Origin of the sequence: Burkholderia cepacia ATCC 25416 (assembly GCF_001411495.1) — a bacterium.
GTDB classification, from domain to species: Bacteria; Pseudomonadota; Gammaproteobacteria; order Burkholderiales; family Burkholderiaceae; genus Burkholderia; species Burkholderia cepacia.
In genome coordinates this window covers 3079148-3309833 of record NZ_CP012982.1, presented here as the reverse complement: position 1 = coordinate 3309833, position 230686 = coordinate 3079148, and the positions used below count along the sequence as shown (strand labels likewise).

Sequence of the window (230686 nt, the reverse complement as noted above, 5' to 3'; positions counted from 1 at the left end):
TTCGGCGCGCGCTGCGCGGCGCCGGAGCACGTCGCGCTCGTCGGCTGCACGGTGGCGCCGGGTTTCGAGTTCGCGGAATTCGAACTGGCCGACGCAGCCGCGCTGGCCGCCGCGTTTCCCGACTACGCGGAACACGTCGCGCGGCTCGCGCAGCGCCCGGACGCATGAGCGCGACGGCGGTGCCGGCAGCCTCCTGAAGCCCGCGCCGAAGGCGCGGGTTCCGCGCGATCGCGGCCAAACCCGTTTAGAATGCCCGTCATGCACTGGTTGGCTGCGGACGTGCCGCGGCGGCCGCTGCCCAGCCGGTCCGACGGCCCTCGTCGCGCGGCCGCATGTCTTCCAGGAGCGCCGCCGTGTGGCACTTTCCCATCGCTATTCCATCGTCGCTCGGCCCGTGGGCCGTGTTCGCGAGCGTGTTGATCACGCAGCTCGGCGTGCCGGTGCCGGCCGTGCCGATGCTGATTCTCGGCGGCACGATGGCGGCAATGGGGCAGGCATCCTGGGTCAGCATGTTCGCGGCGGCGATCGGCGCGACGATGCTGGCCGATTCGCTGTGGTTCTTCATGGGCCGCACGCGCGGCCGGCGCCTGTTGAACGGCCTCGTGCGCTTCTCGCTGTCGCTCGACACCACGCTGCGTTTCGCGCGTAACGTATTCGAAAGGTACGGCGCGCCGCTGCTCGTGCTGTCCAAGTTCCTGCCGGGCCTCGGCCTCGTGTCGGCGCCGCTGCTCGGCACGACCGCGATCGGTGTCGGCGTGTTCCTGTTCTGGGATCTGGCCGGCGCGTCGCTGTGGGCCGCGTTCTGGCTGGTCGGCGGTGCGGCCATTCACGACCAGATCGTCCAGTTCGTGCTGTGGGTGCGCGCGAGCGGCGGCACGATCCTCGACGCGTTCCTCGCGATCTTCATCACGTTCCTGCTGTACCGCTGGGTGCGTCGCGTGCAGTTCCGCCGTTATCTCGCGCAGGTGCGCATTTCGCCACCGCAGCTCGTCGAGATGATGACGTCGGACGAACCGCCGCTGATTTTCGACGCGCGGCCGAAGGCGATTCGCGAGCGCGAACCGTACCGGATCGCCGGCGCGGTGCCGGTCGATCTCGATTCGCCGGACCTGCTCGACCCCGAATTGCTGAAACGGCCGATCGTCGTCTATTGCGTGTGCCCGAACGAGGCCACGGCCAAGCGCCTGATCGCGAAGATGCAGCGCAAGAAGATGATCCACAACATCCGCGCGCTGAAGGGCGGCCTCGATGCGTGGGAAAAGCACGGCTACCCGGTCGAGCCGATGCCGGCCGATCTCGACGCGTCGCGTTATTTCGTGCGGCCGGAACACGGGGCGCTCGAAGGCGAATATACGGTGCGCGCGACGCTGTCGAAGTAACGCCCGGAGAGGCAGTGCGTGACGAAAACTCCCAATAGCACACCCAATTTCGGGTAGGTAGTCGTCTGCCCCGGGGCGCTCAGAGGCCTCAATCCGAAAACCAAACTCATCTCGTTACGGGATTTGTCGGCGTATAACATTCGCGTTCAGTCAGTTGCATGGGCGCCATTTCAAGAAGATCTTGGTTTCGCCGCCGGTCTGGATCGGAATTTTATCCGTCAGATTGGCGGGCGCGGAAACGTATCGGGCGACAATGTCGAACGAATCGCGGTAGCGCTGGATATCGATCCGGCTCAATAGTGTTCGCGCCCCTGAGCGGGGGAGTCCCCACCTTCTTCGGCACACTTGGTAACAATCGGCGATGACCCCGGCCGGTCGCGCGACGCATGCGGTGCGCGCGCCGCTTTCGGCGGCTCTGCGGAAACGTTTGTCGAGTCGGTAAATATTCCTCAGACTTTAGCTACAATCGCGCGAGAGCGACCTTTCGTCGCCGCCGGCTGACCGTCTGTGTGTTGCTTCTCTGACGGTAGCTCGAACCTGAGAGAAGGACGACAAGAATGGCACTCAGACCACCCGTAATCGGGGACCTGAAGAATCGCGACCTGTACGAGGCCGTTCATCGCGGTTTGTTGCAGCGCGACCGGCTGTTGATGCTGGATACACCACTCGGCAAGAACGCGTTGACCCCGTTGCGGGCGCGCGGATCGTCCGGGATTGGCGGTGACTATCACTGGACTGTAGATGTCGCGTCGCTGCGCGACGATACGGCGCTGCTGTCGCTGATGCATCAGCCCGTCACCCTGTGGATTCAACAGCGTACGGCGCTATACGCAGATTCGGTTTATCGACCCGTGCACGGTTTCGTGCATCAGGTTGGATATTTGGGTGGTGACGGTAGCGTATCAACGTACCAACTTGAATTTTCATCCGCGCTGATTTTTCTGAGCAAGACCCGCAACGATGAAGGGTGGCTCGAAAAGGACGCGCGCGAAATCATTTCCGACGTGTTCAACCGCTATCCGCAGCTGCAGGGGCGGTTCCGGTTCGATCTGACGCGCGAACCTGCGGTGCGCTCATGGTGCCGGCAGAGCGAATCCGATCTTCATTTCGTGTACCGCCTTCTCGAAGATGAAGGCATGTATTTCCGTTGGGTCCACGAACCGACGAAAGAGGGTGAGCCGCCGAAAACGACGCTCGTTATCGTGGACCGCGTATCGTCGCTGCCGGAAGCGAAACTGGCCGAATATTATCGCGGCAATACTGATCACGAGGCGGACGGGTTCACGCAGTGGGCGGTCATGCAGACCATGCAGAGCCTGCGTTATATGTCGCGTGCGTTCGACTATAAGCACCCGACATCCCATTTCCAGACGGAAAGCGCCCTGCAATCCACGACCTACGAAATGGACGGCGGGCGGCAGTCGGAATCACGCAGCATCCCCGTTGCACCGATGACGATCTATCAGCCGACGGCGTACGGCTACCCCGATTCGAACAGCGGCGAGGGGCGTGCGCGGCGTCGTGTTGAAGAGTGGGATTCGCGTGCGCGTCGCTATTTCGGTGTTGGTGGTCTGCGATGGCTCGATGCCGGATCGCGATTCACGTTGGACAATCATCCGCGTCATCCCGATAGCGATCCCAAGAAGCGGGAATTCCTCGTCATTGAGGCGCGGTGGTTCATCGAAAACAACGTGTCGATTGGTCAACAGGCAACGGAATATCCGCGCAGTCTGCGCGCGACGCTGGCCGAGCAGCAGGCAGCACACGGGGCGCGATTCAAGACGCCGGAGCACCCGCAAGACGGAACAGCGGGATTTTTCGTCATCGAGGTTGAGGCGCAAGAGGCGAGCGTCGAATATCGCAGCCCGCTCGCGCATTCCAAGCCGAACATGACCATCGAGCATGCGATCGTCGTGACGCAGCAAGGATCGGAAGCGTGGACGAACGAGCGGAACCAGGTACGTGTGCATTTCGCATGGGACCGCAAGAACCCGGACGGCACGTTCGCATCGTCGCCGCTACTATCGACCATGCAGACCGATACGGGCAACGGCTACGGCTCGGTGCACGTGCCACGGGCCGGTGAATGGGTTTTGGTCGCCTATTGGGCAAACGATTGCGACAAACCGTTCATTTTGGGGCGCGTCAACGGCGGCGCGACACCTTCTCCGTGGCATTCGAATGTGCTGCTGTCGGGATTTCAGTCGCAAGGGTTCGGTGGCACGGGCGCGTTTAACGCGTTCGTCCACGACGACGCCACGAACCAAGGCGGTACGCGGCTCGTTAGTTACACGGGCAGCAGCTACGCATCGATCGCGCAGGGATATTTGATTCAGCAGAGCGGAAACACGCGCGGGCGATATCTCGGTTCGGGATTGCTGTTGCACGCCGACCATTACGCATCTGTGCGCGGCAGCCGGGGCGTGTCGATCAGCGCCCATCCCGTGTCGCGTGACAGTGATCAACTCGATGTTGACGAAGCGCGTGAACAGCTTACACGCTCAAAAGACCTGCTCGGCAGTATTTCGGACGCAAGTGAACAGCATCAGGCCGAGAGCCTGAAACTCGGTGTCGATGCGCTGACGACGTTCACCGACGCAACGAAGCAGTCGGCATCCGGCGAAGCAACTGGCGGACGTACAGCGGGCGGTGGCACAGGTAACGCCAACGCGTTCGCTGCACCGCTGTTGCTGCTCGGCAGTCCGGCCGGTATCGGTCTGTCTACGCATCAGTCGCTTCACGCGAGCGCCGACCAACAGGCGAACTGGATCAGCGGCCAGGATTCATATTTCGCGGCGGGCGGATCGATGCACGCGGCCGCGATTGATCACCTGAGCCTGTTTGCGCGTAATCAAGGCATCAAAGCCGTAGCTGGCAAGGGCAAGGTCGAAATACAGGCGCAGGACGGCGATCTTGAAATGATCGCGCAGCAGCTTGTGAAACTGTTGTCGGTGGCCGGCCGGATGGAAATCGCAGCCGATCAGGAGCTAGTCCTGTACTGCGGCGGTGCGACGATCCGCATCAAAGGCGGCAACGTCTCGATACACGCACCGGGCAATGTTGACTTCAAGGGCGCGTCATTCAGCTTCGCGGGGCCGGCCAGCCAGTCATACGCGATGCCGCAGTTCAAACCGTCGTATCAGGCGCAATACGTCCTCAAAAGCGAGAACGACGGCACGCCGATGATTCGACACGCCTACGAAATGAAACTGCCATCGGGACGAACCGTGCTCGGCCATACGAACGATCTAGGCGAGACAGTGCCGGTTTTTACGCCGAGTGCACAGAGTGTGAGCCTCAAGGCGTTCGAGCAAGAAAAGCAGGATGTCGAGCCGTGGAAGTATGCAGGTGGTGGAGAGCCTGATATTTGGGCCGATTACCTGAAGGTTGACCCTGACGAGCGCACGTGAGTGCCGACGATACTTGGAGAACAAAATGGGCGGATCACTTCAACCGGCAGGCGCGTGCGAGACGATCAAAGAGCGCGTACCTGAGTACGCATATTTGCCGCCGGGAACCAAGGGATATTTGCAGGAAAAGGTCGAGAAAGCACTGAAAACGGCGGAATACGTTCCCGTCAAGTTGCGCGATGGATCGATCGTTCACCGGTTGCTCATGCAGTCCGCGATGAGTGTGCCGATGATCATCGAGGAAGAGTTCAAGTGGAAGTGGATATTTAAGTACAAGGCCGAAGTCAGCTTCGATATGACACCGGCAGATGCAATGATCGGTGGTATTCCTATTCCGTTCCTAAGTAACGAGAACCCCTACGGGGCGGAACGTCGCCGCAGTTTGAATCCATTTCCACCGGGGGCAACTGTCGGCCTGCTACGACGTCCTGATGTAATCATTGTTGATAAGGAAGCGATTCTTTGGCCGGGGCGTGGGACGATTGATCGCGAGGGCGGCCGCCATGTTCCGAATTTGTTGCGGCTTGTCGAAGTAAAGTTTCCGGGGGACTCTTTGGGTGAGGCTCAGCAAGAAGCCTATAAGCTGATCGCTGGTGACTACAAGAATCGCATGACCGTGATCGACGTGACCGATTGCAACGGTGAACTACAAAAGATCCCCAAGCCCGCGCCCGTTCCCGCACCGAAGACCAACGATGAGAAGGAGCGGCAGACTGTACCCATCCGCAGTGTTCCCGCTGTCCCGCACCATGTCTGGTATGAGGACTGGTGGCAAAAGGCGCACGAGTTCGGCGAAGAGGTCGAACATGCGGTCGCCCCTGTCTGGGATGCTGTTCATCGTGGATATTCATACGTGTCTGCTGAAACCAGTGCGTTCCTGCATCAGCATGCGGCGTGGATGTTTACGGCGGGTCAGTGGGTCGCTGACAAGGCACATAGCGCTTGGGTATGGGTTGACGAGAAAGGGCACGAAATATTCCGCTACACGGCTGCGCAACTCAAGGCCGGATGGGAGGCAATTGTGCAAATGACCGATATGACGTGGGATGTGCTCACGCATATCGATTGGGCGCAGGTCGGCGTGACGATGCTGAAGGGGGCCGCGATAGCGGTAGCCATTGTGGTCGGCGTTGCGATCGTGATCCTGTTGTTGCCTGAGTTGATTGCGATATTTGCTGCTCTGTGTGCGATTATCGCGGCTGGCGCGGAAGCTGCCGCGGGCCTGGCTGCGGCGCTTGGCGTAGTGCTTGGCGGTGGGAGTGCAGTAGCAGCGCTGGCTGCGAACTGACTGAATTTATGCCCGACTGATCAATAGACGACCCGATTATGACTTTGAGTGATCCGAAACCTGTCTTGACGCCGTTGCAGGCGCTTTCCCGCTATCAAGAAGATTTGAGCGTGCGCCTTGCCGACAACTCGATGGGTGTGTTGCCGGGTGTCATCGGTACGGTGTTCTTCGAGCGTGGTTCGCAGCCTGAGGTGCGACAGGCGATCCTCGACTGCTTCGACCGCTTCGCCGAAATGTTCGGTGAGCATCTGAAGGGAGGCAAGGACACTGACCTCGGTAAGTTTACGAAGCGGAACGACAAGGGTATCGAAAAAATTCGCCGTGCGATCATCGATTCGCCGCCGCATTTGAAAGTGAGTGTTGTTTTGTCTAGTGCGACGGATCAAGACACTGCGGCTGAATATAGCATCAAGACGCTCACGGGGTCGGCACTGGCACAGGACTATGTTCATCCCAACGGGTTGCTGCGCGTGGCGAAAGGGAGGGAATCTGGATTGTCGTATCTGAAGTTCAATGTGCCAATGAACTTGATGGCGACCAGTGAAGGAATTGCGCAGTACGAGGATTTTTTGAGATATATCTGCGGAAAACTCGTTGTGCGTGCTGGTTACGGTGGATTAGCGCCGATACTTGCATTTAATTATAATCGGTACATGCCGCAGGAATGGGCGCTTGCGGAACGTTTCAGTGGATTGGATATTGATAGCACTGCTCACCTGCAGAAATCAGATTACGAGGCAAACTCGTATGAGGGCGATTCTCTCGAAGAAATGACGGCTCAGTATGATTACCTGCGTCCTGGCGCTAAGGTTGCTCGATGGGGTTTCATCAAAGGAGTGAGTTGGTACACGATCCTGGGCGAATTGTTCATCGAGCGCTTGGGCGGCGAAGCGGTGATTCGAGAAAAACTGGATCGCCCCGATATTCACATCGAGCGCGCCAATGCATGCTTGATGATCCGTGCGGGCGGCTTCCCGCGCCTTGGTGCTCCTGAAGAGGGTTTGCCCGAGCCGTACGTGTTCGTGAACAGTGTCCTGCGCATCCTGCGCGATCCGAAACCCGACGCACTGCATACCTACATTCCCGACCTTCCGAGCGCGGATGTGAAGAACGCGCGCAAGTGGGTAGCACGCTTCGATTTGCCCGATGCGCCGCCGATCCCTGAGCCGCCGACTATCGTTCCGCCGCCCGTGAATCGCGAACCGGCCCGCCAAAGTGTGCGGGGCGGCAGTGCATGCCCGGAAGCGGGGTGGTGGCATACACCAGCTAAGGCCGGAAGCCGTCGCTATTTCGAAGCGGGCGAAACCATGCCGGTGATCGAAGGCAGTTCTTGGGGTAGGACAAACTGGCACTGGTCGCCAAGTGAGAAACAGAACGGGTAGCGTTGCGTATTCGACGTTGGGGGAAGAATGACTGGTGAAATTGAAGCGATCGTCAGGAAAAATATTTCAGGTGTTTGCGATTCGTTTGTCTTGAGTACAGTGTGTGTCGCGCTTCAGGACAATGGCTTTATCGAGGCTGCGGGACAGAACTTGTCCAGCGTTCGAGCAATTCATCGGGCAAGTGAGAAAATTTGCCCTGAAATAATAAAAAAAGACTTGCGATTTCAAGATTTTATAGTTGATCGCATTATGGTTGCGAGTGTAAGGCCGCAGCGACACTGGCTCATCGAGGCGCTTGGAAACCTAGACTCGTGTGTTGACCGGGGGAACATTTTCAAGCATGCGATTACACCTCAAACGTCTTTGCTGACGTTAGCCTGGGGGATTCCGATGCTCCTTGCAGATTTTGCTTTCGGGATTAAATCTAGCTATTTTCGGAAATTTACTGCTCATGGGAAGTTTGATCGGTTGGTGGAAGGGCACGTAAATGCTGAGACAATTGACGCACGCGTGATACTTGAAGAGCTATTGACCGGTAATGATGGAGCGCCTGCGAAATACCGTCAAGGACTCGAAGAGGCTTTGAAGAGGTATTGACGTGAGTAGAGTTTCGGTCTGGAGGTTGGTTATTGGCCCGTCCTCGCGGTAAGCAGGAAGTCAGTGCCAGTTCGAGAGAGGCATGAGCTCCGCCTGTCCTTGAACAGAGCCAGTTGGGTACGACACCTGACGAGAAATACAACACGGCTAACGATCATGACGAGATACATGATTTTCGACGGCGATCACACTACCGTGGCCGGGACGGTCCAAGCCAAGGCTACGCCGTTCGCGCTCGACGGCAGGCACATCGCGCATGAGGATGACGATGTGTTCTGCCCGGCATGCAAGACGATCGGCAAGATCAAATGCATCGGCCCGCGAGTTCCGATGACCGGGCCAGATGGTCGCCGCGTAGCGCTGAGTGATGATCTGTGCGTTTGCAAGTGTCCGGCGCCGCCGTTACTCATCCCGTCGCAGCACGTCATGTCGGTGGACGTGTGAGGTACATCGGACGCAGTTGACGGTCGATGTTGTGACGTTCAATTCCGTGCTAACGTCAACTCACGTGTCGTCGTATTCCCGATGCAAGAAACGTTCGCCGACTGGATCATGTATCGCACCGAATCGAAAATAGTGCCGCTATCCCGTCAGTTTCTTGAGTCATCAATCGAGTTGATTGACGCAGCGTTCTTGCGTGATCCAACGCTTGCATGGTGCCTGTCTGCTCAAACCCCGGGATTTGATGCCCGCCGGGCGAATTACCTCAGAAGCTACCTGCAATATCATCACGACGCTTCCCTTCCTATTCTCGGTGTATGGGTGCGGGATGCACTGGTAGCCGTCAGCTATTTTACGCCGGGTTCAACTACGGAAAATACATCCAGTCTTGCAGAACTAGGGCATCAGATCGCATCTGGTTGTGGCAAGCGATCTTTGCACAGAATTGACTTGCTCCGGAGGGTCGTAGAGTCAAAACTCACGTGTCACGACTGCAGTCGGATTGAATTCATCGGCGTTTCTCCGTTGATGCAGGGTCACGGAATTGGCGCATCGCTCCTACGGGCTACGCTGGCATATCTCCACGATATCGAGCCAGACAAGAATGTATTCCTTGAGACTGGCGAGGTACGAAATCTTCCGCTCTATTTACGACACGGATTCTCCGTTCGGCAGCGGATTGGTTTTCCCGGACTAGATCAGTATCTCCTGCAGAAGGATGCGGTGTGCGGTGGTCTGGCAACGTCATATGAGTGAAGTCCGCAACGGTTCCTTAAGAGCCTGCGTTTGCCACGAACTGATCCAGACGGACATGAGCCGTCGCGATCACGCGAGTCGGAGCCCGCTACGATTTCCACGAAAATCGGCTGGCGCGAAAACGCTGATCCTCCATATAATCCCGCCTGCATATTGCGTGCGCATGATCGCGCACATTCGACGCGTGTTCGTTCGCGCCGAAAGCGATTGATCCCGGTGCCGTCCGTTACGCGCTCAGCTGCGTCACACGGGCCGCACGGGCGTATTCCGTGAAAGGCCCGATCCGTTTTCCGGATTGTTCCGGAAAATGCGGATAATTCGCGGCAATTCCCATCGGATTGACGCAGTATTCGTGTCATTTCTTATTCGGAAAATGACGGCGGAGATTATTTCGTTTTCGGCATGCCGGGTTCGGCATGAACGGTCGCGCATTGACATTGACAATGACGGCGGCCCGTTCACGGCTGCCAGGAGACGGACTTGAAACAACCAGAAGACCAGTTGCACCGCGGGCTGGAAGAGCGGCACATCAACCTGATGGCGCTCGGCGCGACGATCGGCGTCGGCCTGTTCCTCGGCTCGGCCAGCGCGATCCGCGTCGCCGGTCCGGCCATCCTGCTGACCTACCTGCTGGGCGGCATCGCGATTTTCCTGATCATGCGCGCACTCGGCGAGATGGCGATCGCCAATCCCGTCGCCGGCGCATTCAGCCGCTATGCGCGCGACTACCTCGGGCCGCTGGCCGGCTACCTGACCGGCTGGACCTACTGGTTCGTGTGGATCGTCACCTGCATGGCGGAAATCACCGCGGTCGGCGTCTACATGCACATGTGGTTCCCCTCCGTGCCGAACTGGATCTGGGCGCTCGCGGCGCTGATGGCGATGGGCTCGGTGAACTTCATCGCGGTCAAGCTGTACGGTGAATTCGAGTTCTGGTTCGCGCTGATCAAGATCGTCACGATCGTGCTGATGATCATCGGCGGCGGGTTGATGATCGCGTTCGGCATCGGCAACGGCGGTGTCGCGATCGGCCTGTCGAACCTGTGGGCGCGCGGCGGTTTCATGCCGAACGGCATCAACGGCGTGATCGCCGCGCTGCCGATCGTGATGTTCGCGTATCTCGGCGTCGAGATGCTCGGTCTCACGGCAGGCGAGGCGCGCAACCCGGAGAAGTCGCTGACGAAGGCCGTGAATTCGGTGTTCTGGCGCGTGCTGATTTTCTACATCGGCGCGCTGTTCGTGATCATGTCGCTCTATCCGTGGGATCAGATCGGCACGCAGGGCAGCCCGTTCGTGATGACGTTCTCGCGGCTCGGCATCCCGGCTGCCGCGGGCATCATCAACTTCGTCGTGCTGACCGCGGCGCTGTCGTCGTGCAACAGCGGCCTGTTCAGCACCGCGCGGATGCTCTACAACCTCGCGCAGCAGGGCCAGGCGCCGAGCAAGCTCGGCAAGGTCAACCGCAACGGCGTGCCGGTGTACGGCGTGATCGTCTCGGTCGCGCTGCTGCTGATCGGCGTGCTGCTCAACTATCTCGCGCCGCAGCACGTGTTCACGTGGCTCACGTCGGTGTCGACGTTCGGCGCGATCTGGACGTGGTGCGTGATCCTGATCGCGCAGATGCGCTTTCGCCGCACGCTGTCGGCCGACAAGATCGCGCGCCTGCCGATCCGCGTGCCGTTCTATCCGCTCGGTTCGTTCGTCGCCCTCGGTTTTCTCGTGCTGGTCGTCGTGCTGATGGCGTTCACGCCCGACACGCGCGTCGCGCTCGTGATCGGGCCGGTCTGGATCGTGCTGCTCGGCATCGCGTATGCGCTGTTCTACGCGAACCGCCCGGCGGCATCGGTGCCGACGAAGTCGTAAGCGGCGCGGGCAGGGGCCCGCGCGACCCTTGATCGCGATCATGCACGCGCGGGCCGGACGTCCTATGCTGAACGCATCGATTGTCCGCGCTTCGCGTAACACCCCGCCGATCCCCGCGACCGCGGCGGCCGTCCGGCCGCCGCGCGCCGCTTCCGCGCGAAGCTCCCGTCGTCGTTCCGCGACGACGCGCACGCACGGAGGCCTTCGTCATGCAGCCTGCCCAGCCTATCCCGACGCTTGCGCGGATCGCGCTGGCCGTCGATCCGACGCCCGAATCGCTGTCCGCCGCACGCTACGCACGCACGCTGCTGCGTCCCGGCATGCGATTGCGCATCGTCTGCGCAATCGACAACCCCCGTCTCGTATTGCCCGATATCCCGCGCATCGACGCGCTGCTGACGTCCGCGCGCGAGGACATGATGCGCGAAGCGCAAGCCACCAACGAGCGGATCGCCGCGCTGTTCGCCGATAGCGGGATCGAGGTCGAGCAGGCCATCGTCGATACGTCGGTGACGGGCGGCTCGGTGGCCGATGCACTGGTGAACGATACGTCGGAATGGCGTGCGGACGTGCTGATAGTCGGCGCGAATCCGCATCACGGGCTGCTGCGGCTCGTCGAAGGCGCGATGTCGGACACGCTGACGACACGCGCGCGCTGCGCGCTGCTGATCGTGCCGGCCGCCTATGCGCTGCCGTCGAATGGCGGCCTGCAGCGGCTGATGTTCGCGGTCGACGGCAGCGAGCCGTCGCTGCACGCGGTGCGCGTCGGGCTCGGCTTCGCGACGCCGACAACGTTGCTGTACGCGGCATACGTGATCGATCGCGCGGTTCGTCTGACGGATATCGTGCCGGTGCGCGCGCTCGAGGATGCCTATCGCGCGGAGGGCGAGGATGCACTCGCGAAGATCGGCCCGCTGTTCCATGCGACCGGGAACCCGACCAAGCGCGGTATCGTCGAAACCCGCCCGACCAGCGACGACGTCGCCCATGCACTGATGCGCGACGCCGTGCACTGGCGTGCCGAACTGCTGGTGGTCGGCACGCACGGCCGGCGCGGCATCGCCGCCTGGCTGATCGGCAGCGTCGCGCGTCGCGTGGCGCATCTCGCCCAGGTGCCCGTGCTGCTCGTGCGCGGTACCGAGTAAATCGCGCGGTGTCGAGATCGAAACCGGCCTGGTTTGATCTGCATCAGAAATGGCGCAAGTATCGCGTGAGACATTGACGGAACAACCGGCCGCGCGGCCGGTCTGTCGTGCATGCACCGCGCAGCCGCGCGAGCGTCGAAGGCCGTGATCGACGGTGCATTCACCGGCATCACATCATTTTCCGGAGCCGCGACGTGCGATGCACGGCGCGTCATCCGGCCGAGAACTCTCTGGCACGAGGGTAGGCAGCCGTCGGCTGCCTTGGAGGACGGGCGGGGTGCAAGTCACCCCGTCCGCTTTCCGCATGGGTGTTGTCGTTGGCCCCGTCTGAAGTGCATTCCCCGCAGGAAAATCGTTGTCATTGCGACCGCGTGGAACGGCGCGTGGTGATGCGTGATGGCGCGCGGTTGCGCCGATGCGAAGCGGTGAAGGTCGCGGCAGGCTCACCGTTGCCGCGCCGTCGTCCTACAGGCACGGCGTGCGGCAGGCGCTGCCGACGTTGCGCGCTGAGCAGCCATTGCACGGCCCCGTGCCGTGCCGGCCGCTTGCCCGCTCAGCCGGTGCGAAGCATCGACCGCAAGTCGTGTCGCCGGCCTGCGCCGCGGCGTACCCGCGGGCGCTGGCGCGCGACGTGCAGCGGCGCGCATAGGCCGCATGTACGGTTGCGCAGGCGGTTTGCATGCGGCCAGCCGGGGCGCGCCTTGCGGCGTGCCTCGACCGCGGCCGGCGCGTCGGGTGCGGCCCGTGCGCACAGTGCCGCGGCGAACCGTTGCAGCGCGAGAACCGAGCCCGCGACGCTCTGGTACTTCTCGCGGCCGATCTGCCCGTCGAGCGTGACGAGCAACCCGGCTTCGCGAGCAAGTGCAAGCAAGGTGTCGATATCGTCCGACGGACGGTTGCCGGCCGGCACGGCCTGGGCGGGCAGGGCGCGTGCGTTGCCCGACGCGCGCCGTTGGCCGTCCCGGCCCGGTAAGTTGCGATGTGCCATGGTTGGTCTCCTGCGCCAGGCCCCGCATGCCGGCTCGACGGCCGGCTGAGCGATGACCTGTATGAACGTTTCGTCCATGTCACCAGTATCGTGGGGCGCCGGTACCCTGCCAAGCAGCGTGCGCTGAACTCGCTGTCAGGGATTGCGCGGTGCGTATCGGAATCCGCTGACACGCAGGGGCGCCCGATCGGCCGTCCGGGCGACGATCCGGCCCGTTCGTTCCGACGAATGGCCGGCGCGTGGCGGAGCGCGCTTGATGCATGATTTCGGCCGGTCTAAGTTCGCGAGTGCATCGGCGTCGAGCAGCGTCCCATCGTTCGCCCGCCAGCCGGTGCCGCGCCCCGGGGTGGCGTGGCAGGTTTCCAGTCTCGTTCGCGGGCCGTTTGCGCCGCGAATCTTGCGCGGCCGGTTCGGGGACGGATCGGCACGGCGGCACGCAACGTGCCGTTGATCGCGCGCAAACACGCGCCGGCGCATCGCACGCCGCGCGGCCGTTCAGTCTTTAAGCTTCCAGTACCTTCTTCTTTTCGTTCCTCGACCGTCAGGAGTCTGTCGATGTCCAAGGACAGTTTGCTCGATTCACTCAAGGAAGCCGCCAGGCAGCGCGCGATCGGTGCGGATCAGTTGCGTGCGATGCTCGACGACGAAGTACGCGTATTGTCGTCCGACGCGCGGGTGCACGATTACATCCACGTGTTCGCGATCCGGCACCTGCGCGAACGGATGCGCCGGCAGGACGAGCTCGACAACGACACGCGGGCCGAGGGGTCGCCCGCGGAAGCCGATCCGCGTCCGGGCCATCGCCTGTGACGGGCGCGCGCCGCAACTGATGACGCGGGCGCGGCGCGATCCGTCGCCGCGCTGCGGTCGGGTTCCAATCGACACGCATGCCCCCGTCGACCGAGAACCGGCCTGTCTCGACCTCCTTTTCGACTCATCCTGCCCAAGCGCGCAGGTACCGTCGTCGCGTCCCGGCGGCGTGCGCGCGCGTCGCAGGGCGGCCCGGTGATTCTGACGATTCGCCGACGATCCGCTGACGATCGGCATTGCGTTTTGTCAGACGTTTCACTGAATTGTCACAGTGGCCTCAAGTAAGCGGCGCGATTGCCGTTTACCCGGTGAATTCGTCCACCGGGCGTTCGCGCTCCCTTACCGAGTCGTTGCCATGTTCTCCTCCATCCGCGCCCGCATTCTCGCCGCGTGCGTCGCCATCGTCGTATTCGCGCTCGTCGCCACCACGCTCATCAACTACTTCATCGCGCGCTCGTACAACGACGACGCGATCGACCGCAACCTGACCTCCGTCGCGAGCGGACACGTGGTCGGGATCGCCGACTGGGTCGCCACCCGGAGCCGGATGATCGCGTCGCTGCAGGATGCCGCGCTGACGCCCGATCCGCTGCCGGTGTTCAAGCAGATGGCCACGGCCGGCGGCTTCACGAACGTCTACGCGGGCTACGCAGACAAGGCGTTCCACTTCTCCGACCCGACCGGCATCCCGCCCGACTACGATCCGACCGGCCGCCCGTGGTACAAGCAGGCCGCGCAGGCCGGCAAGCCGGTCGTCACGCCGCCTTACGTCGATGCCGGCACGGGCAACCTCGTCGTCACGTTCGCGGTGCCGATCCTGCGTGACGGTACGCTGAAGGGCGTCGTCGCCGCCGACGTCGCGATGGACACCGTGATCGCGAACGTGAAGTCGATCCACCCGACGCCCGCGAGCTTCGGGATGTTGATCGACAGCAGCGGCCATGTGGTCGCGCACCCGGACCCGAAGCTCACGCTGAAGCCGGTCGCCGACGTGTCGCCCGAACTCGGCGCGACGAACGGCGCGACGATCGCGGCCGCGACCGCGCCGGTCGAGGTGAGCGTCGGCGGCGACGCGAAGCTGGTGCGCGCGCGCCCCGTGCCGGGCACCGACTGGTACGCGCTGGTGCTGCTCGACAAGTACGAGGCGACGGCCGGGATGCGCTCGCTGCTGACCGCTTCGCTGATCACGCTGCTCGTGATCGTCGGCGTCGCGTCGCTGATCATCGGCGCGATCACCGCGACCGCGTTCCGCCGCCTGTCGCAAGTGCGCCAGGCCATGGCCGCGATCGGCTCGGGTGCCGGCGACCTGACGCAGCGCCTGCCGGCCGACGGCCGTGACGAAGTGGCCGACATCGCACGCTCGTTCAACAGCTTCGTCGACAAGCTGAACGACGTGATGCGCGAGATCCGCGATGCGAGCGAATCGGTGCGCACGGCCGCGAACGAGATCGCGGCGGGCAACCAGGACCTGTCGTCGCGCACGGAATCGGCGGCGGCGAGCCTCGAGGAAACGGCCGCATCGATGGAAGAGATCACCGCGACCGTCGGCCAGTCGGCGGCGGCGGCCGGCCAGGCCGACGAACGCGCGGCAGCCGCGTCGCGGATCGCGTCGCACGGCGGTGTGGTCGTGTCGGACGTCGTCGCGACGATGGAGAAGATCGAGGAAGCGTCGGGCCGGATCGGCGACATCATCGGCGTGATCGACGGGATCGCGTTCCAGACCAACATCCTCGCGCTGAACGCGGCCGTCGAAGCGGCGCGCGCGGGCGAGCAGGGCCGCGGCTTCGCGGTGGTCGCCCAGGAAGTGCGCAGCCTCGCGCAGCGCAGCGCGCAGGCCGCGCGCGAAGTGAAGGTACTGGTCGAATCGACGGTCGCGAGCGTGTCGGCCGGGTCCGGGCAGGTGCGTCAGGCCGGCGATACGATGCGCGAGATCGTCTCCAACGTGTCGAACGTGACGACGATCATCTCCGAGATCACGCACGCGGCGAACGAGCAGACGCGCGGCATCCAGGAAGTGAATCGCGCCGTGACGCAGCTCGACGAAATGGTGCAGCAGAACGCGGCGCTCGTCGAACAGTCGACCGCCGCCGCGACCGCACTGCAGTCGCAGGCGAACGCGCTCGCGACCACGGTCGGGCGGTTCAAGGTCGCGTAACTCATGTTGCGCACCGCGCAACCGCGGCATGCGGTGCGCGGGCGACACGGCCGCGCCGCTCAGGAGCGGCCGTTGTCGCGCATCAGCGCGAGCCGGTTGTAGAGCGTTTTCAGGCTGATGCCGAGCGCTTTAGCGGCGCGCGGCTTGTTGCCGTCGAAGTGGCGCAGCGTCGCCGCGATGAAGCGCTGCTGCGCATGGTGCAACGTCGCGCCGAGCGGCAGCGCCATCGTGTCCTCCGACAGACGCTCGGGCGGCACCGCGGGCTTCGGCAGCGTGACGTCGATGCCTTCGTCCGACAGGATGTACGCGCGCTCGATCGTGTTGTGCAGCTCGCGGACGTTGCCGGGCCACGAATACGCGCGCAGTGCCGCGATCGCCGCGTCGGTCAGCCGCTTGTGCGCGCGGTGCCGCGCGTTGAGCGCGTCGACGAACTCCAGCGCGATCATCTCGATGTCGCTGTCGCGCTGGCGCAGCGGCGGCACGTACAGCGCGAACGCGGCGAGGCGATAGAACAGGTCCTCGCGCAACCGGCCGTCGCGCACGGCTTCGGCCGGGTTGTGGCGCGTGGCCGACACGATGCGCACGTCGAGCGGAATCGGCTCGGTGCCGCCCACCCGGACGATCGCATTCGATTCGAGCGCCCGCAGCAGCTTCACCTGCAGCGACGCGGGCATTTCCGCGATCTCGTCGAGCAGCAGCGTGCCGCCGCGCGCGGCTTCGAAGAAACCTTCCCGCTGCGCGATCGCGCCGGTAAAGCTGCCCTTCTCGTGCCCGAACAATTGCGATTCCGCGATATCGGGCGGAATCGCGCCGCAGTTCACGGGCACGAACGGGCCGTCCCGCCGGGCACTGAGATCGTGCAGCCGGCGCGCGACGATATCCTTGCCGACCCCGCTTTCGCCGGCAATCATCACGCTGGCGCGGGTCGGCGCAATTTTTTCGATGCGGCCGAGCAGCGTGCGCATCGCGGACGAGCGGCCCGACAAACGGCGGCCGTCTGCACGCTGCTTCGAACGGTTTGCGGTATCTCCCATCGGCATTAGCGGGTCGTTTTGAAAATCGGCATCACCCGTTCCGTTGATTGCAATATTTATCATCGACAGCGAAACGACCACGAAGGTGCCGCGGAATAGAAATTTCCAATGTGTGTGGCGGGGGCGGAAGAAACAGGCCATCGATTCATGGCACGAATCGCGGCACTTCCGAGGTTCAGGCGCACATCGGTGCTTTTTTACAGCGCGCCGATGAAAAAGACGGTCGCGACGCCTTGCGTCGATGCGTACCCCGATATCGGCCGGCGCCCGACCGGCCGCGGCCTTCGGAGCAGCCCGGCAGGCTGGCGCCGGCCGGCCGCCTGAAGCACGCAGCGGGCATGTCGCTTGCGGGTGCCATCAGGCTCGCCCGGCACGCTCGACGGCAGGCTGGTCGACAAGCGGCATGACGCCGTGCGACGGGAGCCGGCGCGAGGCAAGGATGCAATGAGGACCCTGACCCGTGAGCTGTTACGGCAGGGTGCATGGGTCGTGCTGGCCGTCGGGCTGGCGTCCGCGCTGCAGGCGTGGACGGTTCGCGTCGTCGGCGGGCACGCGCCATTTGCGCCGCTGCCTTTCTATGCAGGCGTTGCGGCCGTCGCATGGCTGGCGTCGTTCGGCGGCGGCCTGGTCGCGGCCGCCGCGAGTGTGGCCGTGATCTGCGCGCTCTGGTGGCGCAATGCGCCGCTCGCCACGCTGCTCGAGCAGGCCGGCGCGTTCGTCGCGATCAGCTTCGTCGAGTGTGTGCTCGTGATGGCCGTGAAGCCGCTGCTCGCGAGCGATCGTCTCCGCGAATTCCATGACGATGGCGACGCCGGTGCCCGCGAGCCGCATGGCGAGCCTTCGCCGGCCGCGCGCGTGCCCGTACCCGACGACGGCCTGCTGCGTCGGGTGGTCGATGCGTCGCCCGACGCGATCGTCGGCGTCGATACCGCACACCGGATCACGAGCTGGAACCCGGCCGCGCGACGGATCTTCGGCATCGATGCGGCGCAGGCCGCCGGGCTCGACGTCGCCGAGCTGATCGCGCCGCGCTGGTTGCGGCGGCATCCGTTGTCCGGGTCGTTCGCGACGCTACGTGCGCCGGTCGGTCCGTTCGACGTGCTCTGCGTGCGACGCGACGGCGGCCGCTTTCGTGCGACTTTCGCCGCGTCGCCGATCGTCGATGCGCGGGGCGACTGCACGGGGCTGTCGATGACGCTGCGCGACGCGCACGAACGGCGCCGCGGCGAACGGCGCAACATGCGCTCGCTGCGCGGCGCGCGCGACGCACGCGCACAGGCGGACGCGTCGAACCGGCTGAAGGACGAACTGCTGGCCACGGTGTCGCACGAACTGCGCACGCCGCTGAACGTGATCTACGGCTGGGTCGAGGTACTGCGCAACGTCGACGGCGACGGGCTCGCGCAACAGGCGGTCGACGCGATCGACCGCAGCGCGCGGTCGCTGTCGCACATGGTGGCCGACCTGCTCGACGCGTCGTCGCTCGCAACGGGCCGATTGCGCCTCGAGCGCGTGCCGGTCGATCTCGTGCGGATCGTGCGCGATGCCATGCGGGAACTCGACGCGACGGCGCAGGCGAACGGGCTCGACCTCTCGACGAAATACGAAATGGCGACCTGCGTGATTCCGGCGGATCGCGAGCGCGTGCGTCAGATCCTGTCGAACCTGCTGTCGAACGCGATCAAGTTCACGCCGTCCGGCGGCCGCGTCGTCGTGTCGCTGACCCGGGCGGGCGAGCGTGTGCGGCTGTCGGTCGCCGACACGGGGCAGGGTATTGCGCCGGAATACCTGCCGCACCTGTTCGAGACATTCAGCCGGCCCGAACGCGCGTTCGCATCGCCGAGGCGAGGCCTCGGGCTCGGCCTGTCGATCGTGCGCAACATCGCGCAACTGCACGGCGGCGAGGTCGTCGCGACGAGCGCGGGCACCGGGCGCGGGACGACCGTCACGGTCACGCTGCCGACCCGGTGGGATGTCGACGATCCTGCCGAGGACCTGCTGCACGCGGCGGGCACGCCGGATACGGTGGCGCTCGACGGCCGGCGCGTGCTCGTCGTCGACGACGACGCGACCTCGCGCGCGAGCCTCGCCGCGGCACTCGAAACGATGGGCGCGCAGGTGTCGACCGCGCAATCGGGGCACGACGCACTCGAAGTGGTGGAACAGGATGCGCCGAACGTCGTGCTGTCGGATCTCGCGATGGCCGACGGCGACGGTTTCTGGCTGCTCGACCGCATTCGTCATTTGCCGGGCGGCAGCGGACATCTGCCCGTCGTCGCGGTCACGGCGCACGCCGGCAACGCCGACCGGCACCGCGTGATGGCCGCCGGCTTCGACGCGTATCTGTGCAAGCCGGTGGACATGCCGACGCTGGCGAGCGTGATCGCCGATGTCGCGCCGGATGCCGGGCACGATCGGAACCCGCATGACCGGTAGCGGCGGGTAGCCGGGGCATCGGGCGATATCGACGTGCAGGTTCGCCATCGCGCGGCCGAACCGACGGGCAGCGTACCCGACGAACGGCAGCGCACGACGTCGACGGCGTGAGCGACGTGCTCGACAGGCGGCAGGTCCGCCGGAAGCAACGTGAGGCACCGGCAAAGCCCCGATCCGGTCGCGCGCCGCGTGCGCGCGGCCCGGTCCGGTACTTTGCCGGGCAGGAGGGATCGACATGGACACCATCATTGCCGGCCGTTTTTCGACGCTCGAGCAGGCGCAACACTGCGCGAAGCAACTGCGCGGCCACCTCGTGCATCGGGACGACGTGAAAGTCTTCTTTCTCAATCCGCCCGGGCAGCACGCGCTGTTCTGGCTCGGCGGCGACGCGTATGCGGATTCCGCCGCGCGGCCGGGCGGGAAGGGCGCGCTGGCGGGTGTGGCGATCGGGGCGATTGCCGGGCTGGCCGGAGCCGCGCTGCTCCACGTGGGCGGATTCCATTCGCCGCATGCATGGGTCGGTGTGCCGCTGGTCGGTGGTTACGTCGGCGCGTTGTGCGGCGCGCTCGGCAAGATGCGCGGCGATGCGCCGGAGGGCCGCGGCGCGCTGCAGCAGTGCGAGAACGGTGTCGTGCTCGCCGCGCATGTGACGCGACGCACGAGGGTGTTCGCCGAGCGGACGATGCTCGCCGCCGGCGCGCTGTCGGTGGAGCGAACCGAGGGGGCGTGGCGGCACGGCGCGTGGACCGATTTCTTCACGTCGTCCCGGCGCCCGGCGTGACGGGAGCCCGCGCGACCGGCGCGTGCCGTCGCGACACACGGAGGTCGGAATGAAAGCGAACCGAACCCGCCGGCCGGCGGCGACCGTGCTGGCCGCGACCGTCGGCCTGCTGGCCGCCGCGTTTCCGCCGGCCCAGGCGTCGCCCGCTTCGTCGGCGCAGGTCGGGCCGGGTGTGATCCGCCCCGGCACGACGGCCGACGAGGCCGGCATGACGCAGCGGCCGACCGGTATCGATGCCGAGTTCGTCGACAAGGCCGGCATGATCGGCAAGGTGGAGCGGCAGGCCAGCCAGTTCGCGCTCGACCGCTCGTCGAACCCGGACGTGAAGGCGTTCGCGCGCCGGATGGTCGACGATCACCGACGGATCGCCGGCGAATTGCAGCAACTCGGGGCGGCCAAGGGCCTGCCGGTGCAGTCGCGGATGCTCGTCGATCCGGCCGTCACGGCATTGAGAACCAGGGAGGGGCGCGCGTTCGACACGGCCTATGTCGCGCTGGCGGGCCCGCGCGCGCATGAAGCGGCGATCCGGCTCTACGAAGCAGAGGCACGGAACGGCCGCGATCCGCAGCTTCGCGCGTTCGCGGTCAACACGCTGCCGATGCTCAACGCGCATCTGGCAGCCGCCCGGCAACTCGAGCGGACGGTGACGGCCGCGCACTGACCGGCGTGACCGACGATCGCGTTACCGCTTGCCGCCCTCCGGGCCTTCCGGCGACGCCTCGTACGGCGGCGAGTCGAGCGCCGTTTCGCCTTCCTCGATGAGCCAGTACGGCGAACTGCCGTAGTACGCGTGCAGCGCCTCGGCCCAGTCCGGATCGGCCATTGCCGGCCAGCGATTCCTGTCGAAGCCGGGGGCTTCGCGCACCCGTTCGGTGGCCACGGGCAGCACGAAGCATTGGCGTTCGACGTCGAGCACGAGTACGTTCCACGGCACCGCGAGCAGCTTGTCGCCGATTCCCGGCCGGCCGCGTGACGAAACGACCGCATACGCGACGCGGCCGGAACGCACGTCGAGCATGATGTCGTCGACCTGGCCGATGTCGTCGCCGTCCATCGTCAGCACGCGATCGCCTTCGAGCGTGCGGGCGGCCATCACGTCGGGCCCCGGCCCGCCGCCGGCCGTGCGGCGGTCGTCGCCGACGATGCGCGTGGCGTCGCGCGACGGTCTGTCGGTTGTCATCGAACACCTCCTGGTCGAAGCGGCACCCGGGCGGGTCGCCGATATGAACGGCGCCGGTCAGCGCCGGCGCGGCAGCGACACGTCCTCGAGCGTATTGGCCAGTTCGTCGCGCTCGGGGCCGCCCGCGCGCGTCGCGATGTCGCCGAGCGACACCATGCCGACCAGCCGCCGGTGACGGTCGAGTACCGGCAATCGATGCAGCTGCACGTCGGCCATCCGCTGCTGGACGTCGCCGACACCGTCGTCCTCGACGCACCATTGCACGGGCCTCGACGCAACCGCCTGCACCGGCGTATCGAACGAATGGCCGTGCGACAGCCCGCGCACCGCAAGGTCGCGGTCGGTCACGATCGCGACGAGTTCGTCGCCGTCGCAAACGGGCAGTACGCCGATATCGAAGCGCCGCATCAGCTCGGCCGCGTGGCGAATCGTGTCGGTCGGCGCGACGCACACCACGTCGCGCGACATGATCTCGGTGACGCGATACATGAAGCCTCCTTCGTGAGCGGGACGATGTGCAAGCAGACGGCGTGCCGCGCGCGTAACACACACGCCGGGGCACACGCCGGGCCTCGACGGCCATGCGACGGAGAAATTTGCCAGCCCGCTTGTACATCTTCCACGGCGCAAGCCGCGAACGGGCCGGACAGGGTGTCAGTGGCCGATGCCCGTCATCGCGACGATCACGAGCACCACTGCGCTTTCGATTGCCGCCAGCGCCGCGACGCCGGCGGCGCCGCTGATTTCATGCCATCTGCGTTCAAGGCGTTTCATCAGATCAACTCCGGATTGCTCCGGCCCGCCGCCGCACCGCCGCGCAGCGCGAGCCGGGTGCCGCCGTCAGCCGTGATCGCGGGGCGGGGAAGGAACGTGCGGCGCGCGGCGTTCGTGCTCGCCGGACGGCCTGGCAGGGTCGATACGGGTCGCGCCGCCAACGGCGGGCGGGTCGCTGGCCGGAAACGTCTCCTCGAGTCCCTCGTCGATGCGCTCCTCCGTCTTGTCTTTCGACGGCGGGCGCGACGTGGCGAGCCAGAGCAGTCCGGCAGCCGGTGGCACGGCGTGGTGGCGGCCGGGGGCGTGAACGGTCATGGTCGAACCTCCTTGATGGCGATTGAAGGCGCAAGCGCCGTGCCCGTCATGTATCGGCGGCACGGCGCTTGCGCGCCGGGGGCGGCGGACGGGCGCGGCCACGAGGCACGCGCCGTCGGCGGGAACGAGAGGACAACGTGATGGATGCATCCAGGGAAAGGATACGTTACGACGCGAACGTATGCGGCGGCGACTTCGGTCACGTGCGCGAGCGCTTCGACACATGGAAACGCGAGTCGCAGGTCTACCGGCCCGAGCGGCGCATGTTCGACGGCAAGGACGAGGTACGCGAACTGAACCGCACCGTCTACGACGGCCCGGAGCGCGCGCAGCGGGCGCTCGTCGAACAATGCGCACCGTCCGACCCGTACGCGCTCGCGGTGCAGCTGACCGCGGAAGGACGCACGATGTGGCTGGTGATGGCGGCCTACGCCGACTGAGCGAAGCCGCCGACGTTCACGGCGCGACAGCAGGCATGCTGCTTGCGCGCTCGCCGCGCCATCGAAATGCGCACGCCGCCGCGCAGGAGCGACATGAATATGCCATCCATGCTGCACCGCCCCGAGCCGACGACTCCCGACGTCGACCCGGACCCGCCGCCGCCCGGACACGACGATCCGGTCGACCCGCCGGTGCCTGACGGGCTGCCGCAGGGCGACCCGCCGTCGAACCCGCCGCCGATGCGGATGCCGGGCGGAAGCGGTGCGCCGCGACCGGCCGCGCGAACCTTGAAAAGGAGGACCGTCATGGACATTCACGTGCAATCGCCAGACAAGCGCGCGATCGCTCAGGTGCTGGGCCGCTATTTCGAATCGCGTTCGCTGCGCTATCACATCGAGGAACTGCCGGGCGGCGTGCTGCAGATCGGCTTTCGCGCCAGCGGCCGCCCGGCTGCCGTCACCGTGTCGTTCGACGATGCCGCGTACGACACCTTTACGCACTGGGATGCGAGCCAGAAGCAGCTGGCGCTCGGCCGGCTCGCCGACGGCTTCTCGCGGATGATGTCGTCACGCAGCCCGGCCGCGCTGGCCGGCGACTATCACGTCGAACGATTCTGATTCGTCCCTGCTACGCCGCTCGATCCCCACGCAGGGCAAAGTGCCCGCGCGCAGCGGGCGCTTTGCGTCTGCGTGCGCGTCGCGTAGGATGTCCGTTAATTCAGCACACGCTACGTTCGCGCCGCAGCCTGGCAGCCGCTGCGGCCGAAGAGGCGCGATGCGCTTTCCTTCAGGTTCGTTTCGCGCAACCGACGGAGACCACCTTGGCCACAGTTGCTCGCCTGTTGCTGTCACCCGGCGCACGCCGGTTCGTTTCCGGCCTGTCGGCGTGCGCGGCGCTTGCCGCGGCCGGCGCCCGCGATGCGTCGGCCCAGACGCCTTCGCCGCTCGGCGAGTGGCAATACTCGGCGGGGGTGCCGCTCGAAAAACTGTTCGACCCGAACATTTCCACGTGGAATATCAGCGTGGGCGCCGCGATGACGCTGCAGCCGCGCTATGCGGGCTCCGACCGCTATCGCGTGATGGGCGGCCCGAACCTCGACATCCGCTATCGCGACCTGTTCTTCCTGTCGACGGGCGAGGGGCTCGGCGCGAACGTGCTGCGCGGGCCGAACTGGCGCGTGAGCCTGTCCGTCGGTTACGACCTCGGGCGCCGCTCGGCCGACGATATCCAGCACCTGAACGGCCTCGACAACATCAACGCGGCGCCGGTGATGAAACTGGCGGCCGATTACGTGATCTCGAAGGAGTTTCCGCTCGTGCTGCGCGCGGATATCCGGCGCAGCATCGGCGGCTCGAACGGCTGGGTCGGCGATTTCTCCGCGTACATGCCGCTGCCGGGCAGCAACGAGCATTTCTTCTGGTTCGCGGGGCCGACCGTGTCGTTCGCCGATTCGCGCTACATGAACAGCTGGTTCGGCGTGAACCAGGGGGCCGCCGCGCGTTCGGGGCTGCCGGCGTATTCGTCGGGGGCCGGGATCAAGTCGTACGGTGCGGGCGTGACCATGGCCTGGTTCGTGAACAAGCACTGGTTCATCACGATCGACGGCGCGATCGAACAGCTCGTCGGCCGCGCCGCGCGCAGCCCGATCACGCAGCAGTCGACCAACGGCGTGTTCGACATGTCGGTGAATTACCAGTTCTGAGCACGGCCGGGCAGCAGGGAGGCGATCGGGGCAGCGGCATTTCCCGTCACATTTGATATGATTCCGACCTGTACAAATGTACAGTGATCAATCCCCGTGACGCCTGCTTCGCCGACGCCCCCGGCGTTTTACTACCTGACCAATTTCGAACGCGCGCTGGCCTGGCTCGGCGCGCGTTACGACGACCTGTTCGATGCGCACGAGCACGCGTTCGTCCGGCAGTTCGCCGCGCTGCCGCAGGCGTCGCGCGCGCTGCTCGTCCGGATGCTGATGCGCAACGGGTCCGATTTCCGCGCGAGCAAGCTCGTGTACGACGAAATCGGCTGCGCGCTCGACGCGGCCGCGCCGCTCGTCGAACTCGGCTGGGTCGATCCGGCCCCCGCGCTGACGCTCGACGAACTGTTCGCGCTGTCGACCAAGGCCGATCTGCTGCGTATCTTCCCAGCACTCGCCGCGCATGCGGGCGAGCGCAAGCCCGAGTGGCTCGAACGGCTGCGGCCCGCGCACGACATCGCGCAACCGCTCGACGCGTGGTGCGCGCAGGCCGGCGACCGCGTGCTGCGTGTGACGGTCGGCGCGCTGTGCGACCGGCTGCGCCTGATGTTCTTCGGCAATCTCCACCAGGACTGGAGCGAATTCGTGCTCGCCGATCTCGGCGTGTTCCAGTACGAAAGCGTGCCGATCGCGCCGTCGTCGCGCGCGTTCCAGCAGCGCGGCGACGTCGACGCGTATCTCGCGCTGCAGACGTGCCGCGATGCGCTCGACGCATGGCCCGACGATCTGCCGTTCGACGACCTGGTGCGCGCGATCGACGCGGTCGGCTGCGCGCAGCCCTGGCTCGCGACGCGTCGCGCGAAGCTGCTGTTCGCACTCGGGCAGACGTGCGAGCGCCGGGCCGACTGGGCCGGCGCGCTCGACGCGTATGTGCGCAGCGCCTGGCCCGGCAGCCGCCATCGGCGCATCCGCGTGCTCGAACGCTGCGGGCGTGACGACGATGCGCTCGCGCTGGCGCTCGAGGCGCGCGGCGGTTTCGAGAGCGACGAGGAGCGCCAGCGTGTCGAGCGCATGCTGCCGCGCCTGCAGCGCCGGCTCGGCCGGCGCGTCGAACGCGCGGCCCCGGCGGCGGACGTGCCGCGCGAAACGCTCGTGCTCGCGCGCCCCGATGCGTTCGTCAGTGTCGAATTCGCGGTGCGCGACCATCTCGCGCAACCGGCTGCGCCGGTCCATTACGTCGAAAACACGCTGATCAATTCGCTGTTCGGGCTGCTGTGCTGGGAACCCGTGTTCGCCGCGGTACCCGGCGCGTTCTTCCATCCGTTCCAGCGCGGCCCGGCCGACCTGCACGCGCCCGATTTCGCCGAGCGCCGTGCGGACGCATTCGCCGCGTGCTTTGCGCAACTCGATTCGGGCGCTTATCGCGAGACGATTCGCCGGCATTTCGCGACGAAGGCGGGGCTGCAATCCCCGTTCGTGTTCTGGGGCGTGCTGAGTGACGCACTGCTCGACGAGGCGCTTGCGTGCCTGCCGCCGGAGCATCTGCGGCTGTGGTTCACGCGCCTGCTCGCGGATATCCGCAGCAACCGTTCGGGGCTGCCCGATCTCGTCCGCTTCTGGCCCGGCGAGCGCCGCTACGAACTCGTCGAGGTGAAAGGCCCCGGCGACCGCCTGCAGGACAACCAGACGCGCTGGCTCGCATACTGCGTCGCGCACGGCATTCCGGTGCGCGTGATCGATGTCGAATGGGCCGGCGCGGACGTCGTGCCCGTCGAAGCGGCGGGCCTGTCCGCATGAGCTACGTCGTCGCGGTGCGGGCGATGTGCGAGTTCACCGCGCGGCGCGGCGATCTCGACCTGCGCTTCACGCCCGCGCCCACCGCGCTCGAAGGCATCGCCGGCCACGGCGCGGTCACGTCGAACCGCGGCGCACGCTACGAAACCGAGATCGCGCTGACGGGCACGTGGGGCACGCTCACCGTGCGCGGCCGCGCGGACGGCTACGATCCGGTGGCGAACCGCCTCGAGGAAATCAAGACCTTCCGCGGCAGCCTCGACGCGATGCCCGCCAACCACCGCGCACTGCACTGGGCGCAGGCGAAGGTCTACGCGCACCTGATGTGCGACGCGCGCGGCCTCCCGGAAATCGACGTCGCGCTCGTCTATTTCGACATCGTGTCCGAGCGCGAGACGGTGCTGACGCAAACGCTGGGGGCGGCAGAGCTCGCGGCGTTCTTCGCCGAGCAGTGCGCGTGCTTCGTCGGCTGGGCCGAACGCGAGACGGCGCACCGCGCGGCGCGTGACGCGGCGCTGCGCGCGCTCGCGTTTCCGCACGGGCAGTTCCGCAGCGGTCAGCGCGAGCTGGCAGTGGCCGTCTATCGCGCGGCCCGCGACGATCGTTGCCTGATGGCGCAGGCGCCGACCGGCATCGGCAAGACGCTCGGCACCGTGTTTCCGCTGCTGAAGGCCTGCGGCGAGGGCGAGCTCGACCACGTGTACTTCCTGACCGCGAAAACGCCCGGCCGCGCGCTCGCGCTCGAAGCGGCGGCGACGCTCGGCGCCGGCACGCCCGCGCTGCCGCTGCGCGTGCTGGAACTCGTTGCGCGCGACAAGGCGTGCGAGCATCCCGACAGTGCGTGCCACGGCGAGTCGTGCCCGCTCGCGAAGGGTTTCTACGACCGGCTGCCGGCCGCGCGCGACGCGGCGATCGAGGCCGGGCTGCTCGACCGCGACACCGTGCGGGCGGCTGCGCTCGCGCACGACGTCTGCCCGTATTACCTGTCGCAGGAGCTCGCGCGCTGGTCCGACATGGTGATCGGCGACTACAACTACTACTACGACGGCAGCGCGATGCTGCACACGCTCGCGCAGCAGAACCAGTGGCGTGTCGGCGTGCTCGTCGACGAAGCGCACAACCTGCTCGATCGTGCGCGCAAGATGTACAGCGCATCGCTCGATCCGTTCGCATTCGCGGCCGCGCGCGAGGCCGCACCCGCCGCGCTGCGCAAGGCCTTCGACCGGCTCGCCCGCGCGTGGGGCACGGTCAACCGCGCGCAGGCCGAGCGTTATGCCGCGTATCCGGAGATACCGGGCCCGATCGTGTCGGCGTTGCAGAACCTCGTCGCGGCGGTCGGCGAGCACCTGGCCGACGCGCCGCGCGCGAACGGCGATGCGCTGCTGCGGTTTCATTTCGAGGCGATCCAGTTCGGCGTGCTCGCCGAAGCGTTCGACAGTGCGTCGATCTTCGACGCGACGCTGCACGGCGAACCGATGCCGCGCCAGCCGGCGCTCGACGGCGTTGCGTCGGCCGGCCGCCGGCGCCGCGTCCAGTCGACGCTGTGCGTGCGCAACGTGATTCCGGCCGGCTTTCTCGCGCCGCGCTACGAAGCCGCGTGCGCGACCGTGCTTTTCTCGGGCACGCTGAGTCCGTTTCATTTCTACCGCGACACGCTCGGGTTGCCCGGCGACACGGGCTGGCTCGACGTCGACGGGCCGTTCCGCGCCGAGCAGCTGGCGGTGCGCGTCGCGAGCCACGTGTCGACCCGCTGGCGCGACCGCGACCGGTCGCTCGAACCGATCGTGGACCTGATCGCCGCGCAATACGCGACGCGGCCCGGCAACTACCTCGGGTTCCTGAGCAGCTTCGACTATCTGGGGCGCGTGGTCGCGCTGATGCAGGCACGGCACCCGGACGTGCCCGTCTGGGCGCAGGCGCCCGGCATGACGGAAGGCGAGCGCGACGCGTTTCTCGCGCGCTTCGACGCGGGCGGGCGCGGCGTCGGCTTCGCGGTGCTGGGCGGAGCGTTCTCGGAAGGCGTGGACCTGGTCGGCGAGCGGCTGATCGGTGCGTTCATCGCGACGCTCGGGCTGCCGCAGGTCAACGATGTCAACGAGCAGATGCGGCGTGCGATGGACGCACGCTTCGGCAACGGCTACGACTACATGTACCTGTATCCGGGCTTGCAGAAGGTCGTACAGGCGGCCGGGCGTGTGATCCGCACCGAGCACGACGAAGGCGTCGTGCATCTGATCGACGACCGTTACCGGCGGCGGGAGGTGCGCGATCTGCTGCCGCGGTGGTGGCGAATCAAGTGACGAGGCGCGACGTTGCGCGCTCCGGCACGTCGCTACAGCACGTTGAGCATCGCGAGCGCGGCTTCCTGCAGATGCGGCAGCACGCGCCGCACGGCCGCGTCGGTCGTCTCCGCACCGATCGGCATGTTCGTGCTCAGCGCGGCGACCACTTCGCCGTGACGGTTCTTCAGCGGCACCGCGATCCCGCGCACGCCGACCTGCAATTGCTGTTCGATCGCCGCGAAACCGGCGTCGCGTGCCTGGTCGATCTGTTCGAGCAGGCGCGCCTTGTTGGTGACCGTGTGCGGCGTGAACGGCGGCAGTTCGGTGTCGTCGAGCCACGCGCGCACGGCTTCGCGATCGGGATGGTGGGCGAGCAGCACGACGCCCGGCGACGTGAGCGGCGCCGGCACGCGCGCGCCGAGCACGAAGCCGGTCGTCATCACGCGCGACACGCCGTTGCGCGCGATGAACACGAGCTCCCAGCCGTCGAGCACGCTCACATACGCCGATTCGTTCAGCGACGCGCTCAGTTGCTGCAGATAGGGCTGGACCGTGCGCGGCAGGCGCGCCGAATCGAAGTACGACCAGCCGACCCGCAGCACGCGCGGCGTGAGGCCGTACAGCTTGCCGTCGGTGTACACATAGCCGAGCGATTCGAGCGTCAGCAGGTAGCGCCGCGCGGCCGTGCGCGTGAGGCCGGTGCGCGCGGCGGCCTGGGTGGGTGTCATGCGCGCGTGCTGGCTGTCGAATGCCTCGAGGATCGCCAGGCCTTTTTCGAGGCCGGCAATCCAGTCGCGTCGGTCGAGTTCGGGCTTTTTCATCGTCGGAAGGTGGCGTCCCGGTGCGCGGCAATCGCGCATGAGTGGGCGATTATCGCGCAAATCGGATCTGCCGCGATGTATCGCCGGGCTTGCATGAGCCGGCGCTGGGTGCGTGCTCCGAGCCCGGAACATGCCCGTCGTTTAGAATCGGCGCCTCAACTGGACCACAACAATGAAAATTCGCGAATCCGTGTTGGCCGTGCTCGTCGCGGCCGTGCCGCTGCTTGCCGCGGCGAATCCTTCGTCCGGTACGTCGCTCCCGAAGCCGGCCGTCGACGTGCGTGCCTGGCCGCGCATGACGTCGCCGAAGTTCGGCTGCTACGTCGAATCGACCTTCGGCTACCGTGACAAGCGCTTCAATTGCGCATTGAAGAAGTACCGGAATACCGGCGATGCGTGCGGGAACACGAAGGCCTACTACGAAGGCCCGGTGTTCCCCGACCGGCTCGCGGCCAGCGTGCATCCGCTCGCGACGAAGGTCGAACTGGACTGGGAGCACGGCGACCTGCAGATGGTCACCGTCACGCTCAAGGGAACCTGGAACGAAGCGGACGTGCGCAAGGCGTTCGGGCTGCCGCGCGCGGAAGCGCGCAAGCTGACCGACGCGGAGTTGCGCTCGGCGCCGGGCAACCTGATGGACACGAGTGTCCAGTATCCGTCGTCCCCGCTCGACGAAAGCCTGGCGAAACGCCCGAGCAACCCGGCGCGCGGGACGACCGCCGTGATGCTCTACGGGTTCGACCACATGGGCGCCGGCGATGCCGATTGCGGGGGCGGCGAGTAACGAGGGGAGGGACGGGAGAAGGCGGCTGACACAGCCGCCGACCGGGTGCGGTTGGCGGTACGGCGCTCGTGTGGCGTGCGCCGTACCTTCAGGGTCTTACTCGCTGCTCGTCCATTCGACGTTCGCGCCGACCGAGCGCAGGTTCTCGACGAAATGCGGATGCGCGCGGCGGATCGGCAGCGCGTTCATGATTTCCGAGCGGCCTTCGATGCTCGCGGCCACCATCAGCAGCGCGATCGCGACGCGGATGATGTACGGGCTCTCGACGCGGGCCGGCGTCAGTTGCAGCCCGCCGAACGTGATCAGCCGGTGCGGATCGGACAGCAGCACGTGCGCGCCGAACTTCGACAGTTCGCCGGACCAGCCGAGTGCACCGTCGTAGACCTTGTTCCAGAACATCGCGCTGCCTTCCGCGCGCACGCCGAGCGCGATGAAGATCGGCAGCAGGTCGACCGGCAGGTACGGCCACGGCGCGGCTTCGACCTTGGTGAGGATGTTCTGCGTGAACGGCCGGCGCACGCGCAGCGGGCCGTCGCGTTCCGCGCGCGACCAGCCGTCGCGGTGCGTGACGTTGACGCCGAACTTCGCGAACGTGCGGTCGATCAGCGGGAAGTGTTCGGGCGACGAGTTGCGTACCGTGATGTCGCCGCCCGTGATCGCGCCGAGCGCGAGGAACGTCGCGATTTCGTGGAAATCCTCGGCGAAGCGGAACTCGCCGCCGCCGAGCTTGCGGCCGCCCGTCACGCAGAGCCGCGACGTGCCGATCCCCTCGATCGCGACGCCGATCATCGCGAGGAACTGGCAGAACTCCTGCACGTGCGGCTCGGACGCGGCATTCATCAGCGTCGACGTGCCGTTCGCGGTCGTCGCGCACAGCGCGAAGTTTTCGGTGGTCGTCACCGACGCGTAGTCGAGCCAGTGATCGTTGGCCGTCAGCGGGCCGTCGGTGCGGACGATCAGCGAATCGGGCGTGCGCTCGATGTGCGCGCCGAAGCGCTCGAACACCTCGACGTGCGGATCGATCTCGCGCACGCCGAGCGTGCAGCCCTTCACGTCGTTCTCGAGGCGCGCGACGCCGAAGCGCGCGAGCAGCGGCGGGATCAGCATGATCGACGAGCGCATCGCTTCCGGCAGCCGATGGACGGCCGGATCGAATTTCGTGTCGCGATGGTGGAGTTCGAGCAGGCCCGTCGTGAAGTCGACCGACACGTCGCTGCCGAGCGTGCGGAAGATGTCGAGGATCTTGCGCACGTCGGTGATGTCCGGCACGCCGATGAGGCGCAACGGCTGGTCGGTCAACAGGGTGGCGCACAGGATCGGCAGGACGGCGTTCTTGTTCGCGGACGGCTTGATGTCCCCGCGCAGCGGAGTGCCGCCGTGGACGATGAGATTCGACATGGTATGGGGGCGTATCGGTGACTGACGTAGGCCCATATGATGCCATTGGTCGGCGGGCGGCGTGGAATGTTCAGAGGGGAAAAGGGCGAATCGGCGCGTATAACTGACAGTGTTTGACGTCGCGCGCGACGCAGCGAGGCCGTTGCCGGCCGCCATCGAGCGATGCGTGATGGCCGGCCACGGTTGGGGCCGGCCATCGGGTCGTTATTGCGCCGCCCGCATCCGCGCGGCGACAATCAGCGAGATCAGGCAGCCCACCGCGAGATAACCGGCGACGAGGTGCCACGAGCCGCCTGCCACGCTGACGAGGCCGACCGCGATGAACGGCGTGAACCCGCCGCCGACCACGCTCGCGAACTGGTAGCCGACGCCCGCGCCGCTATAGCGGTATTCGGCGCCGAACAGCTCGGTGAACAGCGGCTGCTGGACACTCACGACCATGTCGTGCGCGGCGTTCGCGAGCAGGATCGAGAAGATCACGATCCACGCGATCGACCGCGCCTCCAGCGCGAGGAAGAACGGCACCGCGGACGCGACGCCGATCAGCGCGCCGATCAGGTAGATGCGGCGCAGGCCGTAGCGGTCGGCCAGCCACGCGAAACACGGGATCGTCACGCAGCTCACCGCCCCCACCAGCAGGCCGATGTTCAGGAACAGGTCGCGCGACATGCCGAGGTTCGTCGTCGAATAGCTGAGCGCGAACGCGGTGACGATGTACATCGTGAACAGCTCGGCGAGCCGCAGCGCAATGATCAGCAGGAACGCCTTCGGATGGCGCGTCAGTGCCTCCAGCACCGGCAGGCGCAGCTTGCGGTTGCCGTGTTCGACCTTCTCGACGAACTCCTGCGATTCGTCCATGTTCTTGCGCACCCACAGCCCGATCAGCACGAGCACGATGCTGAACACGAACGGCAGGCGCCAGCCCCACGACTTGAACGCGGCCTCGCCGAGCGTGTGGCTCAGGATCGACACGATGCCCGTGGCCAGCACGAGGCCGACGCCGTAACCGACCTGCACGCCGCTGCTGTAGAACGCCTTCTTTTGCTTCGGCGCGCTTTCGACGGCCATCAGCGCCGCGCCGCCCCATTCGCCGCCGACCGCGAAACCCTGGATCGCGCGCATCAGCACCAGCAGCACGGGTGCCCACCAGCCGATCGTCGAGAATGCCGGCAGCAGGCCGATCGCGACCGTCGACAGCCCCATCAGCATCACCGTCAGGACCAGCATCCGCTTGCGGCCGAGCCGGTCGCCGTAGTGGCCGAACACGACGCCGCCGAGCGGCCGGAACAGGAAACCGACACCGAAGGTCGCGAACGCCGCGAGCGTGCCCATCGTCGGGCTGACTTTCGGGAAGAACTCGGAATTGAATACCAGCGCGGCGACGATCCCGTACAGCAGGAAGTCGTACCAGTCGACAACAGCGCCGACGAAGCTGCCGATCGCGGCCTTGCGGGCCTGGCTGCGTACGCGGGCGCTGGCGGCGGCGTCGAGGGTGTCGAAGGTTGGGGTCATGGCGGTGTCTCCTGGCACGGCGCATCGTGGAATCGTGGCGGCGCCGCGTCCGATGCTGCATTGAAGTCGATGAGTGAACGGAGAATAGGGCGCGCGCCGTACGGCGGCAATCGGCCAATCGAACAGAGTGCGCGATTATCGTACAAGTTCGTGCGATTATCGAACGATTTTCGGGTTTGCACTAGGCGGCGCGACGATATCCCGTTTGGCCAGGGTGTGCCGCCGTGAACGATCTGGTTAAAATCTGCAGCATTGAGAACTTGCCCGTTCGGGGCGGATGCGGTCGCCACGCTGGCCGCGTTTGCCGCCAGCGACGGGCGCCATCCCCATCGAACGCATGCCCCCGGAGACTGGAATGCCCGGCAATTCCCACCCCCTGTCCAGCGATACGCCGCCCGTTGCCGATCCGGCCGCCAATCCGCTCGGGATGGCCGGCCTCGAATTCGTCGAATTCGCGGCGCCGGTGCCCGAGGCGCTCGCGCAGCGCTTCGAGCAGCTCGGGTTCAAGGCGATCGCGCGGCATGTCAGCAAGAACGTCACGCTCTACCGGCAAGGTCAGATGCATTTCCTGATCAACGCCGAGCCCGATTCGTTCGCCGCGCGCTACGCGGAGGAATATGGGATGGGTGTCTGCGCGATCGGGCTGCGCGTGGCCAGCGCCCGGCGCGCGTTCGAGCGGGCGATCGAGCTCGGTGCGTGGGCGTTCGAAGGCGAGAAGGTCGGCGTCGGCGAGCTGAAGATCCCCGCGATCCAGGGCATCGGCGATTCGCACCTCTATTTCGTCGACCGCTGGCGCGGGCGCGACGGCCAGCGGGGCGGCGTCGGCGACATCTCGATCTTCGACATCGATTTCCGGCCGATCGACATCGCGACCGCGCATACCGATCTCGACTGCGTGGGCGTCGGGCTGCAGCAGGTCGATCATTTCACGCAGACCGTCGGCGCGGGGCGCATGCGGGAGTGGCTGGATTTCTACCACGACCTGCTGCATTTTCGCGAGATCCACGAAATCGACGCGCACTGGCACGTGTCGGAGGAATCGCGTGTGATGGTGTCGCCGTGCGGCGCGGTGCGGATTCCGGTCTACGAGGAAGGCACGCGGCGCACCGAGCTGATGCACGCGTATCTGCCCGACCATCCGGGCGAGGGCGTGCAGCACGTCGCGCTGGCTACCGACGACATCCTGTCCTGCGTCGATGCGCTGCGGGCGAACGGCGTCGAATTCATCGAGCCGCCGGCCCGCTATTACGATGACGTCGACGCGCGGCTGCCCGGGCATGGTGTCGATCTCGACGCGCTGCGCCGTCGCGCGGTGCTGGTCGACGGCGAGATCGGCGGCGACGGCGTGCCGAGGCTGTTCTTCCAGACTTTCGTCAAGCGCCGGCCGGGCGAGATCTTCTTCGAAATCGTGCAGCGCAAGGGACACCACGGGTTCGGCGAAGGCAATCTCGCGGCGCTCGCCCGCGCGCGCGACGCCGGCTGAGCGACGCCGGCGCCCGCATCGGGCGTCCCGCGCCCCGCGTCGCACCTCACGCGCCGGCGGCCGGCACCCGGTTCGGCGCGGGGTCGTTCGGCTCGTGCAGGACGCACGCGGTGCCGCCCGGCGTGTACATCGACACGACACAACGGTTGCACGACGTGCAGCCCGACTGCGCGAGCCGGCCGTCGCGCAGCCCGTTGACAAAATCCGGCTCGAACACGAGCGCGCGGGCGAGCGCGACCGCATCGAACCCTTCGCGCATCGCCAGCTCGACGTTCCCGCGCGAACGTACGCCGCCGAGGTAAGCGAGCGGCATCCGGACGGACGCGCGCACCTTCCTCGAGTGCTCGAGGAAATACATCTCGCGAAACGCGCCCATCTTCGGCTCGGTGAGTTTCTGCAGCGCCATCGCCGCGCGCACGATCGCGTTGTCGGCGTTCGCGCGCGCGTCGCCGGGCAACGGGCTGCCGAACAGCCGCCACACCGATTCGACGTTCATCCCGCCGCTGAGCACGAGCAGGTGCGCGCCTTCGGCTTCGAGCCGCCGCGCGATCCCGCATGCGTCGTCGGCGGTTCCGCCGCCGCGCACGCCTTCGGTCACGCCGATCTTGCAGACGACGGCGAGATCGCGGCCCACCGCGTCGAGCACGCGGCGCAGCACCTCGGCCGGGAAAGCGGCGCGCCGTGCCGCGTCGCCGCCGTACGCATCGCGGCGGCGGTTGTACAGCGGCGACAGGAACTGGCTGAGCAGATAGCCGTGCCCCATGTGGATCTCGACCGCATCGAAGCCGGCGTCGCGCGCATGGCGTGCGGCCTGCGCGAATTCGTCGGCGACCGCGGACATCTGGTCGCGCGTCATCGCCTGCTTCAAAAAGCGGCCGCTCATCACGCCGACCTTGTTGAAACCGCCCGATGCGCTCAACGGCCGTCGGGTCGACAGCGACGGCAGGAACGTGAAGCAGCCGCCGTGCGTGATCTGCGCGGAGGCGGCGGCGCCGTGGCGATGGACGGCGTCGGTCAGCGCGCGGAACTGGCGGGCCGTCGGCACGTCGAGCCGTGCCTGGTCGACGAACGTGCGTCCGTCGTCGCTGATCGCGCAGTACGCGACGGTCGTCAGCGCGGCGCCGCCTTCGGCGATGCGTTCGTGAAAACGGACGAGCGCGCGCGACGGCACGCCGTTCGGCGTCATGCCCTCGTTGGTGGCTGACTTGATCAGGCGGTTGCGCAGCGTCAGCGGGCCGATCTGCAGCGGGCTGAACGCGGTCGTGAGGTCGGCGGATTCCATGAGGGGCGGGGGGCGGGATTGGGCACGGCGACCATTGTGCGGCGGTGGCGCAGGCGCGCATCGTCCGGGTGGACGAGCCCGGCACACAACCCGTTCCGGGCGGGCGCCCGGTTCAGTACATCGAAGCCTGCCACCGGACGCCAAAGCCCGCCCCGAACCCGACCGTCCGCCGTCGATCCGTCACGCGAGATCGCCTGCCCGGAGCTTGCGGACCTGCCGCCGCATCCCGTCGAAGATCGCATCCGCCACGTCCACCGGAAATTCCGCCGGGATCTGCGCCGCGGCTTCCGCGATCGCGGGTTCCGTGCGAGCGACGACGGCCGCCATCGCGGCGTGCACGTCGTCTTCGGTCAGGCCGACGCGCCGGCCCTGTGCGATCCAGTGGCGCGGCTGGATCTCGCCGATCACGTAGTGCCGGTTTTTCCCGCACACGGCCATCGCGAGCCGCGCGCGGCGCGGCGGAAGCTGGTTGCGGCGCGTGCCGATGATCGGATGCGCGGACAGCACGTCGTACAGCGGCGTGCTGCGGTACGTGTTGCCGGGCAGGTGCGCGATGCTGAAGTTCTTCGCATGCCCGTCGATCGCCGCCAGCACCCAGAACACAAGCTGCGCGACGAAGAAATTCATCCGGTCGGGCGCGGCGTCGGCCGAATTGGCGAGGATGCCCATGATCGTGTCGATGCCCGGGCCGCCGTCGGATTCGTATTTCGCGCCCGACGGCGTGCCGGTCGCCTGGCACATGTCCTCCTGCGGCAACCGCAGGATCCACGTGCGGTCGCGCGAAGCACGCCGGTCGAAGCGCTCGACGATCAACGCCTTCTGGTCGTCGAACCGGCCGATGTCGCACGCCGCGACCGGCAAGCCGTACGCGGCGACGAGCTTCGCGCACAGCCATTCGTTTTCGACGGACGTCCGCATGTCGGCCTGCATGTTCCCGACACGCCCGAGCGGCAGCTTGAAGATGTGCGTCGTCGGCGTGCTGCCCGACGGCCGCAGCCAGCGGTTTCCCTGGCGCAGCAATGCCGTCTTTTCCTGCGCCCCGGCAATCGACAGGCGCAGGTCGCCTTCCGGCTCCGCATGGCCGGGCAGCGGCGCGGCGGTCGCGTGGCGCAGCACCTCGGCGACGGCCGCATCGTCGAGCGTCACGCCGTCGATCGTCTCAAGATCGATGGGCATTTCGTCGGGCGGCAGCATCTGGATCGCGCCGACGCAATCGCGGCCGATCGACGCGAGCAGCTCGAACGGCGCCGTCGACCGGAGCCGGTAACGCTGCGCGATGCGGCGGCGAATCGGCTCGCTGTCCGGCAGCAGGTTGTCGAAATAATCGGCGACGATCGCGCCCTGGTGCGGCTGGTTGCCGGGCGTGAAGGGCAGCGACAGCGACAGCGGCCGCCCCTGTGGATCGTCGAGCCAGGCCGGCAGGTAGACGAGACGCTCGACGCCGCGCCGGACTTCCCAGTAGCCCACCGGAATGCCGTTCATCCACAGGTCGAGCCGGTCGTGACGGGCATGCGTGGCCATCGTCACCAGTCCTCCCGCTTCGAAACCCGTGGCTTGCCGGGTGTTGCCGTCGCGGGCCGCTTGCGCGCGGCGCCGGCCGCAGGCCGGGCTGGATTTTTGGCGGCCGTGGTGCCGCGCGCCGCATCCGGCTTGCGTTTGCTCGCGGCGGGTTGGCGGACCGCCGGCGCGGCATCGGCATCGGCATCGGCATCGGGCGCAGGATCGGCCGATGCCGCCGAAGCGTCCTGCGTGCCCAGCGCGAGCGTCATGCGCACGCCGAGTGTGTTCAGTACCTTGAAGAGCCGCTCGATGCTGACCGCCGACGGGTTGGCTTCGAGCTGCGCGTAGGATTGCTGCGTGACGCCCAGGCGGGCGGCCAATTGCGCCTGCGTGAGCCCCGCGGATTTCCGGAAGCCGACGAGTATCGGACGCAGTTGGGTCAGGGTCTGGACAGGAAAGGCCATCGGGCGCTCCGCGGAATGACAGGCGATCGTTTGTAATCGGAAAATACAATCTACAGCATGTATTGTCAAAATACAAATCAAAGGCTGTATTCAACAAAAACAAACGATAGCCTGTCAAACGGGCAACCCGCCGACCATCCCGCGGCAGCGCGTCACGCCGCCCGCAGCGGGTTCGCATGCGCGCTTCGCGCGCTTTCCGGATCGTCGTCGCCGAGCGGAATGAACGCCATGATCTCCAGGTCGTGTCCCGACAGCGCGGGCAACCGGAACGGGCTCGACAGCACGTTCAGCCGCCGCACGCCGAGCTCGCGCAGGATCTGCGAGCCGATTCCCGTCACGCGTCCGTCGCGGCGCGCATGGCCGGCCGGCATCCGCATCGCGTCGCCGCGCATGTCGCAGTCGAGCAGCACCGCGACCCCGCAGCCGGCCGCGTCGATCCGTTGCAGCGCGGCATGCAGCGGCCACGAATGCGCGGACGGCTCCGCATCGAGCAGGTCGAGCAGCGAATGGCATTCGTGCACGCGCGTCAGCACCGGCGTCGACGGATCGGGCTCGCCGCGCACGAGCGCGAGATGCGGCGCGCCGTGCACGGTGTCGCGATACTCGATCGCACGGAATTGCCCCCACGGCGTATGCAGCGGCCGCTCGCCGACGCGTTCGACGAGCGATTCGTGTTCGCGCCGGTAATGGATCAGGTCGGCAATGGTGCCGATCTTCAGCCCGTGATGCGCGGCGAACGCCTTCAGCTCGGGCAGCCGCGCCATCGTGCCGTCGTCGTTCATCACCTCGCAGATCACCGATGCGGGCGTGAGCCCCGCGAGCGCCGCGAGATCGCAGCCGGCCTCGGTGTGCCCCGCGCGCACGAGCACGCCGCCCGGGCGCGCGGCGATCGGGAACACGTGGCCCGGCTGGACGAGGTCGTCGGGGCGGGCGCCGGCCCGCACCGCCGCGCGAATCGTATGCGCGCGATCGGCCGCCGAAATGCCGGTCGTCACGCCTTCGGCCGCCTCGATGCTGACGGTGAACGCGGTGCCGAACGGCGTACCGTTGTGATCGGCCATCGGCGGCAGGCGCAACTGCTCGCAGCGCTCGGCGGTCAGCGTCAGGCAGATCAGCCCGCGCCCGAAGCGCGCCATGAAATTGATCGCTTCCGGCGTCACGTGATCGGCCGCGATCACGAGATCGCCTTCGTTCTCGCGATCCTCTTCGTCGACGAGCAGGACCATCCGGCCCGCACGCAGCTCGTCGACGATCTCCCGCGTGCCGGCGATGCTCATGGCGCCTCCGTCGCGTCGAACGCGCGGCGCAGCGCGTCGGCGCTGAAGGTCAGCACGCGGTCGGCCGCATCGATCGCGCCGAGCATGCTGGCGAAACCGTGAAGCTGGCCCGGCCAGCGCACGACGGTCACCGGTGTGCCGGCCTGTGCGAGACGCAACGCATACGCCTCGGCCTCGTCGCGCAGCGGATCGAATTCGGCGCTGACGATCGTCGCCGGCGCCGCGCCCGCGACGTCCGGCGCGGCAAGCGGGCTTGCAAGCGGCGATGCGCGATCGGTGCCGTCGTCGAAATAGTGGCGCTTGAACCAGCGCATCATGTCCGCTGTCAGGAAATAGCCGTTGCCGAGCGATTCGTACGACGGATGCTCGGTCGCGCAATCGACGACCGGATACAGCAGCAACTGGTGCGCGATCGCGATGCCCGAGCCGCGCAACTGCAGCGCGGCGACCGCCGCAAGATTGCCGCCGGCGCTGTCGCCGGCGACCGCCAGCGCGCCGGTGCGCGCGCCGAGATCGCGCGCGCTGGCAGCGGCCCAGCGCACGGCGTCGCATGCATCGTGCGCGGCGGCCGGGAAACGCGCCTCGGGCGCGAGCCGGTAGTCGACCGACAACACGAGCGTGCGCGCACGGGCCGCGAGGCTGCGGCACAGGTTCGCGTGCGAATCGATGCCGCACGCGACGAAGCCGCCGCCGTGGAAGAACACCGTCAGCGGCAAGGGCCCGTCGGCAGCGGGCCGATACAGCCGTGCGGACAACTGACGGCCCGATGCGGGAATCTGCCAGTCCTCTTCGGCGGCGACGGCATCGCCCGGGGCGAACGCGCCGCCGGCGGCGAGACTCGCGCGATACGCGGGAACGGTGAGCTGCGCGAAATCGATCGCGGGTGCCTGGGCGAACGCGGCGAGCAGCGCCTGCGCCTGTGGGTCGAGCGGCATGGGGACTCCTGTCTGAATCGGATGCGGTTTGAATCAGGTAAACCCGTGTCGCGGTTTTCCCTGAGTCCGTGCCGGACGCTTGCCGGCACGGCCTGACGGGCATTCCAGCGTAGCGGGCAGGGCGCCACATCATCCGATCGGACGATGGTCGGTTCGCCCGGATGGCCAATTCTCACCATTCAGTAAATCTCCCGATGACGCCGGAATTTAGACGCGTCTTAATCATGGCGGCGCGGTTGGGTCGCGTCGGAAACATGTCGTATGGAGGATGGAGCGTGCTGATGGAGACGAGATGGGCTCCGCAAGAGAGCCAGGCAACCAGTGACGAGGCCGACATCGGCGTCGCCGATTTCAGCGAGCTGATGGCGCGCATCTACCAGGGCCCGCTGGAAACGCCGCCGTGGGCGGGTGCGCTCGAGCTGGTTCGCCGGTTGCTGCAGGCCAACTACGTGACGCTGATCCTGCGCGCGGCCGCGAGCGACCGCCGCGCGCCGCTGTCCGTGCACGCATCGGAATACGGCCCGGTCGTGCCGGGTGACGGCGAAGCGTCGTACAACAACTACTACTATTCGCTCGATCCGTTCGTCGGCCTGCCGGCCGATCGCGTGGTCACGGTCGACGACGTGTTCGGCGACACGGGCTGGCTGTCGAGCGAACTGTACAAGCAGTTCCTGAAGCCGCAGGACGTGCGCTACATCCTCGGCGCGGATCTCCGCACGCCGTCGGGCGTCGAGTGCCGGTTCCGCGTATGCCGCAACCATGCTTCGAAACAGTTCTCCGCGCGCGACAAGGCGATCTGCGCGTTGCTGCTGCCGCACCTGAAGCGTGCGGTCGAGCTGCATTCGCGGCTCGACACGGCCGAAGTCGAGCGCTCGATCTACGCGAACGCGATCAACCGGATGCAGATCGGCACGATCACGCTCGACGAGAACGGCACGATCATCGACATGAACAGCGTCGCCGACGAAATCCTGAAGCAGAACAACGGCCTGACGATTGCGCGCGGCACGATCGAGGCGACCGACGCGCAGGAGAACCGCACGCTCAAGCGGCTGATCCGCCACGCGGTGATGGGGCACCACGGCACGGCCGCGGCGACCGTCGAGGCGATGCCGATCACGCGCAGCTTCGACAAGCCGCGCCTCGGGCTGCTGGTGCGCACGGTGCTGCTGTCCGACTGGTCGGAGGACAACAAGCGGCGGCCGGCCGTCACGCTGTTCCTGCGCGACCCCGACCGCAAGCCGCAGGGTGCGCAGGAAATCATCCGCAAGCTGTTCGACCTGACGCCGGCCGAGACGTCGCTCGCGCTGCTGCTGACGAACGGGCTGACGCTCGAGGAGGCCGCGGAGGAATCGGGGATCAGCAAGAACACGGCGCGCACGCACCTGCGCGCGATCTTCTCGAAGACGGGCGTCACGCGCCAGGCGACGCTCGTGCGAATTCTGCTCGGGAGCGTCGTGCCGCTCGGGTAAGCGGCAGCCGACGCCGATTCATCGGAACCGGCCGCATTCGTCCGGCGATACATCGGCAGCGATCGACGTGCCACGTGTCACGTGCCACGCCGTGGCGACGACATCACGCGAAAGCGGCTCGCACTCGCGCGAGCCGCTCCTTCATTCAGCGCAGCCGCTCGCGGAGACCGGATGCCCGACGCGGGCGCTGCCGGGCGCGTTCACGACCCGCGCGTGGAGCGACCCGCCCACGACGCCAGCGCCGGCCACTGCGCGTAACCGCGCCGGATGAAACCGGCGCCCGTGCGGATCACGAGCGCGCCGATCGCGAGCGCGGCCAGGTCGTCGAGACGGCCGAAACCGATCCGTGCCGCGCCCATCGCGAGCGCCGCCAGCAGCGACGCCAGCGCATCGGTCCGGACATGCCAGCCGCTCGCCTCGAGCAGCGCGGAGCCCGTCTCGCGCGCCTTGCGCAGCATCCAGTGCGACAGCGCGGCCTTGCCGGCGAGCGTGACGGCGACGAGCGCGAGCGTCGTCATGCCCGGCTGTACGACGGGCGGCGCAGCGAACCGGTTCGTCGCGTGCCAGATCATCTGCGCGCCGGTCGCCACGAGCAATGCGCCGAGGCCCGCGAGCGCAAGCGGCTCGCAGGTCGGGCGCCGTTCCGGCGGCAGGCGCGCGTCGAGCCGGCATGCAACGAGGATCAGCGCATCGGCTGCGAGATCGATCGCCGCGTGCGCGACGTCCGCGAGCAACCCCGACGAATGCGCGGACCATGCCGCGACCGTCTCGACGACGAGCAGCAGCAGGTTGATCGCAAGGCTGGCGGCGAGGGCACGGGACGTGGCCGCATAAACGTGGGGCGTGGCGCGCGACGTGCGCTGCATGGCGGATTCGTCTGTCGAAAGCGTGGGTCAGACCCGAACGCTACCGGGCAACGGTGGCAGATCAATGACAGGCGACGGTCGCGACGCGACCAGTCAGCGATGCGCATCCGGCGGTCTCCGCGGCCCACACAGATGCGAGACAAGTTGCCGGAGTGCGCCGGGTCGGCCGAACAGGCGCTCACCGGGCATCGCGATAGTGATCCCTGATGAATACGGGAAGATCGTTTGACGGTGGCGCGAAAGGCACCTGATACATCATGTCGCCGACAAATCCGCGGTGATAGGTGGCGTGATTGACGACATGCAGCACGATTTGCTCGCGGGTCATGACGCCTTCTCCTCCGCCAACAAACTCGAAATGAACGGCTTTCGCGAGATCCGCGTCCGACCAGGTGTCGACAAGATTGATGTACCAGCGGTCCATTTCCTGAACCGCTTTCCAAAGATCGGAAACGGCAGGCGTGTGGTCGGTGTTGCGCGAGGTATAGGTGTGCTTCTTTCCTTGCAGATGATGTCTGAAAATGTCGTCGACCACGTAGACATGATTCAAGGTATGCACCATGTTTCCGAACCGCGTCGGTCTCTGCCGAAGGGCTTCGCCAGCCGGCAGGTCCATCACGCTCTTGAACGTCAGTCCATTCGCCCAGGACTTGTAGCGCACCAGCATTCTTAAGGTGTCTGCCGCCGAGGCGGGCAGTGTGATGCGATCGGTGGTTACGGATGGAGCAATCGGGTTCTGCGGGGGGGCAGACATGCTGAACTCCTTGCGTGTTTTCGAGCGTCAGAACAGTGCTCAGGTTGATCCGGTGCTGTCGCGTCACGCCGGCAAGCAGTCTTGCGAGCAAGCTGTTCAGCGTATGGGGCGACCCGGACAGGCGTTACGTGCGCCAGCTCGCCCGAACATCAGGTTGCAGCTTTCTCGTTTGCCTTTTCAAAGGCCGTGGAGCCGGCCTTCGACATGCGTGCGAGTCTTGCCGCCGACCCAGATTTGGCCAGCCTCGTCGCGGGTCAAATGAATGCGGCCATGGCGGCCGAGGCGTGTCCCCTGGGCGGCGACATAGTCGTCCTCAACCACACCTGTCGCGAACAGCCACTGCGCCATTGAAGCATTGAGGCTTCCAGTAACTGGATCTTCGACGATAGCGCCCAGATGGTCGCTGAAGAAGGCGCGAACCTCGAAGGCCGCGTTGCCGCCTGTTGCATGAGGGCCAATAACGCCGACATCGATCCGGCCGGGCCAACTGCGGAGCGGATTGAGGGCAAGCACCGTCTCCGCCGATACCAGCCTGATGCCCAGCCATCCGGGGCCGTTGTCGATCCAGGCGGCATCGAGGACATCGCCCGATTCGATCCCCAGCAGTCGCCGAGCCTGATCCAATTCATCCTGCGTTGGCGCACCGGAGCGGATCAGCGGCGGGGCGGCGAAGGAAAGCCGCTCGTGATTGCGTCGGATCGGAACCAGCCCGGCGCCGCATTCCTGGACGATTTCCGCTTCGCTCTTCGGCACGCGGCCCGTCGAGAGCCACGCATGACAACTGCCGAGCGTCGGGTGCCCGGCAAAAGGCATCTCCCTGTCCAGCGTGAAGATCCTGACCCGGTAGTCAGCCTCAGGATGCGTGGGTGGCAAGAGAAAAGCGGTCTCGGACAGGTTGAACCACCGCGTCAACCGCTGCATGTCATCCGTTGCCAGGGCATCGGCACCGATAACGACCGCCAGCGGATTGCCCGAAAACGGCCCGGCGCCGAAGACATCGATCATATGGATCGCAAAAGTCATGACATCGCTCTTTCAATTCAGATCGGTTCGTGAGGGCGCCGACAAGCCGGGATATCAACGTTGCCAGGCAAGCAGCCGGACTCCCGCAACGGCGAACACCGCGGATAGCGTGCCTTCAATCCAGCGCCGGAGGCGGGTATACAGGGCGATCATCCGAGCGGTCGAGAAGAGGACCGCATAACCACCAAACACGATGACGGCGAGGAACGCGCAACCACCGATGATCGCCGGCAAGGTACCGCCGGGGGCGTGCTCCGGAAGCCCAAGTGACATGATTGCCATCCAGGCCAGAACCGCCTTCGGGTTTCCGATATGCATGAGAATGCCCTGGCGGTAGAGCCGCCGATAGCGAGGTGTCGAGCGTCCCGGTTCCATCTTCGCGAAGTCGGAGCCCGGTTTCAGCGCCGACCTGCCCGTGCGGAACGCCAGGTAGAGCAGGTAGACACCACCCACCATCTTGATGACGAAAAGCGCCTCGGCATAGGCCGCCAGCACGGCGGAAACGCCGGTCGCCGCCAGGATCGCCCAGAAGAGTGAGCCCGTGATGACGCCTGCCGCCAGAACGAGGGCAGGCAGGCGGCCGTCACGCATCGCTGTTCCCATGATCGCCATGTTGCTCGGCCCGGGGCTGGCGGTGGCGATGAGATAGGTGCCGTAGGCGAGTGCGATCTGACTGGCGATCATTCGAGTTTCTCCAGAGATGCGGGGCGTCTCCAGCGTTATGGCTGGAGGTCTCCGCGATGAACGATATGGATCTTGTTCCCGTCAGGGTCGCGCAGATACGCGCCGAAGTAGCCGTCACCGTAGCGGGGGCGTAACCCGGGTGCACCGTCGTCCGTCCCGCCGTGCTCAAGACCCTTCGCGTAGGCCGTGTTGACGGCTTCTTGCGACGGGGCCAGAAAGGCGACCATGCTGCCGTTGCCGATGGTCGCCGGCTCGCCATCGTAAGGAATGTAGACATAGAAGCGAGGCAGCGGCGTTTGACCGGTTACCCAGCAAAGCGCCGGAGGCCCGCCATCGGACGTGACGACGCGACGCTTCAGTCCGAGCGGAGCGAGTACCGCGTCATAGAAACGGCCTGCCCGCCCAAGATCACGCGCCCCAACAGTTACATGGCTGAACATTTGACTCTCCACGCGCCCGTCATGGCGATCAGGCGCCTCCAGAAATGCATGACTTCATCCAATCACATCGCGCATGTTACGCTTGTTGTTTATATAAATAGTGTCACGTGACACTAATATCTAGGCGGCGAACATGCTCCTGCAATCTCCCTGGTCACCACGGCTTGCCGACATCGAGGCGAATACCGCCGAGCGGTTGGTCCTCGCCCTGGCCGACGACATCGTCGAGGGGCGGCTGACGGGAGGCGACCGCCTGCCCGCTCATCGCGATCTCGCGTTGAAACTGGGGATTGGCCTTGGCACGGTGACGAAAGCCTATGCCGCGCTTGAACGGCGCGGCCTGACGCGCAGCATCAAGGGCCGGGGAACCTTCGTGGCGATTCGCCAGGCGCATCAGGATCGCCAGATCGACCTTTCGTCCAATGTGCCGCCAGCCATGCTCAACGCTCGCTTGCTGGCGCGAACATTGACGGGGATCGCACGCAAGATCGATGCGGACCACCTCAATCTCTATGCCCCGCCCGCTGGGCATATGGAGCACCGACGTGTGCTGGCTCGCTGGCTCGAAACGCTGGGCCTGATGGTGGAACCGTCGCATCTAGTGCTAACGAGCGGCGCCCGCCAGGCGCTATCGTTGGCGTTCGATCTTGCCTGCGGCTCGCAAGGGCTGCTTCTGACCGAGCGGATTACCTATCCTGGCGCGATCGCGCTGGCTCGGCGCAACGGATATCGGATGCAAGGCGTCGAGACCGACGCGCAAGGGATGGTGCCGGGGGCACTGGCGGACGCACTCGACGGCACCGCGTCGACCGGCAGCAAGGCGGTCTATCTCACGCCGACGCTGCACAACCCGACCACTGCGACGATGGGCACGGAACGAAGGCAGGCCATCGTGGATATTTGCCGCCGGGTGGGCGCGTGGATCATCGAGGACGGCGTCTATGCGTCGGCAGAGCCGGCTTCGCCACCGCTTGCGGCATTGGCGCCCGAGATCGCCTTTCATGTGAACGGACTGTCCAAATCGCTTGGCCCCGGTTTGCAGATCGGCGTGCTCGCGCTGCCGGCCGGACTCAACGACGCAGCGGAGGACGCGCTGCGGGACCTGCCAATGGCGCCGTCGCCGCTCTCTTGCGCAGTGGTTGAGGAATGGCTGGCCACCGACGTCATCTCCTCGATCCAGCGGGATCTGCACCATGAGGCGCGGCGTCGATCCAATCTGGCCATCTCTCTGCTCGGCGCGAGCGAACTGGTCTCGCATCCCGGCGCCTACAACGCCTGGCTGCCGATGGAGCGCGATGCTGCCAATCGTGTCGCATCCGTCGCTACAGCGATGCGTATCAAGTTGACCCCTCCGGAATCCATGATGGTGAACCCGGAAGATCGGGCGAGCGGGATCCGACTTTGCCTCGGCGGCCCGTCGTTCGACGATCTGACGGAAGCACTGACCCTTCTGGCAGGGCTGCTGAAGCAGCGCGCTTGACGCCACCGGGCGAGCACCGTACTGGCCGAGGGCCGCGCGCCGCATACCGGCGGGGACATACCGATATTCCACGATCTCGACATTATAGAAATAATGTCAAATCCATAAATCGACATAATTGTATTTTTAACGGTTTACGTTATATTTTTGACGAAATTGCCACCGAAACCAGCCATGTCCGATCTCGCCGCCGACGAATCCCGCCTGACCGCCGAAATCGAGCGCCTCAAGGCCGACTTCCCGAAAACCCGCGAGCTGTATCGCGAAGCCTGCGCGCTGCTGTTCTTCCGTTTCGGCATCACGCCCACCGCGAACCGCCTGTACCAGCTCGTTCGCAAGGGCAGCATGAGCACGCCGACGGCCGTGCTCGGCGAGTTCTGGGCCGAGTTGCGGGAAAAGAGCCGCGTCCGCATCGAGCATCCCGACCTGCCGGCCGATCTGCAGGCGGCCGCCGGCGAACTGGTCGCGGCGCTATGGAATCGGTCGAGCGCCGACGCAGCCGCCGCGCTCGACGCGTTGCGCACGGAAGTCGAAGCCGAACGAACGGCGGCGAAGGCGGAAGTCGCGGCGCTGCAGGCCGAGCTGGCCCGTACCGAAACCGCGCTGGAGCAACGCACGGCCGCGCTGCTGGCCGCGCAGGTGCGCATTCAGGAACTGGAGCAGGCGAGGGCGGCCGACGAAGCATCGCGGCAAGCGCTGCAAGCGGACATCGAGCGCCTGACGGCCGACAACGCGGAAGGCGACCGTGCACTCGCGCAGGCCCGCGCGGATTTCACCACCCAGCTCGACCGGTTACGCGATGACGCCGGCCGGGCCGAGGAACGCTTGCGTGCGTCGGAGAAGCGGGCGCTCCAGGAGATCGATCGAGAGCGGCTCGCCGCCGCGAGGCTGCAAAAGGAGCTCGATGCCGTGACATCGCGCACGGAGCAGCGCGATGCGCAGCAGCGGAAAGATGTTGCCGCGCTGCAGGCGCAACTGGGCGACGCGCTGCATCGATGCGGCGTGCTTCAGGGGCAGCTCGACGCCGCGCAGTCGACCGATGCGGCGCGCGGCAAGGAACTCGATGCACTGCGGCGCGAGATGACGGTGCTCGTGCGCCGCGCGCCGCTGCGTGGTGCCAAGGCGGGACCGGCCGCGCAACGGGACGAGCGACGGGCACGCACGCGAAAGCGTGCTGACGAAGCGCCGCGCTGACGGCGCGGCTGCGAGCGTGCATCAGCCAACGGCGATGCACACCAACCGCCGGCAAGCAGGCAAACGAGACGACTACACCCCCGATCGCCCACCCACCCAACGTTACCGGTCAACTTGCCATATACCGCGACGGCAGCGTCGGCTCCGGTGGACAAAATCAGTTCATGAGAACAACAAAATCGTGATCTGACGACTGGATTATTCCGACGGAGAAATGAGCTTGAACATCATGGATCAGGATATTCGGAATATGCCCTGTCGCTACCGTGATCGAGATATCGGTTTGCAACAGCTTCGCGCGTGGTTGGACAGCCAGGGAGCGCGTGTCGAGGCCCAAATTCCACGAGTTATGCGGAAGCTCGATGAATCGCCCGCGACGAAGCCGGGTCGTGCGTGTGACGCCGCGCGCGGCAACGCGGAGCGAGGAAAGGAAGGCCGGCACAACGTTTGGGGGCCCGGCGGGGATCGGGTAAAGTGCCGCTCAACATGCCGGATCGACGCCGCTAGACGACCGGTCTAATCGTTGCTAACATACGCCACCATGAATGCATCTTCGGGCGCCGAAGTCCGCCAGCACATCCTGAATATCGCCAAGCCGATCATGCTCCACAAGGGGTTTTCGGCGGTCGGCCTGAACGAGATTCTCGCTGCGGCGGGCATCCCGAAGGGCTCGTTCTACCATTACTTCGGCTCGAAAGAGGCATTCGGCGAAGCGCTGCTCGAAGCGTATTTCGACAGCTATCACGCGCATCTCGACAACCTGCTCAAGCATCAGGCCGGCACGGGGGCCGAGCGCCTGATGACGTACTGGCGCAACTGGCTGCACACGCAATGCGCAGACGATCCGCAAGGCAAGTGCCTCGCGGTGAAGCTTGGCGCGGAAGTGTCGGATCTGTCGGAAACGATGCGCGCGGTGCTGCGGCAGGGCACGAGCCAGATCATCGAGCGGCTCGCAGGCGGCATCGAGGCCGGACTGGCCGACGGCTCGCTGAGCGGGATCGCCGATCCGTCGCACACGGCCACGATCCTCTACGAGATGTGGCTGGGTGCGACGCTGCTGGAAAAGATTCACCGCGACCGCAAGCCGCTCGAAAGGGCGATGGTCGAAACGCGGCGCATGCTGAACCTGCCGCCGGCCGAGCATGGCGGCGCACAGTCGTAACCCGGGCGCGCATCGGCGCGCCTTGTTTTTGTCCTGACTCTAGACGACTGGTCTACTCAAGCAAGTATGACGAACGTGCCACGCCGCGTTACGCTGTTCCCCATTGTTTCAAGCGCCCGCACGCAGCCGCGACGGCCCGACCGCCGACGTTGCCGCATGCGGGCGTCTCCGCTGCTCCACCCTTGATCCGATCGTGCCCACGAAGCACGTCCATTCCTGTTGACGGAGGCTCACATGCCGCAAAGCAAGACCGCAAACCGCCAGATCGTCCTGAATTCGCGCCCGGTCGGCGCGCCGACGCCGGGCAACTTCCGCACCGAATCCGGTGCCGTGCCGACGCCCGGTGCCGGCCAGGTGCTGCTGCGCACGGTCTGGTTGTCGCTCGACCCGTACATGCGCGGCCGGATGAGCGATGCGCCGTCCTATGCGCCGCCGGCCCAACTCGGCCAGCCGATGGTCGGCGGCACCGTCAGCCAGGTCGTCTCGTCGAACCTGCCCGCGTTCAGCGAAGGCGACCTCGTGGTCGCGGGCGCCGGGTGGCAGGACTACGCGCTGTCCGACGGCCGCGACCTGATTCCGCTCGGCCGCGACGTCGCGCATCCGTCGTATGCACTCGGCGTGCTCGGCATGCCGGGCTTCACCGCCTACACGGGGCTGCTGAAAATCGGCGAGCCGAAGGCCGGCGAAACCGTGGTCGTCGCGGCGGCGAGCGGCGCGGTCGGCGCGGTGGTCGGCCAGATCGCCAAGCTGAAGGGCTGCCGCGTGATCGGTGTCGCGGGCGGCGCCGACAAGTGCGCCTACGTGACCGATACGCTCGGTTTCGACGCGTGCGTCGATCACCGCGACCCGGCATTCGCCGCGAAGCTGAAGGACGCATGCCCGAACGGCATCGACGTCTATTTCGAGAACGTCGGCGGGGCCGTGTTCGACGCGGTGTGGCCGCTGCTCAACGATCACGCGCGCGTGCCGGTGTGCGGGATCATCGCGCACTACAACGACGCGGCGTACGACGACACCGCGGTGTCGACCGGCCGCGATCGCGTGCCGGCACTGATGGGCACGATCCTGCGCAAGCGCATCCGGATGCAGGGTTTCATCATCCTCGACCACTATGCGACCGGTTATGCACCGTTCCTGAAGGAGATGAGCGAATGGGTCGCGCAGGGCAAGGTGAAGACGCTCGAGGACGTCGTCCCCGACCTGGCCGACGCGCCGGAAGCGCTGATCGGCTTGCTGGCCGGCAAGAACTTCGGCAAGGTCGTCGTGCGCGTGGGCCCGGACGAACTGGCCTGATACCGCGGCACGGCAAACCATGACGATTGCACGCTGGCGTCACGCGACGCCGGCTTGTGGCATGCTCGATTTCGATTCAAAAGGAGTGACAAGATGGCGCTACACGTGATTGCGTCCCTGTACCTGAAACCCGAACACGCGGAGGCCGCCGAAGCCGAGCTGCGCAGCATGGTCGCGAAGACGCGCGCCGAGCCGGGCAACCGGCGCTACGACCTGTTCCGCGAACAGGACGGTTCGCCCAACCTGCACCTGTACGAGGTCTACGATGACCAGGCCGCGTTCGACGCACACCTCGCGAGCCCGTATTTCGGCGAATTCCGCGTGAAATCGGCCGACTGGTTCGCGGCGCCGGCGGTCATCAAGGTGCTGTCCGGCATCGACGTGGCCGAGTAACGAAGCAGCACCCACGCCGCGGCCCGCTCCGCCCCGGGCCGCGCGGCAGCCGTCTCGCCCGGCAACGGCGAAGACAGCGACGAAATCGAAAACCCCGCGCGGCGCGCGATGCGCGTCGTTTCCCCAATACACCGGCCCCGGAGGCTGAATGGTCACCCTCAACATCAACGGCGAAACCCGCACGGTCGACGCCCCCGACGACATGCCCTTGCTCTGGGTGCTGCGCGACGTCGTCGGCCTCACCGGCACGAAATTCGGCTGCGGGATCGCGCAATGCGGCGCGTGCACCGTGCATCTCGACGGCGTCGCCGCGCGCTCGTGCGTGCTGCCGGTCGCGGCCGTCGCGGGCCGCAAGATCACGACGATCGAAGCCGTCGGCGCGACGCCGGCCGGCCACAAGGTCCAGCAGGCGTGGCGCGAGCTCGACGTCGTCCAGTGCGGCTACTGCCAGTCGGGGCAGGTGATGGCCGCCACCGCGCTGATCGCATCGAACCCGAACCCGAGCGATGCCGACATCGACGCGGCAATGGCCGGCAACATCTGCCGCTGCGGGACGTACAACCGGATTCGCGCGGCCGTGAAGCAAGCCGCGAAGGAGGCATGACATGTCGCGAGGACTGATCGAAGCAGGCAAGGTCGCTGGACAAGCCGCCGGCGCGGGCGTGTCGCGCCGCTCGTTCCTCAAGCTCGGCATGTCGCTGGGCGCGGCGGCGGGCGGTGGCCTGCTGCTCGGTTTCAGCCTGCCGGCGGCAGGCGACGATGCGCGCCGTTCGGTGATCGGTGGCGACGGCGATGAAACCGCGCGCGCAGGCGTGTTCGCACCGAACGCGTTCGTGCAGATCGACCGCGCCGGCAAGGTCACGCTGGTGATGCCGAAAGTCGAGATGGGGCAGGGCGTCTACACGGCGCTGCCGATGCTGATCGCCGAGGAACTCGAAGTGCCGCTGTCGAGCGTGACGCTCGACCATGCGCCGCCGAACGAGAAGCTCTTTCTCGATCCGCTGCTCGGCGGCCAGCTCACCGGCGGCTCGACGTCGGTACGCTACGCATGGGAGCCGCTGCGCCGCGCGGGCGCGACCGCGCGCACGCTGCTGGTCGCGGCCGCCGCGAAGCAATGGAACGTCGATCCGGCATCCTGCCGTGCGGTGAACGGCGAAGTGCAGCATCCGCCGAGCGGCCGGCGCGTGTCGTACGGCCAGCTCGCCGACGCCGCCGCGAAGCTGCCGGTGCCGAAGGACGTCGCGCTGAAGAAGCCGGCGGATTTCAAGCTGATCGGCACGCCCGCGAAGCGGCTCGATTCGCCGGAGAAGGTCGACGGCACCGCGCAGTTCGGGCTCGACGTGCGGCTGCCCGGCATGCTGTACGCGGTGATCGTGAACAGCCCGGTGTTCGGCGGTACGGTCGCGAGCATCGACGATACCGCCGCGAAGAAGATTCCGGGCGTGCGCCAGGTCGTGCGCGCGGACAACGCGGTCGCGGTCGTCGGCGATCACACCTGGGCCGCGAAGCGCGGCGCATCGGCGCTGGTCGTGAAGTGGAACGAAGGCGCGGGCGCGAAGGTATCGACGAAGGACATCGTCGCCGATCTCGCGCAGGCCGCGGCGAACGGCAAGGGTGCCGTCGCACGCAAGGACGGCGACGTCGGCAAGGGTTTCGCGGATGCGAAGACACGCATCGACGCCGTGTACGAGCAACCGCTCCTCGCGCACGCGACGATGGAGCCCGTGAACTGCACGGTGCACGTGCGCGCCGACGGCTGCGAGATCTGGGTCGGCACCCAGGTGCCGACGCGGGCGGTCGACACCGTGCAGAAGCTCACGAGCTTTCCGCCGGAGAGGATCGTCGTGCACAACCACCTGCTCGGCGGCGGCTTCGGCCGGCGACTCGAGACGGACATGATCGGCCAGGCTGTGAAGATCGCGAAGCAGGTCAACGCGCCGGTGAAGGTGATCTGGACGCGCGAGGAAGACATCCAGCACGACATGTACCGCCCGTACTACTACGACCGGATCTCGGCCGGCCTCGACGCGAACGGCAAGCCGATCGCGTGGCAGCACCGGATCGTCGGCTCGTCGATCCTCGCGCGCTTCGCGCCGCCCGCGTTCCAGCACGGCGTCGATCCCGACGCGGTCGAGGTGGCCACCGACCTGCCGTACGACCTGCCGAACCAGCTGATCGACTACGTGCGCCAGGAGCCGCGCCACGTACCGACCGCGTTCTGGCGCGGCGTCGGGCCGACGCGCAGCACGTTCGTCGTCGAGAGCTTCATCGACGAACTGGCCGCGCAGACCAAGACCGACCCCGTGCAATACCGCCGCGCGCTGCTCGGCAAGACGCCGCGCGCGCTCAACGTGCTCGACGTCGCGACGAAGGCGGCCGGCTGGGGCCCGTCGCTGCCGACGGGGCAAGGGCGCGGCGTATCCGTGATGCACGCGTTCGGCAGCTTCTTCTCGATCGTCATCGACGTCGCGGTGGATAACGGCGAGGTGCAGGTCAAGCGCGTCGTGTGCGCGGTCGATTGCGGCATGTCCGTCAACCCGAACACGATCGAGGCACAAGTGCAGGGCGGCATCATCTTCGGGATCACCGGCGCGCTGTACGGCGAGATCACGATCGAGGACGGCCGTGTCGTGCAGAGCAATTTCACCGATTACCGGATGCTGCGGATCAACGAGACACCGCCGATCGAGGTGCATCTGGTGAAAAGCGGCGAAGCGCCGGGCGGGATCGGCGAACCGGGCACGGCCGCGACGGCCGCGGCATTGTCGAACGCGATCTTCGCGGCGACCGGCAAGCGGCTGCGCAAGCTGCCGGTCGGCGACCAGCTGAAGACAGCATGAGGGGAGGCGACGATCATGCGAAACCTCACCCTGAATACGTTCCGTGCATCGCTGCTCGCGCTGTCCGCCATGCTGGCCGGCCCGGCCGCGCAGGCCGCGCAGACGGCACCGGCCGACAGCGCGCTCGTCGCGCGCGGCGCGTACCTCGCGAAAGCGGGCGACTGCGTCGCGTGCCACACCGCGCCGCGCGGCACGCCGTTCGCCGGCGGCCTGAAGATGGTCACGCCGATGGGCGCGATCTACACGACCAACATCACGCCCGATCCGGAAACGGGCATCGGCGGCTACACGGAAGCCGAGTTCGCCGGCGCGCTGCGCAAGGGCATCGCGAAGGACGGTCACAACCTGTATCCGGCGATGCCGTATCCGTCGTACGCGAAGCTGAAGGACGAGGACGTGAAGGCGCTGTACGCGTACTTCATGCACGGCGTCGAACCGGTGAAGCAGGCGAACCGGCCGTCCGACATCCCGTGGCCGCTCAACATGCGCTGGCCGCTCGCGTTGTGGAACATGGTGTTCCTCGACACGACGCCTTACGCGGACAAGCCGGCCAAGGACGCGATGTGGAACCGCGGCGCGTACCTCGTGCAGGGGCTCGGGCACTGCGGGTCGTGCCACACGCCGCGCGGCGTCGGCTTCCAGGAGAAGGCGCTCGACGAAGGCGGCGCGGCGTTCCTGTCGGGGGCGCCGATCGACAACTGGTTCGCCTCGAACCTGACCGGCGAGCCCAACACGGGGCTCGGCCGCTGGAACGAGGCCGAGGTCGCGCAGTTCCTGAAGACCGGCGCGAACCGCCATGCGACCGCGTTCGGTTCGATGGTCAGCGTGATCAACCACAGCACGCAGGCCCTCACGGACGACGATCTGGCGGCCATCTCCCGTTACCTGAAATCGCTGCCGGCGGCAGGCGGCACGGGCGCGCCGCCGTACCGCTACGATCCGAAGGCGACGCAGGTCGCGCTGGGCCGGCCGGCAGCCGATCCGGGCGCGAAGGTGTATAACGCTTACTGCCTGCATTGCCACGGCGCGGACGGGCGCGGCTACGCGCCGCTGCTCGCGCCGCTCGCCGGCAACCCGAACGTCCTCGAAGGCGATGCCGCGTCGCTGATCAACGTGACGCTGAACGGCAGCGAGACGCTCGTGATCGATGGCGTGCCGTCCGCGTATCCGATGCCGGCGTTCTCGAACCAGTTGAACGACCGGCAGATCGCCGACGTGCTGACCTTCATGCGCGCCGGCTGGAACAACGGCGCGCCGGCCGTGCAGGCGGCGGACGTCGCGAAACTCCGCAAGGCGACGGCGGCCGCGCGCTGAGCGCGGCGCCATGCGGAACGATGGCGGGCCGGCGTGCCTGCCGTCGACGCCGCCGGGTGCGTGCCTGCCCCGGCGGCCTGGCTTTTTCTGTCAACCGGCGCGCGGCCGTTCGCGGCAGCGCGCGTTTATCGACGCAATGTAGGGGTGTCTGGATGGCTAACGTGACTTATACGGATACGCAACTGCTGATCGACGGCGAATGGGTCGACGCCGCGAGCGGCAAGACGATCGACGTCGTGAACCCGGCGACCGGCAAGCCGATCGGCAAGGTCGCCCACGCGGGCATCGCCGATCTCGACCGCGCGCTCGCCGCCGCGCAACGCGGCTTCGAGGCGTGGCGCAAGGTGCCCGCGCACGAGCGCGCGGCGACGATGCGCAAGGCGGCCGCGCTGGTGCGCGAACGTGCCGACGCGATCGCGCAGCTGATGACGCAGGAGCAGGGCAAGCCGCTCACCGAGGCGCGCGTCGAAGTGCTGTCGGCGGCGGACATCATCGAATGGTTCGCGGACGAAGGCCGCCGCGTGTACGGCCGGATCGTGCCGCCGCGCAACCTCGGCGCGCAGCAGACCGTCGTGAAGGAGCCGGTCGGCCCGGTCGCCGCGTTCACGCCGTGGAATTTCCCGGTCAACCAGGTCGTGCGCAAGCTGAGCGCCGCGCTGGCGACCGGCTGCTCGTTCCTCGTGAAGGCGCCGGAAGAAACCCCGGCGTCGCCGGCCGCGCTGCTGCGCGCGTTCGTCGATGCAGGTGTGCCGTCCGGCGTGATCGGCCTCGTGTACGGCGATCCGGCGGAAATCTCGTCGTACCTGATCCCGCACCCGGTGATCCGCAAGGTCACGTTCACGGGTTCGACGCCGGTCGGCAAGCAGCTCGCCTCGTTGGCCGGCCTGCACATGAAGCGCGCGACGATGGAGCTGGGCGGTCACGCGCCGGTGATCGTCGCCGAGGACGCCGACGTCGCGCTCGCGGTGAAGGCCGCCGGCGGCGCGAAGTTCCGCAACGCGGGGCAGGTCTGCATTTCGCCGACGCGCTTTCTCGTGCACAACAGCATCCGCGACGAATTCACGCGCGCGCTGGTCAAGCATGCCGAAGGGCTGAAGGTCGGCAACGGCCTCGAGGAAGGCACGACGCTCGGTGCGCTCGCGAACCCGCGCCGGCTCACCGCGATGGCATCCGTCGTCGACAACGCGCGCAAGGTCGGCGCGCGCATCGAAACCGGCGGCGAGCGGATCGGCTCGGAAGGCAACTTCTTCGCGCCGACCGTGATCGCGGACGTGCCGCTCGAAGCGGACGTGTTCAACAACGAGCCGTTCGGCCCGGTCGCGGCGATCCGCGGTTTCGACAAGCTCGAAGACGCGATCGCGGAAGCGAACCGTCTGCCGTTCGGGCTCGCCGGCTACGCGTTCACGCGTTCGTTCGCGAACGTGCACCTGCTCACGCAGCGCCTCGAAGTCGGGATGCTGTGGATCAACCAGCCCGCGACGCCGTGGCCGGAAATGCCGTTCGGCGGCGTGAAGGACTCGGGCTACGGCTCGGAAGGCGGGCCGGAAGCGCTCGAACCGTACCTCGTCACGAAGTCGGTGACGGTGATGGCCGTCTGACGACCGTCTGACCGCCGACCGATCGCGTGCGCAGCGCCGCCGGCGTGGCGCGCGCGATCGGCGCGGGCCGGGCGGCACGCGCGTTGCGCACTGCGCAACGGCACGCCCGGTCTCCCGCCGACTTTCCCGCCGGCCGTGCATTCGCATGGCAACCTGACGGCAATTTCAATACGCGTACCACTGCGGACGGATTGTTTCGATTCCGTCATCGGCAGCACCACACGCCACACCACGCGACGCCCCTCGGTGAATGAGCGCCGGCACCCGGTGCCGGCCCGAGCGGAACACGATCCGCCCGACACCGCTCAGGTCACGTCGTACGCAACCCGGCAAGTCAGGACTGCACCTCGTACCCGGAAGTCGTACTTTTTGGTATAGGTTATTCAGAACAAACCATAACGACCGGTGCGTCAGCGCCGGGCCAATCTGAGAGGACACGGATGCATCCGCGGTCGGCAGCGCCGTACTACGTTGTGCTGGCGGGGACCTTGATAGCGTGCGCGCTGATGGGCCTCTGCGTGTTGCAGTTGTTCCAGAGCCGTCACGATGCGCTCGATCGCGCGCGAGAGACGTCGCGAAATCTGGCGCTCGTCGCCGAGCGCGACATCGAACGCAACATCGAGCTGTACGGCCTGTCGCTCGAGGCGGTGATCCAGGGCCTCCGGCGGCCGGACGTCATGGCCGCCCCGCCGGCCCTGCGGCGCGGCATCCTGTTCGATCACGCGATGACGGCGAATTTTCTCGGCTCGATGCTCGTGCTGGATTCCGCCGGCAACATCATCCTGGATTCGGCGAACGACGTGCCGCGCCACGGCAATTTCGGCGACCGCAAGTACTTTACGGTGCACCGCGACAATCCGGACGCCGGGCTTTACATCAGCGATCCCTTTGCGTCCCGCCTGCGCGGCGGCTCGCTCAGCGTCGCGCTGACGCGCCGCGTGTCGAACCCGGACGGCTCGTTCGCCGGCATTGCAATGATCGCGGTCAATCTCGAGTATTTCCACACGCTGTTCGCCGGCCTCGCGCTCGGCTCGCACGGCGCGATTTCGCTGATCGGCACGAACGGCATCATGTTCATGCGCCAGCCGTTCGACGTGCGCACCATCGGTCGCGACATCAGCAAGGCGCCGACGTTTCGCCACTTCATGACGGCACCGGAAGGCTCGTTCGTCGAGACCTCGACGATCGACAACGTGCGCCGCCTGTACTACTTCAAGACGCTGCCGCACCTGCCGCTGATCATCATGGTCGCCGAGGCGGAGCAGGACATCTACGCCGCGTGGCGGCACCGGGCCATCACGATCGGCGCGCTGGTCGCCACCTTCGGCGCGGCGTTCATCGTGCTGTCCTTCATGCTGGGCTCGCAGCTGCGGCGCAGGATGCGCGCCGAATCCGAGCTGGTCATGCTCGCGCGCACCGACGGCCTCACCGGGCTCAACAATCGCCGCTCGTTCGGGGAGGTGCTGGATCTCGAATGGCGCCGCGCGCGCCGTGCCCGATCGGTGTTTTCGCTGCTGTTCGTCGACGTCGATCGCTTCAAGGCCTACAACGACACGTATGGCCACCAGGCCGGCGACGACGCGCTGGCGGCGGTCGCACGGTGCATCGGCGACAACATCCGGCGCCCGGCGGACACCGCGGCCCGCTATGGCGGCGAGGAGTTCGTCGTGATCCTGCCCGATACGCCGGCGACGGGTGCGACGGAGATCGCCGAAAGGATTCGTGCTGCCATCGACGGACTGGCGATCGAACATGCGGAAAGCGAATTCGGGCGCGTCACCGCGAGCATCGGCGTGGCAAGCTGGGCGCCCGGGCAGGAAGGGGAGGTCGAGTCGGTGATCAAGGCAGCCGACGAGGCGTTGTACGTCGCGAAGGAAACGGGGCGAAACAAGGTCGCGTCGTGTGGTGCGGCCACCTGACGCCTCCGCCGGCACCCATCGCCCGCGACCGGTGGCGGGCGCGCGGTACGACGCTCAATGCCGGCCGCTGCCGCGATAGCTTTCCACTTCCGCGTCATACGCCGCCAGAAACGCCTTGCCGAACACCGACGCGAAATCGTCCTCGATCGCGAACACCGTGTCGCGATGAGTCGCCGCGTAGCGATCCCACATCCTCGCCTTGTACAGCACGGGCACGCGCTTCTCGTACCAGCGCATCGCGTCGTCGCGCTCGCGCAGGCGCTGCGGTGAAAAGCGCGTCAGCAGGTCCATCAACGCCGCGCGCATGCCGGCGACCATGCCGATCTGGTGCGCGTGCAGATCCTGGAACGCGTCGCTGACCGCGCTCTGCGGCGACATGAAACCCGGCAGCGGCAGCCCGAACATCTGCCGCAGCACGGCGCCGCCGTCGGGCAGCAGCTTCAGCGGATTGTTCTCGCGATCGAGCAGCATCGTCATGTGCGCCTTCACCTCGCGCTTCAGGATGCTGCGCGACGACAGCAGCTCGACCGTGCCGTTCGCGAACAGCGCCAGCAACTGGCCCGCGATGTACAGCTGCTCGGCCGACCACTGATGCGATTCGGCCGCGGTGTCGAGCCCCGCGCCTTCGAAGAACGCGCTCAGCAGTTCGTCGGGGGTCGGCGCGCGCGCCGCATGCGGCGACGGTTCGTCGGCCGGCCGCGTATCGGTGTGCGCGGCGGCCGGTTGCACGCGCACGTGCTGCGCCCACTCGGGCGCGTGATCCGCCTGCGTCGCGGATGATGCGTCGCGAGCCGCGTTGCCGCGATCGGCGTGCGCCGCCGTGCCCGCTGCGCCGAGGTCGCCCGACGACTGCGCGAACAGGTCGAGCGGATCGGTCGACAGCTGGTGCAGGTCGCGCTGCGAAGGCGCGGGCGGTGCGGCCTGCTGCGCCGCGCCCGCACCTGCGGGGCCGCCTGGCCGCGTAGCGGCGTCCGCCGCCTTGCCGCGCGGCGCGAGACGATCCTGGAGGAGCCCCCACAGCCGGTTGCCGGCGCCTTTCGTATCGACACGCGATGACGACGGTTGCGCGGGCGCCGCTGCCGCCCGGGCCTGCGCTTGCGCCGGCATATCGACACGCGTGCCGGAATCGGTCTCCATGTCGATGACCGGTGCATGGCCACCATCGACGCCGTCGCCGCCGTCGTCACGATCGGCGCGCAGCACGTACGGCCCGATGCGAATGATGTCGCCGGTGTTGAGCGCGCGCTCCTGCGCATAACCGACCGGCTCGCGGTTCACCTCGATCGTCGAGACGCTGCTCAGGTTCTTCAGCAGGCAGGCGTCGTCGCCCACCTGCAGCAGCGCCTGAAGCCGCGAAATCTGCCGCGTGTCGTCGCGCAACACGAGATGGTTGTCGCTGGCCCGGCCGATGGTGCCGCCCGGCGGATGAAACACGACGGCGTCGTAGGAGTCGTTTTCGACCGGCTCGCCGGCATGTTCGATCACGATCAGTTGCATGTCATACGTCGCTCGGTGAAGTGCTCGCGCGCAGGCCGGTTCGTTCAGGACGACGACGCATGCCTGCGGCGCGCGAATTCGAACGCAGGCCCCCAGATCGGATGTCCCTTCTCCGCAGGGGACAAGTCGAAGCGCGGGTTGAGGTCGAGAATTTTCGAGAACTCGGCGCGGCACGGCGTGATGCGGTTCGTCACGCAATAGCTGAACGCGAGGAGCTTGTGCGCGGCAACCTGCGTGTCGGTGTCGGCGCCGTCGATTTCCTTCGCGTGGCTCAGCAGCGCGATCGTGCGCCCGTAGTCGCCGCTGTCGTACGCGGCGCGCGCGCTGTCGACCGTCGCGCGTGCAGCCGACTGGGTCGGGGACGTACTGCACCCGCCGGCCCCCAGCAACAATGCGCCGAGGAAAAGAACGAGCGATGAACGACCTTTCATTATTGAAATTAAGAATTGGTGTAATTGGAAGGTGCCACACAAGCGCTGTTGGATTCTAGTGCCAATCATCGGCGCCGAATCGCCTGTTACGTTTTGTTTCATTTCGCCATTCCATTTCCACCTGAATACAGAATCGACTACGAATTTCAGTGCTTGTGAATCCGGAAAAACGGCCTATAGTTCGCTGTGTTTTTCGGATTCGTCAGTTGTTTGGTCAGCGCACGTCAATGCACGAAAAAACGGGCCGTCCGTTCGTGCGAAACGAATAGCCTGGCACACCGTCAGCGCCGCGAGCGTTCGTTGCCCGGTGGCCGGCCGGCTTGCGCCCGAGCCCATCCGACAGGTGTCCACGCCACAGAACCGGGCCGCGACGGCGAACCGGTCGGATTGATTTTTGCCATTAATTCATCAACCCCAATTCTCAATTGACCACCATCTCGCCAAATCGACTTTCAAAATCCATGAATGATATGACCCGGCTTTTTACAAGAACAATTTGCCGATGCGGATTGCGATAGATGGATATACGGATTACACAATTACCGATCAATTAATTGTCCCTTTTTCAATCGGATCAACCGGTTTCGCGGTCGAAAACCGGCGAACGGCTATTGGGTGGCGAGGGTGGAATATGCAATGGCGGTCGAGCAGTTTCATCGTATGGGGATGCGTGATGCTGTTGCCGGGATGCGGCGCGACGGAGCACGCCGCGGCGGTGCCGTATGCGATCACGGTCGACGTTGCACCCGACGTCAACCCTGACCCGAACCGCAAGCCTGCGCCGATCGTGCTGAAGGTGTTCCAGCTTCGCGCGGCATCGTCGTTCGACAGCGCGGATTTCTTCTCGCTGCAGGACAAGCCGGAGAACGTGCTCGGCACGGACCTGCTCGGCACCGATCGCGTGATCCTGCGGCCGGGCGAGTCGCGCACGCTGCACTATCGCGGCAACGTCGAGGCCGGCGCGATCGGCGTGGTCGCCGAATACCGGATGCTCGAAAAGAACCGCTGGCGGCTGACGGTGCCGCTGCCGCGCGCGAAGCAGCTCAATCTCTACAAGTTCTGGCAGACGTCGCCGGGCGAGCTGAAGCTGTCGATCGCGGTGCGCAACGGCGGCCTCGCGCTGAACGATGCGAAGGGGCGCCCATGACCGAACCGACGATGTCCGCGACACCGGTCGCGGCGCTCCGCCAGCGGGTGGTGTGGACCGAGGGGATGTTCCTGCGGCCGCAGCATTTCCAGCAGCTCGAACGGCACTGGGAACGCTACGTCGCGCTGCGCTGCCTCCCGCTGCAAGGCTTCTTCTGGGGCTTCGACACGCTGGAGCTCGACCGCGAGCAACTGGCGCTCGGCAAGGTCGCGCTGCGCACCGCGTCGGGCGTGATGCGCGACGGCACGCCGTTCGACCTGTCCCATCCGGACGATCTTCCCGAACCGCTCGACGTGCCGGCCGACGCAAAGGACCAGCTCGTCGTGCTCGCGCTGCCGTTGTGGCGCGGCGGCGGCGAGGAGGTGTCGTTCGGTGCAGGCGGAGGCCATGCCGCGAGCGGCTCGAACGGTACGAGCGGCACGAACGGCGGCGCCGATGTCGCGCGCTACGTCGTGCGCGAATACGAAGTGGCCGACGCGAACGCGGTCGCGCTCGGTCCCGCACTGCTGCAGACGGGGCGCCTGAACGTGCGGCTGATGCTCGAAGCCGAACTGACCGGCGACTGGCACGCACTCGGCGTCGCCCGGATCGTCGAGCGGCGCACCGATGCGCGGCTGCTCGTCGACGACGGCTACATCCCGCCGCGCCTCGTCGCGCAGCACGACGCCGTGCTGCTGGCCTACGCGCGCGAGCTGCACGGGCTGCTCACGCAACGCAGCGAAGCGCTCGCGGAACGGCTGTCGGAGCCCGGGCGCGGCGGCGTGTCGGAAGTCGCGGACTTCCTGCTGCTGCAGCTCGTGAACCGCTATCTCGCGCTGACCTGGCATGCGCAGCAGCACGTGTCGACGCATCCGGAGGCGCTGTTCTGCGACTGGCTGAAGCTCGCGTGCGACCTGAGCACGTTCACGGCGGCCGGCCGGCGCCCGCAGTCGCTCGCCGTCTACGTGCACGACGACCTGCGCACGAGCTTCGCGGAACTGATGACCGAACTGCGGCGGTCGCTGTCGACGGTGCTCGAGCAAAACGCGATCCAGATCGAGCTGCGCGATGCGGGCAACGGCATCCGCGTCGCGACGCTGGCCGACCCGGTGCTGCGCGACACGGCCGGCTTCGTGCTCGCGGTGCGCGCGGACGTACCGGCCGACAGCCTGCGCGCGCGTTTTCCCGCGCAGGCCAAGCTCGGGCCGGTCGAGCGGATCCGCGATCTCGTGCAACTGCAACTGCCGGGCATCACGATGCGCCAGTTGCCGGTCGCGCCGCGGCAGATCCCGTATCACGCGGGCCATACGTACTTCGAGATCGACAGGGGCAGCGACCTGTGGAAGCAGCTGGCGCGCTCCGGCGGTCTCGCTTTTCATTTCGCCGGCGAATTCCCTGGACTCTCGATGGAGTTCTGGGCGATACGCGGGTGAGGGCGGGGCGACGCGATGAATTCCTCCTCCGATTCGATCTCCCCCGGCGCAGGCGGATTCGTGCCGCCGAATCCGGGCGGCATGCATCCGGCCGCGGCGGGGGCGGCCGGCCCGACCGCGACGCAGCCGCGCCCCGGGCGCTGGGCCGCGAGCGGCACGAACCCGCTCGTCGCGGCCGCCAATCCGCTGCTCAACCTCGTGCCGCAGATCCGTTCGACCGTCCATCACCCGAATCCCGCGTGGCTGCGCGAGCATCTCGTCGTCGAGATCCGGCAGTTCGAGGCGCGCGCGCAGGAGGCCGGCGTGCCGTCGGAAGCGATCATCGGCGCGCGCTACTGCCTGTGCACGGCGCTCGACGAGGCGGCCGCGCTGACGCCGTGGGGCGGCAGCGTGTGGTCGTCGCACAGCCTGCTCGTGTCGTTTCACAACGAGACCTGGGGCGGCGAGAAATTCTTCCACCTGCTCGAACGCCTGTCGCAGCAGCCGCGCCAGCATCTCGACCTGCTCGAGCTGCTGTATTTCTGTCTCGCGCTCGGCTTCGAGGGCCGTTATCGCGTGCTCGACAACGGCCATGCGCAGCTCGACGCGCTGCGCCACCAGCTCGCGCTCACGATCCGCTCGGTGCGCGGCGAATTCGAGCCGGCGCTGTCGCCGCACTGGCGCGACGTCGTCACGCGCGATGTCGCGCGCCGGTTCGTCGTGCCGCTGTGGGTGTGCGTGGCGCTCGCGCTGCTGATCGGCTTCGGCGTGTTCGTCGGGCTGCGGATCGCGCTCGCCGGGCATTCGGACCGGCTGTTCGCGTCGATCGACGCGCTGCACGTGCCGAAGCTGCAGCCCGCGCAGGCGCCGCCGCGCCCGGCACCGGCCCCGCGCATCGCGAAGTTCCTGGAACCGGAGATCGCGGCCGGCCTCGTGTCGGTGCGCGACGCCGCCGATCGCAGCGTGATCGTGCTGCGCGGCGACGGGTTGTTCAAGTCGGGTTCGACGTCGGTGATCGATCGCTACGTGCCGGTGCTCGCCCGTGTGGCCGACGCGCTGGACAAGGTGCCCGGCAACGTGCGCGTGACCGGTTATACGGACGACACGCCCGTGCATACGGCGCGCTTCGCGTCGAACTGGGACCTGTCGCGCGAACGCGCGGAAGCCGTGCGCGGCATGATCGCCGCGCGGCTCGATCATCCGGAACGGCTCGCGGCGGAAGGGCGCGGCACGCTCGACCCGGTCGCACCGAACGATTCGCCCGCGAATCGCGCGCTGAACCGGCGCGTCGAGATCACGCTGCTGCCGGCGCCCGGCAGTGCCGCCGCCGGCGCGAGCGCAACGCAGGGGGCCAACTGACATGAACCAGGCTGTCGCGCGTTTCGTCCGGCCGTTGCCGTCGCGGGAGATCTGGACCTTCGCCGGTCTCGTCGTGCTCGCGTGCTTCGTGTGGCTCGCGGGCCCGCTGTTCGCGTTCGCCGAGGTCCGCCCGCTCGAAAGCGGCTGGGCGCGCGGGCTGACGATCGCGGTGCTGTTCATCGCGTGGGGCGCGCGCGTCGCGTGGCGCAGCTGGCGCGCCGGCCGGCTCAACGCGCAGTTGCTGAACCAGCTGCGCGAAGCGGCGCCCGGGCCGGCCACCGCCGACGATCCGGCGAAAGCGCAGCTCGACGAGTTGCGCAGCCGCTTCGACGAAGCCGCGACGCTGCTGAAGAAGGTCCGCTTCGGGCAGGCCGACACCGTGCGCAAGGGCCTGCCGCGCTGGTTCGACCGGATGTCGCGACAGTATCTGTACCAGTTGCCGTGGTACGTGTTCATCGGCGCGCCGGGCTCGGGCAAGACCACCGCGCTCGTGAATTCCGGGCTCAGTTTTCCGCTCGCCGAGCAGTTCGGCCGCGCGGCGATTCGCGGCGTGGGCGGCACGCGACATTGCGACTGGTGGTTCACGAACGACGCGGTGCTGATCGATACGGCCGGCCGCTATACGACACACGAGGGCAACCGTGCGCTCGACGAGGCCGAGTGGAAAGGCTTCGTCGACCTGCTGAAGAAATACCGCACGCGCCAGCCGCTGAACGGCGCGATGCTGACGATCAGCGTGGCCGACCTGCTCGGCGCGTCGGAGGCCGAGCGCACGCAGCACGCGATGGTGCTGCGCAAGCGGCTGCTCGAACTGCGCGCGCAGCTCGGCATCCGCTTTCCCGTGTACCTGCTCGTGACGAAGGCCGACCTGCTCGCGGGCTTCGCCGAGTATTTCGGCAACTACGGCCGCGCGGAATGCGCGCAGGTGTGGGGTTTCACGTTCCCGCTCGCGCAGAGCGAGGCGCCGGGTTTCGACCTGCGTGCGGCATTCGACCGCGAATACCGGCTGCTTCACCAGCGGCTGAACGACGGGCTGCCCGAACTGCTCGCCGCGCAGACCGACGCGCGCCAGCGCGAGATGACGTACCTGCTGCCGCAGCAGATCGCGGACCTGCAGGACATGCTCGGCCAATTCGTCGCCGAGGTGTTTTCCGTGTCGAGCTACGAACCGATGCCGATGCTGCGCGGCGTCTACCTGACGAGCGGCACGCAGGAGGGCACCGCGTTCGATCGCGTGATGAGCGGCATCAAGCGCTTCCTGAAGATCGAGGGCGTGCCGCCGGTCGCGCAGGTCGGCTCGACCGGCCGCAGCTTCTTCCTGAAGTCGCTGCTGCAGGAGCACATCTTCCGCGAAGCGTCGCTCGCCGGCAGCGACCTGCGCTGGCATCAGAAACGACGCGTGCTGCAGATCGCCGGCTACGTGCTGCTCGCGCTGGTGTGCGTGGCCGTGCTGGTCGCCTGGCTGCGCAGCTATTCGAACAATCGCGCGTATCTCGACCAGATCGGCGCGCGCGTGCCGGCCGTCGACGCGCAGATTGCCGGCGCGAAATTCTCCGATGCGGCCGACGTCGCCCGCCTGCTGCCCGTGCTCGACGCGCTCGGCGGCCTCGCGAATACCGGTGGCGTCGACCTGCAGCATCCGCCGCTCGCGTACCGGTGGGGGCTGTTCCAGGGCGAGAAGATCGACGAGGCCGTCGACGCCGTGTACCGGCGCGCGCTCGAGGACGTGCTGCTGCCGATCGCCGCGAGCCGGATGGAGGCCGCGCTGCGCGACGCGCGGCCCGACGAGACCGAATTCGCGTATGCGGCGCTGAAGGCGTACCTGATGCTGTACGACAGCGCGCACTACGATCCCGCGTTCGTGCAGGCCGTCGTCGATCTCGAAATGGAACGCGCGCTGCCGCCCGATTTCTCGCCGGCCGAACGCACCGCGCTGCGTGCGCATCTCGCCGCGCTGTTCGGCGGCCGCGTCGCGGTGTCGCCGTATCCGATGAACGAGCGGCTCGTGGCCGACGTGCGCGACCGGCTGCGGCAGGTGCCGTTCTCGCAGCGGCTGTACCGGCAGCTCACAATGACGCTGCGGCCGGCCACCGCAGCGTTCGACTTCAGCGTCGCGCGCGCGGTCGGCCCCGACGCGTCGCTGGTGTTCCGCCGCCAGGGCGGCAAGCCGCTGTCGGAAGGCGTGCCGGGCCTCTATACGCGCAACGGTTATCGCAACGTGTTCGCGCCGCGCCTGGCCGGCGAGGTCGAGGCCTACGGGCGCGAGGAAGTGTGGGTGCTGAACCTCGGGCTCTCCGAGATTCCCGGGCCGAACGACGCGGCCGCGTGGGCCCGCGATATCCGCCAGCTGTACCTGAACGACTACCTGAAGATCTGGGACGACTATCTCGCCGACATCAAGCTGCAGCGCACCGCGACGCTCGCGCAGAGCATCCAGGTGGCACGCGCGCTGTCGTCCGCCGATTCGCCGCTCACGCGGCTGATGGTCGCGCTCGCGCGCGACACGGCGCTCGGCGATGCACCGGGGGGCGGGGCGCGCAATCTCGCCACGCGCGCGCAGGACAAGGTCGACGAGGCGCGCAGCTCGCTGTCGCAGATCTTCGCGAGCAAGGGAAGCGATGCGAACACGTCCGCAGCAGCGCCCGCGAGCGCCGAGCAGATCGTCGACAGCCACTTCGCCGGGTTGCGCGCGTTCGCGCCGGGCAGCGGCGACCAGGCCCAGGCGTTCAACGACGTGCTGAAGTCGATCGACGCGCTGTACACCTACCTGACGGCCACCGACGACGCATTGAGGAGCGGCGCGCAGCCGCCGCCGTCCGACGCGCCGGCGAAGCTGCGCGCGCAGGCCGGCCGCCTGCCGACGCCGTTCCGCGACGTGCTCGACGACCTGTCGAACGTCGCGAACGGCAGCGTGGCGACCGTCGAGCAGCGCAGCGTCGCGACGCGGGCCGGCGCGAACGTCGGCGACTTCTGCCGGCAGGCGATCGCGGGGCGCTATCCGTTCGCGCGCGGATCGTCGCGCGACGTCGCGCCGGCGGATTTCGCGCAGATGTTCGCACCCGGCGGCCTGATGGACGACTTCTTCCAGAAGAACCTGCAGTCGATCGTCGATACGACGTCGCACCCGTGGCGCTTCGCGAACCGCAATGCGGACGCCGATCCGTCGGCCGCCGCGATGCTGGCGTCGTTCGAGAAGGCGGCGGTGATCCGCGACGCCTATTTCGGCGGCGGTGCGCGCACCGCGCAGCTGAAGGTGCAGATCCAGCCGCTCGAAATGGACCCGTCGATCACGGAGATGGTGCTCGACGTCGACGGGCAGATCGTCCGCTACGCGCACGGCCCGCTCGTGCAGAGCGCGGTGGACTGGCCGGGCCCGCGCGGCAGCAGCCAGGTGCGGCTGCAGGTGTCGGGGCAGGCCGGCGCGACCGACGGCTTCTCGACCGACGGGCCGTGGGCGCTGCACCGGCTGTTCGACCGCGCGGCCGTATCGGCCGGGCGCGGCTCCGACCAGATGATTGCGCGCTTCACGGTCGACGGCAAACCGATCGTGCTGCAAGTGAATGCGGGCAGTGTCCGCAACCCGTTCAGGCTGCCCCAGATGGAGTCCTTTACATGCCCTCCGAAGCCATGAGCCCGACACCGCCGTTCACGCGTACCGACGGCGATGCGCCGGCCTGGTACGGGAAGATTCCCGGCGCCGGCGACTTCGTGAACAGCCGGCTGCCGCATGCGCTCGCGCTGTGGTGGGAGCGCTGGCTCCAGCAGGGGATGGCCGCGATGCGCCAGCGCGGCGCGGACGAAATCGAGCGCCATTACACAGTCGCGCCGGTCTGGAATTTCCTGATCCCGGCGGGCGCCGGCGCGTCGTGCGTGCAGCCGGGCTGCCTCGCGCCGAGCTGCGACCGCGTGGGGCGCTACTACCCGGTGATCGTCACGCTGCCGATGCGTGCGGCCGATTACTGGAACGGGCTGCCGGACGCCGCCGACGCGTTCTACTGGCAGGTCGGACAGGCGCTGCTCGACGCGATCCGCCATGCCCGCGCGCCGGGCGATCTCGAGCGGACGCTCGAACGCGTGCGGCTCGCGCCGGGCGTCGACAGGCACGCGGACATCGTCGACGGCACGCCGGCGCCGCTGCCGGAGCGGCCGGCGCCGGCCGCGTGGCCGGGGCTGTCCGGTTACTTCGACCCGCACGGCGGCACCAGCTTCTGGTGGACCAACCGCGCGGACGGATCGCCGCTGCGCACGCACGCGCACACGGGCACGCCCGACAACGCGCTGTTCCTGACGCTGTTCGGCGGCGGTTAGCGGCCGGACAGAAGGACGGCGGGCCGCCGGGCGCGGCGGCGGGCGGAAAGGACGCGGTTTCGAGAGGTGGTGGAGATGAAGGACGCTGGATCGAGAGACAACGAGCACGACACGGCGACACGCGGCGACGCATCCGAATTCACGGTGCGGCCGCTGCCGCTCGGCCATCGCCTCGGCGAATTGCAGCTCGACGAGGTGCTGGGCATCGGCGGCTTCGGGATCGTCTATCGCGCGTTCGACCGCACGTTGCGGCGCGCGGTCGCGATCAAGGAGTACATGCCGTCGATGCTGGCCACGCGCGGCGGCGACTATACGGTGTCGCTGCGCTCCGAGCGGTTCGCGCAGGCATTCGACGCGGGGCGCGGCGCGTTCCTCAACGAAGCGCGCCTGCTCGCGCAATTCGACCATCCGGGGCTCGTCAAGGTCCTGCATTTCTGGGAAAGCCACGGCACCGCGTACATGGTGATGCCGTTCTACGAGGGGCGCACGCTCAAGCAACTGCTCGACGGCGGGATGCGGATCAGCGAGACACAGTTGCGCAACATCGTCGGCGCGCTGCTCGGCGCGCTCGACACGCTGCATCGCGCGCAGTGCTTCCATCGCGACGTCGCGCTCGACAACGTGCTGATCCGCCCGAACGGCAGCGCGATCCTGCTCGACTTCGGCGCGGCACGCAAACGGATCGGCGATCTGGTCGACGACGGCGCGATGATGATCAAGCCCGGCTACGCGCCGATCGAGCAATACACCGACGATCCCGCGTTCAGCCAGGGGCCATGGACGGATCTCTATGCGCTCGGCGCGGTGATGCACGCGATGATCACCGGCGAGTTGCCGCCCGCGGCCGTCGTGCGCAGCATCAAGGACACGTACCGGCCGCTCGCGTCGCGTGAACTGCCGGCCGGCGAGGTGTACAGCCCGGCTTTTCTCGCGGCCGTCGATCATGCGCTGCAGTTGCGGATTCCGGACCGGCCGGAATCGGTCGCGGCATTCGCGGCGGAACTCGGGTTGCGGGACTTCGACCGGACGGGCAGCGGGTATGGCGCGCCCGCCGTGCCGCCCGTGGGCGATGCGGGCAGGAGCGGGGGAGACAAGGGGGCGGCTTCTGTCGAGGCCGGGACCGCGTCGGCTGCCGCCGCGACTTCGATCGGCGCGGGTGGGACTGCTTCGGGTGGCGCTGCGCCGCCGACGCAGGCGGGTGCAGGCCCTGTGTCGACGCCTACGGACACGGTATCCGCATCGCCCGGTGTGTCGGACGGCAAGCCGGAAACCGACGATGTGTCTCCAACGTTGAAAGCGGCCACGCACGGCGCAGCCGCCACGGCGGCTGCGGGAGCGCTCGCAGCGTCCGCATCGCATGCGTCCCGGCCGACCGCGAAACCGGTTGAATCCGATGCGCCGAATGGAAACGTCGAACGCGCGAAAGAACCGTCCGCTGCACGCACCGACCCGCACGACGAAACCGGCGCGCGATCCGCAAGACCCGATACGGACATCGGCGCGCGTGGTGCGGCGGGTTCCGCGAAAGCGGACGCGTTCGCGGCTGAAGGCGCTGGTGCCGGTGCCGGTGCCGGTGCCGCAAGTACGGCCGCACCGTATCCCGCTGCATCGTCGTCAGGCGGCGCTTCCGTGCCGCCCGGCGCTCAGCACAGCCACGCCCCCGCCGGATCGCGCAAGCGCCGGCTGCCTGTCTACGCCGGTGGCGCGGTCGTCGCGCTGATCGCCGTCGGGCTCGCCGCGACCTATCTGTCGCGTCCCGCCCGCGTGGCCGACGAGCCCACGCCCGTCGCGAGCCAGCCGCAGGCCGGCACGTCACCGCCCGCGAGCACGCCGGCTGCCACACTGGCCCAGCAGGGGCCGACGCCGATCGTCGTGCCGCCGTCCAGCCTGCCGGCCGGATCGTCTGCACAGGTTCCGCCGCCACGCGTCGCCGCCGAGCCTGCCAGCACGCCGGCCGTCGAGGCCGCCGCGCCCGCGCCGCAGGTTGCGACCACCGTGACGAACGCGGCCCCGCCGCCGGCCGGCGCCAGCCCCGCCATCGCGCCCGCCGGCAGCCTCGACGCGTCGGAGCGCGTCGTCAACGTGCCGCCGTCGGAAGCCGCCGTTCCGCCGGTGACGACGCCATCCCCGGCACCGAAACCGCCGGACAGCCAGACGGCCGTCGCCGCCGTGAACGCGCTGCCTGCCGAGCAACAGCCGCGTGCGCCGAAGGCGCAGGAAACCGTGCAGGTGCGTTTCAACGTGCGGCCATGGGGCGACGTCTACGTGAACGGCGCGCGGCGCGGTGCGAGCCCGCCGCTGCGTTCGGTATCGCTGACGCCGGGCGTCTACGTGATCGAAATCCGCAACGGCTCGCTGCCGCCGTTGCACCGCACCGTGGCGATCGATTTCGGCAGCAAACCGGTCAACATCGACTATGCATTCGAATGACGTCAGCCAGGCGGCGCTGGCCGCCGCCGCATTTTCCGCGGTGCCGCCCGGCATCCCGGCGACGCCGCGCGCGGGCCTGATCGGCCCGTTGCTCGCGGATGTCGCGCCCGATGCGCCGTGCGGCGCGAACCTCGAATACGACGCCGAGTTCCTCCAGTTGCAGGAGCGTGCGACGCCACGCGCCGAGCAGCAATACGGCGACACCGTGATCCCGGCCGAGGCGCCCGACTGGCGCGCGGTCGAGCGGCTCGCGCTGGCGCTGTCCGCGCGCACGAAGGACCTGCGCGTGATCGCCTGTCTCGCGCGAAGCTGGATCGAGCAGCACGGCATCCCCGGTTATGCGGACGCGCTCGCGCTCGTCGCGAACCTGCTCGAGCGCCGCTGGGACGCCCTGCATCCGCGGCTCGACGCGGACGGCGAACCGGACCCGACACCGCGGATGAACGCGCTCGCCGACGTGGCCGGCGCACACGACTGCGCGCGCGCGGCGCGCCGCCAGCCGCTGTTCGAAGGCGGGCCGAGCGTGCGCGACGCCGAACGGCTGCTCGACGGCCGCGACGATACCGGCAGCCCCGCGGCCGGCAGCCGCGAAAGCCTGCTGGCCGCGCTGTCGGCCGCGTCGGGCGACGGCGCGACGCCGCTCGACGCGGCGCGCGCGGCACTGCATGCGCTGGATGCGATCCGCGCGTGCGTGACGGACAAGCTGGGCCGCGAATGGGCACCCGACGAAGGCGATGCGGAGAAGGCGCTGCGGCGCATCGCACGCGAGGTGCCGCTACCCGAGCCGCAACCGGTGTCGCCCGCCACGCAGCAGGCCGTTCCCGGCGACGCGTCGCAGGCGGTCTCGGCACCCGCTGCGTCGACGTCGACGCCGATGCCAAACGCCCACGCGTGGCGCGAGGCCGACATCACGAGCCGCGACGACGTGCGCATCGGTCTCGACAAGATGTGCCGCTATTTCGAGCAGCACGAACCGAGCCACCCGGCGCCGCTGCTGCTGCGGCGCGCGCAGCGGCTGCTCGCGCTCGACTTCTACGAAATCATCCGCGATCTCGCGCCGGAGAGCCTCGCGAAGCTGGACCTGCTGAGCGGCGAGCGAAGCGAATGAAACGAATGGACCGAACGAAAGGAACCGCCATGCGGGCGGCAACGACGGACTGCGCAACCTGATCGATGTGAAGGAGTGGACGATGACGGACAGAACCAAGGCGGCGGGCAGCGGACAGAAGTTCATCGCGCGCAATCGGGCGCCGCGCGTGCAGATCGAGTATGACGTCGAGACCTACGGCGCCGAACGCAAGGTACAGCTGCCGTTCGTGATGGGCGTGATTTCGGACCTGGCGGGCAAGCGTGCCGAGCCGCTGCCGGACCTGCCGGAGCGCAAGTTTCTCGAGATCGACGTCGACAACTTCGACGAGCGGATGAAATCGGTCGCGCCGCGCGTCGCGTTCCAGGTGCCGAACACGCTGACGGGCGAAGGGATGCTCAACGTCGACATGACGTTCGAGCAGATCGACGATTTCTCGCCGGCCGCGATCGCACGCAACGTCGACGCGCTGCGCCGGCTGCTGGAGGCGCGCACCGAGCTGTCGAACCTGCTCTCGTACATGGACGGCAAGCACGGTGCCGAGCAACTGATCGAACGCGCGATCAACGACCCCGACCTGCTGAAGACGCTCGTGCGCGAACCGCACGCGAGCGCGCAGAGCGGCGACGCGACCCAACCGGAGGCCCGCGATGAATGATCCTGTCCAGTCCCGCGTCGACGCGCGCGATGCCGCGCGACCCGCCGTCGCGCACGACGAATTCGCGGCGCTGCTGCAGAAGGAGTTCAAGCCGAAGACGGCCGAGGCGCGCGAATCGGTCGAGCGCGCGGTGCGCACGCTTGCGCAGCAGGCGCTCGAACATACGGTCGGCATGACGAACGACGCGTACGGCAGCGTGAAGCAGATCATCGCGGAGATCGACCGCAAGCTGTCCGAGCAGATCAACCAGATCCTGCATCACGACGAGTTCCAGACGCTCGAAGGCGCGTGGCGCGGGCTGCATTACCTCGTCACGCACACCGAGACCGACGAGCTGCTGAAGATCAAGGCGCTGCCGGCGTCGCGCAACGAAGTCGCGCGGACGCTGAAACGCTACAAGGGCGTCGCGTGGGACCAGAGCCCGCTGTTCCGCAAGATCTACGAGGAGGAATACGGGCAGTTCGGCGGCGAGCCGTTCGGCTGCCTGGTCGGCGATTTCCATTTCAACCACAGCCCGCCCGACGTCGAGATGCTCGGCGAGCTGTCGAAGATCGCGGCGGCCGCGCACGCGCCGTTCATCGCCGGCGCGTCGCCCGAGCTGATGCAGATGGATTCGTGGCAGGAGCTGTCGAACCCGCGCGACCTGACGAAGATCTTCCAGAACACCGAATACGCGGCGTGGCGCAGCCTGCGGCAGTCGGAGGATTCGCGCTACATCGGGCTCGCGATGCCGCGCTTTCTCGCCCGGCTGCCGTACGGCGCGCGCACCAACCCGGTCGACGAATTCGACTTCGAGGAAGACACCGACGCCGCGAACCACGACCGCTACACGTGGGCGAACTCGGCGTACGCGATGGCCGCGAACATCAACCGCTCGTTCAAGCAGTACGGCTGGTGTTCGTCGATCCGCGGCGTTGAATCGGGCGGGGCGGTCGAAGGGCTGCCGAGCCACACGTTCCCGACCGACGACGGCGGCGTCGACCAGAAGTGCCCGACCGAGATCGCGATCAGCGACCGCCGCGAGGCCGAGCTCGCGAAGAACGGCTTCATGCCGTTCGTGCACCGGAAGAACTCGGATTTCGCGGCGTTCATCGGCGCGCAGTCGCTGTACCAGCCGGCCGAGTATCACGATCCCGACGCGACCGCGAACGCGCGCCTGTCCGGCCGCCTGCCGTACCTGTTCGCGTGCTGCCGCTTCGCGCATTACCTGAAGTGCATCGTGCGCGACAAGATCGGCTCGTTCCGCGAACGCGACGACATGGAGCGCTGGCTGAACGACTGGATCATGAACTACGTCGACGGCGACCCCGTCAATTCGTCGCAGGAAACCAAGGCGCGCAAGCCGCTCGCGGCCGCGCAGGTGGTCGTCGACGAGGTCGAGGACAACCCCGGCTACTACACGTCGAAATTCTTCCTGCGGCCGCATTACCAGCTGGAAGGGCTCACCGTGTCGCTGCGGCTCATCTCGCGGCTGCCGACCGCGAAGGCGGCCAACGAATGAGCGGCGGCGCATGCAACGATCGGACTTCAACGCGGCATTCATCCTGACATCGCACTGAAACGGAGACGGTTATGGGCGTGGCAATGTTTATGAAGGTGGACGGCGTGACCGGCGAATCGGCGGACGCGCAGCACAAGGGCTGGACCGACATCCAGTCGTTCACGTGGGGCGCGAGCCAGCCGGGCGCCATGGCGAGCGGCAGCGGCGGCAACGCGGGCAAGGCGAGCTTCAACGATCTGGTCGTCGCCGCGTACATGGACAAGGGGGCACCCGCGATCATCAAGAACTGCGCGAACGGCAAGCATTTGTCGTCGGTCGAGATCTCCGCGTGCAAGACGGGCGGCACGCAGGTCGAGTTCATGCGCGTGACGCTGCAGGAGGTGCTCGTCACGTCCGCGCAGGTCGCGGGGATCGATCCGGGCGACGTCGCCGACCGGCTGATGATGCACTACGGCTTCCAGGCCGCGAAGGTGAAGAAGCAGTACTGGCAGCAGAACGACAACGGCGGCAAGGGCGCGGAGGTGACCGTCGGCTGGAACATCAAGGAAAACACCGAGATGTGACGGCGCGGAGACGACCATGGACGACCCGCGAACCCGCGACGGCCGGGAGGGCAACCTGCGCGACCGGCTTCAGCCCGCGCTGCTCGACCGGCTCACCGACGACACGCCCCAGCGCGCGAGCGAAGCGCCCGGCGCGCAGTGGATCGGCACCGAACGCCTGCGTGCGGCCGTGCTGCGCGATCTCGCGTGGCTGCTCAACACGCGCAACGCCGAGGACGGTTTCGTCGACTGGCCGGCGTTCGCGCACGCGCAGGCGTCGGTGCTCAACTACGGGATGCGGCCGCTCGTCGGCAAGCCGATGTCGGGCGTCGAGCGGATGTCGGTCGAGGCGTCGATCCGCGACGCGATCGTGCGCTTCGAGCCGCGCATCGCGCCCGACAGCATCGACGTCCGCAGCGTGACCGATGCGCCGGGCGGCCGCGCCGGTGAACGGCGTCACAACGTGCTGCTGTTCGAGATTCGCGGCACGCTGTGGTCGATCCCGCATCCGCTCGAATTCGTGCTGCGCTCCGACCTCGATCTCGAGACGGGCGCGATGTCGCTGCAATCCGTGGCGGGAGCCTGACGCGATGGATACGCGCCTGCTCGACTACTACAACCGTGAACTCGCGTACCTGCGCGAGCTCGGCGGCGAATTCGCGCAGCAGTTCCCGAAGGTGGCCGCGCGGCTGCGGCTCAATGAATCGGGGCCGCCCGACCCGTACGTCGAGCGGCTGCTCGAGGGCTTCAGCTTCCTCACCGCGCGCGTGCAGTTGAAGATGGACGCCGAGTTTCCGCGCTTCACGCAGGCGCTGCTCGATGCCGTGTATCCCGGCTATGTCGCGCCGCTGCCGTCGATGGCGATCGTGCGGTTCGCGCCGATGCTGAACGAAGGCAGCCTCGCGCAAGGCTGGCGGCTGCCGGCCGGCACGGCGCTGCGTGCGCGGCCGGCCGCGTCCGAGCAGACCGCGTGCGAATTCCGCACCGCGCACGACCTGACGCTGTGGCCGCTCGAACTGACCGATGCGAGCGTCACCGGCGCACCGTCGTGGCTGCCGCGCGGCGTCGTCGCCGCACGGCAGGACGTGCGCGGTGCGCTGCGCATCCGGCTGAAGGCGCGCGGCGGCGCCAGGCTGTCGCAACTGCCGCTCGACCGGCTGACGTTCCATCTCGCGGGCCCCGAGCGCGACGCGCTGCACCTGCTCGAACTGATCGCCGCGCATGCGCTCGGCGTCGTGTGCCACGATCCGGCGCAGCCGCCGCGCTGGCTGCATACGCTCGATGCCGACGCGATCGTCCACGAGGGTTTCGATCCCGCGCAGGCGATCCTGCCCGACAACGGCCGCAGCTTCCACGGTTACCGGCTCCTGCGCGAGTATTTCGCGTTTCCGGCGCGTTTCCTGTTCTTCAGCATCGGCGGGCTGCGTGCCGCGCTCGCTCGCGCGACCGGCGACGAGTTCGAACTGACCGTGCTGTTCGACCGCCACGACGCCGCGCTCGAGGCGGCCGTCAGCGCGCGCCACCTCGCGCTGAACTGCACGCCGGCCGTGAACCTGTTCGCGCGCCGCGCCGATCGCATTCAGTTGCAGCCGGGAGCGCGCGAACACCATGTCGTCGTCGATCGCAGCCGGCCGCTCGACTACGAGGTCTATGCGGTGCAGCGCCTCGCGAGCGAGCAGCGCGACGACGGCCAGTCGCGCGAATTCCGGCCGTTTCACGCGTCGTTCGCCGGCGACGACGGCAACCACGGCGCGTACTACACGGTGCGGCGCGAACCGCGGCTCGTCTCCGCCCAGGCGCGCGCGAACGGCACGCGCACCGGCTACGTCGGCAGCGAGACCTACGTGTCGCTCGTCGACAGCCAGTGCGCGCCGTACGACGAGACGATGCGCTACCTGGCGGCCGACACGCTGTGCACGAACCGCGACCTCGTGCTGCTGCAGCCGCCCGGCGACGCGAACACGTTCACGCTGCGCGTGTCGGCCCCGGTCGACAGCATCGTCGCGATCCGCGGCCCGTCGCGGCCGCGCCCGCCGATCGCCGACGCGCAAACCGCGTGGCGGCTGATCCGCCATCTCGGGCTCGCACGTCACACGCTGACCGATCTCGACGACGACGAGGGCGCGCATGCGCTGCGCGAACTGCTCGGCCTGCACGCCGACCCGGCCGATGCCGCGATGCGCCGGCAGATCGACGGCGTGCTGCGCGTGGCGTTCTCGCCGGTGTTCCGCCGGCTGCCGGCGTCCGGCCCCCTGATGTTCGGGCGTGGCGTGCAGGTCGACGTGACCGTCGACGACCATGCGTTCTCCGGCGACAGCCCGTTCCTGCTCGGCGCGGTGCTCGAACAGTTCTTCGCGCGCCACGTGTCGATCAACGCGTTCGCCGAATGCGTGCTGACCAGCGCGCAGCGCGGCACGCTCGCGCACTGGCCGGCGCGTGTCGGCAGGCGGCCCGCGATATGACGCGCGACATGTCTCCGCGTGCCGGAACGGCCACCGAAGCCGCACGCCGCGACGCGTGGTGGGCGCGCCTGCGTGCCGCACCGCACGGTTACGACCTGTTCCAGGCGTTGCGCTGGCTCGATGCGCTGTCGCCCGGCCGCGCGCCGCTCGGCCATGCCACGCGGCCGCGCGACGAGCCGGTGCGGCTCGGGCAGCAACCGTCGCTCGCGTTCGCGGCGTCGATGCTCGCCGGCGTGACCGACGACGGCACCGTGCCGCCGCGCATTGCCATTCACGGATTCGGGCTGTTCGGCCCGAACGGGCCGCTGCCGACACACCTGACCGAATACGCGTACGAACGCGCCGCACAGCACGACGACCCGACGTTTGCGGCGTTCGCCGACCTGTTTCATCACCGGCTGATCCTGCTGTTCTACCGCGCGTGGGCCGACGCGCAGCCGACGGTGAGCCTCGATCGCCCGGAACGCGCGCGCTTCGACGGGTATGTCGCGAGCCTGATCGGGCGCGCGGCGCACGACAACGATCCCGCCGCGCATGCCGACGCCGACACGCTCGCGCCGCATGCGCGTTATTTCCATGCCGGCCATCTCGTCCGGCACACGCGCAACCCGGAAGGGCTCGTGCAGATCCTGCGCCGGCATTTCGGTGTCGAGGCCCGCATCGTCGAGCACGTGCCGCAATGGGTCGCGATCGAGCGGTCGCAGCGCTGCACGATCCGCGCGACGCGGCCGACCTTGCGGCTGGGCGCCGTCGCGCTCGGCATCGCGGTGCGCGATGCGCAGTCGCGCTTCCGGATCGTGCTCGGCCCGCTGTCGCTCGACGCGTACCGCCGCTTCCTGCCGGGCGGCCCGCATGCCCGGCAGCTCGCGCACTGGGTGCGCGAATACGTCGGTATCGAGTTCGACTGGGACGTGCAGCTCGAACTGGCGGCCGACGCGGTGCCGGCGATCGCGCTCGGCGCACCGCAGGGCATCGGCCGCACCGCGTGGCTCGGGCAGCGGCTCGAACCGGGCCCCGCGCGCGACCTCGTCGTCCGCTACGACGTGCGGCGCGCCGGCGCACCCCTTCATCGCGAAACCGCCTAAACGGGAACCGTCATGTCCGATATCGGCCGCGTCAACCTGTTCGGAAAACTGAATCCGTTCCTCTACGAGACGCTCGAGCAGGCGACCGGCTTCTGCCGATTGCGCGGTAATCCTTACGTCGAGCTCGCGCACTGGTTCAAGCAGATGCTGCAACGCCCCGACGGCGACCTGCAGCGCGTGCTGCGCCACTTCGCGATCGACGACGCCGCGATCGATCGCGGGCTCGTCGCCGCGCTCGACAAACTGCCGCGCGGCGCGGGCTCGGTGTCGGATCTGTCCGTGCATATCGACGACGCCGTCGAACGTGCGTGGGTATACGCGACGCTGAAGTACGACGCGACGCGCATTCGCGGCGCGGTGCTGCTGCTCGCCATCCTGAAGACGCCGCAGTTGCGCAACGTGCTGCTGGCGATCACGCGCGAATTCGAGCGCATCGTGCCGGACGTGCTCGCCGACGCGCTCGAATCGATCGTCGAAGGCTCGCCCGAGGCGCCGCCGGCCGGGCAAGCGACGCCGGGCGGCGGCACGGCGATGCGCGGCGCGGCCGGCGCCGCGGACGGCCCGGCGCTCGCACGCTTCGCCGTCGACCTGACCGCCCGCGCGCGGGCCGGCGAGATCGACCCGGTCATCGGGCGCGACGCCGAGATTCGCCAGATCGTCGACATCCTGCTGCGGCGCCGGCAGAACAACCCGCTGCTGGTCGGCGAGGCCGGCGTCGGCAAGACGGCCGTTGCGGAAGGCTTCGCGCTGCGGATCGCCGCCGGCGACGTGCCGCCGTCGCTGCGCGACGTCGCGCTGTACCTGCTCGACATCGGGCTGCTGCAGGCCGGCGCGAGCGTGAAGGGCGAGTTCGAGAGCCGGCTGCGCGGCGTGATCGACGAGGCGATGTCGTCCGAGCGGCCGGCGATCCTGTTCATCGATGAAGTCCACACGCTCGTCGGCGCGGGCGGGGCCGCCGGCACCGGCGACGCCGCGAACCTGCTGAAGCCCGCGCTCGCGCGCGGCCTGCTGCGCACGATCGGCGCGACCACGTGGTCCGAGTACAAGCAGTACATCGAGAAGGACCCGGCGCTGACGCGACGCTTCCAGCTCGTGCACGTGCACGAACCGGAAGAGGCGGCCGCGCTGACGATGCTGCGCGGCCTGGCCGGGAAGCTCGAGGCGCATCACCGCGTGCTCGTGCTCGACGACGCGCTGCAGGCCGCCGTCACGCTGTCGCACCGCTACATTCCCGCCCGCCAGTTGCCGGACAAGGCGATCAGCCTGCTCGACACGGCCTGCGCGCGCGTCGCCGTCAGCCAACACGCGGTGCCCGCGCCGATCGAGGATGCGCGCCGCCGCATCGACAGCCTGCGCGTCGAACAGGAGCGGATCGGACGCGAATGCGCGCTCGGCACCGGCGACATCGCGCGGCGCGATGCGATCGATCACGACATCGCCACCGCCCGAGCCGAGCTCGACCGGCTCGACACGCGCTGGCAGACCGAACGCGACGCGTTGACGGCGATCGTCGATGCCCGCGCGTTGCTGCTCGACGACGACCCGTCGCACGTGCTCGACGCCGACGCGCGCGTCGTCGCTCAAACCCGCCTGTCGGCCGCCCAGCAGGCGCTGGCCGACCTGCAGGGCGATGCGCCGCTCGTGCTGCCCGCCGTCGACACGCACGCCGTGGCCGCCGTCGTCGCCGACTGGACCGGCATTCCGCTCGGCCGGATGGTGCGCGACGAAACGCAGGCCGTGCTGAAGCTCGCCGATACGCTCGGCGAACGCGTCGTCGGCCAGAAGCACGCGGTCGAGCTGATCGCCGAGCGCATCCAGACCGCGCGCGCCAGGCTGGACGACCCGAAGAAACCGCATGGCGTGTTCCTGCTGTGCGGGCCGTCCGGCGTCGGCAAGACCGAAACCGCGCTCGCGCTGGCCGACACGCTGTACGGCGGCGAACACAACGCGATCACCATCAACATGAGCGAGTTCCAGGAGGCGCATACCGTGTCGACGCTGAAGGGCGCGCCGCCCGGCTATGTCGGCTACGGGCAGGGTGGCGTGCTCACCGAGGCCGTGCGCCGGCGCCCGTATAGCGTCGTGCTGCTCGACGAGATCGAGAAGGCGCACCGCGACGTGCACGAGATTTTCTTCCAGGTGTTCGACAAGGGCTGGATGGAGGACGGCGAGGGGCGCGACATCGATTTCCGGCATACGGTGATCCTGCTGACGTCGAACGTCGGCGCCGATCGCGTGATGCAGCTGTGCCGCGATCCCGAGCGCCTGCCCGACGTGCAGACGCTCGCCGATGCACTGCGCGCGCCGCTGCTCGACGTGTTTCCCGCCGCGCTGCTCGGCCGGCTGACCGTCGTGCCGTACTACCCGCTCACCGACGCGACGCTTGCGAGGATCGTCGCCCTGCAGTTGCGGCGGATCGAGCAACGGATCGACGCGCATCACGGCATCCGGCTGCGCTGCACCGATGCGGCGACCGCGCTGGTCGTCGAGCGCTGCCGGACGATCGAGTCCGGCGGCCGGATGGTCGACGCGATCCTCACGCATACCGTGATGCCGCGCATCGGCCGCGCGATCCTGCAGGCGACGCTCGAGGGCCGCACGCTGTCGTCGATCGAGCTGGGCGCGGCCGACGGCGAATTCGCATACCGGTTCGACGAGGAGGAGACGACTTGAATCGCGTATTCACACTCGACAGCCCGCACGGCGACGACCTCAAGTTCCATACGCTCGACGGCAGCGACGAACTCGGCCGGCTGTTCGAATTCCGGATCGAGGCGCTCGCTGACAGTCACAGCCTGTCGCTGAAGGACATGCTCGGCAAGCCCGTGACGGTCCGGATCGAACAGCAGGACCTGTCGACGCGCTACCTGAACGGCATCGTGGCGCGCGCGTCGCTCGCCGGCCGGCGCGCCGAGCGGTACTACGGCTACGAGCTGATCGTGCGGCCCTGGTTGTGGCTCGCGACGCGCCGCTCCGATTGCCGGATCTTCCAGAACAAGACCGTGCCGGAGATCGTGCAGGAGGTCCTGTCGACGTACGGCTTTCCGATCGAGAGCCACCTGGCGGAGACGTACGTGCCGCGCGATTACTGCGTGCAGTACAACGAGACCGACGCCGCGTTCGTGTCGCGGCTGATGGAGTTCGAGGGGATCTACTTCTGGTTCAGGCACGCCGAGGATACGCATACGCTGATGCTGGGCGACGCGATGTCGTCGCACACGGCGCTGCCCGGCTACGAGACGATTCCGTACATCGCGCGCGACCGCACAGCGATCGCCGACGAGGAGCGCATCGACGGCTGGCTGCCCGCGCAGGAAGTGAGCGTCGGCCGGCACCAGACCACCGACTACGACTATACGAAGCCGCGTGCCGATCTTTCGTCGCAGAAGGTCGATCCGCGTGGGCACGATCACGACAGTTTTGCGTCGTTCGAGTGGCCGGGCGGCTATCGCGACGATGCGCCGGGCGCACATTACAGCCGCGTTCGGCTCGAGGAGCAGCAGGCCGAGCATGAGCGGGCGAGCGCCGATACCGATGTGCGCGGTGTCGCGCCCGGTTACCTGTTCACGCTCGAACGTTGCCCGCGCGCCGACCAGAACCGCGAATACCTGATCGTGCGGTGCCAGTACCGCTTTCAGGAGAACGCGTATGCGAGCGATCAGGGCGCGGAGGCTGTGGTGCATCAGACGATGATGCTCGTGCAGCCGTCGAGCCTGCCTTACCGGTCACCGCGCGACACGCCGCGGCCACGCACCAACGGGCCGCAGACGGCCACCGTGGTCGGGCCGCCGGGGGAGGAAATCTGGACCGATCAATACGGGCGCGTGAAGCTGCAGTTCCGGTGGGATCGATATGGGCAAAGCAATCAGGATTCGTCGTGCTGGGTGCGGGTGTCGAGTCCTTGGGCCGGGGGCGGGTTCGGTGGTGTGCAGATTCCGCGGGTGGGCGACGAGGTCGTCGTGGATTTCCTGAACGGCGATCCGGACGAGCCGATCGTGACCGGGCGGGTTTACAACGGCGAAAAGATGCCGCCGTGGGGGCTGCCCGGAAGCGCGACGCAGAGCGGGTTGCTGTCGCGCTCGTCACCGGGCGGTACGACCGAGCATGCGAATGCGTTCCGCTTCGAGGACAAGAAGGGCGCCGAGCAGCTGTGGATGCACGCAGAACGGAATTTCGATGCGGAGACGGAACTCGATCATTCGCTTTCCGTCGGGAACAACCATACGCATACGGTCGGGAACGACGAAACGATGCAGGTGAAGAACAACCGGCAACGGAGCGTGGGGCAGAACGAGACGGTGAATATCGGGCAGAACCGGGTCGCGCAGATCGGGGCGAACGAGACGCATGGGGTCGTCGGCAACCGGACGCGAACGGTCGGACAGAACGAAACCGTGACGATTGCCGCGAATCGGGACGCGACCATCGGTGGCGCGCACACCGAGACGGTTGCAAAAGCCAAGACCGAAACAATCGGTGAAGCCAAGACGCTGAACGTCGGACAGATGTATCAGACGACGTCGCAGGACATGAAGACGCTGGTTGCGTCGGCGCATACCGAAGAGATCGGCACGCGCACTTCGACGATTGCGAATGCGCACACGCACACGGTCGGCGGTGAGCACACCGTCAACGTCGGCGCGAACCATACGACGAACGTGCAGCATCAGGTGCTCGTCAACGCAGGCGATCAGCTTGCGCTCGTCTGCGGGATGTCGAGCATCGTGATGAAAAGCGACGGCACCATCATGATCCAGGGCGTCAACGTCGCGTCGACCGGCACGAACACCCACAGCGTGAACGGCAAGACGGTGACGTCGTCGGCGACTGCGGAGCACACGGTCGAAGGCGCCGTCCTGAAACTGAACCCGTGACGGAGGCCCGCACGAATGCAGAACTGGCAGCCGACCAATCCGGTGGAGCGCAGGTTCATGGATGCGCATGCGGACTGGATGAGTTTCGCGAAAGACAAAGCCGCGAGGTTGATGGTCTGGCAGACCGACGAGACCGATTCGGAACTCGTGCGGCTGTATTTCCAGGTTCAGGACGAGACGTCGTGCGCGGTCAGGACGATGCGGGCGTCGTTCGTCGATGAATCGGGTTATGCAAAGGCATTGACGGATGAACTCGTTGCGTTCTACGACAGCCGGCGAGAGGGGTCTGATGCGCAGGGCGTGCGTGCGAACTGGCAGCCGCCGTATGACGACGGCAAGAATCCGTTGCTGTATCTGTTCGCGGTTACCGACAGCCTGATGCAGCACCATCCGGATGTTTTTCCGGCGATGGTGTTCGTGCTGGAGCCGGCGAAAGTGCGGGATGACGCGGCATGGGTGCGATGGATGGACGATGTGCTGTCGATCATTGCAATCGCGCCGCAGCTTGCCGAGCGATTGCGCTTTGTCGTGCCGCGTATCGAAATCGCACCGTTTGCTGCGTTGATGCAACGGCATCGGGCGGCAGTGCGTGTCGTACGGGGAAAATATTCGATGGCGAGTGTGCCGCGCGAATTGCTGGCGGAATCGGGCGAGCGCGGGCCGAGCGGCGAGTTCCGACGGCACTTCGTGATGCTGACCGAGATGATCGAAGGCGGCAGTCCCGCACGGCTCGAGGAACTGCGTGCGGCGGCACTGGGCGTCGCGGAACGCGAGGAGTGGTTTGATCAGTGCGTGGTCGTCCATTTGATCGCAGGTTCGGCATATCTGAAGTGGCGCGATCGCGCGCGTGCGATCGAAGCGTATCGCAGCGCTGTCAGCAGCGGGATGCGTGCGGTCGAAGCAGGGCATCCGGCCGGGCACAAGCTTGTCGCGAATGGTTTGTTCGGCGAAGCGAGCGTGCATCTGACGCACGGGGATTATGCGCACTCGGCGTATTGCTATGAGCGTGCGGTGGCGTCGACTACCGCCGCGAAGGACGGGCTGATGACGGTCGAGGCATGGCGGATGAGCGCGGTGTGCTGGGAGCGGGCAGGGGAGCGTGACCATGCGCTGGAGGCCGGGTTCAACGCGCTCGATGCGGGATTGATGATCGACGAGCCGATGCGGGCGAACAGCAATCTGCCGATGGTTGTCGAGTGGATGGTGTCGCAGCTCGGTGTACAGGACCAACGGCGCAACGCGTTGAGCGAGAAGGTCGCGGCGTTGCGCAGTGGTCGCTGAGCGGGGGCGAAACCGTGGCACTTCTGGCCGTCAAGCATCTGGATCCCGTTGTTGGCGTGGACGTTCATTCGGTACTGGTCACGCCGGGTACGCCACCGGTGTTCCTGCCGCACCCCCATGTCGGGTTCATGCTCGATCTGCGCGAGTACATCCAGGCCGCAAAGGCTGTGGCCGGCTGCATTGCGATGATGATCGTGCAGGAGAAGGTGGCCGAATACATCGAAGATCACCCTGAAGATGTGGCGAAGCTCGAACACCTCGCCGATGAAGCGGGCCAGCAGGTCAATGAACTGACCAGCGACCCCAATGTCGCCGAGGGGATGAAACTGGCGAAAGCAGCCAACACGATCAAGAATCGCATCAGCGACGATCTTGGCTCGAACGTCGGATCGGGTGGCGGCAGCGGCAGGCCGATTTTCGTGAACGGCATGATGCGGGCCACGGCCGGAACGCATGCGTATCACGTTCCGGGTTTGCATTTTCCGCTTGGCGAATCGTTTGCCCCGCCGCCGGCCGAGTTCGAACCGTCAAATGACGGGGAATCGTTCATGGGCAGCAAGACGGTGCTCGCCAACAACGATCCGATGTCGTACATGGCGCTGGAGGCGTTGAGTTGCTGGTCGATCGGGATGGAGCCGCCACCGCATAACAGCGCGCATACCGATCGAACCTATCCGTCGATGCCGAGTTCGGTGATGCTGCCGATTCCGGCAGGAAGGCCCGTGTTGGTGGGCGGACCACCGATCATGAACATGGCCGCGGCGGCGAAGGGGTTGTTCAAGGCATTTCGGGGATCGAAGTGGGCGAAGACGCTGGCGGACAAGCTGCATTTGAAGCCGGGGTTCTTGCGCTGCAAGGTGTTGCACGCGGAGCCGGTGGACGCGTCGACGGGTGAAGTGGTCGTGGAGCAACGCGACTTCATCGTATCGGGACGCTTGCCGCTCGAGTGGGATCGCTACTATTCAAGTCACGATACGCATGTCGGTGCCGTTGGAGCAGGCTGGCAGACGCCAGCGGATATCCGGCTGGAGCTGTTGCCGAACGGCGACGCGATCGGCGTGGTCGCCCATCTTCCGGATCATACGACTGCGTTCGATGCACTGCCCGCGACCGAAGGCTGGTCCTCGCGCGAATGCGACTGGCAGCAAGCGGATGCGTTGTACCTGCTCGGCGACCGGCTTTTGCTGCGCACGCGCGAAAGCATCGAATACGGATTCCCGTTGCCGCCGCAATGGCGGCAAACGATTATCCCGCCGAGCGGCGAGTCGAGACCGACGCTGCCCATCCATCGCATCTCCGACCCGAACGGAAATGCATGGGTCTTCGAACGCGATCAGGGCGGACGACTCGAACGCATCGCCGAATGGAGACGGGATGGCGCAACCGGGCGCGTCATCGCATGCGAGATCCGGGACGCTACGCGTCATGATGCGAACGGCGCCGCGCATGCCGGATTGCTGACCGCATTGACGCTGGTCGACGCGAATGGACACGCGCATCCGCTTGTTACCTACGAGCATGATCGAGACGGCAACTTGCGTGCCGCGGTCGATGCAATGGGATGCCCGTATCGCTTCGATTATGCGGACGGGCATCGGATCGTCAGGCATACGACCGCGCGGGGCATGTCGTTTCATTACCATTACTGCACCGACGACGACGGCGTTTGGCGCGTCGACCATGCATGGGGCGACGACGGCTTGTTCAATTACCGGTTTGTGTACGACCGCACACGAATGCAAACGTGTATCACCAATTCGTTGGGACATACGACAGTACTGCAACTGAACGCGCAGGGCATGCCTGTATTCGAGCTGGATCCGCTCGGCGGTATCACGAGTTACCGGTACGAGGCAAGGGGACGCACGAGTGTCGCGACCGATGCCGCCGGACGTATCACGTCGTGGGCATACGATCGGCGCGGCAATCTCGTGATGGAAACGCTGCCGGATGGCAGGTCGATTCGAACCGAGTACGACTCGAACCATCATCCGGTCTGCGTGACGTTGCCCGGCGAACGACAATGGCGATACGAATGGGATGAGCGAGGCAATTTGCTTGCACAAACGACGCCGTCGAATGCGACCTCTCGTTACGAGTACGACTCGTACGGGCAGCTTGTCGCACAGATCGGACCATGCGGCGAACTTTCGCGATTCGAATACGACCGCGACGGTCATCTGGCGGCGGTGACGGACCCACTCGGTCATCGAACGCTCTATCGGCACGATGCGCGAGGACATCTCGTCGAAGTGATCGACGCGCTCGGACAGACAAGTCGGTACGAATACGACCGCAATGGCAATTTGACGCGCGCAATCGAGCCGAGCGGGAAGGAGATTCTGTGCGGGTACGACGCCGATGGCAACCTGACGCACTATCGCGATCCGGCCGGCGCTACGGCGCAGCTTCAGTACTCGACGCTGGGGCGAATCACCAAACGGCTATCGCTGGATGGAACCAGCGTCGAATACCAGTACGATACGGAAGGCCGGCTCATTGGCGTCATCAACGAGCGCGGCGAACGATACCAGCTCAAGCGCGATGCGATGGGCCGCATTGTCGAGGAAGTCGACTACTGGGGCCAACTGCGTCGCTACGAGTATGGCGAGTTCGGCGAACTGCGACGGAGTGTCGACCCGGCCGGGCTGGCTGTTCTCTACCTGACCGACAGGTTCGGGCGCGTGGTGCAGAAGCAGGTCGCGGACGCCAGACAGGCTGACGGTTTTCGCATCGAGAAATTTGAATTCGACCGCATCGGCAGGCTCGTCGGGGCGCAGAATCCGGACAGTTGCCTCAGACTGGGCTACGACGACGCAGGCCGCCTCATTGAAGAAAGGCAAGGCGACGATTTCGTCATTGCTTACCGGTACGATACGGTCGGGCGGCGCATCGAGCGCCGCACACGGCTCGTGACCGGTCGCGAAACGGTGACGCACACCGTACGCTACGGCTACGACGCTTTCGGCGCCGTCGCCTCGATCCAGATCGACGATGCCGCGCCCGTCAAGCTCGAGCGGGACGCGCTTGGCCGGATCTGCGTGGAATACCTGGGCGAGGCGTTGCGACGCGAGCTGGTGTACACGAAGGAGGGGCAACTGGCGCGGCAAACATTGTTGTCCGGTACCGGCGCCATCTTTGCCACCGAGTACACATACGATGCCAACGGCGAGATGACCGAGAAGCACGACTCCCGACTCGGTATCGAACGTTTCGATTACGACCCGATGGGCAAGCTGACCGCACACCTCGACCCGAGCGGCAAACTGCTGCGCTTCCTGCACGATCCTGCGGGCGACCTGTTGACGACGAGAAGCAACCCGGGCCATCGCACCGGTGTGTCGGACCCGACATTGCCACTCGATGCCTGGGTACGCGAGGGCGAGCACGATGGCTGTCGTTATACGTTCGATCGTACCGGCAACCTGATACGCAAGCGTGACGCGCAACAGGATTTGCTGCTGCGCTGGGACGGCGACGGGCTGCTGATCGAAACATCGGCGGTACGCATGCCGGCGGACCCTGCGATCCAGGCGAGTCGTATTCATACCCGCTACGCGTACGACGTCTTTCAACGGCGCATCCGGAAGACTACGCAGATCCTCGACAAGCCTGACGCGCCGGCCGGGTCGGTATCAGCATCGACAGTCAGGTCGCACCGTCACGATTATTTTTGGGACGGCGACGCGTTGGTGGGTGAAATAGCGCGCCCGGACCAGAACGTCGACGTGCCGTTGATGAATGTCGTCAACGAGCTGGATCCCGGCTGGGGAGCGGGCCCGGTCGACATATCTCCGGCGGATGGCTACGGAGAATCGTGCGAGTGGGTTTATTACCCTGGTACGTTTCGGCCGCTGGCAGCGTTGCGATACGCACCGAAGAACCGTTCGGATCAGTCGACGGCGGCGTCGGAAGCTGCGGCGCGCAACGCGTTCTTCCAAACCGAGCCCAGCGGGGCGCCGACACGACTGATCGATCAATCCAGTGCGATCCTCTGGGAGGGGCGCTACGGGGCGTGGGGGCATGTCGGTTCAGCCCGGATGCACGCTGCCGACGATCAGCCACTACGGCTCCAGGGGCAGTACGAGGACTGGGAAACGGGCCTGCACTACAACCGATACCGATATTACGATCCGGTGATCGGGAGCTTCGTCAGCCAGGACCCCATTCGAATCGATGGTGGAATCAACCCATACCAATACGCGCCCAACGTATTTGGCTGGAGAGATCCTCTCGGTCTTAAACGAGAGGAAACGCCATTTGAAGGCTATCAAAGAATCCGGTCATTTCGGGAAAGAAGAGGGCTCGATCTGCCAAACAATCCTGATGGCCGGTTCAAGACCGGGGATAAATTGGGATCGATCGGCACGATCTTGGGCTCGGATCGCGTGTACGGGATCAATTCCACTTTGCGGGAGACCCAGGATTTCCAGTTGACGCGGGCGTGGCGTCAATGCCTCGGCCTTGATGGGTCAAAGGGAAACACGTTTCAATTTCTATTTCACTCCGAGGCGGGCACTTTATTGCTGGGGCATCGTGAAGGCCTGCTCGGCGATGAGGTCACCCTGATCAATGACCGGACGACATGCGCGCCTGCCTGCAGACCGATGCTGTCCCGGCTCTTGGCCCCGCTGGGCATCGGCCGTTTGACGGTGTACTCCGGTGGTTCGATGTCGCAGATTGCGCGCGTGGACGTCTATACACGAGGCGGACGGCACGAATGCATGACCGGCAAGCGCGACCCCAAGTTGTAACGTCGGCACGCCCGCCGACCATGGTTCGTGCCACGCGTCGCGGCACGTCCGGCCGCCACGACCCGGCAGCAGGTTTGTTCAGTTTTACGAATTGACATAACGTGAATTATCGGTAGTTTGTGTTGTAGTAGCTTTTTAGAAATGATCAGCGCCGCGGCGCGGCGTGCGCACCAGAACGCGCCTTTCAGGTTGGTGTCGAGCGCGCCGGACGCCGCATTGTTGACGAGCACGTCGAGGCGGCCGTAGCGCCGTTCGATCTCGTCGAACATCCGGTCGACCTGAACGCGTTGCGGCGCAAGCGACCACGCGATCGCGAGCTGATCGTCGAGTTTCGACAACTCGGGAACGGCGCATATCGTTTGCTCCGCCGGTTGTCTGGCCAGATGGCAATTGAAGGAGGCGGCGTATACGGCGCCGGCGAACCAGAAGGACGCCGGCAGCAATGCAATGCGGGCCAGCGTCCGGAGGGCAATCGTCGTCTTCATGTCGAACTGGATGAAGGTGAATGGTCACGCAATGGTCACGTGTTACTCCCGCATCCCCTCCAGATCGCGGATCAATTCGCTCGCCGAGATCTCGTCGAGCGTCGACAGCGCATCGGGCTCGCGAATGCTGCCCCAGTTCGACGGCGAACCGGCCTGCAACGCGCCGAGTTGCTGATCCGGATTCATGTCGACCGCGCCGACGAAGATCCCCGGGTCCAGCGACAGTTCGATCACCTTGCCCGCGCCGAGCGGCTTCGTGAAATACCAGATGCAGCCGGCATCCTCGACCTGGCCGCGCCGCCAGCCCTTGTTGACGAGCCCGAGCACGCGGCCGGTCGGCACCTTGACGCCCTTCCAGCGTTCGAGCTGCCGCCCGTTGCGCTCGTCGTCGGTCAGCCGGTACACGTCGCGACCGAGCTGCGCGAACGGCTGCAGCAGCTCGTAGTCGGCGAACACCTGCCCGAATGCGGCGGCATCGGCCGGCGCGATCTCCAGCGCATGCGGCACCCCGATGCGGATCGTCGCGCCCTCCGGCAACGTAAACGCATCGTCGTCGGCCGTCGCCGCCGTGCCGTCTTCCGCCACGCGGAAGCAGGCCTTCAGCGTGCCGCCGAAGTTGCCGCCGTCGTCGACTTCGTACACACCCCAGACAAGGCGCTGGACAAGATGGCGCACGAGCGGATGCTCGGCGAGAAACGCGCGAAACACCTCGGGTGTCCAGCGGCGGCGCCCGCACATCGCCACCTCGAGCCGAGCGACCTGCTGGCTCGCGATGGTGCGCGCATCCTTCTTCAGCACCTTGAAGCGCTCGACCGCTTCCTTGCCCTTCACGGGATCGTCGGTCTTCTTCGGCTTCGGCAGATCCGCGAGCCGCGCGCCGGCCACGCCGTCGGCGCCGGTCTCGCGCACATACGGCTTGAGCGTCTCGTCGAAGCCGACCCGGAACGCACGCGGACCGAAGTCGAGCAGCATCGTCCCCTGTTCGTCGAGCCCGAGATCCGGCGCGAGACGGTCCTCCAGCTCCTCGGACGACAGCCCGCGCGCTTCCGCGATCGCATCGATCTTCTCGCGCGCGCGGTCCTGCAGCGCGCGGAACTTGACCTTCTGCGCGATGCCGTTGAGCAGCATCAGCGCGACGTCGCTGCCGATCGACGCCAGCACGTCGAGGCCGGTCGCCGCGCGTGCATGCGCCGATTCGCCGGGCCACGTGCGAATCAGCGGCGTCAGCTTGCGTGCGGTGTCGTCGTTGCCGAACAGGCCCAGCGCGGTGAGCGCCCAACCCTCCTTGCCCGGCGCGCCGGCATCGAGCCATGCGTTGAAGCAGTCCCACGCGAAATCGGCCAGCGACTCCGCCGTGCACGCGTCCTTCACGACGTCGATGCCGCCGTAGACACCTTCACCGGTCGGGAACGTCAGCATCTGGCCGAGATGGTCGAGCGCGTCGTCTGGCAACGCCTTGCCGTTCTTCAGCACCGGCCGGCGCCAGCCGCGCGGCTGCCAGAATTCGGGCAGCTTGCTGCGCTTGGTCGGGAAACGGTCGAGCGGGCTCTCGTCGAGCACGGCGCGCACCGCTTGCGGCACCGCGTCGTCGGCATAACGCGAGGCGACGTCGATCAGCAACGCCTCGTGGCCGTTCGCCTGCAGCAAACGCAGCGCAGCGCCGGCGCAGTCGCGCGCTTCGCCCGGCTTGCCGAGCGACGCTGCGATCAGGCCGCAGGCCGCATGCTCCGGAAACTTCAGCAGCCACGCACGGCCGTCGTCGCGCAAGGTCTTCAGCTTTGCGAACGCGCGGGCCGCGATCGGCGCGCATTCGACGGCGCCGTAATTCAGCGCGTAGCCGAAATTCTCGGTCGGCTTGTTGCGCACGGTCGCGATGAGGCCGGGCAACGCGGGCAGGCCGAAGGTCGCCATCAGCGGGTTCACACCTGTCGTGCTGTGTTCGCCGGCCACCGCGTTCCAGATGTCGACGGCCACCGCGGCCGGCAACAGCGTCAGGAATTCGGCGCGCAGCCAGTACCAGAAGTAACGCTCGCGCTTGCGCGCGTCGATCATCGCGCGCCACGCGGCGACGAACGCCGGCGCGTCGCCTTGCCGGATCGCCTTCGCCGCCGCCTCGCCGAGCGGCCCGTAATATTTCTTGCTCGCTTCGAAGCCGAGGCCGGCGATCAGCAGCATCGTGTCCTTCGACGCCGCGGCGAGCCGACTCATTTCCCACCGGTCGAGCGTTTTCGCCTGGTTGCGCTTCGCTTCGTCCCAGCATTCGACCGCCGCCAGTTCGAGCGGCTCCAGCGTCAGCGCAGCCGCCCGCTTCTGCCGCGCGGCAAGCCAGGGCGGCGCGGCCAGCACACCCGGCAATTCCTCGGCCGATGCGACCTCGGCCGGGCCGGCCAGCAGCGCGAGGAGTTTGTCGATCACGGCCTGGGCCGGTGCGTCGAGCCACGGCCGCAGCCCGTCGACGTGCGCCGTATGCGCACGCAACAGGCGCGTGAGGCTCGGCGTCAGCAGCCCGGCATCCTTGCCGCCCGCGGCCACGAGCCGCGACAGCGCGACCATGCCCGCCAGCGGCCAGCGATCGAGCGACAGCGACAGGCGCGCGAGCGCGCCCTTCGAACCGCTGGCGACCCTCGCCAGCGCAGCCACCGCGTCGGGCGTGCCGATCGCGGCGAGCGCATCGCCCGCCTCGTCGGCGGCGGCGCCGCGTTCGAGCACGTCGAACGCGGCCGTGCCGCGCTCGCGCAGCACGGTCGCGACCATCCGCGACATTCCCCAGAACTCGCGGCCATAGCTGTTCGGCCGGATTCTCCCGACCACCGCGATCGCATCGGGATCGGTCGCGGTCAGCAGCATCCAGTGCAGCGTCTCGGGCACGTCGCGTTCGGCGCTCAGCCTGCGCACCAGCGCATTCGACAGTTGCGGCGCATCGGGCAACAACAGTGCGGGTATCGGCTGGCGGGTCGGGTGCAGCGCCGGCAACGCGGCCTCGATCCTGTCGACGCAGGCCTGCCATTCCGCCTCGCTCGCCGCGGCAAGATGCTCGCGCAGCGCCGCCTCGCCGCCGACGATCGGCCCGCGCCAGCTCTCGCGCACCGGGCCTTCGACATTCGTCGAGAAACGATGGAGGCGGCGCTGCGCCTGACGGTCGTAATCGGCGTGCACGTGGATTTTCAACGCGTCGAGCAGCACGTCGATCGCGCCCGTCAATCCGTATTGCGCAACCAGGTAGTCGGCGACCGGGCGGCCGATCGCGGTTTCGCCGTGATAGTCGCCCACGGTCATCGCCAGCGCGAACAGCGCGGCGTCGGCTTGCGCGTCCGCCACCGGCCCGGCGATCGGCGTACGCGCGGCCAGCCGGTCGAGCATCCGCTGGACGGCCGGGCGCAGCGCCGCGTCGGTCGCGCCGATGTCGATCGAGTACCCGTCCTTGCCTTCGATCTTCAGCCACGCAGCGCGCACGTCGAGCACGGTCACCTCGACGGGAAAACGGCGGGACGCATAGGCTTCGCGCAGGATCTGCGGCGACAGCCGCACGGGATCGCCGTGCATCAGCCACGGCGGTGCGCCTGCGTCGGCGACGGCGGGTGCGGCAGGCGCCGGCACGGCGGCCGCCTGGGACGTCAACCACTCGCCGAGCGCCACGGCAGTCGCCTGCCCGTGCTCGTGCACGCTCGCCGACGCTCCCCAGCCATGCAGCAGGCGGCGCGACTTGAGCAGGTCGAGCGCCATCGCGGCGCCCTGGTCTCCGACGTCGTAGCGGCGCTTGATCACGGCAACCGTCAACGTCTCGCCGGGCTTCAGGTCGCCGTTCGCGATCTGCGCGCGCACGGTCTCGAAGACACGCTCGCACTGCGCATCGAAACCTTCGGCAGCGACGGGCGGCAAGGGCGCGGCGGCGGTGGCGGCGGAAACCGTTGAAGGCGGCGTCGATACCGCCGGCTGGGCCGACGGTGTGGCCGGCGCACCCTTCGCGGCCTTTGCCGCTGCGGGTTGCGCGTTCGCGGCCGGTTCCGCGTCTGTCGACGCCTGCGGCACAGCGGCCGGGGTTGCCGACGACGCGGCGGCCGGCGGCTTGGCGGCAGTCGCGCCGATGCCGGCGCCGGCCGCTACCGCGACTTCGGCATAGCCCTTGCCGGTCTTCTCCTTGACGAGCTTGTCGAGCGCGGCGCGCGCCTTCGCGTCGTCCGCGAACGACTTCGTCTGGCTCTGGCCCGCGGTGCCGATGCGGCCCCAGCGGATATTGAGCCCGGAGCCTTCCTGCTCCACTTCCCAGAACTTGCTGGAGTTGCCTTCGATCAGTTCAAAACGACGCATCCGTTCCCTCTCACTCGGATCGACGACGCGGCACGATGCCGCGCCCGCATGCCATGGCCGCAACGCAGCCATGACGCCCTCTCGTTCATTCATCCCGCGAGCCGTGCAGCCTGCCCGACGGCTCGCGGTGTCGGGCGCCGCCTGCTCGCCCGTTCGACGGTCATGCCGTCATTGCTCGACGATGCCCAGCAGCAGCAACGTCAGCGAACCCAGTTGCGCCAGGATCGACGCCGATTGCGCACCGCGCAGGCCGTCGGCCAGCGTGCGCAGCAGCCGCCCCGCGTGCGCGAGGCCGGCCCGCTCCAGTCGCGTGGCCTGCGCCAGCGCACGCTCGATCGCGCCGCCGCCCTGATGGCGCATGCCCTGGCGCAGCCACTCGGCCAGCAGCGCAAGCGTGTCCTGCGCGAGCTCGACCAGCGCGGGCAACGACTCGCGCCCGCCGGCCAGCGGCAGCGGTTGCGGCGCCGTCGCCTCGGTCTGCAGCACGACGGCGCGCTGCGCGGTCAACACGGCCAGCGGCCGCATCACGGCCGTACCCGCATGCAGCCGGACGGTGCCCGCCAGCGCGCGCAACGCGCCCCATTCGCCGGACAGTGCGCGCGCCAGCGCATCGACCGCGCCGGGTGCCACGGCGCGATGCGGCAGCGCGAGGTGCAGCACATCGTCGCCTTCCACATCGGCCGTCCCGCCTTCGCCTTGCGCGAGCCGTGCGTGCAGCACCTGGGCGGCCGCATCCCAATGGACCGACCGCACGACCATCGGCTCGAACGCGACCACGTGGAGCGACCCGGCCGCGCCGGCCGCCGCACCGTTCGCCGCCTGTCTCGGCCGCACGAAGTCGGGCAGCGCGTCACGCAGGTGCGAGACGAGCGCCGCGATGCCCGGCTGGCGGATCGGCGCGACGAGATCGTCCCAGGAGGTCGGCGACAGCGGCAGCACGCCTGTCTGCCGTATGCCGGCCGCGATGTCGACCGCACCATTCGCGCGCCGCTTCGCGGTCTTCGTGACGACCTGCCCGGCGGCGATCTGCCGCAACGGAAAACCCGCGACGCGACGGCCGGCCAGATCCGGCGCACGGCCGCCGGCCGCGACGTCGGCGGCACGCGGCCAGTTGCGCGTCAGCACCATCACGGTCTGCGTATCGGGATCGGCGAACAGCACGCTCGCGCCCTCTTCCGCGTCATCGGCCCACAGCTCGACGCCGAGCGACACCAGCCGCAGATGATCGAGTTCCACCTCGCCCTTCACGCCGATGCCGAGCATCTGGCGGGCCGGCACGGCGGCCCCCTCGCGCTGCGTCGCGGCGGACAGCGCCGCGCGCAGGCGCGCCCACAGTTCGGCCAGCACGCGTACGAGCCGCAGCGGCTCGAAGCGGCTGCTGCGTGCATGCTGCGCGTGCACGAGCTGCCAGGCTTCGTCGAGCGCGTCGTCGACCCACTGCCAGCCGCGCTCGCGCAGGCGGCCGCGCAGCGACTCCACACGCGCGGCCAGCGCGATCGGCGGCTGGCTCGAACCGTCCAGCCACAGCGCGTGTACCAGCCTGTCGAGATCGGCGATCAGCGCGTGCGCCGCGTCGTCGCGCAACGGCGACCGGTCGTCGCCACACTCGTCTGCTTCGCCGGCCGGCGGGCGCACCTCGACGATCGTCTCCGATACCCCGTCGGCCGATGCCCCGGCCTGTCGGAATGCCCAGACGGCCAGCACGACGTGCGCGCAGCCGCTGCCTTGCCGGCAGTCACACCGCGCATGCGCGAGCGAACGTCGCGAGAAGAACCGCACGGTGCACATCGGCAGGCGTGCAACCGGCGACGACTGTGCGCTGGACCACGGCTGCACGGTCACGGCAGGCCGCGCGGCCGCCATGCGCGTGGCCTGTTCGAGCACCGACGGCGCAAAACTCGCCGCCAGCGCGGCATCGTCGAAATCGGCGGGGCTCCATGCACGATCCGCGGACGACGTGCCGTTCGTGTCGTCGCCCGGCGGCGCGTCACCCGAACCGGTGCCTGTTGCGCCGCGCGCGACATCGTCCGGATTGCGGATCGATTCATCGCGCGTATCGGCCTGCCCCGTCTTGTCGTCTCCGCCTGCTCGCACCTCGCCCGGGGCAGCCGCTTCGTTCCCCTGCATGCTCGCCTGATAGGCGAACACCAGCATCACGCGATGCCGGCACATGCCGCTCGCGGTGCAGTTGCACGCCGCGTCGCGCAAGGTCCGGCCCGGCGGCAGGCTGGTACGCACGCCGTCGGCGAACGACGCGTGCACCGTACCGTCGCCGTCGACGGCCAGCGCCGGCACCGCGCCGGCGGCGACATCCTTCTGTGCGCGCTTGACGAACCCGGCGTTGGCGAGCGCCGTCAGCGCTTCGGGCGTCAGTTCGAGGAGGTCGTCGCGGATCGGCGCGCTCATCCCCGCACCTTCTCGGCGAGCCACGCGGCCAGTTGGCCGGGCGTCATCGCGCCGACTTGCGCGCCGGCGTTCACGAGCCGCGCGGCCATCTCGCGGTCGTAGGCGGGCTCGGCAGCCGAATCGAGCGCGGCCAGCCCGAGCACGCGCGCACCGCTCTCGGCCAGCGCCTTCACGCGGCGCACGAGTTCATAGCCACTGCCGCCTTCATAGAAATCGCTGACCAGCACGATGATCGTGCGGGCGGGATTCGCGACGCACGATTGCGCATACGCGACGGCCTTCGCGATGTCCGTGCCGCCGCCGAGCTGGACCTTCATCAACAGCTCGACCGGGTCGGACACGTCGGCGGTCAGGTCGACCACCGCCGTGTCGAAGGCCACGAGCCGCGTGCGCATGCCCGGCAATTGCCACAGGCACGCGGCCATCACCGCGCTGTGAATCACCGAGTTGACCATCGACCCGCTCTGGTCGACGAGCAGCACGATGTCCCACGGCTCGGCGTGGCGACGCGTGCGACTGTTGAAGACCGGCGTGTCGAGATACAGCTTGCGCCGCTCGGGATGCCAGTGACGCAGGTTCGCGGCCAGCGTGCGCGTGTAGTCGAAATTGCGCGCGATCTTCATCCGCGAGCGTCGGCGCCGGTCGCGCGTGCCGCTGAAGGCCTGCCGCACGTCGGTCGCCAGCCGCTCCATGATTCGCCGGACCACCTCGGCAACCAGCCGCCGCGCGGCTGCCAGCACCTCGGGATTCATCAGGTGCTTCGTGTGCAGCACGGCGCGCAGCAACGATTCGGACGGCTCGATCCGCTCCAGCACCTCGAGGTTCGTGACGACTTCGTCGATGCCGAAGCGCTCGACCGCGTCGCGCTCGAGCCGGTCGATCACCTCCTTCGGAAACAGCGTGTGGATCGTGTTGATCCAGTCCGGCGTGCTCAGCGCGGACGGCCCGAGGCCGGCCCCGCGCTCGCCGCGCTGTGCCCGGTCGTCGTCGCGACCGTACAGCCAGTCGAGTGCCGCATCGGCGGCTCGCGCGTCCGCACCCGGCGTGCCGCATGCGGCCTCGGCCGGTTCACCGAGCAGCAGGCGCCAGCGTTCGAGCGGACCGGGAATGTTCAGCGGCATGGCAGGACTCGCGGAAAACGCGCCGCACCGTGCCGTGACGGCGCGACATCGTGGTGAGGGAAGCAGAAGCCGGACGCGCGGCGGCCTGTCGGTCGGCACTTCATGACGCCTCCGGATCAGGCGTGAGCCCCCAGCGGCGCAGACGGCCGAGCACCTGCGCCTCGATGCGCGCGGCGTGCGCGGCCTCCTCGGGCGACGCATCGTCCGCGTGCCGCTCCGTCAGCACGCGGCGTGACAGGTGCGTCGCGTCGTGCAGCGCGAGCACCTGGTCCGCGAGCTGCCCGCGCTCCCGCGGCGGCAACCACGCGAATGCGCTGCGCAAGCCCGGCAACGCGAGCACGAAATCGGCGTCGTCGAGCGCGCGTACGGTCGCATCCATGCCCGCGACGAAAGCCGGTGCGCTCGCCAGCGTCTCGCGCGCCAGCGCAAGCAAACCGCCGAGCGCATCGCCGAGCGCGGCGGCCGGCATCGCCCGCAGCAGCGCCATCGCGTCGTCGATGCCGGCGACGGGTTGATCGTCGTCGGCGCCGGCCTGCCCCGCCAGGCCGAGCAGCGCCCCGAGCGCCGCGCCGCGACTCGCGGGCGCCGCCGCCGTATCGGCCGCCTTGCGCCGCCAGACGGCCAGCGCGCGCAACGGCTCGAGCGCGAGCGGCGTGTGGGTGACACCGTCGGCACCGGCCAGTACGTCGGCCACGATCCGGCGCAGCGCGACGTGCCCCTGCACGTGCGCGTCGAGATCGGCCGGCGGCAGCGCGGCGGCCGGCTCCAGCAACCAGAGCGCGCGATCGAACCCGGCCTCGACGACGATCCGCAGCACCGGTGCATCGTTCATGCCGAGCAGATGGCCATGACGCAGCAGCGTATGCAGGTTGCCGAGCGCCGGGGCGAGCAACTCGAAGCGCTGCTCGCGCGCGACCGCATCGTGCAGCGTGTCCAGCAGCGCGGTGCTCAGCGCTGCCAGCCCGGCCCACGCGGCGCGGTTCAGGCCATCCGCGAGCGGCGCGATGCGGCCGCCCGCCTCACGCAATTCATCCTCGAGCCGCGCGCGTGCCGCGTCGGACAGCGTCGCGCCCCACGCGCCGGCTTCGATCAGCGCCGCCTGTTGCTCGAGCGGCTCGCCGAGCTGCCAGACTTCGTCGCGTTCGCCCGACATCGCAAGCCGTGCGCCCTGGCGGCGCATGATGCCCGGTACGCGCAGCAGCGCCAGCCGATGCAGCACCCGGCTGCGCGCGCGCCCCTGGTCGGTCAGCAGGTCGAGCGTCAGCGTGCCGTGCAGCACGATGCCGAGCGCGGCCAGATCGTCGCGCACCGCGGCGACGAGCGGCGGTTGCGGCGTGCCGGGCGCGAGCTCGCCGGCGGCGTCGCCCGCCAGCGCATCCATCGCCTCGACCAGCACCGGATCGGTGCCGGCCCGCAGCGGCCCGCGATAGGTCCACGGCAGCGGCGCGTCGAGCGCCTCCTTCACCAGCGCGCCGGCCAGCGCGTCGAGCCAGTCGCAACGCAACGGCCGCGCGTGGCCGCGCAGGCGTGCCAGCCCTTCGGCCCGCACGTGCACGGCAATCAGGTCGGCCGTCGATACCGGCAGCTTGCGCGCGCGCAGCCGCTGCATCACGTTCTCGAGCACGCGCCGCGCCGCCGCTTCCGCGCCGTGGGCCCAGACCCACTGGTAATAGGCCGGCGAAGGCATCCCCGATGCGTAGCCCGCGAACGCGTCGAGACGCTTGAACGTGTAAGGCACGAGATAGGAGCCGTAGCGGACGCTGCGCGCGGCCGCGTCGGCGGTCGTCGAATCCGTCTCGCACGCGCCGGCGTCATCGTCCCGTTCGTCGGGCACGGCACCGGCATCGCCGTCGATCGCGCCGGGTTCGGGCGTATCGGGCAACGCGACCGGCTGCGTGCGCCAGAGTGTCGCCAGCGCCGGCGCGTGATAGCCGCCGCAGACGACCAGCACGTCGTCCGCCTGCCCGTCGGCTTCGGCGACGGCCCACGCGATCCAGCGCGCCATCATCCGTTCGCGTGCCTGGTTGCCGAGCGAGCCCGGATCGTCGGCGCGCAGATGCGAGAAGTAGGTCGACAGGCGCGCCTCGAGTTCATCCAGCGCGCCCGGCGTATCGCCGACGTCCTCGAACAGGTGATCCCACAGCGCATCGCGGCCTTGCACCGCGAGCGTGTCCGCCAGCGCGCGCTCGTATGCGTCGGCGCGGGCCTCGTGTTCGGCGTCCGCGACATCGGCATAGCGGTTCTCCAGCCGCGAGAACGCCGCGTGCCACGCGGGCAGGTCGATGAACCGAACCGTCGCGCCGACTTCGCGCCCCGCCTGCAATGCCTGCCATTCCGGCGAATGCTCGGCGAACGGGGTCCACGAGCCGTAATGCGAGGTATCGCCGGACAGATAGCTGTAGATCGCGATCGGCAGGCGGTGCGGACGATACAGTTCGTCGAGCCGGCCGTTGAAATCGGCCGGCCCTTCGATCAGCACGTAGCGCGGCCGCCGGGCGCGGATGCGCTCGGCCACCAGCCGCGCGCACGCGGGGCTGTGATGGCGGATGCCGACGATGTGCGGCTGGCCGGGCGTCACGGTCTGCATGCGGCGCCTGTCAGTCGAAGTCGATGCATGCGGGGGCGCCGGACGCGATGGCGCCCGACCGGCCCTTTACGCTCATTACGCCTTTTTCGCCGTGCGCATCGGGCGCATCGGGCGCACGACGTCCCGGCCCGTGCATGCCGCCGCGATCGGTCGTACTCATGTCGCGCGTCACGGCAGACGGTGGCGTGCCGCGTAGTACGCGCGCCAGTGCGCCCCTTCGCGCCGGGCGGCCTTCTGTTCGAAATAGCGGCGCAGCTTCGCGCGGTCGTCGGCGTTGTCCTTGACCACGGTGCCGGCGATGCAGTCGACGAGATCCTGCGGCGACCCTTCGCGCTGCTCGAGAAACCATGCGCGCACGCCGACCGCATGCGCGACGTTCACCGCTTCGGCCGTCGACATCACCGCCGTCAGCCGGTCCATCGCGCCGTCGCTGCCCGCCGCATCGCCGGCGCCGCCGCGCAAATCGCGAAACGTGGTGACCAGCAGCTCCAGCACCGGCTGCGGCACGGCCGCCGGAATGCCGCTGCCGGCCAGCAAGCGCGCGCTGGCTTCGCGCACGAGCGCGAGTTCGCTGTCGAAGTCGAGAATCGGAAACACGGTTTCGAAATCGAAGCGCCGCTTGAGCGCCGCGCTCATCTCGTTCACGCCACGGTCGCGCGTGTTCGCGGTCGCGATGATGTTGAAGCCCTCGCGCGCGTACAGCATCCCGTGTTCGCCGTGCAGTTCGGGCACGGCCATCACGCGATCCGACAGCATGCCGAGCAGGCAGTCCTGCACTTCCAGCGGCGCACGCGTGATTTCCTCGAAGCGCACGATCCGGCCGTCGTGCATGCCCTGGTACAGCGGCGCGGGCACGAGCGCGCGCGGGCTCGGCCCTTCGTTGATCAGCAACGCGTAGTTCCAGCCGTACTTGATCTGGTCTTCGGTGATCGATGCGCCACCCTGGATCGTCAGCGTCGACGTGCCGCTGATCGCGGCCGCCAGCAGCTCGGACAGCATCGATTTCGCGGTGCCCGGCTCGCCGACCAGCATCAGCCCGCGCCCGGTGGCGAGCGTGACGAGCATGCGCTCGATGCTCGCGATCGGCGCGACCACCTTCGGCGCGATGCCGAGCGAGCGATCGCCGGCAATGAATGCGCGGGCGGCCGTCAGACTCAGTTGCCAGCCCGGCGGGCGTGGTTGGGCGCCATCCTGCGCCTTCAGCTGCGCGAGCTGATCGGCATACAGGACTTCAGCGGGCGGGCGCTGCAATGCATGCGGTTGAGACGGAGCCATGTCTGCTTCTTCTTGTCTTGTATTCGCGGTCGGGCTCGAAGGCCCTCGGAGCGCGAATTATATCGCCGCGCGCAAGATCGCGATCCGTCGATGACGGTATTTGTCATCTCATGGGCCGATCGTCGGAGCGGGCGCCGGCTTGCGATGCGCCGAGCCCGGGAGAAACCGCATCGGGCTCGCGTGGCGCAACGCGGTGGCGTCGGCCGGGCCGGAATCCGGATGATGCTCGGGGGGCGCTGCCGGAGGGGAAAGCGGAATCAGGCAACCCGGGTTACCCGATTCGACAACGGGAAGTCATTGAACACACGAGCACCCGGCCGTCGTGAAGTGATTCAGGTCACGACGGACATAGGTGCCCGAGCCCGGTCGCGCCGCGAGGCGACTTGAACCGACGACGCGACGGACTCTACATCGACACAGCGGCCACCAACCGCACGCTTTCGATCATCGCCGCGGTCGCCCGGTTGGCCCTCGCCAACCACATCCCGCACGAATCCTCGCCGGCATCGCGCCGGCGGCATCCCGTGTCGCCGATCCGGATCAAACCGCGATACGTGCCAGGCGGCTGCGGATGATCTCCGTCGCCTCGCTCACGATGCGCTCGACGAGTTCCTTCACGGTCGGGATATCGCGGATCAGGCCGACGACCAGCCCGCACGACCACGCGCCCGCATCGAGCGCGCCCTCCTTCATGATGCGCGGATACACGCCGGCGACCTCTTCGGCGATATCGTCGAACCGGATGCCGGCGCCGAGCCTGCTTTCCTTTTCGAGAATGCGATCGACCGCGGCATTGCGCAGCACGCGCTCGGTATTGCGCAACGGGCGCATGACCAGGCGTGTATCCAGTTCGGAGGCCGCGACCAGCGCCTGCTTCACGTTCTCGTGCACCGGCGCCTCGCGGGTGGCGACGAAGCGCGTTCCCATGTTGACGCCGTCCGCGCCGAGCGAAAGTGCCGCAACCAGCGACCGGCCGTCCGCCATGCCGCCGGAGGCCACGAACGGAATCCTGAGTTCCTCGGCGGCGCGTGGCAGCAGAATGAAGTTCGGAATGTCGTCCTCGCCCGGATGGCCGCCGCACTCGAATCCGTCGACGCTGACCGCATCGCAGCCGATGGACTCGGCCTTCAGCGCGTGGCGAATCGACGTGCACTTGTGGATCACCTTGATATCCGCTTCCTTGAGCGCGGCCAGGTAGGGCTGCGGGTTGTTGCCGGCCGTTTCGACCACCTTGACCCCGCCTTCGACGATGGCCCGGATATAGCCGGGATAGTCGGGGGACGTGACGGTCGGCAGGAACGTGAGGTTCACGCCGAACGGCTTGTCGGTCATTTCGCGGCAACGCCGGATTTCAGCGGCCAGATCGGCCGGCGAGCGCTGGGTCAGGCCGGTGATGATGCCGAGTCCGCCTGCGTTGGAGACTGCTGCGGCCAGCTCCGCGTACCCGACATGGTGCATGCCGCCCTGGATGATCGGATAGTCGATGCCGAAGAGTTCGGTGATCCTGGTTTTCATGATGTTTGCGGTTCAGGTTGAGACGAAAGCGCCTTCGCATGCAGGGCACACTGCGGCCCCGACGCGCGTCACTGCGCGACTGAATCGGCGGTGCGAAGCCGACGGAAATCCACGCTGCCGGGCAACGGAGGCGACTGCAGCTATCCGAGGGCGACCCCATTTGCCTTCTCGCGACCCGGACGGCACACGATGCCGCCTCCCCCTCGCTGCCGGCCGCATGGCGATTCTGTCGCTGCCCACCAACCGGCGCCAGGTTGACACGACCAGTTTCCTCGCGGGCCGAACTGCCGTACATTGGCGAAACTGACACATCGAATGCGATATCCGACACACCATGCCCCGCGCCGCCATTCTTGCGTATGACGATTGCTACGCGTCCAGCCTGGGCGGGTTCGCCGACATCCTGCAGATCGCGAACGCGCACTGGCGGCGGCAAAGGGGCGATGGCAATGCGCAGTTCGAATGGCGATTCGTTTCTCCGACGGGGAAGCCGGTCATGGCGAGCAACGGCTTGCAACTGAACACGGAGCCGATCCGGCCGCGCGAGAAGTTCGACCTGGTTTTCATTCCCAGCGCGCATTACGCAAGCGGCAAGGCCTTCGACCGGTTGCTGGCACGACAGTCGGCCGCATGCGACTGGCTGGTTTCGCAATGGAACGCGGGGGCCTACCTTGCGGCGAACTGCACCGGCACGTTCGTCCTGGCCAGAACCGGCCTCCTGGACGAACGGCCCGCGACGACCACATGGTGGCTGGCCGATCAGTTCCGCAGCCGGTTTCCCCGCGTCGACCTTCAGCTGGAACCCGTCGTCACCGAAGCCGACCGCCTGATCTGTGCCGGGGCATCGGCGTCCTACCTGCTGCAGACCATCCATGTCATCGAGCGCTTCTGCGGCGCGGCCATCGCCGCGCAGTGCGCGAAGACGATGCTGATCGACGTCAGCCAGACGAAGCAGTTGCCGTATCTCCCGTTGCTGGCGGACAAGGAACACGCCGACTCGCTGGTTCACCGCGCGCAGTATTGGCTGCAGAAGCACATGACGAAGGACGTGAAGATGTCGGAGATGGCGCATGAGCTCGGCGTGAGCGAGCGCACGATCATCCGCCGATTCCGCGCGGCGCTGAATCAGCCGCCATTGCGGTATTTGCAGAACCTGCGCATCGAAGCCGCGCGCGGCTTGCTGGAGGCCGGCGATCTCAGCCTTGAGCGGATTACGGCCCAGGTGGGATACAGCGATACCAGCTCGTTCTGCCGACTGTTCAAGGACAAGGTCGGCCTCAGCCCCGGCGCATACCGCGATCGCTTTCGCCCCACGGGGGAATCGTAATCAACGCGACGTGAGCGCCCCGGCAAGATTCGCGACCCGTTCGGTTACGATTGGCCGATCGGGCCCACGATCGAAGCGGTCGAGCCCGATGAAATGCAGCGGCGTCATGCGGCGCTGCTGCCCGGCGATCAGCAGAAAACCTGAACCGCGCGCCGCGCGCGCCGGTCGATCACCCCGACATTCGCGACGCACTATCACCCCGACGACATCTACCGGCTCTACCGGAGCGTGCCGACGCTGCAGCTGAACCGCCCGGCGCCGGCCGAACGGTTCCTGGCCGCGGCTGTCGAAACCGGCGCCGAACTCGGCCATGTGCTGCGCGACTACCCGCGGGTCCGCTACCAGCCGCTCGACTTCCACTACCTGTGCCAGCAAAGCCTGTCCGTGCTGGACGACACGCTGCTGGCCGACCTCACGGCCGACATGAACGCTGGATGGCGCGGCGCGCACTGGGCCGCGCTGTTGATCGCTTTATCGGGCGATGCGCGCCATCTGCCGCACCTCGACGAAGTCAGGCGCCACCGCGGCGTCGAGTGGGCGGCCGAGCTTGCGGAAGCCGCGTGCGGCTCCGACGCCGGGTCGTCGGCATTCCGTGGCTGCCGGTCGATCGTGCGCCTGCGCGATCAGCTTGCCGGGTTGCCGCGCGTCGCGGTCCGCTTGCGGCCCTGGCTCTCACCGGAAGCACTCGAAGCCAGGGCGGTCGCCGTTCGTGCCGCGTATCGCGACGGTGGCATCGAAGCCGCGCTGCCGGTTGCCCGCCGCTAGGCTTCCCGTCGGCCATCGCCCGACGGACGATCATGAGATGGCCAACTGAATCACCCGACTTCCCGTCGAACCCTCGAACGCATCGCAAACCCGGCGACGGGTTTCCCGCCGAACCGCCCCCTCCCCGCCTTCGTCCCGTCGCGATTCCACGCGATTTCGCAGAGGACCTTTCCTGTGCAACGCCTTAATCGACCGCCGCGCGATCTCCAATAATGGCCGCTCGACCCGCCGGCCACCGCGCCGGTAAAACGATAAAAAACTTCTTTGCATTCCTACAAGATGAATAAACACGCCAGCACGCGACTCGCGGGGACCGCCATTGCCACTTGCCTGACCGCCTTCGCGTCGGACGGCGCACACGCGCAGAGCAGCGTGACGCTGTACGGCCTGATCGACACGTCGATCACCTACGCGACCAACCAGCGCACGCACGGCGCCGGCTCGCCGGGCAGCGGCACCGTCGCGATGACGAGCGGCGCCCTGAACGCATCGCGCTGGGGTTTGCGCGGCCGCGAGGATCTCGGCGGCGGAATGGCCGCGATCTTCGGGCTCGAGAACGGTTTCTCGGGCACCACCGGCGCGCTGTCGCAGAAAGGCGTCGACATGTTCGGCCGCCAGGCATGGGTCGGCGTGAGCTCGAAGACGGCCGGCGAGCTCACGTTCGGCCGCCAGTACGACCTGATCCTCGATTTCGTGACGCCGCTCGGCGCGTCCGGCCCCGGCTGGGGCGGCAACCTCGCGGTTCATCCGTACGACAACGACGATTCGAACCGCAACCTCCGCATCAACCAGGCGGTGAAGTACACGAGCCCGACGTATCGCGGGCTGAGGTTCGGCGCGATGTACGGCTTCTCGAACACGGCCGGCCAGTTCGCCAACAACGCGGCATGGAGCGCGGGCGTGTCGTACGCGAACGGGCCGCTGAAGCTCGGCGCCGGCTACCTGAAGATCAGCCGCGACCGCAATGCGCCGAACCCGAACGGTGCGCTCAGCACGGTCGACGGCTCGGCGACGATCACGGGCGGCAACCAGCAGATCTGGGCCGCGGCCGGCCGTTATGCGTTCGGGCCGCATTCGGTCGGCGCCGCGTGGTCGCACTCGACCACCGACGGCGTGACGGGCGTGCTCCAGGGCAGCGGCATCGCGCCGTTGAAGGGGGAATCGCTGGTGTTCGACAACTTCTCGATCGACGGGCGCTTCGCCGTCACGCGTGCGTTGAGCCTCTCGGCCGCGTACACGTACACGATGGGCCGCTTCGACACGCGCACCGGCCAGACGCGGCCGAAATGGAACCAGGTCGTCGCGCAAGCCGACTATGCGCTGTCGAAGCGCACCGATGCGTATCTCGAGGGGGTCTACCAGAGCGTGAGCGGCGGCAACGGCAACCCCGCGTTCAACGCGACCGTCTGGACGCTGACGCCGTCGGCGAACAGCAACCAGGTCGTCGTCGCACTGGGGCTGCGGCACAAGTTCTGAAGACGAAGCACGGCGCCGCTACGCCATCCGCGCAAGGCATGCGTTTCGGCACCGCTCGAGCGTCATGCTCCGAGCCGCAAAGGCCGTGCCCGTGCGCGGCCTGTGCGCAACGGCAGCGCGCCGCGTGACGGCACGAATGCCGCCCGGACTGTCGCGCCGACGCAAAAAAATGCGGAGAAACTGGTCACGCTGTGACATTTTTCCTAATCTGTTTGCAGCGACGCCGAAATTTGGCGTTCCGGCCGCAACACTCTTTCATATGGCGCACCACCGGCTTACGAACGCGATTCACGTCGTAGATGCCGGATCTTTCGCGCCGTTCGGCCGGATACGGGCGTGCCGATCGCACGCCCCACGCGTTCAATGCAGTCAACCGCTGGAGACGAACGATGAGCAAAACGAACCGATTTGCGGTCCTGACAACCGTCGTACTGCTGGCCGGTTGCCACCATGCGGCCAAGACACCCGAGAATGCCGGCATGGAGCCCGCGCCCTCGAGCGAAGCTGTCGCAACGGTGACGGCCGACGAGCTCAACAATCCGAACAGCCCGCTCGCGAAGCGCAGCATCTACTTCGATTTCGACCAGTACTCCGTCAAGCCCGAATACCAGTCGCTGCTGCAGGCACATGCCGACTACCTGCGCAGCCATCCGGCGCGGCACGTGCTGATCCAGGGCAACACCGACGAACGCGGCACGTCCGAATACAACCTCGCGCTCGGCCAACGCCGTTCGCAGGCCGTGCTGAGCGCGCTCGAAACGCTCGGCGTGCAAGCCACGCAACTCGAGGCGGTCAGCCTCGGCAAGGAAAAGCCGGTCGCGCTCGGCCACGACGAGGATTCGTGGGCACAGAACCGCCGCGCGGATCTCGTCTACCGTTGATCCCGGGCCGCCGTGACGGCGGCATTCGCTTCAGGAACGGCATGGCAGCCCGCTGGTCGCGCAAGCGGCCGCGCGGTGCCGCCCCTGCCCGCCGCATGCACGCGATCGACGCGAAGGCGACCGATCGCGCAACGCTTCGTGCTCAACGCCGGTGATCGAGCCGGCGATGCAGCCAGTGCGACATCACGGCCGACGTCACGATCGCATCGAGCGTGGCGATCGCGTCGATGTCGCTGAACTGGTCGATTTTCATCAGGTAACCCTCGAGTTCGACGAAACCGATCATCGCGCCGGCGCCGACGACCATCCCCAGCAGCACGAACCAGCGCCGCCGGAGCCGCGCGCCGATTGCGCCCATGATGCCGCCGGTCACGGCCGCCGGCAGGAAATAGCCGAACAGGAACGACGCGAAGAAGATCAGCGGAACCATGCCGGCGCTGACTTTCAGTTCCTCCCACGACGGGCCGTCGATCAACGACCACCCGACCAGCATCACGGCCGGCCAGACGAGCGATGCGACCAGCGGGCCGCCGACGGCAAACGACACGCAGCCGAGCACGGCAGGACGGAACGGACGCGACGATGGACGTTCAGCGGCGGCACTCATGTTTTTCGTGGTCGGAACCGGAATGGCGGCGTGCCGCAGTGTATCAACACGCCGTGCGATGACACCGATCCGCCCCCCTCGCATTCGACGATCCGCAAAAGGCATGGAATAAACGGCCCGCCCGAAACGTTTCTTCAGCGCGCAGACGCACGGTTCATGCGAACCGGCCTTTCCCGCGGCCTGCGCGTTGCAAGGAGGTGGAAATGAGATCCGCAACGTTGGCCGCGGCGCTGATCGCGGCGCTGGTGCTCGTGCTGTCGGCAGGCTGTACGTCGGGTGGCGGCGCGCCGCAAGGGCCGGGCATGAGCCGGTACGGCGGCAGTGGCGCGGGAGGTACGGGCGGTGGCGGAGGAGGCAGCGGCTACTGAAGAACCGCTGCGAGCAGTCGGGCGACGCGTCGCGCACAAGCACCGGAAACCGGCTGAATCGCGCGCGACGCCCCGCCCGGCGGCACGACTTAACGCATGGCCTTCACGTCGGCCGGCGTGACGCTCGCGCTCTGGCCGCCCCACGTCGCACGCAGGTAGTTCGCGAGCTGCGCGAGTTCGTCGTCGCTCAGCGTGTGCGCGAAACCGGGCATCGGCTGCAGGTTCTCGAACCCGGCGAACTTCTGCTCGCCGATGCCGTCGAGCATCGCGACCAGCAGGTTGCGCGGGTCACCCTGGCGCACCGTCGAATTGCCGTTCATCGGCACCGCCACGTGCGGCTTGCCTTCGCCGTTGAAGCCGTGACACCCCGCGCAGACCGCCAGATACACCGAGCGGCCGGCCGCGATCTGCGCGGCGTCGGCCGACACCGGCTTCACCGGTTGCGGCGCGGGCGGCGTATCGCCCAGCAGGTACACGGACAGCGCACGCAGGTCGTCCTTCGTCATGTACTGCGTGCTCAGGTGCACGACCGGGTACATCTCGCCGAACGCCGAGCCTTGCGGCGCGATACCGACGCCGAAGAACGTCTGCAGGTCGGCGCCCGTCCAGCCGCGCGCGGCAAGGCCGGCCGGCGTGATGTCGGGCGCGGCCACGCGACCGAGCGCCGCGCCCGCGAACGGCTTCGCGCTGTCGAGCTGGCCCGTGAACGCGCGCGGCGTGTGGCATTCCGCGCAGTGGCCGAGCGCACCCGCCAGATAGCGGCCGCGCTGCCAGTCGGCGGACTGGCCGGTCGAGGCATCGGGCAGGCTGTCCTTCAGGAACACCATGTCCCAGAAGACCATCCCGAAACGCAGGTTGTACGGGAACTTCAGCTCGTGCTCGCGGTTTTCCTGCGCGACCGGCCTGACGGTCTTCAGGTACGCGTACATCGCGTCGGAATCGGCACGCGTGAGCTGCCGGTACGACGTGTACGGCATCGACGGATACAGGCGCTTGCCCGGCGCCTTGCCGTCATGCAGCGCGGCGTAGAAATCGTCCGCGCTCCAGCTGCCGATCCCGTGATCCTTGTCCGGCGTGATGTTCGAGCCGTAGAACGTGCCGAACGGCGATTCGAGGGGCGCGCCGCCGGCGAACGGCGCGCCGTCCTTCGCGGTGTGGCACGCCGCGCAGTCGGCGGCCTTGACGAGATAGCGGCCGCGCGCGACCGGGTCGGCACCGGGCGCGCCGGAAGCGGCGTTCGAGGCCGGTGCGTCGTGGCCGCCGCATGCGGCGAGCAGCAGCGCGCAAGCCGCCGCGAGCACGGGGAGGCCCGCGGCCCGCGCGACACGATGAGCGAATGTGCGTTTCATGCGGCGTCCTTCACGAGTCCCGGCGTCGTCAGCACCACGTCCTTGACGGCTTCGTAGTAGCGGACATAGCCCGTGCAGCGGCAGAGGTGCGCATCGAGCGCCTCGGTGATCGTGCGCTCGACGTCGGCCTTCGCAACCGGCTCGCGCTTCAGGCGTTCGATCAGCACCGTCGCCGCGTTGACGAAACCCGGCGTGCAATAGCCGCACTGGAAGCTGAAGTGCTCGAGGAACTTCTGCTGGATCGGCGACAGCTCGACCACTTCGCCGGCTTCGTTGCGCTTCGCGTGGCCTTCGATCGTGCGGATCGTGCGGCCGTGGAAGAAATGCGCGCCGGTGATGCAGGTGCGCATTTCCTCGCTCGTGCCGTCCGGCTTGTCGACGATCACGACGCACGCGTGGCAGATGCCCTGCCCGCAGCCGAGCCGCGACCCGGTGAGGCCCGCGTATTCGTGCAGGAACTCGATCATCATCAGCCCTTCCGGCACCTGCATCGGGCCGACGGACTTGCCGTTGATGTTGATCGACAACGGTTTCGACTGGAACCGGACGAGCGGACGCTCGACGGCGGCCGGTGCCGGTGCCGATGCCGGCACAGCCGGGGCCGAGGCCGGTGCAGAGTCCGGGACGGCCGAAGCCGGGGCCGGTGCGGAAACGCCGGTCGCAGCGGCGCTGGCGCTCGCGGCCGAAGCCGCGGTTTGGGCGGTCGTCATGCGAGCACCTCCTGAATCTTTTGCGGGGTCACCGGCAGGTCGGTGAAACGATGGCCGATCGCGTGCGCGATGCCGTTCACGATCGCGCCGACGACGGGGATCATCACCACTTCGGCGACGCCCTTCGGCGGATCGGTCTCGGACAGCGGCGGCAGCACGTCGCCCGTCTGCGTCCAGACGGCGACGTCGGACGCGCGCGGCAGCTGGTAACGGTTGAAGTTCCACGTGCCGTTGCCGGGGCCGTCTTCATACAGCGGCAGGTATTCGTGCAACGCGTGGCCGATACCCATCGCGAGACCGCCCTGCAACTGGCCCGACACGAGCTGCGGCGAAATCTGGTTGCCGCATTCCATGATCGAGTGATGCGTGAGCAGCTCGACCTTGCCGGTCGCTTCGTGCACGGCCAGCTCGACCAGCGTGCCGACCGCCGTGTAGTACGTGACGGCCGCGTTGTTGCGGCTCGTCGGCGGGATGAACACGCGCTTGCGGTCCAGCACGCGGTAGCCGTTCGCGGTCGGCGCCAGCGTGCCGCGCATCGCGGTCGCGCCGGCAGGCGCGGCGGTGCCGGGCACCGGGCCGTTGTCGCCCGTCTTCGGTGCGCCGACGCGCAGCGACAGCCCGTCGATCGGCAAACGATCGACCACGCCGCCCACTTCGAACTCGGCGTCGGTCCACTGCCAGCGGTTGAACACGTGCACGACGGCGCCGGTCGGCAGGCCGAGCGCATGCGCCTGCTTCGCGAGCTGTTCGAACGACAGCGGCTCGAGGCCGTCGGCGGTCAGCTTGCCGTCGACCCAGCGCGCGTCCTCGATGCGGATCGTGTACGGCGCGGCCTGGCCGCCGCCGAGGCCGCGCGTCCAGATCGACATCGCCGCCGGCCACAGGCCGTAGCGGAACACCGCGCGCGCGGCTTCACGCGTGCTGTGCGTGAAGTAGTACGCGGAGTTCGTCGCGCTCGACGGCGACGCATAGCCCGGCGACCAGCGCGGGTTCGCGCTCAGGCGATCCTGGTCGGCCTGCGACATGATGTACGGATCGCCGCTGGTCTCGACCGGCAGGTCCGGCCATTCGGTCACGGCGACCTGCACGTCCGTCGCCGGACGGCCGAGCCACTTCACGACGGCCACAGCCTGCGACGTCGACATCCCGGTGCCGATCTCGGCAGCCGTGTGGCGCAGCGACACCTTGCCGTTCTCGTCGAATTCGACCTTCGCGAACGATGCTTCCGCGCCCGTGCCGAAGTCCTTCTGCACGCACGCGAAGCCGACGCCGTAGCACTTGCCCGGGTTCGCCGCCTCGTATTCGGCCTTGCGCGCGGCGCGGCGCGTCCACAGCGGATGCTGCTTCGAGCGCTCGAGCACCTCGTCGACGCGCAGCGCGCCGGCGGGAATCGCCCCTTGCGTGTTCTTCATCCCCGAACGCAGCGCGTTGCGCAGGCGGAAATCGATCGGGTCGATGTTCAGCTGCGCGGCGATCTCGTCGACCGCCATCTCGGTCGCCGCCATGCTCTGCAGCGTGCCGTAGCCGCGCGCGGAACCCGCGTCGATCGCGCGCGACGCGATCGCGACCGCGGCCAGGTCGCTCTTCGGGAAGTAGTAGATCGATTGCGCGGCCGTCGCGCCGACCATCGCGACCGACGGCGAGAAGTTCGAGCGCCCGCCGCCGTTCGCCTCGAAGTCGCCCTTGAACGACTGCAACAGGCCGGTGTTGCGGTCCACCGCGATCCGGTAATGCATCTTGAACGCGTGACGCTTCAGCGACGTCTGGAACTGTTCGTAGCGATCGTTCGCGAAACGCACCGGGCGGCCGTCCGCGTACAGCGCGCAGACGAGGCCGTAGAACGGCACGTTGAAGTGATCCTTCGAGCCGTAGCCGACCGTGTAGCACGGATGCACGAACAGCTTCTTCACCGGGAAGCGGCACTTCGCGACCATCGCGGCCGCGTTCTCCGCCACTTCGAGCGGCGACTGGGTCGGCACGACGAGGTGCAGCGACTGCGTCGCGGCGTCGTACCAGCAGTTCGCGTTGTCCGGTTCGAGCGCGGAGGTGTCGACCGACTGCGTGTTGTACTCGCGGTCGAACACGAGCCAGTCGGCCGACGGATGGTCGAGCTCGTCGGCAATCCGCCCGGCCAGGAACATGCCCTGCTCGTCGAGCTTGCCGTGCTCCTTGCCGTCCGGCCACACCGGCAGGTGCTTGCGCATCATGCTCGGAAAGATCGGCGCGTCCTTCAGGCTCGAATAGACATCGTCGTCGTAGGCCGTCTTGCCGCCCACGCGCACGTAGCGGAAGGTGCCCCACGGATCGCGCTCGAGCGGGCCCGTGACCGCGCCGTAGCGGATCACGTCGTCGCGGAACTTGAGCGCGTTCTTCGCGAAGCGGAAGCGCGCGAAGTCGTGGTAGATGAGGATCGCGACCGCATGGCCGAGATACGCGGGCGTCTTGCCGGCGGGCAGCAGCATGTCGTCGCCGTAGAACGCCGGAAACGCGACGCCGTCGCGCACGAGATCGTCGGCCGTAACCACGCGGTCCGGTTTCAGTTCGTCGCCCAGCAGCGAAAGGTCGAAGCCTTCGTACGTGCGGTCGGCCTGCGTGACGCGCAGGATCAGCGCATGAGACTGCTGCTGCGGCCAGTGCGGCATGTCGGCTGCGCGCACGTCACGGGCGAACACTTTCGAGCCCGTGACCTTCGCGATGCCGTCGATGCGGAATTGGGGGATGCCGGTGACGCTATCCCATTTGACGGGGGTGAGGAGTTTTTCTTCGAAGAGCGCCGCGAACGCGCGGCTGCCCAGGGGCGCGACATACACTGCGACGCCCGCCAGCACGCTGGCTTTCAGAAAACCCCGCCGTGACAGGCCGTGGTTTTTCATTGGGGGAACCTCCTGATGCGGCTCAGACGGCGATCGGATGTCGCGACGTTCGGAGCGGCGCGCATTCTGGCATTGTTTTTGATATATCGCCTATAGTATTTCCCGCATGAAATACTTATTGAATTTCTTATAACGGTGTTCAGCCGGGCTGCGACAGCCGGTCGCGGTTGGCGATCCGGTCGCATCGACTGCCCGCTTGCGGCGGTTTCGTTCGTGTCGACCGCGCCCGGCGGATACGCGCCTGTCTCCTGTCGATCGCCGAGCCTCGTTCGGTTCGCGACGATGCTGCCCCGGCGCCGGCGAATGCGCAAGACTTTCGTGGGCGCGGTTGACGACTCGTGGCCGACGCGGCACGCGGGTCCGCCGGGCGATCCGGGTGACCCGCGCCGCCCGTATTTCATGGTAATGTCGTGCGCATCCGGCCGGGCCGGGCTTCCGCCACGTGCCGTGCGGGTGCCGCCAGCCATCGCGATATCAAGCGACATCGTGTCGAGGTCAAAAACCATGGCAGTCAGGGCATCTCTCCTGCACTCCGTTCTCGCCACCCCCCCCTCCGGCAACCACCGTGTGACGGCCGCGCTGCGCCCGTCGATGCTCGTTACCCTGTTCGAGGACGTCCGACCGATGGCGCTCTCCGGGCTCGCGAGCGGCTTCGTCGCGGCCGTCGCGCTGATCCGGCTGCAGCAGCTCTGGTGCCTCGCGTGGCTGATCGTCGACGTCGGCCTGCTCATCGCGCGGCTCTCGATCGTGCGTGCGTACACGGTTCAACGCGACGGCGGCGACGACCGCGCCGAATACTGGGCAATGCGCTATGCGCCCGTGTCGCTCGTCGCGTGCTTCGTGCTCGGTCTCGGCGTGATGGGCTGCGTGCAGGCCGTCGACGTCGAGCTCGGCACGCTGTCGGTGATGGTCGCGGGCGGCGTGTTCGGCGGGATCGCGTCGCGCAATTCGGCGCTGCCCCGGCTCGCGATGTCGCAGGTCACGGTCGGCGTGCTGCCGATCGGCATCGGCGCGTTGCTGGCCCACCGGCCGGGGGCGTGGCTGCTGCTGCCGCCGCTCGTGATCTACCTCGCCGCGATGCGCACGGTCGTCCAGCGTCACTATCGCGTGCTCGTCGCGCTGATTGCCGCGCGCCAGCGCAACGCCGAACTCGTTGCGCGCTTCGACGCCGCGCTCACCTACATGCCGCACGGCCTGTGCATGATCGACGGCGAGCGCCGCGTGATCGTCGCGAACCGGCGCACCGCGCAACTGTTCGGCTCGCCGCGCCAGATCATGCTCGAAACGCCGCTGCCCGCCGTCGTCGCGGCGCTCGGCGCGAACGACGCGATCGATCCCGGCGGCGCCCGTCTCGCCGCGCAGTGCGAGATCTGGCTGGCCTGCGACGAACCCGCGCCGCTCGACCTGGTGCTCGCCGATGGCCGCCAGCTCGAACTGACGCGCCATCTCGTGCCGGACGGCAACGCGGTGATCATCGTCGAGGACGTCACCGCGCGCCGCCAGACCGAACAGCACATCCGGCATCTCGCGCGGCACGATGCGCTGACGGGTCTGCCGAACCGCCACGAACTGCATGCGGAACTCAAGCGGATGCTCGCGAGCCGGCCACACTCGCCGGAGTCCGGGCTCGCCGTCATGTATCTCGACCTCGACGGCTTCAAGGCGATCAACGACCGGTTCGGCCACCAGGCCGGCGACGACGTGCTGACGCAGGTCGCCGAGCGGCTCGGCAAGACGCTGCCGCCCGGCGAGCTGGCCGCGCGCATCGGCGGCGACGAATTCGTCGTCGCGATCGACGACGTGACGATGCACGCGTGCTCGCTCCTCGCGGCGCGCATCATCCGGCAGATCTCGGCGCCGTACACGCTGTCGATCGGCGAGACCGTGATCCTGGGGATCAGCATCGGCATCGCACTCGACGACGGGCACGGCTCCCCCGACGAACTGATCCGGCAGGCCGACAGCGCGCTGTACGACGCGAAATCGGCCGGCAAGGGCATCTACCGCTTCTATTCGAGCGGCAGCAGCCGGGTCACCCCGGCCACCGCGAGCTGACCCGGCCGCGCAGCCCTCTTTCTCCCGCGTCGACGCCTCCCGGCGATTCAATTCCGAAACGCTTTACGTGACCGCACGTGGCGTCGCGCGCTCGCGTGTCACGTGACGTGTTCCGTAACATCGGCGCCCGCCTCCCGTCACGTTGGCTGCAGAAGCCTGCACGATCGATGCAGCGCAGGGCTTTTCGAACCTGGCACTCTTATTGCTCCCTGTCAGGGAAACAGGTGGTCAGGGAGACCCAACATGAATACCGTCGAAGTCCTCAGCCGCAGCGAAACCATCGACGAACTGGATGTGATCGACGGCGCATCGCTGATCCGCCGGCTCGTTTCCGAGCGCCGCATGCCGGCCGCACGCGAAGCCCGATGCGTCGACAATCCGCCGCTGACGCTGTACGGCGCGTTTCGCCAGGGCATCGCCGATCACGCCGCGCGCCGCGCGAATCCGTATCGCGCCGGCAGCCGTTTCTGGGCACTGTGGGAAGAAGGACGTCTCGAAGCTGAAACATCGGGCCGGTAAGCCGCCCTTGCACGCCGGCCCCGTCGCGGCAAGGGCCGGCGCGAAACACCAGGCCCGAATGCGGCCGACCGGCATGCCGGCATGCGTTCACCGCTGCAACATCGCACCGGGTTCCGCGTATCGGCTTTGCAACTCACCCGCATGCCTCCATGCGCTTGCCGGCTGATGGCGTTCGGCGCTGCTCGCGCCGGGCGCGGCGCGCAGCGGTCGTTTCCCGATAAGATGGCAGATTCCGTTCATCGAACGATGCCGCCATGACCGCCTCCTCCTCACACCGCAATCCCATCCACTGCGAAATCGATCTCGACGCACAAGGCAAGCACGCGGGCTACCTGCGGCTGCCGCATTCCGTACACCGCTCGGCGTACGGCTGGCTGCCGATCCCGATCGCGTCGATTCGCAACGGCGACGGCCCGGTCGCGCTCGTGATGGCCGGCAACCACGGCGACGAGTACGAAGGCCAGATCATCGTGTCGCAACTGATGCGCGAGATCGAGCCCGGGATGGTCAGCGGGCAGCTGATCCTGCTGCCGATGGCGAATTTCCCGGCGGCGGACGCGGGCCTGCGCGTGTCGCCGCTCGACCAGGGCAACCTGAACCGCAGCTTCCCCGGCGACCCGGCCGGCACGCCGACGCAGATGATCGCCCACTACATCGAGCATGTCCTGCTGGCGCGCTCGCAGTATCTGGTCGACCTGCACTCGGGCGGCAGCTCGCTGCTGTACCAGGGCGGCAACATGCTCGCGATCGACCCGCTCGACGCCGACGAAGCCGCGAAGCTCAACGGGCTGCTGGTCGCGTTCGGGTTGCAGAACGCGCTGCTGCACGCGCCGAATCCCGTGCACTCGGCCTCGGCCGCGCGCCGCCAGGGCGCGATCTCGATCGTGACCGAACTCGGCGGTGCCGGCATGGCCGACCCGTCGCTGATCCGGCTCGGTCGCCACGGGCTGCTGCACTACCTCGGTTACATCGGCCTGCTGCGCGGCGCGCTCGTGCCCGACGCGCCGCCCACCGTCACGCGCTTCATGCGTGTCGACGGCGATCGCCACTTCGTCTATGCGTACGAGCGCGGGCTGTACGAGCCGCTCGTCGAACTCGGCGACCAGGTGAAGGCCGGGCAGCCGGCCGCGTGGGTGCACTTCCCCGATACGCCGCTGCGCGAGCCGGTGCTGCACCGCTTCAAGGGCGACGGCGAAGTGGTGTGCAAGCGCGTGCCCGCGCAGGTGCAGCGCGGCGATTGCCTGTTCCAGCTCGCGGAATTGTCGGCCCCGCCGAGCATCGGCCAGACGGCCTAAAACCGGATCCATCTCCTTTCCATGCGGTCTGCCAGTCATGGCGGACGGCATGCGCTCGCCATTAACCAACTTGACAAATTAACTTACTTGGTTAATATCGCGAATGGAAAAGAGAAGGCCTCATTGCAAGCTGCCCCTCGTCAAGGCGCTGGTCGAATCCGGCCAGGTCCGGTTGACCGCGAGCGCGGTACTCGGCGCGCGGCAGCTGGGTTTCACGGAACGGGAGGCGCTCGATGTCGTGATGTCGCTGACCGACCTCGACTTCCACAAGAGCATGACGACGTACGCCGACCACACGATCTGGCAGGACGTCTACCGGCCGTTGACGGTGCGTGGCGACGTGTACCTGAAACTGACGGTGATCGACGATGTGCTGATCGTGTCTTTCAAGGAGCGATGAAAATGAAGTGTCCTGCATGCGGTGCTGCGAAGCTCGTCCGCGACACGCGCGACATCCCTTATACCTACAAGGGCCGGTCGACTGTCGTCCGCGCTGTCACCGGCGAGTTCTGCCCGGCCTGCGGGGAATCGGTGCTGGATCTCGACGAAGCGACCCGTCTCGGCGAAGCGATCAGCGAGTTCAACAAGCAGGTGAACGCCACCATCGTCGACCCGAATTACATCGCGAAGGTGCGCAAGAAGCTGAAGCTCGACCAGCGCGAGGCGGCCGAGCTTTTCGGCGGCGGCGTCAACGCGTTCTCCCGTTACGAAACAGGCAAGACGAATCCGCCGCTTGCCCTCGTGAAACTGCTGAAGATCCTCGATCGTCATCCCGATCTGCTCGCCGAAGTCCGGGCCGCATAGGCGCTCGCATGTCGGCATCGCACCGGCGCGTGCATCGGCTTCGATGCACGCGCATGCACCCCGTCATCGCCACCCCACTCCCGCTGCGAGCCTTCTGACGTCCGCCGCGAAATCCTTATCGAAATTGCTTCGTTCGCCTTTGCCGGTCGCGCCGCTAACGTGTTCAAAACGGCGGCGGCCCGCCATCTGCATCCCAGCAGGACACGCACCGGCCGCCGCCATCACGACAACCGCGTCGCGATAACGGAACAGACCGGACGGGCCGCGTGCCCGCACCCCGCCAGGAACGTCCGCATCGCGCGCCCTTCGCGATGCCCATGGCCACGACCGACCGCATCATCGACACGACGCCGCTCGACGTCCGCGCGCAACCGCTGATCGACGCACTGATCGACGAGTATTCGACCCGTTACAACGCGTATCGCCCCGACAGCCACGCGTCCGCACGCGAAGAGCTCGCGCGCTACCCGGCCGAACTGTTCGCGCCGCCCGAAGGCGCTTTCGTCCTGCTGCTGCGCGACGGCGAGACGATCGGCGGCGGCGCGTTCAAGCGCTACGACGCGCAGACCGCCGAGCTCAAACGCATCTGGACCCGCGCGGACCTGCGCCGCCAGGGCCTCGCACGCATCATCGTGGAGGCACTCGAACTGCGCGCCGCGCAGCAGGGCTATCGCCGCATCTACCTGACTACCGGTTTTCGCCAGCCCGAGGCATGGGCGCTGTACGACCGCACCGGCTATACGCGGCTGTTCGATTCGTCGATCGCCCCCGAGGTGCATTACCACCTGCGGTTCGGCAAGGATCTCGCCGATCCGTCGCGCACGTCGACGCTGGCCGACCTGTGGGCGCCCGTGCCCGAACCGGCGCTGCCGCGCTGACCGCCGCCGCGCCCCCGCCCTCCTCCGATTACCGCTTGCCACCACAGGACGCTTTCATGCAACGAGCCGTACCGTTCTCTTCCCGTGCCGCGCGCACGCTGGCCACCGCGTTGATTGGCCTGACCGCGTTCGCCGCAGCCGCGGTCGCGGCCGCCGCCACGTTCGACTTGAGCCCCGAACAGCGCGGGCGCCCGCGCGGCGTGGCCGATGCGGCAGTCGAGCGAGCGGTGCCCGCGTCGTTCAAGTTCGCCGAACCCGGCACGCTGACGATCGGCATCGCACCGAGCCTGCCGCCGATCAGTTCGTATGCAACCGATGCTCGCACGGTGATCGGCTTCGACGCCGACGTCGGCCAGCTCGTGTCCGACAGCCTCGGCCGCAAGCTGAAGATCGTCGCGCTCGCGTGGGCCGACTGGCCGCTCGCGCTCGAATCCGGAAAAGTCGACGCGGTGATCTCGAACGTCACCGTCACCGAGGAACGCAAGCAGAAGTTCGATTTCTCGACCTACCGCAAGGACCAGGTCGGCTTCTACGTGCGCAACGACAGCAAGATCCAGGCGATCCGCGAGCCGAAGGACGTCGCGGGGCTGCGTATCGTGACCGACGCCGGCACCAACCAGGAAAAGATCCTGCTCGCGTGGGACCGCGAGAACGTCGCGCACGGGCTGAAACCCGTGCAGATCCAGTACTACGACGATCAGGCGATGCGCATCGTCGCCGTGCAGTCGGGCCGTGCCGATGCCGTGTTCAGCGTGAACTCGGTGCTCGCGTACCAGAGCGCGCAGCAAGGCAAGACGCGGCTCGTCGGCGCAATCAGCGGCGGCTGGCCGCGCACGGCCGACATCGCGATCGCGACGCGCCGCGGCAGCGGGCTCGCCGATCCGCTGACCGTCGCGCTGAATGGGTTGATCAGGAACGGCCGCTACCAGCAGGTGCTCGACCGCTGGAACCTTGCGTCCGAGGCGATCGACCAGTCGCGCACGAATCCACCCGGGCTGCCGAAGAGCTGAGCGCCACGCCCGCCCTTCGTCCCGTCACGCTTACTTCACGCTCACGCAGGAACGCCGCCCACCATGTCTTACTCGCTTTCGTTGCTGGACAAGAGTCCGATCGCCGACGGCGCGAACGCCGCCGACGCGCTGCGCTTCACCACGACGCTCGCGCAGCGCGCCGAACAGCTCGGCTACGAGCGCTTCTGGGTCGCCGAGCATCATGGCACGCAGGCCTTCGCGAGCTCCGCGCCGGAGATCGTCGTCGCGCACCTGCTCGCGCACACGTCACGCATCCGCGTCGGCTCGGGCGGCGTGATGCTGCAGCACTACAGCCCGTTCAAGGTCGCCGAGACGTTCAAGGTACTGGCCGCGCTCGCGCCGGGCCGCGTCGACCTCGGCATCGGCAAGGCGCCCGGCGGGTTGCCGCTGACCACGCGCGCATTGCAGTGGTTCCACGACAAGGCGCGCAAGCCGGACTTCGCGGGCCAGCTCGCGGAACTCGACGCGTTTCTCGGCTGGGGCGTGGCCGAGGATCACCCGCTCGCCGGCGCGGTCGCGCTGCCCGTGCCGCCGCAGGCGCCCGAACGCATCCTGCTCGGCGGCTCGCCGGACAGCGGCGCGCTCGCCGCGCGCAACGGCTGGCGCTTCTGCTACGCGGGGCATTTCAACGGCGACGACGCGAACATCGAACGCTCGCTCGACGCGTATCGCAGCGCGGGCGGCACACGGCCGCTGGTCGCGCTGTACGCGGTGGCCGCGCCGACGCGCGACGAGGCCGAGCAACTGATCGGGCCGCTGAAGATCTTCAAGCTGCAACTCGCGGGCGGGCAAAGCTTCAACCTCCCCAGTGCGCAGGCGGCCGCCGAATTCGCGCGGCAGAGCGGCGCGTCCGACTACCGCATCGACGAGCTGCGCCCGACGGTGCTGGCCGATACCCCCGAGCGCGTGCACCACGCGCTCGACGCGCTGAGCCGGCGGCTCGACGTCGACGCGTTCGTGATCGATTCGCCGGTGACCGACTACGCGGCGCGGCTCGCATCGGCCGAATGGCTCGGCGGCGCGCTGTCGGCCACGCCGTTGCAGGCGGCCCTCGCGGCCGACCGCTCCCTTTCCCCTGACCAGAACGCGTGACGCTCCCATGACGACCCGACGATCGATTCCTTTCGGCCTGATGCTGCAAGGCGCAGGCAGCCACATGAACGCATGGCGGCACCCGAGCAACCCGCCGGACGCGAGCATCAACCTCGATTTCGCGATCGGCATCGCCCGCAAGGCGGAAGCCGCCGGCATCGCCTTCGCGTTCGTCGCGGACGGCCTCTACATCAACGAGAAGTCGATCCCGCACTTCCTGAACCGCTTCGAGCCGCTGACCGTGCTGTCGGCGCTCGCGGTCGCGACGAAGAAGATCGGGCTCGCGGGCACGATCTCGACGTCGTACAGCGAGCCGTTCACGGTTGCCCGCCAGCTGGCGTCGCTCGATGCGATCAGCGGCGGGCGCGCGGGCTGGAACGTCGTGACGACGCCGCTCGAGGGCACCGCGAAGAACTTCGGCAAGGTGCATCCCGATCATGAGCTGCGCTACGAGATCGCCGACGAATACCTCGACGTCGTGCAGGGCCTGTGGGACAGCTGGGACGACGACGCATTCGTGCGCGACCGCGCGACCGGCCGCTTCTTCGATCGCGACAAGCTCCACACGCTCGACCACCACGGCCGCTTCTTCCAGGTCGCGGGCCCGCTGAACATCCAGCGGTCCCCGCAGGGGCAGCCGGTGATCTTCCAGGCCGGCTCCTCCGACACCGGCATCGGGCTCGCCGGAAAGTACGCGGATGCCGTGTTCACGCATTCGCCGTCGCTCGACGAGACGGCCGCGTTCACGCGGCGCGTGAAGCAGAGCGCGATCGAGCACGGCCGGCAAGGCAGCGACGTGAAGGTCTTCCCCGGCATCGGGCCGATCGTCGGCCGCACGGCTGCCGAGGCCGAGGAAAAATACCAGGCGATCCGCGACCTGCTGACGATCGACGAGGCACTCGCCTACCTGGGCCGCTATTTCGATCACCACGATTTCACGCAGTACCCGCTCGACGCGCCGTTTCCGGAACTCGGCGAGCTCGGCCGCAACAGCTTCCGCTCGACCACCGACCGGATCAAGGCCGACGCGAAACAGAAAGGCCTGTCGCTGCGCGAGACGGCGCTCGCGGTCGCCACGCCGCGCCCGAACTTCATCGGCACGGCCGAGCATGTCGCCGACGAGCTGATCCGCTGGCACGACGCGGGCGCCGGCGACGGCTTCATCCTCGGCTTCGCGGTGCAGGCGCAAGGCGTCGACGATTTCGTCGAGCTCGTGATCCCGGCGCTCGAGGCGCGCGGCCGCTACAGCCGCGACCTGCCCGGCGCGACGCTGCGCGACCACCTCGGCCTGCCGCGCAAGGCAAGCCGTCACGCGGTGCCTGACGCGTCGCCCGAAACGGCGGCCGAAGCGCACGCCTGACACCCGCCGCCGCGCCGCCCGTGCGCGGCGCGTCCGCCCGACCGATTCGAGGATTTCCACCGACATGAGCGACACGACCCACCTCGGCGGCGCGCTGCCGCCGCTTTCTTCCCCCGGCGCGCGCGACGCCGGCACGCGTTTCCGGATCGTGCCCGCGCGCCACCGGTCGCGCACGGCCGGCACCGTGCTCGCCGTCGCGCTGATCGCGATCGTCCTGCATTCGATACTCGGCAACCCGCAATGGGGCTGGCCGGTGTTCGCCGAATGGTTCCTGTCGCCGCCGGTGCTGTCGGGGCTCGCGCGCACGCTGGTGCTGACGCTGCTCGGCGCGGTGTTCGGCTTCGTGCTCGGCGCGTTCGTCGCGCTGGCCCGGCTGTCGCGTTCGCGGCTGCTGTCGGCGAGCGCGTGGGCCTTCGTATGGCTGTTCCGCTCGATTCCGCTGATCGTGCTGCTGCTGATCCTGAACAACCTCGGCTACCTGTACGAGCATGTGCGGCTCGGCGTGCCGTTCACCAATATCGTGTGGTTCGACACGCCGACCACCGACCTGATCAGCCCGTTCCTCGCGGCCGTGCTCGGCCTCACGCTGAACCACGCGGCATTTTCCGCGGAAGTGATTCGCGGCGGCATTCTCGCGGTCGACCAAGGGCAGCTCGAAGCGGCGGCCGCGCTCGGCCTGCCGCGCGGCCGCCAGACCACGCGGATCGTGCTGCCGCAGGCGATGCGCGCGATCCTGCCGACCGCGTTCAACGACCTGATCTCGCTCGCGAAAGGCACGTCGATGGTCTACGTGCTCGCGATGCCTGAGCTGTTCTATACGGTGCAGGTGATCTATCGCCGCAATCTCGAAGTGATTCCGCTGCTGATGGTCGCGACCGTCTGGTATCTGATCATCCTGACCGTGCTGTCGGCGATCCAGGTGCAGGTCGAGCGCCACTATGCACGCGGCGCGCTGCGCAACCCGCCGCCGTCCGTCGTCACGTTCGCGCTCGCGCGCCTCGGCGTGCTGTGGCGGCGTGTCAGGTCCCGCCGCGATGATTCGCTCGTACGCGCCGAAGGCGAGGCCGATACGGTGGCCGTCGCGCCACGCGCCGGCGGCGAAGTGGCCGTGCATGGCGTATCGAAGCAGTTCGGCATGCAGCGCGTGCTCGACAACGTCTCGTTCGTCGCGCCGCGCGGCAGCGTGACCGTGATCGTCGGGCCGTCGGGCTCGGGCAAGTCGACGCTGCTGCGCACGATCAACCATCTCGAACGCGTCGACGACGGCTTCATCGACATCGACGGCGAACTGATCGGCTATCGCCGCGACGGCGACGTGCTCTACGAGCTGAAGGAGCGCGACGTGCTGACACGGCGCACGGCCGTCGGGATGGTGTTCCAGAACTTCAACCTGTTCCCGCACCTGACGGTGCTCGAGAACCTGATCGAGGCACCGGTCGCCGTCGGCGGCGTCACGCGCGACGCCGCCGAGCGCATCGCCCGCACGTTGCTCGCTCGCGTCGGTCTCGCGGACAAGGCCGATGCCTATCCACGCCAGCTCTCCGGCGGCCAGCAGCAGCGCGTCGCGATCGCGCGGGCGCTCGCGTTGCGCCCGAAGGTGCTGCTGTTCGACGAACCGACTTCCGCGCTCGACCCGGAACTCGTGAACGAGGTGCTCGACGTGATCAAGGAACTCGCGCGCTCGGGCACGACGCTCGTGATCGTCACGCACGAGATCGGCTTCGCGCGCGAAGTCGCGGACAACGTGCTGTTCATGGAGCGCGGGCGCATCGTCGAATCCGGGCCGCCGGCCGTCGTGCTCGACGCGCCGACGCATGCGCGCACGCGCGCGTTCCTGTCGCGGGTGCTGTGATGCGCGCCGCTGCCGATTCCCGAGGGGCCGCACGATGACCGACCGACGCCAGTTCATGACCGCCGCGCTGGTCGCGGCAGCGGGCTTGCCGTGGCGCGCGGCGCATGCGGCCGCCGCGACGGCCGACCTCGACCCGCGCCAGGCGGGCCGCGTACGTGCCGAACGCGACGACGCGGCGATCCGCGCGGCAGCCGGCTACCGCTGGGTACACGACGGCGCATTCACGGTCGCGATTTCACCGCACGCGCCGCCCGTGTCGACCTACGCGACCGACGCGCGCACCGTGGTCGGCGCCGATCCGGACTATGCGCAGCTCGTCGCCGATGCGCTCGGCCGCACGCTCGTGCTGGTGCCGATCGCATGGGCCGACTGGCCGCTCGGGCTGACGTCCGGCAAGTACGACGCGGTGATCTCGAACGTCGGCGTGACCGAGAAGCGCAAGGAGAAATACGATTTCACGACCTACCGGCTCGGGCTGCACGGCTTCTACGTGCGCACCGGCAGCCCGATCGCAAAGATCGCCGAGCCGAAGGACATCGCCGGCCTGCGCATCATCACGGGCGCGGGGACGAGCCAGGAACGCATCCTGCTCGAGTGGAACAAGCGCAACGTGGCGCAGGGGCTGAAGCCGGCCGAGCTGCAATATTTCGACGACGATGCGGCGGCGCGCGTCGCGCTGCTGTCGGGCCGCGCCGATGCCGAGCTGAACCCGAACGCGTCGCTCGCGTACGAGGCCGCGCGCACCGGCAAGATCCGCCGTGTCGGCGTCGTCAATGCGGGCTGGCCGGCCAACGCCGACGTGGCGATCGCGACGCGGCGCGGCAGCGGGCTCGCGCCCGCGCTGACGCTGGCGACGAACGCGCTGATCGGCAGCGGCCGCTACGGACAGGCGCTCGCGCGCTGGGGTTTGCAGAGCGAGGCGATCGCGCGTGCGGAAACCAATCCGCCGGGATTGCCGTCGTTCTGAAGGCCATCGATACTCGACCACCCGAACGACATCGCCCCGGCATCCCGCAACGGGAATGCCGGGGCGAATCGAAGCAGCCCTTGCGTCGTAACGACGCGATGCGCCTACGCGGACACCGCCGCGTGATAGCGGTCGAGCTCCGCGACCTGCGCATGAATCGCCGGAATCAGGTGGCGCCCGTAATCGAGCGCATCGTCGAGCGGATCGAACCCGCGAATCAGGAACGTCGATACGCCGAGCCGGTAATACGCCCCGAGCGCACGCGCGACCTGCTCGGGCGTGCCGACCAGCGCGGTCGAATTCCAGCGCGCGCCGGTCAGGTTCGCGACGCCCATCCACAACCGCTCGTCGAGCACGTCGCCCTGCGCGGCGGCGGCCATCAGCCGTTGCGAGCCCGCGTTTTGCGGCGCATGGCCGTCGATCGGCTGGCCGTTCGCGAGCCGCGCCGCGCGCACGCGCTCGCGGATCGCCTCGGCCTTCTCCCACGCGGCCGCCTCGGTATCGGCGACGATCGGCCGGAACGACACGCTGATGCGCGGCGCACGCCCGAACGGCGCGGCGGCCGCATGCACCCGCGCGATCTGCTCGCGCACCGACGCGAGCGGCTCGCCCCACGTCATGTAGACATCGGCATGCTCGCCCGCCACCGCCAGCGCGGCCGGCGACGAGCCGCCGAAATAGATCGGCACATGCGGCCGTTGCGCGCCCTTCACGAGCGGCGACGCGCCGCGCAGCCGGTAGAACGGGCCATCGTGGTCGACCGGCGCGTCGGCCTGCCAGATCCGTTTCAGCACGTCGAGATACTCGCCGGTGCGGCGATAGCGCGCGTCGTGCGGCACGAAATCGCCGTCGCGCTGAAGATCGGCATCGTCGCCGCCCGACACCACGTTCAGCGCGAGCCGGCCGCCGCTGAACACGTCGAGCGTCGCGATCTGCCGCGCGGCGGCCGACGGCACGATCACGCCCGGCCGGTGCGCGAGCAGGATGCGGATGCGTTCGGTCGCGGCGGCCGCGAACGACGCAACGATGAAGCCGTCCGCCGCGTTGCTGAAATGGCCGACCAGGATCTGGTCGAAGCCGGCGGCCTCGTGCGCCTGCGCGAAGCGGCGCACGTAGTCGGGCTGGACGGCGGCGCCGCCCGGTACGTCGACCTCCGCGCCGGGCGTCGCGGTGATCATGCCGATGATGTCGACGGGCATGTCGATGGTCCTTCTCGTTGTCGATCGGAAATGGCTGCGCGTTGCCGCACGCTCACTGCGCGGCGGCCGTCTTCTGCGCGGGCGCGGCGAACGCGCCCGCATACGAGCGGTCGAGCAGCTTCGCCGTGTCGTACGCGGTCGGAATCACGCCGGCCTTGTGCAGGAAGTCGGCGGTGTTCTGCGCATCCTTCGCGGCCGTGTCGTCGACGGGGCCCACGCGCTGGTGCGCATTGTTGAGCCAGCGGTACGCGACGTCCGGCTCGAGCTTCGCGCGCTTCGCCCACAGGTCGGCATACTCGCGCGGATGGCTGTCGACCCATTGGCGCGCGGCCACCACGCGCTTCAGGAAATCGGTGATCTCGGCGCGCTTGCCCGTTGCGGCCTGCTCGTTCGCGGCGACGAAGCTCAGCGCGGGCATCAGCCCCTGCGCGGTCGTCACGGGCCGTGCGCCCTGCCGCAGCGCGAGCGTGCTGACGAACGGCTCCCACAGCGACACGGCGTCGACCGAGCCGTTCGCGAGCGCGTTGGTCGCATCGATCGGCATCAGGTACGCGTACTTGACGGAATCCGCGCGCAGGCCGGCGTGTTCGAGCGCGCGCAGCACGAGCTGCTGGCTCCACGCGCCGCGCCAGACGGCGATGGTCTTGCCCTGCAAGTCGGCGACGGTGCGCACCGGCGAGTTCTTCGGCACGAGGATCGCAACGCCGTCGAGGCTCTGCCGCGACACCGCGACGACTTTCACCGGCGCGCCGCGCGCGGCCAGCGTGAGCAGCGCGGAATCGCCGAGGAAGCCGACGTCGATCGCATTGCCGTTCAGGCTTTCGGCGACGGGCGCGGCGGCCTGGAAATGCTTCCACTCGATCGTGTAAGGCAGGTCCTTCAGCACGCCGGATGCCTCCATCGACGCCTGGATGTTGAAGTAGTTCTGTTCACCGACGCGCAGCGTGACGGTGTCTTTGGCCATGCCTGGCTGCGCGGCAAGCGCCAGCAAGAGTGCCGTGACGATTCGGCTCAGCAACGTGATCTCCCGGAAGGTTGGCGGGCGCCCGCGCGATGGCGGCGCCACGTGATCCGCCGTGCCCGGCGGCCGGCGGAACGGATGGAACCGGTGAAGATACGTCGATCCGCACCATGAAACAAACGCAATATTCTTCTATGCAAAGATGCAAATGTTTTATGACACGGCCCGTATCGCCGGATGCCGCCCGCCGCCCGTCCGGGAACCCGGTTCGAATGAATCCTCGACACATATTTCGTGCGCGAAATAAATCCCGGACTATATTTCGCATACGAAATAACTACCTGGAACGAGGACGGCCATGACCTCCCAACCCATCGAGTTTTCCGCCGCCGACGGCTACGCGTTGCACGGCACGCTGTGGACGCCGGACGCGGCACCGCGCGCGCTGGTGCTGATCCATCCGGCGACGGCCGTGCCGGAGCGGCTGTATGCGGGCTTCGCACGCTTCCTGACCGAGCGCGGTTTCGCGGCGCTCACCTACAACTATCGCGGCATCGGTGCATCGCGGCCCGCGCGCCTGGGTGCGCTGCGGGCCCGCATGCGCGACTGGATGGAGCTCGACGTGGGTGCCGCGACCGCGTGGGCACGGCAGGCCTATGAAGGGGTGCCGCTGCTGGCGGTCGGGCACAGCGTCGGCGGGCACGCGATCGGGCTGTCCGCCGCCACGCCGCACCTGCACGCGGCCGTGCTCGTCGCCGCGCATGCGGGCAGCACGCGACTGATCACGCAGGCGGCCGAACGCGTGAAGGTGCGGCTGATCCTGCGTGTGCTCGGCCCGCTGATGTCGGCGCTGCTCGGCTACGTGCCCGGCAGGCGGCTCGGGCTCGGCGAAGACATGCCGGCCGGCGTGTTCCGCGAATGGAGCCGCTGGACGACGCTGCCGCACTATTTCTTCGACGATCCGACGCTCGGCGCGGCCGAGCGCTTCGCGAAGCAACGGTTGCCGATTCTCGCGCTCGGCTTCGACGACGATCCGTGGGCGAACCCGGCCGCGATCGGCCTGCTGGTAAGCTATCTGACCCGCGCGCAGGTCGAACGCCGCCAGATCGATCCGCGCGCGGCGGGCAGCGGCCCGGTCGGGCACATGGGCTTCTTTCGCAGTCGGCCCGGCACCGTGCTGTGGCCCGACGTGGCCGACTGGCTCGCGCGGGCACTCGACGCACCACGCACCGCGGGCCGCCCCTCCCTTTCCATTGCAGCCGGGAACCCAGCTTGAGCGAAGACCGACGACTGTTTTTCATGTTGAACATCGGCCAGCGGCGCGTGCAGCGCTGGATCGACCGCAAGGCCGAAACCGAGACGCGCGCGAGCGCCGCGCAGGCCGGTGCACTGTTCTGTCTCGCGAAGCAGGACGGCGCGCTGATCGGCGAAGTCGGCGCCGCGCTGCAGCTCGCGCCGTCCGCGATGACGGGCCTCGCCGACCGCATGGCAAAGGCCGGCCTCATCACGCGTCACGCCGATTCGGACGACGGCCGCGCAACGCGGCTGTACCTGACCGACGACGGCCAAGCGGCGCTCAAGCGCGCGCGCGTGCTGCTGCGCGAGCTGAACGGCAAACTGTGCGACGGGTTTTCCGACGCCGAACTCGACGTCGTCGCGCGCTGGCTGCACGCGTTGCAGGATCGCTTTCCGGCCGAACGCTGAACCGCGCCGACGGCGCACCGCATCGGCACGAATCCGCATAATCGATAGCGATTCCGATTCGTGCTTTCGATTCGGTTTCCGAACTTTCCGGCGGAAAATCTTGCGTCCCGGAAGCGCTGTTTCGGCAACGCTTTCCGGCTACGTACTGTTACAAAAAATTGCCTCCCGCGCCGCATACCGATCGCCTACATTCAATCCACTTCGACGCATTCGCCGTATGCACGGACTGGCCTTCCCGTCGCGTCCGCCTCCCTGGACGCACCCGACAAGCAATGAAAACCAAGAGGTGTCTTGACCGACGTGCTGGCGGCATCCAGCACACGCGGATTGCGATGACCGAAACGGCTTCCTGAACGACACGATCCGACGCGCGGCACGGCATCCGTTGCCGCCGCGTACCGGTGCGCGACGTGCCGCTCCATGCCGCGCCATCGCCGCCGCACGTCAACGAGGAGCAGTCCATGCGACGTTCGACCGTATCCCACTCGCTTATCACCGGCCTGACCCGCCTCACCCGCCTGTCCGCCGCGACAACCGTGGCAATGGCCGCCGCCGCGGCCGCGCATGCCGACCCCGTGGTCGTGTCCGGCCCGAGCCCGTTCGCCGCCTGCACCATCGGCGGCCCCGGCACGAACTACGTGAACGCCGAGGTCGAACCGTGGCTGTCGGTCAACCCGGCGAACCCGATGAACATGATCGGCGTGTGGCAGCAGGACCGCTGGTCGAACGGCGGCGCCCACGGGCTCGTCGCCGGCTACACGTTCGACGCGGGCGCGACCTGGGCGCGCACGCCGCAGCCGTTCAGCGCATGCGCGCCGGGCGGGCTGAAGTACGAGCGCGCGTCCGATCCGTGGGTATCGTTCGGGCCGGACGGCACCGCGTATTCGGTATCGATCTCCTTCAACCAGTCGAACAATGCCAACGCGGTGGCCGCGTCGGTGTCGACCGACGGCGGGCAGACCTGGAGCAGCCCGGCCGTGCTGATCGCGAACGACGAACCGACGACGCAGTTCTTCAACGACAAGGAATCGGTGACGGCGAACCCCGTGAAGGCCGGCACGGCCTACGCGGTGTGGGACCGCCTCGAGCTGCCGAACGGCAACCCGTACGCGAACCTGCATACGCACGCATACCGCGGGCCGACGCTGTTCTCGAAGACGACCGACGGCGGCAAGACGTGGAGCGCCCCGAAGGTGATCGTCAACGTGCCGTCGCGTCAGCAGACGATCGGCAACCAGATCGTCGTCGATCCGAAGAGCGGCACGCTCTACGACTTCTTCGACCTGATCCAGCCGCCGTTCAGCAAGGCAGCCGGCAAGGTCGCGTTCATCAAGTCGACCGACGACGGCGCGACGTGGACGAAGCCGCAGGTGATCGCGGGGCTGCAGACGGTCGGCGTCACCGATCCGAACACCGGCGAGCCCGTGCGCACCGGCGACATCATTCCGGAACCCGCGATCGATCCGGCCTCGGGGCAGCTCTACGTGGTGTGGCAGGACAGCCGCTTCAACGGCGGCACGTACGACGAGATCGCCGTATCGACGTCGAAGGACGGCGGCGCGACGTGGAGCACGCCGCAGCAGTTGAACACGCCGACCGGGCGCCCCGCGTTCAATCCGTCGGTGCGCGTCGACAACACGGGCGCCGTGATGGTCACCTACTACGACTTCCGCGACCTGCAGGCCGGCAACACGACGACGCTGCCGACCGGTTTCTGGCGCAAGATCTCGCATGACGGCGGCACGACGTTCGCCGACGAGCGGCGCGTCGGCGGCCCGTTCGACATGAAGCTCGCGCCGAACGCGGAAGGCTTCTTCATCGGCGACTACCAGGGGCTCGACGTGATGCCTTCGTCGTCGTTCCATCCGTTCTTCGTGCAGACCAGCGCGGGCAACCTGACGAACCGCACCGACGTGTTCTTCGCGCCGTGATGCACGCGTGAGCGCAGCGCTGCCGCGACGTCCGTCGCGTCGCGGCAGCGGGCCCGAATGCGCTTTAGTGCATGTCGGTGAGCACGATACGACCGTCGACTTTCCCTTCGCGCAGCCGCGCGAATATGTCGTTGATGTTGCCGAGCCGGTCGCGATGGATATGCGCGCGCACCAGCCCGTCCGCCGCGAAATCGAGCGACTCCTGCAGGTCGCGCCGCGTGCCGACGATCGACCCGCGCACCGTGATGCCGTTCAGCACGCTCGAGAAGATCGGCAGCGGGAAATCGCCCGGCGGCAAACCGTTGAGCGCCACCGTGCCGCCGCGCCGCACCATCCCGAGCGCCTGCGCGAACGCGCTGCGCGACACGGCCGTGACGAGCACGCCGTGCGCGCCGCCGATTTCCTTCTGGATCACTTTCGCGGGATCGTCGATCGACGCATCGATCGTCAGCTGCGCGCCCAGCTCGCGCGCGAGTGCGAGCTTGTCGGGCGAGATGTCGACGGCCGCGACGTGCAGGCCCATCGCACGCGCGTATTGCACGGCCACGTGGCCGAGCCCGCCGATACCGGAAATCGCGAGCCACTGGCCCGGACGCGTATCGGTGACGCGAATGCCCTTGTAGACGGTCACGCCCGCGCACAGGATCGGCGCGATCTCGTCAAACGCGACCTGCGCCGGCAGATGGCCGACGTAATCGGGATCGGCCAGCACGTATTCCGCATAGCTGCCGTTGACCGAATAGCCGGTGTTCTGCTGCCCGTGGCAGAGGGTTTCCCAGCCGGTGTGACAGTACTCGCAGTGACCGCATGCCGTGTAGAGCCAGGGCACGCCGACGCGGTCGCCCTCGCGCACGTGCGTGACGCCCGCGCCGACCGCCGCGACGACGCCCACGCCTTCGTGTCCGGGAATGAACGGCAGCGTCGGCTTCACGGGCCAGTCGCCGTCGGCTGCGTGCAGGTCGGTATGGCAGACGCCCGACGCCTTGATGTTGACGAGGATCTGGCCGGGGCCCGGCGTCGGGATCGGCACTTCCTCGATGCGCAACGGCTCGCCGAACGCGTGCACCACGGCCGCTTTCATGGTTTGAGTCATGCGTCGCTCCTGTCTGGTCGATGAGCGCACCAGTATCCGGGCTCGAACCCGGAACGCATTGATACGCGTCAACGGGGCAGGAATCGTGCGCGCCGGTGGCGAATTCACGGCGGGACATCTCGCGCAAGCTGCCGCTGCGCCGCCGGGTCGACGGCCCGCCTCTGCTTTCGCAGCCATTTCAGCCGTTTGTCGGAAACCCTGTGGCCGGCCGCCGTTTTGCTTGGAATTTGAAATGATATAACATATCATTTTACGTTCTCGCCCACCTGAAGCCGCTTTGAAGCCGCTTCATCCCGGTGGCCGGGTTACGCCGAGTCATATCCAGACGGGTCACTGCGCGCCGCAGACGCAACAATATATCGTATCCAGCCGTGACCCGCATGGCTCGCCTTCCGATCGGATTCCAACCCATTCCAATTGATTCACCGACCATGCGCGACCTCCCTCGTCTACCGCTTCGCCCGCTCTCGCCCGTCTCGCTGATGCTGTTCGCCGCCGTCGCGCACGCGCAGGCCGATACGCCCGCCTCGCCGACACCGACGCAAACCACTGCGCTCGCGCCGATCTTCGTGACCGCGAACCCGCTCGGCGACACCGACCTGATCTCGCCGACCGCGCAACTGTCCGGCGACGCGCTGACGCGCCGCCAGGCCGATTCGCTCGGCGAGACGCTGAACGGGCTGCCCGGCGTGTCGACCACCACCTACGGGCCGATGGTCGGCCGCCCGATCATCCGCGGGATGGACGGCGACCGGATCCGGCTGCTGCAGAACGGCGTCGCGGCCTACGACGCGTCGTCGCTGTCGTACGACCATGCGGTGCCGCAGGATCCGCTGTCGATCGAGCGCGTCGAAATCGTGCGCGGGCCGGCCGCGCTGCTGTACGGCGGCAATGCGGTGGGCGGCGTCGTCAACACGATCGACAACCGGATTCCGCGCGAGGCGATCGAAGGCGTGACGGGCGCGCTCGACGCGCGCTACGGCGGCGCGAATTCGGTGCGCGCGGGCGCCGCGCAGGTCGAAGGCGGCAACGGCCGCTTCGCGTTCCATGTCGACGCGTTCGACCGCGAAACGAGCAAGCTGCGGATTCCCGGCTATGCGCGCAGCAGCCAGCAACGCGCGATCGACGGCCCCGACACGCCGCAACCGTACGGCAACGTGCCGAACAGCGACGGCCGCGTGCATGGCGGCGCGGTCGGCGCGTCGTACACGTGGGCCGACGGTTTCGCGGGTCTGTCGTACAGCGGCTACGAGTCGAACTACGGCTCCGTCGCCGAGGACGACGTGCGCCTGCGGATGCGCCAGGAACGGCTCGCGCTCGCCTCCGAGATACGCAACCTGAGCGGGCCGTTCACGAAGCTGAAATTCGACTTCGCGTACACCGACTATCGCCACAAGGAAGTCGACAACGGCGAGACGGCCACCACCTTCCGCAACCGCGGCTACGAGGCGCGCATCGAGGCGCGGCATCGCAGGATCGGCCCGTTCGAAGGCGCGATCGGCGTGCAGTTCGGCCAGAACACGTTCTCCGCGCTCGGTGACGAATTGCTCGTGCCGTCCACGCGCACGAACAGCGTCGCACTGTTCGGCCTCGAGGAATGGCAGGTCGTCCCGGCGCTCAAGCTGAGCCTCGGCGGGCGCTTCGAGCACGTGAAGGTCGATCCCGATCCGGCCGGCGTCGAGAAATTCGCGGGAGCGCAGCCGCGCGACTTCAATGCCGGCAGCGTCTCGGCCGGCGCGCTGTTCTCGCTGACGCCCGTGTGGTCGGTGGCGGCCAACGTCGCATACACCGAACGTGCGCCGACCTTCTACGAGTTGTATTCGAACGGCCCGCACGATGCGACCGGCCAGTTCCTGATCGGCAACCCGAACGCGTCGAAGGAAAAGGCCGTGTCGACCGACCTGTCGCTGCGCTACGCGAGCGGGCCGAATCGCGGCAGCGTCGGCGTGTTCTACAACCGCTTCTCGAACTACCTGACCGAGTACAACACGGGCCGCGTCGTGGACGACGACGGCGAACCCGTCGCGCCCGGTACCGACGGTTCGCTCAACGAGGCGATCTACCGTGGCGTGCGCGCCGAGTTCTACGGCATCGAGCTGGACGGCAAGTGGCGCGCCTTCGCGCGGCGCGGCCATACGGTCGACCTGGAGCTGACGGCCGACTACACGCACGCACGCAACGTCGATACGGGCCAGCCGCTGCCGCGCATCGCGCCGCTGCGCGCGACGCTCGCGGCCGACTACGGCTACGGCCCGTTCGGTGCGCGCGCGCAGGTCACGCATGCGTGGTCGCAGCATCGCGTGCCCGACAACGACTTTTCGACGGACGGCTACACGTCGCTCGGCGTGATGCTGACCTACAAGTTCCGCGTCGGTGCGACGCACTGGCTCGCGTACCTGCGCGGCGACAACCTGACGAACCAGGAAATCCGCTACTCGACCTCGGTCGTGCGCGGCCTCGCGCCGGAAGGCGGCCGCAGCGTGATGGCCGGGTTGCGCACCACGTTCTGACCCTCTCACGGCCCGCGGCGCCCGCCGCGGGCCGCTTTGCGGCGCCCCCGCTCCGTCGCGAATTTCCGCTTTCCGGACTTTACCGCCCATCGCGCGACACATACCGACGACGCGCACCGATTCCCTCCCCAATTAGGGCGCAAGGGAATTCCACTTTATTCACCCATAAATAAAAACAAATTCATCAGACGATTATTAGCAAAAAGATCTCTTTTGCCTCGCCTGATAAAACCGGTTTCAAATTCCACGTATAAACCTTTGAATCACGGGCGCCTCGGTTCTTTCTGCCCGGGTTCGAGCAAACCCATCCGAAAAGGATTCCAGCGCTAAAAAAACTAATATCAGGGTTTTCGAAGGGTAAAGAATCATTCGGTATACCCGTTAATGCCGGCACGAGCCCGTATCTGGTCGAACAATAAATTCAATTTGCCAACCACACGCGCAGGGGCACAACGTGAATATCGCCAGAATGAGCATCAAGACAAAACTCCTTGGCGGCTTCGGCCTGCTCGCCGCGGTCGTCGTGATCGTGTCGGGCGTGGCACTCAAGGCGCTATCCGATACGAACGCCGAGTTTTCCCGCTACATGAACGGCATCAACGCGCGGGCGAACCAGTCCGCGCAAATCCGAACTGCGGTCGACCGGCGCGCGATCGCGGCGCGCAACATCGTGCTCGTGACCAAACCGTCCGATCTCGAGCTCGAACTGGCCGAGGTGAACCAGGCGCACAAGGACGTGCAGGAACATCTCGCGAAGCTCAAGGAGATGATGGCGAACGCGACCGACACCTCCGATCGCGCGCGCGAACTGGTGGGCAACATCGCCCGCATCGAATCGAGCTACGGGCCCGTCGCGCTGCGTATCGTCGGGCTCGCGCAAGCCGGCAAGAAAGAAGAGGCGACCGCCGACATCGACGACAACTGCCGCCCGCTGCTCGCGCAGCTCGTGCGCGCGACCGATGCCTACGCGAGCTATACGCATGAACGCGAACTCGCGATCGCCCAGCAATTCGCGGATCGTTATGCGATGGAGCGCAACCTGCTGGCCGGCATCTGCCTGATCGCGGTCGCGGTCGCGGCCTGCGGCGGCCTGTGGCTGACACGCAAGATCACGGTGCCGATCGGCTCGGCCGTGGACGTCGCGCGCACGGTCGCGAACGGCGATCTCGGCAGCCGCATCCACGTCAGCGGCAACGACGAGACCCGCGACCTGCTCGAAGCGCTGCGGACGATGAACGAGCGGTTGATCGGCATCGTCGGCCGCGTGCGCGATTCATCGAACAGCATCGCGCATGCCGTGAGCGAGATCGCGTCGGGCAACCTCGACCTGAGCCAGCGCACCGAGGAACAGGCCGCGTCGCTGCAGGAAACCGCCGCGACGATGGAGGAATTCACGTCGACGGTGCGGCTGAATGCCGAGAACGCGCAACAGGCGAGCGCGCTCGCCGCGAATGCGTCGGATGTCGCGCATCGCGGCAGCTCGGTGGTCGGCCGCGTGGTCGACACGATGACGGAAATCGGCCATAGCTCGTCGAAGATCGCCGACATCACGGGCATCATCGAAGGCATCGCGTTCCAGACCAACATCCTCGCGCTGAATGCGGCCGTCGAAGCGGCTCGGGCGGGCGAACAGGGCCGCGGCTTCGCGGTCGTGGCGAGCGAGGTGCGCAGTCTCGCGCAACGCTCGTCGACGGCGGCAAAGGAGATCAAGGAACTGATCAACGCGTCGGTGCAGACGATCCGCGACGGCTCGGCGCTGGCCGGCGAAGCCGGCAAGACGATGTCGGACGTCACGCAGGCTGTCGCGCGCGTGACCGACATCATGGGCGAGATCGCGGCCGCGTCGGCCGAGCAGAGCCGCGGCATCGACCAGGTGAACCTGACGATCACGCAGATGGACGAGACGACCCAGCAGAACGCGGCGCTCGTCGAGCAGGCCGCGGCCGCATCGAAGTCGCTCGAGGCGCAAGGTCGCGAGCTGTCCGAAACGGTCGCCGCGTTCCGGATGCCGTCCGGCACGCACGTGACGTCGTCGGGTGCGCACGCGCAGGAACCCGCCGCGCATCACTGGCAACCGGCCGCCGCGTAACGGATACCGAAAGGAGACGACGATGCGCACGCGGTTTCGCCGGTTCGCCTGCGTCACGCTTGCGCATACCGCGCGATGCGCTGTGCATCGTCGCCGTCCGGCTCGAACCGTTCGCACGCGCGCCGTCGCGCGTCTCCTCTCCGATTCGCGGCACGCGTGCGTGTAGCTCGCCCGTCGGCGTAGCCGCGTCGTCGCCGGTCGTTTGTACCGACCGGCGCGGCATCGTGCGCGTGTCCGGCAACGCGCATCGTCACGGACGATCGCGCGCGATGCCCGTCCTCCGCATGCCATCGCGCACGCCGCGATTGCAGCGTTGCGCAAGTTTCGATCCCGGCCATGTATCGCGCGTTGCCACACCGGCGACATGGAGATAACGCAGCGTTCGCTCGCGCATCGCTCGCCGACGCAGACTTTTAAAACGAACGAATGACGAGTATGCTTAAAAAAGCACTCCGCGTTCGGACGGCGAATCGCGTGCCCTGACTCCCGTCCGATCGTATTGCGGCCCCATCGCTTCGCACACCGCGTGCCGATGGCGGCGTCCGCTTCTCGCGCCACGGCCGCACGAACCTTCCCCCAACAATCGTCAGGAGAGCTGGTGAGCCGACTCGTCGTCGTATCCAATCGCATTGCAGATCCCCGTAAAGCCGCTGCCGGCGGGCTCGCCGTTGCCGTGAAAGACAGCCTGCAGGAATCCGGCGGCGTCTGGTTCGGCTGGAGCGGAAGGCTGCGCGGCAGCGACGACCAGCCCGCGCATGGCGACGACGTGCAGATCCAGAACGTCGGCGGCATCCAGCTCGCGACGATCGATCTCGACCCGCAGGACTACGACGCCTACTACCTCGGTTATTCGAACAACGTGCTGTGGCCGGTGTTTCACTACCGGCTCGATCTCGCTCAGTTCGACCGCCGCTTCGCCGACGGCTACCGGCGCGTGAACCAGTTGTTCGCGCGCAAGCTGCGCACGCTGCTGCGTCCCGACGACACCATCTGGGTCCACGACTACCAGCTGATTCCGCTCGCCGCCGAGCTGCGCGCGATGGGCTGTACGAATCCGATCGGCTTCTTCCTGCACATCCCGATGCCGCCGCCGCCGATCATGGCCGCGATCCCGGAACACGAATGGCTGATGCGCTCGCTGTTCGCATACGATCTCGTCGGCTTCCAGACCGAGTCGGACCTGCTCCACTTCGAGCATTACGTCGAAGCGGAAGCCGGCGCCGCGCGGCTGCCGGACGGCCGGCTGCGTGCATTCGGCCGCACGCTGTCGGCGGGCGCGTTCCCGATCGGCATCAACGTCGACGAGTTCGAGGCGCTCGCGCGCGACCGCGACGGCCTCGACATGTTCGAGCGGATGCGCGACGAATATTCGCGGCGCCAGTTGCTGGTCGGCGTCGACCGGCTCGATTACACGAAAGGGCTGCCGCAGCGCGTGCATGCGTTCCGCGAGTTGCTCGAACAGTATCCGGAGAACCGCGACCGCGCGACGCTGATCCAGATCGCCGCGCCGAGCCGCGAAAATCTCGGCGCGTACGACGACCTGCGGCGCGAGATGGACAGCCTGTGCGGCGCGATCAACGGCGACTACGGCGAACTCGAATGGATGCCGATGCGCTACATTCACCGCACCGTCGCGCGCAAGCGCTTGCCGGGCCTCTATCGCGCGAGCCGCGTCGCGCTCGTCACGCCGCTGCGCGACGGGATGAACCTCGTCGCGAAAGAATTTCTCGCCGCGCAGGATGCGGCCGATCCGGGCGTGCTCGTGCTGTCGCGTTTTGCCGGCGCGGCCGAGCAGCTGAAGTCGGCGCTGCTCGTCAATCCGTACGACACGCAAGGCACCGCGCAGGCGATCCAGCGTGCGCTCGCGATGCCGCTCGAGGAGCGCCGCCAGCGTCATGCGGCGCTGATGGCGATCTTGCGCAAGAGCGACGTGCACTGGTGGCGCACGCGCTTTCTCGACGCGCTCGCCGAAGCGGCCGAAGTCGCGGCCGCGACCGAACCCTGACGCGCGCTCACGCGTCCGTCGCCGCGTATCCGAGCACCGCGCCGCTCGCATCGCACAGGTCGACCGACACCGGAATGCCTTCTCGCAGGCTCTCCGTCAGCACGCAATACGCATCGAACTGATCGAGCACGCGCGTCGCCGCCGCGAGATCGGCCCACGTCCTGCCGATCGACAGCCGTACCGACATCGCGCCCACGCGCACCCTGCCCGCTTCGTTCTGCACCATGTCGACATCGATGCGTGCGGCAATCGGCTGCGGATCGACATGCTGCTTTTCCAGCGCGAACAGCAGGCTCGCCGCGAGACAGGTCGCGACCGCCGCGGCCAGCAACCGGATCGGGTTCGGCCCGCGTCCTTCGCCGAGCGGCGGCGGTTCGTCGGTGAGGACCGGCGACAGCGTCGTGCCGGCAAACACCACTTCGAAACAGAAGCGCGCCTGCTGCGCGACATCGACCGATATGTGCGCCTCGCTCATGGCGACTCCGCGCAGATCAACTGGGAAAGGAATGCCGGCACGCAGTCGCATCGATGCGCGCCGCCCGCAGGTTCGCGGCACCTTCAGCGCTCGGGTTCGCGTGGCGGCCCGTATGCGACGAAATCGCGCTCGACCGCGGATGCGTGCTCCGTTTCGATCGCGCCGCCGCGTGCGCCGGCTTCGTCGTCCGGTGCCGGTGCAGCCTGCGTCGCGGACGACGGTTCGACGCGCCCGTCGATCAGCGCCTGCAGCGCTTCGCGCTCGAGCACCTCGGATTGCAGCAGCCGTCGCGCGATGCGTTCGAGCGCATCGCGGCGTTCGCCGAGCGTCATCGCGACCCGCGCATGCGCGTCGGCGAGCAGCGTGCGCACCTCGTCGTCGATCATCCGCGCGGTGTGCTCGCTGCAGCGCCCGTCGCCCGCATGCCACGCGCCGGGCATGCCCTGCCGCACATCGCCGTCGTCGAACGTCGCGAGCCCGATCTTCTCGCTCATCCCGTACTGCATGACCATGTGGCGCGCCATCGCGGTCGCGCGTTCGAGATCGTTCTGCGCGCCCGTCGACACGTCGCCGAACACGAGTTCCTCGGCAACGCGCCCGCCGAGCAAGGCATCGATCCGGTCGAGCAGTTCGCTCCTGCGCAACACGTAGCGATCCTCGGTCGGCACCTGCTGCGTATAGCCGAGCGCCGCCACGCCGCGCGGAATGATCGACACCTTCTTCACCGGATCGCAATGCGCGCGGCTTTCCGCGACGAGCGCATGGCCGGCCTCGTGATACGCGATGGTCAGCTTCTCCTGCGCGTTCATCACGCGGCTCTTGCGTTCGAGGCCCGTCAGCGCGCGATCGATCGCCTCGTCGAAGTCGGCCATCCCGATCGCCGGCTTGCCGAGTTCGGCCGCATGCAGCGCGGCCTCGTTGACGACGTTCGCGAGATCGGCACCGACGAAGCCCGGCGTGCGCGATGCCAGCTCGCCGAGATCGACGTCGGCCGCGAGCTTCACGCGCTTCACATGCACGCCGAGAATCTGCCGGCGGCCGTTCACGTCGGGCCGGTCGATCGCGATGTGGCGATCGAAGCGGCCCGGCCGCAGCAGCGCGGGATCGAGGATCTCCGGCCGGTTCGTCGCGGCCATGATGATCACGCCGGAGCCGGCCTGGAAGCCGTCCATCTCGACGAGCAACTGGTTGAGCGTCTGCTCGCGTTCGTCGTTGCCCGACATCGGGCCGACGCCGCGCACCTTGCCGAGCGCGTCGAGCTCGTCGACGAACACGATGCACGGCGCCTTCTGCTGCGCCTGCTCGAACAGGTCGCGCACGCGCGCCGCGCCGACGCCGACGAACATCTCGACGAACGCCGAGCCGCTGATCGAGAAGAACGGCACGGCCGCCTCGCCGGCCACCGCGCGCGCGAGCAGCGTCTTGCCGGTGCCCGGCGCGCCGACGACGAGCACGCCCTTCGGAATCTTGCCGCCGAGCCGCTGGTAGCGGTCGGGGTTGCGCAGGAACGCGACGAGCTGCTGCAGCTCGGCCTTGGCTTCGTCGATGCCCGCGATATCGTCGAACGTGATGCCGGTTTCCTGCTGCACGTACACGCGCGCGCGGCTCTTGCCCATCCCGGTGAAATCCTGCAGCCCGCCGCGCTTGCGCAGCATCATGTTCCAGATGAACACGAACAGCACGAGCGGCAGCAGCCACGAGGCAAGCGATGCCATCCAGCTCGTGTCGGGCGCGCCGTGATAGCGGATGCCGGCCGCGGTCAGCGTGTCGGTCAGGTGTTCGTCGCTCACGCGGTTGGTCGTGAACCGCCACGGCGCACCGGCCTGCTGCACGGCCGAGGCGTCGGACGCCGGCAGCATCGCGCCGGCCTGCGGCATCTTCAGCGTGCCCGAGATCGATGCGGGGCTGACTTCGAGATCGTCGACGAGCCGTGCGGCGACGAGCCGGTGGAAATCGCTGTACGCGATCGACGCCGACGACGGACGCAGCATCAGCAACTGCGCGGCGAACAGCACGAAGAAGCCCGCGGCGATCAGCAATCCCGGGTAGTCGAATTTCCTGTCCATGGCATCCGGCCGGACGTGCGCGCGGCGCTACGCGGCGCTGCCGCGCCACGGCGGACGTGCGTGGCTACGCGCGCAGCCCGCGCGCGGCATCGGCGGCCATGCGGCAGCGGTATACATGCGTGCCATCTCGCCTCGCTCCTGCGCATCAACGATGCCGCGACAACGCCGTCGGCCGGCATCGCCGGGCAATCCTCGCCCGGGCGGCACGCCGCGACGCGCCGCCCCTGAATCAAGTCTAGTTCGCGCGAGTGCGTCGCGCATTGCCCGCGGCGCGACGGGAATCGTCCGACAAACACCTTTCATCCGCCCCCGTTGCCGCGTTATAGTCGCGTTCGTGACACTTTTGTGACAAACGCATCGCACGCGCCGATACCCCACACGGGCCGTTGCCTTCCATCCTGCGGCACGGCAGCCTGTGCGGCACCGCCGTGCATCACGCCCCGTCCACCCGCCCATTCGAGGAACCCACGACGTGAACGACACCCCCGATCGCCCCGACGACCTTCCCGCCGATCCCGACCGCCGCCGCGTGCTCGGCGGCCTTGCCGCGCTCGGTGCGGGTGTTGCGCTCAGCGGCTGCGAAACCACCGGCGCGCCGCGTTCCGCCGCCGACCTGCGCGTCGACGAGGCGTTGCGCCAGCGCGTGCGGCACATCGTGGTGATCTATGCGGAAAACCGCAGCTTCGCGAACCTGTACGGCGATTTCCCGGGCGTAAGCCATCCGCTGAGCGAGGTGCGGCCCGAGCACGCGCAGCAGCTCGATCGCGACGGCAAGACGCCGTTGCCCGTGCTGCCGAAGATCTGGGGCGGGCTCGTGCCGCAGGCGCAGGAAGTGGACGGCAAGCGCTACGCGATCGCCGAGCGCGACATCGACAAGTTGCCGAACGCGCCGTTCCGGATCGCGGACGCGCAGGGCAAGCCGCTGCCGAACGGCGTGATCACGCGCGACCTGTGGCACCGCTTCTACCAGAACCAGATGCAGATCGCGGGCGGCCGCAACGACCAGTTCGCCGCGTGGGCCGATTCGGGCGGCCTCGTGATGGGCCATTACCGCAATTCGGCCGACACGCTGCGGCTGTGGAACCTCGCGCGGCAGTACACGCTGTGCGACAACTTCTTCATGGCGGCCTTCGGCGGTTCGTGGATGAACCACATGTTCCTGATCTCCGCGCAGCCGCCGCTGTATCCGGACGCGCACAAGCATCCGCACGCGGCGAAACTGCTGTCGAAGGTCGAAGGCGACGATCCGGCCGGCACGCGCCTGAAGCTCGCCGACGATTCGCCCGCGTCCGCGCTCGACGGCCCGCCGAAGTTCGCGGGCGACGGCCCGCTGACGCCGGACGGCTATGGTGTGAACACGATGGCGCCGCCGTATCAGCCGAGCTACGTGCCGCCGCCGGACCCGGGCAACGCCGCGTATGCGGACCCGGCCGACCATCGCGTGATGCCGCCGCAGGGCTATGCGACGATCGGCGACCGCCTGTCGGAAAAGAACATCGACTGGGCGTGGTACAGCGGCGCGTGGCAGTACGCGCTCGAGCATCGCGACACGGGCGCCGTGCCCGATTTCCAGTACCACCACCAGCCGTTCAACTATTTCGCGAACTACGCGCCCGGCACCGATGCACGCAGCAAGCACCTGCGCGACGCCGGGCTCGGCGACGAGCCGTCGACCAACCACTTCATCGCCGACATCGACGCGGGCCGCCTGCCGGCCGTCACGTTCTACAAGCCGCAGGGCAACCTGAACATGCATGCGGGCTACGCGGACATCGAATCCGGCGACCGTCACATCGCGACGGTGATCGACCATATCCGGCGCGGGCCGCAATGGGACAACACCGTGATCGTGATGACGCACGACGAGAACGGCGGCTGGTGGGATCACGTCGCGCCGCCAGTGGGCGACCGCTGGGGCCCTGGTTCGCGGATTCCGGCGCTCGTGATCTCGCCGTTCGCGAAGAAGGGTTTCGTCGATCACACGCTGTACGACACCAACTCGATCCTGCGCTTCATCAGCCGCGTGCACGGGCTCGCGCCGCTCGACGGCGTGGTCGCGCGCAACAAGGCGTTCGCCGCGCGCGGCGCGACGCCGCCGGGCGATCTCACGAACGCGCTCGACCTCGGCTGACGGCGGGCAGGCCTGGTTGGCCGCTTAGCGGCTGAGCCGCTGGGCCGCTCAAGCACTTGGGCACTTCGGTGCCCGAAACGACGACGCCCCGGGCAATACGATTGCCCGGGGCGTCGTTCATTTCCACCCGGCCAACGCTACGCGGCGTCGCGCAGCGCGTCGCACCCCGCCTGCGCGGCGTGACGGCCGGCCTGCCGGCCGAAGAACGTCGAATCGGCCAGCGACAGCCCCGAGCTGTACCCGGCGCCCCAGCGCGGCAGCCCGCAGGTCGTGCGGCCGGCCGCATAGAGCCCCGCTACCGGCGCGCGCGCCGCGTCGACCACCTGCCCGGTCGGCAGCGTGTCGAGCCCGCCGAGCGTGAAGTGCGGATAGAACGCGTAGTCGATCCGGCAATCGAGCGCAACGAACGGCGGCTCGATCAGCGGCTGCAGCCATTTCTCCGCCTTGTGGAACAGCGGATCGGCGCCTTCGGCAGCATGGCGGTTGTAGACGTCGACAGTCGCCGTCAGCGTGCCGGCCGGCATCTGCAGGTCGCGTTCGACTTCCTCCCACGTTTCGCCGGCCGCCGCGATGCCGATCCGCGCAATCGCGGGCGGCTCCCGGTACGTCGCCTGGTCGACGAGCAGGTAGATGCGGTCGCCGGCCTGGTGGAACGCGTGATGGCCCGTGCGGCCGTGATAACCGTCCTCGTTGACGAAGCGCTGGCCGCGCGCGTTCACGAAGATTCCCCGGATCAGCGATTCGGGTGCGTAGAACGGCAGGCTGACGAAGCCCTGGTCCATGTGGATCGCCGCGCCGCCCGCGCTCTGGCCGAGCAGGATGCCCGAGCCGTCGTCGCCGGGGCTGCCGATCGGTTCATCCGAGCGCAGGAACTGCGGCGCATGGCGGCGCACCATGTCGCGATTCATCGCGAAACCGCCCGCACACAGGATCACCGCGCGACGCGCACGCACGCATGCCGTCTCGCCATACGCGCGCAGCACGACGCCGCGCACCGCGCCGTCGTCGTCGACGATCAGTGCGAGCGCGCGCGTGTCGTAACGCGTCGCGACGCCGAGCGCCGCCACGCGTTCGGCCAGCACGCGCATCAGCATCTGCCCGCCGCCCCAGCCCGGCCATTGCGGCGTGTGCCCGCGCGGGCACGGCTTCGCGGCCTCGCTGAACGGCCAGGCTTCCTCGCTACCCGACCAGATCAGGCAATCGTCGGTCTCCGGTTCGACGATCCGCTCGGCAATGAACGTGTTCTTGTACGTGAGGCCCTGCGCGACGAGCCAGTCGTGGTGCGCCAGGCTTTCGTTCGCGTAGAGCCGCACCTTCGCCTCGTCGGCGTCGCGCCCGCCGGCCAGCATCAGGTAGCGGTACAGATCCTCGGTCTCGTCGGTAAAGCCGGCCCGCCGCTGTGCGGGCGTACCGCCGCTGCCGCCGAGGTAGATCTCGCCGCCCGACAGCGCGCTCGTGCCGCCGTAGCTCGATGCGCGCTCGACGATCAGCGTGTCGGCGCCGGCGCGCGCGGCTTCGATCGCCGCACAGGCGCCGGCCGCGCCGAAGCCGACGATCACGACATCGTGTTCGGCATCCCAGCGATGCACGTCGCGAATGTTCAGGGGGTGAGTCAGGGAATAGTCGGATGACATGAGGAATGGGTCAGCGTGTAGGAAACCTGAGGGAAGCGATGGAAAGCGGCGGATGCGGCGAGGGCCGGACAGGAGGCCCTTCGCCGACGCTGCCGGGACGAGCGTGCGACGGTGCGTGTGCGCGACGCACGCGTCCCGTGCCCGGTTGAAGCCGCGATGCGCGTCAAACGGATCGGCGCGCGCGATGATTCCGACGTGGTCGCGGCGAAGGGCATCGGTACGCCATCGCGCCGCCACGGCTTCCGGCCTGCGCGGCGCGCAGCCGCGCCGACGTCACATGCCGCGCAGCGCGGCGAAACCGAAGTGCGACGGATCGATCGGCACGCAGCCGGCCGGCAGCCCGTTCGCGTCGACCGAGCGGCATTGCAGGATGCCGGCCGCATACGGCGGCGACGGAACCTGATCGGCGCCGTATCGCGCCATCGCCATGGCAGCAAACGTGCCCATCGCCAGTACGCACAGCTTGCGAGTCGTCAGTCTCATGATCGTCGTCCCCTCCGGTTGTCCGCTGGTGCGGTTCGTATCCGGCGTGCATCGCATGCGGCACCGGATGACTGCACGGTAGCCAGCGCCCGGCCGCCGGCCATCGTCCATTTCGACTAGGGGCAAACGCTGAGCGGCGGGCGCACCGCGTGTCGCATCGCAGCATCGTGCGCGATGGCTTTGCACACGCAGCGGAGGCGCGGCGCGTTGCGCGCCTGTCGCGGCCGGCCGCGCCAATCGTCAGACGCCTGTCGCACGCCGGTCGCTGCGCCGCACCAACCTTGCGCGATCGTGCGGCACGCCGCGCCCGGCCCCGGTGTTTTCCCCGACCCTCGCCCTGCTCCGTATGGATGATGAGTCGCCATCGGTCCGATGCGAACCTTCGCCTCGACGTCGCAATGCCGCCGCGTCCGCACTCGCGGCGCGGCCGACTCTTTCCGTTCTTCCACGGGAGCACTGCATGACCGATTCGAATCCCCGCCACGCGCTGTACGAACTGGCGTGCCGCTATGCGCAAGCCGTCGACCGGCGCGACTGGCCGCGACTCACCGCCCTCTTCACGCCCGATGCGCAGCTCGCCGGCCCCGGCTTCCGCTTCGACGACCGCGACGCGATCGTGACGGGCATGCGCGTGATCGAGCGCTACGAAGCGACCCAGCATCACGTGCACAACCAGCTCGTGACGCTCGACGGCGGCGAGGCCGACGTCGAGACCTATGGCGTCGCCTGCCACGTCTACGTGCGCGACGGCGTGAAGCGCAAGCTCGACTGGGGGCTGCGCTATCGCGACCGCTGCGTGTTCGACGGCGGCACGTGGCGTTTCGCCGCGCGCACGCTGCACGTCGACTGGTCGCAAGACCTGCCGCTGGAGGGCTGAACGATGCGCACCGCTGCTCCCCTCGACGGCCGCACCGCACTCGTCACGGGCGGCGCCGGCGGCATCGGCGCGGCCTGCGCGCACGCGCTCGTCGCCGACGGCGCGGCCGTCGTGCTGATGGGCCGCCGCCGCGACGCGCTCGAACGCACGCAACGGCAACTGACCGACGCGGTGCCCGGCAGCCGCGTCGCGATCCATGCGGGCGACGCCTGCGACGAAGGCGACCTGCAGGCCGCGCTCGACTGCGCGTGGGCGCTCGACCGTCGCCTCGACATCGTCGTGCCGACGGTTGGCGGTGCGGGTTTCCGGCCGCTGCTGCTGCACGACGCCGACACCTTCCGCGCCGAAATCGACCTGAACCTGCACAGCGCATTCGCCGCGATCCGTCACGCCGCGCCGCGGCTCTCCGACAGCGGCGGCGGCGCGATCGTCTGCATCTCGTCGACGGCCGCGCGGATCAATTTCCGCTGGCTGTCCGCGTACTGCACCGCGAAGGCTGCGCTCGAAGCACTCGTGCGCGGCGCGGCCGAGGAACTGGCCGGCGCGAAGATCCGCGTGAACGCGGTGCGCCCGGGCCTCACGCGCTCCGAAGCAACGGCGCCGATGTTCGACAACCGCGCGCTCGTCGATAGCTTTCTCGAGCAGATCCCGCTCGGCACGCTCGGCGAACCGGAAGCGATCGCGCATGCGGTGCGCTATCTCGCGGGCCCCGAGTCGGGCTGGGTGACCGGCCAGAGTTTCGCGGTCGACGGCGGCCACGAACTGCGCACCAACCCGCGCGTCGACGACACGATCGCGCAGATCTACGGCACGGCCGCGCTCGACGCGATCAGGGCCGGCCGCGCACCGGGCGCCGCATGAGCGCCCGCCTTCTTTCAACGTCAAGGGAATACGACCGACCATGAATCGAGTCGCAAACAAGGTCGCGCTGGTCACCGGTGCGGCAAGCGGCGTCGGCCGCGCGGATGCGCTGCTGCTCGCCGCCGAAGGCGCGCGTGTCGTGCTGACCGACATCGACGAGGACGCAGGCCGCGCGCTCGCACGCGAGATCGGCGACGCCGCACTGTTCGTCCGCCACGACATCGCCGACGAGGACGGCTGGCGACAGGCGATCGCATCGACGCTCGACCGCTTCGGCCGCCTCGACGTGCTCGTCAACAACGCGGCGATCTGTCCGGTCGGCTCGATCGAGGACACGAGCCTCGACACGTGGCGCCGCGTGATGCGCACCAACGCCGACGGCTATTTCCTCGGCTGCAAATATGCGATCGGCGCGATGAAGGGCAACGACACGCCGGGCTCGATCGTGATGATGTCGTCGGTCGCCGCGCTCGGCGGGCTGCCGATGATGTGCGCATACACCGGGTCGAAAGGCGCGGTGACGGCGCTCGCGCGCAGCGTCGCCGTGCATTGCAAGCGCAGCGGTTACCGCATCCGCTGCAACTCGATCCATCCGGACGGGATCTGGACGCCGATGACGCAGGCGCTGATGCCCGATCTCGACCCGGCCGCGCTCGGCATCGGCAGCGATCCGATGGCACGCATGTGCGACCCGCGGGACGTCGCGAATCTCGTGCTGTTCCTCGCGTCCGACGAATCGCGTTTCGTGAACGGTGCGGAGCTGCGGATCGACAACGCGCAACTGGTGTCGTCGCTGTGACGCGACGCACTGCCCTCCCGTTCAAAGGAGTTCATCGATGATTTCATTCAACGGCAAGACCGTGCTGGTCACCGGCGGCGGTGCGGGCATCGGCCGTGCGTGTGCGGAAGCGTTCGGCGCGGCCGGCGCGCGCGTCGCGGTCGCCGAGATCGACCCGGCCCGCGCGCAGGACGTGCGCCAGGCGCTCGAAGCGGCGGGCGTCGACGCGCTCGTCGGCACCGTGGACGTCACGCGTCGCGACCAGGTCGATGCATTCGCACGAACCGTCGACGCGCGCTTCGGCGGCCTCGACGTGCTCGTCAACAATGTGGGCGACTTCCTGCAGATCGCGAAACCGTTCGACGACTGCACCGACGACGACATCGCGCGGCTGTTCGACGCGAACCTGCGCCAGGTGTTCGTCGTCACGCGCGCGATGCTGCCGTTGCTGCGCAAGCGCGGCGCAGGCGGCAGCATCGTCGGCGTGTCGTCAATCGAAGGCTTTCGCGCCATTCCGAACTGCACCGTGTACGCGTCGTTCAAGGCCGCGCTGACCGGCTTCACGAAAAGCCTCGCGCTCGAACTCGGGCCGGCCGGCATTCGCGTGAACCAGATCGCCCCCGAAACCACCGAGACGCCGCAGGTGCCCGTCAGCGCGATGGTCGCGGCCGAGCATCGCGAGCACATCCCGCGCTGGATCCCGCTCGGGCGCTTCGGCGCGGCCGGCGATATCGCGGGGGCCGCGCTGTTCCTCGCGAGCCCGCTCGCCGCGTGGGTCACCGGCACGACGCTGCATGTCGACGGCGGCGCGCTCGCGGCGGCCGGCTGGTATCGCGACCCGAACGGCTTCTGGACCAACATGCCCGTCGTCACGGGCAACGGCTTCAATTTCTGAGCGGCACCGCCCGCCTGTTCATTTCACGCGGCGCGGATGCGCCGCTACCGGAGACACCATGAAGATCCTGATCGTCGGCGGCACCGGCCTCATCGGCGGCCATGCCGCGCTGCACCTGCACGCGCACGGCAACCCCGTCACGCTCGCCGCACGCAAGCCACCCGCCGCCGGCAGCGCACTCGCGCAGTTCGACGTATTGCTGCGCGACTACGTGGCCGGCAACTTCACGCGCGACGATCTCGCGCCGTTCGACGCGGTGGTGTTCGCGGCCGGCAACGACATTCGCCACCTGCCGCCCGGCACCGACGAAGCCGCGCACTGGGAGCGCGCGAACGTCGATGCGGTGCCGCGCTTCTTCGCGCTCGCGCGCGACGCGGGCGTGAAGCGCGCGGTGCTGGTCGGCAGCTTCTATCCGCAGGTCGCGCCGACGCTCGTCGACACGGTGCCGTACGTGCGCTCGCGCCATCTCGCCGACGAACGTGTGCGCGCGCTCGCGACGCAGTCGTTCGCCGTCTGCAGCGTCAACGCGCCGTTCGTCGTCGGGTCGGTGCCGGGGCTGCGCAACGAGATGTTCGCTGCCTACACGGGCTATGCGCAAGGCCGGTTCGCGGGGCTGCCCGTGTTCGGGCCGGCCGGCGGCAGCAACTTCATCTCGACGCAATCGCTGTCGGAAGCGATCTGGGGCGCGCTGCAGCGCGGCGAAGCAGGCAAGGCCTACCTCGTCGGCGACGAGAACCTCAGCTTCGCCGATTACTTCGCGGCCTTCTTCCGCGCGGCGGGCAATCCGCGGGACGTCCCGTCGCTCGACCAGGAGCATCCGCTGTTGCCCGACATCGCGATCTACACGGGGCGCGGCAACGTCGTGTCGTACGAACCCGATCCCGCCGACAGCGCGCTGCTGCGCTACCGGCGAGGCGATGTGCAGCGTGCGGTCGATGAAGTCGTTGCGCATTGCCGTGCGCGGTAGGCAAACGGCACGTGTGTGGCGTGGATGCAAAAACGTCCCGCCGCCGGCAACGAATGCCGGCGGCGGGACGTCGGAACGACAACGTCGATGCGGGCCGTCAGGCGCCGATACGCTGCTCGATCTTCTTCATCGTGTCGGTCATTTCGGCCGGCAGGCGCAGCTTCAGCATGTCGAACAGCGCCGCATGCAGCTTCAATTCCTCACGCCATTCGTCGGCGTTCATCGACGTCACCGCGTCGAACTGCTCGCGCGTGAAATCGAGGCCGTCCCAGTGCAGGTCCTCGTATGCCGGCGACACGCCGAACGCATGCTCACCGCCGCCCCCCGTGCCTTCGAGACGGTCGAGCATCCACTTCAGCACGCGCATGTTCTCGCCGAAGCCCGGCCACACGAACTTGCCGTTCGCATCCTTGCGGAACCAGTTCACGCAGTAGATTTTCGGCAGTTTCGCGCCGGCGCCTTCGAGCTGCTTGCCGAGCTTCAGCCAGTGCGCGAAATAATCGCTGACGTTGTAGCCACAGAACGGCAGCATCGCGAACGGATCGCGGCGCACGATGCCCTGCTGGCCGACCGCCGCGGCGGTCGTCTCCGAGCCCATCGTCGCGGCCATGTACACGCCTTCGACCCAGTCGCGCGCCTCGGTCACGAGCGGCACGGTCGTCGAACGGCGGCCGCCGAAGATGAACGCGTCGATCGGCACGCCGGCCGGGTTCTCCCAGTCGTCGTCGATCGACGGACACTGCGCGGCCGGCGCCGTGAAGCGCGAATTCGGGTGCGCCGCCTTGCGGCCCGTCTCCTTGCCGATCTCCGGCGTCCACGGGTTGCCCTGCCAGTCGGTCAGCTTCGCGGGCGGCGTGTCGGTCAGCCCTTCCCACCACACGTCGCCGTCTTCCGTCAGCGCGACGTTCGTGAAGATCACGTTTTCCGTGAGCGTCGAGATTGCGTTCGGGTTGGTCTTCACGCCCGTGCCCGGCGCGACACCGAAGAAGCCGGCTTCCGGGTTGATCGCATACAGCCGGCCGTCACGGCCCGGCTTCAGCCACGCGATGTCGTCGCCGATCGTCGTGACCTTCCAGCCATCGAAGCCCTGCGGCGGAATCAGCATCGCGAAGTTCGTCTTGCCGCACGCGGACGGGAATGCGGCGGCGACGTGATACTTCTTGCCGGCCGGCGACGTCACGCCGAGGATCAGCATGTGTTCGGCGAGCCAGCCCTGGTCGCGCCCCATCGTCGATGCGATACGCAGCGCGAAACACTTCTTGCCGAGCAGCGCGTTGCCGCCGTAGCCCGAACCGAAACTCCAGATCTCGCGCGTCTCGGGAAAATGCACGATGTACTTGACCGGATTGCACGGCCACGGAACGTCCTGCTGGCCGGCTTCGAGCGGATGGCCGACGCTGTGCACGCACGGCACGAAATCGCCGTCATCGCCCAGCACGTCATACACCTCGCGGCCCATGCGCGTCATGATCCGCATGTTCACGGCGACGTACGGGCTGTCGGACAGCTCAACGCCGACGTGCGCGATCGGCGAGCCGAGCGGGCCCATCGAAAACGGCACGACGTACAGCGTGCGGCCGCGCATCGAGCCGCGGAACAGGCCGTTGAGCGTCTCGCGCATTTCGGCGGGCGCGATCCAGTTGTTGGTCGGGCCGACGTCGTCGCGCGATGCCGCGCAGATGAACGTGCGATCCTCGACGCGCGCGACGTCCGACGGATCGGATTGCGCGAGATACGAGTTCGGGCGCTTCGCCGGGTTCAGCCGCTTGAGCGTGCCCTGGTCGACCATCTCCTGGCACAGCGCGTCGTATTCTTCCTGCGAGCCGTCACACCACACGACACGCTCGGGCTCCGTGAGCGCCGCGATGCGCGCCACCCAGTCGATCAGCTTGCGATGTTTGACGAAAGCCGGCGGAGCGATCAGCGGGCCGTGTGTCGCTTCGGCCAGATTGTTTTGCGACATGAGGGTGTCTCCAGATTATTGGGCGAGGATGGGGGATGCGGGGCGAGCCCGCGAGATGGGGGATGCGATTGGAGCGCAGAGTGCGGCGGCGCGCAGGACGGGACACGCGAGCGGAGCGCGTGTCGATGCCGCGATGCGTGCGAGAGAAGGTGACGTCTCGTTAGAAGGTGCGAACGCGAGTTTCGCCATGCAAGCAACCTGCCGTACAACTCCATGGCGACCAGCATACCATCGCCGTTATTTGGCAAACGTTGCGTTGCAACAAGAAACAATCATGTCGGCGATCCGGCACGCCAGTTGCCTGTGAATTATTTTTACAACGCCATTGCGCGCGTTTCGGGGGCGAAACGGCCAGGACGGCCGTCCAACAAGGGTTTCGCGGAAGCGGCAAATCCGGCCCGCCGCGCCCGCGTTTAGCCAGCGAGCGCGCGGGCCGTGCGAATTCACGTTTTCGCTAGTCAGGCAAACCCTGAATTAGGTTGCGTACACAAACATCCGACGAGAACGTGCGGCAGGCCCACCCGCTCAAAACGGCGCGCCCGGCAATCCGGGGTAATACGCGCCTGCCGCCATCCCGCCGTCGACGGCCAGTTCGGCGCCGTTGCAGTACGACGCTTCGTCGCTCGCGAGGAACAGCGTCGCGCGCGCGATTTCGTCGGGCAGGCCGACGCGTTGCAGCGGCACGTTCGCATAGTGCTTGTTGATTTCCTCGAGCGGCGCGCCGGTCGGGTTCGACATCGCGGTGTTCACGCCGCCCGGATGAATCGAATTCACGCGCACGCCCTGATGGCCGAGTTCGAGCGCCGCGACCTTCGTCAGCCCGCGTACGCCCCACTTGCTCGACACGTACGCGGCCAGTGCGTTCACGCCGCGCAGCCCGTCCACCGACGAGATGTTGACGATCGACCCGCGCTTCTGCGCGATCATGCGCGGCGCGATCGTCCGGATCCCGACGAACGTGCCGACGAGGTTGATCGACACCGCACGCTCGAAATCGCGTTTCGACAGCTCGGTGATGCCGCCGAACGTCAGCACGGCCGCATTGTTGACCAGCACGTCGATACGGCCGAACTGCTCGACCGTCGCGTCGGTCACGCGCACCCAGTTCGCTTCGTCGGCGACGTCGAGCCGCATGAAGCGCGCCGCGTCGCCGAGCTCGCGCGCGAGCGCTTCGCCTTCCGCATCGAGCACGTCGCCGATCACGACGCGCGCGCCCTCCGCGACGAACAGCCGGCACGTCGCCGCGCCCATGCCACGCGCACCGCCCGTGACGATCGCTACCTTTCCTTCCAGTCGACCCATGTCGTCCTCTCTTCGATTTCGGTTTGCCGGCCGCCGCGCGCAGGCGGGCACGCACTTGCCGGATCATGATCGGCACGCGGCCGGTGCCGCGCGCCTCCGCCGTCAGCCGCCGTCGTTAGCCGCCGCCGTCAGCCCCAGTACGCCTGCCCGCCGTCGAGCGGCAGCGTCGCGCCCGTCAGGTACGCCGCGTCGCGGCTCGCCAGAAACACGATCGCGCGGCCGATGTCCTGCTCGCAGTCGCCTACGCGGCCGAGCGGAATCGTGCGGAAAAACGCGGCGGCTTCCTGCGGGTTCGCGTCGACCCAGCCTTTCAGGCCCGGCGACAACGCGTGCGGCGCGACCGCGTTCACGCGGATCCCGTCCACGCCCCACTCGCAGGCAGCCGCGCGCGTCAGCGCACGAATCGCCTCCTTGGTCGCCGCGTACGCGCCGTAGCCGGACGCATCCCAGCGCACCGCGGCTGACGAAGCGAAATTGACGATCACGCCGTCGCCCTTCAGATGCGGATGGCACGCGCGCATCATGCGCAGCGTCGCGATCGGCCCCGACTCGAGCCCCGCAAGGAAATCCGCATCGGTTACGTCAAGCAGGCGGCCGAGCGGCACGACCTGCGCGTTGTTGATCAGGATCTGCACGCCGCCGAAGCGCGCAACGACGCTGTCGACGCACGCCACGATCTGCGCGGCGTCCATCACGTCGCACACGAACGGCTCGGCCACGCCGCCACGCACGCGAATCGCCTCGCAGGTCGTGAGCAGCTTGTCGCGGGTACGACCGACCACCGCGACGTGCGCGCCTTCCGCCGCGAGCGCCTGCGCAACGCCCAGGCCGACGCCCTGCCCCGCGCCCGTCACGAGCGCGACCTTGCCTTTCAGGATGCCCATGTGCGCTCCTCAGGCGACGATCGCCGGATGGGCCTGCACGGGCCCGCCGAGCAGTTCGCGATACGACGGCGGCTGCTTGCCGTCGATATCGGCGATGCCGTACCGCAACGCGGTTTCCGCGCCGACGAGCACCTGCCCCGACCACGCCATGCGCTGCGGATCGCCGTGGATCGCGTGAATCACGCGGCCCGTGAATTCCGGGCTTTCCGCGGCGAGCGAGAATTCCTTGTACAGATCCGGGTGTTCTTCCCACACGCGCGTCGTGCGCTCGGTGCGCAGCGGGCCCATCCAGATCGACACGGCCGCGACGTCGAACGGCTTCAGGTCGACGGCCATGTCCTTCGCGAACTTGTCGACACCGGATTTCTGCGCGCCGTAGGCCGCCCCGTGCATGTAACAGCTCGCGCCGAACGACGACGTGAACGCGATCAGCCCGCTGCGACGCTTCACCATCAGCGCCGCCGCGTGCCAGCTCGCGACATAGGCGGAGCGCAGCCCGACATCGAGGATGTTGACGAGGTCGAGCGACTTCTCCCAGAACGGGCCCGGCAGGATCAGTTGATCGTGCAGGTAGGTCGCGTTGTTGACGAGAATGTCGAGCCGCCCGCTTTCACGTTCGACACGCTCGAACAGCGCCTTCACCTGCGCGTCGTCCGCGTGGTCGCACGCCACCGCGATCCCGCGCCCGCCGAGCGCATCGATCTCGCGCGCGGTCTCGTGGATCGTGCCGGGCAGCGGCGCATCGCCTTCGTTCTGCGAGCGGCCCGTGACGTAGACGGTCATGCCGGCCGCACCGAGCGCGCGCGCGATGCCCTTGCCCGCGCCGCGCGATGCGCCCGTCACGACGGCGACCGGCGCATCGTGGTTCTGTGTCATGTTCGATGTCTCCTGTGGAATGTGCGTCATGTGCAAGGCGCTGGCGTGCGTCAGGCGGCCGGCGGCTGCGCACCGGCGAACAGCACGCCCGGCGCATCGCCTTCGTAACGGGCCGACAGCGTCGACGTGACGACGCAGCGCGTGCCCGCGATCTTCCATTCGCCGTCGACCTTCCGGTATTCGTCGTCGTAGTACGCGCCGAGCTGCGTGAGCGTTCGCGCGTTCGTGTCGATCATCTGGTAGTGCAGGCCCCACGTGCCGCGCGCATGCACGTCGTCGAGCACGTCGATCTCGGGATTCACGCCGTGATGCATCTCGACGATGTGCGGATGGCAGCCGAGTTGCACGAATACGTCGACGAGCGCGTCGCGCGTGTCGAACGTGCCGATGCGGCCGTAGTCGATGTGCACGTGGCCGGGCGCGAAGCAGTCGCGCATCCCTTGCGGATCCTTGCGGTCGCAGCACGTGAAGTAGCGCGCCTTCAGCCGGCGGATCGCGTCGGCATCCTCGAGCCGGCGCACACGTGCTTCCAGCGATTCGATGAGGGTCATCCTGTCTCCTTGTTCGGTGCCGGCGCGGTTCGATGGCCGCGTCGATGCCACGTAACCGCCGCGCGATGCGTCGGCCATCACCCGTTCGGATGAAACCGGCGATTCGTCCTTGCAGCGCCGGGCGCATGCGTACGGCGCGTTCGTCCGAACAGACGATGTGATGCAGGCGGCTTCGTTCCTACCATCGAACGACACCACCACGAGACCCGGCGATGGACGACACGACCCGCACGCTCCACGAGTACGAGCAGATCCGACAGTTGAAGTACCGGTATTTCCGCGCGGTCGACACGCACGACTGGGCGCTGCTCGCGGATTGCCTGACCGAAGACTGCGAGGCCCGTCTGTATGGCGGCCGCTACGTGTACGACGGCCGCGACGCGTTCGTGTCGAGCCTGCGCGAGCTCATCGGCAAGCCGACCTTCCTGACGATGCATCACGGCCATCACCCCGAGCTCACGCTGGTCTCGGCCGATCATGCGTGCGGCGTGTGGTTTCTCGAGGACCACGCGATCAATCTCGAGGACAACTACCTGCTGCACGGCACTGCGTTCTACGACGACCAGTACGTGAAACGCAACGGCGCGTGGCGCATTCACGCGACGCGCCACGAGCGCCTGTTCGAAACCGTCACGTCGCCGATTCCGCCGTCGCTCACGCTGACCGCGAACCGGTTCGCGCCGGACGCATACCCGTCGGCCGGATCGCCCGAAACCGCTTCCTGAACCCCGGCGGCAACGCCGCCGATCCCGTCATTCCCCTCTGGAGCCGGAGCAATGGAGAAAGTCATTTACGTGTTGTGGCGCGACGCGCAGGCTGCGCCCGATCAGTGGAGCCGCACGGTGCGCGCGCAACTCGCCGACAAGCTGCTGTCCCTCGGTGCGCACGGCGTGCAGGTGAACGTCGCGGATGCGGACGTCGCGCCGGCCGCCGGCCTGAAGCAGACCAACACGCACCCGGGCATCGACGGGATCGTCGCGGTGTGGGTCGATAGCGCAAACGCGATGTTCCGCCAGCCGTTCGACGACGCGGTGCGTGCAATCGTCCCGCACATGGCTGCGTATCTCGTCACCGAGTCGCAACCGATTCCGAATACGCGCTTTCCGGCACGGCCGGGCGAGCGCACCACGGGCTTCTCGCAGCTCGCGTTCCTGAAGCGGCCGCCGCGCCTCACGCACGAAGCATGGCTCGACGTGTGGCACGGGCATCACACGCGCGTCGCGATCGATACGCAGGACAATTTCCTGTACGTGCAGAACGTCGTCGTGCGCGCGCTCACGCATGCGGCGCCCGGTTATGACGCGATCGTCGAGGAATGCTTTCCCGCCGCGGCAATGACCGATCCGCATGCGTTTTTCGATGCGGTGGGCGATGACGAAAAATTCCAGCGCAATGTGGCCGAGATGATGGACAGCTGTGGGCGCTTCATCGACTTCGACAAGATCGATGTGCTACCGACGAGCCAGTATGTGGTGAAGGCGGTGCGGGGGTGAGTTCGGGGGATCGCGTGGGGCGATCCTTGCCGGCGCCGGGAGTTGTCGTTCGATATTGCCGCACCGGCTTTCCCGGCCCCTTCAGCTCACTCGAACTTGCGGAAATCCACGTATTCCTTGACGAACTTCCCCGTCGACAGGAGTGCGCTTTCGATGTCCGCGATAACGGATGAGTTGTCGATCGACGCCGTCACGAACAGTCCCCAGATATCGTCGTCAATTTCATAGTGGCCCCGCGCGTAGGCCCAATAGCTGAAGTAGCGGTCGTGAAACAATGCGACCACGGGTTCATCAACGCCGTGCGGATGCGGAACCTCGACAGCGTGCAGCGCATGCCGCAGGATCGCGGCGATGCTCGGAAAATCCGCTGCACGATGATCATCGAGTACCTCGACCAGCAGATCACTGCCGTGAAATACCGGTCGAACACGGAATCGAATCAGGTTTGTCATGGCTCGTTTTCTGTTGTCGTGGCCCGGTATCGAACGACGGCTCGCAGCCGGTTACGAAAGCGGACACACCGAACGGGCATTGGTCGCGGCGATGACGGCACACTTGCCGACGCCGGATTTCCGGTTACTCGAGCGCCTGCCTGATCGCCAAGGCGAGCCCGGCCGGATTCTCCCAGGCCATCGAATGGCCCGCGTTTTCCACGATGCCGACGTTCACCCCTTCCGCGGGAAGACGTTCGGTGTCGACATCGGGCAGCGAGCGTGCACCAAACAAAACGGTTCTCGGCATCTTCATCGAATGGAGCTGCTCGCGCCAGCTTGGATGACTGCCCTCGATGAGCGACACGGCACTTCGATGGACGGCGTACGGAGCACTGGCCGACATCGAAGCCGCCCAGATATCGCTGCCGCCGGCGGCGGATTCGGCGATCAGCGCGGCGTGCCCGGCTTGCACATATTCCACCTCCGTCATCGCCGCGATTTTTCTGCTGAAAAAGCCGCCTCCAGGCTCCAGATTGGGCTCGCCCAGCACGAGATGCCGCACCCGCTCACCGAGCTGCATCGATGCGGCGATCGCCACTGCGCCCCCCATGCTGTGACCGAACAGGTTGAGCGACGACAGCGCCAGATGATCGGCGAGCGCCACGATCGTTCCGGCATGCTCTTGAATGGTGTAGGAAAAGTCCATGGGCCGATCGCTGAACCCGAATCCAGGCAGATCGACCAGCACCGCCCGATGCCCCGACAAAGCAGGCTGTGCCATGACGCCCGGATAATCGCAGGAGGACGCGCACCCCAATCCGTGAACGAAGAATGTCGGTATCCCTTGCCCGGGGAGATCGTGATACCGGATTCCCCATTGGCCGTTCCTTATGGCAAAAGTCTTCATGTTCGATTTCCAGCTTTCAACGTTCAATGGCGGTATCGGCTGTACCGCGCCCTGACATCGCTGTCGTGCCACGCGGATGCTTATATCAAATCGAGCGTACGCGTCGATACCCGAGAATCTACACTGACAGCCCCGCTTCCACGATATGGATCATGCATGGAATCGCCTGCCCCCTTCAGTGGTTCGAAGATTGCGCTCTTCAAGGACCGGGACATCCTCGTCTATCGACGTGACGACAAGCCCGACATCCCGTTTCCCGGCCTGTGGGACCTGCCGGGCGGAGGCAGGGAAGGTAACGAGGCGCCCGAAGCGTGCGTGTTGCGTGAACTCCATGAGGAATTCGGACTGACGATACCGGGCAGCCGGATAGGTTGGTCCAGGGTCTATCCGTCGAGCCGGCCCGACCGCCTGCCACACTGGTTCTTCGCCGGTTGGCTGAGCGCTGCGGAAATCGCCGCGATCCGTTTCGGCAATGAAGGCCAGGAATGGACGCTGATGGATGTCGACGCGTATCTGCAGCTCACTGATGCCATCACGCATTTGCAGGCGCGCGTGACGGATTATCTGAATCGTTGACGGCGCGCGGTTGCCGGCGATTGACGTTTGTCCTTCGAATGTCGCGTGCTGCGCCGACGCCTGATCGATGCGTTCGACTGAAGCTGGTTGAAGTGACCATGCCCGCATCCCGACAGCAGACACTCGACGTCATTTGACCGGTGCCTGCTTCGATAAAGGCCACCCTGACGGATCGACCGGATTCGACTGGAACTAGCGCCGATTCGCTGTCGCCGCATGCACGAACGCCGAAATTGCCGCCACCACGCCGTCCGCCAGCGGCAGATCCGGGTTCGAATAAGCGGCGAGGTTTTCCTGCAGCGCCGACGTGCGAACCGTCTTGAGCACATGATTGGCGTCGGCGATCAGCGCCATTTCGGCCCGCGGATAGGCGTGCTTCAGCAGTTCCGCGTCCTGTACGGCGACCTGGATATCCCGCGCCCCCTGCACGATGAGCACGGGCTTCATGTAACCGGCCAGCAGCGCTGCCGGATCGAGGATCAACTCGCTCATCAGGAAGCGCTGGATTTGCGGCCTGAACAACGGCATGAGTGCCGGGTCGATCCTGGCTGCGTCTACCCGTCCACCTGCCTCCAGGGATTCGAGGATCGACATTGCATTGGCAAGAACCGGAGCATTTGCCGGGTTCGATTGCAGTTGTTGCCTCAACACGGGCCCTAGCGGGCGCCCTGCCGTCGATACCAGGATCTGGCCGCCGATGTCGTCCATTTGCCGGGCAGCCGACAACGCCACCCATCCACCCTCGCTATGGCCCAACAGCCACACCCGGGAAGCGCCCGTCCGCGCGCGAATGGCGGTGACCCAAGAACGGACGTCGGCCGCGTACTCGTCGATCGTGACGTCATCGGCATCCGATATCGCCGACGCGCTGCCGTACATGCCGCGCTTGTCGATTCGAACCGACGCGATTCCTTCATCGCGCAATCCCTCCGCGAGCAATCGATAGGTCGACGCCTGAACCCCGTTCGGCGCGTTACCGTTCCTGTCGGTCGGGCCCGAGCCCGGCACGATCAGCACCACCGGGGCGTCGTCGGAACCCGGGGACAACAGCGTGCCTTTCAACGGGCCGGCCGGGCCCGGTGCTTCGATTTCCGTCTGCATGGTTTGTAAAGGATCTCTCGAATGAAGGGCGAAAGCCATTGTGATGCTCGCGAACATCGCCGTCGCCATCGGCCCTGGCCGCGCATGAAACCCTCGACGTCTTCCTGGGATGGCCACGACGTCCTGGCAACACCGCGATCAATTGCCAGCGACGGAAGCGGCTCGTTCAAGCCGTCGTACCTGGCCGACGCCTGTCCGATGCAATTGACCGAGGCCGCCCCGTTCTTGCCCGTCAGTCACCCGTGAACCGGCGCGGCTGATACGTATTCCCGTTCCAGGTAAAACGCGCGGACTTGCCCGCCCCGGCCTTTCCCTTGGGACGCACAAGGAGGTCGTAGTGCCCGTTCGTCATGTGAGGACTGAACGACAGCACGTAATGCGTCTCCGTCGTATTTTCCGCATCACAGGAATCCGGCCGGGCATCGCCCGGCTTCCCGCGTTTTCCGTCGTTCTTCTCCTCACATTCCGCAGCCCCGTCCTTGTCATAGGTCGACCAGTCGGTTAGCGCGGAGAAGACGGGCGTCACGCGACCATCGCGATAACGGTACAGGCTCAGTATCCCGGTCGAATCGCTATGTGCGGTCGACGTGTAGTTATTGCCGAAGAGCACGCCAAAGGCAGTTTCCTGCGCGCTGATCCGGTAGGGAATGACGTCCATGGCCAGGAAGGCACTCCATAACATCGGTGACGTATCGACGCGCTCGCTCCGATCGCTCGCGAGCAGGCGGAACCCTTGCCCGTCGCGGATCAGCACACCTGTCCACAACTCCGCGTCGACGGTCTCGGTCGGGCGCTGGACCAATGCGGCCACGACCCAAAGCGGCCCTGAAGCCGACGGCCCATGCGCCCATGGTGACAGCGCGACACCCTTGACACTGTCTGCCGGGGCCGGGTCCGTGCCCATCAGGGTATGCAACGCGGCTTGTTGCTGCTCGTCGTCGGTCACGTTGCTCGACGCAAACGCGCAGTGCGCGACCAGCGCCAGGACGAGCGTCAGCACCGTTTGCATGCAAAAGTCGAGTTTCCTGCTTCTTCGGGCGCGTGAGTCTCGCCGCCCAAAGGATGAATCACCTCCGCGCGCTTCCTGCATGTCGATCAACATTGCCCGTGTTCTCCTCGTAGATCCTGTTTCCAGCCAGTTGCAAGCAAGTTTCGTCGCGTCAACGTCTCTGCGCCCGACTCGACGGGCTTCGACCACTCGAGCCGATGCCGGAGACGTCGAACCGCATCGCAGCGATTCAATTCATGGCGCCTTGGCCAAAGCCAGAACGGCCATCACCGCATCGTCCTCGATTCCCTTGATATCCGACGGGAACCGGTTTCTTTGCGGTATCAACACGATGAGCCCCTCGATCTGCGCGGTAACCAGCGCGGCTCGCCTCGCGAGCGCGGCGTGTGACAGCGCCGGGTTCACGGCCTCGATGAATCCGGCGATCACGCGCCGTTGAAACCCGTATCCCTCTTCGAGCATTTTCCGCGCGAACTCCTGAGTCTGCGCCAGCGCCCAGAAGTTCACGAACAGGCTTTGCGTCCGGGGCTGCTTGCCGTCCTCGAGCAACAAGCTGACCACTTTCTCCAGGCGGCCCTCGGCTGTCAGCGACGTGTCCGCGCTGACACTGTCGTACGTATTGGCGTAGGCTTCCATCGTCGCGGAAAATCGGTTTCATCGACGACGAACGCATCATCTACTCGGGTGGATGTTTCGGTCACGGCGTCGCCCTGACGCACCTCAACGGCCTGACGATCGCAGACATGCTGAGCGGGAAGCAAACGGCCTTGACGGACTTCTGGATCGTGAACCGCAAATCGATGTCGATGAAAAGCGACACGCTGTCGTTCCTGTTCGGCAGGGCGGCGCGTCAAGCGCTGAAGACCTGGGACCGATGGGAGGAGCGAGGATTGACGAAGTAACGGCGGGGGATCGCGCGTTCCCGTCCTGGCCGGCGGCATGACGCTGGCGCCGGATCCCCGTCGCGATTCCTCTCGCCCGAAATCCTCGTTCTTCGACGGGCCGCGCGCCGGCCATTCCCCGGCGCTCATCAACATTGCGCAACGCAACTGTTTGTCGATCCCCTTCCCACCCGTAGCGCCCTCCACGCCTCGCCCGCACGCATCTTTGCCACGCGCATGACAAAACGTCTATAATTGGACAATCCATCGACTGGTACGCCGAAGCATTCGCCCCCTGGCGCGCCTCGATTCCCCGGCCCCGCCTGCCCGGAGCGACATGAGCGACTACCCCGTTTTCGACACGCTTTGCGATCTGCTGAACACGTCCGGCGCACGATTCCGCGTGCTGGAACATCCGGCCGAAGGAAAATGCGACGCGATCGCCGCGCTGCGCGGCACACGCCCCGAACAAGGCGCGAAGGCGATGCTGTGCACGTTCAAGGACGGCGGCGACGCCACCGCGCTCGCGGTGATTCCCGGCCACCTGAAGATCGATTTCCGCAAGGTCGCCGATGCGGTCGGCCGTCGCAAGGCGACACTCGCACCGCCCGATCTCGCGGCCGCCGTCACGCGCTGCGTGATGGGCGCCGTGCCACCCTTCGTGTTCGACGCCGGCGTGACGCTCGTCGTCGATCCCGCACTGGTCGAACACAACACCGAGATTGCATTCAACGCGGGCCGCCTCGACCGCTCCGTCGTACTCGACGCGGCCGACTACGTGCGGATCGCGCAGCCGCTGCTCGCCGACATCACGCGGTCGCAAGCGGCGGACGGCGAGTAACCCGCCCGCAGCCCGCCGCCCGCCGCCGGTCGCCCGTTTCCCGACGCCGTCGCATCGATCCGAACCCCGAAAGCGAAACCACCATGACCATCACCCGGAACAAGGCGCCGTCCGAGCAGGCATCGCTGATCGAACAGGTGCAGCGCATTGCCGAAGGGCTCGGCGCGATGTTCGCGCCGTTCACCGAGGTCGTGGTTCACGACCTGCGCACGCCGAAGCACGCGATTCTCGCGATCCACAACAACCTGTCGGGACGCGCAGTCGGCGATCCCGCGACCGAGCTCGGCCTCGCCCGCATCGCGGACGACGATTTCCCGCAAGTGCTCGCGAACTACCCGAACCGCTTCGCCGACGGCCGCACCGCGAAAAGCACGTCGATCGGCATCAAGGATTCGACCGGCCGCTACGTGGCCGCGCTGTGCCTGAACGCCGACACCACGCTGTTCCGCGGCTTCCAGGGCATGCTGAACCAGTTCTGCAGCACGGACGGCGAAGCCGTCGCCGAAACGCTCGACCCGGCCGGCGCGGACGCGATCCGGCAACGCATCGACGCATTCGCGATGCGTCTCGCGACGACGCCGCGCGAACTGAAGACCGACCAGCGCCGCGAGCTGATGCAGGCGCTGAAGGCCGACGGTTTCCTCGAAGTGCGCCGCGCGATGGAAATCGTGTCGCAGCATCTCGGTGTCTCGCGCGCGACCGTCTACAACGATGCGAAATGATTCCGGATTCCGGCGCGCCGTGCGCGCGGCGTCCCTGTTGACTGACCTTTCCGAACCCAAACGACCATGAACGCTCCGACTCTCCCCACGTACGACGACGTTGCCGCCGCCGCCGCCCGGCTCGAAGGCCATGCGCACCGCACGCCGGTGATGACGTCGCGGACGATCGACGAAGCGCTCGGCGCGCAGGTGTTCTTCAAGTGCGAGAACCTGCAGCGCATGGGCGCGTTCAAGTTCCGCGGCGCGTTCAACGCGCTGTCGCGCTTCGACGCGGAGCAGCGCCGCAACGGCGTCGTCGCGTTCTCGTCAGGCAACCATGCGCAGGCGATCGCGCTGTCGGCGCGCATCCTCGGCATTCCCGCGACGATCGTGATGCCGCAGGACGCGCCGGCCGCGAAGATCGCCGCGACGCGCGGCTACGGCGGCAAGGTCGTGACCTACGACCGCTACACCGAGGATCGCGAGCAGATCGGGCGCGACCTCGCCGCGCGGCACGGGCTCACGCTGATCCCGCCCTACGACCACCCGGACGTGATCGCCGGCCAGGGCACGGCGGCCAAGGAACTGTTCGACGAAGTCGGCCCGCTCGACGCGGTATTCACGCCGCTCGGCGGCGGCGGATTGCTGTCGGGCACCGCGCTCGCCACGCGCGCGCTGTCGCCGCACGCGACGCTGTACGGCGTCGAGCCGGAAGCCGGCAACGACGGCCAGCAATCGTTCCGCTCCGGCGCGATCGTGCATATCGACACGCCGCGCACGATCGCCGACGGCGCGCAGACGCAGCACCTCGGCAACCTGACGTTCCCGATCATCCGCCGCGACGTCGACGACATCCTCACCGCGACGGACGCGGAACTGGTCGACTGCATGCGCTTCTTCGCCACGCGTATGAAGATTGTGGTCGAGCCGACCGGCTGCCTGTCGTTCGCCGCCGTGCGACGGATGAAGGACGCGTTGCAGGGCAAGCGCGTCGGCGTGGTGATCAGCGGCGGCAACGTCGATCTCGAGAACTTCTGCACGCTGGTGTCGGCGTCGGCCTGACCATCGCGGCGCGCATGACCATTCCGTCATCCGCGCCGCATCACGCCTTCACGCCTTCACGCCTTCACGCCTTCACGCCGCGTTAAGTTTCGCGCCCTAGACTGATTACGTTGTCTCGCAATCCGTCGCGCAGTCAGTCGTGAAGGAGCCACCATGAAAACGCACGCGATCGTCGCCGCCGCCCTGACGGCCGCTTCCCTTTCGGCGTTCGCTCAACCGGGCGTGACGTCATCCGGTTTTCCCGCCGCGTCGCCGCACGACGCCATCGCGCAAGCGACGCACCGCTCGCCCGCGGCGTTGCCGCACGCCGGCTTCGTGCTCGCGAAGATCGACCAGAACAATACGCCCCCCGATCGCGGCGGCGACCCGAGCGGCCGCACGCATTCCGGCACGCACATGTGACGGCCCGCGCCGGGCGCCGCTGCCGCCCGGCCCTCAGAACGACGGCAACGATGGATCGCGCGCGGCCAGGATGTCTTCGGTGCGCCGCTGCAGCGCGCCGTCGATCGTCTCCGGTTGCGGAATCAGCCAGTAGCGCCCGGCACGGATGCCGTCGAACACCCGCTCGGCGAACGCGTCGGGCGTGAGCCCGTGCGCGTTCAGCATCGAGCGCATCGTGTCGACGAAGCCGCGCACTTCGGGCCGGTCGTGCACCGCGCCGAACGGGTCGTTGAAGATGCCCGATTGCACGGGGCCGGGCGCAAGCAACGACACGCCGACCGGCGCACCGAGCATCTTCAGTTCTCCGTACAGCGATTCGGTCAGCGCGACCACCGCGAATTTCGTCGCCGAATAAGGCGACATCAGCGGGCTCGGCAGGAACCCGCCCACCGACGCGGTATTCACGATGCGCGCCGGCGCGTTGCGTTCGAGCATCCGCGGCACGAAGCTGCGGATCCCGTTCAGCACGCCGTGCACGTTGATCGCGAAGCTGCGCTCGAAGCGCTCCGGCGTGATTTCCCAGCTGAAGCCGGTCGCCATCACGCCCGCGTTGTTGAACAGCAGGTCGACGCCGCCGAAGCGCTGCCACGCGGCTTCCGCCAGCGCATCGACGGCTTCCGGCCGGCTGACGTCGGTCGGCACGCACAGCACGTCGGTGTCGAGCGTCGCGGCGAATGCGTCGAGCTTCGCCGGGTCGAGATCGGCCAGCACGACGCGCATGCCGAGCCCGGCAGCATGGCGTGCAAGCCCGCTGCCGATGCCGCTGGCCGCGCCGGTGATCACGGCGGTGCCGCCGTCGAAGCGAATCGGGTTCGTCATGTCGATCAGAGTCCTGTGGGGTCGATGTGGGGATGCGCATACGCGGGAATCACCGGCGGCGGCAGCACCGTGCGGCCGTCGAGCGAATGCACCGCGAGCCGCTGCGCGAGCGGGAAATGCAGGCTGTGCGTGACGAGGCCGGTGCGTTCGCGCGCCGGCAGGCGGCACAGCGCGAGCGCGGTTTCCGCGAGATACGCAACATCCTCGGTCGGATAGCCTTCGGGGATGTAGCGCGCGGCGCCCGGCGTGCGGATCGCCGTGCTCGGCGCGACGAGATTCACCGCGATGCCGTCGGCTTCGAGTTCGGCCGCGAGCCCCTGCGTGAAGCGCGACAGCGCCGCCTTCGCCGCCGCGTAGACGGTCGCGCCGCCCGCACGCGAGAAATCGTCGAACGGGCGCAGCGGCGGCAGCGCCGTCACCGAGCCGACGTTCACGATCCAGCCGGCGCCGCGCGCACGCATCAGCGGGATCGCGGCCTGCGCCAGCGCGAACGGAATCCGCAGATAGTGTTCGATCGTCGTGTCGAACATCGTCATCGGCATCGCGTCGACGCACGCATAGTCGGCCACGCCCGCGTTGTTGACGAGGATGTCGAGGCCGCCGGCCGCTTGCGCCGCGCGCCCGACGAGCGCGTCGCGCTCGGCCGCGTTCGACAGGTCGGCCGCGAGCGCGATCGCGCGGCCGCCCGCCTGCTCGATCAGCGCGACCGTTTCGGCGAGCGTGCCGGCGGTCGTGGCCGATCGCGCGAGGCTGCGCGCCGTCACGACGACGGTCGCGCCTTCGGATGCCAGGCGCTGTGCGATCGCACGGCCAATGCCGCGGCTTGCGCCGGTCACGAGCGCGCACTTGCCGGCCAGCACGCCGGATCGGGTATCGGTCATCGTTGTCTCCTGTGATGGGCGTGCGGGCCGCTCAACCGGCGATATCCGCAACATGAAGCACCAGCTTCGTTTTCGCCTCGCCCGTTTGAACGAGATCGAGGGCACGGGCCGCCTGTTCGAGCGGAAATCGGTCGAAGCGCGGCACGCGCAGTGCGCGCCGCCCGAGTTGCGCCGCGATCCGGCCGAGCGTGACGCCGCTCGGCATCCGGCTGTAGGTCATCGCGGTGCGCAGGCCGCGCCGGGCGGCTTCGGCGGCCGTCGCGGCCAGCCGCTGCGCATCGCCTGGTGCAAGCGTCATGATGTTCACCAGCGTGCCGCCCGGTGCCGGCAGGTCGAGCGCGTCGGGCAGCGTGTCGCCGCCGACCGCGTCGAGCACGAGGTCGACCCCGCCGGGCGCCCATGCGCGCAGCGCCGCCGCGATGTCCCGCGCGCGATAGTCGATGCTTGCCGCGGCGCCCAGCGATTCGACCGTCTCGCGGTTGCGCGCGGAACACGTCGCCGCGACCCGCGCGCCGGCCTGCACCGCGAGCTGGATCGCGAACGTGCCGACCGCGCCCGCACCGCCGTGCACCAGCACGGTCTGTCCGGCCTTCAGCCCGCCGTCGTCGAACAGGCCGGCCCACGCGGCAAGCGCGGGGGTCGGCACCGTGGCGGCTTCCGCGAGGCTCACCGCGTCGGGCACGCGCACGACCGAGTCGTGGCGCACTGCCACGTATTCCGCATACGCGCCCCAGCGCCCCGCGCCGACGTCGGTCTGCGCGAACACCCGCATGCCGGGCGCGAAACCGTCGACGCCGTCGCCGACCGCTTCGACCACGCCCGCCGCGTCGAAGCCGATCACGAACGGAAACGTGTACTGCATGAATGCGCCGAGGTAGCCTTCACGGCATTTCCAGTCGGCGGGATTGACGCCCGCGAAGGCAACGCGGATCAGCACGTCGCCGGGGCCCGGCGTCGGTGCCGGCACGTCGGCCATCCGCAAGACGTCGGAATGACCGGCGCGATCGATCAACAGGGCTCGCATCTTCGTGTCTCCGGGGGTGGTGTCAGCTTGACGTTCGCGCCGCATCACGCCGCCGTATCGGCCAGCAGGCTCGACGCGAGCGGACAGAACGCATGCGAGATCGCGTCGACGGTCCAGTCGGGGCTTTCGGCATCGAACCGGCGGTCGACCCAGCCCCAGTGATACGGATGCATCAGGTATTCGCCGAGCAGATCGCCGACGCGCGCGAATTCCTGCTGCCACACGTGTGTCCATGCGCCGGGGGTCGCGATCCCGCTCAAGCGCCAGTTGCGGATGCCGGGCATGTACGCGGGCATGCGCAGCAGTTCGCGTTCGAGCGCGGCGACCTGCGCGGCGCCGGCCTGCGGCCGCACGCGCAGCATCAGCGTGCGCCACACGCCGTCGCGCAGCGCGGGTTCGCGCAGGCCGCCGCCGATCGCGCGGCACACGGCGCCGTCGATGCGTACGATGCCGGGCAGTTGCGCGAGCGCGGCGAAATCCGCCGTGCCGTCGGCCGCGCCGTTGGCTGTGCAGTTGGCCGCCGAATCGTCGCGCAGCACGTCGAGCGTGTAGTCGCCCGCGCCCCAACTGCCGTCCTGGTTGCGCGCCAGCGCCACACGTTTCGCCCCGGCCAGCGCGTGTGCCGCTTCGTGCAACGCGCGTTCGATGCCACCGGCGTCGCGATCCCCCGACACGAACACCTGTGCCGTGTCATGCCGCATGATCGACCTCCGTCAGCGCGGGCAGCGGCGCATCGGCGTCCGTCATCACATGGCGGCGGCGCACGTCGCACCGCACGTCGACCGCCATCCAGAAACCGACCACGCCGGCATCCGTCAGCGCACGCATCCGGTAGTAGGCCGGCGCATCGGCCACGTGCCAGGTCAGCCACAGCGTGCTCGGCTGCCCCGGCACCGCAACGGGCGGCGACACCCAGTGGCCGGCCGCCGTCAGCCCGCGTGCCGCATGGCCCGGCAGGTAGCGGTCGCGCAGCAGCGCAAGCACGTCGGGAATGCGCTCGGGCGCGAGCGTGATTTCGTCTACGATCTGGATCATTCGCGTGTCGTCCGTGGTCGTTCGTGACAGGGATCGGCGGCCGGCCTACGCCGTTCCGGCGAGGCCGCGGGCGGCCGGCGTGGATAGCATTCTTGCGTGGCGGCGATGAGCGGGCCCCTACCGGCCCGCTCACCAGCCCCTGTTGCAACGATCAGATCGGGAAACTCATGAAACAGCGCGCCATGCCGGCCCGCGGCCGCATCCTGCCGGGCCTCGGCGCGCGCCTGCTGAGCGAACTCACGCGCAGCGGCGCGCCGCCGGCCGACCGCGAGGCGCAGCAGCCTCGCCCGGCGGCAACACCGGGCGATTTCGTCGCGCTGTACCGCGACGCGATCGAGCGGCTCGAGGCGCGGGTCGCGCGCGGCGACGGTCACCCGCCGATGCGCAAGCGCGAAGTCGACCTGATGTGCCGCTGCCTGCTGAGTTGCGCGACGCTCGCCGACGTGATCCGCTGTGCGGCCGAGTTCTGCGAAATGCTGCAGCCGCGCGCCGGTCACCTGACGCTTGCGGTGCGCGACGGGCGTGCGCTGTTCCGGATGGATTCGCTGCGGCGTACGCGCAGCCCGGCCGCGTGCCTGGTCGACCTGACCGGGCTGTTCTGCTACCTGCAGCTGTTCGGCTGGCTGATCGGGCAGCCGTTGCGGCCGACCGACGTGTGGCTCGGCCATCCGCGCCGCGACGACGCGATGCCACTGCTCGGACTGTTCAATGCGCCGGTTGAAGTGGGCCGCAAGACCTACGGTTTCGCGTTCGATGCGGCGCGACTCGCGTGCCGCGTGATCCGGCAGCCGGCCGAGCTCGACGCGTTTCTCGTCGATTTTCCGTTTCGCCTGATCGATGCGGCACCGGCCGTCGTGTCGTGGACGCAGCAGGTGCGCGGTTTCCTCGATGCGGCGCTCGCGCACGAACAGGCGTTGCCGGCACTCGCCGAACTGGCCGCGTGGCTCGGCGTCAGCGAGGCGACGTTGCGGCGGCGGCTGGCGGCCGAGCACACCGGTTATCACGCGCTGAAGGAGCAGTGTCTCGCCGAAGCCGCGCAACGCTGCCTGCGCGAATCGGACTGGCCGGTCGCGCGGGTCGCCGCGCATCTCGGGTTCGGCGGCGAGGAGGCGTTTCGCCGCGCGTTCGTCCGGTGGACGGGGGTCGCACCGAGCCGGTTCAGGCGCGATCGCACGGCTTCGAACCACCCTGTTTCATCAGACATGAAACGCGGCGCCGACGCATGAAAGAAAGGATTTAGAAAGGATTTGCCCGGCAATGACGTTTTTTCGCATCCCTGCGTCGCCGGATATTTGACGCGGCGGCGCGCGCGCCATTACCCTTGCGCGCTGATGGTGCCCGGAGACGGGATCAAAAGGGAACGCAGGAGAGGCCATGCCTCGAATCTGCGGCTGCCCCCGCAACTGTGAGCGGTGAATTCGTGCCACTGCGTGCCACTGGGAAACCGGGAAGGCCCGCACGAATGACGACCCGCGAGCCAGGAGACCTGCCATCGACCCGAGGTCCAGGCAGCCGCACCGGGCGGGGTGTCCCGGCGCGCCAGGCACCGCCGTTGGCGGTCGCCCGCTGCATGGACGGCCCGACCTCAGGATCCGCCCGATGTCCATTGTTACCGCATCCGCTTCCGCACCGGAAGCGCCGCGCCGGCACGCCGCCGGCCTGCACGGCCCGCCCGCACGCGCGTGCCGTTCCCTATCGACTGCGTCCGCCGGCGTGCACCGCGCCGACGCCCGCGACACCGGCCTGCCCGGCCCGGTCGCGCGATAACCCGATCACCGATAACAAGACCGGTGCTGCGCGCCGCCCGCTCACGATCGACGCCGGCGCAGCCCGACGACAACGACAGCCTCATGAAGATTCGACACCTCCTTGCCACGTCCGCCGCGACCGCGCTCCTCTCGCCCCTCGCCCACGCCGCCGGCGACACCGCGGTTTCGCAACCGGCCCCGGCCGCCGAAGGCACCGACCTGCCGACGATCAACGTGACCGACACGCGGCGCCTGCCCGAGTCGTTCGACCAGCGTTATGCGACGACCCAGGTGCTCACGCGCACCGATCTCGACCGGCTGTCGCCGAGCGACCCGAGCATCACGCAGGCGCTTGCGACGCTGCCCGGCGTGACCGTCTCGCAGAGCGGCGGCCCCGGTTCGTCCGCGTCGGTCAGCATCCGCGGCTCGTCGGCCAACCAGGTCGCCGTGTTCATCGACGGCATCCGGATCGGTTCGCCGACCACCGGCATCGCGCCGTGGGCCGACTTGCCGACCGAAGCGTTCGAACGCGTGGAGGTGATTTCGGGGCCGGCAGCCGCGTCGTTCGGCGCCAATGCGATGGGCGGCGTCGTGCAGCTCTTCACGCGCCGCGCCGCCAACCAGCCGAACCAGACGACCGTGTCGTTCGGCGGCGGGTCGAACAAGACGTTCGACACGCAACTCCGCACGTCGGGCACGGTGCCGTCGACCGGGCCGCTCGCCGCGCTCGGCGGGCTCACCTACTCGCTCGGCCTGCGCTCGTACAACACGGCCGGCATCGACTCGACGCGGCCCGTGCTGCCGTACCATGAGGCCGGCCGCAACCCGTACCACGCGCAGGATCTCGATGCGCGCCTCGGCTACGCGCGCGACAACTGGTCGATCTCGACGTTCGCGCTGTATCACCGGTCCGATCTGTCCTACGACAACAGCGGTTATGCGAACCGCCAGCTCGATCATCAGCTGACGACCGGTATCGCGTTCCATCTCGACATCACGCCCGACACGCAGTTCGACCAGTCGTTCGGTTATGCGAACGATCGCCAGTTCCTCTACGCGAGCGATCCGGCCATCCCGACCGACCAGATCAATTCGCAGCGCATCAGCACGTCGACGTCGTTGACGCATCAGGAACGCGGGTTCCACCTGTTCGGGCTGCCGCTGTCGGGCGAGACCAAGCTCGCGTACGACTTCACGCGCGAGCAGGCGTTCCTGCCGGTCGATATTCCGGGCGGCATACCGACGCGCAACGATTCCGCGTTCTCGCTGCATCAGTCGGCGACGCTCGGCAGCGTGACGATGTTCCTCGCGGGGCGCCATGAAATCATCGCCGGGCAGTCGGTGAATACGGGTAACGCGGCGCTGTCGTGGGCGATCACGCCGGTGTATACGGCGCGCGTGTCGTACGGCAATGCGTTCAAGCTGCCGACGTTCAACGACCTGTACTACCCCGGCTACGGCAATCCGGGGCTCAGCCCGGAACGCAACACGTCGGTCGAGGCCGCGGTCGATGCGAACACGTCGTACGGTACGTTCACGGCCGCGATCTACGACACGCGGGTCACCAACCTGATCGCGTATAACCCGGCGACGTTTTCGCCGATGAACATCGGTCGCGCGCATATTCGCGGCGTCGACCTGTCGTACAAGGGGACGATCGGCCGCTCGACGCCGGTGAGCGTCGCGGTCGGGATCCTGAATCCGCAGGACGAGACCAACGACTCCTGGCTCAGCCGCCGCCCGCGCCAGACGGTCAGCCTCAACATCGATCACACGTGGGATGAACTCCACCTGCATGCGTTGAGCACAGGGGCGTCGCTGCTTTACGGCGGCACGACGTTCGACGATCCGGCCAACTCGACCTATCTGCCGTCGTACCTGACGGTGGGCCTGCGCGCGTCGTACCGGATCAATTCGCACCTGACGGTGTCGGCGACGGTGTCGAACCTGTTCGACCGGCAGTACATGACCGCGTATGGATACAACACGCTTGGGCGGACAGCGTTCGGGAAGGTGAGTTACACGTTCTGACGAATGGATGGGGAGGCCTTGGCGCGGTGGGCGGCAAAGTCTCCCGTCGGGAAGCGGTGTTCGATGCTTCCGTCACCGGAAATGGGAAACGGTATTCCGACCCAAACCGGTCGACGGGCTGGTGACTGCGGATCTGCCGGTCTTTCGGTCGCGCCACGGGCGTCAATGTCCGTATCAACACTGTTAGACTGCGGACGCCTTCCCCGTAGATGTACTCACCATTCAGGACATCGACATGACCGAATGCACGCTAACGTTTTCCAGTCAGATCGAATGGGAAAGCTGGTTAGGGGAAAACGGCAGCACTTCAACCGGCGCATGGCTGCGTCTGGCAAAAAAAGGCACCGGGCAGCGAACCGTCACCTACGAACAGGCGCTGGAAAGCGCCCTCTGCCACGGCTGGATCGATGGTCAAAAGCGGGCCGGGAACGACCAATACTGGTTGCAACGCTTCACCCCACGCTCCGCAAAAAGCCTGTGGTCGCAACTCAACAAGGACCGGGCTGAAGCACTGATCGCCGCAGGCAGAATGCGCCCGCGCGGCATGAGCGAAATCGAGAAGGCCCGGAGGGACGGCCGCTGGAACGCTGCTTATACGTCGGCCAGCAACTCGACCGTGCCGGACGACCTGCAGGCGGCCTTGGACGCCAATCCCGGCGCCAGGAAATTCTTCGCAACCCTGAACAGCCGTAACCGCTATGCGATTCTGTATCGCATACAGAATGCCAAAAGGCCCGAAACAAGGGCGCGCAAAATCGGGGAGTTCATCGACATGCTGCTGCGTGGCGAAACCTTCCATCCATGAATTTTTCACCGACGGAGATTTTCCCGAACGTCGGGTATATGACCCATCACGGCCGCTTCGGCTCGGCATCCTTCATCACACACTCGTTCCATTCTTCGGACTATGATGATCCGGCCGGCAGCCACGGGGCTGCCGGCCCACGCTTCCTCGATGCATTTCACGTGACGCAACGCGCATTCCCGAGCGCAGCGACCGGGGTGAATCATGGATCAATACGAAGACTTCATCGTGCGCACCATGTCGGCCGACGAGGTGGCCATGTCGATCGAATGGGCGGCGGCGGAAGGCTGGAACCCCGGCCTGCATGATCCGTCCTGTTTCGGGGAAGCGGACCCGGCCGGGTTCTTCGTCGGCGTCTGGCGCGGCGAGCCCGTCGCGTGCCTCGCCGCCGTCGCCTACGACGAACGCTTTGGTTTCATCGGCCTCTACATCGTGAAACCCGGGTTTCGCCGCAAGGGCTTCGGCATCCGAATCTGGCAGCACGGCATGCGTTACCTCGCCGATCGCAACATCGGGCTCGATGGTGTCGTGGCCCAGCAGGCGAACTACCGGAAGTCCGGATTCGCGCTCGCGTACCGCAACATCCGCTATCAGGGGCGCGTGGACGGCATCGGGTGCGCGCACGTGACAGCCGCGGCCGACGTGCCGTTCGAGCAGTTGCTCGCCTACGACCGCCAGTGCTTTCCAGCGGCACGCACGCGTTTCGTCTCCGCGTGGATCGCGCAGCCGGATGCCGTGGCGCTCGTGACCGTCGACGCCGGCCGTATCGCCGGATACGGTGTCGTGCGCCGCTGCAAGGCGGGCTGCAAGGTCGGCCCGCTGTTCGCCGACGACGCAGGCGTTGCCACCGGGCTGTTTCGCGCGCTGGCCGCGCGCATGCCCGGCGAGGTCATCGTGCTCGACGTGCCGGAAACGAACCCCGCAGCCGTCGCGCTGGCGGAACGGCACGGCATGACGAGCGTCTTCGAAACCGCGCGGATGTACACGAAAGACGCGCCGCCGATTGCAATCGATCGCGTGTTCGGGGTGACGTCGTTCGAGCTGGGGTAATCGTCGCGAACGGGGCGGACGCCCAAGTCGCTACGCGATGCAACGTCAGCAAGCGTGGCTGGGTAATTCCGCCCTCTACGGCCCTTGTACGGCAGGTACGGGCATCGTGCGGGCATCAACGGGCCACCCGTCGGAACAGGTGATGCGCAGACGACGCAGATCCCGATCGCCGCGACAGCCGGGTGGATATGGCTTACATGCCCGGCACATGTTTGTCTCCGCTTCCTGACGCACGACACCCGACCAAAGCGGCCATCCCCGATCACATGAAGCCATAGCGCTTCGACGCACCGGAACACGTCACCCCAATGACGCACAGGCAGAACCGGCACGCCCGGGAAATTGACAACCCCATAAAACCTAATACAATTAGCCTCTCGACTAACTTGAATAGCATCCGTCATGGCACGCGCCGGCATCACCCTGGACAAACTCGTCGAAGCCGGCGCACAGCTCGCCGATGAGACCGGCTTCGAGCACCTGACCGGCGCAGCGCTCGCGCGTCACTTCGACGTCAAGCTCGCCAGCCTGTACTCCCATGTCCCGAGTTTCGACGACCTCAAGAGCCGGATCGCACTCTTCGCGCTGAGGGAACTCGCCGATCGCGCAACCGAAGCACTGGCCGGCCGTACCGCCAAGGACGCGCTGACAGCGCTCGCCAACGTCTATCGCGACTACGCGCGCGAGCACCCCGGCCGTTTTGCAGCCGCGCGCCACCCGCTGAGCGTCGAGCGCGCCACTGAAAGCGCCGGCGGCCGGCTCGTCAGGATGACCTCGGCCGTGCTGCGCGGCTACGACATGCCGGAAGCCGAGCAGCCGCATGCGATCCGCCTGCTCGGCGGCTTTTTCATGGGCTACGTCACACTCGAAAGCGCCGGCGGGTTCTCGCACAGTGCACCGGCTTCCGACGCGTCGTGGTTGCGCAGTCTCGATGCGCTGGACGTGATGCTGCGCCACTGGCCTTGCGCCGCATGACTCGCCCAACGGAGCTGAATCGATGAAAGACCAACCCGACGGCGTGGTCCTGCCGAGCCGTGTCGTCCCCTTCCCGGCCTCGATCAGCGAAGAGGCGCGAGCCGCGTTGCAACGGCTGGTCGGCAGCGACGGCGTGCCGCTGAACGCGCTGCACGTGATGCCTGCCCCGGACGATTTCGACGCATGGATGCGCGTGAAGGCGGCCGCTGACGCGCACTACGCGACGGCCATCGAGCAGCTCGGCGGTCATCTGCGTTCAAGCGTGGAGACGATCCGGGCCGGCGCCGCGGACGTGCACGTCGCCACGCCCGAGGCAGTGGCTTCCGGCGAATGCGCGTACATCGACCTGCATGGCGGTGCGCTGATTCTCGGCGGCGGCGCCGCATGCCGCGCCGGCGCGCAGATGCAAGCCGACCGGCTCGGCATTCGATGCTACGGCGTCGACTATCGCCTGCCGCCCGAACATCCGTATCCGGCCGCACTCGACGATTGCATCGCCGCGTATGCGTACGTGCTGGAGCGCTACGCACCGAAAAACATCGTCATCGGCGGGCGCTCGGCGGGCGGCAACCTCGCCGCCGCGATGGTGCTGCGCGCCCGCGACGAAGGGCTGCCGCTGCCGGCCGCGCTGGTGCTGCTGTCGCCGGAAGTCGACCTGACCGAATCCGGCGACAGCTTCGAAACCAACCGCCTCGTCGACGTGGTGTTGCCGACGTCGCTGATGCCGAACAACCTGCTCTACGCGAACGGCGCCGATCTCGCGCATCCGTATCTGTCGCCGCTGTTCGGCGATTTCGCTGCCGGTTTCCCGCCGACCTTCATCCAGAGCGGCACACGCGACCTGTTCCTGTCGAACGCGGTCCGCCTGCACCGCGCATTGCGGCGTGCGCAGGTGCCGACCGAGCTTCACCTGTTCGAAGGCATGCCGCATGGCGGGTTCATGGGCGCACCCGAGGACATGGAACTGGGCCAGGAAATCGCGCGCTTCGTGCGTGCGCATTTGCCTGCATTGAATTGAATCCGTCGAGCGTCGGACGATGAACGGCAAACCCCACAAGGACGACATCGGCATCGGCCCGGATCGCTGGATCGAATTCGGCGATCTGTCGGGCAGGCAGGCGCAGGCGGTCGCGATCGATCCCTGTCTGGCCGCGGTCATGTCGTTGATCGATGCACTGGAGACGGACTGTGTCGCCGCATGCTGCGGCATCGACGCATTCGGTTTCTGGCCGGACGAGATCGCGGTTGCCGTGAGCACGCTCGATCGCGCTGCGCTGGCACGGCTCGCCGACGATCTGCTGTCGGTTCAGCGTGCGATCGACGCGTTGCCGTCCGATCTCGTCGTCAGCACGCGGATGAACCAGTTTTTCAGGAAGGCGGTGTTACTCGAGTTGCTCGCGCATATCCGGACGACTATCGACGCGATCCGGTCGCAGCGCATTGCGCGCGACGCATCGACCTAAACGACGCCGCGCACGCCCGCGACCACCTGAACCACGCCGAACCCCGCGACGACCACGGCCGACACGCGCGACAGCCCGTGCATGAACCCGAACGACATCCGCGTGCGCAGCGCGGCGGTCGTACCGCTCAGGCACAGCCACCACGTTGCGGAGCCGATGAACACACCGGCGACCATCAGCGCCACGGCCGGCCACATCGCGCCTTCCCGCGCCCCCGACAGCGGGCCGAGCGCCGCGAAGATCCCGACGAACGACAGGATCGTCATCGGGTTCGACAGCGTCAGACCGAACGTCGTCAGGAAATCGCGCAGGACGGTCGTGCGCGGCAGGTCGCGTTGCGCCGTCGACGCGGCCGGCGCCTGGCGCGCGATGGTCCACGCCAGCCACACGAGGAATGCGCCCCCAGCGATTTTCAACCCGACGGTCAGCATCGGGAACGCCGTGACGATACCCGCGATGCCGAGCGCACCGAGCAGGCCATAGATCGCATCGGCGCACGCGGCGCCGACGCCCGTCGCGAATCCCGCCTGAAAGCCGCGGCTCAGGCTGCGCTGGATGCACAGCATGCCGATCGGGCCGACCGGCACCGCGATCGACAGCCCCATTACGACGGACTTGATGAACAGCATCGCCTGCTCCTTGCGACATATGACGCGTTGAACAGGCATCGTAGGGAAAGTCCGGTCATCGCTGAATGCGGTTTTTAAGGAAAAATGGCGGTTCCACCTTAAAAAATTCCACCGCGATGGACGATCTGGACTGGAAGGTACTGGCGCTGTTGCAGGCCAACGGCCGCATCAGCTACACGGAGCTGGCGCGCCAGGTGCACCTGTCGGTGCCGGCGGTGACGGAGCGCGTGAAGCGCCTCGAAGCGGCCGGCGTCGTCGAGGGCTACACCGCGCGGATCAATCCTGCCGCCGCCGGCTATCCGGTCAGCGCGCTGATCGGCATCACGGTGCCGCAACCGGCGAAAGCGAAATTCCTCCGGTTGCTGGAGACGATTCCCGAAGTCGTCGAATGCCATCACGTGACGGGCGCGGACTCGTATGTGATGCGACTCGTCGCGATCAGCATGACCCATCTCGAACAACTGATCGAACGCATCAACCTGTACGGCGAAACACGCACGTCGATCGTGATGTCGACACCGCTGCCCGCACGCGGATTGGCGCGGCCGCCGTCGCCGCGCGACATCGTTCGCGATTGACGCATCGAGCGGCCCCGCCCGCTCCGCTTTCCGCGGGAGACCATCAAGAAACCCGGCCGGCGGTAACCGGAGGCCAATCTTCATCTGGCCGGTTACCGCCGTGACGATCCGCACCGATCGGCTACTTGCCGGCCACGCCGCCAAGCAGGCCGCCCACCAGCCCCGTAATGGGCGCGAGCGGATTGGCAAGCGCACCCAGCGGCGAGCCGCCGTCCGCGCCGGTCGCGGAACCGTTGCGAACGGTCGCCGGCATGCCGCCGACCACGCTCGTCACCAGGCCCGCCACCGGCACCGCGCCGTTCGCGCCGCTCGGGTTCACGAGGCCGCCCACGTTGGTCACGGTGTTGCCGACCGCGCGAACGAGCCCGCCGACGCCGCCGACCAGCGGCTGGGGCGACGTGGACGTCACCTTCCATCCCGCCGACGTGATCGCGCCGCCGATCTGTCCGAGCAGGCCCGCGACCGGCTGTCCGAGGCCGGTCGCCGTGCCGACCTGCTGCGTGACCCGGCCGACGGTCGTGACGAGCGGCGTGATCGCCGTGCTGATCGCCTGCGTCGTCTGCTGGACCGGGCCCGACGACAGGGCCGAGCCGAGCATGGTGCCGCCCGCCTTGATGCCGCCGGACACGGTGTCGAGCAGGCCGCCGACCGGTGTCGTGAGCGGCGCCAATGGCGACAGCGGGCCGGTGCCGAGCGCCTTCACCGTGTCGCCGAGGCCGGCGACCGGATTGCCGACCGAGCCGACGATGGAGCCGAGCCCGGCGACCGTCGTGCCGACGGGGTTCGCCGTGAAGCCAGTCTGGCCGATGCCGTTGCTCACGGCGTTCGACGTGTCGCTGATGATCGTGCCCACGCCCGTGACCGTGTTGCCGAGGCCGGTGGTCACGCCCTTGCCGACTCCGGGCGGGCTCACGCCGCTGATCGTGGCGCCGGCATCCATGACGACCACGCCGACGGAACTGATGATGCCGTTCGTGCCGGGAGTTCCGCTGGTGCCGCTTGTGCCGCCGGTTCCGTTCGTGCCGCTGGTGCCGCTGGTGCCGCTGGTGCCGCTGGTCCCGCTCGTTCCGCTCGTTCCGCTCGTTCCGCTCGTTCCGCTGGTTCCGCTGGTTCCGCTGGTTCCGCTCGTTCCGCTCGTTCCGCTCGTGCCGCTCGTGCCGCTAGTCCCACTCGTGCCGCTCGTGCCGCTAGTCCCACTCGTGCCGCTCGTGCCGCTAGTCCCACTCGTGCCGCTCGTGCCGCTAGTCCCACTCGTGCCGCTCGTGCCGCTAGTCCCACTCGTGCCGCTCGTGCCGCTAGTCCCACTCGTGCCACTGGTTCCGCTCGTGCCACTGGTCCCGCTCGTGCCGCCCGTCCCGCTCGTACTCGTTCCGATGTTGTTGCCACCCGGCTTCGGCGCCGTGACATCGCTGCCGCCACAAGCCGCCAGCGCACACGCCGCGGCAATGGCGGCGAGCGCAACGTTCGCCTTGATGAAATGATTTTGCATGGAAGCCCCCGTCCGCAATTCAGCGCGATCCTTCCTGCAAGCATCTACCGTGCCATACCCGTCGGTTCCTGTAACGATCCCGCCGACGCACCGCAGCGCCCCTGCCGACGCCACACTCCCGCGCAGCACATCGCCCGCGCCGCCACCCGCGGCGCTCGATCCGGCCGTGCGTTCCGGCAGCACCGACGTAACACCGATCCGGCGTTACGTAGCACGACTCCAAAAAAACGGCCGGGACCGCACACCGCCGGTCCCGGCACATTGCACATGCCCCGCGTCGTCACCGACGCTTCACGATCTTCACAATCGTAAGCGTGCCGTTCACGCTTTCGACGCGCACCCTGACCTTGTCGTCGACATGAAGCGACGTCAGCATCGCCGCATCGCCGACCTTGAACGCCATCGTCATCGGCGGCATCCCGACGTTGTCGAGCGCGCCATGCTTCAACATGACCAGCCCACGCCCGGCATCGATCTCCTTGACCTCGGCATCGGTCAGCGCCGCATCCGGCGCCGACATCGTCGAACGCCCCATGCTCATCGCAGGCATGTCGCTGCCCGCGAACGCCGGCATCGCAACGACGGCCGCCGCGCACCACGCGGCGAACGCGTGAAAGCAGGTCTTCATCGATCGTCCCCCGCGGCTCCGAAGACATTCCCGTTGTTCATCGAAGCCGCGACGCGGACGCCCGGCTCAAACGAACAACGTCGCACCGGCCCATGCGATCAGCACGACGCCCAGCATGCGCCCGGCGCGCTCGCCGCCGGGCAGGATTTTTTCCGCGAACACGAACACCGACAGCGCGGCGATCCACACGACGTTCATCACGCCGCCGACGAACAGCAGCGCCATCAGCAACCCGCAGCACCCGACACAATACATCCCGTGTCGCGCACCGAGCAGGAAACTGCCGGCGATGCCCGGACGCCAGTGCGCAACCAGAAAAGCGGCCGGCGCGCGGCATTGCCGAAGGCATGCACGTTTCAGCGGCGAGAATTGATAGAGCCCGGCCAGCGCGAGCACGGCCGCGGAAAGCACCGCACTCTTCGACCACAGCATCATCGCGGAGATCAGCCCGGCCGGCTGCAGCAATTCCTGGAGCAACGCCGCGCCGACCGAGAACGCGAACCACGCGGCCAGATAGCCGGCCAGCAGCGACATCGACGTCAACGCGGCCGCCGCGCCGTCCGCGCCGCGATGCCTGAGCACGCGCCGGTACAGCATCACGAGCGGCGCCGCGCTGGGCGTCATCATCGCGATCATCATCACCCACCACATCGCGATCACGGTCGGCAGCGACGGATCCATGCTGCCCGTGTCGCCCGCCAGCCGATGCGGAAAGAGCGCAATCGCCGTCATCTGCAGCGCCGACATGCCGGTGCCCGCGCCGGTCCACAGGTAGAACCAGCACACGCCGACGAGCGCGGCCATGCCGAGCAGCGTGACGACGCGCTCGCGCCCGAGCCAGATGTCGAACGGAGTCATGCCGCCGCGCGATGCCGGATCAGCCCGTGGTTGTTCAGGTGCAGCCGCGCGAACTGCGCATAGGTTCCGTCGAGGTTCAGCACGATGTTGCCTTGCGAGCGCCCGGTGCCCGAACCGATCTCGGCGAGTTCGTACTCGAAACCGTTCGGCAGGTCGATCCGCGCGCGATGCTCGGCGCCCGTCACCGGGTTGCGGATCGGATCGCCCGCGACGTCGAACACGCCGTCGACATGAATCCGGCCGTGCCGCGCATCGACATCGACGTCGAAATCGATCTTCGTGAAGATCGGCTCGAACGCGTGCTCGAGCGTCGACGCGAATACCGCGAACATCGTCGCAAACGGATCGGTATCCTGACCGGTCATGATCTTCAGCACCGCTTCGCGCTGCGCGGGACTCGCGCGCTCGTCGACGATCGGCTGGCACTTGCCCCGGCCTTCGTGGACCGCGCCCGGCCACTGAAACACGACCGCGATCCTGACGCCGTCGAGCACCACGTCGCCGTAGTGGCCGCTGTCGATCGAAATCGCACCCATTGCTTCGCATCCGCCGTGGGTCGGCGGTGCATTGAACTGGCAAGGGCATCCGTATGAGCAATTGCAGCTCATCATTTCGGTACCCTGAATCTCCCACGGCGTCATGGCTTCACCTCGCGCGCTGTAACACACATGAATGCTTCGAATCTAGTGCACGGCATCGGGGAAATCAAAGCGGGAACGGATGACCGATACGACGGGGAAAACCCGCGAATTCCGGTGTCGCGCATGACGCGTCGACCGGCTCGCGGACGGCCGCTCGGGTCGAGACGTCACGCTCGCACGTCACACGACCAGCGACGCGACGATCGCACACCACACGGCACTTGCGCCGCACAGAAACACGCGCCGCGCGACGAGCATCCGCGACTCGTCGCCGGCGGTCTTCATCGGCGAAGTCGCGAGGAACGGCACGCTGGCGAGGCACGCGAAACCAGCGAGCGCGAGCACGATCACGACGTAATCGCCGAACCGCCAGGGCAACGGCTCGTGCAATCCCCAGTAGCCGAGAAACAGCATGCCCATCGAAAACATCGTCGCGGCGGCCGAACTGAGCGCGACCACCGAACCCGTCGGAAATTGCATGGGAGCCTCCCCTCGCGCATCGCGCGCGACGCCGGATCATTATCCCGGCGCGGAGGGGAAAAGCACAACGCCGGCCGGCAGCAGGCCGTGCCGCTCGCGGCGCGCGAGCGCAAGCACGTCGCGGCGAAACGCGGAATCGCGGATCGGCCGGAAAATCGGAATCTCTGACGGTACTACGCGGTGATATCGAACTTGCTCAGGATCGCGATGCTTTCGCTTGCGCCGGCAACGCGCTTCATCGTCCCGATCGAATGGGGGCGGAACACGGGGTCGACCTGCCGGCATTCCGGCGGCGTCTTGCGCAGGGGGTGCCCGCAGGATCTTGCCGGCCGGCGTCAGCGCGGCGCGCGCTCGAGCGACGATTCGCCGATCGCCTCCTCGAGCAGCCGCACATGCGTGTCGATCGCGGACGGCGCGGCGCCGATGATCGTTGTCACGGATTGACAGAAACCGGATTCGCGCGACGGAAGTGCCTGCCTTCAACCCGGCTTCTTCGTGGCCTGCACGACGGAAATCCAGCCCACCACCGCCGCGGCGACCCAGCAACAGGCGATCATCAGGTCGAGATCCATCCAGCCTTCGAAATTCGCGCTGTTTTCGAAGCTGCAGCGCTGATGGCCCCTGACCCACACGCAGCCGCTGATGAACTGCTGGATGTGCATATAAACGCTGTAGACAGCAAAAGCCGACGCGATGACCGTGAGCCGCAAACGGACGTTCTTTTTCATGTGACGCGAATGCCGGTGGAAAGCCAGTGCCGATCTTACGGCAACGGCAACCTGCCCGGCAATCCGTCGCATCCTGCCCCCGGATGCCCTTCGCTCACGCGTCGATCCGCCTGATCGTCCTCAGGCAATCCGCCGCCAGCTGCTGATAAATCCGCGTGCCGTTCGCCTTCGCGTCGATCTCCGCGTCGCTCAGCCGACGCACGACGCGCCCCGGCATGCCCGCGAGCAGCACGCCGCGCGGCACGTCGTAGCCGGCCTTCACGAATGCGCACGCGGCGACGATCGTCGTGGCGCCGATGGTCGCGCCGTCCATCACGACCGCATTCATTCCGATCATCGTGTCGGGTTCGAGCGTCGCGCCATGCACGATCGCACCGTGGCCGATGTGACTATTGACGCCGAGCCGGCACGTCTCGCCGATCCCGACGTGCAGCACGCAGCCATCCTGCACGTTGCTGCCGTCTTCGACGACGATCGCGCCGAAGTCGCCGCGCAGGCTCGCATGCGGGCCGATGTAGCAGCGTGCGCCGATCGTCACGTCGCCGATCACGACCGCGCTCGGGTCGACGTACGCGGACGGATCGACGCGCGGCCGCATCCCGTTGAATTCGAACAGCGGCATCGTCAGAGCGCCGCGACCGCTTCCGGCACGAGCGTGAACAGGTCGCCGACCACGCCGTAGTCGGCCACGCTGAAGATCGGTGCTTCCGGGTCCTTGTTGATCGCGACGATCACCTTCGAATCCTTCATGCCGGCCAGATGCTGGATCGCACCCGAGATGCCCACCGCGATGTAAAGCTGCGGCGCGACGATCTTGCCGGTCTGGCCGACCTGGTAGTCGTTCGGCACGTAGCCGGCGTCGACTGCCGCGCGCGATGCGCCGAGTGCCGCGCTCAACTTGTCGGCCAGCGGCTCCAGCACCTTCGTGTAGTTCTCGCCGCTGCCCAGACCACGGCCGCCCGACACGATGATCTTCGCGCTGGTGAGTTCCGGACGGTCCAGCTTCGTCACTTCACGGCTGACGAACTGCGACTTGCCGGCGTCTGCCGCTGCCTCGATCTTCTCGACCGACGCGCTGCCGCCTTCCGCCGCCACCGGATCGAAACCCGTCGCGCGCACCGTGATGACCTTGACCGGGTCGCCCGACTGCACCGTCGCGATCGCGTTGCCCGCGTAGATCGGGCGCTCGAACGTGTCGACCGACACGACCGCCGTGATCTCGGAGATCTGCGCGACGTCCAGCTTCGCGGCGATACGCGGCGCGACGTTCTTGCCGTACGCAGTCGCCGGCGCGAGGATATGCGAATAGTCCTTCGCGATGTTCAACGCGGTCGCTTCGACGTTTTCCGCGAGACCTGCTTCGAGTTGCGGCGCATCGGCCAGCAACACCTTCGACACACCTGCGATCTTCGCGGCCGCGTCGGCCGCCGCTTGCGCGTTGTGGCCCGCGACCAGAACATGCACGTCACCGCCGCCTGCCGCACCGAGCACCCGCGCAGCCGCCACCGCATTGAGTGTCGCCGCCCTGATCGACGCGTTGTCGTGTTCCGCAATTACCAGAATCGTCATTTCGTTGCGTTCCCTGTTACAGCACCCTGACTTCGGTCTTCAGCTTCGCGACCAGCGTCTGCACGTCCGGCACCTTCACGCCGGCTGCGCGCTTCGGCGGCTCGTTCACGTTGAGCACTTTCAAACGCGGCGTCACATCCACGCCAAGGTCGCCGGGCTGCACGATCTCGAGCGGCTTCTTCTTCGCCTTCATGATGTTCGGCAAGGTCACGTAGCGCGGTTCGTTCAAACGCAGGTCGGTGGTCACCACGGCCGGCAGTCGAAGCGACAGCGTTTCCGCGCCGCCGTCGACTTCGCGCGCAACCGTCGCACGCCCGTCGGCCACCCCCACCTTCGATGCAAACGTCGCCTGCGGCAAACCCGCCAGCGCGGCCAGCATCTGCCCGGTCTGGTTCGAATCGTCGTCGATCGCCTGCTTGCCGAGGATCACGAGCGACGGCTGTTCCTTGTCGACCAGCGCCTTCAACACCTTCGCGACGCCCAGCGGTTCGACGCTGTCGTTCGATTCGACGAGGATCGCGCGATCCGCGCCGATCGCGAGCGCCGTGCGCAGCGTTTCCTGCGCCTGCGCGACGCCGACCGACACCGCGACCACTTCGGTCACGACACCGGCCTCCTTCAACCGCACGGCCTCCTCCACCGCAATCTCGTCGAACGGGTTCATCGACATCTTCACGTTCGCGATGTCGACGCCCGTCCGGTCGGATTTCACGCCGACCTTCACGTTCGCGTCGACCACGCGTTTCACTGCCACGAGCACTTTCAACTGCGCGTCCCCCTTGTGGTGCGATCGCCGCGTCAGCGCGCGGTATAACCGCCGTCGATCACGAGCTCCGCGCCCGTCACATAACGGCCGGCCGGCGACACGAGATACAGGATGCCGGCCGCGATGTCGCGCGGGCTGCCGATCTTCGCCATCGGCACGTGCGTCTGCAGATAACCGAACACGTTGTCCGGGTCCTGCCCCATCTGGCGGAACGCTTCCTCGAGCATCGGCGTACGGATATAGCCGGGATGCACCGAGTTCGCACGGATGTTCTTCGCCGCGTACAGCATCGCGTCGACCTTCGCCATCATCCGCACCGCGGCCTTCGACGCGTGATACGCGGGCACGTCGGGCCCGCCGACGATCCCGTACATCGACGACAGGTTCACGATCGACCCGCCGCCGGCCGCGTCGATATGCGGAATCGCGGCACGCGTGCACAGGAACACGCCGTTGACGTTCACGTCCTGCACGCGCTGCCACTGCGCGAGCGTGAGCTCGTGCGTCGGCACGTTGTGGCCTTCGATGCCCGCGTTGTTCACGAGCACGTCGAGGCGCCCGAAGCGCGCGACGATCTCGCCGAACACGCGTGCCACGTCGGCCTCCTGCGTCACGTCGAGCGACCAGAACGCGGCCTGGCCGCCCTGCGCGCGGATCTCCTCGACGAGCGCTTCCGCCGGTTGCGACAGCACGTCGAGAATCGCGACGCTCGCACCGGCCGCGGCCAGCGTGCGCGCGGTCTCCGCGCCGATGCCGCGCGCGCCGCCGGTGATCGCGGCCACCTTGCCGCGCAGGTCGAACAGGTCTTCGATGAGCTTCATGTCGTCTCCATGTATGTGATCAGACGGCCCGCCCGCATCGGGGCAGGCCCTCGCGGGCATCCGGCGTTATCGCGTATTCCGCGCCGCAAGAAAATCGAGGCATTCCCGATTGAAATAGTCGGCGTGTTCCACCATCACCCAGTGGCCGCACCGGTTCATCAGCACGAAGCGCGCGTCACGACAGTGTTCGAGGAATTTCAGCGCGCCGCCGACCGGATTAAAACGGTCGTCCGTTCCCCAGAAACCCAGCACCGGGCAGCGCAGGTCGCCGAGCGCACCGGTCAGGTTCGGCACGCTCATCGTCGAGAGCACTTCGGTCGGCTGCTCGACGCACACCTTCATCCGCTCGGCCACGAGCGCGTCGGTGACGATCGCCGGATCGTGCACGAGCAGCGTGAGCAGCTCGCGCATCGTGTCGTCATTCATCTGGCGATTGGTGAACAGCTTCACCATCCGCTGGATGCCTTCCATCCGGAAATAAGTGTCGCGATCCTCGACGCCGCCCGGCGCCATCATGATCAGCCCGTCGACTTCGTCCGGGTAATCGAGCGCGTACTTGAGCGCGATCGCGCCGCCGAGCGAATTGCCAAGCAGCACGGCCGGCCCGATCCCGAGCGCGTCCAGTTGCGCATGCAGCGCGCCGACGAAAAAATCGAGCGTATAGGCGACGTCGGACGGCTTCGACGACTGCCCGTAGCCCGGCAGGTCGACGACGATCGCGCGATGGCCGGCCGCCGCGAACGCGGGCACGTTGTGCTTGAAGTTGCTGAAACCGCTGGCGCCCGGGCCGCTGCCGTGGATGAACACCACGGGCCGGCCTTTGCCCGCCTCGTAATGGTGCAGGCGCAGGCCGCCCGGCACGTCGGTGAAGATGCCGGCCGGCGGCGTCGTGGGGATCGTCATCGCGGGTTGTCTCCTTCGTCGTTCGATGGATGCCTGACCACGATGATTGCGTCGCCGGCGCCGGCCGGCATCATCCTTTCAGACTACGAAGCCGCGCGCGCTTCTTCCTATCATCGGCCCACCGAAACGGAGGCAGACGATGAACGGATTCGACTACAGCGGCAAGACGGTGCTCGTGACGGGCGGCACCAAGGGCATCGGGCGGCGCATCGCCGAACGGTTTCTCGCGGCGGGCGCGCGCGTGTTCGTCTGCGGACGCAGCGCGCCCGACACGCCGCCCGCGGCCGGCGGCCGCAAGGCGGCATTCGTCGCGGCCGACCTGCGCGACATCGAGCAGGTCGACGCGATGCTCGCGACGATCCGCGCGGAGGCCGGCGGCCTCGACGTGCTCGTCAACAACGCGGGCGGCTCGCCGTTCGCGCTTGCGGCCGATGCGTCGCCGCGCTTCACCGAATCGATCGTGCGGCTGAACCTGATCGCGCCGCTGCAGCTCGCGCAGCGCGTGAACGCGATCATGCAGCCGCAGCCCGAAGGCGGCGTGATGCTGTTCATCGCGAGCGTCAGCGCATCGCGGCCGTCGCCCGGCACGGCCGCGTACGGCGCCGCGAAAGCGGGCCTCGTCAATGCGGTCACGTCGCTCGCGGTCGAGTGGGCGCCGCGGGTGCGCGTGTGCGCGATCAGCCCGAGCCTCGTGCAGACGGAATCGGCCACCGAAGGCCACTACGGCGACGACGATGCGCTCGACGCGATCCGCGCGACGATTCCCGCCGGCCGCCTCGCGGCACCCGACGACGTTGCCTCCGCGTGCCTCTTTCTCGCGTCGCCCGACGCGTCGTACACGTCGGGCGCGAACCTGCGGCTCGACGGCGGCGGCGAACGGCCTGCGTTCCTGTCGGCGGCACAGGCGAACGCGCGATGACACGCGTCGCGCACGCGGCGTCGCGCGATCGTTGCCAGTCCTAGGGAAGTCATCTAGTTCATTTTGACGATTCCCTGCTACCGCGATCTCCCTACTCTGCCTCTCACGACAACACATAGTCGACCGTCGTCGATACCCCCAAGAGGAGACACCATGCAACAACGGATTTCGCGCCGTACCGACAAGCGGGCCACCGCCACGCTGTCGACGCTGGCCGCCGCGCTGCTGACGTGCGCCGTTCCCGGCGCGCACGCCGGCAGCACGATCGAGCTGGGCGCCGACACGACGCTGGACTACACGTTCACGCTCAGTTACGGCCTCGGCATGCGCACCCGCGCACCGAGCGGCAATCTCCTCACGCCGGCGAACATCAACGGCGACGACGGCGACCGCAACTTCGCGAAGAACAAGCTGATCGAGAACCAGGTCAGCCTGCTCGGCGAAGTGAACCTGAAGCACGACGACTGGGGTGTGTTCGTGCGTGCCGACACGTTCTACGACCAGGCCTATCGCCGCCCGAACTACAACGACGCGCCGGGCACCGTGAACCAGTCGGGCCAGTACAACAATTTCACGAGCGACGCGCGCTACTGGTCGGGCGGCCACACGACGCTGCTCGCCGCGTATGCATACAACACGTTCCACATCGGTTCGACGAGCCTGAACGTGAAGGTCGGCGATCAAGTGGTCGCGTGGGGCGAAAGCCTGTTCTTCCCGAACATCGCGGGTGCACAGGGGCCGTCCGACGCGACCAAGTCGTACATGGCCGGCGCCGAGGTGAAGGACATCCTGCTGCCGGTGCCGCAGATCTCGACGCAGTGGCAGATCACGCCGAACTTCAGCCTGCTCGGCTACTACCAGTTCTCGTACCAGCAGAACCGGCTGACCGCGCCCGGCACGTACTGGAGCTACTCCGACGTAACGGGCCCGGGCGCGCAGTTCATCATCGGCCCGGGCGGGATGATCATTCCGCGCGGCCCCGACGACAAGCCGAGCGCACGTAACCAGTGGGGGATCGGCGCGCGCTTTCGCGTGCTCGGCGACACCGAGCTGGGCCTGTACCACCTGCACTACAACGACATGAACCCGAGTGTCGTCACCACGTACTTCCCGACGCTCCAGTACCAGCAGACCTACTTCAGCAACATCAAGCTGACCGGCGCGAGCTTCTCGACGCAGGTCGGCCCGGTGAACGTCGCGGGCGAAGTGTCGTACCGCCAGGGCGCGGCGGTGCTCGTCAATACCGCGACGGGCCCGCAGTCGACCCGCGCGAACGTGCTGCAGACCAACCTGTCCGGCATCTACTCGATCGGGCCGAGCTTCCTCGCGAATTCGCAGTCGCTGATCGGCGAACTGACGTACGTGCATGCGGGCAGCATCTCCGAGCTCGACGGGTCGACCACGCTCGCCAACTCGCGCAACGCGCTCGCGATGGAGATCGCGTGGACGCTCAGCTACAAGAACGTGTTCAACGGCTGGGATCTCGACGTCCCGCTGACCTACACGCACGACCTGACGGGCACGTCGCCGCTCGCCGGCGCGCTCGGCTCGCTGACGGGCCAGGGCGACCACCGCGTGACGGCCGGCGTGACGTTCACGCGCCTGAGCAACCTGCAGCTGTCGCTCGTCTATGCGAAGTTCCTCGGCTCGCCGAACCCGGTCACGCGCCCGCTCGCGGATCGCGACTACGTGCTGGCCACGGCGACCTACCACTTCTGAGCGGCCCGGCCGCTCGTCACTCAGCAAGAGGATTTGTCATGAAGCGAATTCGTCTCCCCCTCCTGCGCGCGTCGGTGATCGCCGCGTGCGCACTCGCCGCGACGGCGTCGTACCCGAAGGTCACGCCGGACGACCTGAAGGCGCTCGACGGCCAGTTGACCCCGATGGGCGCCGTGCGCGCCGCGAGCAAGGACAGCGGCGTGCCCGAGTGGTCGGGCAAGTGGCTCGGCACGCCGCCGGACGTGCAGTACAAGCGCGGCAGCCGTTACCCCGATCCGTACGCGAGCGAGAAGCCGGTCGCGACGATCACCGCGGAGAACATGGCGCAGTACGCGGAGCACCTGACCGACGGCCAGAAGGCGATGTTCAAGCGCTATCCGGCCACGTTCAAGATCATCGTCTACCCGACCCACCGCGACTTCCGCTATCCGGATTCCGTCTACAAGGACATTCGCACGTACGCGCCGGATTCGACGATGACGTCCGACGCGAACGGCCTCACGAACGCGCCGCCGACGGTGCCCTATCCGATCCCGAAGACCGCCGCCGAATTGCTGTGGAACCAGCGCTTCTCGTCGTCGATCGGCACCGAGCAGGCCACCTACGACCAGGCGGTCGTCTACTCCGACGGCAACATCGCGTGGGGCAAGGTGCGCTACGACATCTACTCGCCGCGCAACGTCGGCAAGTACGACGTGAAGAGCGACCTGAACAACCGCACGTACTACCGCAACGCGACGGAGCTGCCGCTGTCCGACCGCGGCTCGCTGATCGTCGGCTTCACGAACTGGGACAAGGCCGGCGCGGACAACTCGTCGCGCACGTGGATGTACAACCCCGGTACGCGGCGCGTGCGCCAGGCGCCTGAATACGGCTACGACCAGCCGCAGGGCCCGGGCGGCTTCCGCACGGTCGACGACGACCGCCTGTACAACGGCCCCGGCGATCGCTACGACTGGAAGATCGTCGGCAAGCGCGAGATCTACGTGCCGTACAACAACTACAAGGTGATGGACAGCGCGGTGAAGTACGGCGAACTGCTGACCAAGGGCCACGAGAACCCGAGCTACATCCGCTACGAACTGCATCGCGTGTGGGTGCTGCAGGCCACGCTGAAGAGCGGCTACCGTCACCAGTACGCGAAGCGCGTGCTGTACATCGACGAGGATTCGTGGCAATCGCTGCTCGCGGACAACTACGACGCGCGCGGCCAGCTGTGGCGCACCAACGTCGCGACGTCGCTGTACGCATACGACGCGAAGGTGTTCTACCCGAGCGCGGTGTTCTTCCACGACCTGATCTCCGGCGCGTACATGGCCGACCGCCTGACGAACGAAGGCCCGATGCCGAAGCTCGACAACAGCCCGCAGTTCAACGAGGCGTATTTCTCACCTGACGCGATCCGCAGTTCGGGCAACTGATCGACCGACCGACGCGGCATGCGCGCGACCCACGCGCCGGAGCCCCGCTCCGGCGCACGACGCCGCCCGTGACGGCGGCCATTTCCATTCGAGGGCCCTTTCATGTCTTCCCGCCTGCATACGACGCTCGGCGACGAGCTGTACGCCGCATGGCACGCGCGCGCACCGGTCGCGCCGCTGTCGGGCCGTGCGCGCCGCCTGTCGCTCGACGACGCGTACCGCATCCAGCAGCGCTTCATCGAACGCCGCGTCGAACACGGCGAAGCGGTCGTCGGCAAGAAGATCGGCGTGACGAGCCAGGCCGTGCAGGACATGCTGAACGTGCGCCAGCCCGATTTCGGCATCCTGCTGTCGGGCATGCACTACGCGGCCGGCGAAGCGATCGCCGCCGATTCGCTGATCGCGCCGCGCGCCGAGGGCGAGATCGCGTTCATCCTCGCGCGCGACCTGCGCGGCCCCGGCATCGACCGCACCGACGTGATCGCCGCGACGGCCGCCGTCGCGCCCTGCTTCGAGATCGTCGACTCGCGCATCCGCGACTGGGCGATCCGCATCGAGGACACCGTCGCCGACAACGCGTCGTGCGGCGTATACGTGCTCGGCGAAACGCGCGTCGACCCGCGCACGCTCGATCTCGCCGCGTGCGAGATGACGATCGAGAAGAACGGCGAGCCCGTCGCGCAAGGCCGCGGCGACGCGGCGCTCGGCCATCCCGCCGACGCGGTCGCGTGGCTCGCGAACACGCTCGCCGCGTACGACGTGCCGCTGCTCGCCGGCGAGATCGTGCTGTCCGGCTCGCTCGCGAAACTGATTCCGGTCACGGCCGGCGACGCACTGTCGATGCATATCTCCGGCATCGGCAGTTGCGACGTCCGCTTTATCTAAAGGAACCATCCTGATGAAGAAAATCAAATGCGCACTGATCGGGCCCGGCAACATCGGCACCGACCTGCTGGTGAAGCTGCGCCGCTCGCCGGTGCTCGAACCGGTGTGGATGGTCGGCATCGATCCGGCCTCCGACGGCCTCGCGCGGGCACGCGAGTTCGGCCTGAAGACCACCGACAAGGGCGTCGACGGGCTGCTGCCGCACGTCGCCGCCGACGAGATCCGCATCGCGTTCGACGCGACGTCGGCCTACGTGCACCGCGACAACTCCGACAAGCTCACCGCACTCGGCGTGAAGATGATCGACCTGACGCCCGCCGCGATCGGGCCGTACTGCGTGCCGCCGGTGAACCTCGACGCGCATCTCGACAGCGCGCAGGCGAACGTGAACATGGTCACCTGCGGCGGCCAGGCGACGATCCCGATGGTGTACGCGGTGTCGCGCGTGCAGCCGGTCGCATACGGCGAGATCGTCGCGACGGTATCGTCGCGCTCGGTCGGCCCCGGCACGCGCAAGAACATCGACGAATTCACGCGCACGACGTCCGGCGCGATCGAACAGGTCGGCGGCGCACGCAAGGGCAAGGCGATCATCGTGATCAACCCGGCCGAGCCGCCGCTGATCATGCGCGACACGATCCACTGCCTGACCGACGGCCCGCCCGACGTCGACGCGATCACCGCGTCCGTGCATGCGATGGTCAAGGAAGTGCAACGCTACGTGCCCGGCTATACGCTGAAGAACGGCCCGGTGTTCGACGGCAACCGCGTGTCGGTGTTCATGGAGGTCGAAGGGCTCGGCGACTACCTGCCGAAGTACGCAGGCAACCTCGACATCATGACCGCCGCCGCGGCCGCCACGGCCGAGCGTTTCGCCGAACAGATGCTGGCCGCGACGGCCGCCACCGCTTGAGTCGAGGAGTCACACGATGTCACTTGCAGGCAAGAAGATCACCGTCCACGACATGTCGTTGCGCGACGGGATGCACCCGAAGCGCCACCAGATCACGCTCGACCAGATGCGCAACATCGCGCGCGGGCTCGACGCGGCCGGCGTGCCGCTGATCGAGGTCACGCACGGCGACGGGCTCGGCGGCGCCTCGGTCAACTACGGTTTCCCCGCGCACACCGACGAGGCGTACCTGGGCGCCGTGATCCCGGAGCTGAAGCAGGCGAAGGTATCGGCGCTGCTGCTGCCCGGCATCGGCACCGTCGAGCATCTGCGCATGGCGCACGAACTCGGCGTCGGCACGATCCGCGTCGCGACGCACTGCACCGAAGCGGACGTATCGGAACAACACATCGGCCTCGCGCGCACGCTCGGCCTCGATACGGTCGGCTTCCTGATGATGGCGCACATGTCGTCGCCGGCGCAGCTCGTCGTGCAGGCGAAGCTGATGGAATCGTACGGCGCGAACTGCATCTACATCACCGATTCGGCCGGCCACATGCTGCCCGACGACGTGACCGCGCGGATCGGCCAGGTGCGCGATGCGCTGAAGCCGGAGACGGAGCTCGGTTTCCACGGCCATCACAACCTCGCGATGGGCGTCGCGAACTCGGTCGCGGCCGTGGCGGCCGGCGCGAACCGGATCGATGCGGCCGCGGCCGGCCTCGGCGCCGGCGCGGGCAACACGCCGATGGAAGTGTTCGTCGCGGTATGCGACCGGATGGGGATCGAGACCGGCGTCGACGTGTTCGCGATCTCGGACGTCGCCGAGGATCTCGTCGTGCCGATCATGGATTCGCCGATCCGCCTCGACCGCGATGCGCTGACGCTCGGCTATGCAGGCGTCTACTCGTCGTTCCTGCTGTTCGCGAAGCGTGCGGAAGCGAAGTACGGGATTCCCGCGCGCGACATCCTCGTCGAACTGGGCCGGCAGCGGCTCGTCGGCGGGCAGGAGGACATGATCGAGGACGCGGCGCTGACGATGGTGCGGGCGCGGGAGGTGGTGGCGTAAGCGAACGCGGGCGTCGGCGCAGTGCAACGGGTCGTCGGCAGCGCGGCAACCTCGCTTCTGCTGCCGACGGGCCGGCTGCTCGCCGATTTGCACGGCCGGCGCCGCATCTTCATCGCGGGCACGGCCCCCTTCACCGTCGCGTCGCTGCTGTGCGCGCTCGCATCTTCGGTATCGGTGCCGCTCGCCGCATCATTGATGCTTCCGGCCGTGCCTGCGCTGCCGATGCGCTTCGCGCGCCCGCAGCAGCGCCGGCATCAGTTCCTCGATGTATTGCCGCGCCTGCCCTCGCGTCACGATCTCGCCGAAGCGCCGATGGGCCTTGTCATGGCCGACCAGCGCCGCATGCGCTTTCTTCAGGATGTGCAGGTACGCGATCAGGCTCGTGCCGTCGCGCACGGGCAGCGCATCGCGCGGGTCCGGTGTCGTACTCATGTTCCGATCCTTTGCGGACAATCCGTCCGGCACGTAGTCGTCACGAGCGCCAGCAGATCGTTCGCGAGACGGTCGCGGTCGGTCAGCGGCGCCAGGCCGAACAGCCGCTCGAGCGTCGCGGCGACCGACGCATGGTCGTACGTCGTATGGTCGACCTGCCCGGCCGCGACCCACGGCGAAATCACGATCGCCGGCACCCGCACGCCGTACACGTCGAACCCGAAGCCGCTCGCGTTCAACGTCGCCACCGCGCCATCGTTCGGCGGCGGCGCGGCGCCCGGCCCGACCGAATCGTAGAAGCCGCCGTGCTCGTCGTAGCAGATCACGAGCAGGCTGCTGTTCCACACCGGCGAATTGCGGATCGCGTTGTACACGCGCGCGACGAGCTGGTCGCCGCCGGCGAGGCCGTCCATCGGATGCTGCGAGCTGCCGTTCTGGTAGGTGCCGTGCACGATGTCGCCGTAACCGGGCTCGATGAACGTATAGCGCGCCGTATAGCCCGTAGCGAGATCGGCCTCGAAATGCGCGAGGTCGTCGATGTCGAAGAAGCTGATGCCCTTCAGCGACGCCACCTGCGGCACGTGGCCGACCGGATTGCCCGTCTGGTCCTGGTAGATGCGCCAGTTGTCGTCGCCGAGCGCGGCGAAGATCGAGCCCTTCGGATACGGAAAACCGTCGAACGCGTCCCATCCGGCCATTTCTTCCCTGGTCGGCGAATGATCGAGCCCGGCCGACGACGCACCGTGCAGGAAGAAGCGATTCGGCCAGGTCGGCCCGGGCATCGATGCGTGCCACGCGTCGCACAGCACGAACGCGTTCGCGAGCGCGTGCAGCGACGGCGCCTGCGTCGCGATGTCGACGCCCTGCATGATCTTGCCCGCGTCGGCCGGCTGCGGCGGCTTGCCTTCGGAACGCGACGTCGCGTAGTTCGACACGAATCCGGTATTGCGAACCGGCGGATAGGCCTGCCCTTTCACGAACGGCACGCCCGCGCCGCAGAGCTGCTCGAGCACGTCGGTGAATTCGTGGCACGGATCGGTCGGCATCCGGTCGGGCGCGCCGCCGCCGAACGGATAGACCGCGCCGCCATACGCGTTGCTGTTGCCCGGCGACGCGGCGACGATGCCGGGGTAGCCCGACAGCGCGAACAGGTGGTCGAAGGAGCGGTTCTCGAGCATCAGCACGAACACGTGCCGGATGCGGTCCTGAACCGACGGGGATGCGGGGGCTGCGTCTGCACTCATGGCGCCTCCTGGCGTCGCGCGACGAAAGTCCGGCTGGCACGGCCGTTGGCCCGCTGAAAGACGCTGAAGGAATTGAAAGCCGCACGCGCGGCGCGGGCCGCGAATTGCCGACGAGTGTACGACCGCGCCGGCCCGCACGTAAAGCCGCACGCGAACCGCACGCGAACCGCGTCGCCGCGCGTGCGGTCAGCCGCCGGCCGACGCGGTTTTCCGCGTCACGACATCGGTCTGACGATCGCGTTGCGGCTGTCGGACGACAACCGCCGGTCAATGCGCGCCGCATCGACGTGTTGGGCGGGATGGCACGTCGAACGTTGACTTTCGCCGATTGGCCCGATACGATCGACGCACTTTCAAGACGCCCTCCCGGTCCGCCGGGAGGGCGTTTCGTTTTGGTTCACCCACCAAAAGGAAACGCCTTGAAATGAACCGTATCGACACCCTCTCCTCCGGGCCGAACGCCGACCACGACGGCCTCGGCTACCTGCGGCACGGTACCGGCCCCGAATGCGTGATGGTTCTGCACGACTGGCTCGGCGACCATACGAACTACGCGGCGCTGCTCCCGTATCTCGACGAATCGGCATTCACGTACGTATTCGTCGACCTGCGCGGCTACGGCGAATCCATCCACCTGAGCGGTACCTGTACCGTCGACGAGATCTCGGCCGACTGCCTCGCGCTCGCGGATCGTCTCGGCTGGCCGCGCTTTCACGTGATCGGCCATTCGATGACGGGCATGGCGACACAACGGCTCGCCGCCGATGCGCCCTCCCGCATCAAGAGCGCGATCGCCGTGTGCCCGGTGTCGGCCGCCGGCAACCGCCTGAACGACGACGCACGCGCGTTCTTCGCGAGCACGGCCGTCGATGACGATGCGTTTCGCCGGCTCATGCGATTCGTGACGGGTGGATTGTCGGCGCGCTGGGCCGACCTGAAGCTGCGGCAGAACCGCGAGCGCGTGGCGCCGGCCTGCCGGCTCGCGTATCTCGACATGCTGACCGGAACGGATTTCGTCGACGATGTCCGCGGGCTCGACACGCGCTTCCTGGTGATCGTCGGCGACAAGGATCCGGGGCTCGACGAAGCGGCGATGCAGGCTACGTTCCTGGCGTGGCACCCGAACGCGCGGCTCGCGACGATACCGAATTGCGGGCATTACCCGATGCAGGAGTGCCCGCCGTATTTCGCGATGGTCATCGAGGATTTCCTGCGGGACGCGGCTGCCTGAGCGTTGCGCACAAGCAGCGGCCGGCGAAGGCGATGTGGGCCGCTGCGGCATGACGACGCCGCCGGCGGCCGGTAAACGGCAAGCAACGGGCCGTTCATCCGGTTCGTCCGGCCGTGGAGGCCGGACGGGATTCGATCGGCACGCGGTTGCGCGCCGATCGTTGCCGCTTAACGACGCGGCCCACCGGTGCGCTGCGGACGCGGCGAATTCGCGTCCTTGTGCCGGAAGTTGATGCGGCCCTTGGTGAGGTCATAGACCGACAGTTCCAGCGTCACGCGGTCGCCCGCGAGAATGCGGATGTGGTTCTTGCGCATGCGGCCCGACGCGTACGCGCCCACCACGACGCCGTTTTCCAGCGTGACACGGTATTTGCTGTCCGGCAGCACTTCGTCGACGATTCCGTCCAGTTCCAGCAGTTCTTCTTTTGCCAAACCAATTCCTCCAGACAAGGTAATTGACCGCAGCCGCGGCGATCTGCCCGGCGCCGTGTCCCGCAACGGGACGGCGGCCGGCAGGCTGCCGGGGATCGGTTCGTTCAGACGGGCCATGGGCCTGTCTTGCGATCGGAGCCCGGCGCGTTGCGGCGTTCAGGCGGTCGGTGGCGGCGGCGCATAAAGCGCCGCGCAAGTCGGGACCGCGCCGGCAAGGCATGGCGGCGGTCTGCTCGGGTTGATGCGTTGAAGCGGTGATGCGCTGGCGAAGCGGCGGGCGCTTCGCGAGGGCGTTGCGTCGCACGCCATACAGGCATGCGATGAGGGAGGCGACACGACCGATGCATCGTGAATGTCGCGATGCATCGGTCGTGCGCATCGGAAACGCGCCGGCTGCCGCCGAAGCGGCGCCGTGCGCGCCAATCCGTCCGACGGCGGCCACCGTTTGGCGGCCGCTGCCGATGCGGCTTACTGCGGCGTGATGTTCGACGCTTGCAGACCCTTCGGGCCGCGCTTCACTTCGAAGCTGACCTTCTGGCCTTCGGCCAGGGTCTTGAAGCCCGTGCCGCGAATTTCAGAGAAATGGGCGAACAGATCGTCGCCGCCGTTGTCCGGGGAGATGAAACCAAAGCCCTTGGTTTCGTTGAACCACTTGACGGTACCGGTATCCACAAATACTTCCTTAATACGAATAATTGAACATGCGCCCGCAACGGGCACAGAAAGACTCAAAAGAGGGAGAGACCAACGACCGCCGCACGGAGTGCGGCCAATGATGAGCAATCGAACTTCTTGAACACTTCGGCCATGGACACTACGCGGTAGCGGCCGTTTCGTCAAGACATTTTGATGCGGCGCACAAGCACACCCGCCGCGTGCGCCTTGCGCGGCGGGTGTTGCCGGCCGACGGGACGCATTTCGATGCGCCCCCGCTTTCCGGCCGGCGGACGGCCCGCCGGTTCTTACCGCGGCTCGAACACATGATGCAGCGCCGGCGGCGCATCGCCTTCGCGAATCCGCATCTCGAACGCCTTGCGCGCGACGCTCGTCGGCCGCACGTCCGCCACGTCCAGGTAGAACTGCGAATACCAGTCGCGCATCTGGTATAGCGGCCCGTCGCCCTCGCACAGCAGCGGGTTGTCGATCCGCGTCTTGCTGTGCCAGATGTCGACGTCCTCGTAGAACGCGCGCTGCGCTTCCTTCACGTACGCGTTCGCGATCTCCGTGTTCTGCTCGTCGGACAGCCCGGCCACCTTCTTCACGATCACGCCGTAGCGCAGCTCGAAGCTGTTCATGTCGATCGGCACATGGCAGTTCAGCAGCACCGAGTGGATCGGCTGCCCGCCGCTCCGCCCCGTCATCTGCGTGATGTGCACGGCCGGCCCGAAATACGTCGACAGCGCGGTCAGGGCGTCGCCGCCGAGCTTCTCGCTGCGGCCGACCATCAGCTGCGTCGCCTTGTGGTCCTCGAACAGGTTCGCGAAATAGTCGATCGGCGCGCGGTGCACGGTCGCGAAGTGCGCGACGTCCGAGATGTTGTCGACCAGCTCGCGGCAGTTGGCCTGGATCACCATCTTGTCGACGACCCAGTCCGACCATTCGTCGGAGAAGCACACGTCGAGGCGCGGAATCGCGACTTCCGGCGGCGGTGCGTTGCCTTCCGGGTCGTTCCAGACGAACAGCAGGTTGTTTTCCTCGCAGGTCGGCCATGCGCCGATGCGCGCCTTCGGCGGGATCCGCTTGCAATACGGAATCGATGCGCACTGCCCTTCGCCGCTCCACGCCCAGCCGTGGAACGGGCACACGAGGTTGTCGCCCTGTACCGTGCCGAGGCTCAGGTCGGCGCCCATGTGCGGGCAGTACGCGTCGACGACGTTGACCTTGCCGGTCGAATCGGCGAACACGGCGAGCTTGCGGCCGAAGGCGTTCAGCGTGTGCGGCTTGCCGTCCTTGTAGTCGCGGGCGAGCCCGAGGCAGTGCCAGCCGCGCGCATAGCGCTGCGCGAGCGGCTGGGCTTCGATCTTGTAAGGGCGTGCGGACATGTGGGTTGACTCCTCTTGTGGACAACGCGCGGCGGCCGGCCGCGCGCGGGGGAAATGGGGGCGCCGGTCAGCGCACCGGGTTGCCGGGTTCGAGCGCAGGCGACGGTTTCAGCGTTGCCGGAGCCGCCGGCGACGGCTGCGCATGCGCGTGCTGCACGCGGCGCTCGGCACGCTCGACGCCGAGCCACGCGGCGAGCGCGGGCAGCAGGAACACGGCGCCGAACAGGTTCACGAGGAACATGAACGCGAGCAGCACGCCCATGTCGACCTGGAACTTCAGCGCGGAAAACGCCCACGTACCGACGCCGATGAACATCGTGACGGCCGTGAACAGCGCGGCCGTGCCGCGCTGGCGCATCGCGTCGGCGAATGCGTCCGGCAGCGTCGCGCCGTGGCGGAGGTCGTGCTGCAGGCGTTCGTACAGGTAGATCCCGTAGTCGACGCCCACGCCCACGCCGAGCGTGATCACCGGCAGCGTCGCGACCTTCAGCCCGATGCCGAGAAGCGCCATCACCGCGTTGCACAGGATCGACACGAGCGTGAGCGGCACGACGATGCACAGCACCGCGCGCCACGAGCGGAACGTGACCGCGCAGAGCAGCGCGATCGCGCCGAAGATCGACAGCAGCATCGCGATCTCCGCGTCGCCGACCGCCTCGTTGGTCGCCGCCATCACGCCGACGTTGCCGCCCGCGAGCCGGAACGCGACGTTCGGCGTCGGGTTCTCGGCCGCGAAACGCTTGATCTCGTCGACGATGTGCGCGATGGTCGTGCCTTCGTGGTTCTTCGTGTAGATCAGGACCTGGATCGCCTTGCAGTTCGCGGTGTTCATCCCGTTGTCGGGGTCGAACGCGTTGGAGCCTTGCGTGAGCCCGTCACTCGAGCGCGGCAGCGCGGCCCAGCGCGGGTTGCCCTCGTTGAATGCGGCGATGAACACCTTGCCCTGCGACGACACGCTCGTCACCGACTGCACGCCGGCCACGCCGCGCATGTTCATCTCGAACCGCTCGATCGCGCTCATCACCGGGTAATGCAGGCACGCGTCGTCGAAGCCGGTCGTCTCGACGATCACCGACAGCACGTCCACGCCGATGTTGTACTGGTGCGTGATCGCCGCGTTGTCGATGTTGTAGCGCGAGTTCGCGCGCAGCTCCGGCGCGCCGGTGCCGATGTCGCCGATCTCCAGCTTGCGCGATTCGAGCGTGCCGTACGCGAGCAGCGCCAGCGCCACCGCGAACACGCCGAGCGCGGGCGCCGGCCGCGCGAACACCGCGAAGCGCGACCACCGCCCGCTGCCGCCGGCCGCCGCCGTGCGCTGCGCGCGCGCCAGCGTGCCGCGTTCGAGGCGCGTGTACGACAGCAGGATCGGCAGGAACACCTTGTTGGTGACGATCATCAGCAGCACGCCGAGGCACGCGGTAATGCCGAGCTCGCGCACGATGTCGATCCTGATCCGCATGATGACCATGAAGCCGAGCGCGTTGGTCAGCAGCGCGACCGTGCCCGGCACGAACAGCTTGCGGAACGCGTCGCGCGCGGCGTCGACGGGCGACGCGCCGCGCACCAGCGCCTGCTTCCATGCGTTGGTCATCTGCACCGCGTGCGACACGCCGATCGAGAAGATCAGGAACGGCACGAGGATCGACATCGGGTCGATGCCGAGCCCGAGCAGCGGCAGCGCGCCGAGCAGCCACACGACCGGCAGCAGCGCGACGACGAGCGCCAGCACGGTGGTCTTCAGCGAGCGCGTGTAGGCAAACAGCAGCGCGGCCGTCACGAGGAACGCGAGCGCGAAGAACGCCATCACGCCCGCGATGCCGCTCTCGACGTCGCCCACCAGCTTCGCGAAGCCGATGATGTTCACGTCGATGCCCTGCTTCGCATAACGCGCGCGGATTTCCTCGAGCTGGCGCGCGACCGCGCTGTAGTCGAGCCGCTTGCCGGTGGCCGGGTCGGTCTCGCGCAGTTCCGCGCGGATCAGCGCCGATTTCAGGTCGTTGCCGACGAGGCGGCCGATCTGCCCGGAACGCGCGACGTTGCGGCGCACCTTCGCGAGATCGTCCGGGTTCGCGCTCGAGAACTGGCCGGGCACGACCACGTCGCCGCGAAAGCCGGCCTCGGTCACTTCCGTGTAGTGGACATTCGGCGTGAACAGCGAGAACACGCGCGAGCGGTTCACGCCGGGGATGAAGAAGACGTCGTCGGTCGCGTGGCGCAGCGCGTCCATGAACGTCTGGTTGTAGATGTCGCCGTCGCCCTTCCAGCGCAGGCTCACGAGGATCGTGTTCGCGCCGGGGAACGCACCCGCATAGCGCTCGAACACCTGCATGTACGGGTGCTGCATCGGGATCATCTTGTTGAAGCCCGGATCGAGCTTCAGGCGCGTGGCCGACAAGCCGAGCGCGAGCGTCACCGCAACGCACAGCAGCATCAGCAGCTTGCGCCGGCGGATGATCGTGTCGGCGCAGCGCTCGACGAACGCGGCGAGACGCGACGCGGAAACGGCTTCAGGAGGACGTGACAGGTCGTTCATGGAATTCTCGGGTCGGGACGGACGATGCGAAACGAACGGAAGGCGGCGCTGCGGGCGGCCGGCATCAGGACGGCGACGGCGTCGACGCAAGCGCGCCGGCCAGCGGCGCGACGCCGGCCTCGCCGCCGAGCAGCAGCGCGCCGTGGCCCATGTCGAGCACGGCCGCGAGGCTCTGCACGCCGCCGAGCTTGCGCACGTCGAAGGTCAGCCCGCCGTCGCGCGATGCGACGATCGCGCCGCCCTGGCCCACCAGCACGAGTTCGCCGCCGGTGAGCTGGGTCGCGCCGAAGTACGACACCGGCACGTGGCTGTCCACATGCGTCCAGGTCGCGCCGCGATCGGTGCTGCGCACCACGTTGCCGCGCATCCCGTACGCGACCCAGTCGCCGTTCGCGAGCATCAGCGCGCCGAACAGCGAACCGGCGTACGGCGACGGCAGCTTGTCCCACGTGGCACCGTTGTCGGTCGAGCGCAGCAGCGTGCCGCTCTCGCCCGCGACCAGCAGGTTGCCGTGGCCGTCGCCGACGATCGCGTTGAGGTGACGGTCGCCGGCCGGCGTCTTCAGCGGCTGCCACGTGAGGCCCGCGTCGTCCGAGCGCAGCAGCTGGCCGAAGCTGCCGGCCGCGAACAGCGGGCCGCCCGCCGCACCCCACACGGACAGCAGCGGATCGGAATGCTCATGGTCGATGTGCACTTCATGCCAGTGCATGCCGGCGTCGTCGCTGCGGACAATCCGGCCGTCGTGGCCGACCGCGATCCCGAGCGTCGGCGTGATGAAACGCACCTGCGTGAGCGTCGATGCCTGGTCGGGCGCGACCGATGCCGGCCGCCAGCGGGCGCCCGAGTCGTCGCTCAGCAGGATCACGCCGCGTTCGCCGACCGCGACGATGCGCGCGCCGGCCCGGGCGAGCCCGTTGATCTGCAGCCGGTCCGCATGGATCGCGGTGACCGGGAACGCCGGCAGCGGGCGCGGTGAAAACGCGAACAGCGCGGCGCCGAGCACGAGCGCCGACATCGCGAGTCCGGGCAAGGTTCGTTTCATGGCTTGTCTCCTGTTTCTGCGTTCGACGGCCGTTGGCGCGTGCGCGCCGACGACCGTCGCCTGCAAGTCTCCGGGCCGCCGGTCATGGCCGAGGCCTCGAATCGTCGTTCGTGAATGGTTCGCCGCGTGTGCGGCACGGCCCATCCGCGTGCCGCTACGTCCGCTACGTGCCGCTATGTCCGCGACGTGCCCTATGCGCCGACCTCGAACAGCGCGGCGGCACCCATCCCGCCGCCGATGCACATCGTCACGACCGCGTGCCGTACGCCGCGCCGCGCGCCTTCGAGCAGTGCGTGCATCGTCATCCGCGTACCCGACATCCCGAACGGATGGCCGAGCGCGATCGCACCGCCGTCGACGTTCAGCCGGGCGTCGGGAATGCCGAGCGTGTCGCGGCAGTACAGCGCCTGGCACGCGAACGCCTCGTTCAGCTCCCACAGCCCGATGTCGCCGACGGTCATCCCGAAGCGCGCGAGCAGCTTCGGAATCGCGAACACCGGGCCGATGCCCATCTCGTCGGGCTCGCAGCCGGCCACCGCGAGGCCGCGGAACGCGCCGAGCGGCGTCAGCCCGCGGCGTAGCGCCTCGCTGCGCGACATCACGACCACGGCCGCCGCGCCGTCCGACAGTTGCGACGCATTGCCGGCCGTCACGAACTCGCCCTGCTCGACGACCTTGCCGCCGCTCCACGACGGCTTCAGCCCCGCGAGCCGTTCGGCCGTCGTGTCGGCGCGCACGCCTTCGTCGCGCGCCGCACGCAGATCCTCGTGGCCGGCCGGGTTGCCTTCCTTGTCGAACAGCGCGCGCCGCACATCGAGCGGCGCGATTTCCGCATCGAAGCGGCCGGCCGCCTGGGCGTCGGCCGTGCGCTGGTGGCTCTGCAGCGCGAATTCGTCCTGCGCCGCACGCGAGATTCCGTAGCGGCGCGACACGATCTCGGCCGTTTCCATCATCGCCATGTAGGCGGCCGGCTGGTGGTCGAGCACGGCCTGCGAACGCGCGCGATACGCGTTCTTGTGCTTGTTCTGCGTGAGCGAGATCGACTCGACGCCGCCCGCGACCACGATCCGCGCATCGCCCGCGCCGATGCTGCGCGCGGCGCTCGCGATCGACATCAGGCCCGACGAGCACATGCGGTCGATCGCCATGCCGGGCACCGATGCCGGCAGCCCGGCCGCCGCCGCCGACAGGCGGCCGATGTTGTAGCCCTGCGTGCCCTGCTGCGCGGCGCAGCCGATCAGCACGTCGTCGACGTCGGCCGGCGCGACGCCAGCGCGCTCGAGCGCGGTGCGCACCACGTGGCCGCCCAGCGCGGGCGCCTCGGTGTCGTTGAACATGCCGCGAAACGCCTTGCCGATCGGCGTGCGTGCGACGGAAACGATGACTGCGTCTTCCATGGGCTGGCTCTCTGAATCTAGAAGTAGTAACGGCTGATCGTGTCGGCCACGCAGCCGGGTTTCGCTTCGCCTTCGATCTCGACGGTCACGCGAATCCATGCCTGCACGCCGCCGTCGAGCGGCTCGACGCGCAGCAGCTCGCCGACGCCGCGCACGCGCGCGCCGACCTTCACCGGCGCGGGGAAACGGATCCTGTCGCAGCCGTAGTTGACGCCGAGCCGCGCGCCGTCGATACGCACGATCTGCGGCAGGAAATGATTGACGAGCGACAGCGTCAGGTAGCCGTGCGCGATGCACGCGCCGAACGGGCCGTCCTTCGCGCGCACCGGGTCGACGTGCACCCACTGGTGATCGCCGGTCGCGTCGGCGAAGCCGTCGATGCGGATCTGGTCGATCGCGAGCCACGCGCTCGCGCCGAGCGTGTCGCCGACGGCCGCCGCGAGTTCGCCGGGATGCGCGAACACGCGGGGCGTCGCGCGCACGGGGTCGAGGGTCGTGCTCATCATGCGTGCTGGCTGCTGACCGACAGCACTTCGCCCGTCATGTACGACGCGTAATCGCTTGCAAGGAACACCATCACGTTCGCGACCTCCCAGACTTCGGCGGCGCGCCCGAAGGCTTCGCGCGACGCTAGTTGATTCAGCAGGTCGGCCGGGGCCGACTTCTTCAGAAAATCGTGCATCGCGATGCTCGGCGCGACCGCGTTGATACGCACGCCGTACGGCGACGCCTCGAGCGCCGCGCAGCGCGTGAGCGCCATCACGCCCGCCTTCGCGGCCGCGTAGTGCGCCTGTTCCGCTTGCGCGCGCCAGCCGAGCACCGATGCGTTGTTGACGATCGCGCCGCGGCCGCGGGCCTGCATGTGCGGCAGCATCGCGCGCGTCATCCGGAACGTCCCGGTGAGGCTAATGTCGATCACGCGCGACCATTCGGCATCGTCCATATCGACGATGCGGGTCGACCCGCCGAGCCCCGCGTTGTTGATCAGCACGTCGACGCCGTCGAGCTTGTCCTGGGCGTCGGCAACGAGTGCCTGCACGTCGGCCTCGATCGCGACGTTGCACAGGCGGCCATAGACCTGTTGCAGCCCCGTTTCGGCGCGCAGCGTTTCGACGGCCTCTTCGAGGCGCTTTTCGTGGATGTCGGAGATGAACAGCGCGCGGCAGCCTTCCTCCGCGCAGCGGCGCGCGGCCGCGAAGCCGATGCCGGCGCCGGCGGCGGCCGTGATCAGCACCGATTTGCCGGCGAGCAGCTGGTGGCCCGGCACGTAGGCCGGCGCTTTCTGGATCTGGGGTTCGGTCATGCGGTGCCTCGTGGTTCCCTGGGCATGCCGAGCCCGCGCTCGGCCATGATGTTGAGCTGGATTTCGTTGGTACCCGCGTAGATCGTGTCCGCACGGGAGAACAGGAATACGCGCTGCAGATGGGTGAGCTTTTCGTCGGCCGGATCGATCACGTTCGCGCGAGACCCGAGCACATCCATCGCGAGCTGGCCGAGGTCGCGGTGCCAGTTCGACCAGAAATACTTGTAGATCAATGCCTCGCGACGCAGCGGCGCGGTGGCACCGCCATCTGCGTCGTCGGCGCCGGACAGCATGCGCAGCGCGTTGTAGCGCATCACGCGCAGCCCGGCCCATGCGCGGCCGATCCGCTGCCGCAGCACCGGGTCGCGGTCCGCGCCCGATTCGCGCGCGGCGTCGATCACCCATTCGAGTTCGCGGACGAACTGCATCTGCTGGCCGAGCGTCGACATCCCGCGTTCGAAACCGAGCAGCGTCATCGCGATCCGCCAGCCGTCGCCGGGCGCGCCGACGAGGTCGCGTGCTTCCGCGCGCGCGCCGTCGAAGAACACTTCGTTGAATTCCGCGCCGCCGTTGAGCTGCCTGATCGGCCGGATCTCGATGCCCGGCTGGTCGAGCGGCATCAGCAGGAACGACAGCCCCTTGTTGCCCTTCGACGCGGGATCGGTGCGCGCGAGCACGAAGATCCAGTCGGAATCGTGCGCGAGCGACGTCCAGACCTTCTGGCCGTGGACGCGCCACGTACCGTCCGCATCCTGTTCGGCACGCGTGCGCACGTTGGCCAGGTCGGAACCCGCGCCCGGCTCGGAGTAGCCCTGGCACCAGAACTGTGTGCCGGCGAGAATGCCGGGCAGGAAGCGCGCGCGCTGGTCGTCGGTGCCGCATGCGACGAGCGTCGGCCCGAGCAGCCCTTCGCCGATGTGGCCCATCCTTCCCGGGCCTCCGGCGCGCGCGTATTCCTCGTGGAAGATCACCTGTTCGGCCACCGTGAAGCCGCGCCCGCCGGCGGCGGTCGGCCAGCCGAGGCCGGTCCAGCCGCCCTGCGCCAGTTCCCGCTCCCATGCCTTGCGCAGGTCGGGAAACGCTTCCTCGTCGCCGGGGCCGCCGCGATATTTCAGGCACGCGAATTCGCCGGTCAGGTGCGATTGCACCCAGTCGGCCACTTCGTGCCGCAATTGCTGTTCGCGCGTTTCGCTGTTCATTGAAGGGCTCCTGCGCGTGCGGCGGACGGGCGGGCGGGCGCCGCAACCGCGGCGTCGGGCGCGTCGTCGCGGTGCGCGTCGCCGCCTTCGATCGCATGGGACGCGATCCATTCGAGCAGTTGCGGCGTGCTGCCGAACTGCGCGCCCGACGCCTGCGCGCGCTTGAAGTAGAGATGCGGGTCGTATTCCCACGTAAAGCCGACGCCGCCGTGCAACTGGATCGCTTCCTGTGCGCAAAACGCGTACGCGTCGTTCGCGGCGGATTTCGCCGCGGCGATGTCGGCACGCAATGCGTTGCCCGGCACCACGCTGCCGGCCTCCGCGTCCCACGCATGCGCGGCGCCGAGCACGGCCGAGCGCGCCGATTCGATCAGCACCATCATCTGCGCGCAACGGTGCTTGACGGCCTGGAACGACGCGATCGCGCGGCCGAACTGCACGCGCTGGCTCGTGTAGTCGAGCGTCAGATCGAGGCATTGCTGTGCGCCGCCGAGTTGTTCGGCGGCCAGCGCGAGCGCCGCGAACCATGCGGCGCGTTCGAGCACCTGCGCCGCGTCGCGGCCCGCAATCAGCGCGTCGCGGCTCACGCGCACGTCGTCGAGCGCAATCCGTGCGAGCGGCCTCGTCGCGTCGAGCGTATCGAGCGGCGTCACCGCAACGCCGGCTGCGCCGGCAGTCATGTCGATCGCGAACAGGCCGACCGACTGCCCTTCGTTCGCGATCCGCGCCGGAACCAGCAGCAGGTCGGCGCGCGCACCGTCGAGCACTTGTGCTGCGACGCCGGACAATGCAAAGCCGGCCGCGGTTTCTTCCGCGATGAACGGAAGCGGTCGCGCACTGGCCGGTTCGTCGAACGACTCGCCGAAAGATGCGCCGAACGCATTGGCACCCGGCCGGCCATATGGCCGGCCGACCCGCGCCCCACCTGGCTCGCCGAACGGCCAGTCGAACGGCAGCGCCAGCGTCGCGCTGCATGCGCCTTCGGCGATCTTCGCGAGCCAGCCGGTCGCCAGCGACGTGTCGCAGCCCGCGAGCGCGGTCGCCGCGAGGCACGCGGTCGAAAAATACGGCACGCACGCGATGCGCCGGCCAAGCTGTTCCATCAGCACCGCCTGCTCGACCGCGCCGAGCCCGAGCCCGCCCGCCGCCTCCGGCAGCGCAAGCGCGTTCCAGCCGAGCTCGCCAGCCAATGCAGCCCACAGCGCATCGTCGCGGCCGGCCATCAGCTCGAGTGCGCGGCGCACGTCGGCGGACGCGCTGCGTTCGGCAAGCACGTCGGCGGCCGCGTCGCGGATCATCGCCTGTTCGTCGGTGAGCGCCAGATCCATCCTCAGCTCCCGTACACGCGCTGCGCGGGCCGCGCCTCGGCGAGCAGCCGCGCAACCGCCGGGCCGATCTCGGCCGCCGCCCAGCGCGCGCCGCGGTCGACGCTCGGGCCCGTGCGCCAGCCTTCCGCGACCGCGATCATCCCGCCCGCGACCTCGAACACCTGGCCCGTCACGTCGGCCGACAGCGCGCTGCCGAGCCACACGACGAGCGGTGCGACGTTGGCCGGGTCGAAATAGTCGAAGCCGCCGTCCTCGGGCTTCTTCATCATGTCGGCGAACACGCCTTCGGTCATCGACGTGCGCGCGGCCGGCGCGAGCGCGTTCACGCGCACGCCGTAGCGCTGCAGCTCGGCCGCCTGCATCAGCGTGAGCGCGGCGATGCCGGCCTTCGCCGCGCCGTAGTTCGACTGGCCGATCGAGCCTTGCAGGCCGGCGCCGGAACTCGTGTTGACGATCCGCGCGTCGACCGCGTGGCCCGCCTTCGCCGCGTCGCGCCACACGCGCGCCAGCACGCTCGACAGGCAGAAGTGGCCGCGCAGGTGCACGCGCATCACGTCGTCCCAGTCGGTTTCGGTCATGCTCGTGAACATCTTGTCGCGGCAGATGCCCGCGTTGTTGACGAGCACGTGCACATCGCCGAACGCTTCGCGGGCCGCGTCGACGATCCGCTGCGCCGTTTCGACGCGCGTGATGTCGTCCGCATTCGCAAGCGCGCTGCCGCCGCGTCGTGCGATCTCGTCGCACACGGCCTGCGCGGCCTCGTGCCGGATGTCGTTGACGACGACCGCCGCGCCTTCGGCCGCGAACGCGAGCGCATATTCGCGCCCGAGCCCGCCGCCCGCGCCGGTGATGATGACGGTGCGTCCGTTACAGATTCCCATGCTGGTGCCTCGTGGATCGTGAGATCGTGAAAGTGACGCGCTCACAGGCGCTCGATGATCGTGACGTTCGCGAGGCCGCCGCCTTCGCACATCGTCTGCAATCCGTAACGACCGCCGGTGCGTTCCAGTTCGTGCAGCAGCGTCGTCATCAGCCGCGCACCGGTCGCGCCGAGCGGATGGCCGAGCGCGATGCCGCCGCCGTTCGGGTTGGTCCTTTCATGCGGGAAACGCGTATCGGCCAGCCACGCCTGCGCGACCGACGCGAACGCCTCGTTCATCTCGACGACGTCGATCTGCGACCAGTCGAGCCCGCTCTTCTTCAACGCGGCCCGGGTCGCCGGGATCGGCGCGGTGAGCATCCACAGCGGATCGTCGCCCAGCACGCTCAGGTGATGGATGCGTGCGCGCGGCGTGAGGCCGTAGCGCTTCAACGCGTCCTCCGACACGATCAGCAGCGCCGCGGCCGCGTCGCAGGTCTGGCTCGCGACGGCGGCCGTCAGCGAGCCGCCCGGTGTCAGCGGCTCGAGCGTCGCCATCTTTTCCAGCGACGTGTCGGGGCGCGGCGTCTCGTCGTGCAGCACGCCTTCGAGCGGCACGATCTCCCGCTTGAAATGCCCGGCCTCGATCGCGGCGACCGCACGGCGGTGGCTTTCGAGCGCATAGCGCTCCATCGCGTCGCGCGACAGGTTCCAGTGATCGGCGATCCGCTGCGCGGCGACGAACTGCGACACCGGCGCATCGCCGAAGCGCGCGCGCCAGCCGGTGCTGCCCGAGAACGGGTCGTCGAAGCCGAGCGGCGCCGCGCAGGTCATCGCGGACGAAATCGGGATCTGCGTCATCGTCTGCACGCCGCCCGCGACCACCACGTCCTGCACGCCGCTCATCACGGCCTGTGCGGCGAAATGCACGGCCTGTTGCGACGAGCCGCACTGGCGGTCGACCGTCACGCCCGGCACCTGCAGCGGCAACCCGGCCGCGAGCCAGCAGGTGCGCGCGATGTTGCCCGCGAGCGGGCCGATCGTGTCGACGCAGCCGAACACCACGTCGTCGTATTCGTCGGCGGGAATCGCGTTGCGTTCGACGAGCGTCTTCAGCACGAAGCCGCCGAGGTCGGCCGCATGCACGTGCGCGAGCCCGCCCTTGCGGCGGCCGGTCGGCGTGCGCAGCGCGTCGACGATATAGGCTTGTTTCATTGACGGGTTTCCTCGAGGTCGAAGGTCTGCGCGGGGCCGATCGGCAACGCGTCGCCGAGGATCGCGTCGGCCACGCGGGCCTTGTGGAACGCGCTGTCGCCCCAGCTGCCGGAGAGCGCCCAGATGCGCTTCATGAAGATCTGCAGGTCGAGCTCCCACGTGTAGCCGATCGCCCCGTGCACCTGCATCGAGTGACGCGCGGCGAGCTGCGCGGCCGACGTCGCCGCGAGCTTCGCGTGGGACACGAACACCGCGCGCTGCGGGTGATCGTCGGCGATCGCCTGCGCGGCGCGCGCGACCACCGGCCGCGCGAACTCGTAGCGGATCGCGACATCGGCAAGCAGATGCTTGAGCGCCTGGTACGACCCGATCGCCTTGCCGAACTGCTTGCGCTGCGCGCTGTAGTCGATCGCGACGTCGAGCACGCGCTGCGTGAGGCCGAGCAGTTGCGCGGCGACCGCGAACGCACCGTGGTCGAGCGCACGGTCCAGCAGCGGCGCGGCTTCGTCGGCGCCTGCGATGCGCGTGGCCGCCGACGGCTCCCAGTCGAGCGTGAACAGCCGCCGCGACGGGTCGACGCTGTCCACCGCGCGCCATGCGCACTGCGCGGGATCGACGCGGTGCAGCTCGCCACGGTGCTCGCAAAGGAGCGTCTGCGCGACGTGCACGTCGGCCGCATACGGGTTCACCGGATGCACGAGCGCGACGCGCGCGCGCCCGTCGGCGATGTCGCGCAGCAGCGCGTCGCGCCAGTCGCTCGCCGGCAGCCGCGCGAGCACGCCGGCCGAGACGAGCGCCGTGTCGAGCAGCGGCTCGGGGCTGCCGAAGTAACCGTAGGTCTGCGCGAGCAGCGCCCATTCCGCTTCGCTCAGGCCGAGGCCGCCGTGCGCCTCGGGCACCGACACGGCGGTCAGCCCCTGCGACGCGAACAGCGCCCACAGGTTGTCCGAACGCCCGGTCGGCGTGGCCCAGAGCTCGCGGATCAGCTCGGGCGTCATCTCGGTCATCAGCAGGCGCTTCACGCTGTCCGCGAGCGCTTCCTGGTCTTCATCGAATACGAAATCCATACGATGTCCGTTCAGTGAGGGGGGCGCCGGCGCCGTCATGCGCGCGGCATGCCGAGCATCCGTTCGGCGACGATGTTGCGCTGGATCTCGTTGGTGCCCGCGTAGATCGTGCCGGCCTGCGCGAACAGGAAGCCGTCGAGCCAGTGGCCGAGCGTCGCGTGCTGCGCGGCCGTCTGCGGGACGACCTCGCCGTGCGCGCCGAGAATGTCGAGCGCGGTCTGGTGCATGCGCAGGTCGAGTTCCGACCAGAACACCTTGTTGGTGCTCGACTCCGCGCCGATATGGCCGCCCTTCAGCAGCCGGCTCGCGGTCGCGTAGGTCGACAGCGCATACGCCTGCGCATCCATCCACGCCTGCACCACGCGCTCGCGCAGCGTCGGATCGCGATCCGCGCTGTCGCGGTGGGCGAGATACAGGTCGCGCAGGGCCTGCGCGGTGCGCTGGAAGCGCGCGGGCGAACGCAGCATCAGCCCGCGCTCGAAGCCGGCCGTCGCCATCGCGACCTGCCAGCCCGCGCCTTCGGCCGCGAGCCGGTTCTCGACCGGCACGCGCACGTCGTCGAAGAAGATTTCCGCGAAGCCCGTCTGCCCGTTCAGCTGGCGGATCGGCCGCACCGTGATGCCCGGCGCGGACAGCGGCACCATCAGGAACGTGAGCCCGTGGTGGCGTGACGATTCCGGGTCGCTGCGGAACAGCCCGAACAGCCAGTCGGCCCACACCGCGCGCGTCGACCAGATCTTCTGGCCGTTCAACACGTATTCGTCGCCGATCCGGGCGGCCGTCGTGCGGATCGCGGCCATGTCGGAACCCGCATTCGGCTCCGACCAGCCCTGCGCCCATACGTGCTCGCCGGCCGCCATCGCGGGCAGGAAACGCGCCTTCTGCTCCGTGGTGCCGAAATCCATCAGCGTCGGGCCGAGCAGGAAGATGCCGTTCTGGTTCACGCGCATCGGCGCGTCGGCACGCCAGTACTCTTCCTCGAAGATCAGCCACTCGATCAGGTCGCAGCCGCGCCCGCCCAGCTCGCGCGGCCACGTGACCATGCTCCAGCGGCCCGAGTGCAGCGTGCGCTCCCATTCGCGGTGCGCGGCGAAGCCTTCCTCGGTGTCGAAGCTCGGCAGCCGCTCGCGCGGCACGTGCGCGGCGAGCCATTCGCGGATCTCGGCGCGAAACGCCTGTTGCTGCGGCGTGTAGGTCAGGTTCATGCGCGTGCCTCCTCGACGGTGGCCTGCGCATCGAAACGCGCGTCGCGCTTCTCGACGAACGCGGCGCGCGCTTCGGTCGAATCGTTCGTCATGTACGCCTGCAGCGTGAAGCCCTGCTCCCAGCGGTACTTGTCCTCGAGATCGCCGTCCTCGACGCCGTTAAGCGCCTCCTTCGCGAGCCGCACCATCGCCGGGCTCTTGTCCGCGATCTTGCGGGCGAGCGCGAGCGCCGCGTCGCGCAGCGTGTCGCGCGTCACGACCTGCTCGACCGCGCCGAGCCGGTACGCTTCGGCCGCGTCGATCATCTCGCCCGTGAAGTACATCGCGCGCACCTTCTGCACGCCGAACAGCCGCTGCAGGTGCGCGCCGCCGCCCATCGCGCCACGGTCGATCTCGGGCACGCCGAAGCGCGCGCAGTCGGCCGCGACGACGATGTCCGCCGCGCCGCAGATGCCGATCCCGCCGCCGAGCACGAAACCGTGCACGGCCGCGATCACCGGCTTCGGGTTGCGGTGCACGGCGCGGAACGTCTCGTAATTGCCCGCGTTGACCGCCACGATCCGCTCCGGATGCGCGGCCAGCTCCTTGATGTCGACGCCCGCGCAGAAGCCGCGGCCTTCGCCGCGCACGACGATCACGCGGACCTCGTCGTCCTCGCCGAGCGCATCGAGCGCGCGGGAGAGCGCATGCCAGCCCTGCGCGTCGAGCGCGTTCACGGGCGGATGGGCGATCACCAGCTCGGCGATGCCGTCGGCGCGATCGATCCGGAACGGCATCGCGCCGGCCGGTTGGTTGGATCCTGTCATCTCCATTGCCTCCCTGTGATGTTGTTCATGCGGCCCGCGCTGCCGCCGCGCCGCGCAGCGTGGCCAGTGCGTCGAGTCGCTCGCCGGCTTCCGCGACGATCCGTGCGATCAGCGCGTCGCACGGATCGATCGCGCCGATCATCGCGGCCGCCTGGCCGCTCGGCAGCACGCCTTCATCGGGGCGGCCTTCGACGATCGCGCGCTGGATCAGGAACGGCGCGTTCGCCGCCATCAGCGTCTGGCTCGCCGTGTAGTCGTGCGAGCGCAGCGCCTTGATCGCGAGGCCGAGCATGTCGCCCGTGCTCAGGCCGTTCTGGCGCCGCCATGCGTCGGCCGTCTTCAGCGCGAACAGCGTGCGGCGCAACGGGCCGAAGCGCTCGAGCTTCAGCAGGTACGGGTTGTCGATCATCCGTTGCGGCAGCCCGTCGAGCGCGTCCGACACGCGGATGCGCGCCGGGTCGCCGACCGCGACGTAGCGTTCGAGCGTCTCGCGCGGCACCGGCGATTCGGCGCTCATCAGGAAGCGCGTGCCCATCGCGATGCCGGCCGCGCCGTACGCGAGCGCGGCAGCCAGCCCGCGCCCGTCGAAGAACCCGCCGGCCGCGACCACCGGCACCCGCACCGCGTCGAGCACCTTCGGCAGCAGCAGCGTGGTCGGCACCGAGCCCGTGTGGCCGCCGCCTTCCGCGCCCTGCACCGTCACGATGTCCGCGCCGAGCTCGACCGCCTTTGCCGCATGCTTCGGTGCGCCGACGGTCGGCATGCAGACGATGCCGGCGTCCTTGAAGCGGCGGATCGTCTTTGCATCGGGCCCGCGGCCGTAGCTCACCGCGCGCAGCCGGTGCCGGATCGCCAGCTCGACGACCTGCTGCGCGTTCTTCTGGAACATGTGGAAATTGATGCCGAACGGCTTGTCCGTCAGCGACTTCACTTTCAGGATCTCGGCCTCGACCTGCTCGGGTTCGAGCGTCGCGCCGGCCAGGAAGCCGAAGCCGCCGGCGTTCGCGGTCGCCGCGACGAGCCGCGCGTCGGCCACCCAGCCCATCGCGGTCTGCACGATCGGATAGCGGCAGCCGAGCAGGTCGCACAAAGGCGTATGCAGCGGGCTTTGAAGCGTCTGAGGCGTCGTGCTCATGCAGCCGCTCCGTTGACGGCGACCGGTGCGGGCGCGTCGCCGCGATCGACGCCGTTCGGCTGACGCTGCGAACTGGCCATGCTGCGCGCGTCGTAGCCGCCGAGACGGTCGCCGCTCACGAGCTCGTTGTGCGCATGCGCGAAGTGATGCCACGCGAACGCCGCATCCATCGCCGCGCGCTTGCCCTGCAGTTCCTCGACGTGATTCAGTGCCTGCTTGGTCAGCGCGAGCCCGAGGCGCGGCATCGTCGCGATCTTCGCGGCGATCGCATAGGTCGCGTCGTGCAGCCGTTCGCGCGGCACGACGCGGTTGACCATCCCCATCTGGTACGCACGCTCGGCCGGCATCCGTTCGCCGAGGAACAGGAATTCCTTCGCGATGCGCGGGTTCAGTTCGTAGGCGTGCGCGAAATACTCGACGCCCGGAATCCCCATCCGCACGACCGGATCGGCGAAGAACGCATCCTCGGACGCGACGATCAGGTCGCACACCCACGCGAGCATCAGCCCGCCCGCGATGCATGCGCCCTGCACCATCGCGACCGTCGGCTTCGGCAGGTCGCGCCAGCGCCGGCACATCCCGAGGTAAACCTCCTGCTCGCGTGCATAGAGGAATTCGCCGCCGTCCTTGTCGACGTGGTCGTACCACAGCGATGCGCGATCGAACGACTCGTGGATATCGCGGCCCGGCGTGCCGATGTCGTGGCCCGCCGAGAAATGCTTGCCGGCGCCCGCGAGCACGATCGCCTTCACCGCGTCGTCATGCGCCGCGCGCCGGAACGCCGCGTCGAGCGCATACGTCATCTTCGAGTTCTGCGCGTTGTGATACTCGGGGCGGTTCATCGTGATCGTCGCGATGCCGGCGTCGACCGCGTAGTCGACGACACCGTCGCCGAACGTCATCTGGGTCGCTTCCATGTGGGACCTCATCCCCGGCGCGGCGCCGGATTGTTGCGCACGATCGTCGCGCGCAGGTTGTGCGGATCGAGCGCACGCACGATGCGCAGGTCTTCCGCGTTCGGCGCGGCCGTCGTGCCGAGCTCCGGATGCGCGATCAACGGGAAGCTCGTCGCGTCCTGCACCTCGTCGAAGCTCACGCCCGGATGCAGCGAGCGCACGCGGATCGCGTGGTCGGGGCCGCCGAAATCCATCACGCACAGGTCGGTGACGATGCTCCGCAGGTCGACGAAGGTTTTCATGCCGGGCAACCGGCGCGCCGGGTTGTAGCCGACCGTGCACACCATGTCGACTTCGCCCGCGACGAACGTGCGCTTGCCGTGGCCGCTGACGAAGAACGAGTTCGCATGGTTCGTCGTATTGCCGGGGAAGCCGCGCGCGCCGAGCAGCTGGGTTTTCGGGCGCGCGTAGTCGTCGCCGAGCCACGAGATGTTGGCCTGGCCGAAACGGTCGATCTGCGTCGGCATCACGAGCGCGTGGCGGCGGCCGTGCCACAGGCAGTCGAACACGCGTTCGTAGGTCATCCAGCCGCTCGCCTTCACGCGGTAACCGTCGGGGCGCGGGCCGAGCGGCACCGGCTCCTCGACGAGATACGCTTCGCCGTCGGTCAGCATCAGCCCGTTGTTGTATGCAAGCCGCGCGAGGCCGGCCGCGAGCCGCGGGCCCGTGCCGATGCCGGTCGCCAGCACTTCGCCGTCGTCGCGCCAGAGTCGCGCGGATGCGACGATCATCAGTTCCGCGAGGGAATGGTCGAGAGATTCGCTCACAGGCGCTCCTTTACAGAATCGGCAACGGCAGCGTCGTCACGTGCGACAGCCCGCCGACGCCTTCGAGGTACTGGCGTTCGTCCTGGCCGACCACGTCGCGCAGGTACGCCGCCGTCTTCGCGTCGTCTTCCGCACTGGCGCAGTACGCGCGCAGGTGCGGCAGGTCCCAGCCGTAGGCCGGCCCGCACGACGTCGGGTGTGCGCCGCCCGGCGCGTGCACGACGCCGGTGACGAGCGAGCGCTCGAACGGATTGCGTTTCGCTGCGTCGAGGTCTTCGCTCGCGAGCGACGCGTCGACCGTTTCCGCCGACACGTAGCAACGCTGCGCGGCGCGTGCCATCCACGCGTCGAAGAACGGATCGGGGCCGTCGATGCGCGTGTTGCCCATCCGGTCGGCCGCGTTCACGTGCAGCAGCGCGGCGTCGAGGTCGATCGCCGGCATCGCGAGCAGCGTTTCGCCGTCGTCATACGGCGACTGCACCGTGCGCAGTTGCGGCGCGTGATCGAGCAGCGCGGTGCCGAGCCCGGCACGCGTCGGCAGGAACGGCAGCCGGGCGGCGGCCGCGCGCAGGCCGAGCTGCAGCATCCCTTCGTCGAGTTCCAGCACGTCGATGCGGCCCTGTTCACGCGCACGACGGAAATGCGGTTCGAGCGGGATCACGTCGAGCGACACGAAGCCGAACACCACCTTGCGTACCTTGCCGGCCGCGCACAGCAGCCCGACATCGGCGCCGCCGTACGCGACGATCGTCAGGTCCTTCAGGTTCGAGCGCGCGATTTCGCGCACCAGTGCCATCGGCTTGCGCCGCGGCCCCCATCCGCCGATGCCGATCGTCATGCCGTCGGCGAGTTGCGCGACCACGTCGCGCGCGGACATCGTCTTGTCGAGAGGTTTCATCGTCATCGTGCTGGCTCACCGGTATCCGATGCTGAAATCGTGGCCCCACTGGCTCACCTTCGTGGCCTCGAACACCGCGTGCTTCGACCAGTCGACCGTGAGGCCGCCGAAGCCGTATTCGAGATCGAAGCCGCCGGGGGTCTTCATGTAGAAAGAGATCATCTGGTCGTTGCAGTGGCGCCCGAGCGTCGCGGACATCTTCACGTCGTGCGCGGCCACGCGGTCCAGCGCGCGGCCCACTTCGTCCATCGAGTCGACTTCGGCCATCACGTGCACACAGCCCGACGGCACGGCCATCTCGAACAGCGCGAGGCTGTGATGGCGCGCGTTGCGGCAGTGCATGAAGTGGATGCGCTTTTCGGGTTCGGCGGGATCGGGCGTGAATTTCACGCGATAGATGTCGGACAGCTCGAAGCCGAGCACGCCGCGCACGAACGCGTCGGTCGCGTCGAACTGCGGCGCGGGCAGCACCGCGTGGCCGAGCCCCATGTCGCCGGTGACGAAGTGCGCGACGCCCAGCGGCGACACGAAACGGCGGAAATCGCAGCGCGCGCCCCAGTACAGCTCGTGGCGGTTGCCGGACGGGTCGGTGCACCACGCCATCGCCTGCACGCGGCGCAGCGCGGCTTCGGCGGGCGTCGCGCGGATCGGCTCGACGCCTGCCCGCTGCAGCACCGCCAGCGCGGCGTCGAACGCGGCGCCGTCGGGCAGCTCCCAGCCCGACGCGAAATAGCGGTCGGCCGCGCCGGGGACGATCACGTAGCGGAAATCGCGCTCGTCCATCTTCAGGTACAACGCGCCGTCGGGCGCGTCGAGCGCCTGCATGCCCAGCACGTCTTCCGCGTAGCGGCGCCACGCATCGACGCGCGTCGCCTCGACGACGACATAGCCAAGCGCACGGACATCGATCATGTCGGCCTCCTCCTGGTTCAGAATCCGTTGTTCGTGAAAGGATTCTGGCCGGTCGGGGGTGGTGTTACATCGTCTGTTGGGACGAGAGGCGGCGGGGAATCGGAGCGGCGCGGACGCGCGCGGCTGCCCGGCGGAACAGGCCATGCCTGCGGAAGGAGACGGAGAGCCGGGACAGGTTGCCGCGACGCGGCAACCGGGATCAGTCGAACGGGTTCAGCAACCTGACGCCGGTGCGGGCGAAATCCGCGACGTTGCGCGTCACCACGGTGAGATCGTTGATCAGCGCGGTGGCCGCGATCAGCTTGTCGAGTTCGTGCGTCGGATCGGGCACGCGCAAATGCCCCCACGTCTGGCTGATCTCGATGTCGACCGGCAGGATGTTCGGTGCATAGCCGGCCAGGATGGTCGCCACCCACGCCTCGAGCGCCGACGCCTGGGGGTGATCGCCGCGATGGCGGATCAGGTCGACACCGCGGCGAAGTTCAGCAACTGTCACGACGGACAGGTAAAGCGGGCTGGCGTCCGCCGCGGCCTGCCTGAAGAACGCCCGCACGCCACGGTTGGTTCGCTTGCCCTTCCTGATTTCACTGATGACGTTGGTATCAATCAAATAGGCCGGGCGATTCGACATTTTTTCTTTTGATTTCAATTGGTTACGCATGCTTTTTGGCAAAAAAATACCCGCCAAAGTGTGCATCTTGCCGCCATAAGAATCAAGCACTTACCTGTGTGTTCTGAACAGGGCGCCTGCCCGCTCCGCCTCTTCCACTTGAGCGGAAAGAAAGGTAACGTCTCACGACCACAACAATCTGGGCTACGGGGCAATGGAGTTCTACTGGGTAAACGTCGGGCTGACGATCAATGAAGTAGTCAGCGGCAATTTCCTCTGGGCGCCACAATACACGATCACGCAATCGGGCAAGGAACAGCACCTGGAGCACTGGGACAACGTTGCGAAGGTCAAGGCTGGGGACCTGATCTTTTGCTGCCACAGTCAGCGCATTTCTCATATTGCCAAGGCGGTCAAGGATTCGTATTCGGCTCCGAGACCTCCGAGTCGGTCCTTCTCTGAATGGAATGCGGGCGGGCACCGTGTCGACGTCCAACTGATCGAACTGAAGACCCCGCTGCTTCGGGACGAAGTTTCGGGCGAGTTCATGTCGCGGTTTGACGAGCACACGTCACCATCCCTGTTCACGAGTACGGGCACGCTCAAGCAGATTTATATGGCGCACTTGCCGCAAGATGCTGGTGCCTACCTGCTCGAGTCATCGCAAATGATCGAACGCTTCGAAGACGCGCTGATAACCGGTGGCGGAAACGGGAAGAAGGTATCGAAGACGACACGTGATGCGATCGTGAAAGCCCGAGTCGGTCAAGGAAAATTTCGGGCAGATCTGCTCAAGCGATGGGACAGCCAGTGTTCGCTCACTGGACTTGCAAACACCGACCTTCTCGTCGCCTCACACATTCACGCTTGGAGCCTCAGCACGAACGACGAGCGGATCGATCCTGACAACGGGTTGCTGCTCGCTCCGCATATTGATCGTCTATTCGACAAGGGGCTGATTTCGTTTGACCAGGAGGGCGGCCTATTGATCGGACCAACGCTGTCAGAGCGCGATCAGCAACTCCTAGCGCTCGACCGGTATACATCGCTGCGAAAAATTACGAAGGGAAACAGAACTTACCTCGCACGCCATCGAACTCGATACAAGTTCGCCTAGACACACTCCAAGCATGAGCAGCATCTCGGGCCGACACCTTGCGACACGCCAAGGCCCTCTCAAACACCCTAGACGCTATGGATACGGTGCACGCTGAGAGCCTTGCCAACAGAGCCTATGCTTCAGGATCGTGCACTGGGAGAGGAAAGTGTCACGCGGCTCCAACGTAAGATCACGAATGTGCTATGATACAGGCTCCTACGTACCGGGCCGTTCGACCCCTACTTCCAACAATGTATTGATTGGAAGCGCGTCGGTCGAGGTAACTGATGGTTGGTATTTTGGGAAATATCCGGAAGCATGCTTCCAGTGAGCGCTCCCTTATATTGCCGCAGCGGGTGGGTATTGACGAATAGGTCCATAAATAGCGGGAACGCAATTGCGTATCCCGCTTTTATGCTTTCTGGAACCCTCACTTGTGAAAATCGTTACTGAACATGTTGATGTGGCTCCTATCTTTCACGCTTACAATTTCATGATGGCAGTTCGGCAGATTACAAGTGATTAATTTCTTCTTATCAGAATCACCGATCGTCACATTGAAGTGACGCTCTTGATCTAACGATCCTCCGAATCTATATCTTCCGTTAACAACGCACATTGCGTTGTGTCCCTCTCCCGTCTCATATCGAGAATGGACCTCGTGTCCAAACTGAAAGTAACGCCCAGCAGAATCTCGAAAATAGATATGCGGATAACTTGATCGCCGCTTAGGCCCCCTCAATTTCATCAACTTGTTAACGCGCGCATCCAGATCATTGCGAAAGGTCTTTTCCAAAGATCGCACCCTGCAAACCATTACCAAATCTCGGAATTCATCTGAGTCGAAATTCTTTAATGGCAGGCTCGCTGCTTGCCCACGGCTCCCATCTCGAAATTTACTAACCAACTCGCCGTAGTTGCCAAGCAATACCGCATATTTTCCAATTAAAAAATTTCGGATATTTTCAACGTAGCCAATCTTTGGAACTTCGGCTGCAAAGATTGCGTCCCTCACATCGTCGACGGTCGCACTCAATGAATCCTCGTAGAGTACTACGACTCCAGAGATACTCTCGGCACGAGGCGACTTGTCAAACGCGCCGCCATTGATCAGAAATTGCCCAAACGGTAATCCATTAGCCTTTGATGGATCATATACGCATGTATGAAATTTAATGCCATCGGACACATCGATTGGCATCCTACTAGTATCCAGAAGCCTATCCCCGTCGCTTTCGAACGTCTTTACTGCGAGCTTATGCTGGGCCACTAATACAACTAGCACCTCCATTTACGCCCTCTCTCTTATTTTTTACCGAGCAACCTCACGATAAAGCTTGCGGGAAACGAAACCTGACGAATTTCGTCCTGCGTCAGAGTCTCCATCACCCGAACAAATCCGCTAATATCGTGCTCCGAAATCGTCTCCGGACTCAGCGCGGCAGGTTCTGGAGAAGGGAACTGAAAATCAACGCCAGCGGGAACTATGCCCAACTTCGCGCGTTGAGTGGGATGCTCTACTAGTCGCACGCCATTTGCCGGCCCGCGATTTATGATTAGTTTTTTTAGAGATTGTGCACCTAGAATCACTCGATAGTCTGTCGACATCCGAGCATCCAATTTTTTGGGCAACGCGCTCAACAATACCGCATCGCGATGCGATGCCCAACCTTCTTCTGCGATTTCTCGCAACGCGTTCAGCAATTCATCGGCACTCATTTCACTTTGGTCTCAGATGCGGAAGTTTGATACGTTACCATTTTTACCTTTGCGTGAGGCGCCTGATCTGCCACAAATTGCCGACTCATGCTCCCTCCTTGTCTGACTACAAGGAAGCTATCTTGGCTTGGCATCCAGTGCATCGGCGGGATAGATCTGCAGCATCGCCCGCGCGGCCTCGACGTTCGAGGTCGTCAGCCACTCCTCCCAGTCGTCAGACCGCAGGATCACAACCGCTCGTTTCTCGTCGCCCGGCTTGTGCATCCGTGAAAAAATCGGGTGCCCCTCACCGTTCACCGTGATCATCGACATCGTGTGGTGCTCAGTCCCGTCAGGGCTTGTCAGCGTCCGCCAGATCCCGGCGACGCACATCGTGCGCCAGTCGGCCAAGCCGATCCGGTGCCACACGTTCTTCCCCGTCTCGTAGCACGGCTCGTAGATCCAGTCGGCCGGGATCAGGCAGCGGCGCCCGGCGCGCCAGGCCGGCCCATACAACGGCGATTTCCCGAGGTTGTCGTCACGCACGTTCATGGTGCTGCGCATGATCGAGGGCTTTCTGCCCTGCTCCTTCGCTTTTTCGATGTTGGCCTTCTGCAGCGCGCGCGGCCAGAAGCCAAAGCCGGCCGCCAATGGTCTGAGCTTTCCGTCGACATTCGCGACGATCGGCGCGAGGTAGTCCTGGTAGATCTCCGGCTTCCACGGGAAGTCGCGGTACAGGTCGCTGAACGGCTCGATCCGCAGTTCTCGGATCTCGTAGTCCTCGTGCGGCGCCCGGTAATTTGTACACATCGCCCCTCCCCATTTTTCCGGCCTTGACTAGGGTAGCTTATCGCGAAATATACTGTGTTTTTATACAGTGGTGATGACGTGATCAAGCCGGAGTGGGCTTACATCTGGGAGTACGGGTTCCAAGGCGACAAGACGCGCCGAAGGACGCCTGTCGAGCTCACGAAGCAGGAATTTGAACTGTGGATCGATCAGGACGAGAGGTCGACGTTCCTGAGCTCGTGCACGCCGATCGAGGCCACCCGAATTGATCGCAACCGCGTGCCGCTCACGGATCCACGCTTCAAGTTGAAGCCCAAGATGCCGGAATTTGATGCCCCGTCCGATGCTGAGCTGCGCGCCCTGTGGCGCGAGTACACCGACCTTCAGGTGCGCTGGCTCATCCTCGAGATTCTTGCTCTTCGAAAGTCGCTGGACAGGGTTCAGGAGTGGTTCGACTACGTCGACAAGAACATCCCCGACCGCGGGGAGCTGAGTGGTGGGAATGGAAAATTTCAGGAGCTGCGCCACCTTCTCAGAAAGGAAAAGGGGCGCGCTGGGATGATGTGACGCGCGGCAGCCATGGCTGCGAGCGCGTCAAATGTGGAAGGTTTCAGCGCGCGGCATCCGTCAAGGCGTCGTAGTCGCGCTCACATTGCTGGCCGGCGATACGGGCGCGGTCAGCGTACTCTGCCAAGTCGCCCGCGCGCTGGTCAGCGCGGCCGAGCACGTCGGCAAGCAGATCGAGGGCGTCGCCGGCTGCCGGGCCTCCGGTGGTAGCGGCGGGATGGCGGGCGGCTGCGACGAGCTGGTCGACGCGCTGCTGCAGGCTGCCAGCGGCAGCACGAGCAGCAAAAGCATCCGCCAGCGCGGCCGTGCGTTGTTGGTTCGCATCGTTTGCAATCTCCTGTTGTGCCGCGGTGCGGCGTTGTTCCTCGGCGCGCGCGGCCGCGACGGCGTCGAGCTGCGCCTTCTGCGCGGCCACGACCGTCGCGCGCGCACCGTCGGCGTGCCCCTTGAAGTAGCCGCTGGCGAGGCCGACGACAGCCGCCACAATGACGGCCAGCCAAATACGTGGATCGAACCAGGTCATTTCGGCTCCTTCGCGTGCAGTTGCTTCAGCTCGTCCGGCGAGTAGACGAATCCCGGCAGCAGGAACGCCTGCACGCTCCAGACGGGATCGCTTTCCTCGTGCCGGCCGTGATCCTTGCCCCGGTGATGGAGCGCGCACAGCAGCAGTTGGTTGTAGGTCGAGTCGACGAACGCCTCCGGCCGGCCAGGATCGAACGCCTCCCAGTCGAAGCCCTGCGTCAGCCGGATCACGTCCCAGACCGGGTGCTGGCCCGGGATCGGCACGATGCGCTGCAGCTTGTGGCTGAACATCGTGTCGCACTTATTGATCGCGACCTCGCGGATCCACTTCCAGTCGATCGCATGCGAGAACGCCCACTCGAAGAACCGGTGATGCGACTCGACGGCCTGGTCGTCGCCGCAAACTGCGCAAACGTAGCCGCCCGCCGCCTTCATCGCGCGCTTGCTCGCGCGGAAGGTCGGCGACTCGGTACGCGGCTCGTGATCGGGATAGAAGACGTCCTCGGCAAGCGTGCGCCGCGTCTCGTGAGACTCCTCAACATCCATAAAACCTCCGGGCAATAAAAAAGCCCCCGGGGATGCCGGGGGCCACGTAACAACGTCAGAACCAATCAGTGATGTGCGGAGCCGCGGTGGTCGCGATTGGTATATCCGGATGCTCGCCGCATCCGGCCTTGATCGCGCGGCACCAGCTCTCCGAGCCTCGTGAGCCCGCGCATCGTAATGCGCACCTGCTCGCTGACGCGCTCGTCGCCAGTCACTCGGTCGGTGTAGGGTGTGCTCTTGTGAACCAAATAGCCAGCCTGCTGCTTGTCGTGATACGCGAGCCACCCGGACTTGCCGGCGCGATGGTAGATCCACCCGTTCGCGTGCAGCCAAGCGGTCAACTTGCTCGGCTGCATCTGGAGCGTGCTCGCGGCATCACGGATGCACATTGAGCCCTCCGCCTCGGCGATCCGCCCGAGCATCTCGACCTTGGGAGCCTGCTCGGCCACCTTGGCGTCCAGGTCCGTCTTCTGCTGCTCAAGCAACTTCGTCTGCTGTTCGAGCGCAGCGCGTTGCTCGAACTGCTCGGCCCAGGCGCGTGCTGCTGCGGCTGGATCGCCGAAGTTCGGCAGTGCCGGTACGGTGGCTTGCGATACCATTTCGTCGTAGGCCCTGATCACCTTCAGGTGGAATGCCGGACTGATCCACATCGCGTAGGCGTAGACCAGTTCCTTCACGACGTAAGTCCCGTTATTCACCCCGTCATTCACTGTCTCGACGGGGGTCTGCAAATTTGCAGAGGCCCTGATCTCCCCAATCAGAGCTTGGGTTTGCGCGTTCCGCATCCAGAACGCGGGCTGATGCTTGCTTTCCCCGCCGGCCGCCCGATGCAGATCGTTCAAGCAGTACCGGCCTTCGGCATCGGTACGGATTGCAGTGCCGGTAATCGTGAGCGCGTTCATCAGTGCACCTCCCGGCTGACCGACAGGACGTCCGCGCAGCCCGCCTCGAACAGATCTTCGGTGTTCTCGGCAACGAACTGGCCGAGCGCCGCGAGGTCAACGGCAACCTTCGAGGACTCGCCGGCCGTGGCCTTGATTGCGACGAAAAGCGCGTGCATATAACGCAGGTGATTGTCCATCATGCTCGACAGGTCGACCACACGCCGCTCGAGCGGCCGGGATTGAAGAACCTTGTCATTGTTGGATGCAGTGCTATCATGCTTCATGCTTATCCCCTGGTAGGGTGGGTTTGCATAAACTAGGTCAACACTCCCTAGTCTCTAAGGCCCCGAACGTAATCCGCCAAGATCACGCGTTCGGGGCCTTTCCTTTTTCTGCCTCCCGCTTCTCCTTGATCAATTCGATCATCTGACCGTTCATCGAGCGGCTGTGTTGCTCTGCGAACCCCTTGAACCAATCACGTACCTCGGCCGGCAAGCGCAGTTGGATCTTTGCTTCACCACTCATCACACCTCCTTTGCCTTCAAATTTAAGGCAGTGAATTCAGTATAAGTTGCCTCCAAATTTGAGGCAATGGCTTTTTGCCACTTTTTTGGAGGCACGCGTACAATCCGTACCATGGCGAAACAGGACGACTACACCAAGACGGCGCTCCGGCTGCCCCGAGACCTCCATCAGATGCTGACGGAGAGCGCAGCTGCACGTGGACATTCTTTAAATACTGAAATGGTCTACCGCCTCGAACAGTCTTTTGCCCAGCAAACGAAGGTGCTGACGGTCGATCAGACGTCAAAGCTCTTGACCGAAAACACAAAAATGCGGCTCGAAATGGCTAAGCTCAGAAGCCACATGCGTGCTGGGTCGCGTATTCCAGATCATCCGGCTCTCGAGCCATTGGATGTCGCCCGTGTTCATGTGACGCTTGACACTAGCGGTCATCCAATCTCGTGGGACGAAATCAGTGAACACCTGACCGCGATTAGAAAAACGGGAAAATTCGATGTCGTGGCGATGCACACATCAGTCATCACCCCCGACCTCGAGAGTTCCAGCAAACGCACTGAACAATCCGCCGATCTAGCGAAATTCTATAAAGGTAAGCCAGCTACGAAGCGCATCCGACGCACGAAGCCCGACGACTCAAATCAGTAATTCAACACCGCACTACAAACCCCTCTCGCACAGTGCACGCTCTTCAGCGCGCCGTTTCACCAGACCCGGGAGTACGCGGCCGCCGGCCGTCACCCACTGCGGCCGCCCGTTGTCCGCCTCATTCATCGCGCGGCACGCGCCCTTCCAGTCCCCGGCGTTGAATCGCTTCGCCGTCGTGCTGCCGCAGTACGCACCGGCGCCCACGTTGTAGGCAAAGCTCACGGCAGCCGCGAGCTGGTTCGTGTGCCCCTTCAGGCCCGGCGTGCACTTCAGCACCGGCTCGGCATGCTCGATGAGCCGCTGCTCCAGGCGCGCGTGGCACTCCGCCGGCGTGAATCGCTGCCCGGCGTGCACATCCTTCGTGTCGCCGTTGCACGCCGTGATGATCCCGATCGGATCGGGCCGCGCGACGAGCTCGAGCCCCTCGAATTTCGGGACCATGGAAAAAAGAAGGGCTGCCGCAGCAGCCCCTACAACGCTGGCAAGCGTCTTCTTCGGAACGTTAACCATCGAGCAATGCCCTCTTCCCTTTGTTCTTGACCAGGTAGTACGCCTGCAGCCCTATGTACGCGATGGTCGCGACGGCTACCCACCAGTTGATGTCGTGGCTCGTAAGCCATAACCAGAGATTGCCGCCAACCGCCGGCACAGCCTTTGCTGCGCTCGCAACGACCTCGCTCTTCATCAAGCCCCCGTAATGAAAAAGCCGCCCCGAAGGCGGCTGGTAATAACTCGTTACGCCCATTGTTGGCCTTTACATGCGCCAGTTCCAACGGAGAAAAACCATGTCAGGTATTATTTCGTCGTTAAAAAATAGCGACTTGAGGGAATTAATGGCACGCGGCTTTGTTGGCTCAATACTTTCTGCACTGCTCCTGTCTTGCGCAGCTTGCGGCGGCGGTGATGGATCGTCGGCCTATGCCGCAACTCCTGCTACGCAAGAGCAGAAGTCTGTACTGATCGAAGCATATGGCGACAGCACTACGCTCGGCGCCCAAACAGTCGACGGAGTTTTGACGACTACGCAAAACAGCGAGCCTGCGCAGCTGCAAGCCCTTCTTCAGCAGCGCTTCGGAACGTCTGTCACCGTAAAAAACGAAGGCGTCGGCGGAACGCAAGCATTTCAGCTCCTCTCGGGAACTGACGGGAAACATCCGGAATGGAAAATCCAGATGGAGCAATCGAAGGCCCAGGTAGTATTGTTGAACTTCGCGCTCAACGACTTCTACTACTGGAAAGCTCCACAGCCTGGGGCTTATGAGGCATCGCCGAGCGAGTACGCGAAGATTCTCGGATACCTCATCCAGACCGCCCGAGACGCAGGGAAGATCGTGGTACTACAGGAACCCAACCCCACCTGCAAGCAGCCCGATCCCGGCACGATTATTCAGTATGTTGAAGCACTTCGATCAGAAGCTGCACTTCAAAATGCCCCGCTCGTCGCTCAATTCGAGTTCGATCAGACAACCCCGGATTGGAAAAGCATGATGACCGATTGCGCGCATCCCGACGATCAGCTCTACGGAATCAAAGCCAAACAGACATTCTCTGTTGTCGAGCCGATCGTGGAATCGATCATTGGTCGCTAACCAATTCGATTACTCCCGATGGAAACTGAGCAGCATACGAGATCCATCGGGAGTCCGTTTCATCAACGAGCCCTTGATGAGGCCACACCTCAATATCCTGTGCGCATCCGAAAGAAGCGACGATCGTCGTTTCGGCTTCGTCAGAGAAAGCGACATTGATTTTCATATGTTCCTCAGAATGAGTATGCGCAGATATTGACCACGAAGTTCAATGTCCCGGCGGACACGCCCGCGCGATAGAAAAGCGTTTGAGGAGTCACAATCGGGATCTTCGGAAATGAGGTTGTCAAGGAGCCACTTGCTGTTGGACTCGTCGTGCCAATGGCCACACGACCGACTTCAATAGAGCTTCCACATACGACACCATTTGTTCCCGCACCTGCCGATGACGACGAGATCGTATAGTCCCCTCGGCAAAATCGTGCATTGGGGGGCAGCGCAGCTGCCGCCGAAAAAGACGTCAACGATGCCTGAGCCGTCGATGTTGAGAGGACAGTGTTATTCCCTATCCCGACTTCACGATCGAGCTGCAGGCCAGGGACGAACTGCCCGTTCCCGTTCGTCGGCCAAACGCTGACGAGCGCCGTTGCTGCGATACCAGCCGGTGCATTGGAGCCGCCATATACGCTTCCAAGGACGGTTGAGGTGGCATTGCTTGCGAACAATTTGCGAGCGCCAGTGGACGGGTTGTAACCTGCATATAGACCGACATATCCCGACACAGGGGCCGATCCGGTATCCATCCCCGTCGTCGCGAGGTTGATCGCCTCGTTGAAGTTCGCGAGCTTGTAGGCCACGCCACCGAGCGCTGTTTCGACGACAACCTCATCGGCGGTGAACGTCGCCGATGTGCTTGCCACAGGGACGCCCATTGCGGCGTTGCGCATCGAGCCGACAACGGCGCCACTTGCTCGCTGCACGAAAGCCGTAGTCGCAAGCCTCGTGCTGTTGTCTCCAGCAGCAGCAGTCGTTCCAAACTGGTTGAACAACTCCCCAGCTACGTCCCACTTCATGCTGCTTTCGTTAATCAGCTCGAAGAAGCCGTACACACCAACAGCGAATGTGTAAGTGTCGGCCCCGCTAGTAGGCACGTTCATTTGCCCGGTTTTGTTCGCCGCAAGAACGGAAGCAATCGGCCCTGCGTACTTGAACACACGGATTACGGATCCGCCAGGAAAGGCGGTGGCATCCGGCAAAGTCAACGTGCCGTTGCCGTCCCAAGTAATCATCGCCCCGATGTCAATGGCACTTAGGGTAGCGTTGCCGACATATCCTCTCGCAGACCGATAATTACCGAGGGCCTGCTGAACAAACGCGGTCGTCGCAAGCTTGTTCGAATTATCGAACTGCGGCGACGTCGTTCCGAGAACCGTCGTGTAGCTTGACAGGTACCACGCGCCAGTATTGCTGACGAACTGAGCTTGCTCGCCCGCGTTCAGAGCGAACGTGTTCGACAAGCCTCCGACCTGGCTGTTGATGTTCTCGGTTCCGTTCCCCTTAACGGTCATGCCGACCGGAGTGCCAATGGTGATTGTTGCCCCATTGGGAACGCCAGCGACAGGCGGCAACGTCAAAGTTATACCTGCGCCGTATGCCCAAATGAATGCTCCGACGTGGCCGCCGTTCAACGATGCCGTGGCATTGATACCTTGAATACCCGAAAACGCCGCGCCGGATTGCTTCACGAACGCTGTCGTAGCAATGCGCGAGCTGTTGTCGTACTGCGCCGGTGTTTGCGCAATGGGGCTGCGCGTATAGTGGCTGACGATGGTCCAGTTCGATCCATCGGAAACGAGTTCAACCGTCGCTCCGACGTCAATTAAAAACGTCGATGCTCCCATCGCTTGGTTGTAGATGTTCGCCGAGGGCGTCGCGATGGTGACCGACGTGCTGTTATTTGTGACGTTTGTGATCGTGTACGTGAGATTGATAGTCGTCGGCGCAGGCAACGTGATTGTGGATGGCCCGCTTCCACCAGCCTGTATCCACGATCCCGTGTCGGAAGCCGCAAGGGTGCCGGACCCTACGACGTACTTTCGAGTTTGAAAATTCCCGCCGGCCCGCTGAACAAATGCAGTAGTCGCAAGTTTCGCGGTGTTGTCGAACTGCGGAGCCGTGATCCCAGCCGCGTTGATCGCTGCTTGCAAGTTCGCCAGGAGCGTCGCAATCGTGCCGTCGTCGACCGAGTTCTGGCCAGAAAAGTTGGCGGTGAACTGCGCGAGTACCGCCGCCATGATCGAGCTCTGGCGCCACACCTTGTTGAGCTGCGCCGACAGCGCGGTGCCGGACTGAAATCCCGACAGACGGGCCGCCAGCGCCGCGTACGTCGCCTGGTCGATAACGTTCGGGGAGCTGCCCCCACCGAACACGAGAAAGTCGTTCGTTGCCATCAATGCTCCGAGCATAAAAAAAAGCCACCCGAAGGTGGCTTGCAGACAATGCGATTGGCGGTTAAACGGGCCTGCTCCAGGCTCCGACGTCGAACCCGGCCACAAGCTGATTGCTCATGTCGAATCCGAACAGGGGTGATCCGTCGACGGTCGTGACGACCGTGTAGTTGACCCGAACTCCTTCGGGTTTCAGGGGGATGTATCCGCCGGAAAGCAGCGCGAGGAACGTCGCCGGCGGGACCTTCCCGGCAATGCCGATCGTCATCGACATGTCCTGGTGGTCCTCGATGAACACGTGCGTGTCCGCGTCGAAGATGCTGTTCAGGATCGCCGCGCTCTGCTCGAGCGTCCCATCCCAGTGGTTCGCGCCGATCTTCGCGCGGATGACCAGCCGGTACGTGTCGTCGTCCAGTACGGTCAGCCCCGAATCTGGATCGAACGGTCCCTTCCAGGTGCCCTGGTCGAAGCCGAGGCCTGCGATGTCGAACGAGAAATAAACGCCTGTCAGCGGTGTACGGATCTTCCGCGACACTCCAACCCAGAGCCCGACGTCGTCCAGCTGGACGCCTACCGCGTTATCGAGGTCGAACCTGCCGGGCATGCTCTGCAGCACGCCCATCTGGTCTACGAGCGGCTGTACGAGCGCTTCGACGGTCGCCATGAACCGCGGCTTGTCGCTGTGCTCTGACGTGATCAGCGCGGTGTATTCGGTCAGGTCAGCCATCAGGTCACCACCAGCGTCACGTTCGCCGGCGTGCACGACGC

Annotated in this window: 206 protein-coding genes, 2 pseudogenes and 1 riboswitch (2 of these 209 cut by a window edge); of the genes and pseudogenes, 106 read left to right on the top strand and 102 right to left on the bottom strand. The window is 67.2% G+C overall.

The window, feature by feature from the left end; all coding sequences use genetic code 11:
* Both APZ15_RS31950 and APZ15_RS31945 read left to right on the top strand, forming a co-directional pair.
* A protein-coding gene (locus APZ15_RS31950; RefSeq protein WP_027791561.1) for a cupin domain-containing protein crosses the window boundary here: on the top strand, positions 1-168 show its 3' portion. It extends 339 nt beyond the left edge of the window; only the last 168 of its 507 coding nucleotides appear in the window; the start codon falls outside the window, past its left edge; its stop codon occupies positions 166-168.
* 185 nt (positions 169-353) lie between these two features.
* Positions 354-1379: a DedA family protein/thiosulfate sulfurtransferase GlpE gene (locus APZ15_RS31945; RefSeq protein ID WP_021159151.1), complete on the top strand. Its 1026-nt coding sequence runs from the start codon at positions 354-356 to the stop codon at positions 1377-1379.
* Positions 1380-1529: 150 nt separating this feature from the next.
* On the opposite strand, the gene APZ15_RS41390 is transcribed toward APZ15_RS31945, so the two are convergent.
* On the bottom strand, positions 1530-1676 hold the full coding sequence (locus APZ15_RS41390; protein WP_155253148.1) for a hypothetical protein: 147 nt from the start codon (positions 1674-1676) through the stop codon (positions 1530-1532).
* A 260-nt stretch (positions 1677-1936) separates the two neighbouring features.
* Between APZ15_RS41390 and APZ15_RS31940 the strand changes: the two genes are divergently transcribed.
* The 8 genes from APZ15_RS31940 to APZ15_RS31910 all read left to right on the top strand — a co-directional run bounded on the left by APZ15_RS31940 (position 1937) and on the right by APZ15_RS31910 (position 12261).
* A complete protein-coding gene (locus APZ15_RS31940; protein ID WP_027791562.1) occupies positions 1937-4789 on the top strand; it encodes a type VI secretion system Vgr family protein in 2853 nt (950 codons plus the stop codon).
* A gap of 25 nt (positions 4790-4814) precedes the next feature.
* The gene (locus APZ15_RS31935) at positions 4815-6077 is read left to right on the top strand and encodes a VRR-NUC domain-containing protein (RefSeq protein WP_027791563.1); all 1263 of its coding nucleotides are present in this window, start codon (positions 4815-4817) and stop codon (positions 6075-6077) included.
* Between the two features lie 38 nt (positions 6078-6115).
* Positions 6116-7459, top strand: coding sequence for a type VI immunity family protein (locus tag APZ15_RS40185; RefSeq protein ID WP_080981941.1), 1344 nt, complete (start codon positions 6116-6118; stop codon positions 7457-7459).
* 27 nt (positions 7460-7486) lie between these two features.
* A complete protein-coding gene (locus APZ15_RS41385) occupies positions 7487-8056 on the top strand; it encodes a hypothetical protein (RefSeq protein ID WP_138143380.1) in 570 nt (189 codons plus the stop codon).
* A 156-nt stretch (positions 8057-8212) separates the two neighbouring features.
* Entirely contained in the window at positions 8213-8500 is a 288-nt protein-coding gene (locus tag APZ15_RS31920) for a PAAR domain-containing protein (RefSeq protein WP_027791566.1), read from the top strand.
* A gap of 81 nt (positions 8501-8581) precedes the next feature.
* On the top strand, positions 8582-9253 hold the full coding sequence (locus APZ15_RS40180; protein ID WP_080981940.1) for a GNAT family N-acetyltransferase: 672 nt from the start codon (positions 8582-8584) through the stop codon (positions 9251-9253).
* A gap of 480 nt (positions 9254-9733) precedes the next feature.
* Complete coding sequence (locus APZ15_RS31915; protein ID WP_027791567.1) at positions 9734-11116, top strand: amino acid permease; 1383 nt, start codon at positions 9734-9736, stop codon at positions 11114-11116.
* Positions 11117-11325: 209 nt separating this feature from the next.
* Positions 11326-12261, top strand: coding sequence for a universal stress protein (locus APZ15_RS31910; RefSeq protein ID WP_027791568.1), 936 nt, complete (start codon positions 11326-11328; stop codon positions 12259-12261).
* A gap of 553 nt (positions 12262-12814) precedes the next feature.
* Here the strand turns inward: APZ15_RS31910 and APZ15_RS31905 are convergent.
* Positions 12815-13249, bottom strand: a complete 435-nt coding sequence (locus APZ15_RS31905) for a hypothetical protein (protein WP_027791569.1) — start codon at positions 13247-13249, stop codon at positions 12815-12817.
* A gap of 555 nt (positions 13250-13804) precedes the next feature.
* Between APZ15_RS31905 and APZ15_RS31900 the strand changes: the two genes are divergently transcribed.
* Positions 13805-14059: a DUF3562 domain-containing protein gene (locus APZ15_RS31900; RefSeq protein ID WP_027791570.1), complete on the top strand. Its 255-nt coding sequence runs from the start codon at positions 13805-13807 to the stop codon at positions 14057-14059.
* Positions 14060-14414: 355 nt separating this feature from the next.
* Positions 14415-16214 carry a methyl-accepting chemotaxis protein gene (locus tag APZ15_RS31895; RefSeq protein ID WP_027791571.1) on the top strand — a complete coding sequence of 600 codons (1800 nt, stop codon included), beginning with the start codon at positions 14415-14417 and terminating at the stop codon, positions 16212-16214.
* Between the two features lie 59 nt (positions 16215-16273).
* On the opposite strand, the gene APZ15_RS31890 is transcribed toward APZ15_RS31895, so the two are convergent.
* Positions 16274-17311, bottom strand: coding sequence for a sigma-54 interaction domain-containing protein (locus APZ15_RS31890; protein ID WP_027791572.1), 1038 nt, complete (start codon positions 17309-17311; stop codon positions 16274-16276).
* Between the two features lie 381 nt (positions 17312-17692).
* Here APZ15_RS31890 and APZ15_RS31885 point away from each other — a divergent pair, with 381 nt between their 5' ends.
* The 3 genes from APZ15_RS31885 to APZ15_RS31875 all read left to right on the top strand — a co-directional run bounded on the left by APZ15_RS31885 (position 17693) and on the right by APZ15_RS31875 (position 21126).
* Positions 17693-19684, top strand: coding sequence for a PAS domain-containing hybrid sensor histidine kinase/response regulator (locus tag APZ15_RS31885; protein WP_027791573.1), 1992 nt, complete (start codon positions 17693-17695; stop codon positions 19682-19684).
* 235 nt (positions 19685-19919) lie between these two features.
* The gene (locus APZ15_RS31880; RefSeq protein WP_027791574.1) at positions 19920-20465 is read left to right on the top strand and encodes a hypothetical protein; all 546 of its coding nucleotides are present in this window, start codon (positions 19920-19922) and stop codon (positions 20463-20465) included.
* Between the two features lie 49 nt (positions 20466-20514).
* The gene (locus APZ15_RS31875; protein ID WP_027791575.1) at positions 20515-21126 is read left to right on the top strand and encodes a DUF4142 domain-containing protein; all 612 of its coding nucleotides are present in this window, start codon (positions 20515-20517) and stop codon (positions 21124-21126) included.
* A 21-nt stretch (positions 21127-21147) separates the two neighbouring features.
* Here the strand turns inward: APZ15_RS31875 and APZ15_RS31870 are convergent, their stop codons facing one another.
* The 3 genes from APZ15_RS31870 to APZ15_RS40170 form a co-directional block, all read right to left on the bottom strand.
* Positions 21148-21645, bottom strand: coding sequence for a PRC-barrel domain-containing protein (locus APZ15_RS31870; RefSeq protein WP_027791576.1), 498 nt, complete (start codon positions 21643-21645; stop codon positions 21148-21150).
* Between the two features lie 57 nt (positions 21646-21702).
* Positions 21703-22134: a CBS domain-containing protein gene (locus APZ15_RS31865; RefSeq protein WP_027791577.1), complete on the bottom strand. Its 432-nt coding sequence runs from the start codon at positions 22132-22134 to the stop codon at positions 21703-21705.
* 351 nt (positions 22135-22485) lie between these two features.
* On the bottom strand, positions 22486-22734 hold the full coding sequence (locus APZ15_RS40170) for a hypothetical protein (RefSeq protein WP_021162008.1): 249 nt from the start codon (positions 22732-22734) through the stop codon (positions 22486-22488).
* Between the two features lie 140 nt (positions 22735-22874).
* On the opposite strand from APZ15_RS40170, the gene APZ15_RS31860 reads away from it, so the two are divergent.
* The 5 genes from APZ15_RS31860 (at position 22875) to APZ15_RS31840 (ending at position 28965) form a co-directional block, all read left to right on the top strand.
* Entirely contained in the window at positions 22875-23174 is a 300-nt protein-coding gene (locus APZ15_RS31860) for a hypothetical protein (RefSeq protein ID WP_027791578.1), read from the top strand.
* Between the two features lie 306 nt (positions 23175-23480).
* Entirely contained in the window at positions 23481-23792 is a 312-nt protein-coding gene (locus APZ15_RS31855; RefSeq protein ID WP_027791579.1) for an ATP-binding protein, read from the top strand.
* A 203-nt stretch (positions 23793-23995) separates the two neighbouring features.
* A complete protein-coding gene (locus APZ15_RS31850) occupies positions 23996-24877 on the top strand; it encodes a MipA/OmpV family protein (protein ID WP_027791580.1) in 882 nt (293 codons plus the stop codon).
* A 96-nt stretch (positions 24878-24973) separates the two neighbouring features.
* Complete coding sequence (locus tag APZ15_RS31845; RefSeq protein WP_027791581.1) at positions 24974-26668, top strand: VRR-NUC domain-containing protein; 1695 nt, start codon at positions 24974-24976, stop codon at positions 26666-26668.
* Positions 26665-28965 carry an ATP-dependent DNA helicase gene (locus APZ15_RS31840; RefSeq protein WP_027791582.1) on the top strand — a complete coding sequence of 767 codons (2301 nt, stop codon included), beginning with the start codon at positions 26665-26667 and terminating at the stop codon, positions 28963-28965. Before APZ15_RS31845 ends, APZ15_RS31840 begins: the two co-directional genes overlap by 4 nt.
* 32 nt (positions 28966-28997) lie before the next feature.
* Here APZ15_RS31840 and APZ15_RS31835 read toward each other — a convergent pair whose 3' ends face one another.
* The gene (locus tag APZ15_RS31835; RefSeq protein WP_027791583.1) at positions 28998-29768 is read right to left on the bottom strand and encodes an IclR family transcriptional regulator domain-containing protein; all 771 of its coding nucleotides are present in this window, start codon (positions 29766-29768) and stop codon (positions 28998-29000) included.
* A 172-nt stretch (positions 29769-29940) separates the two neighbouring features.
* On the opposite strand from APZ15_RS31835, the gene APZ15_RS31830 reads away from it, so the two are divergent.
* Positions 29941-30552 (top strand): hypothetical protein, encoded by a 612-nt coding sequence (locus APZ15_RS31830; protein ID WP_027791584.1) that lies wholly within the window; start codon positions 29941-29943, stop codon positions 30550-30552.
* 96 nt (positions 30553-30648) lie between these two features.
* Here the strand turns inward: APZ15_RS31830 and APZ15_RS31825 are convergent, their stop codons facing one another.
* On the bottom strand, positions 30649-31950 hold the full coding sequence (locus tag APZ15_RS31825) for a UDP-N-acetylglucosamine 1-carboxyvinyltransferase (protein ID WP_027791585.1): 1302 nt from the start codon (positions 31948-31950) through the stop codon (positions 30649-30651).
* Between the two features lie 204 nt (positions 31951-32154).
* Positions 32155-33462 (bottom strand): shikimate transporter, encoded by a 1308-nt coding sequence (gene shiA / locus APZ15_RS31820; protein WP_027791586.1) that lies wholly within the window; start codon positions 33460-33462, stop codon positions 32155-32157.
* A 355-nt stretch (positions 33463-33817) separates the two neighbouring features.
* On the opposite strand from shiA, the gene APZ15_RS31815 reads away from it, so the two are divergent.
* Positions 33818-34945: a 4-hydroxyphenylpyruvate dioxygenase family protein gene (locus APZ15_RS31815; protein WP_021162738.1), complete on the top strand. Its 1128-nt coding sequence runs from the start codon at positions 33818-33820 to the stop codon at positions 34943-34945.
* A 46-nt stretch (positions 34946-34991) separates the two neighbouring features.
* Here APZ15_RS31815 and APZ15_RS31810 read toward each other — a convergent pair whose 3' ends face one another.
* The 5 genes from APZ15_RS31810 to APZ15_RS31790 all read right to left on the bottom strand — a co-directional run bounded on the left by APZ15_RS31810 (position 34992) and on the right by APZ15_RS31790 (position 40403).
* Complete coding sequence (locus APZ15_RS31810; RefSeq protein ID WP_027791587.1) at positions 34992-36227, bottom strand: NADH:flavin oxidoreductase; 1236 nt, start codon at positions 36225-36227, stop codon at positions 34992-34994.
* Positions 36228-36407: 180 nt separating this feature from the next.
* A complete protein-coding gene (locus tag APZ15_RS31805; RefSeq protein ID WP_027791588.1) occupies positions 36408-37748 on the bottom strand; it encodes a type II toxin-antitoxin system HipA family toxin in 1341 nt (446 codons plus the stop codon).
* A gap of 2 nt (positions 37749-37750) precedes the next feature.
* Complete coding sequence (locus tag APZ15_RS31800; protein ID WP_027791589.1) at positions 37751-38191, bottom strand: helix-turn-helix domain-containing protein; 441 nt, start codon at positions 38189-38191, stop codon at positions 37751-37753.
* Positions 38192-38343: 152 nt separating this feature from the next.
* Positions 38344-39468 carry a bifunctional 3,4-dihydroxy-2-butanone-4-phosphate synthase/GTP cyclohydrolase II gene (gene ribBA, locus APZ15_RS31795; protein WP_027791590.1) on the bottom strand — a complete coding sequence of 375 codons (1125 nt, stop codon included), beginning with the start codon at positions 39466-39468 and terminating at the stop codon, positions 38344-38346.
* On the bottom strand, positions 39465-40403 hold the full coding sequence (locus APZ15_RS31790; protein WP_027791591.1) for an alpha/beta hydrolase: 939 nt from the start codon (positions 40401-40403) through the stop codon (positions 39465-39467). The genes ribBA and APZ15_RS31790 overlap by 4 nt, the downstream gene beginning before the upstream one ends.
* Positions 40404-40684: 281 nt before the next feature.
* Here APZ15_RS31790 and APZ15_RS31785 point away from each other — a divergent pair, with 281 nt between their 5' ends.
* Positions 40685-41875, top strand: a complete 1191-nt coding sequence (locus APZ15_RS31785) for a helix-turn-helix transcriptional regulator (protein WP_021162732.1) — start codon at positions 40685-40687, stop codon at positions 41873-41875.
* A 200-nt stretch (positions 41876-42075) separates the two neighbouring features.
* On the opposite strand, the gene APZ15_RS31780 is transcribed toward APZ15_RS31785, so the two are convergent.
* The 5 genes from APZ15_RS31780 to APZ15_RS31760 all read right to left on the bottom strand — a co-directional run bounded on the left by APZ15_RS31780 (position 42076) and on the right by APZ15_RS31760 (position 45642).
* A complete protein-coding gene (locus APZ15_RS31780; RefSeq protein WP_027791593.1) occupies positions 42076-42741 on the bottom strand; it encodes a cation diffusion facilitator family transporter in 666 nt (221 codons plus the stop codon).
* A 178-nt stretch (positions 42742-42919) separates the two neighbouring features.
* Positions 42920-43495, bottom strand: coding sequence for a DinB family protein (locus APZ15_RS31775; protein ID WP_027791594.1), 576 nt, complete (start codon positions 43493-43495; stop codon positions 42920-42922).
* A 177-nt stretch (positions 43496-43672) separates the two neighbouring features.
* Positions 43673-44518 (bottom strand): PhzF family phenazine biosynthesis protein, encoded by an 846-nt coding sequence (locus APZ15_RS31770; RefSeq protein ID WP_027791595.1) that lies wholly within the window; start codon positions 44516-44518, stop codon positions 43673-43675.
* A 54-nt stretch (positions 44519-44572) separates the two neighbouring features.
* Positions 44573-45202 (bottom strand): LysE family translocator, encoded by a 630-nt coding sequence (locus tag APZ15_RS31765; protein ID WP_027791596.1) that lies wholly within the window; start codon positions 45200-45202, stop codon positions 44573-44575.
* A gap of 35 nt (positions 45203-45237) precedes the next feature.
* On the bottom strand, positions 45238-45642 hold the full coding sequence (locus APZ15_RS31760; RefSeq protein ID WP_027791597.1) for a VOC family protein: 405 nt from the start codon (positions 45640-45642) through the stop codon (positions 45238-45240).
* Positions 45643-45775: 133 nt separating this feature from the next.
* On the opposite strand from APZ15_RS31760, the gene APZ15_RS31755 reads away from it, so the two are divergent.
* The 10 genes from APZ15_RS31755 to APZ15_RS31710 all read left to right on the top strand — a co-directional run bounded on the left by APZ15_RS31755 (position 45776) and on the right by APZ15_RS31710 (position 58835).
* A complete protein-coding gene (locus tag APZ15_RS31755; RefSeq protein ID WP_027791598.1) occupies positions 45776-47122 on the top strand; it encodes an aminotransferase-like domain-containing protein in 1347 nt (448 codons plus the stop codon).
* 174 nt (positions 47123-47296) lie between these two features.
* Positions 47297-48316 carry a DNA-binding protein gene (locus APZ15_RS31750; RefSeq protein ID WP_027791599.1) on the top strand — a complete coding sequence of 340 codons (1020 nt, stop codon included), beginning with the start codon at positions 47297-47299 and terminating at the stop codon, positions 48314-48316.
* Positions 48317-48857: 541 nt separating this feature from the next.
* Entirely contained in the window at positions 48858-49478 is a 621-nt protein-coding gene (locus APZ15_RS31745; protein WP_027791600.1) for a TetR/AcrR family transcriptional regulator, read from the top strand.
* Between the two features lie 234 nt (positions 49479-49712).
* Positions 49713-50771 carry an NADP-dependent oxidoreductase gene (locus APZ15_RS31740; protein WP_027791601.1) on the top strand — a complete coding sequence of 353 codons (1059 nt, stop codon included), beginning with the start codon at positions 49713-49715 and terminating at the stop codon, positions 50769-50771.
* Positions 50772-50864: 93 nt separating this feature from the next.
* Positions 50865-51164, top strand: coding sequence for a putative quinol monooxygenase (locus tag APZ15_RS31735; RefSeq protein WP_027791602.1), 300 nt, complete (start codon positions 50865-50867; stop codon positions 51162-51164).
* A 148-nt stretch (positions 51165-51312) separates the two neighbouring features.
* Positions 51313-51768, top strand: coding sequence for a (2Fe-2S)-binding protein (locus APZ15_RS31730; RefSeq protein WP_021162722.1), 456 nt, complete (start codon positions 51313-51315; stop codon positions 51766-51768).
* A gap of 1 nt (position 51769) precedes the next feature.
* On the top strand, positions 51770-54004 hold the full coding sequence (locus APZ15_RS31725) for a xanthine dehydrogenase family protein molybdopterin-binding subunit (RefSeq protein WP_027791603.1): 2235 nt from the start codon (positions 51770-51772) through the stop codon (positions 54002-54004).
* A gap of 15 nt (positions 54005-54019) precedes the next feature.
* A complete protein-coding gene (locus APZ15_RS31720) occupies positions 54020-55318 on the top strand; it encodes a c-type cytochrome (RefSeq protein WP_049096276.1) in 1299 nt (432 codons plus the stop codon).
* 152 nt (positions 55319-55470) lie between these two features.
* Positions 55471-56916 carry an NAD-dependent succinate-semialdehyde dehydrogenase gene (locus APZ15_RS31715; RefSeq protein WP_027791605.1) on the top strand — a complete coding sequence of 482 codons (1446 nt, stop codon included), beginning with the start codon at positions 55471-55473 and terminating at the stop codon, positions 56914-56916.
* Positions 56917-57356: 440 nt separating this feature from the next.
* Positions 57357-58835 carry a sensor domain-containing diguanylate cyclase gene (locus tag APZ15_RS31710; RefSeq protein WP_027791606.1) on the top strand — a complete coding sequence of 493 codons (1479 nt, stop codon included), beginning with the start codon at positions 57357-57359 and terminating at the stop codon, positions 58833-58835.
* 54 nt (positions 58836-58889) lie between these two features.
* Here APZ15_RS31710 and tagH read toward each other — a convergent pair whose 3' ends face one another.
* The gene (tagH, locus tag APZ15_RS31705) at positions 58890-60332 is read right to left on the bottom strand and encodes a type VI secretion system-associated FHA domain protein TagH (RefSeq protein WP_027791607.1); all 1443 of its coding nucleotides are present in this window, start codon (positions 60330-60332) and stop codon (positions 58890-58892) included.
* 44 nt (positions 60333-60376) lie between these two features.
* A complete protein-coding gene (locus APZ15_RS31700; protein ID WP_027791608.1) occupies positions 60377-60763 on the bottom strand; it encodes a TssQ family T6SS-associated lipoprotein in 387 nt (128 codons plus the stop codon).
* Between the two features lie 631 nt (positions 60764-61394).
* On the opposite strand from APZ15_RS31700, the gene tssJ reads away from it, so the two are divergent.
* The 17 genes from tssJ (at position 61395) to APZ15_RS31615 (ending at position 89642) form a co-directional block, all read left to right on the top strand.
* Positions 61395-61910 carry a type VI secretion system lipoprotein TssJ gene (gene tssJ, locus APZ15_RS31695; protein WP_027791609.1) on the top strand — a complete coding sequence of 172 codons (516 nt, stop codon included), beginning with the start codon at positions 61395-61397 and terminating at the stop codon, positions 61908-61910.
* The gene (tssK, locus tag APZ15_RS31690) at positions 61907-63322 is read left to right on the top strand and encodes a type VI secretion system baseplate subunit TssK (protein WP_027791610.1); all 1416 of its coding nucleotides are present in this window, start codon (positions 61907-61909) and stop codon (positions 63320-63322) included. The genes tssJ and tssK overlap by 4 nt, the downstream gene beginning before the upstream one ends.
* Before the next feature lie 15 nt (positions 63323-63337).
* Positions 63338-64660, top strand: a complete 1323-nt coding sequence (locus APZ15_RS31685; protein WP_027791611.1) for a DotU family type VI secretion system protein — start codon at positions 63338-63340, stop codon at positions 64658-64660.
* A 1-nt stretch (position 64661) separates the two neighbouring features.
* Positions 64662-68291, top strand: a complete 3630-nt coding sequence (tssM, locus tag APZ15_RS31680; protein WP_027791612.1) for a type VI secretion system membrane subunit TssM — start codon at positions 64662-64664, stop codon at positions 68289-68291.
* On the top strand, positions 68273-68968 hold the full coding sequence (gene tagF, locus APZ15_RS31675) for a type VI secretion system-associated protein TagF (RefSeq protein ID WP_063623160.1): 696 nt from the start codon (positions 68273-68275) through the stop codon (positions 68966-68968). The genes tssM and tagF overlap by 19 nt, the downstream gene beginning before the upstream one ends.
* Positions 68969-69043: 75 nt before the next feature.
* Complete coding sequence (locus APZ15_RS31670) at positions 69044-71398, top strand: serine/threonine-protein kinase (protein WP_027791614.1); 2355 nt, start codon at positions 69044-69046, stop codon at positions 71396-71398.
* On the top strand, positions 71385-72506 hold the full coding sequence (tssA, locus tag APZ15_RS31665) for a type VI secretion system protein TssA (protein WP_080981882.1): 1122 nt from the start codon (positions 71385-71387) through the stop codon (positions 72504-72506). The genes APZ15_RS31670 and tssA overlap by 14 nt, the downstream gene beginning before the upstream one ends.
* An 82-nt stretch (positions 72507-72588) precedes the next feature.
* A complete protein-coding gene (gene tssB / locus APZ15_RS31660) occupies positions 72589-73143 on the top strand; it encodes a type VI secretion system contractile sheath small subunit (protein WP_027791616.1) in 555 nt (184 codons plus the stop codon).
* Positions 73136-74644 (top strand): type VI secretion system contractile sheath large subunit, encoded by a 1509-nt coding sequence (gene tssC / locus APZ15_RS31655; RefSeq protein ID WP_027791617.1) that lies wholly within the window; start codon positions 73136-73138, stop codon positions 74642-74644. Before tssB ends, tssC begins: the two co-directional genes overlap by 8 nt.
* Positions 74645-74715: 71 nt before the next feature.
* The gene (locus tag APZ15_RS31650; RefSeq protein WP_027791618.1) at positions 74716-75207 is read left to right on the top strand and encodes an Hcp family type VI secretion system effector; all 492 of its coding nucleotides are present in this window, start codon (positions 74716-74718) and stop codon (positions 75205-75207) included.
* A gap of 16 nt (positions 75208-75223) precedes the next feature.
* Positions 75224-75772, top strand: coding sequence for a type VI secretion system baseplate subunit TssE (tssE, locus tag APZ15_RS31645; protein WP_021157089.1), 549 nt, complete (start codon positions 75224-75226; stop codon positions 75770-75772).
* A 4-nt stretch (positions 75773-75776) separates the two neighbouring features.
* The gene (tssF, locus tag APZ15_RS31640) at positions 75777-77648 is read left to right on the top strand and encodes a type VI secretion system baseplate subunit TssF (RefSeq protein WP_027791620.1); all 1872 of its coding nucleotides are present in this window, start codon (positions 75777-75779) and stop codon (positions 77646-77648) included.
* Positions 77649-77656: 8 nt separating this feature from the next.
* On the top strand, positions 77657-78733 hold the full coding sequence (gene tssG, locus APZ15_RS31635) for a type VI secretion system baseplate subunit TssG (protein WP_306304898.1): 1077 nt from the start codon (positions 77657-77659) through the stop codon (positions 78731-78733).
* 12 nt (positions 78734-78745) lie between these two features.
* A complete protein-coding gene (tssH, locus tag APZ15_RS31630) occupies positions 78746-81406 on the top strand; it encodes a type VI secretion system ATPase TssH (protein WP_027791621.1) in 2661 nt (886 codons plus the stop codon).
* Positions 81403-83607, top strand: coding sequence for a type VI secretion system Vgr family protein (locus APZ15_RS31625; protein WP_027791622.1), 2205 nt, complete (start codon positions 81403-81405; stop codon positions 83605-83607). Before tssH ends, APZ15_RS31625 begins: the two co-directional genes overlap by 4 nt.
* Before the next feature lie 15 nt (positions 83608-83622).
* On the top strand, positions 83623-84888 hold the full coding sequence (locus tag APZ15_RS31620; protein WP_027791623.1) for a tetratricopeptide repeat protein: 1266 nt from the start codon (positions 83623-83625) through the stop codon (positions 84886-84888).
* 14 nt (positions 84889-84902) lie between these two features.
* Entirely contained in the window at positions 84903-89642 is a 4740-nt protein-coding gene (locus APZ15_RS31615) for an RHS repeat-associated core domain-containing protein (protein ID WP_080982005.1), read from the top strand.
* 143 nt (positions 89643-89785) lie between these two features.
* On the opposite strand, the pseudogene APZ15_RS42765 reads toward APZ15_RS31615, so the two are convergent.
* From APZ15_RS42765 to APZ15_RS31580, 7 genes and pseudogenes are all read right to left on the bottom strand, one after another.
* Positions 89786-89983: pseudogene (locus APZ15_RS42765) on the bottom strand (hypothetical protein); the annotation flags it as partial.
* Between the two features lie 186 nt (positions 89984-90169).
* Positions 90170-94435, bottom strand: a complete 4266-nt coding sequence (locus APZ15_RS31605; protein ID WP_027791624.1) for a WGR and DUF4132 domain-containing protein — start codon at positions 94433-94435, stop codon at positions 90170-90172.
* 168 nt (positions 94436-94603) lie between these two features.
* The gene (locus APZ15_RS31600) at positions 94604-96841 is read right to left on the bottom strand and encodes a hypothetical protein (RefSeq protein ID WP_027791625.1); all 2238 of its coding nucleotides are present in this window, start codon (positions 96839-96841) and stop codon (positions 94604-94606) included.
* On the bottom strand, positions 96838-97962 hold the full coding sequence (locus APZ15_RS31595; RefSeq protein ID WP_027791626.1) for a vWA domain-containing protein: 1125 nt from the start codon (positions 97960-97962) through the stop codon (positions 96838-96840). The genes APZ15_RS31600 and APZ15_RS31595 overlap by 4 nt, the downstream gene beginning before the upstream one ends.
* A 100-nt stretch (positions 97963-98062) precedes the next feature.
* The gene (locus APZ15_RS31590; RefSeq protein WP_034196050.1) at positions 98063-100549 is read right to left on the bottom strand and encodes a DUF5682 family protein; all 2487 of its coding nucleotides are present in this window, start codon (positions 100547-100549) and stop codon (positions 98063-98065) included.
* 168 nt (positions 100550-100717) lie between these two features.
* On the bottom strand, positions 100718-101824 hold the full coding sequence (locus tag APZ15_RS31585; RefSeq protein ID WP_021158777.1) for an ATP-binding protein: 1107 nt from the start codon (positions 101822-101824) through the stop codon (positions 100718-100720).
* 540 nt (positions 101825-102364) lie between these two features.
* Complete coding sequence (locus APZ15_RS31580) at positions 102365-103339, bottom strand: NAD(P)H-dependent flavin oxidoreductase (protein ID WP_027791628.1); 975 nt, start codon at positions 103337-103339, stop codon at positions 102365-102367.
* A gap of 334 nt (positions 103340-103673) precedes the next feature.
* Between APZ15_RS31580 and APZ15_RS31575 the strand changes: the two genes are divergently transcribed.
* The 4 genes from APZ15_RS31575 to pal all read left to right on the top strand — a co-directional run bounded on the left by APZ15_RS31575 (position 103674) and on the right by pal (position 107788).
* Complete coding sequence (locus tag APZ15_RS31575; protein WP_027791629.1) at positions 103674-104666, top strand: GlxA family transcriptional regulator; 993 nt, start codon at positions 103674-103676, stop codon at positions 104664-104666.
* Between the two features lie 228 nt (positions 104667-104894).
* Complete coding sequence (locus tag APZ15_RS31570) at positions 104895-105431, top strand: hypothetical protein (RefSeq protein WP_226153223.1); 537 nt, start codon at positions 104895-104897, stop codon at positions 105429-105431.
* A 279-nt stretch (positions 105432-105710) separates the two neighbouring features.
* Positions 105711-106907, top strand: a complete 1197-nt coding sequence (locus tag APZ15_RS31565) for a porin (protein WP_027791631.1) — start codon at positions 105711-105713, stop codon at positions 106905-106907.
* Positions 106908-107296: 389 nt separating this feature from the next.
* Positions 107297-107788, top strand: coding sequence for a peptidoglycan-associated lipoprotein Pal (gene pal, locus APZ15_RS31560; RefSeq protein ID WP_027791632.1), 492 nt, complete (start codon positions 107297-107299; stop codon positions 107786-107788).
* A gap of 142 nt (positions 107789-107930) precedes the next feature.
* Here pal and APZ15_RS31555 read toward each other — a convergent pair whose 3' ends face one another.
* A complete protein-coding gene (locus tag APZ15_RS31555) occupies positions 107931-108395 on the bottom strand; it encodes a hypothetical protein (protein WP_027791633.1) in 465 nt (154 codons plus the stop codon).
* Between the two features lie 203 nt (positions 108396-108598).
* Here APZ15_RS31555 and APZ15_RS41910 point away from each other — a divergent pair, with 203 nt between their 5' ends.
* Positions 108599-108763: a hypothetical protein gene (locus APZ15_RS41910; RefSeq protein ID WP_166741936.1), complete on the top strand. Its 165-nt coding sequence runs from the start codon at positions 108599-108601 to the stop codon at positions 108761-108763.
* 89 nt (positions 108764-108852) lie between these two features.
* Here APZ15_RS41910 and APZ15_RS31550 read toward each other — a convergent pair whose 3' ends face one another.
* The 3 genes from APZ15_RS31550 to APZ15_RS31540 are packed head-to-tail and all read right to left on the bottom strand — an operon-like array spanning position 108853 to position 113695.
* Positions 108853-110112, bottom strand: a complete 1260-nt coding sequence (locus APZ15_RS31550) for a cytochrome c (protein WP_027791634.1) — start codon at positions 110110-110112, stop codon at positions 108853-108855.
* Positions 110109-110822 (bottom strand): (2Fe-2S)-binding protein, encoded by a 714-nt coding sequence (locus APZ15_RS31545; protein WP_027791635.1) that lies wholly within the window; start codon positions 110820-110822, stop codon positions 110109-110111. The genes APZ15_RS31550 and APZ15_RS31545 overlap by 4 nt, the downstream gene beginning before the upstream one ends.
* On the bottom strand, positions 110819-113695 hold the full coding sequence (locus APZ15_RS31540; protein WP_027791636.1) for a xanthine dehydrogenase family protein molybdopterin-binding subunit: 2877 nt from the start codon (positions 113693-113695) through the stop codon (positions 110819-110821). Before APZ15_RS31540 ends, APZ15_RS31545 begins: the two co-directional genes overlap by 4 nt.
* Positions 113696-114199: 504 nt before the next feature.
* Here APZ15_RS31540 and APZ15_RS31535 point away from each other — a divergent pair.
* The 11 genes from APZ15_RS31535 to APZ15_RS31480 all read left to right on the top strand — a co-directional run bounded on the left by APZ15_RS31535 (position 114200) and on the right by APZ15_RS31480 (position 125548).
* Positions 114200-115750 (top strand): sensor domain-containing diguanylate cyclase, encoded by a 1551-nt coding sequence (locus APZ15_RS31535; RefSeq protein WP_027791637.1) that lies wholly within the window; start codon positions 114200-114202, stop codon positions 115748-115750.
* A 243-nt stretch (positions 115751-115993) separates the two neighbouring features.
* A complete protein-coding gene (locus APZ15_RS31530) occupies positions 115994-116269 on the top strand; it encodes a hypothetical protein (protein ID WP_027791638.1) in 276 nt (91 codons plus the stop codon).
* Positions 116270-116523: 254 nt separating this feature from the next.
* Positions 116524-117564, top strand: a complete 1041-nt coding sequence (locus APZ15_RS31525; protein ID WP_027791639.1) for a succinylglutamate desuccinylase/aspartoacylase family protein — start codon at positions 116524-116526, stop codon at positions 117562-117564.
* A 103-nt stretch (positions 117565-117667) separates the two neighbouring features.
* A complete protein-coding gene (locus APZ15_RS31520; protein ID WP_027791640.1) occupies positions 117668-117964 on the top strand; it encodes a type II toxin-antitoxin system MqsR family toxin in 297 nt (98 codons plus the stop codon).
* Between the two features lie 2 nt (positions 117965-117966).
* Positions 117967-118368 (top strand): type II toxin-antitoxin system MqsA family antitoxin, encoded by a 402-nt coding sequence (locus APZ15_RS31515; RefSeq protein WP_027791641.1) that lies wholly within the window; start codon positions 117967-117969, stop codon positions 118366-118368.
* Positions 118369-118685: 317 nt separating this feature from the next.
* On the top strand, positions 118686-119246 hold the full coding sequence (locus tag APZ15_RS31510; RefSeq protein WP_027791642.1) for a GNAT family N-acetyltransferase: 561 nt from the start codon (positions 118686-118688) through the stop codon (positions 119244-119246).
* Positions 119247-119302: 56 nt separating this feature from the next.
* Positions 119303-120256, top strand: coding sequence for an ABC transporter substrate-binding protein (locus APZ15_RS31505; protein ID WP_027791643.1), 954 nt, complete (start codon positions 119303-119305; stop codon positions 120254-120256).
* A gap of 63 nt (positions 120257-120319) precedes the next feature.
* Positions 120320-121369 (top strand): LLM class flavin-dependent oxidoreductase, encoded by a 1050-nt coding sequence (locus tag APZ15_RS31500; RefSeq protein ID WP_027791644.1) that lies wholly within the window; start codon positions 120320-120322, stop codon positions 121367-121369.
* 7 nt (positions 121370-121376) lie between these two features.
* The gene (locus tag APZ15_RS31495; RefSeq protein ID WP_027791645.1) at positions 121377-122729 is read left to right on the top strand and encodes an LLM class flavin-dependent oxidoreductase; all 1353 of its coding nucleotides are present in this window, start codon (positions 121377-121379) and stop codon (positions 122727-122729) included.
* Positions 122730-122793: 64 nt separating this feature from the next.
* Positions 122794-124581: an amino acid ABC transporter permease/ATP-binding protein gene (locus APZ15_RS40145; protein ID WP_081040837.1), complete on the top strand. Its 1788-nt coding sequence runs from the start codon at positions 122794-122796 to the stop codon at positions 124579-124581.
* Between the two features lie 34 nt (positions 124582-124615).
* Entirely contained in the window at positions 124616-125548 is a 933-nt protein-coding gene (locus APZ15_RS31480; protein ID WP_027791646.1) for an ABC transporter substrate-binding protein, read from the top strand.
* A gap of 104 nt (positions 125549-125652) precedes the next feature.
* On the opposite strand, the gene APZ15_RS31475 is transcribed toward APZ15_RS31480, so the two are convergent.
* The gene (locus APZ15_RS31475) at positions 125653-126747 is read right to left on the bottom strand and encodes an LLM class flavin-dependent oxidoreductase (protein WP_027791647.1); all 1095 of its coding nucleotides are present in this window, start codon (positions 126745-126747) and stop codon (positions 125653-125655) included.
* Between the two features lie 52 nt (positions 126748-126799).
* Positions 126800-127711, bottom strand: a complete 912-nt coding sequence (locus tag APZ15_RS31470) for an ABC transporter substrate-binding protein (protein WP_049117255.1) — start codon at positions 127709-127711, stop codon at positions 126800-126802.
* Positions 127712-128066: 355 nt separating this feature from the next.
* On the opposite strand from APZ15_RS31470, the gene APZ15_RS31465 reads away from it, so the two are divergent.
* From APZ15_RS31465 to APZ15_RS31455, 3 genes are all read left to right on the top strand, one after another.
* Positions 128067-128984 (top strand): alpha/beta hydrolase family protein, encoded by a 918-nt coding sequence (locus APZ15_RS31465; RefSeq protein ID WP_027791649.1) that lies wholly within the window; start codon positions 128067-128069, stop codon positions 128982-128984.
* Positions 128981-129412 carry a MarR family winged helix-turn-helix transcriptional regulator gene (locus tag APZ15_RS31460; protein WP_027791650.1) on the top strand — a complete coding sequence of 144 codons (432 nt, stop codon included), beginning with the start codon at positions 128981-128983 and terminating at the stop codon, positions 129410-129412. The genes APZ15_RS31465 and APZ15_RS31460 overlap by 4 nt, the downstream gene beginning before the upstream one ends.
* A gap of 461 nt (positions 129413-129873) precedes the next feature.
* A complete protein-coding gene (locus APZ15_RS31455) occupies positions 129874-131343 on the top strand; it encodes a sialidase family protein (RefSeq protein ID WP_027791651.1) in 1470 nt (489 codons plus the stop codon).
* Positions 131344-131407: 64 nt separating this feature from the next.
* On the opposite strand, the gene adhP is transcribed toward APZ15_RS31455, so the two are convergent.
* On the bottom strand, positions 131408-132436 hold the full coding sequence (adhP, locus tag APZ15_RS31450) for an alcohol dehydrogenase AdhP (RefSeq protein WP_027791652.1): 1029 nt from the start codon (positions 132434-132436) through the stop codon (positions 131408-131410).
* A 431-nt stretch (positions 132437-132867) separates the two neighbouring features.
* Here adhP and APZ15_RS31445 point away from each other — a divergent pair, with 431 nt between their 5' ends.
* The 3 genes from APZ15_RS31445 (at position 132868) to otsA (ending at position 139040) form a co-directional block, all read left to right on the top strand.
* A complete protein-coding gene (locus APZ15_RS31445; RefSeq protein WP_226153222.1) occupies positions 132868-134946 on the top strand; it encodes a TonB-dependent receptor in 2079 nt (692 codons plus the stop codon).
* Positions 134947-135415: 469 nt separating this feature from the next.
* Positions 135416-137035 (top strand): methyl-accepting chemotaxis protein, encoded by a 1620-nt coding sequence (locus APZ15_RS31440; protein ID WP_027791654.1) that lies wholly within the window; start codon positions 135416-135418, stop codon positions 137033-137035.
* A gap of 598 nt (positions 137036-137633) precedes the next feature.
* Positions 137634-139040, top strand: a complete 1407-nt coding sequence (gene otsA / locus APZ15_RS31435) for an alpha,alpha-trehalose-phosphate synthase (UDP-forming) (protein ID WP_027791655.1) — start codon at positions 137634-137636, stop codon at positions 139038-139040.
* A 7-nt stretch (positions 139041-139047) separates the two neighbouring features.
* Here the strand turns inward: otsA and APZ15_RS31430 are convergent, their stop codons facing one another.
* Both APZ15_RS31430 and ftsH read right to left on the bottom strand, forming a co-directional pair.
* Positions 139048-139515: an OsmC family protein gene (locus APZ15_RS31430; RefSeq protein ID WP_027791656.1), complete on the bottom strand. Its 468-nt coding sequence runs from the start codon at positions 139513-139515 to the stop codon at positions 139048-139050.
* An 83-nt stretch (positions 139516-139598) separates the two neighbouring features.
* A complete protein-coding gene (gene ftsH, locus APZ15_RS31425) occupies positions 139599-141581 on the bottom strand; it encodes an ATP-dependent zinc metalloprotease FtsH (RefSeq protein ID WP_027791657.1) in 1983 nt (660 codons plus the stop codon).
* Positions 141582-142053: 472 nt separating this feature from the next.
* Here ftsH and APZ15_RS31420 point away from each other — a divergent pair, with 472 nt between their 5' ends.
* Positions 142054-143712 (top strand): acid phosphatase, encoded by a 1659-nt coding sequence (locus APZ15_RS31420; protein ID WP_027791658.1) that lies wholly within the window; start codon positions 142054-142056, stop codon positions 143710-143712.
* Between the two features lie 137 nt (positions 143713-143849).
* Here the strand turns inward: APZ15_RS31420 and APZ15_RS31415 are convergent, their stop codons facing one another.
* Together APZ15_RS31415 and APZ15_RS31410 are read right to left on the bottom strand one after the other, a co-directional pair.
* Positions 143850-145346, bottom strand: coding sequence for an FAD-dependent oxidoreductase (locus tag APZ15_RS31415; RefSeq protein ID WP_027791659.1), 1497 nt, complete (start codon positions 145344-145346; stop codon positions 143850-143852).
* A 273-nt stretch (positions 145347-145619) separates the two neighbouring features.
* Complete coding sequence (locus APZ15_RS31410; RefSeq protein WP_027791660.1) at positions 145620-145829, bottom strand: hypothetical protein; 210 nt, start codon at positions 145827-145829, stop codon at positions 145620-145622.
* 460 nt (positions 145830-146289) lie between these two features.
* On the opposite strand from APZ15_RS31410, the gene APZ15_RS31405 reads away from it, so the two are divergent.
* From APZ15_RS31405 to APZ15_RS31385, 5 genes are read left to right on the top strand one after another with little or no spacing between them, the layout of a single operon-like run.
* Positions 146290-146706 carry a nuclear transport factor 2 family protein gene (locus APZ15_RS31405; RefSeq protein WP_027791661.1) on the top strand — a complete coding sequence of 139 codons (417 nt, stop codon included), beginning with the start codon at positions 146290-146292 and terminating at the stop codon, positions 146704-146706.
* A 3-nt stretch (positions 146707-146709) separates the two neighbouring features.
* A complete protein-coding gene (locus tag APZ15_RS31400) occupies positions 146710-147567 on the top strand; it encodes an SDR family NAD(P)-dependent oxidoreductase (RefSeq protein WP_027791662.1) in 858 nt (285 codons plus the stop codon).
* Between the two features lie 40 nt (positions 147568-147607).
* Positions 147608-148366: an SDR family oxidoreductase gene (locus APZ15_RS31395; RefSeq protein WP_027791663.1), complete on the top strand. Its 759-nt coding sequence runs from the start codon at positions 147608-147610 to the stop codon at positions 148364-148366.
* 37 nt (positions 148367-148403) lie between these two features.
* A complete protein-coding gene (locus APZ15_RS31390) occupies positions 148404-149240 on the top strand; it encodes an SDR family NAD(P)-dependent oxidoreductase (RefSeq protein WP_027791664.1) in 837 nt (278 codons plus the stop codon).
* A gap of 58 nt (positions 149241-149298) precedes the next feature.
* Entirely contained in the window at positions 149299-150207 is a 909-nt protein-coding gene (locus APZ15_RS31385; protein WP_027791665.1) for an NAD-dependent epimerase/dehydratase family protein, read from the top strand.
* Between the two features lie 97 nt (positions 150208-150304).
* Here the strand turns inward: APZ15_RS31385 and APZ15_RS31380 are convergent, their stop codons facing one another.
* The 5 genes from APZ15_RS31380 to APZ15_RS31360 all read right to left on the bottom strand — a co-directional run bounded on the left by APZ15_RS31380 (position 150305) and on the right by APZ15_RS31360 (position 155783).
* Entirely contained in the window at positions 150305-152170 is a 1866-nt protein-coding gene (locus APZ15_RS31380; protein ID WP_027791666.1) for a phosphoenolpyruvate carboxykinase (GTP), read from the bottom strand.
* Positions 152171-152695: 525 nt separating this feature from the next.
* Positions 152696-153472: a glucose 1-dehydrogenase gene (locus tag APZ15_RS31375; protein WP_027791667.1), complete on the bottom strand. Its 777-nt coding sequence runs from the start codon at positions 153470-153472 to the stop codon at positions 152696-152698.
* Positions 153473-153600: 128 nt separating this feature from the next.
* Entirely contained in the window at positions 153601-154356 is a 756-nt protein-coding gene (locus tag APZ15_RS31370) for an SDR family NAD(P)-dependent oxidoreductase (protein WP_027791668.1), read from the bottom strand.
* 9 nt (positions 154357-154365) lie between these two features.
* The gene (locus tag APZ15_RS31365; RefSeq protein ID WP_027791669.1) at positions 154366-155232 is read right to left on the bottom strand and encodes an SDR family NAD(P)-dependent oxidoreductase; all 867 of its coding nucleotides are present in this window, start codon (positions 155230-155232) and stop codon (positions 154366-154368) included.
* Between the two features lie 50 nt (positions 155233-155282).
* Positions 155283-155783: a nuclear transport factor 2 family protein gene (locus APZ15_RS31360; protein WP_027791670.1), complete on the bottom strand. Its 501-nt coding sequence runs from the start codon at positions 155781-155783 to the stop codon at positions 155283-155285.
* Between the two features lie 212 nt (positions 155784-155995).
* Here APZ15_RS31360 and APZ15_RS31355 point away from each other — a divergent pair, with 212 nt between their 5' ends.
* On the top strand, positions 155996-156508 hold the full coding sequence (locus tag APZ15_RS31355) for a nuclear transport factor 2 family protein (RefSeq protein ID WP_027791671.1): 513 nt from the start codon (positions 155996-155998) through the stop codon (positions 156506-156508).
* Positions 156509-156559: 51 nt separating this feature from the next.
* Entirely contained in the window at positions 156560-157276 is a 717-nt protein-coding gene (locus tag APZ15_RS31350) for an EthD domain-containing protein (protein WP_027791672.1), read from the top strand.
* A gap of 86 nt (positions 157277-157362) precedes the next feature.
* Here APZ15_RS31350 and APZ15_RS31345 read toward each other — a convergent pair whose 3' ends face one another.
* On the bottom strand, positions 157363-157728 hold the full coding sequence (locus APZ15_RS31345) for a hypothetical protein (protein WP_027791673.1): 366 nt from the start codon (positions 157726-157728) through the stop codon (positions 157363-157365).
* 124 nt (positions 157729-157852) lie between these two features.
* Positions 157853-158617, bottom strand: a complete 765-nt coding sequence (locus APZ15_RS31340) for an alpha/beta fold hydrolase (protein WP_027791674.1) — start codon at positions 158615-158617, stop codon at positions 157853-157855.
* Between the two features lie 156 nt (positions 158618-158773).
* On the opposite strand from APZ15_RS31340, the gene APZ15_RS31335 reads away from it, so the two are divergent.
* Positions 158774-159193, top strand: coding sequence for an NUDIX hydrolase (locus tag APZ15_RS31335; protein ID WP_027791675.1), 420 nt, complete (start codon positions 158774-158776; stop codon positions 159191-159193).
* Between the two features lie 192 nt (positions 159194-159385).
* Here the strand turns inward: APZ15_RS31335 and APZ15_RS31330 are convergent, their stop codons facing one another.
* The 3 genes from APZ15_RS31330 to APZ15_RS31320 all read right to left on the bottom strand — a co-directional run bounded on the left by APZ15_RS31330 (position 159386) and on the right by APZ15_RS31320 (position 161939).
* Complete coding sequence (locus tag APZ15_RS31330) at positions 159386-160351, bottom strand: alpha/beta hydrolase (RefSeq protein ID WP_226153221.1); 966 nt, start codon at positions 160349-160351, stop codon at positions 159386-159388.
* A gap of 175 nt (positions 160352-160526) precedes the next feature.
* Positions 160527-161396 carry a hypothetical protein gene (locus APZ15_RS31325; RefSeq protein WP_057056486.1) on the bottom strand — a complete coding sequence of 290 codons (870 nt, stop codon included), beginning with the start codon at positions 161394-161396 and terminating at the stop codon, positions 160527-160529.
* A gap of 141 nt (positions 161397-161537) precedes the next feature.
* Positions 161538-161939, bottom strand: coding sequence for a TetR family transcriptional regulator C-terminal domain-containing protein (locus tag APZ15_RS31320; RefSeq protein ID WP_027791678.1), 402 nt, complete (start codon positions 161937-161939; stop codon positions 161538-161540).
* Between the two features lie 131 nt (positions 161940-162070).
* Between APZ15_RS31320 and APZ15_RS42550 the strand changes: the two genes are divergently transcribed.
* The 5 genes from APZ15_RS42550 to APZ15_RS31300 all read left to right on the top strand — a co-directional run bounded on the left by APZ15_RS42550 (position 162071) and on the right by APZ15_RS31300 (position 165190).
* Positions 162071-162205 (top strand): hypothetical protein, encoded by a 135-nt coding sequence (locus tag APZ15_RS42550; RefSeq protein ID WP_256626316.1) that lies wholly within the window; start codon positions 162071-162073, stop codon positions 162203-162205.
* A gap of 316 nt (positions 162206-162521) precedes the next feature.
* Complete coding sequence (locus tag APZ15_RS31315) at positions 162522-163025, top strand: YbaK/prolyl-tRNA synthetase associated domain-containing protein (RefSeq protein WP_027791679.1); 504 nt, start codon at positions 162522-162524, stop codon at positions 163023-163025.
* Between the two features lie 83 nt (positions 163026-163108).
* Positions 163109-163747: a helix-turn-helix transcriptional regulator gene (locus APZ15_RS31310; protein ID WP_027791680.1), complete on the top strand. Its 639-nt coding sequence runs from the start codon at positions 163109-163111 to the stop codon at positions 163745-163747.
* A 66-nt stretch (positions 163748-163813) separates the two neighbouring features.
* Positions 163814-164788, top strand: coding sequence for a threo-3-hydroxy-L-aspartate ammonia-lyase (locus APZ15_RS31305; protein ID WP_027791681.1), 975 nt, complete (start codon positions 163814-163816; stop codon positions 164786-164788).
* A gap of 153 nt (positions 164789-164941) precedes the next feature.
* Positions 164942-165190 carry a hypothetical protein gene (locus APZ15_RS31300; protein ID WP_027791682.1) on the top strand — a complete coding sequence of 83 codons (249 nt, stop codon included), beginning with the start codon at positions 164942-164944 and terminating at the stop codon, positions 165188-165190.
* A 33-nt stretch (positions 165191-165223) separates the two neighbouring features.
* On the opposite strand, the gene APZ15_RS31295 is transcribed toward APZ15_RS31300, so the two are convergent.
* The 5 genes from APZ15_RS31295 to APZ15_RS31275 are packed head-to-tail and all read right to left on the bottom strand — an operon-like array spanning position 165224 to position 168988.
* Positions 165224-166048 carry an SDR family NAD(P)-dependent oxidoreductase gene (locus APZ15_RS31295; RefSeq protein ID WP_027791683.1) on the bottom strand — a complete coding sequence of 275 codons (825 nt, stop codon included), beginning with the start codon at positions 166046-166048 and terminating at the stop codon, positions 165224-165226.
* Positions 166049-166053: 5 nt separating this feature from the next.
* Entirely contained in the window at positions 166054-166929 is an 876-nt protein-coding gene (locus APZ15_RS31290; protein WP_034196053.1) for an SDR family NAD(P)-dependent oxidoreductase, read from the bottom strand.
* Between the two features lie 31 nt (positions 166930-166960).
* A complete protein-coding gene (locus APZ15_RS31285) occupies positions 166961-167953 on the bottom strand; it encodes an NADP-dependent oxidoreductase (RefSeq protein ID WP_027791685.1) in 993 nt (330 codons plus the stop codon).
* 44 nt (positions 167954-167997) lie between these two features.
* On the bottom strand, positions 167998-168654 hold the full coding sequence (locus APZ15_RS31280) for a Dabb family protein (RefSeq protein ID WP_027791686.1): 657 nt from the start codon (positions 168652-168654) through the stop codon (positions 167998-168000).
* On the bottom strand, positions 168644-168988 hold the full coding sequence (locus APZ15_RS31275; protein ID WP_027791687.1) for a hypothetical protein: 345 nt from the start codon (positions 168986-168988) through the stop codon (positions 168644-168646). Before APZ15_RS31275 ends, APZ15_RS31280 begins: the two co-directional genes overlap by 11 nt.
* Positions 168989-169155: 167 nt before the next feature.
* On the opposite strand from APZ15_RS31275, the gene APZ15_RS31270 reads away from it, so the two are divergent.
* From APZ15_RS31270 to APZ15_RS31240, 7 genes are all read left to right on the top strand, one after another.
* A complete protein-coding gene (locus tag APZ15_RS31270) occupies positions 169156-170214 on the top strand; it encodes a helix-turn-helix transcriptional regulator (RefSeq protein WP_027791688.1) in 1059 nt (352 codons plus the stop codon).
* An 89-nt stretch (positions 170215-170303) separates the two neighbouring features.
* A riboswitch (cobalamin riboswitch) is annotated at positions 170304-170496 on the top strand.
* Positions 170497-170838: 342 nt separating this feature from the next.
* Positions 170839-172767, top strand: a complete 1929-nt coding sequence (locus APZ15_RS31265; protein ID WP_027791689.1) for a TonB-dependent receptor domain-containing protein — start codon at positions 170839-170841, stop codon at positions 172765-172767.
* Between the two features lie 235 nt (positions 172768-173002).
* The gene (locus tag APZ15_RS31260; protein WP_027791690.1) at positions 173003-173572 is read left to right on the top strand and encodes a YdeI/OmpD-associated family protein; all 570 of its coding nucleotides are present in this window, start codon (positions 173003-173005) and stop codon (positions 173570-173572) included.
* Positions 173573-173776: 204 nt separating this feature from the next.
* Positions 173777-174622 (top strand): GNAT family N-acetyltransferase, encoded by an 846-nt coding sequence (locus APZ15_RS31255; RefSeq protein ID WP_027791691.1) that lies wholly within the window; start codon positions 173777-173779, stop codon positions 174620-174622.
* A 402-nt stretch (positions 174623-175024) separates the two neighbouring features.
* A complete protein-coding gene (locus APZ15_RS31250; RefSeq protein ID WP_027791692.1) occupies positions 175025-175597 on the top strand; it encodes a TetR/AcrR family transcriptional regulator in 573 nt (190 codons plus the stop codon).
* A 22-nt stretch (positions 175598-175619) separates the two neighbouring features.
* Positions 175620-176615, top strand: a complete 996-nt coding sequence (locus tag APZ15_RS31245) for an alpha/beta hydrolase (RefSeq protein WP_027791693.1) — start codon at positions 175620-175622, stop codon at positions 176613-176615.
* A gap of 19 nt (positions 176616-176634) precedes the next feature.
* On the top strand, positions 176635-177060 hold the full coding sequence (locus tag APZ15_RS31240; protein WP_027791694.1) for a DUF6331 family protein: 426 nt from the start codon (positions 176635-176637) through the stop codon (positions 177058-177060).
* Here the strand turns inward: APZ15_RS31240 and APZ15_RS31235 are convergent.
* Positions 177057-177689 (bottom strand): LysE family translocator, encoded by a 633-nt coding sequence (locus tag APZ15_RS31235; protein ID WP_027791695.1) that lies wholly within the window; start codon positions 177687-177689, stop codon positions 177057-177059. The two genes, APZ15_RS31240 and APZ15_RS31235, sit on opposite strands and share 4 nt — an antisense overlap.
* A gap of 116 nt (positions 177690-177805) precedes the next feature.
* On the opposite strand from APZ15_RS31235, the gene APZ15_RS31230 reads away from it, so the two are divergent.
* A complete protein-coding gene (locus tag APZ15_RS31230; protein WP_027791696.1) occupies positions 177806-178267 on the top strand; it encodes an Lrp/AsnC family transcriptional regulator in 462 nt (153 codons plus the stop codon).
* A gap of 121 nt (positions 178268-178388) precedes the next feature.
* On the opposite strand, the gene APZ15_RS42760 is transcribed toward APZ15_RS31230, so the two are convergent.
* The 11 genes from APZ15_RS42760 to APZ15_RS31175 all read right to left on the bottom strand — a co-directional run bounded on the left by APZ15_RS42760 (position 178389) and on the right by APZ15_RS31175 (position 187150).
* On the bottom strand, positions 178389-179756 hold the full coding sequence (locus tag APZ15_RS42760; RefSeq protein ID WP_034196054.1) for a collagen-like triple helix repeat-containing protein: 1368 nt from the start codon (positions 179754-179756) through the stop codon (positions 178389-178391).
* A 280-nt stretch (positions 179757-180036) separates the two neighbouring features.
* The gene (locus APZ15_RS31220) at positions 180037-180384 is read right to left on the bottom strand and encodes a copper-binding protein (RefSeq protein ID WP_027791699.1); all 348 of its coding nucleotides are present in this window, start codon (positions 180382-180384) and stop codon (positions 180037-180039) included.
* A 66-nt stretch (positions 180385-180450) separates the two neighbouring features.
* Positions 180451-181242 carry a DUF2182 domain-containing protein gene (locus APZ15_RS31215; protein WP_027791700.1) on the bottom strand — a complete coding sequence of 264 codons (792 nt, stop codon included), beginning with the start codon at positions 181240-181242 and terminating at the stop codon, positions 180451-180453.
* Positions 181239-181883, bottom strand: a complete 645-nt coding sequence (locus tag APZ15_RS31210) for a DUF1326 domain-containing protein (protein WP_027791701.1) — start codon at positions 181881-181883, stop codon at positions 181239-181241. Before APZ15_RS31210 ends, APZ15_RS31215 begins: the two co-directional genes overlap by 4 nt.
* A 180-nt stretch (positions 181884-182063) precedes the next feature.
* A complete protein-coding gene (locus tag APZ15_RS31205; protein ID WP_021164379.1) occupies positions 182064-182363 on the bottom strand; it encodes a hypothetical protein in 300 nt (99 codons plus the stop codon).
* Positions 182364-182842: 479 nt separating this feature from the next.
* Positions 182843-183091: a hypothetical protein gene (locus tag APZ15_RS31200; RefSeq protein ID WP_027791702.1), complete on the bottom strand. Its 249-nt coding sequence runs from the start codon at positions 183089-183091 to the stop codon at positions 182843-182845.
* 94 nt (positions 183092-183185) lie between these two features.
* Entirely contained in the window at positions 183186-183713 is a 528-nt protein-coding gene (locus APZ15_RS31195; protein ID WP_027791703.1) for an acyltransferase, read from the bottom strand.
* Between the two features lie 2 nt (positions 183714-183715).
* On the bottom strand, positions 183716-184660 hold the full coding sequence (locus APZ15_RS31190; protein ID WP_027791704.1) for an electron transfer flavoprotein subunit alpha/FixB family protein: 945 nt from the start codon (positions 184658-184660) through the stop codon (positions 183716-183718).
* A gap of 16 nt (positions 184661-184676) precedes the next feature.
* Complete coding sequence (locus APZ15_RS31185; RefSeq protein WP_027791705.1) at positions 184677-185426, bottom strand: electron transfer flavoprotein subunit beta/FixA family protein; 750 nt, start codon at positions 185424-185426, stop codon at positions 184677-184679.
* Positions 185427-185458: 32 nt separating this feature from the next.
* On the bottom strand, positions 185459-186247 hold the full coding sequence (locus APZ15_RS31180) for an SDR family NAD(P)-dependent oxidoreductase (RefSeq protein ID WP_027791706.1): 789 nt from the start codon (positions 186245-186247) through the stop codon (positions 185459-185461).
* A 66-nt stretch (positions 186248-186313) separates the two neighbouring features.
* Complete coding sequence (locus tag APZ15_RS31175) at positions 186314-187150, bottom strand: alpha/beta fold hydrolase (RefSeq protein WP_027791707.1); 837 nt, start codon at positions 187148-187150, stop codon at positions 186314-186316.
* Positions 187151-187289: 139 nt separating this feature from the next.
* Here APZ15_RS31175 and APZ15_RS31170 point away from each other — a divergent pair, with 139 nt between their 5' ends.
* The 7 genes and pseudogenes from APZ15_RS31170 to APZ15_RS42360 all read left to right on the top strand — a co-directional run.
* Positions 187290-188069 carry an SDR family oxidoreductase gene (locus tag APZ15_RS31170; RefSeq protein ID WP_027791708.1) on the top strand — a complete coding sequence of 260 codons (780 nt, stop codon included), beginning with the start codon at positions 187290-187292 and terminating at the stop codon, positions 188067-188069.
* Positions 188070-188222: 153 nt separating this feature from the next.
* Complete coding sequence (locus tag APZ15_RS31165; RefSeq protein WP_027791709.1) at positions 188223-189788, top strand: DUF1302 domain-containing protein; 1566 nt, start codon at positions 188223-188225, stop codon at positions 189786-189788.
* Positions 189789-189826: 38 nt separating this feature from the next.
* Positions 189827-191209: a DUF1329 domain-containing protein gene (locus APZ15_RS31160; protein WP_027791710.1), complete on the top strand. Its 1383-nt coding sequence runs from the start codon at positions 189827-189829 to the stop codon at positions 191207-191209.
* Between the two features lie 102 nt (positions 191210-191311).
* Positions 191312-192094, top strand: a complete 783-nt coding sequence (gene dmpE / locus APZ15_RS31155) for a 2-oxopent-4-enoate hydratase (RefSeq protein ID WP_021159451.1) — start codon at positions 191312-191314, stop codon at positions 192092-192094.
* A 13-nt stretch (positions 192095-192107) separates the two neighbouring features.
* The gene (locus APZ15_RS31150; RefSeq protein WP_027791711.1) at positions 192108-193007 is read left to right on the top strand and encodes an acetaldehyde dehydrogenase (acetylating); all 900 of its coding nucleotides are present in this window, start codon (positions 192108-192110) and stop codon (positions 193005-193007) included.
* Positions 193008-193023: 16 nt separating this feature from the next.
* On the top strand, positions 193024-194055 hold the full coding sequence (dmpG, locus tag APZ15_RS31145; RefSeq protein WP_027791712.1) for a 4-hydroxy-2-oxovalerate aldolase: 1032 nt from the start codon (positions 193024-193026) through the stop codon (positions 194053-194055).
* A gap of 3 nt (positions 194056-194058) precedes the next feature.
* Positions 194059-194274, top strand: a pseudogene (locus APZ15_RS42360) (MFS transporter); the annotation flags it as partial.
* Here APZ15_RS42360 and APZ15_RS31140 read toward each other — a convergent pair.
* Entirely contained in the window at positions 194245-194487 is a 243-nt protein-coding gene (locus APZ15_RS31140; protein ID WP_027791713.1) for a hypothetical protein, read from the bottom strand. The pseudogene APZ15_RS42360 and the gene APZ15_RS31140 overlap by 30 nt on opposite strands.
* Positions 194484-195731 carry an alkaline phosphatase family protein gene (locus APZ15_RS31135; RefSeq protein WP_027791714.1) on the bottom strand — a complete coding sequence of 416 codons (1248 nt, stop codon included), beginning with the start codon at positions 195729-195731 and terminating at the stop codon, positions 194484-194486. The genes APZ15_RS31140 and APZ15_RS31135 overlap by 4 nt, the downstream gene beginning before the upstream one ends.
* 424 nt (positions 195732-196155) lie before the next feature.
* Between APZ15_RS31135 and APZ15_RS31125 the strand changes: the two genes are divergently transcribed.
* A complete protein-coding gene (locus APZ15_RS31125) occupies positions 196156-196962 on the top strand; it encodes an alpha/beta fold hydrolase (RefSeq protein WP_027791716.1) in 807 nt (268 codons plus the stop codon).
* A 167-nt stretch (positions 196963-197129) separates the two neighbouring features.
* Here APZ15_RS31125 and infA read toward each other — a convergent pair whose 3' ends face one another.
* The 21 genes from infA to APZ15_RS31020 form a co-directional block, all read right to left on the bottom strand.
* A complete protein-coding gene (infA, locus tag APZ15_RS31120) occupies positions 197130-197393 on the bottom strand; it encodes a translation initiation factor IF-1 (protein WP_027791717.1) in 264 nt (87 codons plus the stop codon).
* Positions 197394-197861: 468 nt separating this feature from the next.
* Positions 197862-198065: a cold-shock protein gene (locus APZ15_RS31115; RefSeq protein ID WP_006483056.1), complete on the bottom strand. Its 204-nt coding sequence runs from the start codon at positions 198063-198065 to the stop codon at positions 197862-197864.
* A gap of 290 nt (positions 198066-198355) precedes the next feature.
* Positions 198356-199435 carry a 3-ketosteroid-9-alpha-monooxygenase, oxygenase component gene (locus APZ15_RS31110; protein ID WP_027791718.1) on the bottom strand — a complete coding sequence of 360 codons (1080 nt, stop codon included), beginning with the start codon at positions 199433-199435 and terminating at the stop codon, positions 198356-198358.
* Between the two features lie 67 nt (positions 199436-199502).
* Positions 199503-201968 carry an efflux RND transporter permease subunit gene (locus APZ15_RS31105; RefSeq protein WP_027791719.1) on the bottom strand — a complete coding sequence of 822 codons (2466 nt, stop codon included), beginning with the start codon at positions 201966-201968 and terminating at the stop codon, positions 199503-199505.
* A gap of 64 nt (positions 201969-202032) precedes the next feature.
* Entirely contained in the window at positions 202033-203010 is a 978-nt protein-coding gene (locus APZ15_RS31100) for a WD40/YVTN/BNR-like repeat-containing protein (protein ID WP_027791720.1), read from the bottom strand.
* A gap of 191 nt (positions 203011-203201) precedes the next feature.
* Positions 203202-204407: an acetyl-CoA C-acyltransferase gene (locus APZ15_RS31095; RefSeq protein ID WP_027791721.1), complete on the bottom strand. Its 1206-nt coding sequence runs from the start codon at positions 204405-204407 to the stop codon at positions 203202-203204.
* Positions 204408-204424: 17 nt separating this feature from the next.
* The gene (locus APZ15_RS31090) at positions 204425-204910 is read right to left on the bottom strand and encodes a MaoC family dehydratase (protein WP_027791722.1); all 486 of its coding nucleotides are present in this window, start codon (positions 204908-204910) and stop codon (positions 204425-204427) included.
* Entirely contained in the window at positions 204910-205710 is an 801-nt protein-coding gene (locus APZ15_RS31085; protein WP_027791723.1) for an SDR family oxidoreductase, read from the bottom strand. The genes APZ15_RS31090 and APZ15_RS31085 overlap by 1 nt, the downstream gene beginning before the upstream one ends.
* Positions 205707-206909, bottom strand: a complete 1203-nt coding sequence (locus APZ15_RS31080) for an acyl-CoA dehydrogenase family protein (protein ID WP_027791724.1) — start codon at positions 206907-206909, stop codon at positions 205707-205709. Before APZ15_RS31080 ends, APZ15_RS31085 begins: the two co-directional genes overlap by 4 nt.
* Positions 206906-208237, bottom strand: a complete 1332-nt coding sequence (locus tag APZ15_RS31075) for an acyl-CoA dehydrogenase family protein (RefSeq protein ID WP_027791725.1) — start codon at positions 208235-208237, stop codon at positions 206906-206908. Before APZ15_RS31075 ends, APZ15_RS31080 begins: the two co-directional genes overlap by 4 nt.
* 2 nt (positions 208238-208239) lie before the next feature.
* Entirely contained in the window at positions 208240-209118 is an 879-nt protein-coding gene (locus APZ15_RS31070; protein ID WP_027791726.1) for an SDR family oxidoreductase, read from the bottom strand.
* A 41-nt stretch (positions 209119-209159) separates the two neighbouring features.
* Entirely contained in the window at positions 209160-210311 is a 1152-nt protein-coding gene (locus tag APZ15_RS31065) for an acetyl-CoA C-acetyltransferase (RefSeq protein WP_027791727.1), read from the bottom strand.
* Positions 210308-211378 (bottom strand): acyl-CoA dehydrogenase family protein, encoded by a 1071-nt coding sequence (locus APZ15_RS31060; protein WP_027791728.1) that lies wholly within the window; start codon positions 211376-211378, stop codon positions 210308-210310. The genes APZ15_RS31065 and APZ15_RS31060 overlap by 4 nt, the downstream gene beginning before the upstream one ends.
* 35 nt (positions 211379-211413) lie before the next feature.
* Positions 211414-212583 carry an acyl-CoA dehydrogenase family protein gene (locus APZ15_RS31055; protein WP_027791729.1) on the bottom strand — a complete coding sequence of 390 codons (1170 nt, stop codon included), beginning with the start codon at positions 212581-212583 and terminating at the stop codon, positions 211414-211416.
* A complete protein-coding gene (locus APZ15_RS31050) occupies positions 212580-213395 on the bottom strand; it encodes an enoyl-CoA hydratase family protein (RefSeq protein ID WP_034196055.1) in 816 nt (271 codons plus the stop codon). The genes APZ15_RS31055 and APZ15_RS31050 overlap by 4 nt, the downstream gene beginning before the upstream one ends.
* 19 nt (positions 213396-213414) lie before the next feature.
* Positions 213415-214524 (bottom strand): NAD(P)H-dependent flavin oxidoreductase, encoded by a 1110-nt coding sequence (locus APZ15_RS31045; RefSeq protein ID WP_027791731.1) that lies wholly within the window; start codon positions 214522-214524, stop codon positions 213415-213417.
* Positions 214521-215441, bottom strand: a complete 921-nt coding sequence (locus APZ15_RS31040; protein ID WP_027791732.1) for an enoyl-CoA hydratase — start codon at positions 215439-215441, stop codon at positions 214521-214523. Before APZ15_RS31040 ends, APZ15_RS31045 begins: the two co-directional genes overlap by 4 nt.
* Positions 215442-215449: 8 nt before the next feature.
* Positions 215450-216247 carry a CoA-transferase subunit beta gene (locus tag APZ15_RS31035; RefSeq protein ID WP_027791733.1) on the bottom strand — a complete coding sequence of 266 codons (798 nt, stop codon included), beginning with the start codon at positions 216245-216247 and terminating at the stop codon, positions 215450-215452.
* A 10-nt stretch (positions 216248-216257) separates the two neighbouring features.
* Positions 216258-217151, bottom strand: coding sequence for a CoA transferase subunit A (locus tag APZ15_RS31030; RefSeq protein WP_027791734.1), 894 nt, complete (start codon positions 217149-217151; stop codon positions 216258-216260).
* Positions 217152-217160: 9 nt separating this feature from the next.
* Complete coding sequence (locus tag APZ15_RS31025) at positions 217161-218057, bottom strand: VOC family protein (RefSeq protein ID WP_027791735.1); 897 nt, start codon at positions 218055-218057, stop codon at positions 217161-217163.
* Between the two features lie 199 nt (positions 218058-218256).
* On the bottom strand, positions 218257-218688 hold the full coding sequence (locus tag APZ15_RS31020) for a type II toxin-antitoxin system VapC family toxin (protein ID WP_172535133.1): 432 nt from the start codon (positions 218686-218688) through the stop codon (positions 218257-218259).
* A gap of 193 nt (positions 218689-218881) precedes the next feature.
* Between APZ15_RS31020 and APZ15_RS31015 the strand changes: the two genes are divergently transcribed.
* Positions 218882-219784 (top strand): HNH endonuclease, encoded by a 903-nt coding sequence (locus APZ15_RS31015; protein WP_049097580.1) that lies wholly within the window; start codon positions 218882-218884, stop codon positions 219782-219784.
* 412 nt (positions 219785-220196) lie between these two features.
* Here the strand turns inward: APZ15_RS31015 and APZ15_RS41380 are convergent, their stop codons facing one another.
* The 3 genes from APZ15_RS41380 to APZ15_RS31010 form a co-directional block, all read right to left on the bottom strand.
* Complete coding sequence (locus APZ15_RS41380) at positions 220197-220967, bottom strand: hypothetical protein (protein WP_138143379.1); 771 nt, start codon at positions 220965-220967, stop codon at positions 220197-220199.
* A 104-nt stretch (positions 220968-221071) separates the two neighbouring features.
* Positions 221072-221485 (bottom strand): hypothetical protein, encoded by a 414-nt coding sequence (locus tag APZ15_RS41375; protein WP_138143378.1) that lies wholly within the window; start codon positions 221483-221485, stop codon positions 221072-221074.
* Between the two features lie 117 nt (positions 221486-221602).
* Positions 221603-222274 carry an SOS response-associated peptidase family protein gene (locus APZ15_RS31010; protein WP_027791737.1) on the bottom strand — a complete coding sequence of 224 codons (672 nt, stop codon included), beginning with the start codon at positions 222272-222274 and terminating at the stop codon, positions 221603-221605.
* Between the two features lie 81 nt (positions 222275-222355).
* On the opposite strand from APZ15_RS31010, the gene APZ15_RS31005 reads away from it, so the two are divergent.
* Positions 222356-222820 (top strand): hypothetical protein, encoded by a 465-nt coding sequence (locus tag APZ15_RS31005; protein ID WP_226153234.1) that lies wholly within the window; start codon positions 222356-222358, stop codon positions 222818-222820.
* Between the two features lie 43 nt (positions 222821-222863).
* On the opposite strand, the gene APZ15_RS31000 is transcribed toward APZ15_RS31005, so the two are convergent.
* The 5 genes from APZ15_RS31000 to APZ15_RS40120 form a co-directional block, all read right to left on the bottom strand.
* Complete coding sequence (locus tag APZ15_RS31000; RefSeq protein WP_034196056.1) at positions 222864-223343, bottom strand: DUF2514 family protein; 480 nt, start codon at positions 223341-223343, stop codon at positions 222864-222866.
* Positions 223340-223888: a hypothetical protein gene (locus APZ15_RS30995; protein WP_027791740.1), complete on the bottom strand. Its 549-nt coding sequence runs from the start codon at positions 223886-223888 to the stop codon at positions 223340-223342. Before APZ15_RS30995 ends, APZ15_RS31000 begins: the two co-directional genes overlap by 4 nt.
* A 65-nt stretch (positions 223889-223953) precedes the next feature.
* Positions 223954-224790 carry a phage antirepressor KilAC domain-containing protein gene (locus APZ15_RS30990; protein WP_051363314.1) on the bottom strand — a complete coding sequence of 279 codons (837 nt, stop codon included), beginning with the start codon at positions 224788-224790 and terminating at the stop codon, positions 223954-223956.
* Positions 224790-225056 carry a hypothetical protein gene (locus APZ15_RS30985; protein WP_138143377.1) on the bottom strand — a complete coding sequence of 89 codons (267 nt, stop codon included), beginning with the start codon at positions 225054-225056 and terminating at the stop codon, positions 224790-224792. The genes APZ15_RS30990 and APZ15_RS30985 overlap by 1 nt, the downstream gene beginning before the upstream one ends.
* Positions 225057-225138: 82 nt before the next feature.
* Complete coding sequence (locus APZ15_RS40120; RefSeq protein ID WP_080982032.1) at positions 225139-225297, bottom strand: Arc family DNA-binding protein; 159 nt, start codon at positions 225295-225297, stop codon at positions 225139-225141.
* Between the two features lie 111 nt (positions 225298-225408).
* On the opposite strand from APZ15_RS40120, the gene APZ15_RS30980 reads away from it, so the two are divergent.
* Positions 225409-225942 carry an Arc family DNA-binding protein gene (locus APZ15_RS30980; protein ID WP_034196057.1) on the top strand — a complete coding sequence of 178 codons (534 nt, stop codon included), beginning with the start codon at positions 225409-225411 and terminating at the stop codon, positions 225940-225942.
* 12 nt (positions 225943-225954) lie between these two features.
* Here APZ15_RS30980 and APZ15_RS30975 read toward each other — a convergent pair whose 3' ends face one another.
* Positions 225955-226452, bottom strand: a complete 498-nt coding sequence (locus APZ15_RS30975; protein WP_027791742.1) for a lysozyme — start codon at positions 226450-226452, stop codon at positions 225955-225957.
* Positions 226445-226627, bottom strand: coding sequence for a hypothetical protein (locus APZ15_RS30970; RefSeq protein ID WP_027791743.1), 183 nt, complete (start codon positions 226625-226627; stop codon positions 226445-226447). The genes APZ15_RS30975 and APZ15_RS30970 overlap by 8 nt, the downstream gene beginning before the upstream one ends.
* 100 nt (positions 226628-226727) lie before the next feature.
* Here APZ15_RS30970 and APZ15_RS40115 point away from each other — a divergent pair, with 100 nt between their 5' ends.
* Positions 226728-227531 carry an SGNH/GDSL hydrolase family protein gene (locus APZ15_RS40115; RefSeq protein ID WP_158605826.1) on the top strand — a complete coding sequence of 268 codons (804 nt, stop codon included), beginning with the start codon at positions 226728-226730 and terminating at the stop codon, positions 227529-227531.
* Positions 227532-227704: 173 nt separating this feature from the next.
* Here APZ15_RS40115 and APZ15_RS42355 read toward each other — a convergent pair whose 3' ends face one another.
* The 3 genes from APZ15_RS42355 to APZ15_RS30950 form a co-directional block, all read right to left on the bottom strand.
* Complete coding sequence (locus tag APZ15_RS42355; protein WP_226153219.1) at positions 227705-229921, bottom strand: hypothetical protein; 2217 nt, start codon at positions 229919-229921, stop codon at positions 227705-227707.
* Positions 229922-229982: 61 nt separating this feature from the next.
* Positions 229983-230645 (bottom strand): DUF2612 domain-containing protein, encoded by a 663-nt coding sequence (locus APZ15_RS30955; RefSeq protein ID WP_027791744.1) that lies wholly within the window; start codon positions 230643-230645, stop codon positions 229983-229985.
* A protein-coding gene (locus tag APZ15_RS30950) for a baseplate J/gp47 family protein (RefSeq protein ID WP_226153217.1) crosses the window boundary here: on the bottom strand, positions 230645-230686 show its final stretch. Its footprint extends 948 nt past the window's final position; the window shows 42 of its 990 coding nt (coding positions 949-990); the start codon falls outside the window, past its right edge; the stop codon is at positions 230645-230647. The genes APZ15_RS30955 and APZ15_RS30950 overlap by 1 nt, the downstream gene beginning before the upstream one ends.

Bases quoted from the DNA above. Each gene is read 5' to 3' on its own strand.
- APZ15_RS31870 (WP_027791576.1), bottom strand. From the start codon at position 21,645: ATGACAACCGACAGACCGTCGCGCGACGCCACGCGCATCGTCGGCGAC.
- APZ15_RS31575 (WP_027791629.1), top strand. From the start codon at position 103,674: ATGCCCCGCGCCGCCATTCTTGCGTATGACGATTGCTACGCGTCCAGC.
- APZ15_RS31605 (WP_027791624.1), bottom strand. From the start codon at position 94,435: ATGCGTCGTTTTGAACTGATCGAAGGCAACTCCAGCAAGTTCTGGGAA.
- APZ15_RS31785 (WP_021162732.1), top strand. From the start codon at position 40,685: ATGGAGACGAGATGGGCTCCGCAAGAGAGCCAGGCAACCAGTGACGAG.
- APZ15_RS31410 (WP_027791660.1), bottom strand. From the start codon at position 145,829: ATGAGACTGACGACTCGCAAGCTGTGCGTACTGGCGATGGGCACGTTT.
- APZ15_RS31165 (WP_027791709.1), top strand. From the start codon at position 188,223: ATGCAACAACGGATTTCGCGCCGTACCGACAAGCGGGCCACCGCCACG.
- APZ15_RS31455 (WP_027791651.1), top strand. From the start codon at position 129,874: ATGCGACGTTCGACCGTATCCCACTCGCTTATCACCGGCCTGACCCGC.
- APZ15_RS31360 (WP_027791670.1), bottom strand. From the start codon at position 155,783: ATGACCCTCATCGAATCGCTGGAAGCACGTGTGCGCCGGCTCGAGGAT.
- APZ15_RS31400 (WP_027791662.1), top strand. From the start codon at position 146,710: ATGCGCACCGCTGCTCCCCTCGACGGCCGCACCGCACTCGTCACGGGC.
- tssM (WP_027791612.1), top strand. From the start codon at position 64,662: ATGAACCAGGCTGTCGCGCGTTTCGTCCGGCCGTTGCCGTCGCGGGAG.
- adhP (WP_027791652.1), bottom strand. From the start codon at position 132,436: ATGACTCAAACCATGAAAGCGGCCGTGGTGCACGCGTTCGGCGAGCCG.
- APZ15_RS40115 (WP_158605826.1), top strand. From the start codon at position 226,728: ATGTCAGGTATTATTTCGTCGTTAAAAAATAGCGACTTGAGGGAATTA.
- tssG (WP_306304898.1), top strand. From the start codon at position 77,657: ATGTCTCCGCGTGCCGGAACGGCCACCGAAGCCGCACGCCGCGACGCG.
- tagH (WP_027791607.1), bottom strand. From the start codon at position 60,332: ATGCAACTGATCGTGATCGAACATGCCGGCGAGCCGGTCGAAAACGAC.
- APZ15_RS40185 (WP_080981941.1), top strand. From the start codon at position 6,116: ATGACTTTGAGTGATCCGAAACCTGTCTTGACGCCGTTGCAGGCGCTT.
- tssF (WP_027791620.1), top strand. From the start codon at position 75,777: ATGGATACGCGCCTGCTCGACTACTACAACCGTGAACTCGCGTACCTG.
- APZ15_RS31875 (WP_027791575.1), top strand. From the start codon at position 20,515: ATGAAAGCGAACCGAACCCGCCGGCCGGCGGCGACCGTGCTGGCCGCG.
- APZ15_RS31230 (WP_027791696.1), top strand. From the start codon at position 177,806: ATGGACGATCTGGACTGGAAGGTACTGGCGCTGTTGCAGGCCAACGGC.
- APZ15_RS31900 (WP_027791570.1), top strand. From the start codon at position 13,805: ATGTCCAAGGACAGTTTGCTCGATTCACTCAAGGAAGCCGCCAGGCAG.
- APZ15_RS31880 (WP_027791574.1), top strand. From the start codon at position 19,920: ATGGACACCATCATTGCCGGCCGTTTTTCGACGCTCGAGCAGGCGCAA.
- APZ15_RS31350 (WP_027791672.1), top strand. From the start codon at position 156,560: ATGGAGAAAGTCATTTACGTGTTGTGGCGCGACGCGCAGGCTGCGCCC.
- APZ15_RS41910 (WP_166741936.1), top strand. From the start codon at position 108,599: ATGAGATCCGCAACGTTGGCCGCGGCGCTGATCGCGGCGCTGGTGCTC.
- APZ15_RS30970 (WP_027791743.1), bottom strand. From the start codon at position 226,627: ATGAAGAGCGAGGTCGTTGCGAGCGCAGCAAAGGCTGTGCCGGCGGTT.
- APZ15_RS31735 (WP_027791602.1), top strand. From the start codon at position 50,865: ATGGCGCTACACGTGATTGCGTCCCTGTACCTGAAACCCGAACACGCG.
- APZ15_RS31095 (WP_027791721.1), bottom strand. From the start codon at position 204,407: ATGGAAGACGCAGTCATCGTTTCCGTCGCACGCACGCCGATCGGCAAG.
- APZ15_RS31320 (WP_027791678.1), bottom strand. From the start codon at position 161,939: ATGGAAGCCTACGCCAATACGTACGACAGTGTCAGCGCGGACACGTCG.
- APZ15_RS31235 (WP_027791695.1), bottom strand. From the start codon at position 177,689: ATGCTGTTCATCAAGTCCGTCGTAATGGGGCTGTCGATCGCGGTGCCG.
- APZ15_RS31275 (WP_027791687.1), bottom strand. From the start codon at position 168,988: ATGATCCAGATCGTAGACGAAATCACGCTCGCGCCCGAGCGCATTCCC.
- APZ15_RS31745 (WP_027791600.1), top strand. From the start codon at position 48,858: ATGAATGCATCTTCGGGCGCCGAAGTCCGCCAGCACATCCTGAATATC.
- APZ15_RS31345 (WP_027791673.1), bottom strand. From the start codon at position 157,728: ATGACAAACCTGATTCGATTCCGTGTTCGACCGGTATTTCACGGCAGT.
- APZ15_RS31895 (WP_027791571.1), top strand. From the start codon at position 14,415: ATGTTCTCCTCCATCCGCGCCCGCATTCTCGCCGCGTGCGTCGCCATC.
- APZ15_RS31135 (WP_027791714.1), bottom strand. From the start codon at position 195,731: ATGAGTGCAGACGCAGCCCCCGCATCCCCGTCGGTTCAGGACCGCATC.
- APZ15_RS31390 (WP_027791664.1), top strand. From the start codon at position 148,404: ATGATTTCATTCAACGGCAAGACCGTGCTGGTCACCGGCGGCGGTGCG.
- APZ15_RS30975 (WP_027791742.1), bottom strand. From the start codon at position 226,452: ATGGTTAACGTTCCGAAGAAGACGCTTGCCAGCGTTGTAGGGGCTGCT.
- APZ15_RS30985 (WP_138143377.1), bottom strand. From the start codon at position 225,056: ATGAAGCATGATAGCACTGCATCCAACAATGACAAGGTTCTTCAATCC.
- APZ15_RS31585 (WP_021158777.1), bottom strand. From the start codon at position 101,824: ATGGCTCCGTCTCAACCGCATGCATTGCAGCGCCCGCCCGCTGAAGTC.
- APZ15_RS31580 (WP_027791628.1), bottom strand. From the start codon at position 103,339: ATGAAAACCAGGATCACCGAACTCTTCGGCATCGACTATCCGATCATC.
- APZ15_RS31060 (WP_027791728.1), bottom strand. From the start codon at position 211,378: ATGGATTTCGTATTCGATGAAGACCAGGAAGCGCTCGCGGACAGCGTG.
- APZ15_RS31890 (WP_027791572.1), bottom strand. From the start codon at position 17,311: ATGATAAATATTGCAATCAACGGAACGGGTGATGCCGATTTTCAAAAC.
- APZ15_RS31220 (WP_027791699.1), bottom strand. From the start codon at position 180,384: ATGAAGACCTGCTTTCACGCGTTCGCCGCGTGGTGCGCGGCGGCCGTC.
- APZ15_RS31540 (WP_027791636.1), bottom strand. From the start codon at position 113,695: ATGAAAAACCACGGCCTGTCACGGCGGGGTTTTCTGAAAGCCAGCGTG.
- APZ15_RS31205 (WP_021164379.1), bottom strand. From the start codon at position 182,363: ATGCAATTTCCGACGGGTTCGGTGGTCGCGCTCAGTTCGGCCGCCGCG.
- APZ15_RS31430 (WP_027791656.1), bottom strand. From the start codon at position 139,515: ATGAGCGAGGCGCACATATCGGTCGATGTCGCGCAGCAGGCGCGCTTC.
- APZ15_RS31525 (WP_027791639.1), top strand. From the start codon at position 116,524: ATGACCGCCTCCTCCTCACACCGCAATCCCATCCACTGCGAAATCGAT.
- APZ15_RS31380 (WP_027791666.1), bottom strand. From the start codon at position 152,170: ATGTCGCAAAACAATCTGGCCGAAGCGACACACGGCCCGCTGATCGCT.
- APZ15_RS31715 (WP_027791605.1), top strand. From the start codon at position 55,471: ATGGCTAACGTGACTTATACGGATACGCAACTGCTGATCGACGGCGAA.
- APZ15_RS31330 (WP_226153221.1), bottom strand. From the start codon at position 160,351: ATGTTCGCGAGCATCACAATGGCTTTCGCCCTTCATTCGAGAGATCCT.
- APZ15_RS31070 (WP_027791726.1), bottom strand. From the start codon at position 209,118: ATGGGAATCTGTAACGGACGCACCGTCATCATCACCGGCGCGGGCGGC.
- APZ15_RS31300 (WP_027791682.1), top strand. From the start codon at position 164,942: ATGAAAACGCACGCGATCGTCGCCGCCGCCCTGACGGCCGCTTCCCTT.
- tagF (WP_063623160.1), top strand. From the start codon at position 68,273: ATGCCCTCCGAAGCCATGAGCCCGACACCGCCGTTCACGCGTACCGAC.
- APZ15_RS31270 (WP_027791688.1), top strand. From the start codon at position 169,156: ATGAAACAGCGCGCCATGCCGGCCCGCGGCCGCATCCTGCCGGGCCTC.
- APZ15_RS31835 (WP_027791583.1), bottom strand. From the start codon at position 29,768: ATGAAAAAGCCCGAACTCGACCGACGCGACTGGATTGCCGGCCTCGAA.
- APZ15_RS31335 (WP_027791675.1), top strand. From the start codon at position 158,774: ATGGAATCGCCTGCCCCCTTCAGTGGTTCGAAGATTGCGCTCTTCAAG.
- APZ15_RS31090 (WP_027791722.1), bottom strand. From the start codon at position 204,910: ATGAGCACGACCCTCGACCCCGTGCGCGCGACGCCCCGCGTGTTCGCG.
- APZ15_RS31750 (WP_027791599.1), top strand. From the start codon at position 47,297: ATGTCCGATCTCGCCGCCGACGAATCCCGCCTGACCGCCGAAATCGAG.
- APZ15_RS31255 (WP_027791691.1), top strand. From the start codon at position 173,777: ATGGATCAATACGAAGACTTCATCGTGCGCACCATGTCGGCCGACGAG.
- APZ15_RS31670 (WP_027791614.1), top strand. From the start codon at position 69,044: ATGAAGGACGCTGGATCGAGAGACAACGAGCACGACACGGCGACACGC.
- APZ15_RS31170 (WP_027791708.1), top strand. From the start codon at position 187,290: ATGAACGGATTCGACTACAGCGGCAAGACGGTGCTCGTGACGGGCGGC.
- APZ15_RS30980 (WP_034196057.1), top strand. From the start codon at position 225,409: ATGGCGAAACAGGACGACTACACCAAGACGGCGCTCCGGCTGCCCCGA.
- APZ15_RS31725 (WP_027791603.1), top strand. From the start codon at position 51,770: ATGTCGCGAGGACTGATCGAAGCAGGCAAGGTCGCTGGACAAGCCGCC.
- APZ15_RS31075 (WP_027791725.1), bottom strand. From the start codon at position 208,237: ATGGATCTGGCGCTCACCGACGAACAGGCGATGATCCGCGACGCGGCC.
- APZ15_RS31385 (WP_027791665.1), top strand. From the start codon at position 149,299: ATGAAGATCCTGATCGTCGGCGGCACCGGCCTCATCGGCGGCCATGCC.
- APZ15_RS31160 (WP_027791710.1), top strand. From the start codon at position 189,827: ATGAAGCGAATTCGTCTCCCCCTCCTGCGCGCGTCGGTGATCGCCGCG.
- APZ15_RS31000 (WP_034196056.1), bottom strand. From the start codon at position 223,343: ATGACCTGGTTCGATCCACGTATTTGGCTGGCCGTCATTGTGGCGGCT.
- APZ15_RS31180 (WP_027791706.1), bottom strand. From the start codon at position 186,247: ATGAAGCTCATCGAAGACCTGTTCGACCTGCGCGGCAAGGTGGCCGCG.
- tssK (WP_027791610.1), top strand. From the start codon at position 61,907: ATGACCGAACCGACGATGTCCGCGACACCGGTCGCGGCGCTCCGCCAG.
- APZ15_RS31495 (WP_027791645.1), top strand. From the start codon at position 121,377: ATGACGACCCGACGATCGATTCCTTTCGGCCTGATGCTGCAAGGCGCA.
- APZ15_RS30995 (WP_027791740.1), bottom strand. From the start codon at position 223,888: ATGGATGTTGAGGAGTCTCACGAGACGCGGCGCACGCTTGCCGAGGAC.
- APZ15_RS31865 (WP_027791577.1), bottom strand. From the start codon at position 22,134: ATGTATCGCGTCACCGAGATCATGTCGCGCGACGTGGTGTGCGTCGCG.
- APZ15_RS31480 (WP_027791646.1), top strand. From the start codon at position 124,616: ATGACCGACCGACGCCAGTTCATGACCGCCGCGCTGGTCGCGGCAGCG.
- APZ15_RS31190 (WP_027791704.1), bottom strand. From the start codon at position 184,660: ATGACGATTCTGGTAATTGCGGAACACGACAACGCGTCGATCAGGGCG.
- APZ15_RS31595 (WP_027791626.1), bottom strand. From the start codon at position 97,962: ATGCCGCTGAACATTCCCGGTCCGCTCGAACGCTGGCGCCTGCTGCTC.
- APZ15_RS31445 (WP_226153222.1), top strand. From the start codon at position 132,868: ATGCGCGACCTCCCTCGTCTACCGCTTCGCCCGCTCTCGCCCGTCTCG.
- APZ15_RS42760 (WP_034196054.1), bottom strand. From the start codon at position 179,756: ATGCAAAATCATTTCATCAAGGCGAACGTTGCGCTCGCCGCCATTGCC.
- APZ15_RS31910 (WP_027791568.1), top strand. From the start codon at position 11,326: ATGCAGCCTGCCCAGCCTATCCCGACGCTTGCGCGGATCGCGCTGGCC.
- APZ15_RS31065 (WP_027791727.1), bottom strand. From the start codon at position 210,311: ATGAAACAAGCCTATATCGTCGACGCGCTGCGCACGCCGACCGGCCGC.
- APZ15_RS31600 (WP_027791625.1), bottom strand. From the start codon at position 96,841: ATGAGCGCGCCGATCCGCGACGACCTCCTCGAACTGACGCCCGAAGCG.
- pal (WP_027791632.1), top strand. From the start codon at position 107,297: ATGAGCAAAACGAACCGATTTGCGGTCCTGACAACCGTCGTACTGCTG.
- APZ15_RS31140 (WP_027791713.1), bottom strand. From the start codon at position 194,487: ATGAGTACGACACCGGACCCGCGCGATGCGCTGCCCGTGCGCGACGGC.
- APZ15_RS31470 (WP_049117255.1), bottom strand. From the start codon at position 127,711: ATGGCCAAAGACACCGTCACGCTGCGCGTCGGTGAACAGAACTACTTC.
- APZ15_RS31685 (WP_027791611.1), top strand. From the start codon at position 63,338: ATGAATTCCTCCTCCGATTCGATCTCCCCCGGCGCAGGCGGATTCGTG.
- APZ15_RS31105 (WP_027791719.1), bottom strand. From the start codon at position 201,968: ATGAACGACCTGTCACGTCCTCCTGAAGCCGTTTCCGCGTCGCGTCTC.
- tssC (WP_027791617.1), top strand. From the start codon at position 73,136: ATGAATGATCCTGTCCAGTCCCGCGTCGACGCGCGCGATGCCGCGCGA.
- APZ15_RS31290 (WP_034196053.1), bottom strand. From the start codon at position 166,929: ATGACCGATACCCGATCCGGCGTGCTGGCCGGCAAGTGCGCGCTCGTG.
- tssE (WP_021157089.1), top strand. From the start codon at position 75,224: ATGGACGACCCGCGAACCCGCGACGGCCGGGAGGGCAACCTGCGCGAC.
- tssA (WP_080981882.1), top strand. From the start codon at position 71,385: ATGCATTCGAATGACGTCAGCCAGGCGGCGCTGGCCGCCGCCGCATTT.
- APZ15_RS31015 (WP_049097580.1), top strand. From the start codon at position 218,882: ATGGAGTTCTACTGGGTAAACGTCGGGCTGACGATCAATGAAGTAGTC.
- APZ15_RS31650 (WP_027791618.1), top strand. From the start codon at position 74,716: ATGGGCGTGGCAATGTTTATGAAGGTGGACGGCGTGACCGGCGAATCG.
- APZ15_RS31340 (WP_027791674.1), bottom strand. From the start codon at position 158,617: ATGAAGACTTTTGCCATAAGGAACGGCCAATGGGGAATCCGGTATCAC.
- APZ15_RS31125 (WP_027791716.1), top strand. From the start codon at position 196,156: ATGAACCGTATCGACACCCTCTCCTCCGGGCCGAACGCCGACCACGAC.
- APZ15_RS31720 (WP_049096276.1), top strand. From the start codon at position 54,020: ATGCGAAACCTCACCCTGAATACGTTCCGTGCATCGCTGCTCGCGCTG.
- APZ15_RS31365 (WP_027791669.1), bottom strand. From the start codon at position 155,232: ATGACACAGAACCACGATGCGCCGGTCGCCGTCGTGACGGGCGCATCG.
- APZ15_RS31370 (WP_027791668.1), bottom strand. From the start codon at position 154,356: ATGGGCATCCTGAAAGGCAAGGTCGCGCTCGTGACGGGCGCGGGGCAG.
- APZ15_RS31315 (WP_027791679.1), top strand. From the start codon at position 162,522: ATGAGCGACTACCCCGTTTTCGACACGCTTTGCGATCTGCTGAACACG.
- APZ15_RS31830 (WP_027791584.1), top strand. From the start codon at position 29,941: ATGAAAATTCGCGAATCCGTGTTGGCCGTGCTCGTCGCGGCCGTGCCG.
- APZ15_RS31920 (WP_027791566.1), top strand. From the start codon at position 8,213: ATGACGAGATACATGATTTTCGACGGCGATCACACTACCGTGGCCGGG.
- APZ15_RS31500 (WP_027791644.1), top strand. From the start codon at position 120,320: ATGTCTTACTCGCTTTCGTTGCTGGACAAGAGTCCGATCGCCGACGGC.
- APZ15_RS40180 (WP_080981940.1), top strand. From the start codon at position 8,582: ATGCAAGAAACGTTCGCCGACTGGATCATGTATCGCACCGAATCGAAA.
- APZ15_RS31825 (WP_027791585.1), bottom strand. From the start codon at position 31,950: ATGTCGAATCTCATCGTCCACGGCGGCACTCCGCTGCGCGGGGACATC.
- APZ15_RS31020 (WP_172535133.1), bottom strand. From the start codon at position 218,688: ATGTCGAATCGCCCGGCCTATTTGATTGATACCAACGTCATCAGTGAA.
- APZ15_RS31840 (WP_027791582.1), top strand. From the start codon at position 26,665: ATGAGCTACGTCGTCGCGGTGCGGGCGATGTGCGAGTTCACCGCGCGG.
- APZ15_RS31265 (WP_027791689.1), top strand. From the start codon at position 170,839: ATGAAGATTCGACACCTCCTTGCCACGTCCGCCGCGACCGCGCTCCTC.
- APZ15_RS31260 (WP_027791690.1), top strand. From the start codon at position 173,003: ATGACCGAATGCACGCTAACGTTTTCCAGTCAGATCGAATGGGAAAGC.
- APZ15_RS31730 (WP_021162722.1), top strand. From the start codon at position 51,313: ATGGTCACCCTCAACATCAACGGCGAAACCCGCACGGTCGACGCCCCC.
- APZ15_RS31780 (WP_027791593.1), bottom strand. From the start codon at position 42,741: ATGCAGCGCACGTCGCGCGCCACGCCCCACGTTTATGCGGCCACGTCC.
- APZ15_RS31465 (WP_027791649.1), top strand. From the start codon at position 128,067: ATGACCTCCCAACCCATCGAGTTTTCCGCCGCCGACGGCTACGCGTTG.
- APZ15_RS31755 (WP_027791598.1), top strand. From the start codon at position 45,776: ATGCTCCTGCAATCTCCCTGGTCACCACGGCTTGCCGACATCGAGGCG.
- APZ15_RS31100 (WP_027791720.1), bottom strand. From the start codon at position 203,010: ATGAAACGAACCTTGCCCGGACTCGCGATGTCGGCGCTCGTGCTCGGC.
- ribBA (WP_027791590.1), bottom strand. From the start codon at position 39,468: ATGAGCATCGCCGGCACGCGGGAGATCGTCGACGAGCTGCGTGCGGGC.
- APZ15_RS31700 (WP_027791608.1), bottom strand. From the start codon at position 60,763: ATGAAAGGTCGTTCATCGCTCGTTCTTTTCCTCGGCGCATTGTTGCTG.
- APZ15_RS31210 (WP_027791701.1), bottom strand. From the start codon at position 181,883: ATGACGCCGTGGGAGATTCAGGGTACCGAAATGATGAGCTGCAATTGC.
- APZ15_RS30990 (WP_051363314.1), bottom strand. From the start codon at position 224,790: ATGAACGCGCTCACGATTACCGGCACTGCAATCCGTACCGATGCCGAA.
- APZ15_RS40145 (WP_081040837.1), top strand. From the start codon at position 122,794: ATGAGCGACACGACCCACCTCGGCGGCGCGCTGCCGCCGCTTTCTTCC.
- APZ15_RS31740 (WP_027791601.1), top strand. From the start codon at position 49,713: ATGCCGCAAAGCAAGACCGCAAACCGCCAGATCGTCCTGAATTCGCGC.
- APZ15_RS31395 (WP_027791663.1), top strand. From the start codon at position 147,608: ATGAATCGAGTCGCAAACAAGGTCGCGCTGGTCACCGGTGCGGCAAGC.
- APZ15_RS31510 (WP_027791642.1), top strand. From the start codon at position 118,686: ATGGCCACGACCGACCGCATCATCGACACGACGCCGCTCGACGTCCGC.
- APZ15_RS31355 (WP_027791671.1), top strand. From the start codon at position 155,996: ATGGACGACACGACCCGCACGCTCCACGAGTACGAGCAGATCCGACAG.
- APZ15_RS31790 (WP_027791591.1), bottom strand. From the start codon at position 40,403: ATGCCGCTCGACCCACAGGCGCAGGCGCTGCTCGCCGCGTTCGCCCAG.
- APZ15_RS31025 (WP_027791735.1), bottom strand. From the start codon at position 218,057: ATGATCGATGTCCGTGCGCTTGGCTATGTCGTCGTCGAGGCGACGCGC.
- APZ15_RS31440 (WP_027791654.1), top strand. From the start codon at position 135,416: ATGAGCATCAAGACAAAACTCCTTGGCGGCTTCGGCCTGCTCGCCGCG.
- APZ15_RS41375 (WP_138143378.1), bottom strand. From the start codon at position 221,485: ATGAGTGCCGATGAATTGCTGAACGCGTTGCGAGAAATCGCAGAAGAA.
- APZ15_RS31240 (WP_027791694.1), top strand. From the start codon at position 176,635: ATGAACGGCAAACCCCACAAGGACGACATCGGCATCGGCCCGGATCGC.
- APZ15_RS31310 (WP_027791680.1), top strand. From the start codon at position 163,109: ATGACCATCACCCGGAACAAGGCGCCGTCCGAGCAGGCATCGCTGATC.
- tssB (WP_027791616.1), top strand. From the start codon at position 72,589: ATGACGGACAGAACCAAGGCGGCGGGCAGCGGACAGAAGTTCATCGCG.
- ftsH (WP_027791657.1), bottom strand. From the start codon at position 141,581: ATGGACAGGAAATTCGACTACCCGGGATTGCTGATCGCCGCGGGCTTC.
- APZ15_RS31805 (WP_027791588.1), bottom strand. From the start codon at position 37,748: ATGGCCACGCATGCCCGTCACGACCGGCTCGACCTGTGGATGAACGGC.
- shiA (WP_027791586.1), bottom strand. From the start codon at position 33,462: ATGACCCCAACCTTCGACACCCTCGACGCCGCCGCCAGCGCCCGCGTA.
- APZ15_RS31590 (WP_034196050.1), bottom strand. From the start codon at position 100,549: ATGCAGACCGTGACGCCCGGCCAGCCGCACATCGTCGGCATCCGCCAT.
- APZ15_RS31215 (WP_027791700.1), bottom strand. From the start codon at position 181,242: ATGACTCCGTTCGACATCTGGCTCGGGCGCGAGCGCGTCGTCACGCTG.
- APZ15_RS31200 (WP_027791702.1), bottom strand. From the start codon at position 183,091: ATGAAAAAGAACGTCCGTTTGCGGCTCACGGTCATCGCGTCGGCTTTT.
- APZ15_RS41385 (WP_138143380.1), top strand. From the start codon at position 7,487: ATGACTGGTGAAATTGAAGCGATCGTCAGGAAAAATATTTCAGGTGTT.
- APZ15_RS31775 (WP_027791594.1), bottom strand. From the start codon at position 43,495: ATGTCTGCCCCCCCGCAGAACCCGATTGCTCCATCCGTAACCACCGAT.
- dmpE (WP_021159451.1), top strand. From the start codon at position 191,312: ATGTCTTCCCGCCTGCATACGACGCTCGGCGACGAGCTGTACGCCGCA.
- APZ15_RS31565 (WP_027791631.1), top strand. From the start codon at position 105,711: ATGAATAAACACGCCAGCACGCGACTCGCGGGGACCGCCATTGCCACT.
- APZ15_RS40170 (WP_021162008.1), bottom strand. From the start codon at position 22,734: ATGACCGTTCACGCCCCCGGCCGCCACCACGCCGTGCCACCGGCTGCC.
- APZ15_RS31280 (WP_027791686.1), bottom strand. From the start codon at position 168,654: ATGCGGCATGACACGGCACAGGTGTTCGTGTCGGGGGATCGCGACGCC.
- APZ15_RS31520 (WP_027791640.1), top strand. From the start codon at position 117,668: ATGGAAAAGAGAAGGCCTCATTGCAAGCTGCCCCTCGTCAAGGCGCTG.
- APZ15_RS31150 (WP_027791711.1), top strand. From the start codon at position 192,108: ATGAAGAAAATCAAATGCGCACTGATCGGGCCCGGCAACATCGGCACC.
- APZ15_RS31085 (WP_027791723.1), bottom strand. From the start codon at position 205,710: ATGACCGAACCCCAGATCCAGAAAGCGCCGGCCTACGTGCCGGGCCAC.
- APZ15_RS31475 (WP_027791647.1), bottom strand. From the start codon at position 126,747: ATGCCCGTCGACATCATCGGCATGATCACCGCGACGCCCGGCGCGGAG.
- APZ15_RS31040 (WP_027791732.1), bottom strand. From the start codon at position 215,441: ATGGAAGCGACCCAGATGACGTTCGGCGACGGTGTCGTCGACTACGCG.
- APZ15_RS31250 (WP_027791692.1), top strand. From the start codon at position 175,025: ATGGCACGCGCCGGCATCACCCTGGACAAACTCGTCGAAGCCGGCGCA.
- APZ15_RS31800 (WP_027791589.1), bottom strand. From the start codon at position 38,191: ATGGCCTTTCCTGTCCAGACCCTGACCCAACTGCGTCCGATACTCGTC.
- APZ15_RS30955 (WP_027791744.1), bottom strand. From the start codon at position 230,645: ATGGCTGACCTGACCGAATACACCGCGCTGATCACGTCAGAGCACAGC.
- APZ15_RS31765 (WP_027791596.1), bottom strand. From the start codon at position 45,202: ATGATCGCCAGTCAGATCGCACTCGCCTACGGCACCTATCTCATCGCC.
- APZ15_RS31535 (WP_027791637.1), top strand. From the start codon at position 114,200: ATGGCAGTCAGGGCATCTCTCCTGCACTCCGTTCTCGCCACCCCCCCC.
- APZ15_RS31030 (WP_027791734.1), bottom strand. From the start codon at position 217,151: ATGACGATGAAACCTCTCGACAAGACGATGTCCGCGCGCGACGTGGTC.
- APZ15_RS31620 (WP_027791623.1), top strand. From the start codon at position 83,623: ATGCAGAACTGGCAGCCGACCAATCCGGTGGAGCGCAGGTTCATGGAT.
- APZ15_RS31555 (WP_027791633.1), bottom strand. From the start codon at position 108,395: ATGAGTGCCGCCGCTGAACGTCCATCGTCGCGTCCGTTCCGTCCTGCC.
- APZ15_RS31545 (WP_027791635.1), bottom strand. From the start codon at position 110,822: ATGACGACCGCCCAAACCGCGGCTTCGGCCGCGAGCGCCAGCGCCGCT.
- APZ15_RS31810 (WP_027791587.1), bottom strand. From the start codon at position 36,227: ATGGAATCCGCCGACCTCACGACCGCGTTCAGCCCGCTGCAGATCGGC.
- APZ15_RS31855 (WP_027791579.1), top strand. From the start codon at position 23,481: ATGGACATTCACGTGCAATCGCCAGACAAGCGCGCGATCGCTCAGGTG.
- APZ15_RS31935 (WP_027791563.1), top strand. From the start codon at position 4,815: ATGGGCGGATCACTTCAACCGGCAGGCGCGTGCGAGACGATCAAAGAG.
- APZ15_RS31415 (WP_027791659.1), bottom strand. From the start codon at position 145,346: ATGTCATCCGACTATTCCCTGACTCACCCCCTGAACATTCGCGACGTG.
- APZ15_RS31195 (WP_027791703.1), bottom strand. From the start codon at position 183,713: ATGCCGCTGTTCGAATTCAACGGGATGCGGCCGCGCGTCGATCCGTCC.
- dmpG (WP_027791712.1), top strand. From the start codon at position 193,024: ATGTCACTTGCAGGCAAGAAGATCACCGTCCACGACATGTCGTTGCGC.
- APZ15_RS41380 (WP_138143379.1), bottom strand. From the start codon at position 220,967: ATGCCAATCGATGTGTCCGATGGCATTAAATTTCATACATGCGTATAT.
- APZ15_RS31295 (WP_027791683.1), bottom strand. From the start codon at position 166,048: ATGACGAACCCGATTCGCTTCGACGGCGGCACCGCCGTGATCACCGGC.
- APZ15_RS31405 (WP_027791661.1), top strand. From the start codon at position 146,290: ATGACCGATTCGAATCCCCGCCACGCGCTGTACGAACTGGCGTGCCGC.
- APZ15_RS31325 (WP_057056486.1), bottom strand. From the start codon at position 161,396: ATGTTGATCGACATGCAGGAAGCGCGCGGAGGTGATTCATCCTTTGGG.
- APZ15_RS31550 (WP_027791634.1), bottom strand. From the start codon at position 110,112: ATGAAACGCACATTCGCTCATCGTGTCGCGCGGGCCGCGGGCCTCCCC.
- APZ15_RS31860 (WP_027791578.1), top strand. From the start codon at position 22,875: ATGGATGCATCCAGGGAAAGGATACGTTACGACGCGAACGTATGCGGC.
- APZ15_RS31505 (WP_027791643.1), top strand. From the start codon at position 119,303: ATGCAACGAGCCGTACCGTTCTCTTCCCGTGCCGCGCGCACGCTGGCC.
- tssJ (WP_027791609.1), top strand. From the start codon at position 61,395: ATGCAATGGCGGTCGAGCAGTTTCATCGTATGGGGATGCGTGATGCTG.
- APZ15_RS31175 (WP_027791707.1), bottom strand. From the start codon at position 187,150: ATGACGATCCCCACGACGCCGCCGGCCGGCATCTTCACCGACGTGCCG.
- APZ15_RS31815 (WP_021162738.1), top strand. From the start codon at position 33,818: ATGCCCGGCAATTCCCACCCCCTGTCCAGCGATACGCCGCCCGTTGCC.
- APZ15_RS31710 (WP_027791606.1), top strand. From the start codon at position 57,357: ATGCATCCGCGGTCGGCAGCGCCGTACTACGTTGTGCTGGCGGGGACC.
- tssH (WP_027791621.1), top strand. From the start codon at position 78,746: ATGTCCGATATCGGCCGCGTCAACCTGTTCGGAAAACTGAATCCGTTC.
- APZ15_RS31515 (WP_027791641.1), top strand. From the start codon at position 117,967: ATGAAGTGTCCTGCATGCGGTGCTGCGAAGCTCGTCCGCGACACGCGC.
- APZ15_RS31050 (WP_034196055.1), bottom strand. From the start codon at position 213,395: ATGGAGATGACAGGATCCAACCAACCGGCCGGCGCGATGCCGTTCCGG.
- APZ15_RS31110 (WP_027791718.1), bottom strand. From the start codon at position 199,435: ATGTCCGCACGCCCTTACAAGATCGAAGCCCAGCCGCTCGCGCAGCGC.
- APZ15_RS31770 (WP_027791595.1), bottom strand. From the start codon at position 44,518: ATGACTTTTGCGATCCATATGATCGATGTCTTCGGCGCCGGGCCGTTT.
- APZ15_RS31045 (WP_027791731.1), bottom strand. From the start codon at position 214,524: ATGAGCACGACGCCTCAGACGCTTCAAAGCCCGCTGCATACGCCTTTG.
- APZ15_RS31010 (WP_027791737.1), bottom strand. From the start codon at position 222,274: ATGTGTACAAATTACCGGGCGCCGCACGAGGACTACGAGATCCGAGAA.
- APZ15_RS31530 (WP_027791638.1), top strand. From the start codon at position 115,994: ATGAATACCGTCGAAGTCCTCAGCCGCAGCGAAACCATCGACGAACTG.
- APZ15_RS31285 (WP_027791685.1), bottom strand. From the start codon at position 167,953: ATGCGAGCCCTGTTGATCGATCGCGCCGGTCATTCCGACGTCTTGCGG.
- APZ15_RS40120 (WP_080982032.1), bottom strand. From the start codon at position 225,297: ATGAGTGGTGAAGCAAAGATCCAACTGCGCTTGCCGGCCGAGGTACGT.
- APZ15_RS42355 (WP_226153219.1), bottom strand. From the start codon at position 229,921: ATGGCAACGAACGACTTTCTCGTGTTCGGTGGGGGCAGCTCCCCGAAC.
- APZ15_RS31885 (WP_027791573.1), top strand. From the start codon at position 17,693: ATGAGGACCCTGACCCGTGAGCTGTTACGGCAGGGTGCATGGGTCGTG.
- APZ15_RS31375 (WP_027791667.1), bottom strand. From the start codon at position 153,472: ATGGGTCGACTGGAAGGAAAGGTAGCGATCGTCACGGGCGGTGCGCGT.
- APZ15_RS31245 (WP_027791693.1), top strand. From the start codon at position 175,620: ATGAAAGACCAACCCGACGGCGTGGTCCTGCCGAGCCGTGTCGTCCCC.
- APZ15_RS31760 (WP_027791597.1), bottom strand. From the start codon at position 45,642: ATGTTCAGCCATGTAACTGTTGGGGCGCGTGATCTTGGGCGGGCAGGC.
- APZ15_RS31080 (WP_027791724.1), bottom strand. From the start codon at position 206,909: ATGAACAGCGAAACGCGCGAACAGCAATTGCGGCACGAAGTGGCCGAC.
- APZ15_RS31055 (WP_027791729.1), bottom strand. From the start codon at position 212,583: ATGAACCTGACCTACACGCCGCAGCAACAGGCGTTTCGCGCCGAGATC.
- APZ15_RS31940 (WP_027791562.1), top strand. From the start codon at position 1,937: ATGGCACTCAGACCACCCGTAATCGGGGACCTGAAGAATCGCGACCTG.
- APZ15_RS31305 (WP_027791681.1), top strand. From the start codon at position 163,814: ATGAACGCTCCGACTCTCCCCACGTACGACGACGTTGCCGCCGCCGCC.
- APZ15_RS31905 (WP_027791569.1), bottom strand. From the start codon at position 13,249: ATGGCACATCGCAACTTACCGGGCCGGGACGGCCAACGGCGCGCGTCG.